This window comes from Nocardia yamanashiensis NBRC 100130 (assembly GCF_001613325.1).
Classification (GTDB): domain Bacteria; phylum Actinomycetota; class Actinomycetes; order Mycobacteriales; family Mycobacteriaceae; genus Nocardia; species Nocardia yamanashiensis.
Window position 1 is genome coordinate 1 of the sequence record NZ_BDCD01000016.1, and the last position, 227,916, is coordinate 227,916.

Here is a 227,916-nt window from a genome sequence, read left to right on the forward strand (position 1 = left end):
TTCGCAAAAGGGGACCCAGATTTGGGTCCCCTTTTCGCGTTTCAGCACCCGGCGCTGCGAAGACGCTCGAAGGCACGTGATTGAATTGAAGGTTGGCGGACCAGTCCGCCGGCCCTCCTCACGCGCCCCCCAGCGCCGCGGCCGGGTACCGCAGGCTACAAGACTAGAGAGGGATCACCGTGGCGGAGCAGAACGACGGCCGCAAACCCTTCCGCCGCAGTGGCGGATCCGGACAGGGCGGTTTCGGCAAGCCGCGCGACAATGCGGCGGACGATCGCCGGGAAGGCCGGACCGGCCGCGACGGTGGTTTCGATCGCGACCGCGGTGACCGCGGCGGCTACCGCGGCAGCCGTGACGACTCCGGACGTGGCGGTTTCAACCGTGAAGGCGGTAACCGCGAAGGCGGCCGCGGCTTCGGCGGCCGTGGCGGCGAGAACCGCGGCGGCGGCTTCAATCGCGAGGGCGGCGACCGAGGCGGCTTCCGTCGCGGCGGCGACGACCGCGGTGGCTACAACCGTGAGGGTCGCGAAGGCGGCTACAACCGCGAAGGCCGCAGCGGCGGCAATCGCGAAGGCGGTTTCAACCGCGAGAATCGTGGCGGCTTCAACCGCGGCGACAGCGACCGTGGCGGCTACCGCGGCAACCGTGACGACTCCGGACGCGGCGGCTTCAACCGTGAGGGCGGCAACCGCGAGGGCGGTTACAACCGCGAAGGCCGTGGTGGCTTCAACCGTGGCGGCGAGGGCCGTGGGGGTGGCTTCAACCGCGCCGGCGGCTCGAACCGCGAAGGCGGTTACAACCGTGAAGGTCGCGGCGGGTTCAACCGTGGCGGCGAAGGCCGTGACGGCGGATTCAACCGCGGCGGCGCGAATCGTGAAGGCCGCGAGGGCGGTTACAACCGCGAAGGCCGCGGCGGCTTCAATCGCGAGGGCCGAGAGGGCGGGTTCAATCGCGAAGGCCGTGAAGGCGGCTACAACCGCGACCGCCGCGAAGGCGGATTCAATCGCGAGGGCCGTGAAGGCGGCTACAACCGCGAGGGTCGCGACGGTGGTTACAACCGTGAAGGCCGCGAGGGCGGCTACAAGCGTGAAGGCCGTGACGGCGGCTTCAACCGTGGCGGGCGTGACAACGAAAACCGTGACGGCGGTAAGGGATTCGGTCGCGATCGCGGTGACCGTCCCGAGCGTTCGGATCGTGCCGAGCGCGGGGATCGCGAGGAGCGGAAGAGCTTCGGGCGCAATGGTTTCGGCGACGATCGCGCGAAGGACGGCGACGATCGCGCCGAGGGCAAGGACTTCGAGCGGTCGGAGCGGTCCGAGGAGCGTGGCGACCGGGATCGTTCGGAACGGTCGTACGACGGCGGCAAGGATCGGCGGCGTGGCGGCGAAGGCGCCCGGGCCGGCGGCGGGCGTCCGGGTGAGCGGCGTTCGGGTCGTCCCGACGAGCCCGCGCTGCCCGACGACGTGCAGGCCTCCGATCTGGAACCGGCCGTCCGCCGCGACCTGCTGAGCCTGGACAAGAGCAATGCCGAGTCGGTGGCCCGCCATCTGGTGATGGTCGCCCAGCTGCTGGACGAGGATCCGGAACTGGCGCTCGCGCACGCCCGCGCGGCCCGCCAGCGCGCCGGCCGCATCGCCGTGGTGCGGGAGACCGCCGGTGTGGCGGCCTATCACGCAGGTGAATGGGCCGAGGCGCTCTCGGAACTGCGCACCGCCCGCCGCATGTCCGGCGGTTCCGGCCTGCTGGCCGTCATGGCCGACTGCGAACGCGGCCTGGGCCGCCCGGAGCGCGCCATCGAACTCGGCCGCAGCGACGAAGCCCGCGCCCTGCAGGGTGACGAGGCGACCGAACTGCGCATCGTCGTCGCCGGCGCCCGCATGGACCTCGGCCAGTACGACCAGGCCGTGGTGACCCTGCAGACCGCCGAACTGGATCCCGCCCGCACCGGCTCCGCCGCGGCCCGCCTCTTCTACGCCTACGCCGAGGCCCTCCTCGCCGCCGGCCGCGCCGAGGAAGCGCTCACCTGGTTCATGAACGCCGCCTCCGCCGACCTCGACGGCGAGACCGACGCCGAGGACCGCGCCGCCGACCTGGCCGAGGGCAACACGGGCGACCGCGCTGCCTGGGACATCGACGACGCCGACGAGGACGACGACTCGGACGAAGACGACTCGGACGACGAGGCCGCCGATGACGCAGGTGCCGACGACTACGACGGCGACCTGGCCGCCGATGACGCCGCCCCCGCTCTCGACGAGGATGCGGCCGCCGCCGACTCGCGCCGCAGCACCGTGGCCGAGGACGCGGAGACCGCGGCCGACGCCGAAGACATCGACGACGCCGCCGACGTGATCGACGACGATGACGACGACGCGGACGCGCCTGCGACACAACCTGCCTCGGCCACTGGCGACCCGGAAACCGACGCGCGTTCCGAGAAGTCCTCGGAGAACTGAGCGACGTAAAACGCTGGTGAAAACGACCGCGTGGCAACCCGACCGGGCCGCCACGCGGTCGTTTTGTATTCGCTGAGCAGGCGTACGTCCGCCGTGCTCCGGTTCCGGCGCAATGGACGTCCGCCGGTGCGCCCCTTGCGGGGACCGGCTCGAGTGCGATGCCACCGTCGCACTGTTCGCGCCGCCGGCGGCATCGGCCCGGCACGAATCCGCTGATCCGGTTGGCGGCGTGGTGTAGGTCGGGTCCACGGGCGGAAGGATGCAGCCGGTACGGCAGGCCGGGGGTCTGCCGTAGTGAAGCCCAGCCTGTCCAGCGGCGCCCTCAGCCGGACTGGCTCGAGTGGGATGCCACCGTCGCGTCGTGCGCCCGCCGGCGGCAGCGGCCGGGTACGGATCGGTGTGACCCGCTGTTCCGGTGGGGTGGTGCGGTAGGCCAGGATTACAAGCGGCGGCAGGATGCGGCCGGTGCGGGCACGCCGGGGTGGACGGCGGGCGCGTGGAACTGTTCGGTGAGAGCGAGAGGGCGTCACATGCGGCTACGGGATCGATTCGGGGCACTGCTGCTGGATCTGGACGGCACGCTGTTCCGTGGACATGATCCGATTCCCGGTGCGCCCGAGGCGCTTTCGGGGGACGGTACGGATCAGCGGCTGGTGTATGTGACCAATAACGCGAGCCGGTCGGCCGCGGGGGTGGCGCACCATCTGCGCGAAATGGGTTATCCCGCAACCGAGGACGAGGTGGCGACGAGCGCTCAGGCCGCCGCGCATCTGCTGGCGAAGCGATTGGGGCCGGGGTCCACGGTGCTCGTGGTGGGCACCGATGATCTCGTGGCGGAAGTGGAGAACGTAGGGCTGCAGGCGATCCGGCGCTTCGACGGCGTGGTGCCGGACGCCGTCGTGCAGGGGCATTCGCCGCTCACCGCGTGGGCCGATCTCGCCGAGGCCGCCTACGCCCTGCGCGGCGGAGCGCTGTGGGTGGCCGCGAACACCGATGCCACGCTGCCCAACGAACGCGGCCTGGCACCGGGCAACGGTTCCATGGTGGCGGCCTTGCGCACCGCGTCCGGCCGCGAACCGATCGTGGCGGGCAAGCCGTTCGCGCCCCTGCTGGAGGAGGCCATCACCCAGGGCGGGACGCGCGATGCCCTGGTGGTCGGCGACCGTCTGGATACCGATATCGACGGCGCGCACACGGTCGGCCTGCCGTCGCTGATGGTCCTCACCGGCGTCAGTACGCTCGCGGATCTGCGCAACCAGCCGCGCACCCAGCTGCCCACCTATGTCGGGGAATCCCTCGACGCCCTCAATCACCCTGTCGCGGCGGCGCTGCCGGACCTGACGAACGGCGCGGATATCGCCGACGGGCTGGCGGAGCTGCTGCGCGCCAACCCGGGCCGGGCCATCGCCGTGGCCGCCCCGCCCGCCGCGCAGGGCTGATCCGGTACGCCTACAACGGCTTCCGCGCCTCGACCAGGGTGCGAGCGGAGTACGCGACGAAGGGTCCTTCGGCGCTGATCCGCTCGTGCAGCATGCGCAGCCGGTACAGGTATTCCTCCACGGTGAACCCGGGCACCATCCAGATCACCTTGCGCAGGAAGTAGATCACCGCGCCGATATCGTGGAACTCCATCCGCAGCCGCTCGGTGCGCAATTGCACGATGTCGAGCCCGGCGGCCCGGGCATCGGCGGCCTCCCGCTCCGGATCGCGCTGCAATCGCGCTTCCGGCTGCGGCCCGAGGAAGTACTCGACGAGCTCGAAAACACTGGCGGGCCCGACATGCTGGGCGAAGTACGCGCCACCGGGTTCCAGCACACGCGCGATCTCCGCCCACCAGATAGTGGCCGGATGCCGGCTGGTGACCAGATCGAAGGCATTGGCGGCGAACGGCAGTGGCGGTTCGTCCGGATCGGCCACCACCACCGCGCCGCGCGGATGCAGCAGCCGCGTCGCCTTCTCCAGATTGGGCGGCCAGGATTCGGTGGCGACCATGGTGGGCGGCAGCAGCGGCGCTTCCGCCAGCACCTCGCCGCCGCCGGTCTGGATATCGAGGGCGGCCCGGGCGACGGCCAGCCGCGACGCCTGCTGCCGCTGATACCCCCAGGACGGCCGCGCCTCGGTCGCGCGCCCGGCGAGCCAGGAGAAGTCCCACCCGTCCACCGATACCGCGGCGGCTTCGGTCACCAGATCATCGAAGTTGCGGTCCATTTGCTCCATGCTGGCACAGCCGCGCAACAGACTTTTCCGGCGCGCGGTGAGGATGCCGGCGCGGGCGGGTCGGCGGCGGGATCGGATGCGGCACGGGTACGTGTGTTCGAATGGGAGTTCGGGTAGCGTTGTCGCCACGATGAACATGCCCACGCCCCGCCCGCCGATGCCCGCGCCGGGACCCCGCCCCGGGGTGCCGCTGCCCGGGCAGCACCTTGCGGGCGCGAATCAGGAATTCGCCGACCCGCAGCGAGTACAGGCGGAGGTGGACGCGCTGCTGGCCGAATTGGCGGCGGGCGCACGGGATTCGGCCGATGCAGGCACGGACCTGATGCGGCGCGCCAAGATTCTGGAGCAGGCGCACGACGTGCTGGTGCAGGCCCTGGCCACGGTGGACAAGATCTGAGGTGGCCAGGCGCGCGCGAGTGGACGCGGAACTGGTTCGTCGCGGATTGGCGCGGTCGCGGGAACACGCGGTCGAACTGATCACGGCGGGTCGCGTCCTGATCAATGGAACGGTCGCCACCAAGGCGGCGACGGGCGTCGAGACGGGGACGCCGCTGCTGGTCCGGGAGGAACCGGACGAAGTGCAGTGGGCTTCGCGCGGCGCGCACAAACTCCTCGGCGCCCTGGCGGCGTTCGAACCGCTGGGCGTCTCGGTCGACGGTAAACGCTGCCTCGATGCCGGCGCCTCGACCGGCGGCTTCACCGATGTGCTGCTGTCCAAGGGCGCGCAGGAAGTGGTGGCCGCCGATGTCGGCTACGGCCAGCTGATCTGGCGCCTGCAGAACGATGATCGCGTCCGGGTGCACGACCGCACCAATGTGCGTTCCCTCACCCCCGAACTCATCGGCGGCACAGTCGATCTCGTCGTCACCGACCTCTCTTTTATCTCCCTGGCCCTGGTGCTGCCCGCGCTGGCGGCCTGCGCCGCCCCGGGCGCGGACCTGCTGCCGATGGTCAAGCCGCAGTTCGAGGTCGGCAAGGACCGCGTGGGTTCCGGTGGCGTGGTGCGGGATCCGGCCCTGCGCGCCGAAACCGTGCGCGAAGTCGCCGCCGCCGCAGCGAAACTGGGTTTGCGCACCATGGGCGCCACCGCCAGCCCGCTGCCCGGTCCCTCCGGCAATGTCGAGTACTTCCTCTGGCTGCGCAAAACCGGCGGCCCGGCGGATTCCGATGCGGTGGCCGGCGCGGCCGAGAACGACGCCGAGACCGCCGGTGACCGCCGTGACGGCGCGTCCGCCGGCTCCTACACATACGATTCTGACGAGGCGGCGCGGGTGGCGGCGCTGATCGATCGGGCGGTGCAGGAGGGTCCACAGTGAACGCGGCGAGCACGACCAGGGAGATTCTGCTGGTCGCGCATCCGGGACGGCCCGAACTCATCGAGACCGCGCATCGCGTCGCGAAGATATTCGACGCCGCGGGCATCGGGTTGCGGGTGCTCGAGGACGAGGCCTACAGCACGCGTTTCGATCTGAACGATCGGGGCGAAGCGGACGGCTACCCGTTCCGGGTGATGGAGCACGGACCGGACGCGGCCGTCGGCTGCGAGATGGTGCTGGCGCTCGGCGGGGACGGCACGTTCCTGCGCGCGGCCGAATTGGCGCGCAGCGCGTCGGTGCCGGTGCTGGGCATCAATCTGGGCCGGATCGGGTTCCTGACCGAGGCCGAGGCCGAACATCTGGACGAGGCGCTCGCGCAGGTCGTGCATCGCGATTACACCGTCGAACAGCGCATGACCATCGATGTCAGTGTGCGCGTGGATGATCAGGTGGTGGAACGCGGCTGGGCGCTGAACGAGGCAAGCATCGAGAACGCCGCCCGCATGGGCGTGCTCGAGGTGGTGCTCGAGGTCGACGCGCGCCCGGTGTCCGCTTTCGGCTGCGACGGCGTCCTGATCGCCACCCCGACCGGTTCCACCGCTTACGCTTTCAGCGCCGGCGGCCCCATCGTGTGGCCGGAACTCGAAGCGCTGCTGGTCATCCCGAGCAATGCCCACGCCCTGTTCGCGCGGCCCCTGGTCACCAGCCCGGAGTCGCTGATCGCGGTGGAAACCGTTGCCACGGGCCACGATGCGATAGTTTTCCTCGACGGCCGACGCACCCTCGCATTGCCGCGGGGCGGCCGGGTCGAGGCGGTCCGCGGGACCGAGCCGGTGCGCTGGGTGCGTTTGGATTCCGCGCCCTTCGCCGACCGGATGGTGCGCAAGTTCCAGTTGCCCGTGACAGGCTGGCGGGGCCGCCCGTCTGCACGAACGGAGAGCACGAGTGCTGACAGAGATCAGGATTGACGGACTCGGCGTAATTTCCACCGCCACCGCGCAATTCCATGAAGGTTTGACCGTTCTGACCGGTGAGACCGGTGCGGGCAAGACCATGGTGGTCACCAGCCTGCACCTGCTCAGCGGGGCGCGCGCCGACGCGGGCCGGGTCCGGCTGGGGGCCTCGCGGGCGGTGGTCGAGGGCCGCTTCACCGTCGAGGAGGTGCACGACAGCGCCCGCGCCGAGGTCGAGGAGGTCCTCGAAGCCTCCGCCGCCGAGAAGGACGACGACGGCAGCATCATCGCGGTGCGCACCGTCGGCAGCGACGGGCGCTCGCGGGCACACCTGGGCGGGCGCAGCATTCCGGCTTCCGTGCTCTCGGATTTCACCACGCCGCTGCTCACCGTGCACGGCCAGAACGATCAGCTGCGCCTGCAGCGCCCGGACCAGCAGTTGCACGCACTGGACCAGTTCGCCGCCGATGCCGTGGCCCCGCTGCTGTCGAAGTATCAGAAGGCGCGGCGCAAATGGCTCGACGCCCGCAACGAACTGCTGGAACGCACCGCGCGCAGCCGCGAACTGGCCCTGGAAGCCGATCGGCTGACCCAGTCGCTGGCCGAAATCGACGCCATCGCACCGCAACCCGGCGAAGATGTGCACCTGGTCGACGAAGTGCGGCGATTGTCGGATCTGGATTCGCTGCGCGAAGCCGCCGCCACCGCCCACGACGCCCTCGCCGGTCCCGCCGACGCGCCCGGGGAGAGCTCCGGCGCGCTGGATCTGCTCGGCACCGCCCGCGCCCGCATCGAAGCCGCCGAGGATCCCGCCCTGGCGGTGCTGGGTCCCCGTCTGGGCGAGGCGATTTCGGTGGTGGTGGATCTGGCCACCGAACTCAGCTCCTACCTGTCGGATCTGCCGTCCGATCCGGGCGCACTGGACACCATGCTGGTGCGGCAGGCCGAACTCAAGACGCTCACCAGGAAATACGCCCCGGATATCGACGGCGTCATCAAATGGGCCGATGAGGCGCGGACCCGCCTGGAATCCCTGGACGTGTCCGAGGAAGCCTTGTCCGCCATGGCGAAAGACGTCGAAGCGGCCGCCGAGAAGGTGCGCGAGACCGCCAAGAAACTGACCGCCGCGCGCACCAAGGCCGCGGGCAAGCTCGCGTCCGCCGTGAGCACCGAACTGGGCGGTCTGGCGATGGGCCGGGCCCGCCTGGAGGTGCTGGTGCAGCCGATGCCCGCGGGCCCACAGGATTCCGCGCCGCTCACCATCGACGGCCAGGAACTGCACGCCGGGTCAACCGGGGTGGACGAGGCCGAGTTCCGGCTCGCCGCGCACTCCGGCGCACAGCCGCTGCCCTTGAGCCGCAGCGCCTCCGGCGGTGAACTCTCGCGCATCATGCTCGCCCTGGAAGTGGTGCTGGCCAGTTCCGAACACGGCACGACCATGGTGTTCGACGAGGTCGACGCCGGCGTCGGCGGTCGCGCCGCGGTCGAAATCGGCCGTCGCCTGGCCCGTTTGGCGCGTACCCACCAGGTCATCGTGGTCACCCACCTGCCGCAGGTGGCGGCCTTCGCCGACACCCACCTGGTGGTGGACAAGGTCGATGACGGCAAGGGTGTCAAGTCCGGTGTCCGCGCGCTCACCCAGGACGAGCGGGTCGTCGAATTGGCGCGCATGCTGGCCGGTTTGGGCGATACCGAGACCGGACGCGCGCACGCGTGGGAACTTCTCACCACCGCCCATGCCGAAAAGGTCGCGGCGGCAGGGTAGCTTCTTCGGCGATGACCGAAAAAGCCTGGAACTTCGCCGATCCGCCGACCGTCGCCGTCTTCGTCGACCAGCGCATTCTGCGCGACGGTGACTGGATCGCCTATGTGACGCACGACGACAGCGACGCCGCCTGGCAGTTCCACACCGCCGGACCGGATCTGGCGCACGCCCTGCTGGTGGAATTGTCGGAAGTGGTGGAACGCGATCCGACCGTCGCGGAGCTGGCGAACCTGCCCTACGGCTGGATCGCGCGCCGCTCGGAGGCGGGCGCGCCGTGGGAATGGGCGCCCAGCACTCCGGAAGCGGGCGTGTCCTGCGTCAATCGGCCGGTGGCGCTGCGGCTTCGGCGAGCGCGGCGCGGACGATGGCGCGGGAAGACCAGGCCATGAGCTCGGCCGCGGCCTCCTGATCGAGGCCGCAGGTATCGCGCGTGCTCACCACCGCCTCTACCCCGAACACCAGCGCCAGCGCCTGGGCGAGGCGTTCCAGTTGCTCGGGTGAGAGCCGGTCCGCCGCCGGTCGCACTGCGGCGCGGGCCATTTCGAGCCGGGTGGTGCCGCGGATCGGCACCCGTTCCGATTCCGGCAATTCGTACTGATCGAACCAGCGGTCCAGGGTGGCGCGCAGCACGGTCCGCCACAGCACCTCGTCGGCCAGCTGCATGTGTGCGGTCTTGCGCACCAGCGCCACGACCCGTTCCTCGACGTCTCCCTCCAGCTCGTCGAGCACCTTGAAGAACTCGTTCCGCAGCGTCAGCTCGCGGGTGGCCAGGTCGGCCCACAGCGATTGCGGATTCGGGAAGTACCGGTAGGCGGTGGCCGGGGAGACCCGCGCGGCGGCCGCGACCTCGGCGATGGTGGGGGAGCGGCCCTCCTTGGCGAGGGTGACGGCGGCGTCGAGCAATGCCTCCCGGGTGCGCATCTTCTGATTTTGTCTGCCACTCGTGAGAAATTTCTCTTGACGTGAGAAACTCATCTCACGAAGATAGCAGAGTCTCACAAACACGGGAGGATGCGTGATGACGACCAAGGATGAAATGGATCGGATCTTCGCCCGGCACTGCGCGGCGGAGGCGGACAAGGACATCGGCGCGATTCTGGACACGCTGACCGACGACGTCGAACACGACGCGGTGGGCGATCCGCGAGGGGTATTGCGCGACAAGACCGCGATCGCCGAACGCTATCGCGATATCTTCGACGCCCTCGACGAGGACAAGATGGAGACCGTGCACCGGTACTACGGCGAGGATTTCTTCGTCGACGAATCGCACTGGTACGGCCGTGTCGTCGGCGATTTCATGGGGGTTCCGGGCGGCGGGCGGCCGGTGGACTTCCGGATCCTGCACGTCTGCGAGATTCGCGACGGGCGGATGAGCCGCGAGAACGTCTGGCTCGATGTCGCCGCCATCATGCAGCAACTGGCGTCGGCCCAGTAGTCTGCGAACAATTCAACTTCGACGGGGAGGATTTTCCATGTCCAGCAATCGAATCCGCCGGATGGCCGCCGCCGCGCTCGCCGGCGTGGCACTGGTCTCGGGCGCCGCGGCCACCGCCGGCGCGGCGCCGCGGCATTCCGGGACGGCTGCCCAGATCGCGCAGCAGGCCGGCGATCTGGGGCCGTTCGCCCAGGAGAGCGAATGCCTGGCCCGCGGTAACCGGGGCATCGAGAACGGCGAGTGGAACGACTACGAATGCGTCGGCGGCGCCGGCAACTGGACCGTGGTGCCGAAGTAGGGAACTACTTGAGGGCCTTGCGGACGCCGCCGATCAGGGCGTTCGTGAGGCCCTTCAGGCCGATCTCGAGGACCTTGCCCGGCACGGGCAGGCTGGGCTCGGACTCCATGGTGTAGACGATCTTGGTGCCGCCGGGGGCGTCGGCGAAGGTGATGGTGCCGACGTGGCGCTTCACCGGCGCGCCGGCGATGACCCGGTAGACCATCTTCTCGCCGGGGACGAGTTCGGTGGTCTCCTCGGTGACGCCGACACCGGCCAGGCCCAGGTGGTACTGCGCGCCGACGCCGGAGGGCACGCCCGCGCCGGGCTTCTTCAGCGAGATCTGGATGGGCAGATACGGGGTGAGGCTGTCGCGCTCGCTGAACAGCTTGAAGACGACGTCGCGGGGGGCCGAGAGGACGGTCTCGACAGTGGTGCTGGTCATGGTCGGCAGCATATCCTTACTCGCCGGTAAGGCGACAGGGCGCAGTCGGACAATCCGGCGCAACAGGGACATTCGGGCGCGGCCGCCCGGCATCACTGTGACGAATGGCGGGACGCGCGCGGCGCGCCTCCACCAAAGGTTGAGACTTTCGAGCAATCATCGAGCGTTATGAAGATGCTGGCCTTGCTGTCGCGCAATACCGAAACGCTGCCTGGTCTGACCGGGATGGCCCGGGTCGACCGCAATACCAGGCGTTTGCTGCAGCGTGTCGGACCCGGCGACGTGGTCGTCCTCGACGAGATGGACCTGGACCGGCTCACCGCCGACCGGCTCGTCGAAGCCGGGGTGGCGGTGGTGGTGAACGCCTCGCCGTCGATCTCCGGGCGCTATCCCAATCTGGGGCCGGAAGTCCTGGTGGCCAATGGGATCGTGCTGCTCGACGCGGTCAGCTCCGATGTCTTCACCAAGATCAAGGACGGCGCCAAGGTGCGCGTCGCCGACGGCGTGGTCTACGCCGACAAGGTCTCCAAGAAGGAACCCGAGGCGCTCGTCGAGGGCATCGAGCTCACCGAGGCCGGGATCGCGGAACGCATGATCGAGGCGCGCAACGGCCTCGCCGATCATCTGGAAGCGTTCGCGGGCAACACCATCGAGTTCATCCGCACCGAAAGTTCCTTGCTGATAGACGGAATCGGGGTGCCGGAGGTCGTACTCGACATGAAGAAGCGGCATGTCGTGATCGTCGCCGACGCACCCGACCATGCCGAGGACCTGAAACGGATCAAGCCGTTCATCAAGGAGTACGCGCCCATCCTGATCGGCGTGGGCCGCGGCGCGGATACCTTGACGCGCAACGGATATCGGCCCGACCTGATCGTCGGCGACCCGGAGGAGATCACCGCCACCACGCTCAAATGCGGCGCGGAAGTCATCCTGCCGGCCGATACCGACGGGCACGCAAAGGGTTTGGAGCGCATCCAGGATCTGGGCATCGGCGCCACCACCTTCCCGTCCTCGGGCGCGCCCGCCGATCTGGCGCTGCTGCTGGCCGGGCATCACGGGGCGTCGCTCATCGTGACCGTCGGCGCGGCGGCGTCCCTGGACGACTTCTTCGATCGCGGCCGGCGCGACTCGAATCCGGCGACCTTCCTGACCCGCCTCAAACTGGGCACGCGGCTGATGGATGCGAAAGCCGTTGCGGCGCTGTACCGTCACCGGGGTTCCGGGTGGGCCGTCGCACTGGTGGTGCTGGCCGCGCTGGTCGCCATCGTGGTCGCTTTGCTGGCCACCCACATGGGCGGTGAGCTGACCACCTCGGTCGCGCACAGCTGGGATCGTTTCTCGCTCTGGGTTCAGGGACTTCTCGACAAGCCGAGGTAGGGGCCGCATGATCTCGTTTCGCCATCACGCCGTATCGCTCGCCGCGGTCTTCCTCGCGCTGGCGCTCGGTGTGGTACTCGGCACGCGCACCCACGGGGACGGGTTGTTTCCGGGCACGGGGGACCGGCAGAAGCTGGACGCGCTGGCCGCCGAGAACGCCCGGCTCGCCGAACAGGTGAAAGCGTCGGACGCGTTCCTGGCTGGGGCGGCGGGCAAACTGCTGGCGGGCAGCCTCGCCAATCGCAGCGTGCTGGTGTTCACCGCGCCCGACGCCGAGAACGCCGACGCCGACGCGGTGACGGCCGCGCTGGCCAATGCCGGGGCCACCGTCACCGGACGGGTCGGGCTCACCGGTGCTTTCGCCGATTCCGCCGAGGGCGATCGGCTGCGGACCGCCCTGGTGAACGTGGTGCCCGCGGGCGCCCAGCTGAAGATCGACGCGGCGGATCAGGGCAGTCTGGCGGGCGACCTGCTCGGCCAGACGCTGCTGACCGATCCGGCCGGACAGCCGCGCGGCACCGCGCAGGAACGCGGGCTGGCCCTCGAGACGCTGCGCGGCGGCGGGTTCCTGAACTTCACCGAACTGCAGCCCGCGCAGCTGGCGGTGCTGGTGGTCGGCGACGGGGCCAAATCCGAGGAGAACAATCGCGGCACCATCCTGGCCCGATTCGCCGGCGGATTGCGCTCGCACAGCGCAGGTGTGGTGCTGGCGGGTCGCTACGGCGCCGCCGAAGGTCCGGGGCCGATCGCGGTGGCGCGTTCGGAGGCCGGGCTGTCCGCGGTCACCACCGTCGACAATCTCGACCACGAGATCGGGCGCATCACCACCGTGCTCGGGCTCACCGAGCAGTTGAGCGGTGGCACCGGCCGATACGGCACCGGGGCGAAGGCGACCTCGCTCACAGTCGCGGCCATGCCGCGCTGAGCGAATCCGCACGCCGCGCCGCCGGATCCACCCTCAGCGGCCGGAAATGTAGCCGGGCGGGGCGGGAATCGAGCCAATCGTGAGCAACCGGTGTGCGTGGCATTCGATCGGCATCCCGAATCCGTGTTACCGTGAAGTCCCGTGGGTCAATCACGGATTCCGGCGCGCGCGGCCACGAAACACATCTTCGTCTCCGGCGGTGTCGCCTCTTCACTCGGTAAGGGACTGACCGCCTCCAGCCTCGGTCAGCTGCTCACGTCACGCGGTCTTCGCGTCACCATGCAGAAGTTGGATCCGTACCTGAACGTCGATCCCGGCACCATGAACCCCTTCCAGCACGGTGAGGTGTTCGTGACCGAGGACGGCGCGGAAACGGATCTCGATGTCGGACACTACGAACGCTTCCTCGATCGAGATCTATCGGGTGACGCCAATGTCACCACCGGTCAGGTCTATTCGAAGGTGATCGCCAAGGAGCGCCGGGGCGAATACCTCGGCGACACCGTGCAGGTGATCCCGCACATCACCGACGAGATCAAGAGCCGCATCCTCGCCATGTCGGGGCCGGACCTGCACGGGCAGGTGCCGGATGTGGTGATCACCGAGATCGGTGGCACCGTCGGCGATATCGAGTCGCAGCCGTTCCTCGAGGCGGCGCGGCAGATCCGCCACGAGGTGGGCCGGGACAATTGCTTCTTCCTGCACGTCACGCTGGTGCCCTACCTGGGTCCCTCGGGCGAGCTGAAGACCAAGCCGACCCAGCATTCGGTGGCGGCGCTGCGCAATATCGGTATCCAGCCCGACGCGCTCATCCTGCGCTGCGACCGCGAGGTGCCGCAGGGGCTCAAGAACAAGATCGCGCTGATGTGCGACGTCGATGTCGACGCCTGCATCTCGACGCCCGACGCGCCGTCGATCTACGACATTCCGAAGGTGCTGCACCGCGAGGGCCTGGACGCGTACGTGGTGCGCCGTCTCGGGCTGCCCTTCCGCGATGTGGACTGGACCGTGTGGGGCGACCTGCTGGACCGGGTGCACAATCCGCGCGAACAGGTCACCGTCGCGCTGGTCGGCAAGTACGTCGATCTGCCGGACGCCTACCTCTCGGTCACCGAGGCGCTGCGGGCCGGTGGTTTCGCCGCGCAGGCCAAGGTGAACATCCGCTGGGTGCAGTCCGACGAATGCGAGACCGAAGCCGGTGCGCGTCAGCATCTTTCCGATGTGGACGGCGTGCTGATCCCGGGCGGGTTCGGCATTCGCGGCATCGAGGGCAAGGTCGGGGCGATCAAGTACGCCCGCGAGCGCGGCATTCCGCTGCTGGGTCTGTGCCTGGGCCTGCAGTGCGTGGTCATCGAGGCGGCGCGTTCGGTCGGCATGACCGATGCCAACTCGACCGAGTTCGAACCGGACGTCAAGTACCCGGTCATCTCGACCATGGCCGATCAGGAGCAGATCGTGGCCGGCGAGGCCGATCTGGGCGGCACCATGCGGCTCGGCGCGTATCCGGCTGTGCTGGAGAAGGGTTCGGTGGTCGCGGCGGCCTACGGCGAGACCGAGGTGTCCGAGCGGCACCGGCATCGCTTCGAGGTCAACAACAAGTTCCGCGACAAGATCGCCAAGAGCGGCCTGAAGTTCTCCGGCACCTCGCCCGACGGCCACCTGGTCGAGTTCGTCGAGCTGCCGCAGGACAAGCACCCGTTCTTCGTCGCCACCCAGGCGCATCCGGAACTCAAGTCGCGTCCGACCCGCCCGCACCCCCTCTTCGCCGCGCTGATCCAGGCCGCCCTGAAATACCAGGCCGCCCTGCAGCTTCCGGTGGAGATCCCCGCTTCGGTTCCGGCCGATGAGGGTGAGAAAGTGTCTAAATGACATCCTCGCAAGGCGATAAGGGCGCGGAATCGGTTGATTCCGCGCCCGGTTCGCACGAGTTCGACACCGTTTCGAGCCGCACCGTCTACTCGGGCGCCATCCTGGCCCTGCGCCTGGACCAGGTCGTCATGCCCGGCGGCAAGATCGCCGAACGCGAAGTGATCGAACACCACGGCGCGGTAGCCGTTGCCGCCGTAGACGACAAGGGCAACCTGGTCCTCATCAACCAGTACCGCCACCCGATCGAACGCCGCCTCCTCGAACTCCCCGCCGGCCTCCTCGACAAACAAGGCGAGGACCCCCTCGAAGCCGCGAAGCGCGAACTGGCCGAGGAAACCGGCCTCGCCGCCCGCGAATGGTCGGTCCTGGTCGACGTGGCCCTGTCCCCGGGTTTCACCGACGAGGCCCTCCGCGTCTACTACGCCACCGACCTCTACGAAACCCACCAGCCCGCCCCCGAAGGCGAAGAAGCCGACCTCCAGGTCCTCCGGGTCCCCCTGGAAGAAGCCGTCCGCCGAGCCCTCGCCGGCGAAATCACCAACGCCACCGCCGTCGCCGGCGTCCTGGCCCTCACCACTGCCCGAGCCACCGGCGCCGAACTCCGCCCGGCCGACGCCCCATGGCCGGGCATGCCCACGGCCTTCCTCGATCGCAAAGCCGCACAGGCGTAATCCGCACTGCCGCGCCTACGCGTCGCGCTGCCCGAACACACCGCGTGGATCGCGATCGGCTCGGCTGTCGGTGGGGGCTGCCATGATGGGCGGCATGCCCGGATGCTCGCCGTGCTGACACGGCAGATCGATGCTTACCTCGACCATTTGGCGGTCGAGCGGGGTGCCGCGCGCAATACGCTGGCGGCTTATCGGCGGGATCTGGAGCGGTACAGAGCTTTTCTGACGGGGCGGGGGGTCGAGACGCTGGCCCGGGTGTCGGAGACCGATATCGGGGAATTCGTGGTGGCGTTGCGGGCGGGGGATGGCGAGCATCCGGCGTTGGCGGCTAGTTCGGCGGCGCGGGCGTTGGTGGCGGTGCGGGGGTTGCATCGGTTCGCGACGGCGGAGGGGATTACCGAGGGGGATGTGGCGCATCCGGTGAAGCCGCCCGCGCCGGCGCGGCGGTTGCCCAAAGCGCTGCCTTATGAGCAGGTTTCGCGGTTGCTGGAGGCTGCCGGGGGAGAATTGGCGGAGGGGCCGCGAGGGCTGCGGGATCGGGCGTTGCTGGAGTTGCTGTATTCGACGGGGGCGCGGATTTCCGAGATCACCGGGCTGGATGTGGATGACATCGATGCGGATGAGCGGGCAGTGGTGTTGCGGGGCAAGGGCGGTAAGCAGCGGATGGTGCCGATCGGGCGGCCTGCGCTGGCTGCCGTCGACGCTTATCTGGTGCGGGGGCGGCCTGCGCTCGCGTTGCGCGGGCGGGGGATTCCGGCGCTGTTCCTGAACCATCGCGGGGGGCGACTATCGCGCCAAACCGCTTGGCAGATCTTGCAATCCGCGGCCGAGCGGGCGGGGATCGCGGCGCAGGTCTCGCCGCACACACTGCGGCATTCGTTCGCCACGCATCTGCTGGACGGGGGAGCGGACGTGCGGGTGGTGCAAGAGTTGCTCGGTCATGCCTCGGTGACGACGACGCAGATCTATACGCTGGTCACGGTCGGTACGTTGCACGAGGTCTGGGCGACCGCGCATCCGAGGGCGCGATAGGCGATGATCATCGCCAGCCTTCGGCGGCACGGCGTTTGATCGTCTCGATGGCCGCCTCGGCCTCGGCCTGGGACACCTCGATGTAGTCGCTGTCGTTGTGGCCGAGCCAGTACCGGTAGAAGAATTCGGTCGGGGCCCAGCCGCCCAGTTTGAATCGATAGGACTCCGAACGGGTAACCCCGTCCACCTCGTACCGGCGCATGACCGCGGCCGGTTCGGGGCGAACATCGCTGAGCTTGAAATAGAATCGCAAATTCTCCATGGTGGAGTCCTACCGGGTTTTCGCGGGCAGCGGGAGGGGACATGGCCGGGTTCGATCGGGCCGATTCGCATGTATCTCGGTTGATCTGCTGGAATCCTGGTCGGTACCCCGTAACCTGCTGTCCCACAACCGAAGAATGCCCTCGACCGGCCACGAGACCGGAAAGGGGCCTTCTGCACCCACCCTGAAGTGCAGGTTTAGGGCGCGTGTCCGAACATAGGTCTTGCGCGAACAGACGGTAGCGTCTAGTAGGGACCGGTCCGCACACGCGGCCGGGCGCGCCGTCCACCGGCACACCAGCTGCGGGCGGGGCAAGGGCAGGAACGTCGAAGGAGCAGCGGACGTGACGACTACCGGTGGTGCGGGCCAGCGGATCGAAACCGCCGCGCAAACCCTGTGGGAGGCCGCGGATGTGGCCCCCAGCGCGGAACTCGGTCCGACCGGGCGTCCCTTGCGTGAGATCCCCGAACCCGGCGCGCCGGACCATTCCGGCGACGCGCTGATCGTGGCCATGTGCAATCAGAAGGGCGGGGTGGGCAAGACCACCTCGACCATCAATCTCGGTGCGGCGCTGGCCGAATGCGGGCGGCGGGTGCTGCTGGTCGATCTCGATCCGCAGGGCGCGCTGTCGGCGGGTCTCGGTGTGGCGCACCACGATCTCGACCTGACCGTCCACAATCTGCTGATCGGCAACGGCAAGGTCCGCGTCGACGACGTGCTGATGAACACCAAGGTCGAGAACATGGACCTGCTGCCGTCCAATATCGACCTGTCCGCCGCGGAGATCCAGCTCGTCAACGAGGTGGGGCGGGAACAGACGCTCGGTCGCGCGCTGGCGCCGCTACGCAGCCGCTACGACTACATCCTCATCGATTGCCAGCCGTCCCTGGGCCTGCTCACCGTGAACGCGCTGGCCTGCTCCGACGGCGTCATCATTCCGATGGAATGCGAGTACTTCTCACTGCGCGGCCTGGCGTTGCTGAACGATACCGTCGAGAAGGTCAGGGACCGGTTGAATCCCGAGCTGACCCTGTACGGCATCGTGGTCACCATGTTCGATGCCCGTTTGCTGCATTCGCGTCAGGTCATGACGCGCGTGGTGGAGGTGTTCGGCGACCTCGTGTACGACACGGTGATCTCGCGGACCGTGCGTTTCCCGGACGCCAGCGTCGCCGGTGAGCCCATCACCACCTGGGCTCCGAAATCCGGTGGCGCCGAGGCCTATCGCGCCATGGCGCGGGAAGTCATACACCGGTCGGGCCGTTGAGCGATTCGCCAGACGCAGCGTCCGCGCCTGTATCGGCGGAGGCGGATTCCGCCGTGCCCGGGCCGGATTCGCCGGTGGACGGCGTGCTCGCCGATATCGCGGCGGCGGGGGAGCCCACGACCGCGGCTACCTCGGCAGCCGATGCCTCGCCCGCCGATACCCCTGCAACAACGGACAATTCGGGCACATCCGGCAAGTTCCATCTGACGCTCAGCAACTTTCAAGGCCCCTTCGACCTGCTGCTGCAGCTGATCAGCTCGCGCCGGCTCGACGTCACCGAGATCGCCCTGCACAAGGTGACCGACGAATTCATCGCCTACACCAAGGCTTTGACCGCCAGCCTGTCCGAGGAACAGGGCCTGCGCGCCGACAAGATCCTGGACCAGACCACCGAATTCCTGGTCATCGCAGCCACCCTGCTGGACCTCAAGGCCGCCCGCCTGCTGCCCTCCGGTGAGGTCACCGACGAGGAGGACCTGGAACTCCTCGAGGCCCGCGACCTGCTCTTCGCCCGGCTGCTGCAGTACCGCGCCTTCAAACAGGTGGCCGAACTGCTCGCCGAACTCGAGGCGGCGGCGCTGCAACGGTATCCGCGCGCGGTCGCCCTGGAAGATCGCTACCTGGAGCTGTTGCCCGACGTTACGCTGGGAGTTGACGCCGCCGGGTTCGCGCAGGTGGCCGCGGCGGCGTTCCGGCCGCGTCCGGCACCGCGGGTGGGTGTGGATCACATTCATCAACACACCATTTCGATCGCCGAGCAGGCCGCGCTGGTACTGGAAATGCTGAAAAGCCGTGGGGCGGGCGGCTGGACGACCTTCCACGAACTGTGCGCCGACTGCGAATCGCCGATCCAGATCGTGGCGCGCTTCCTGGCGCTGCTGGAGCTGTACCGCGGCAAGACGATCGAATTCGAGCAGCCCGACCCGCTGGGCCCGCTCTCGGTCAGCTGGATCGGCGAACTCGACGACCAGCCGCCCGCGCCGGTGACGATTGAGGAGGATTACGGGTGACCGAGGCAGTGCACGACGCCGCCACACCGCAGGACCGCGAGCCCGAGGCGGAGAACGTGACGAACGACGCACCGGTCATGTCCGATGCCGACGCCGCGGCGGCCGTGCTGGCCTTCGAGGACGATCCGGTGGCCGACGGAACCGCGGTCGAGGGGCAGGGCAGGTTCGGGACCGCCGGTGACGACGAGGAATCCGAGCAGCTCGGCGACGACGAATTCCGTTCCGCGCTCGAGGCCATGCTGCTGGTGGTGGACGCGCCCGCCCCGGCGGAACTGCTGGCCTCGGCGCTGAACGACACCACGCGCCGCGTCACCCAGGTGCTGCGCGAGATGTCGGCGGAATTGAACGTCCGCCGCAGTGGCATGGATCTCAGATTCGTCGGCGACGGCTGGCGTTACTACACACGGAATGAATACGCACCGTATGTGGAACGTATGCTGTTGGACGGCGCACGGTCGAAACTGACCCGGGCCGCTTTGGAAACACTGGCGGTGATCGCGTACCGTCAACCGGTTACCCGAGCCCGAGTCAGTGCGGTGCGCGGCGTGAATGTGGATGGTGTGATCCGGACCTTGCTGGCGCGAGGGCTGATCACGGAGGCCGGAACGGACCCGGAGACCAACGGCACTTTGTACAGCACCACCGAACTGTTCCTGGAACGGGTCGGCCTCGCGTCCCTGGCGGATCTGCCGCCGTTGGCGCCCCTGCTCCCGGGCGTCGACCTGATCGACGAGATCAACGAGAGCTTGGAAACCGATCCCCGGTTCACCAGGCTCAAAAAGCCCGCCGAGGCGGATATCGACCTCGGCACCGAAGATTGATTGGACAACGTGAATACTCCCGCTCGCCGAGATGGCACACCGGAACGTAGACAACGGGGATTCGAGCCGCAGGGCGGCTCGCGACCCACCCGCGGCCGGACCGACAGGTCCGCGCAGTCGCGCGGTGGCGGTTCGAACGATTCGCGCGGCGGCGCGGGCTACGGCGGCGGCCGTGGCGGCAGCGACTCGCGCGGTGGATCCGGCTCGTACGGCGGCAGCCGCGGCGGATCCGGATATGGCGATTCTCGCGGCGGATCCGGCTCGCGCGGTGGCGCGGGCTACAGCGATTCGCGCGGCGGTCGCGGTGGTAGTGGTTCGGGCTTCGGCGGTGGCCGTGGCAGTGACTCGCGTGGCGGCGCAGGCTACGGCGGTGGCCGTGGCGGTAGCGATGCGCGCGGTGGTTCCGGTTCGTATGGCGGCAGCCGTGGTGGATCCGGCTATGGCGATTCGCGCGGTGGCTCGGGTTACGGCGGTGCGCGCGGCGGTTCCGGCGCGGCCGGAAGTTCGCGTGGCGGAAGCGGTTACGGCAACTCCGGTGCGCGCGGCGGCTCCGGTTACGGTGACTCCCGCGGTGGTTCCGGCCAGGGCCGTACCGGATTCGGTTCGGACCGTTCGGGTTTCGGCCAGGATCGCAATGCCGCCCGCGGCCGGATCGGCGGCGGGCGGCCGCTGGCTCCGACCACCGCACCGGCGCGCAAGAAGCCGAAGCCGGAGCGTCAGGTGCAGGGCCCGGTGTTGATCAGCAATGCCAAGCCGGCGCGGCATCAGCACGTGGACGCCGAGCAGCAGCAGGGCCCGAAGAAGCTCCCGTGGGGCGAGGGCGAGCGGTTGCAGAAGGTGCTCGCCAAGGCCGGTGTGGCCTCGCGCCGCGCGGCCGAGGAGATGATCGAGGCCGGCCGCATCGAGGTCGACGGCAAGATCGTGCGCGAGCAGGGTCTGCGCATCGATCCGGAGAACGCGGTGGTGCGGGTCGACGGCATTCGCGTCGTGGTCCGCGACGAGCAGGTCTACCTGGCGCTGAACAAGCCCAAGGGCTGGCAGTCCACCATGTCCGACGAGCACGGCCGCCCCTGCGTCGGTGACATTGTCGCCGAGCGCATCGCCGCCGGTCAGCGCCTGTTCCACGTCGGCCGCCTGGACGCCGACACCGAGGGCCTGCTGCTGCTCACCAATGACGGCGATCTGGCGCACCGCCTGATGCACCCGTCGTTCGAGGTGTCCAAGACCTACCTGGCCACGGTCGACGGCGAGGTCAACGCCCGCTACGTCACCAAGCTGCTCAAGGACGGCGTCGAGCTCGAGGACGGTCCCGCCAAGGTGGACAAGTTCGTGGTGCTCGAGGTCGGCCAGGGCAAGTCGCTGGTGAAGGTGGTGCTGCACGAGGGCCGCAAGCACATCGTGCGCCGCCTGCTCGCCGCGGTCGATCACCCGGTGAAGGCGCTGGTCCGTACGCATATCGGCCCGGTCGCGCTCGGCGACCAGCGGCCCGGCACCCTGCGGGTGCTCGGCCGGGACGAAATCGGGAAGCTTTACGAGGCGGTGTCGTTGTGAACGGTGTGGGATTGATCGACACGACCGGTGCGCTGACCGGTTCGGCGCAGCTGGTCGTCGCCATGGACGGCCCGTCGGGCACCGGCAAGTCGAGCGTGTCGCGCTTGCTGGCGACCCGGCTCGGGGCCAGCTATCTCGATACCGGCGCCATGTACCGGGTCGCGACCCTGCGCGTGCTGCGCAGCGGCGTGGACCTCGACGATGCCGCCGCGATCGTGGTGGCCGTCAAGGAGTTGCCGCTGACCATCGGCACCGATCCGAGCCGCGAGGTGATCGAGCTCGACGGCGAGGACGTGTCGAACGAGATCCGCGGCAACGAGGTGACCAAGGCGGTGTCCGCGGTATCGGCGGTGCCGGAGGTGCGCGAGCAGCTGGTGGCCCTGCAGCGCGAGATCGCGTTCGCCGCCGGCCGGATCGTGGTCGAGGGCCGCGATATCGGCACGGTGGTGCTGCAGGACGCGGACGTCAAGATCTATCTGACCGCGTCCGCGGAGGCCCGTGCCTTCCGCCGGAACGCGCAGAACATCGCCGAGGGCCGCGGCGACGATTACGAAGGCGTGCTGGCCGATGTGCAGCGCCGCGACAATCTGGACTCGACCCGCAAGGTGTCGCCGTTGCGTCCCGCCGAGGACGCGATTCTGGTCGACACCAGCGAGCTGACCAAGGACGAGACCATCGACGAGCTGTATCGCGTGGTGGCGCAGCGTATTTCGGCAGGAGGCGGGCAGTGACCCAGGACACCTTCGCGGGTGACGGCATCTGGTCGGACGAATCCGATTGGGATATCGCCGAATTCGAGGGCGAGCAGGACGCCGAGCACATTCCGCTGCCCACGCTGGCCATTGTCGGCCGCCCGAACGTGGGCAAATCGACGCTGGTGAACCGTATTCTCGGGCGTCGCGAGGCCGTGGTGGAGGACATTCCGGGCGTGACCCGGGACCGCATCTCCTACGAGGCCACCTGGGCCGGTCGGCGTTTCATGGTGCAGGACACCGGCGGCTGGGAGCCCGACGCCAAGGGCCTGCAGCAGTCGGTGGCGCGGCAGGCGCAGGTCGCCATGGACACCGCGGACGCCATCGTCGTGGTGGTGGACGCCACGGTCGGCGCGACCTCCACCGACGAGGCGGTCGCGAAGACGTTGCGCCGCTCCAAGACTCCGGTGCTGCTGGTCGCCAACAAGGTCGACAATCAGAAACTGGAAGCCGACGCGGCGGTGCTGTGGTCGCTGGGTCTCGGTGAGCCGCACATGATCTCGGCCGCGCACGGTCGCGGCACCGGCGATCTGCTGGACGAGATCCTGCGCGTCCTGCCGGAAACCCCGCGCGAGGGCACGGGTGTCGCGGGCGGCCCGCGCCGCGTGGCGCTGGTCGGCAAGCCGAACGTCGGCAAGTCCTCGCTGCTGAACAAGCTGACCGGCGAGGAACGCTCGGTCGTGCACAATGTGGCCGGCACCACCGTCGACCCGGTCGACTCGCTGGTCGAATTGGGCGGCAAGCCTTGGCGTTTCGTCGATACCGCCGGCCTGCGCCGCAAGGTCTCGAATGCCAGCGGCCACGAGTTCTACGCCTCGCTGCGCACCAAGGGCGCCATCGAGTCCGCCGAGGTCGCGGTCATGCTCATCGACGCCTCCCAGCCGATCACCGAGCAGGACCTGCGCGTCATCTCCATGGTCGCCGAAACCGGCCGCGCCCTGGTCATCGCCTACAACAAGTGGGATCTGGTCGACGAGGACCGTCGCGAGATGCTCGAGCGCGAGATCGACCGCGAAATGGTCCAGGTTCGCTGGGCCCAGCGCGTCAATATCTCCGCTCAGACCGGCCGCGCCGTCCAGAAGCTCGTCCCCGCAATGGAAACCGCCCTGGAATCCTGGGACAAGCGCATCCCGACGGGCCGCCTGAACAACTGGCTCAAGGAAGTTATCGCCGCCACCCCGCCCCCCATGCGCGGCGGCCGCCTCCCGCGAGTCCTGTTCGCCACCCAGGCGTCCACCCGCCCGCCGACGTTCGTCCTGTTCACCACCGGCTTCCTGGAAGCGGGCTACCGCCGCTTCATCGAACGCCGCCTGCGTGAAGAGTTCGGCTTCGACGGTTCGCCCGTGCGTGTGAACGTCCGCGTGCGCGAGAAGCGGGAACGCAAGAAGTAACCCGAGTCGCTCGGTTCTCCGAACGCCCGGCCGCCTGGTCCACCAGGTGCGCCGGGCGTTCGTGTATCCGGATACCGCTGAGCCGCAGCCGGTTTCAAGGGGCCGCCGCGGTTTCGATATAGCGCTCGTAGCCGTCGAGGAGACGGTCCAGGGCGAAGCGGAAGTCGGCCTCTTCCCAGTGCATGCCGTCGTCTTCGAAGGCGTTGTGCTGGAGGGCGCGGCTGACGGTGGGGTAGCGGGCGGGGTCGAGGACTTGGAGCAGGACGGCGGTGTAGTCGTGTTCTTCCTTGGCGCGCTTGGTCATTTCGCGCAGGAAGCGGGTGCGGCCGATGACGTAGAGGGAGAGGTTGACCATCAGTTGCAGGCGCTGAGGTTCGGGGATGGGGAGGTCGGCGAGGGCGGACAGGCCGGTTTCGAGCCAGTCCATATTGTTGGGGCCGGTGGGCGGGCCGGACATGGGGATGTCGAGCCACCATTCGTGGGCGCGGATGGCGTGGAATTCCGCCCAGGCCCAGGCTTCCAGGGCGGGCCGCCAGCCGTCGCCCGCGGGTAGCTCGGGGGCGGGCCCGATGACGCGGTCCAGGAGCAGTTCGACCAGGGTTTCCTTGCTGTCGACATAGCGGTACAGCGACATGGGGGTGAAGCCGAGTTGTTTCGCGACGCGGCTCATGGACAGGGCCGCATAGCCTTCCGCGTCGGCGACGGCGATGGCGGCGTCCAGGATCTGGTCCAGGCTCAGGCCGCGTTTGGGTCCGCGGCTGCCGGCGCCGTCCAGGTCCCAGAGCAGCTTCACCGACTTCGGTAGGACGCGCACATCCATGCGGTTTTCCATCCGGCCTCCTGTTTTCGTTGCCTACATCTTGCGCCATGCCTGAAACTGTGTAGCCTGTAAACACAGTGTAGTGCATACACAGTTTCTGAATCGGGGATCTCATGACGACAACCGGAACCCGCCCTGCCATCGAAGTGACGGGGCTGACCAAATCGTTCGGCGAGCATCGCGTGCTGCGCGGCATCGATCTGGAAGTGCCTGCCGGAACGGTGTTTTCGCTACTCGGGCCGAACGGGGCGGGCAAGACCACCGTGGTCCGCATCCTCACCACGCTCGGGCGGCCGGACGCGGGGCAGGTGCGGGTCGGCGGGCGCGATCCGGGGCGCGAACCGGATGCGGTGCGCGGGCTCATCGGCGTGACCGGCCAGTTCTCGGCGGTGGACGAGGTGCTCACCGGCGCGGAGAACCTCCGGTTGATGGGCCGGCTGCTGCATCTGGGCGGGCGGGAGACCGCCGTGCGTACCGAGCGGCTGTTGCAGCAGTTCGATCTGATGGAGGCGTCGGGCAAGCGGGCGGGCGCGTATTCGGGCGGGATGCGCCGCCGGCTGGATCTGGCCATGAGCTTGATGGGCGATCCGCGCATCGTATTCCTGGACGAACCCACCACCGGCCTGGATCCGCGCAGCCGCCGAGAACTGTGGGAGGTGATCCGCCGCCTGGTGGGGGAGGGGGTGACCATCTTCCTCACCACGCAGTACCTGGAGGAGGCGGATCAGCTCGCGGACCGTATCGCGGTGCTCGACGAGGGGTGCATCGTGGCCGAGGGCAGCGCCGGTGAGCTGAAGAAGCTGGCGCCCGGCGGGCATATCCGGCTCGGCTTCGCCGACTCACACGGTCTGGCGGCCGCGGCGCGCGCGGTGCCGGCGGCCGAGGTGGACACCGATCAGCTGACGCTGCAGGTGCCCTCCGACGGCAGCATGGCCGAATTGCGCAGGCTGCTGGACCATTTCGACGCACATGCCGTCACCGTCGACCAACTCGCCATCCACACCCCGGATCTCGACGATGTCTTCTTCGCCCTGACCGGATCCGCCACGAAAGGTGAACGGTAATGACCACTCTGCTTCGCGGGGCCGAGGATTCGGCCACCATGGTGGGCCGCAATCTGCGCCACGCCCTGCGCAGTCCGGACACCATGATCATGACGGTCGCGGTCCCGGTGACCATCCTGCTCATGTTCGTGTACGTGTTCGGTGGCGCCATGCGCGTCGACGGCGCGTACATCGACTATGTGGTGCCCGGAATCCTGTTGCTGTGCGCGGGTTTCGGCTCGGGCGGCACGGCGGTGAGCGTCGCGACCGACCTGCACAACGGCATTGTCGACCGCTTCCGCGCCATGCCGATCTCCCGCTCGGCCGTCCTCACCGGTCACGTACTCGAGAGCCTGGTGCGCAATCTGTGCACCACCAGCCTGGTCGTCCTGGTCGCCGTCGCACTGGGTTTCCGGCCCACCACCGATCCGCTGCGCTGGCTCGGGGCGCTGGCCGTGCTCGCCCTGTTCATCCTGGCGCTGTCCTGGGTGGCCGCCGCGCTGGGCGTGCTGGCCTCGAACCCGGAGGCCGCCAACGGTTTCATGTTCATCTTCATGTTCCTGCCCTATGTCAGTAGCGCTTTCGTACCGGCGCAGACCATGCCGAGCTGGCTACGCGGTTTCGCCGAGCATCAGCCGGTGACCTCGGTGACGGAGACGCTGCGCGGGCTGCTCATGGATACGCCGATCGGGAACAGCGCATGGATCGCGACGGCATGGTGGGTGAGCATCGGACTGGCCGGCTACCTGGCGGCGGGCGCGGTCTACAAGCGGCGCGGCCGGGATTGACGAACGGTTCTGGCATTCAATTACGCCGATATGCGCATCTAGGCATGAATGTCGTGAATGTCGGAACCCGCAGTGCAATTCCATGACAGTCCAAAAGAACGACAACGACGATCAGCGGCCCGGCACGGGCCGCTTCCGTCGCAGCAGCAGAATGCCCAGCACGCACCCCAGCGCGATGGCCACCGCCGTCCATCCCGGCACATAGGTGGCGGGCCGGTCGGCCCCGCACGACCACAGCTCCGAATTCCACGGAATGCCGATCCGCCGATCCCGCAGCGCCGCCAGCGCCGACGGCACGAACTGCACGGCCAGCGCCAGCACGGTACCCGCCGCGATGGACGGCAGCGCCGAACCGAAGCAATAACCGGACACCGCGCACAGCGCCAGCCCACCGAGGATCGCGATGACCGAACTGTGCTGTGCCACCGCGGTGGTGAACACCGCGTACACCGCGAGCGCACTGACCGCCAGCCCCGCGTGCACGGGAGCGGGCCGGCGCCGGCCGGCGTACAGCCCGGCGGCGACGGCCGCGAGCCCGAGTGGCAGCGTCCACGGCGGCGGGGGATTGGCGGTGATGGTGGTGGCGGTCGCCGCGGTCGCGACCATGAGCAACACCAGCGTGCCGTCGCGCCTGGGCAGCAGCAGTGCCGCGATCAACGCCGCCCCGACGGTCACCACGACCGCGATCGCGACATCGCCGAGCCCCTCGGCCCGCCGGGCCAGCCATTCGGAGGTCCCGGCCAGTGCGGTGATGAGCAGGGCGGCGGCGAAGATCGGCCCGAAGGGCAGGTCCACGGCGGTGGTGTGGTGCGCGATCGCGCGTTTCCGGGACAGCAGCAGGCTGGCCGCGATCGCGCACGTCGTGGCCGCGATCAACCACACCGGCGGCATATCCACGAAGGCGCGATCCAGCAGTGAGTTCGAATCGCTCTGCCCGACAGCGTTTTCCACCACATTGCCGAGCAGGGTGCTGGCGATGCCGCCGAGCAGATACCCGATGGCGGGCACGGTGAGTTTCGCTCCGGCGGCAGCGGTTTCACCGCGTTTCAAGGCCGCCGCCCCCGCCGCGCCGAGCAGTATGCCCGCGAAGATGGAGTCGATGAAGTTGGCCGAGGCCAGCGATCCGCCGACGGGCGCGTGCACGACGAGATGGTCGATCAGCACCACCAGCGAGGAACCGAAGGCCGTCGCCCATGCCGCGCGCAGCCCGAACATGCCGACGATGACCGCGGTGACGACGGCGACGAGCGCGCCGGCGGCGCTGGCCCGCGGCACATTGAAGATCAGGAGTGTGGTTTGCAGCGACCCGGTATCGCCGATGCACCGAAAATCGAAGGGCACCATGAGCGCCAGGCCCGCGACGGTGGCGGCGAGGAATGCCGCCGCGGCGTGGACGGCGTCCCGGTATCGAGTTTCGACGGCGGTGCGATACCGCGGCATGCGCGGCTCCGAACGGTCGTAGTTACACCTCAGCTAGCGCGAGTACACCGTAACAAAGCGGAAGGCGATCGGGCCGCAAATACCGTCTGTCTGGTTTGTCAACGGCGGCGGAGGTTTCCGCATCCTAGGGCGGGTAATCGGCCGATGCCGGAGCTATATGCGCGAATGTTGGGTTTCGCACACTCTCTACCAAGCAAGCATTAGGGTCGATAACGTTGAAGGTGCAGGAGGGCGATGCAGGGGCATCCAATCGCAAGGTGGCGATCTGCGCACACACGCCGAACGGGACCGCGAGGACGCGGCAGTCGGGTTCTATCAATGGGGATGTGACCGGGGGCAATTCTGTTCTGCTCGACGTCGATTCGGACGTCGGCGGGTGTCGTCGCGGGCCGCCCGCCCTCCGCATCGTGACAGAACAGGACATACACATGAGCGAAACCATGAAGCGCCCGGACCCCAACCACCCGCTGCTGCCATTGGCCCGGGCCTACACCAATTACTTCACGCCCACCGTCAGCGGCCTGGAGAATCTGCCCGCGTCCGGCCCGGCCCTGGTGATCGGCAATCACTCCTCGATCTACTGGGCGCCCGAGGTGTGGATCACCTTCATGTCCATGATGGAGCGCCGCCCGGACGAGCCCAGCTTCGGCGTCGCCCACGAAATCCTTTTGCGCGCACCGCTGTTGGGGGACAGCCTGCGTGACTTCGGCGTCATCGCGGCCTCGCAGGAGGCGGCCTCGGCGGGGCTGAAGGACGGCGGCGCGGTCATGGTCTACCCGGGCGGCGACTGGGAGGCGTGCCGGCCGTGGACCGACCGCGGCAAGATCGATTTCGCGGGGCGCAAGGGCTTCATCCGCCTGGCCATGAAACTGGGCGTGCCGGTCATCCCGGCGGTGGCGAACGGCGGCCACGACTCCATCTTCGTGCTCAGCCGCGGTGAACGCACCGCCAAGCTGCTGCAGCTCGACAAGCTGGTGCGCGCCAAGGTGTTTCCGTACACCGTCGGCCTGCCCTTCGGCGTCGCGCCCATCCTGCCGCAGATTCCGCTGCCCGCGCACGTGAGCGTCAGCTTCCTGCCCGCGCTGGACTGGTCCACCGAGGTCGGCGATCCCGAGGACACCGTGCTGGTCGACGCCGCCTACGAGCAGACGGTCAGCACTATGCAGGCCGAACTGGACCGGCTGCGCGCCGAAACCCCGAATCCGGTGCTGACGGGTCTGAAGAAGCACGCCGAGGGCCTGCCCGGACCGCTGTCGGCGCTGGCCGGCCTGCTCTGAGTGCAGTCACCGCGCTTCGATCCGCACCGGCATGTGCCGGACCCCGGTGTGCTTGTTGCTGCGGGTGTATTCGACCGGGCCGGTGCGGGTTACGGCGGCGACGCGATCCAGCAGCACCCGGAAGAACACCCGCATCTCCATGCGGGCCAGGGCCGCGCCGAGACAGAAATGCCCGCCGCGCCCGAACGCCACGTGCGGGTTCGGGCGGCGGGTGAGGTCGAAGCGGTGCGGGTCGGTGAACACCTCTTCGTCCCGATTGGCCGACGCCCACCACAGCGTCACCTTGTCCCCGGCCCGGATGCGGCGGCCGCCGAGAATGCAGTCGTGGGTGGCGGTGCGCCGATTGTACGGGGTGGGGGAGGCCCAGCGCAGCATTTCCTCGATGGCGGTTTCCAGCTGGGCGGGATTGTGCTGCAGTGACTTCCACAGTTCCGGGCGGTCGATGAGCGCGAGCATGCCGATGGCGATGGCATTGCGGGTGGTCTCGCTGCCCGCCGCGATCAGCAGGCTGAACAGCATGTGCTGCTCCATGTCGGTGAGCGGCGCGCCGTCCACCTCGGCCTGGGCGGCCAGTGACATGAGGTCCTCGCCGGGCTCGATGCGCTTGTCCGCCAGCAGTTTCGTGGCGTACGCGTAGGTGTTCGCGGAGGCGCGCAGGGTGCGTTCGGTGCTCTGGCCGAGTTCGCGGTCGTCGTAGTCCAGGCCGGTGGTGGCCCAGTCGAAGAGCTGGTGGCGGTCTTCCTGCGGGACGCCGAGCAATTGGGCGACGGCTTGCAGCGGGAGTTCGGCGGCCAGATCGACCAGGAAGTCGCAGTCGCCCAGGTCCAGTGCGGCGGAGACGATCCGGTCGGCGCGGCCGCGCAGTTCGGCTTCGATGAGGGTCAGGGTGCGCGGGGCGACGCTGGGCATCAGCAGTTTCCGGATGTGGGCGTGCCGGGGGTCGTCCATCATGTTCAGCAGCGCGCCCGCGCGTTCCGGCGGCAGGTCCTCGATGAGGGTGCCGCCGCCGTTGCGTTTGCCGCCGGTGGTGGAGGAGAAGGTGGTGCCGTCGCCGGCGGCGGCCACGATGTCGGCGTAGCGGCTCAGGACCCAGAACCCTTCCCCGCCAGGGGTATTGACGGTCGGCGGATGCCACCACACCGGTGCTTCCCGGCGCAGCATGTCGAAGACCTCGTGCGGGAAGCCGTGCGCGAAGCGGTCGAGAGCGGTGAGGTCGACATCCATGCAGCAAGGTTGGCACGCCGCCGCGAATCAAGCAGCCGCTTGGTAGTTTTCGGGCTGGCGTGAATGCGCCCGCCGGTCACCGGGTTCGCCGCGCCCGCGCCCACTCCTCGGCGAAGTCCCGGAAGCGGCGCACCGCGTCGGCGGGCGTGGCGGTGGCCGACCAGATCAGCCCGACCTCGCGCACGGCTCCCGCATCGCCCAGCGGCACCAGCACCACCCCCGGCGGCACCGGTTCCTCGGCGGGCAGAATGCTCACTCCCAGTCCCGCCGCGACCAGCCCCGCCACCGTGATCAGATCCGAGGATTCGAAGGCGATCCGCGGCCGCAATTCCGCTGCGGCACAGAGCTCGTCGAAGATCCGCCGCATACCGTAGCCCGGCTGCATGGTGATGAAATCGGCATCGCCCAGCTCGCTCAGCCGCACCTGCCGCCGCCCCGCCACCCGATGATCCGCCGGCACGCCCAGGGCGAGGGGCTGCCGAGCCAGCAGCTTCCATCCCAGTCCCGGATCCGTCGGCCGCGGCGACACGATCGCCAAGTCCGCCGCACCCTCCAGCACCTGCCTGGTTATCGACTCGGCCGCCCCCTGCGACAGCGTGAACGCGATCCGCCCCGACTCCCGCCGGAAGTCCCCGATCAGCCGCGGCACCATCCAGCTCCCGAACGAATGCAGGAACGCCAGCCGCACCACCCCTTTCGCCGGATTCGCCAGATCCGCCACCGCCTGTTCCCCGGCCTGCAATTCCGCCCGCGCCCGCCGCGCATGCTCGTAATACACCCGCCCGAACTCATTGAGCGCCAGCCGCTTCCCCTGCCGATCGAACAGCCGCACTCCCACCCGTTGCTCCAACCGCCCGAGCATCCGCGACAAGGTCGGCTGCGCCATGTGCAACCGCTCCGCCGCGGCCGTCACGTTCTCCAACTCCGCCAGTGTCGTGAACCACTCCAGATCCGCCCCGAGCACCCCGCCTCCTCGCTATATGTCTTCAGATCATAAGCCGGACGATACTGATGCATTTCCGTTCTAAGTCCATGTGGTCGAGCCTGGGCATATGCGATGCGACGAGGACCCGAGATGACGGCGGCGGAACAAGCCGTCGGCGCCTTCGAACGAGGGCGCGAGAAGCGAATCATCACCGCGCTTTTCGCGGCGGGGCTGACGACCTTCGCGAGTATGTACAGCGCACAGGCGTTGTTGCCGAGTTTGTCCGAGGCGTTCGGGGTGACGCCGGCGCATGCGGCGTTGGCGGTGTCGCTGACGACCGGGGTGCTGGCGCTGGCGATCGTGCCGGTGAGCGCGCTCTCCTCGCGGGTGGGGCGGACGCGAGTGATGATCGGGTCGGCGGTGCTGGCTTCAGGGCTGGGATTGCTGCTGCCGCTGTGCGGGTCATTGGATGCGCTATTGGTCGTGCGGGCGGTGCAGGGGGTGGCATTGGCCGGTGTACCCGCGGTCGCGATGGCCTACCTGGCCGAGGAGATAGGCGGCGCGGGGCTGGGCGCGGCCATGGGGGTCTATGTCGCGGGAACGAGCGTCGGCGGGTTGGCCGGCCGGTTGATTCCGTCGTTCACCCTGGCACTGGGATCGTGGCGATGGGCCGAGGCGGCGGTGTCGATCGCGGCAGCCGGGTGTGCGGTGTGGTTCGTGCGGACACTGCCGCCGTCACGAGGGTTCGTGGCGCGGCCGGCGGGATTCCGGACAGTTCTCGGTGATCTGGCGGCGCAACTCCGGGATCGACGGCTGGCGGCGTTGTTCGGCCTGGCGTTCGTACTGATGGGCAGCTTCGTCTCGGTCTACAACTTCCTCGGCTATCGGCTGACCCAGCGGCCCTTCGATCTGCCTGCGGCCGTAGCGGGTTCCATCTTCGTGCTGTACCTGGCGGGCACGGCGGCCTCGGCGACGGCGGGCCGGCTCGCGGACCGGCGCGGGCACCACCGGGTGCTGACCGTCTCGGTCCTGCTCATGGGAGCGGGCCTGGCGTGCACGATCCCGAACCGGCTGGCGGTGGTCATCGCCGGAGTGCTGCTGTTCACCATCGGGTTCTTCGCCGCGCACGCGGTGGCCAGCGCCTGGGTGGGCGCGCTCGCGGTCCAGCGCGGCGCGGCCTCCTCGCTGTATCTGTTCGCCTACTACCTCGGCAGCGCCGTGGTCGGCAGCGCCGCGGGCATCGCCTACGCGGCGGCGGGCTGGGCGGGCGTGGTGTATGCGGTGGCGGCGCTTTTCACGATCGCAGCCCTACTCCTCGGCGTCCTGGCAAGGCGTACTGCGCAACCAGAACCCGCATACGCCGGGCATTGCTGACCGCGACCGAGGCGACCGTCCGGGCAGTCGGCGAATTCCTGGCGTCGATCCGCCGGCGAAATCGGTCGCATTCCGATGGGAATCACCGCGAACTCTGTCGCGCCTATGAGCAGCTGTTCAGCAACTGGACGCTAGCGTGGGTCGCATGAGCGAGGGCGAGTCGCGGTTGGGATCGGCGGGCGAGGGGCGGGCCAGTGAGCTTGTCGAGCGGCGCGAGCAAGCGTTGTGCAACTATCTCGAGGCCAGTGCGGATGTGGCCTCGGGGCGGATTCGCGCGAATCTCACCGGATGGAAGCGGTGGTTGCACTATCTGCCGGGGGCGCCGGTGTCGGCCGCGGCGTCGCGGCGGGACACGCTCCGGCGGCAACTGGCGCAGCACGGGGTGGGGGCGGAGGACCATCGGTGGGGCGTGCTGTCCGGCGGGCGGTTGCGGGCGCGGGGCATCTCGATCTGCTTGGAGAACACGCTCGCGGAGTTGATCACTCGGTACGAGCCCGAGCACCCGCATTGGACCCGGCAATTGAAGGTGATCACCACCGCCTGCGAGGAGGCCCGCCCGCTGGCCGCCGTCGGCGATCGGGCGGTCGTGGAGGAGCTCACCGACCAGGTCCTGGCGGTCACCCGCACGGCCCCGGACGATGCTGCGCGGCAACGCCTTTCGGACCATCTCCCCGGCGTGCTGCGCCCCTTGCCCGCGGATATCGAAACCCTGCGCCGGGACGACGATCTGGTGGAGGTCGACTTCGAGATCTACGCCGACACGGTGAAACTCGACGGCATCACCGTCAATCCGGAACTACGCGGCACCGGCCTGGGCACCGCCACGCTGCAACAACTCTGCCGCGCCGCCGACGCCCAGCACCTGCATATCGTGGGCCAGCTGGTGCCGACCTTCCGCGACGACGATTCCGCCGTCCCCCGCCTGGCGGACTGGTGCCGCCGCCACGGCTTCGCCGTCAACGAACGCCTCGGCGGCCGCATCTCCCGCGCCCCCTCCAGCGTGCGCGGCTGAACCGCCCGGCGATCACCCGGCTCACCACCCCCGCGCCCTGAAACGACGCCGCGCGCGCCACCCGATCCGGTGGCGCGCGCGGCGAAAAGTATTGCGGTTCAGTAGGTGTAGAAGCCGCGACCGGCCTTGCGGCCCAGGTAGCCGGCTTCCACCATGCGGCGCAGCAGGACCGGCGGGGCGTACTGCGGCTCGCCGAATTCCGCGTAGAGCGATTCGGCGACGGCCAGGGTGACGTCCAGGCCGACGGTGTCGGTCAGGCGCAGCGGGCCCATCGGGTGGGCGCAGCCGCTGACCATGCCCTCGTCGATGTCCTCGGCGGAGGCGAAACCGGTCTCGAACATGCGAATCGCGTTGCACAGGTAGGGGATCAGCAGCGCGTTGACGATGAATCCGGCCTGGTCCTTGGATTCGATGGTGCGCTTGCCCAGCACGTCGCGGGCGTAGGCGGTGACCGCGTCGGCGACGGCGCGATCGGTCTTGAGCGTGACCACGATCTCGACCAGCGGCAGCACGGGCACCGGGTTGAAGAAGTGCACGCCCACCACGCGACCGGGGTTCGAGGTGGCGTTGGCGATCCGGATGACCGGGATCGAGGAGGTGTTGGTGGCCAGGATGGCGTCCGGGGAGACGATGGCGTCCAGCTTGGCGAAGAAGTCGGCCTTGAGCGACTCGATCTCCGGCGCGGCCTCGATGACCAGTTCGCGGTCGGCGAAGTCGTCGATGTTCACGGTGAGGGTGATGCGCGCCCGCGCTTCGTCCGCGGCGGCCTGCTCGAGCCGGCCCGACTTGACCGCGCGGGCCAGGGACTTGCCGATCCGGTCGACGGCGGCGTCCGCCGCGGCGGCATCGCGCTCCAGGACCAGGACGTCGCCGCCCGCCCGCGCCGCCACTTCGGCGATTCCCGCACCCATGGTGCCGCCACCGATCACACCGATTCGTTGCACGTCGTCTTCTCCTTGCTCGTGTCCTTTGCCGCAAACCGTATCGCGGCCCGATCTGCCCGGATTCCGGCGGGCGGCGGAGGTGAGCCCGGTCTCACCCGATCCGGTGTCCGCATCGCGCCACGCGACCGCCGGTGACGGCGCACGGCGAGTCGCGCCGGGCGGGAAATCGGTCGCCTGCGGGTAGCCGGTCGAAAGCCGGTAGCGCGCAACGAGTTCGAAGACAACCGAAACCCTCATGGTCAAATGTCCGGCAGCTGGCCCACTTTCGATGGCTTTACCGTTGCTGGGCGCTGGTATTAGAATTCTTCCCGGGTCAGCTGGGCCGCGCGATCGACGACACTACCGGTCGGTCGCGATGCGGCGAGAACGGTCGGGCATGTATGCGGAAGTATTGCTGCCGGTGTCGGCACGAGAGCTTCATCGAAGGGCACGGAACCGATCCGCGGTATAGCTGAGCGACGAATCTCCTTCGGACGCAATGCGATAAATCTTTCCCTGGTGCTGCGGAGAGGCGACGACATGTTCGACCCGGTGAACGGTGAGCTCACAATGCCCGGTGATCTGCGCGGTGTGCGCGAGCGCGTCGATATCGTGCTGGAGGGCTTCCTGGCCGACAAGGCGCGCGGCTCCGATCGCGCCCGACTACCCGCGGACTTCGTCGACGGGTTGCACTCCTTCGTCTTCTCCGGCGGCCGCCGCGTGCGCCCGCTGCTGTGCGTGCTCGGCTGGTACGCGGCCGGCGGCAGCGAACGCCTGCCGATGGCGGTGATCCGGGTGGCCGCCGCCCTGGAGATGCTGCACGCGGCCGTGCTCATCCACACCGATGTGATCGAACGCCGCATCACCCGGCGCGGGCATCCCACCATCCCGTGCGCGCTGGCCGCCCGCTACACCGACAAACCCGATCGCGATCGCTTCGGCCGCCAGGCCGCGCTGCTGCTCGGCGATCTCGCCCTGGCCTGGTCGGACGAACTGGTCGGTACCGCCCACTTGAGCGCCCGCCAGCGCGTGGCCGCCGGTTCGATGATCACCGCCATGCGCGTCGAGGTGATCTACGGCCAATACCTGGACCTGCTGGCCACCGGCGACCCGGCCGACGACCTGGACCGCGCCCTCGAGATCATCCGATACCGCACCGTGGCCTACACCTGCGAGCGCCCATTGCAACTGGGCGCCCGCCTGGCCGGCGCCGACCCGCTGGTCCAGGAGGGCCTGGCCGCCTACGCCGCGGCCCTGGGCGAGGCCGTGCACCTGAACGAGGATCTGCACAATGTGTTCGGCGACCGCGCCACCGACGGCTCCCGGGTGGACGTGCTGCGCGACGGCAAGCACACCGCCCTGGTCGCCGCCGCGCTGGGCCGGGCGCGCGGCGGGGCGGCCGTGGAATTGCGTGCGCTGCTGGGGAATCCGGGCCTGGACAGTCGTGGCGCGACGATCTGCCGGGACATCATGATCGAGGTCGGGGCGCGCGCGGAGATCGAGCGGATGGTGGCGCGCCGCCGCGAACAGGCCCTGGATGCCTTGGAGCGCATCGGGATTCCGGCCCCCGCCAAACAGTTCCTCAGCTCCCTGGCGCAACGGCTGACCGGGACCGACCGGTAGCGGTGCGGGCCTGCGGATCGCAGCCGGCAGCAGGTTTCCGGATAGTTGAGACCTTTACTGAAATTGCATTCGGACGTAGACTTTGAGCAATACGCTTTGTGAACTCGCAGCGCTCTCGTGCCGGAGAGCCCGATCGGTCGCAGAATCCCTCCCGACGTATCTCGTTATCGTGCAGGATATTCCGTTCTGCCTATTCCCGGGGATGTGCCATGCATCCGTTTCGTCTTCCTGATTTCCCCACCCGCTGAAGGGGCGGAATTCGAAGAGGAGCGCCGCAATTCCGTCCGGATGGTGCAGGGCGTCTTCGTGGTGCGCGAAATAGCGCACCGGTCCCCGCCGGCCCGCGAAATGCCGCCGCTACTCCCGTCTCATGCCGTGAAAGAAGCGCCGTCATGACCGTGACAGCTTTCGTCCCGCCCGTCCGCCGCCCCGCCGAACTGCTGGCGGGGGCCCGCGCCGTCCTGGAACCGGTACTACGCGAGGCGGTGCTGTCGCTACCGGAACCCTTGTGCCGCATGGCCGGATACCATTTCGGCTGGTGGGACACGCACGGCCGGACCGTGCGCGCCGACTCCGGCAAAGGGCTGCGCCCGGCGCTGGCGACGGCGGCGGCCTACGCCTGCGACGGGCTCGCGGCCGCGGCGGCCCCGGCGGCGGCCGCGGTCGAATTGATCCACAATTTCACCCTCGTCCACGACGATGTCATGGACGGCGACGAATTCCGGCGCGGGCGGCCCACCGTATGGCGGGTATGGGGACTCGCGGACGCCATACTGCTCGGCGACGCCCTGCACGCGCTGGCCGCCAATGTGCTTGCGACGCATATGCCGCAGCGCACCGCCGTGATCGCGGTGGACCGGCTGGAGCGCACTGTCATCGAATTGTGCCGGGGACAGCACGAGGATTGCGCCATCGAAATCGGCTGCGGCACTTCCGTCGCCGAATACGAGCGGATGGCCGTCGGAAAGACCGGATCGTTGTTCGGGTGTGCCTGCGCGCTGGGCGGGCTGTGCGCGGACGCGGAACCCGATGCGGTCGATCGGCTCAACCGGTTCGGGCGCGAGCTCGGGATCGCGTTCCAGGCCATCGACGATCTGCTGGGCATCTGGGGCGATCCGGCCGCCAGCGGTAAGCCCTCCAGCGATCTGGGGCGGCGGAAACGATCACTGCCGGTGGTGGCCGCCCTGGAATCGGGCACCGACGCGGGCCGGGAACTGGCGGTGCTGTACCGGGGCGAGGAGCCCCTGACCCCCAGCGAGATCGCCTGTGCGGCACGGCTGATCGAGGAATGCGGCGCGCGCCGCTGGACCCAGCGCGAGGCCGAGCGGCGCATTCGCAAAGCCGTTGCGGCGCTGCCGGATCGGCCCGCCTGCGGGGATCTGATCACGCTGGCCCAATTGGTCGCGCATCGCGACAAATGACGAAGGCACGATTGTAAGGAGAGTCAGCCACCATGGACGCACAGCCTGCTACAGCGTTATTGGACAAGCCTGCCGATCCCCGCCCGCGCACGGTGCTGCTGGCCGCGCCCCGCTCGTTCTGCGCGGGCGTGGAGCGCGCCATCGACACCGTGGAACGGCTGCTGGCCGACCCGGACCGCGTCGAACCCGTGTACGTGCGCAAACAGATCGTGCACAACACCCACGTGGTGGCGGAACTGGCGGCGCGCGGGGCGATCTTCGTGGACGAGCTCGACGAGGTGCCGCCCGGTGCGACCGTGGTGTTCTCCGCGCACGGCGTGTCACCAGCGGTGCGCGCGGCCGCGGCCGCGCGCGGGCTCACCGTGGTGGACGCCACCTGCCCGCTGGTGACCAAAGTGCACGCGGAGGCCAGACGTTTCGCCGCGCGCGGCGACACCGTGGTGCTGATCGGGCATGCCGGGCACGAGGAGGTGGAAGGCACGGCGGGCGAAGCGCCCGAAGCCACCGTGCTCATCGACAGCCCGGCGGCGGCGCTGGCGCTCACCGTGCCCGACGAGGACCGGGTCTCCTACCTCACCCAGACCACGCTGTCGGTGGAGGAGACCGCCGAGACCGTGGCCGCGCTGCGCCGGCGATTCCCGCGCTTGCACGGCCCGGCCAGTGCGGACATCTGCTACGCCAGCACGAATCGGCAGCGCGCGGTGGAGGAAGTCGCCGCACGCAGCGAGGTGTTCCTGGTGGTCGGCTCGGCCAACTCCTCCAATTCCCAGCGCATGGTGGAAGTGGCCCGCCGCCAGGGCATTCCGGCGTATCTGATCGACGACTTCACCGAAATACAGCCCGAGTGGATCGTGCCCGCCGCCACCGTCGGACTGTCCGCGGGAGCGTCCGCGCCCGGGCGGCTGGTGGACGAGGTGCTGCGCGCCCTGCGCCGCTTCGGCCCGCTCACCGTGCGCGAGCACGTCAGCTTCACCGAGGACGTGTTCTTCGCGGCCCCCGCCGCGGTGCGGAGACGGTCATGAGAACCACGGCCGTCACGACGCCCCCGGAGATCGGCGCGAACGCCGCGAATCTCCCCGCGCCACTGCGTGATATCGATTCCCCCGAACGGCTGCGCGCCCTGCCCGCCGCGCGACTGCCCGTGCTCGCGGCTCAACTGCGCGCGCTGATCATCGACACCGTGCTGAACGTGGGCGGGCACCTCGGCCCCAACCTGGGCGTCGTGGAGCTCACCATCGCGCTGCACCGCGTGTTCCGATCACCCAGGGACACACTGCTTTTCGACACCGGACACCAGGCCTATGTGCACAAGATCCTGACCGGCCGCCGCGCCGAGTTCGCCGCGACCCTGCGCCGGCCGGGCGGGGTGTCCGGTTATCCCAGCCGCGCCGAATCCGGCCACGACGTGATCGAGAACAGTCATGCCTCCACCGCCCTCGGGTACGCGGACGGGATCGCCAAAGCCCGTGCGCTGCTCGGGGAATCCGACCGCGCGGTGGTGGCGGTGGTGGGCGACGGTTCGCTCACCGGCGGTATGGCGTACGAGGCGCTGAACAATATCGGAGCCGCCCGCCGCCCCGTGGTGGTGGTGCTCAACGACAACGGCCACTCCTACTCGCCCACCGCCGGCGCGATCGCCGCCCACCTGGCCGCCCTCCGCGCCACACCCATCACCCCGAACCCAGTGTCCCGCAACCTCTTCGAGCATCTCGGTTTCGACTACCTGGGTCCCGTCGACGGCCACGACTGCGCCGCCCTGGAATCGGCTCTGCGCCAGGCGAAACGCCTGAACCGTCCCGTCGTCGTACACGCGATGACCATCAAAGGCCTCGGCTACGAACCCGCCTGCACCGACCCGGAACGCATGCACACCACCGGCCCCGTGCCCGTGGCCGAACGCGCCGGTGGGCGGGTCTCGGCTCCGTCGGCAAACGCCGAGCGCGGGAACGATCGGGCGGTCGCCGGGGCGAAGCCGGCCGCGGATCACGGCCCGGTGCGCGGCGGGGCGGCGGTACCGAATGTCGTTGCGGCGGAGCCTCGGCCGCGGCGGCGGGCGTGGACGGAAGTGTTCGCCGAGGAGATCGTGCGGATCGGCGAGGCACGCGCGGACATCGTGGCGATCACCGCCGCCATGCCGGGACCGACCGGGCTGGGTGAGTTCGCGCGCCGCTTCCCGGGTCGGTGTTTCGATGTCGGGATCGCCGAGCAGCACGCGGTGGTCAGCGCGGCCGGATCGGCCCTGGCCGGAATGCATCCGGTGGTCGCGATCTACGCCACGTTCCTGAACCGCGCTTTCGATCAGGTGCTGTTCGATGTCGCCATGCATCGCCTCCCGGTGACGTTCGTACTGGACCGGGCCGGGATCACCGGGCCGGACGGGGCGAGCCATCACGGGATGTGGGATCTGGACATGCTCGCCGGGGTGCCCGGGATGCGGGTCGCCGCGCCGCGTGATGCCGCCCGGCTGCGGGAGCTGCTGGCCGAGGCGGTGGCGGACGAGAGCGGACCGACGGCGCTGCGTTACCCGAAAGCCACTGTGGGCGAGGATATTCCGGCCGTCGAGCGTTGGTCCGGCTTGGATGTGCTGCGCCGCGCCGAACATCCGGATGTACTGCTGGTCGCGGTCGGTCCGCTGGCCGGCGTCTGTCTCGCGGCGGCCGCGATGCTGGCCGCCGCGGGCGTGCAGGCCACGGTGGTGGATCCGCGCTGGGTGCTGCCCGTCGCGGAGCGGCTCACCGAATTGTGCGCCTGGCACGACCTGGTGCTCACCGTGGAGGACGGCACCCGGCGCGGCGGGGTCGGGCCCGCGCTCGCGGAAGCGTTGTCCGACCAGGGGATCGCCGTCCCCGTGCGGCGGCTCGCGCTGCCGCATCGTTTCCTCCCGCACGGCGAACGCGGTCCGCTGCTCGCCGAATCCGGGCTCACCACCACCGAGATCGTGCACACCGTGCTGTGCGCGCTCGGTGCCGATCGGCCGGAGGTTTCCCCATGACCATCGCGCAATTGGAACTGCCGCGCCCGCTGCCGCCACGCCATCGCACCCGGCGGATCCACGTCGGCCGGGTGCCCGTGGGCGGCGGCGCGCCCATCCCGGTGCAGACCATGACCACCACCCGCACCGCCGATCTCGACGCCACCCTGCGCCAGATCGCCGAGGTCACCGCCGCCGGCTGCGATATCGTGCGGGTCGCGGTGCCGACCCCCGACGACGCGGCGGCGCTGCCCGCCCTGGTGCGCCGGTCCCCGCTGCCGATCATCGCCGACATCCACTTCCAGCCCAGGTACGTGTTCGCCGCCATCGACGCCGGCTGCGCGGCGGTGCGGGTGAACCCCGGCAATATCAAGGAATTCGACGATCGCGTCGGCGAGATCGCCCGGGCGGCCGGAGCGGCGGGGATCCCGATCCGGGTGGGCGTGAACGCCGGCTCGCTGGATCGGCGCATGCTGGCCAAGCACGGCGCGGCCACCCCCGAAGCCCTGGTCGAATCGGCGCTGCACGAGGCGGCGCTGTTCGCCGAACACGGCTTCGGGGACCTGAAAATCGCGGTGAAGCACCATGATCCGCGCACCATGATCGCCGCCAACCGGCTGCTGGCCGCCCGCTGCGACTACCCCATCCATCTCGGCGTCACCGAGGCCGGGCCGGTGTTCCAGGGCACGGTGAAATCCGCGGTCGCCTTCGGGGTGCTGCTGGCGGAAGGCATCGGCGACACCATCCGGGTCTCGATCTCCGCGCCGCCGGTGGAACAGGTCAAGGCGGGCAATCACATTCTGCAATCGCTGGGCCTGCGCCCGCGCCAGCTCGAGATCGTGTCCTGCCCCGGCTGCGGCCGAGTACAGGTCGACATCCACCACCTGGCCGCCAAGGTCGAAGCCGCCTTCACGGGCTTCCCGCACCCCTTGCGCGTCGCCGTCATGGGCTGCGTCGTCAACGGTCCCGGCGAAGCCCGCGAAGCCGACCTGGGCGTCTCCTCCGGCAATGGCAAGGGCCAGATCTTCGTCCGCGGCCGTGTGGTGCGCACCGTGCCCGAGCACTCGATCGTGGACGCCCTGCTCGAGGAAGCGGTCGCCCTGACCGACGGCAATGGAGAGGAGTCCGCGTCATGAGCACGCCCACGCTCACCGTCTCGCCCGTGGATCACGACGGCATCCGCGCCCACGTGGAGCGCGCGCTGTACGAATTCCTCACCGCCAAAGCCGAATCCGCCGCGGCCGCCGGGCTGCCCGCCGAGGTGGTGGAGGCGGTGCGCGCGTTCCTGTTCGCGGGCGGCAAACGCATCCGGCCGCTGTTCTGCGTGCTCGGCTGGTACGCCGGCGGCGGCGACGGGCTGCCGCCCGCGGTGGTGCGGGTCGCGGCGGCGGTGGAGTTGTTCCACGCCGCCGTCCTCATCCACGACGACATCATCGACGACAGCGACACCCGGCGCGATCAGCCGACCGTGCACCGCGCCGTGGCCGATCGCGCCCGCTCGGCGCGCGGTGCCGGCGCGGACCGCTTCGGCGCCCACGCCGGCATCCTGATCGGCGATTTCGGCCTGGTGTGGTCGCAGGAACTGCTGCACACGGCGGGCTTGTCGGCGGCGCAATCGGCCGCCGCCACACCGGTTCTCGACGCCATGCGCACCGAGGTCAGCTACGGCCAGTACCTGGACCTGCTCACCACCGGGCGGCCCACCCGCGACCTGGAACGGGCCCTGGAGATCATCCGCTACAAGACCGCCGCCTACACCGTGCACCGGCCGCTGCAATTGGGCGCGGCGCTCGCGGGCGCGGACGCGGAGGTGCAACGGGCGCTGGCGGACTACGGGCGGCCGCTGGGGGAGGCCTTCCAGTTGCAGGACGATCTGCTGGGCGTGTTCGGCGATCCCGCGCGCACCGGCAAATCCGTCGTCTCGGATCTGCGCGACGGCAAGCACACCGCCCTGCTCGCCCTGGCCCTGCGCCATGCCACCGCTCGGCAGCGCGCGCACCTGGACCAGCTCGTCGGCAATCCCGGCCTGGACGAGCGCGGCGCGGCCGTCTGCCGCGAAATCCTGGACGCCACCGCGCGTCCGGAGGTGGAGCGCATGATCGCCGAACGCTGGCAGCAGGTGCGCGCGGTGCTGGCCACCGCGCCGCTGCCGCCCGCCGCCGTGTCGGGACTGCGCGGCGCCGCCGAAGCCGTCATCGCCCGAACGGCCTGAAATCCCGGGAGACGCGTCATGGCCTACGTCATCACCGAACCCTGCTGCAACGATGCCGCATGCGTCCCGGAATGCCCGGTGGACTGCATCCGGCCGGTGCCCGGCACACCGGAATTCGCTGCGGCCGAACAGCTCTACATCGATCCGGCCGGCTGCATCGACTGCGGCAGTTGCGTGCCCGCCTGCCCGGTGAACGCCATCTTCGCCGAGGAGGACCTGCTCGCGCCGCAGCGCCGATACACCGCGATCAATGCCGCGTACTTCGAAACGCATCCCTTGCAGGCGGACCCGGCCGGATTGCTGCCCGCCGCGCCGCGCCTGCCCCGGGGACACCGGCGGCTGCGGGTGGCGATCGTGGGATCGGGACCGGCGGCCTGCTACGCGGCGCGGGCACTGCTGCGACACACCGACGTCGAAGTCGACATGTTCGAGAAACTGCCCATGCCTTGGGGATTGGTGCGGTCCGGTGTCGCGCCCGACCATCCCGACACCAAGCAGATCACCGCATCCTTCGAATCCGCCTTCGGCTCCGAGGCTTTCGCGTTGCATCTGAACGTGACGGTGGGCGCGGACCTCGGCCTCCCGGAACTGCTGGCGCACCATCACGCCGTCATCTGCGCCGTCGGCGCGTCCGGGGACCGGCGCCTCGGCATCCCGGGGGAGTCCCTGCCCGGCAGCCACTCCGCCACCGAGTTCGTCGCCTGGTACAACGGGCATCCGGCCTACGCCGACCACTGGTTCGACCTGTCCGGCGACCGCGCGGTGATCGTCGGCAACGGCAATGTGGCCCTGGACGCGGCCCGCATCCTCGTCACCGACCCGGAGCGACTGGCCGCCACCGATATCGCCGACCACGCCCTGGTGGCCCTGCGGCACAGCAAGATTCGCGAGGTGGTCGTCCTGGGCCGCCGCACCCCCGTGCACGCCGCCTACACCGGCCCGGAGTTCCTGGCGCTGGGCGACCTGACCGGCGTCGATATCGTCGTCGCCGAGCACGACCTCGACCTCGATCCGGTGAGCCGCGCGGAACTGGACGGCGCCGGCCCCGCGGCCCGGCTGAAATGGGATCTCACAGTCGAATACGCACGGGCCGAACGTCTTCCACGACAGCGGCGGATCGACCTGCGCTACCTGGCGTCGCCGATCGCCCTGCACGGTTCCCGCCACGTCACCGGCATCGAGTACGCCCGCAACGAGATGGCTGGAGCCGAATCGCGGGTCCGCCCCACCGCGCACACCGAGCTGCTGGACACCTCGCTGGTCTTGCGGTCCATCGGATATCGCGGAGAACCCTTGGCGGGCTTGCCCTTCGATCCCGCGCGCGGGGTGATCCCCAACCGCGAAGGCCGGGTGCTCGACGTCACCGGGGCACCGCTGCCGGGAAGGTATGTCACCGGTTGGATCAAACGCGGCCCGCACGGCGTGATCGGCGCCAACCGCGTCGATGCCGAGGAAACCGTGCAGCACCTGCTCGCCGACTTCCTGGCCGGACGCCTGCCCACCCCCGCCGGCGGCCGCCCCGAACTGCTCGAACTATTGTCCGCCCGCTGCCCGGACCGCATCGACCGCACCGGCTGGCGGGCCATCGACGCCGCCGAACGCGCCGCGGGCGCCGCGACCGGCCGCCCACGCGTGAAAATCACCGGCCGCCAAGCGTTCCTGTCCGCCGCCCGCGCACAGCCGCGCGCGGCATCGCCACCCGCCTGGGCGACGCCGTAGCGTGTCGGAGGTGATCGGATCCAAGGCGGCGCGCTGGTGGGCCCTCGTCGGCATCGTGGTGCTGGCGACGGCGATCCACGTGCTGTCCCGTCCGGAGCCCGCCCACGAGGTGGCCGCGCCGGTGCGGGTGTGGTCGCGCGTCATCACCCTCACCGCCGCCGACGGGCGCGCCACCGCGGCCATCGACAATGGCGGGCCCGGCGATTCGGTCTGGCTCGATCGCGGTGACGGGGAGCTGCGCGTCCGCGCGGGCCGCGTCGGCACGGCAGCCGTTGCCGAACACGGCACCTCGGCGCGCACCGACTCCCACCGCTACGGCGGCGACCGCCTGCGCGCCTGCGGCAAGGCCGGGGACCGCGCCGAAATCCGCTGCACCCGCTGGACTTCCGCCGACGACCCCGCACCGGATCGGGTCGGGCGCGCTCTCGAACGACTCCTCGACCGCTACGACCATCGAACCGGGCTGTGGGAGAACGACTCCAGCACTTGGCAGAGCGCCAACGCACTCACCACCCTGCTCGACTACGCCACCCGCACCGGCGACCGCCAATACCTGGGCTACCTCGAGGAGACCTACAGCCACGGCGCTGTGAGTGACCTGGGTGTCCCGCGTGACACCGGCTATAACGATGACGAGCTGTGGTGGGCCCTGGCGTGGATCGAGGGTTACGACCTCACTCATGAGGCCCGCTATCTCGAAGCCGCGCGCCGCATCGTCGACCGGATGCACGATCGGCGCGCTTCGTTCTGCGGCGGCGGATTGGCCTGGGCGAGAACCGGAGTCGACCCCGAACTGCGGCCCTGGGAACAGGTCAACTCCATCACCAACGGCCTCTACCTCACCGCCACGGCCGCCCTGGCGGCGCGCGTCGACCCAGCACTCCGCACCACCTACCTCGACCGCGCCACCGCCACCTGGGACTGGTTCGCCACCCGCTCGGGCCACCCGCTGCTCGACTCCACCGGCTTGATCAACGACCACCTGGACCGCTACGACGACACCTGCGTCCTGGTCGATGAGAACCGCCGCTGGACCTACGGCCAAGCCGCCTTGATCAGCGGTCTGGTCGCCCTGCATCGAGCGACGAACAACCCGGAGCCGCTCGCCGCCGCCGACCGGATCGCCACCGCCGCAACCGGTTCCGGCTCACCCTTCCTCGACGACGGCGTCCTGATCGAACCGAGCGCCGTGAACTGCCCCGGCCCCGGCTGCCGCGACGCCGAAACCTATCGGGGTGTCTTCGTCCGCGCCTACCGGGATCTGCTCGACACCGGCGCTTCCCGCGTGGCGAGCCCGGAATTCCTCACCCGCCAAGCGAATTCACTCCGGGGCGCCGCCGACGAATACGGCTTCCGCTGGCAAGGGGCGGCCGCCGCCGACGACCGCCCCAACTTCGCCACCCAGGCCGCCGCCCTGGATGCCTTGCTACCGCTCAGGATTCGATCGTGACATTGGTGTCGATCACGCCGAACACCTCGTCCTGCGGGCCGCGCAGAATCCCCATCCGCCCGAACGGACTGTCGTCGGGACCCATCAGCACCGTCGCCCCGAGCCCGGTCGCCTTGTCCAGGGCCTGATCGGTGCCGTCCACCTGGAACCAGGTCAGCCAGTACGGCGGCTGATCGCCGCCCATCGGCGTGGTGTCCATCATGCCGCCCGCGGGCCGCTCGGTCCCGGCCGGTGCGAAGGTCGAGTACACGAAGTTCTCGCCGTCGCCGATCTCGGTGAACGTCCAGCCGAACACCGCACTGTAGAAAGCTTGCGCCCGGCTGTAGGCGGGGGTGTGCAGTTCGTTCCAGCACAGCGCGCCGGTCTCGTTGAAGATGCCGGCCCCCGTGTGCGCCTTGGCCTGCCAGAGCCCGAATACGCCGCCGGCCGGGTCGGCGGCGATGCACATGCGGCCGACGTCCATGACGTCGAAGGGCGGCATGAAGACCGCGCCGTCCGCGGTGGTGATCACCCCGGCGAGCGCGTCCACATCGTCGGCGGCCAGGTAGGTGGTCCACACCGACGGCATGGCGACATCACCCATCTTGGGGCCGATCCCGGCGGCGGGCCGGCCATCGATCATGGCCATCAGATACCCGCCGGCTTCGGGTGGGCTATCGAGAATTTCCCAGCCCAGCAGCCGGGCGTAGAAGTCGCGGGCGGCGGCCGGATCATCGACGGAACAGTCGACCCAGCACGGTGTTCCCTGCGGCCAAGCGGTGTCGCGAGTGGGCATTGCGATCCTCCATAGAGTGCTCCGACAAGGCCCGTTTCAGAGTACGGCACACTTTTGGCAATCGCGGTGGGTCGATCGAAACGAGACCGGCTCAGCGAATCGGCTTGATGCCGTACAGCTCGATCTTGCGATAGAGCGAGGAGCGCGCGATCCCCAGCTGCTGGGCCGCGCGATGCCGGTTGCCGCCGGTCTGGGTGAGCGCCCGCACGATGGCCGAGCGTTCGGCCGCCTCCAATTGCGACAGGGTGCGGCGGCCGGTGACGAAGCAGGTCTCGGGCAGATCTGCGCGGCGCAATTCACCGGCCGGACGACGGGTGAGCGCGGTGTGCAGGGCATCGCGCAACTCGGCGATATTGCCCGGCCAATCGTGACCGAACAGCACCCGCATGGCGTCGGGCGCGCACGCCACCTCGCGCCGCGGGGCCAGCGCGCGCAGCAGGTGCGGAACCAGCTGGGTCAGATCGTCGAGGCGATGCCGCAGCGCGGGCACCGTCACCGAATGCCCGAAATGCCGCAGCACTTCCTCCGAGCGGGCGCGTTCGGCCTCGGCGTCGGTGGTCACCGTCGCCACCAGCCAATGCTTGCCGTGATCGGTGCCGTGCAGCCGCGCCGCCAGCGCCGGAGCGTGCCGCGGGTCGAGCTCGTCGACATGCGCCAGCACGATGGTGGCCGGTTCGCTGCCCGGCCATTGCCGGTCGAATCGTGGTGCGCCGGAACGGCATTCGATGATCACCAGCGGGCGGGTCGGATACACCCGCCGGTGCGCGGCGGTGATCAGGGTGAGCTTGCCGGTGCCGGATTCGCCGTGCACCACCACCGGCCGGTTGGCGCGCGCGGCCTCGAGCACTTCGGCCCCGGCCGCCCGCCAGATCGGCGAGACGCCCGGAAGTTCGGGAATGCCAACGGTTCTGGCGGGGCGGCGTTCGGCGCGCGGCTGCGGCACGGCCAGATCCACCTGCAACACCACCCCGGCCACCTCCGCGCCCGCGAGCACCGTGCTGGCCTGCACCCGCGCGGTCCGGCCGGTGGGCAGATCCACCAGCACCTCGGTTCCCTCACGCGCCCCGGCCAATTCGACGGCGACCTCGCGCAGGCGGCCCCGATCGTGCGCGCTCAGTTCGGCGTCCGCGCGTGCGTCGGTCATGAACACGTCCCCGCCCAGCGCCACCACCGGCCCGCGCCCGGCGCGCGCCACCCGCAGGAATCGATCCAGCACCGCCTGCTGGCGCAAGGATCCTGTGGCCCGCAATTCGGCTTCGATATGCCGGGCCGCCTCCCGGATGAGCACCGGCATCAGAGGATTCGCGTCCTGCGCCAGGCAGCTCAGATCCAGCACGCCCTGTACCGCGCCGGTCAGCGGATCGCGCACCGGCGCGCCCGCGCACGCGAACACCGTGATGTTCTCCGCGAAATGCTCGGGGCCCTGGATGAACACGGGTTTGCCGGCCGCCAGCGCGGTGCCGACGCCGTTGGTGCCCACCGAATCCTCGCTGTAGACGAACCCGGGCGCGAAGTAGACATCGTCGAACAGCTCGCCCAGGAACCGCTGATTGTCGCGCCGCACCAGCACCCGCGAGCGTTGATCGGTGAGTGCGATGGTGACCGGCAGTTCCGTCAATTCCGTTTGCAGGCGCTCGATCACGGGTACCGCGCAGTTGACGAAACGCGTGGTCAGGTCCAGTTCCCCCTGATATCCGCGATCCAGCACGTTCACCAGATCGCTGACCCCCGCGTCGAGCGAGCGCCGCCAGGAGGCCAGCACCAGACCCGAGACCGCGCCGGGCCGCACTTCACCATCGGTGACGAACGAGTCTCGCGCCCGCTCGACGCGGACGACCTCATCACCCGGGTCCACCGCACTCCTAAAAGCATCGGATCATCCACGAAAGGCCGGCCGCGCCGCCATGCTCGGATTGTCCGCAGCCACCGGGCCCGCCGTCAAGGCGTAACTGTCCCAAAGTAGGACAGCGAATCCATCGTGCACTGTGGAAACTGATTACACCGACGGCAGATCCGGCGTGGCGCGAGCAGACGGTGCGCCACGGCAAGCCGTTCGGCGGATCTGCCCCGGACCGTGGCGACAATGGCGTCGCCCCGCGATTCCCCGCCCAAGGTCGCGGCCCGGTCCGGGGCAGCGTTACGCCACGGGAAATCGCCCCCCGAAGGCGAACCGGCCCCGTTCGCCGCGAGCGGGGCCGGTTGTCGTGTCCGCCCCCGGTGACCGGTGGGCTCAGCGGATGCGCAGCGTGCGGTAGGCCTGCAGGGCCAGATACAGTTCGGCGGATTCGGCCGGCGCGGTGCAGCGGCGGCCGGTGAGGTCGGCGATGCGGTGGAGGCGGAAGCGGACCGTATTGCGATGGCAGAACAGGGTTTCCGCCACGGCCGCCACCTCGCCGTCGGAGGCGAACCAGGCGGTCATGGTGTCCAGCAAGCTGTCGCGGTCGTGCTCGGGGAGCGCCAGCAGCGGGCCGAGCACCCGGTCCGCCAGGGCCGCGGCCAGTTCGGGCGCGTCGGCCAGCAGCACCGGGACCAGGGCCTGTTCGTAGCGGGTGACGCGGGTGGTATCGCATCGTGCGGCGGCGCAAGCCGATTCGGCCTGGCGCAGCGCCGCCGGGGTCGCATCCAGGCCGTCGTAGACGGTGCTCACGCCGGTCGGACCGGTGACGCGTCCGGTCAGCACACTGACCAGGCGCTCGACCGTGAAACCGTCGGTGACCGCGACGATGCCGAGCTGACAGTCCGCCCGCACCTGCCAGGCCGAGCGCACGCCCAGCGCGGACAATGCCTCGCCGATACCCGGAAGCGCTTCCGCCGCAGCCGATTCCGAAGCCGCCGCGATCACCGCGAACCGGCCCTGGCGCGGCAGCCGCAGCAGGTCCGCGTACTCGGCGAGCCGGGACGCGTCACCGTCACCGGCCAGCAGCGCGTCCAGCGCCGCCTCCCGCACCCGCGCGTCCCGCCGCTGCATCTCGCTCTCGACTTCGCGATACCCGAGGGTGAGCGCTTCGGAATAGTCGTCGATCAGCTGCCACACGTCCGAGGCCAGCCGCAGCAGCGCGCGCTCGTCGCCGGGATTCTCGTTCGCGTAGGTCAGCGCCCGCTCCCAGGTGACCCGCGCGCCGATGCGATAGGACCGCAGCGCCACCGCCAGCGGAATGCCCTGCTGCGCCCGCAGCCGCCCGTTCGTCCGCGCCACCTCGATGCCCGCGTCCGGATCCCCGGCCAGATGCGACAGCAGCGCGACCAGATGCTGACGGTTGTTGTGCCGCAGGCCCTCCGGCGTGGCCCGTTCCGGATACGCCGGTTCCGCCGCCTCGATCGCGGCCGCCACCTCGGCCACCAGGCCGTCGATATCGGCGAGCAGTGCGCGTCCGGCCGCCGCGATGAAGGCGTTGCTGGACGCGGACCGGTAGCTCATGCGCCGCGCTGCTGATCGGAGCGCCGGGTGCGGTAGGCGTGCGCGGCCAGGAACAGTTCGGCGGATTCGGCCGGTGCCGAGAAACGCCGGCCGGTGAGATCGGTGATCCGGTTCAGCCGGAACCGCACCGTATTGCGATGGCAGAACAGCGCCGCCGCGACCGCCGCCACCTCGCCCTCGGAGGCGAACCACGCGGACATGGTGTCCAGCAAGGTGGTCCGATCGTGCTCGGGCAACTCCAGCAACGCACCCAGCACCCGTTGGGTGAGCGCGTCGGCGATCTCCGGCGCGCCCGCGAGCAGCACCGGAATCAGCGCCTGGTCGTAGCGCACCACCCGGCCGGTCCCCGAAGGCGCGGTGGCACAGGCCAATTCGGCCTGCCGGAGCGCGGCCGGGGTATCGGCGAGCGTGCCGTACGCGCAGCTGATGCCGACCGGGCCACCGGCCCGCTCACCCAGCAGCCCGGCCAGCCGGTCCAGCGTGAAACTGTCGGTGACCGCCACGATGCCGAGCTGGGTGTCCGCCCGCACCCGCCACGCCGACCGCACGCCCAGCGCGGTCAAGGTCTCGCCCACCCCCGGAAGCGGTTCGGCCGCGGTCGTTTCCGACGCCGCCGCCACCACCGCGAACCCGCCCTGCAGCGGCAGCCGCACGATATCGGCGTACTCGCGCAGGTCCGCCCCGTCCGCCCGCCCGGTCAGCAGGGCGTCCAGCGCCGCGTCCCGCAGCCGGCTGTCGCGCCGCTGGATCTCGCTCAGCACCTCCTGATAACCCAGCGTCATGGCCTGCGAATAATCGTCGACCAGCTGCCACACCTCGGACGCGGTCGCCAGCAGCGCCCGCCCCGCGCCGAGTTCGTCCCCGGTCAGCGCCATGGCCCGATCCCAGGTGACCCGGGCCGCGATCCGATAGGTGCGCAGGATCGAGGGCAGCGGCACGCCTTCCTGCGCGCTCCGCCGCCCGGTCGCCCGTGCGATGGGCAGCCCGGTATCGGTTCCACCCGCCAGATAGGTCAGCACCGCGGTCAGTTGCCGCCGATTGTTCTCGCGTAACCGCTGGTAGTTGAAGCTGGTCAGCCATACCGGCTCCACCGCGCCGACGGCATCGGCCACCGCGTCCGAGAGCGCGTCGATATCGGCCAGCAGCAGCCCGCTGATCCGCGCGACGGCGGGGGACACGGCGGGACGGGCAGGCACGAAACCAGATGCTAGCGGGCCGCGCGCAACGTCGTGATTGTGCATGCGCACAATCCGCGCTGGGCCCCGGTCCATTGTGACCTGGCCCTCATCCCGACACGATAGTCAGCTGACCGACCGGACTATGTCGTCCGGCACTGTTCGCCGAGGATCGTAGAGGAACTGCATGGGAACCACTGTCGCCGCCGCCCGGGAGCTGGCGGTGCCCGCGTCCTACACCATCGCGCAGGACGCGGCGCTGTCGGATCTCGTCACCGGAAACGCTCGTGACTGGCCGGAATTCGTGGTCTTCCAGGTGCCGGCGGCCGACGGCTGGACCGATATCACCGCCGCGCGGTTCGCGGGCGAGGTGGCCGCGGTGGCCAAGGGGCTCATCGCCTCCGGCATCGAGGCGGGGGACCGGGTGGCCATCATGTCCGGCACCCGCTACGAGTGGGCGCTGCTGGACTACGCGGTATGGGCGGCGGGCGCGTGCACGGTCGCGATCTACGACAGCTCGGCCGCCGATCAGGCCGAATGGATTCTCGCCGACTCCGGCACCAAACTGGTCGTGGTCGAGCATCTCGCGCACGCGCGCACCCTGGCCACCGTGCAGGCGCCGGAACTGCGGGAACTGCTGCGCTTCGACGGCGACGCCATCGGTGAACTGACCCGGCGCGGCGCGGACGTCGACGACGCGGCGCTGGAAGCGCGGCGCGCCACCGTCACCGCGGACTCGCCCGCGACGCTCATCTACACCTCCGGCACCACTGGGCGGCCCAAGGGCGTGGTGCTCACCCATCGCAATCTGCTCGCCGAGGCCACCGCCGGACAGCTCGCGCTCACCGACGCCATGGTGGCGGGCGGGCGCACCCTGATGTTCCTGCCGCTGGCGCACGTCTTCGCGCGCGCCATCTCGGTGGCGGCGCTGGCCTCGCGGGTGACGGTCGCGCACTCCAGCGACTGGTCCACGCTGCCACAGCAATTCGCGGCCTATCAGCCCGATTTCATCCTCGCCGTGCCGCGGGTGTTCGAGAAGGTCTACAACGGGGCCAAGCAGCGCGCCCACGACGGCGGCAAGGGCCGGATCTTCGATGCCGCCGCCGACACCGCCATCGCGTGGAGTCAGGCGCAGGAGACCGGCGGCGCGGGGCTGCTGCTGAACCTCAAGCACGCGCTGTTCGATCGGCTCGTGTACGGGAAACTCCGTGCGGCACTGGGCGGTAAGTGCGAGCGCGCGGTCTCCGGCGGCGGGCCGCTCGGGGCGCGGCTCGGGCACTTCTACCGGGGCGCGGGCATTCCGGTCTACGAGGGGTACGGGCTCACCGAGACCAGCGCGGCCATCACCGTCAACACTCCCGCCGAGATCCGGGTGGGCACGGTCGGCAAACCCATTCAGGGACACGCGGTCCGGATCGCCGACGACGGTGAAGTGCTGCTGCGCGGACCGGTGGTGTTCGGCGGGTACTGGCACAATGACGCCGCCACCGCGGAGGCGTTCACCGAGGACTGGTTCCACACCGGCGATCTCGGCGCGCTCGACGCCGACGGCTATCTGACGATCACCGGGCGCAAGAAGGAGATCCTGGTGACCGCGGCCGGCAAGAACGTCTCGCCCGCCCAGCTCGAGGATTCGCTGCGCGCGCATCCGCTGATCAGCCAGTGCATGGCGGTCGGTGACGCGCAGCCGTTCGTGGGCGCGCTCATCACCCTCGATCCCGAGGCGCTGCCCGGCTGGCTGGCCCGCCACGACCTGGACGCCGCCCTGCCGCTGGCGCAGGTCATCGAATTGCCCGCGCTGCGTGCCGAACTCGAGACCGCCATCGCCGATACCAATGCCAAGGTCTCGAAGGCGGAGGGCATCAAGAAGTTCCGGGTGCTGAGCGTCGACTGGACCCAGGAGGGCGGCGAACTGACCCCGAAGATGTCGCTCAAGCGCGCGGTGGTGGCGCAGAAGTACGCCGCCGAGATCGCCGCGCTCTACAGCTGAGCACCGAATTGAACTCTGGGGACGGCTGGTTCGTATAACCCGTAACCCAGATGGTTCGTCCGGGCGTCGCCGCGACCCGGACCCCACGGCCCCACCGGCCCGCGCCGGTGGGGCCGTCGTGCACTCGAAACCCTTTGCGCGGCAAATTATTTCGCGCCGCACTGTGACGTGGCACACGTTGTCTGAGTCAGTTCGGGGTAGTTACATTGTGGGCGATGTATCGCTCACGATCAATCACAGCGCCGACCGCCGAACCCGCCGCGCGGCCGGACCTTCCGACCGTCGCCGACCTGATCGTCACTCGCCTCGCCACCCACACCACCCACGTCTTCGGCGTCGGCGGGGCCAATATCGAAGACCTCTACGACGCCCTGCACCGCACCGCCCACCCCATCACCGGCATCGTCGCCAAACACGAATTCGGCGCCGCCACCATGGCGGACGGCTACTTCCGCGCCACCGGCCGCCTCGGCGTCGTAGCCGCCACCTCCGGCGGCGGCGCCATGAATCTGCTTGCCGGACTGACCGAGTCCTACGACTCCCGCATCCCCGTCCTGGCCCTCATCGGCCAGCCGCCCCTGACCCTGGAAGGCCGCGGCGCGTTCCAGGACACCAGCGGCGGCCCCGGCCTCCTCGATGCCGAACGCATCTTCGCCGCCGTCACCCGGCACTGCGAGAAGGTGACCGACCCGGCGGATATCGCCGCCGCGCTCGATCGCGCCCTGACCGCGGCCCTGCAGGGCGGCCCGGCGGCCCTGCTGCTGCCGAAGGACGTGCAGTCCGCGCCACTCGATGTCCGCGCGCCCGTAGCCGCCGGGAACGGCATCGCCACGCCGACGGCGGGCAGCACTGCCGTCGATGCGATCGGATCACTGCTCGAGGCATCGCGAGGGCGGACGGTCGTCATCGCCGGGCCCGAGGTCGGCCGGGTGGACGCGCGTGCGGAGTTGCTGGCCCTCGCAACAGCCTTGGATGCGACGGTGCTGGTCACGCCGGACGCCAAAGACGCCTTCCCGAACCGGCATTCGCGCTTCGGTGGCATCACCGGGATCATGGGGCACCCGCACGCGCCGGATCTCATCGCTCACGCGCAGGTGTGCCTGCTGGTGGGCGCGACGCTGCCGATGACGGCGCGCGCCGGGCTCGATGACGCTCTGCGCGACTGCATGCACGTGCTCAGCGTCGGCGCCGAAAAACCATACGTGCGGACCGATATTCACGCGCTGGGTCCGCTGCGTGCATCCCTGAGCGCGCTGGCCGGGGACCTGCGTGCGCGGGGGATCGCCGCGGCGAGTGCCACTGCGCCCGGTCATTCCGGCGCGACCGCGGGTGGAATCCTCGACGCCGGTGCGGATCTCCGCCACGGGCACGCCGATCCGGTGCGGGAAACCGCATTGCCGGAGCTGGCGGTTCCGCCCGCCACCGGACCGGGCGTGCGGTATCGCGAGGCGGTGCTCGCCATCCGGGAGCGGCTCGAACCCGGGACGACCGTGGTCGCCGATGCCGGGAATACCGGTGCGGCCGTGGTGCATTACCTGCCGGTGCCCGAGGACGGGCGGTTTCTGATCGCGCTCGGGATGGGTGGGATGGGGTACGCGTTCGGGGCGGGGGTGGGGGCTGCGCTGGGGCGGGGACGGCGCAGCGTCGTGATCGCCGGGGACGGTGCGTATTTCATGCACGGGCACGAGGTGCACACGGCCGTGGAGTATCACGTGCCGGTGACGTTCGTGGTGTTCAACAACAACGCGCACGCCATGTGCGTGACGCGTGAACAGCTCTATTACTCGGGGGAGTACACCTACAACCGGTTCGGGCAGGCGCGGATCGGGGCCGCGATGGCCGCCATGTTCCCGCAGCTGCCCGTTTTCACCGCGAGCACGCTCGAAGAGTTCGAACGCGCGCTCGACGAAACCCGTACCACCTCCGGGCCCGCCTTCATCGAATTGCGTTGCGATCCCGATGAGATTCCGCCCTTCGCCCCCTTCCTGAAGGAGTTGTCCGCATGACCGAAGCCGCCCGCATCGCCCCCGTCGAAGTGCCCGATGTCGGAGTGCCCGGGGTGTACCGCATCGAGACCCTCGCCATGAAGGAGGGGATGCCGATGGTGCTGGACATGACGCGCGCGGTGTACCCGCACGACGAGATCTTCGGCGACTACTGCACCGTTCACGAGTACGTGGCCGCGCCGCCGGACGAGGTGTACGAATACCTGGCCGACACCCGCAGCCTGTGCGAATGGACCTACAGCATGCGGGGATTCGAGCCCACCGGCGAACCGGAGCTGTGGGTTTCCGACGATCGCATCGGCTCGCACACCCGCATCTACACCCGCACCGTCGCCAATCCGCAAGCGCGGACCGTGGATTACCACTGCTCGTGGGATCAGGGCGAGCACCTGTGGATGATCTACCTGATGCGCGTGGTGGACGCGCAACTGGTGCTGAACAAGCCCGGTTCGGTGATCACCTGGACCAACTGCCGCCATCCGTTCTACGAGGACAACGGCTATCCCGAGACGGCCCCCGCCGACCGCCCGGTGTGGGTGGGCGACTTCTGGCACCTCTTCGCCGCCGGGCACCTGCTGGAACTGCGCAATCTCAAGGCCATCTGCGAGCATCGCCACGCCGCCGGCCAGCCCATCAAGCCGGAATGGATGAACTGACCATGAGCACCGTGAGCCTCCTCGACGTCGCCGGGTACCTGCCCGAGAACATCGTCTCCGCCGACTATTTCGCCCAGCACGCCGACCCCGACGACGTGACCGGCAATGTCATGTTCAAGGCCCCCAAGTTCCGCCGCCATATCGCCCCCGGCGAATCGGTCGCCGATATGGCCGAACGCGCCGTCGCCCCGATCCTGGCGCGCCAGGGCCGGGAAGTGCTGCGCGACATCGACATTCTGATCGTGCACACCCAGCTGCCCGAGACCGGCATCGTCGGCAACGGCGGCGAGGTGGCGGCGCGGCTGGGCATCAATCCGGAATGGCTGATCGACCTGCACAACGGCGGCTGCGCGGCCTTCGTGCACGGTATGAAACTGGCCCGCCAGCTGCTGGCGAGCACCGACGCCACATCCGCGCTCATCGTGACCGTGCAGAACTGCGCCGGACAGGTTTTCACCCAGGAACAGGTGCGCGGCAAACCCCAAGCCGCCATTCCGGGCGACGGCGCGGGCGCGGGACTGCTGGTGAAATCCGGGGATTCGCCGATCCTCGATATCGAGACCCGGCACCTGCCGCAGTACGCCGGCCAGATGACGGTGATGGCCGACCCGCCGCGCAAGTACTGGGAGGCCGGCCCCGGCCAGATGCACGTCGGCTTCACCGAATCCAAGATCGTGCGGGTGCTGGCGCGCGGCAATCGCATCGTGCCCGAGGTGGCGCAGGCGGTGTGCACCCGGATCGGCGTTCCCGCAACCGATCTCGACCTGCTGGTCACCAATCAGCCCAATCGCGCCTTCCTGCGCAACTGGCGCGATGCCCTGCAACTCCCCGCCGACAAGCACCCCGACACCTTCGACGATTGCGGAAACCTGTTCGCCGCGGGCATTCCCGTCACCTTCGACCGCGCCGTGGACGAGGGCCGGGTGCCCGCCGGATCGCTGGTCATGTTCGCGGGCTTCGCGCACGCCGGTGACTTCGCCGCCGCGGCCGCGGTGCGCTGGGGCGGACGCTGAACGGATCGGAACCGAGCATGACCCACACCATCGAGCTCGGGCACCGGCTCGGGCTCAACGAGAACCCGTACGGCCCACTGCCGTCCGTGCACGCGGCCCTCGAGCGCGCGCTGGTGGCCGCCAACCGCTACCCGGAATTCCGGCCCGACCGCCTGCCCCGCCTGATCGCCGACCGGATCGGCGTCGCCCCGGAACGCGTGGTGGTGGGCGCGGGCGCGACGGGCGTGTTCATGACCCTGCTGCAGGAATTCGTCCGCCCCGGCGACGAAGTCGTCATGGCCACCCCGACTTTCGAGGGTTTCCCCATGCTCACCGAAATGGTGGGCGGCCGCGCGGTCGCGGTGCCGCTCACCCCCGGCGGCTGCCAGGACCTGCGCGCCATGGCCGCCGCTGTGGGGGCGCGCACCCGCCTGGTGGTGATATGCAACCCGCACAATCCCACCGGCACCCGCCTCGATCCGGGCGCGCTGTCGGATTTTCTGGCGGCTCTCGACCCGGCCGTGACCGCGGTGCTGGACGAGGCGTACCTGGAGTTCGTCCCGAACGGCGACCGCCTGGCCACCCTGGACCTGCTCGACCGGCACCCGAATCTGGTGGTGGTGCGGACCTTCTCGAAGGCGTTCGGGCTGGCCGCGCTGCGCATCGGCTACGCGGTCGGCCTGCCGGTCACCATGGGCCGGATCGCGCACCGGCAGGTGCCGTTCGCCATGCACGCGCTCGCCGAGGTCGGGGTGCGCGCCTGCTACGACGCCGCGGACGAGCTCACCGCGCGGGTGGAGGCCATTCGCGCCGAGAGCGCCCGGCTCGGCGCGGGTCTGCGGGCCCTCGGGCTGCCGGTGCCGATCAGCTCCGCCAACTTCGCGTTTGTCTTCACCCCTGACCAAGCGGTCGGATTCGGCTTGCGGAACGCCTTCGCCGAGGCGGGCATCCAGGTCAAGGATTATGCGGAGGGCATCCGGGTCACCGTCGGCGACGACGCGGCCACCGCCGCCGTCCTCACCGCGGTACGGACCGCGATCCCGTAATGCGTACCCTGTGACAATGGACGCTCGACCACATACCGGGTCCGAAGCCGGTGGGCACCCGGCCTCGGACGCGGACGTGGATCACGAATTGCTATCTCTCAGCACCCAGCTGTGCTTCGCCCTGTACAGCACCTCCCGGGCCATGACCGCCGCGTATCGCCCGCACCTGGACGCCATGGACGTCACCTATCCGCAGTACCTGGCGCTGCTGGCGCTGTGGGAGTTCCCCGGCATCACCATGAAGGAGCTCGGCGAGCACCTGCGCCTGGACTACGGCACGGTCTCGCCGATCATCGCGCGCCTGCAGGCCCGCGGTCTGGTGGACAGCGTGCGCAGCGAAACCGATCGCCGCACCGTGCATCTGCGCGCCACCGCCGCCGGCCGGGAATTGCAGCGCCGCGCCCAGGACATGATCGAGTCGACCATGGACGCGGTCGGCTATCCGATCGAGACGCTGATCGATCTGCGCGACCGGATCAACGAGCTCGGGGACCGCTTGGCGCAGGTTTCGCCCGCGCCCCTGCCTCCCATGTCTTGACACGGGGCACTCCCATTTGAAAGACATTGTCGAGTAACACGTTTGCCTCGGCGAAAGACATAGCGACGGGGAACGGCTCGACCGCGGGCTGAGCGAGCCCGGCACAAAAGGGAGTATTAGGTGCGTTATCGAGTACCGGCGCGAAAGTCCGCCGCCGGGCGAACCGCCGCTGTCGCGGCCGCCATCGCCTTGGCGGTGGGCCTGACCGTGGGCAACACGTCGGCGGAACCGCAGAAGCCCGCGTCCATCACCGCCAATACCAAGGACGGGCGCAACTGGCATCTGAAGGTGTATTCGGCGGCCATGGACAAGGAGATCCTGGTCGATGTGCAGCGGCCGGCCGACGAATCCAAATCCGCGCCGAATCTCTGGATGCTCAACGGCCTGGACGGCGGTGAGGGCACCGCGAACTGGAAGGCCCGCACCAATGCCCTGGAATGGCTGGCCGACAAGCACGTCAATGTCATCCAGCCGATCGGCGGTCTCGGCAGTTACTACACCGACTGGGAGAAGCCGGACCCGAAGCTGGGCCTGAACAAGTGGAAGACGTTCTTCACCGAGGAACTGCCGCCGCTGCTGGACAAGGAACTCAAGTCCACCGGGCTCAATGCCCTCGCCGGGCTCTCGACCTCCGGTACTTCGGTGCTGCAGCTGGCCGAGGCCAAGCCGGGCCTGTGGAAGACCGTCGCCGCCTACAGCGGCTGCGCGCAGATCGCCGATCCGGCCGGTCAGCGCTTCCTCAAGCTGGCCACCGAGACCTGGGCGGGCGGCAATACCGAGAACATGTACGGCCCGGCGGATTCCCCGCTGTGGGCGGCCAATGATCCGGTCGTGAACGCCGAGAAGCTGCGCGGCACCCAGCTCTACATCTCCAGCGGCAGCGGTCTGCCGCTGCTGGAGGACGTGCAGTACTACCTCGACAACGCGCCCGGCGTCACCGGCGCCATCAACCTGAGCCTGGGCGTCATCATCGAGGCCGCGGTCAACGGCTGCACCCATAACCTGCAGTCCAAGCTGGATTCGCTGAACATTCCGGCGACCTACCAGTTCAATCCGGTCGGCACCCACTACTGGCCGTACTGGGAAGAGGCGCTGCACAAGTCGTGGCCGATGCTGGCCAGCGGCATGGGGATCTGACGGTCTTCAGAAAACCTGGAAATCAGCGCTCACCGGAATTCGGTGGGCGCTGATTTCTTTTGCCGCGCGCTCGCGGTCAGTTCAAGGCGTTCGCCCGCGCATTGCGTTCGACGCTGAAGAACGTCTTGTCGGTCGGCAGTTGCCAATCCGCGCCGACGAAATAGCGCTTGGCGGTCTCGTCGCCGAAGGCCAGGTATTTCAGCCAGGCCACGCTGGCGCCCGCGGCCCGGTAGTTCTCGGGGGCGTCGACCGGCGAGAAATGGGTGACGCCGCGCGCATTGGCGATCCAGGACGGGGCATTGAACATGAGGTTGTACTGCCACCAGCGCACCCAGGCGAAATCGGGGACGACGATATCGTTGTAGCCGGTGAGGAACAGGGTGGGGACGCCGATCAGCGCGCCCACCGCCAGCGGTCCGGGTTCGATGGCCAGCACGCCCGCGATGCGCAGCGACGGATCGATGAGCGCGGCGATCGCGGGGTAGAGGGTGCCCGCTTGCAGCGACGCCTGCCCGCCGCCGGAGTGTCCCGCGAAGAAGGTGCGGCTCAGGTCGATCCGGTCGTGCAGCGGTGAGGCGGCGTCGCGATCGGCCAGGATCGCGACGGCCAGGCCCAGGGTCGGCACATCCACCGTGGAGTTGAAGAAGTCGTAGGAGATGACCACGACGAACCCGTGGCTGGCGTACAGCCGGGCCAGCTGATCGTAATTGCCGGGCACGGACAGGATGCCGCCCGTCAGCACCACCAGGGGAGCCTCCGGAAGGTCGGCGATATCGGCCGGGTAGTAGGTGTTGACGCCGATCGGCGATTCCAGCCCGCCCGGAAACGCTTGCGTGCATTGCAATTCCGAGGCGTTGCCGAACACGGTGACGGTGATGTGGGCGATCATGCCGTACACCGACTGCTGGCACGGGTTCGTGGTGACCGGCGTCGCCACCTGATGCGGTCCCGGTGTGGCGTACAGGCTTTGGGCGGTGGCGGCGGGCGCGGGTTCGTCGGCGTACGCCAGCGTGGGCGCCGTGCACGCGGCGAAGGCCAGCAGCCCCACGGCCGCAGCGGTTTTCAGAGTGGTGAACGTCCTCATCGTCGAGGGCCTCCCCTTGTCGTTCGAATTGTTCAGCGCGGCGTATTGCCGAGCCCTTGCGCCGCGGCGAGCACCTGGCCGCCGACATCGAGCAGCAGCTTGAAAACATCCACCGGCACCGGTTTCCCGTTGCACCACAACAGATTGCAGCCGGTCGAGGCGTACGGCCCGACGCCCAGCAGGATCTGCGCGGCATTCACCGGATCGAGCAGCCGGGCGAGTTCGCCGAGATCCTTGGCCAGCGGCTTGCTCGGCGCCGGATACCGGTACGGATCGTCGTAGGGTTCCCCGGGCACATCGGTGACCGCCGCGGACAGGCGGCGGAACAGCTCCTTGTTGTCCGGGTTGGAGGTTCCGGTCAGCAGCGCCTGCAGATTGCCGATCTCGATCTTGGCGGGCACACCGAGCCGCACGATCACCAGATCGCGGCTGGGCACCACCACCACGAACTGCCCGAGCGCGCCGGAGAAGGCGTAGGTGTCGCGCGGGGAACCGGTGAACACCGAGTGCTCGTACAGGGTCGCGGTCGGCACATCCACACCGCGATAGCTGTCACCGGCATTGAGCCACATGAGGAATCCGTACCCGGCATTGGCCGGGCTCGGAGTGGTGGCCTCGCGCAGGTAGTCCGCGTCGATCAACTGCTGCCCGCGCCAGGAACCGTTGTGCAGCATCAGGTTTCCGATGCGGGCCAGATCCGCCGGGCGCATGGCCAGCCCGCCGTTGACCGCGGTATTGCCGCTGCGGTCGCGCAGCCAGATCCAGTTCTCGCGATCGATTCCCAACGGGCCCATGAGTTCTCGCTGCACGAACTCCTGATAGTCGAGCCCGGTGCTGATCTCGATGATCTTCGGCAGCAGCGCCAGCACCGATTGCGCGTACTGGAAGGTGGTGCCCGGCTCGTACTCCGCGGGGGAGGCGAGGCTCTGCAGCACCTCGTCGGTCTGGATGCCCGCGATATCGGCGGGCCAGCTGAAGTGCAGGCCGGTGGACTGCGTGAGCACCTGGCGCACCGTGAGATTCGCGTGCGCGGCATCGGCCTGCGGGAAGAACCTGACCAGGGGATCGTCCACGCCGAAATAGCCGAGCGTGATCGCGCGCCCGACCGCCAGCGACGCCACCCCCTTGCTGGCGCTGGCCAAGGGCAGCGGCAGATTCCCGGTCGGGGTGCGCTCGCCGATCAGGCAGCCGTGCCGGTACACCTGCACCGCGTAGCCGCCCGCGCGCTGCCCGAAATCCAGGGCATCGGTCACCGCCGCCGCGTCCATGCCGGCCGCGCCCGCGTCCCGGCGTTCGAAGGCCTTGCCCGCCTCCGGTTCCGCGCACGCCCCGCTGTCCGCGGGCTCGGCCGGGGCGGGGGCCGCGGTCAGGGACAGGGCCGCGAAGGCGGCGATACCGAGCGCCGCTGCCCGGCTCGTGCGATGCAAACGCATGGACTTCAAACCCCTCGGCGGGCCGGTCGACCGGCCCGGTAGCTAACTGAGACTGCGTGGTGTCACATACCGTAGCCGGTGGTGACCGCCGACACAATGCACTGTCTGAGGCAATCCGCTCGACGGTGCTCGGCGCGGTACCGGAAATATCGGGTGACCGGTCGCGGACCGGTTGGAATCCCTACTGGTTAGGAGCCTTTCGGCTCTTTTCCAGCGACCGGTTCCGTGCGACAGTAAGGTGCGCGTCGGGAGCGGATCCGAGGCGGGCAAGGAAAATCGACGATGATGATCGCGTTATGGGTGCTGCTGCCCTACGGAGCCATCCTCTCGTGCGTGATCGGGCATCTCTGGCGCTATCGGCACGACGGGTTCCGTGATCACCTCTACGGGCCGCACATCGACCGCGCCGAACGCTTCGGCATCCACGCCTTCCGGATCGGCGTGCCCCTCCTGTTCGTCGCCCGCATCACCGAAGTCTTTGCCGCCGGACCGGATTCGCGACCCGAGGGCGGCATCCGGATCCTCGTCATCGTGCTCCAGGTCGTCGCGATCCCCCTCGCCATGACGGGCGCCGCGCTCATCCTGGTGCCCCCGCTGATCGCCGCCGACGCCCGCCGGCGCGTCTCCGCGGTGGACCGGCTCACCCTGCCCGTGCTCGTCGCCACCGTGCTCTCGGCCATGCTGGTCACCTTCGACGCCACCCCCGGCGACGGCCGATACCGCAGTGCCGAAACGCTTTTCACCTGGTCGCGCTCGGTGCTGACGCTGCATCCGCAGCCCGCGGTGATGGCGCACGCCCCCGCGCTCTATCAGGCGCGCGGGCTCATCGTCATGCTGCTGATCGCCATCTGGCCGTACACCCGGCTGGCCGGCATCTTCAGCATTCCGGCCATCCGGATGCTGCGGCAGACCTCGCGGCTCGCCGTGCTCGCGGTCGCGCGCTGATAATTTGGTCCGCATGGCGGACTTCGGGGGAACTGACCAGTTCGCTCGGCTGCGCCCGCTGCTGTTCACCCTCGCCTACGAGATCCTGGGCAGCGCGGCCGATGCCGAAGACGTGCTGCAGGACAGCTATCTGCGCTGGAGCGCCGTCGACCAGGCGGCGGTGGAACATCCGCGTGCGTACCTGACCCGGACGGTCACCCGGCAGGCGCTCAACCATTTGCGCACCACTTCCCGCCGCCGCGAGGACTACGTCGGCAGCTGGCTGCCCGAACCGATCCGCACCGAACCCGATGCCGGACAGGATGTGCTGCTGGCCGAATCGGTGTCGATGGCCATGCTGCTGGTGCTGGAAACCCTCGCGCCCACCGAACGCGCGGTGTTCGTCCTCTCGGAGGTCTTCGGGCATTCGCTGGTCGAAATCGCCGACCTGATCGGCAAATCCGATGCCGCCGTGCGCCAGATCGCGCACCGCGCCCGAGCCCACGTGCAGGCCCGCCGCAAACGCTTCCATCCCGATGCCGCCACCGGCCGGGCGGTCGCGGGGCAATTCCTGCTGGCCGTCCGTACCGGCGACACCCGCGCGCTGCTGGAGCTGCTCGCACCCGATGTCGTGCAGATCTCCGACGGCGGCGGCAAGGTCAGCGCGGCCCGGCATCCCATCCTCGGCGCCGCGAAGGTCGCCCAGTTCGTCCTCGGCCTGCAGCGGAAATACCTGGCCGACACCGATTTCGAGGTCGCCGCCTACAACGCCCAGCCCGCCGTTCTCACCCGCGTCGGCGGCCGCCTGGACAATATCCTGGTCATCGAATTCGACGGCGCGCTGATCACCGGCCTCTACGCGATCCGCAATCCCGACAAGCTCGCCGCCTTCGAGATCGCCCGCCCGCTCGGTCGATGATCACCCTGTGACGCGGCCCACGCGAACCGCCCGTCACGGTCCGCGCCCCGCCGGTGTCTCCGAGATATCCGGACCCTCCGGAAAACCGGAAAAGGAGCGTCACATGAAAACCGCACTCGTCTGCGTCTCGGTCTCGCACGGCAATACCCGCCGCATCGCCGAGCAGATGGCCCCGATCCTGCACGCCCCCATCCTCGAGCCCGAGGAGATCGACCCCGCCGCGCTCGCCGGCTACGACCTCGTCGGTTTCGGCTCCGGCATTTTCAATCTCGCCTTCCATCCTCGCCTGCGCGACTTCGTCCGCGCCCTGCCCGAGGGCCGCCCGCGCCGCGCGTTCGTCTACGTCACCAGCGGATTCCCGCCCCGCACGCATCCGCTCGTGCAGCAACTCGAAAGCAAGGGCTATCAGGTGGTGGACACCTTCGCCTGCCGCGCCCTCGACACCTGGCTGCCCTTCAAAGCCGTCGGCGGCATCCGCAAGGGCCGCCCCGACGCGGCCGATCTGGCCGCCGCCCGCGCCTTCGCCGAAAAGCTCCGCGACCGGCCGTGACACGCCGTCTGGGATCGATTCCATTGCGCACCTGCCGTTTTCGGAGATTCCCACAAGATCGCCGCGTCGCGTGGCCGAACCGCTCCGCTCGTGCCATGGTGGAGGCATGCTGCCCGACGCGGAGTTGAATCCGGCTGCGGTCGAGATCGGCGGGTTCTTCCCGCAGCCACCCGATGCCCTCTGGGAGGCGCTCATCGAACCGCATCTGGTCGAACGCTGGCTACAACTGCGCTCCAGCGGATTCGCGGCGGCGGTGGGCACCCGCTTCGTCTTCGCGGTGCCCGGCACGCCGCCCGGCGAGATCGCCTGCGAGGTGCTCACGGCCAGCCCGGGGGAGCGGCTCACCATCAGCTGGGTGGATCTGCGCGCCGAGCGTCCCGCGCGCTGGGTGGTGGATTGGCTGATCCAGCCCGAGGGACGCGGGACGCGACTGTTGCTGACCCAGACCGGTTTCGATATCGAGGACCGGCGGCAGAAGATGGCGCGCAATGCCATGGAACGCGGCTGGAAGACCACCCTGTCGCGGTTGCGCGAGGTCCTCGAGCGCTGACCCGGATCAGCGCGGCAGCGAGCCGTTCGCCGCGGAGGTGACGGTCCCGCGCCGCGGCAGGACGGAATCGTCCACCAGGCGTAGCGCGGTGAATCCGCGTTCGGCGGCCAGCCGGCGAATCGCCGCCACCTCGTCGTCGGTCCGCTCGGTGACGTCGATGCTGACCTCGGCATCGGCCAGGCTGTGCCCGGCATCGGCCAGCTGCGTGGCCAGCATGGTGAAGGTCAGGAGCGCATGCTCCTCGAAGAGTTGCTCGGGTTCTATATGCGGTATCCCCTTCATGAGCAGGCAGCGTATGCAGTGGGAGGGGAGGAAGGCGGCATCGATGCCTGGCGTGTCGGATTCGCGGCGTTTTCACCCGCCGGCCGCGCGGGATAGCCGAGCGGCCAGGTCACGGACGTGATCGGCGAGTTCGGGCGGGTGCAGGACACGGAATTCGAAGCCGAAGGACACGGTGTAGAAGGCGATGGCCTCCAGCGACGGCCCGCCGGTGTGCAAGATGCAGGATTCGGCGTCCACGGGTTCGAGGACCCCGACCGTGGGGGCGATGCGATCCGCGGCGGTTTCGACGGGCGTGTGCAGCAGGATGCGGGCCTGGTGCCGGTAGGGCGCGCTGGTGATGCCGTGCGAGACCAGCTCGGCCGGGTCGGGCGCCTCGCGCGGAGTGAAGCGCGGGCCGGTGGGGATGCGCGGGGTGAGGCGATCCACCCGGTAGGTGCGCCAGTCCTCGCGATCGACATCCCAGCCGGTCAGATACCAGCGGCGGCCGGTATGCACCAGGCGATGGGGTTCGGTTGTGCGGCGGGAGGATTCGCCGGCATGGGTGCGGTAGTCGAACCGCAGCCGATGCTGATCGCGGATCGCGGCGGCGATGACGGTCAAGGTGTCCGGGTCCACCTGCGGGCCGCCCGCGGGCACCGCGACCGTCGCGGCCTGCAACGCGGTCATGCGATGCCGCAGCCGCGACGGCAGCACCTGTTCGAGCTTGGCCAGCGCCCGCAGCGAACTCTCCTCGATCCCGGCGATGGTGCCGCCCGCGGCCGTGCGCAAGCCCATGGCGACCGCGATCGCCTCCTCGTCGTCCAGCAGCAGCGGCGGCAGTTTCGCGCCCGCGCCCAGCCGGTACCCGGCCGACCCGGCGCTGGCGTGCACGGGATAGCCGAGCGTGCGCAGCTTCTCGATATCGCGGCGCACCGTGCGCACATCCACCTCGAGTTGATCGGCCAGTTCCGCGCCGGTCCAGTCGCGCGGAGTCTGGAGCAGGGACAGCAGGCGCAGCAGGCGCGCGGAGGTTTCCAACACGAATCCGATTCTGCCCGACACCTAGGGCGAAACCTGTCCTAACCGGCTCCTACCGTAGTTCTCATGAGCAACGAGATCCTTCCCTTCCGCATCGAAATCGCCCAGGAACAGCTCGATGATCTGCGCGCCAAACTGGACGCCGCCCGCCTGCCCGCCCCGCTGCCCGGCGACGACTGGGACACCGGCGTCCCCGTGCACTGGCTGCGCGAAATGGTCGACTACTGGCGCACCGGCTACGACTGGCGCGCGGCCGAAGCCGAATTGAACCGCTACCCGCAGTTCGTCACCGAAATCGACGGGCAGCGCATCCATTTCCTGCACGTGCGCTCCGCCGAACCGGAGGCGACGCCGCTGCTGCTCACCCACGGCTGGCCCGGCTCGATTGCCGAATTCCTCGATGTGATCGGACCTTTGACCGATCCGGGCGCGCACGGCGGCGACCCCGCCGACGCCTTCCACCTGGTCATCCCCGCCCTGCCCGGCTTCGGATTCTCCAGTCCCATCAACGATTCCGGCTGGACCCGGGCCCGCATCGGCCGCACCTGGGCGGAGCTGATGAACCGTCTCGGCTACGAGCGCTACGGCGTGCAGGGCGGTGACATCGGCGGCTCGGTCAGCCCCGAAGTCGCCCGCACCGCACCGGATCACGTGATCGGCGTGCACGTCAACGGCGGCACCAACCTGCCCCCGGTGCCCTTCCCGGACAGTGAACGCGAGGGCCTGAGCGAACTGGAACTCGACCGGGTGCGCCGGATCAACGATTTCGTGCGCGAGGAATTCGGCTATATCGCCATCCAATCCACCCGTCCGCAAGCCCTCGCCTACGGCCTGGTCGATTCCCCGGTCGGTCAGCTGGCCTGGATCATGGACAAGTTCCGGGAGTGGACCTTCCCCCGGAACGTGCTGCCCGACAAGATCATCAGCCGCGATCGGCTGCTCACCAATGTCATGCTGTACTGGCTCACCGGCACCGCCGGCTCCGCGGCCTACGTCGGCTACGCGAACGTCGGCTCCTGGGGCGAGCAGCCCGCGAACTCCGGGGTGCCCACCGCCGTGCTGGCCTTCGCCCACGACGTCTGCATCCGCCGCTACTGCGAACCCTCGAACACCATCGTCCGCTGGACCGACGTCGACCACGGCGGTCACTTCGCGGCGCTCGAGGAACCCGCGCTGCTGGTCGCCGACATTCGCGAATTCTTCCGCGACCTGCGCTGACCGTCCGGGGTGGCGGCCGTGACGCACAGCGATGCCGCGCACAGCGCCACCCCGAACCAGACGGCCCCGTTCACCCCGGCGCCGTCGGCCAGCAGGCCGCCGAACAACGCGCCCAAGGCGATCGACAGGTTGTAGCCGAGCGTGTTGATGGACATGGCGGCCTCGAAGGCGTCGGGTGCGGCGGCCAGCGTCGAATTGATCTGGCACAGGTTGGCCGCGCCGAACGAGACGCCCCACAGCACCATGGCCAGTACCAGTCCGGTGCGGGAATCGCCGAAGGCGAGCAGCAACAGCAGCGAAACCACCAGTCCCGCACCGGCGGTGAGGAATGTCGCGCGCAGGTTCCGGGCGACGGCCTGCCCGGCGAGGAAGTTCCCGGCCGCGCCGCCGAGTCCGTAGACCATCAGCAGTCCGGTGACGAACCCGGCCGAGGCGTTCGAATTCTCCTCGGCGAACGGCCGAATGAACGTGTACGCCCCGAAATGCCCGAGCACGTACAGCATTACGGCGATCATCACCGCTCGCAGCCGCGGATTGTCGAGCGGCAGCCGGAACACCTCCCGCACCGACACCGCGTTCTCCGAAGGCAGCGACGGTATGACGGCGGCCACCGCGACACCCACCACCGCCGCGAGGGCGCTCCAGATCAAAAACGTTGTCCGCCAATCGGTGAGACTCTCCAGCAACGTGCCCAGCGGGATTCCCACCACGGTGGCGATCGAGATCCCCGACAATGCCACCGCCGCCGCCCGGTTGGCGTGCTGCTCCGGCACCAGCCGCATGGCCATACTCACCCCGATGGCCCAGAACATCCCGTGCGCGAACCCCATCACCAGCCGCGTGGCCAGCAGGATCGGAAAGTTCGGCGCCACAGCGGTAATCAGATTCCCCGCCGCCAGCACCGCGAGCAATGCCGACAGCAGCAGCCGCCGATCCACCCGCCGCGTCCACGCCACCAGGAACGGCACTCCCAGCCCCGCCGACACCCCGAACAACGTCACCATCAGCCCGGCCACGCCCACCGCGACGTCCAGACTCGACCCCACCGCCGTCAACAGCCCGACCGGCATCAATTCGGTGGTGACGAAGGTGAACAGGCTGGCGGTGATCACCCCCACGCCTACCCAGGGCCGCCACGTGCCCTCGCTAACCCGTTGTGTCACTTCGCTACTCATACCCAGATCCCACCCCGCGCCGATCGATGAGTCCAACACATGTTTGTCACCGCATCGATCGTGATTCAAGATTGATCCGTGGAACTCCAGCAACTGCGCTACGTCCTCGCGGTAGCCGAAACCAACAGCTTCACCCGAGCCGCCGAACGCTGCCTGGTGGTCCAATCCGCCCTCAGTCACCAAATAGCCCGCCTGGAAAGGGAACTCGGCGCCAAACTCTTCGAACGCACCAGCCGCCGGGTCCGCCTCACGCCTGCCGGCGCCGCCTTCCTGCCCGCCGCCCGCCAATGCCTCGCCGCCGCCGAGCGCGCCGCCGCCGAAGTGGCCGCGGCCATCGGCGAAATCCGGGGCACGCTGGCCCTGGGCCTGATTCCCACGGTCACCGCCGTCGACATCCCCGCGGCCCTGCGCGATTTCCGGGAACGTCACCCGCAGGTCCGCATCACCCTGCGGGTGGGCGCCAGCGACGATCTCATCGCCCGGGTCGAACAGGGCGAACTGGACGCGGCCTTCCTCGGCCTGCCCGTCACCACCGAGCCGAAGGGGGTATCCGCCCGGGAACTGGGCCGCGACCGCCTGGTAGCCGTGGTGGCGCCGACCCACCCCCTCGCCTCGGCCCGGGCGGTGGATCTGCGCACCCTCGCCGCCGAAGTCTTCGTGGACCTACCGGCGGGCACCGCCGGCCGAATCCAATCCGACCAGGCATTCGCCGCCGCCGGCCTCACCCGCGACGTGGCCTTCGAGGTCACCACGGCCGACTACATCGCCCGCCTGGTCGCCCCGAATCTGGCCGTGGCCATGCTCCCGGCCGCCTACGCCGCCGAAATCCCCGGCGTGGCCGCCCTCGAAATCACCGACGCCCCCGCTCGCGTCGAATACGCGGTCTGGAGCAGTCGATCCACCACTCCCGCCGCAACCGCGTTCCTCACCTCCCTGGGCATCGCGGTTCAGGCGCGATGAGGGTAGGCGCCGCCGTCCACGACGATGCGCTGGCCGGTCAGGTAGCCGGCGGCGGGGGAGGTGAGGAAGGCGACGACCTCGGCGACTTCCTCGGGGCGGCAGACGTGACCGAACGGGGCCGTAGCGTCGAGATCGGCGGCTCGGCGGGAGGCACCGGCGGTCAGGGCGGTGGTCAACCGGTCGCCCATCTCGGTGGCCACCAGCCCGGGAGCGACGATGTTCACGTGAATGCCATGGGGCGCTTCCTCTTTGGCGAGGGTGTGGGCCAGGGCTTCCAAGGCGGCTTTGGCCATGTTGTACGGAGCCCCGGCGGCGCCCAGCGCGTGGGCGGCGACGCTACTGATCATGATGATGTCGCCGCGCGGGCGGATGCGCATGCCCGGGAGCACCTGACGGGTGAGCTGGTGGGGCCCGATCGCCTGGACGCGGAGCAGCCGCTCTACCTCGTCGGAGGCGGTATCGGCGACGGTTTGCCCGCGACTGGCGATGCCGCCGTTGTGCACCAGGATGTCTATCGGGCCCAGGTCGGCTGTGATCCGCTCGACCATGGCGGTGACGGCGGGTAGATCGTCCACCGGGGCTTGGACGGCCAAGGCCTCGACCCCGAGCTTGTGGAGTTGTTCCACGGTCTCCTCGGCGGAGGCGGCATCCCGGCGGTAGTTGACGGCCACTTTCGCCCCCCGCGCGCCCAGCGCCAGGCTGATGGCGCGGCCGATACCGCGCCCGCCGCCGGTCACCAGGGCCACGCGGCCCGCCAATTCGGTTGCTGCCGTGTTCATTCAAGCTCCTTTGCCGATGAGTAATCCGATCATCGCGCGCGGCGGTGGCCGGTGTCGATGGCGGGCGGCGACACCGGCGGGCGGGATGTCCGAAATGGGTGATCGGTTAGGGCAGACTCGGCTACCGAATGGTCTGTTGCCGAGTGGAGGAGCTGAGACGATGCGGTTCGGTCAGAATCTCGACGAAGGGATTTCGCGGCGGGCCGTCCTCGGGCTCGGGATGGCGGCCGCGGCGGCGTTCGGGCTGAGCGCCTGTGGCGATTCGGGTGATTCGAGTTCGGCGACCACCAGCACGACGCCGCCGTCGAACGACCCCAAGGACATCGCGATCGATGCCTACGTCTTCGGCTATCCGCTGGTGCTGACCGATGTCACGCGCGAGACCGGGGGACCGGCCAACCAATTCGTGCACCAGAATCCGCCGACCCCGCAGGAGAAGCAGGTGGTGCGGCTGAACCTGGACACCTTGTACTCGCAGGCATGGCTGGATCTGCGGGCCGAGCCGATGGTGCTGCAGGTGCCCGCCATCGAATCGGGGCGGTACTGGCTCATGCAGTTGCTGGACGCGTGGACCAACACCGTGCACGATCCGAGCAGTATGGATCAGCAGATCAAACACGGGAAATCCGATCCGCCCTCCACCTATCTGATCACCGGGCCGGGCTGGACGGGCGCCGTGCCGGAGGGCATGACCCAGCTGGCGATGCCCACCGGCACCACCTGGCTGCTGGGCCGCATCGAATACAAGGGGACCGCTGATCTCGCGAATGTCCGTGCGATCCAACAGCAATTGAAGCTGGCCCCGCTGAGCGTGTGGAGCGCCGACCCGAATGCGGTGCAGGGCGGACCGGGTGCGCAGGCCGCCGGCGGTCCGTCGCCCGCGTACACCGTCGCCGCCATGGACGGCCCCACCTTCTTCGATCGCCTGTGCGCGGTCATGGCGTCGAATCCGCCCGCCGCGGCGGACGCCCCGGCCCTGAAGCGTTTCGCCACCATCGGCGTGAAGCCCGGCGCCACCATCGATCCGCTCTCGGCCGACCTGCTCACCACGGCGGCGACCACGGCGCGCAAACAGATTCCGGCCTACCACGATCCGGACGGCCAGGACCAAAACGGCTGGGTCTTCGACCTGAACGTCGGCACCTACGGCACCGACTACCCGCTGCGCGCCGAGGTCGCCATGCTCGGTCTCGGCGCGAACCTGCCCAAGGACGCCGTGTACCCGACGGTGAACGCGAATGCCGACGGCGGCAAGCGTTTCCGGCTCACCTTCCCCAAGGGCGAGCTCCCGCCCGTCGGCGCGTTCTGGTCGCTCACCGCCTACGACGCGCACAGCTACCTGATCGACAATCCGGCCGGCATCTACTCGGTCGGCCACCTCACGCCCGCGGTGGCCGGGTCCGACGGCTCGGTCGAAATCGCCGTCCAGAGTGAGGATCCCGGCTCATCGGTGCCCACCGGCAACTGGCTCCCCATCCCCGCCTCCGGCCCGTTCTCGGTCACCCTGCGCCTCTACGCCCCGAAAGCATCGGTGCTGGAAGGCAAATGGCGGGTGCCCAAGCTGGAAACCGTGGGCTGACACGCCGGCGGCGGAGGTGCACCACCACCTCCGCCGCCGCATGTGAATACCGTTACGGGGTAACGATATTGAAGTTCGGATCCGGCTTGTCCATCACACTCTCGAGCTGCGCCAGCTTGCCCGGATCGCCGCTGACCTTGATGGACCCGTTCTGGATCTCCTTGACGATGTCCTGCGCCCCGGTCATCACCGCGATCAGCTTCAGGCGCGGCAGCGTGAACGTGGCATCCGGTGCGGGACCGGAGAAGTCGGCCGGCTTCACATAGTGGATGAGCACGCCGTTGCGCAGTTCGGTGCGGTAGGTCTGGTTCTGATCGGTGATCACCCAGTCGTTGACCAGCTTCAAATCCCACGCCTTGGGCCCGTTCACCAGGAACGCAGCCGAATCGAAGACCTGATCCACGCTCAGCGCGCTGATCATGCTGACCGAATTGGCCTTGGTCGGCGTCCCGAAGTTCCCGTTGCGCAGCTCGTACGCGCCGGAGAGATAGAAGTTGCGCCACGGCCCGCTCTCGGACCCGTAGCCCAGCTGCTCGAAAGCGCTGGCCTGCAACATCTTCGCCTTCTCGTTGTCCGGCTCGGCGAAGATCAGATAGTTGAGCGCCTGCACCGCCCAGCGGTAATCACCGTCCGAGTACGCCTTGCGCGCGGTCTTGAGCACTCCGCTCGCGCCGCCCATGGCCGCCACGTGCCGCTTGGCGCTGTCCACCGGCGGATGCTCCCACAGGTGCGCCGGATTGCCGTCGAACCAGCCCATGTACCGCTGGTAGATGGCCTTCACGTCATGGCTGACGGTGCCGTAGTAGCCGTGGTTGTACCACTTGGCCTCGATGGCCGGCGGCATCTGGATCATCTCGGCGATCTCGATGCCGGTGTAGCCCTGGTTCAGCATGCGCAGCGTCTGATCGTGCAGGTAGCCGTACGTATCCCGCTGCAGCTGCAGCCATTCGGTGAGCTTGTCGTTGCCCCAGGTGGGCCAGTGGTGCGAGGCGAAGGCGACATCGGACTTGGCCGCGAACATATTGATGGTCTCGGTCAGGTACTGCGACCACACGTGCGCGTCGCGCACCAGCGCCCCGCGCAGCGTCAGAATGTTGTGCAGCGTGTGAGTCGCGTTCTCCGCCATGCACATCGCCCGGAAGCCGGGGAAGTAGAAGTTCATCTCCGACGGCGCCTCGGTGCCCGGGGTGATCTGGAAGACGATCTCCACGCCGTCGATGTTCTCGGTCTGCCCGGTGTGGGTGACGTCCTTGGTGGGCGCGATGAGGCTGACCGTGCCGGTGGAGGTGGTCATGCCCAGGCCCGCGCCGACCTGACCCTTCTCACCACGCGGTAGCGCCGCGCCGTACATGTAGGCCGACCGCCGCGCCATGGCGGTGCCCGCGAAAATGTTCTCCGCGACAGCGTGTTCCATGAAGCCCTGCGGCGCGATGACCGGAACCTTGCCGGAGGCGGCGTCTTCCGCGGTGGTGACGCCCATGGCCCCGCCGAAATGGTCGACGTGCGAATGCGTGTAGATCAGGCCCACCACCGGCTTGTCGCCGCGCTTGGACCGGTACAGGTCCAGTCCGGCCTTGGCGGTCTCGACCGAGATGAGCGGATCGATGACGATGATGCCGGTCCGGCCCTCGATGATGGTCATGTTCGACAGGTCCAGGCCGCGGATCTGGTAGATGCCCGGAACCACTTCGTACAGGCCCTGTTTCACCACCAGCTGGCTCTGCCGCCACAGGCTCGGGTTCACCGAGTTCGGACAGGAGCCCTGTAGGAAGCCGTAGGAGTCGTCGTCCCAGACGGTATTGCCCTTGGTGTCCTTGATGATTCCGGGCTCGAGCTTGGCGATGAAGCCCCGGTCGGTATCGGCGAAGTCGGTGGTGTCGCCGAACGGCATGGACGACTGCACGGACTTCTGCTGATCGATGATCGAGCTGCTGGCGTCGACGGCGTCCTTGGAACTCTTCTCGGCGGCCGAGCCATTGTCGGAGTTGCTGTCGCAGCCGGTGGCGGTGACGCCGATGCCGGCGGCGACCAGAGCCGCGGCGCCGACGCCGAACACCCCGCGCCGGGACATGGTGAACCCGTTCGGCTTCGGATCGTCGCCGGCGGGGGTGCGGTTCTGGTCTGACATCGGTGTCTGCTCCTGTCTCGATTCGACATTGGTGAACACACGGCAGAGCTCAGTAACCAGTTAGTTGCTGTGATTCTGCCAGGGGGCGGTGTGGATCAAGGTCGTTTCCCTCACCCTAGCACTCTATTGCAGTCATACTGCAATAGGATCGGCGAATGACCTACCCACGGGGACGAGTTCCGGCCGATGTGATCGGATTTCCGGTATGACCGACGGCGACCAGGGGCGCACCCGACGGCGGCGCAATCCCGAACAGACCCGCAAGGCGATCATCGGCGGCCTGCTGGCGGCGGTGCACGACGGCGATTTCGACCCCACCACCAAGACCATCGCCGAGCGCGCGGGCGTGTCGGAGCGCAGCATCTTCGTGCACTTCCCGACCCGCAACGACCTGCTGGTCGCGGCCGTGGAGGTGCAATCCGACGACGTCGAGGCGGCGATCGCCCAGGTGGATCCGGCGGCGCCGCTGGCCGAGCGCATCACCGCGGTGGTGCGCCAGAGCGAGCGCATCTTCGCGCTGCAACGCGAGCCGCGGCTGATCGGCCTGCTGGAATCGCCGGGCGTGCCGGGCCTGGACGCCCGGATGCGGCTGGCGGACAAACGCATTCGCGAGGGCCTGGCCAGGACTTTCGCCCCGGAACTGGCGGCCGCCACCGGCCGCGAGGAACTGCTGGACCTGATCGACGCCACCGCCGGCTGGGCCTACCGCCATCACCTGATGGACCGGCGCCGGCTGTCCGAGCGCACGGCGTCCAAGGCGATCGGCCGGACGCTGCGGGCGCTGCTCGAGGGCGGCCGCTGACCAATAACTGATAACTTGCTGACAGCGGGTACGACCTACCGCCCGTACCGACCAGGAGATCAGTTGACCACCGCACGACACCTGTCGCCCGGAACCGCCCGGCCGGGAGTTCCGCCCGCCGACGTCATGCCACAACTGAACTTCCCCGCCCTGCTCCGGCCCGAGCCGGCGCGCGTGCTGGACCAGGCGTCCGGGCGCGTAGTCCTCGTCAACGCCCCCGCCGGCAGCGGCAAGACCGTGCTCCTCGCCGAATGGATCCGCCGCGCCCGCCGGGAACGCCCCGGCACCCGGCCGGCCTGGCTGACCGCCACCGAACTCGACGGCGAAGCCGCACGCCTGTGGGCCGCCCTGCGCATCGCCCTCGACGTGCCCGGCTCGGTCCTGCGTGGAGAGCCGACCACCGAACCCGCCCAGCTCGCCGCCGCCCTGCGCGACCGTCCCGAACCGGTGGTGCTGGTCCTGGACGAAGCGCACCTGATCACCGATCCGGACGCGCTGACCGGCCTCGATCAGTTCCTCGGGCAGCTACCGCCGTCCGCGACCGTGATCATCGCCGCCCGCACCGCCCCGGCCCTGCGCTGGCACGCCCTCGAACTCGAAGGCCGCCTGATCCGGGTCGGCGTGCGAGAACTCGCCTTCACCAAGGCCGAAGTCCGCGACCTGTGCGCGCAGCACGACTGCGTCCTCTCCACCGCCGAACTCGACGCCGTCATGGACCTCACCCGCGGCTGGCCCGCCCTGGTCCGCATGACCGCCATCTACCTGGCCGCGCACCCTCATGACCGCGACACCGCCTTGACGGCCCTGGCCCGCCCCGCCCACGTCGTGTCCGACTATCTGGCCGAGGAACTCCTCACCACCCTGCCGGATTCCGTGCGCCGCTTCCTGGTCCACACCAGCGTCCCGGACCGCTTCACCGACGACCTCGCCGCTCACCTCACCGACCGCACCGCCCGCGAAACCCTCGACGAACTCGAGCGCCTGAATTTCCCGATGACCCGCGAAAGCGACAGCGGCGCACTGTGGTTCGAATACCACCCCATGCTGCGCTCCTACCTCCGCGTCGAAGCCCACCGCCTCGGCGCGGCGGCTCTGGCCGACCTCCGATTGCGTACCGCCCGCTGGTATCTCGCCGCCGCCGATCCCTACGCGGCACTACCGCATCTGCTGGCCGTCGCGAATCCCGCACCGCTTCGCGAGTTCCTCCGCGATCACGCGATGGGCCTGGTCCTGGACGGCCTCGGCCCCGAACTCTTCGCTCAGCTCGAGGCCGCCGATGCCATGGCAGCCGCCGATCCCTTCATCACTCTGCTCCGTGCGACCTCGGCCCTCACCCGCGACGAAACCGCCGCCGCGGCAGCATATCTGGATCTGGCCGCCGACCGGCCTCGCTGCTCTCATGCGGACCGCGCCGGACAGGTGGGCGACACGATCGCGCGTGGCTGTTCGGCGTTCGTGGCCGATGACTGGTTGTGCACGTTGCGGCTGGCGGTGGCCATCGAGACGGCTATGCGGGCCGGGACCACGCTGGGCGATCCCGACTTCCCGTTGCACATCACCCCGACCGGGAACCCGGATATCGACGGGTACGCGGCCGTGCAACTGGCCATGGCGCGGTTGGCGTGCGGGAAGGTGGCCGAGGGGGAGAAGGAGTTGCGGCGGGCGCTGACGCTGGCCGAGCACAATCGGCACGCGCATATGGCTTTGCGGTCGATGTCGCGGCTGGCCATCGCGGCGGGGGTGAACGGGGAGATCGCGGCCATGCGGGAGCGGGGCATGCGGGCGATGGAGATCGCGGTCGCGCACGAGCTGCTGGGGACCGCGGATGTGCTGGAACCGCTTGCCATATGCGCGGTTTCGGCGCATCTGCAAGGGGATGAGCGGGCGGTGCGGCACTATGCGGAGGAGCTGGCGGCGGCCGAGCATCGGGGGGCGTTCGGGCCTGGATCGCATGTGCACGTGGTCGCCGAACTGCTCGCGTTCGATACCGCGTCGGACAAGCACACGGCAGCACAAGCCTTGCGGCACAGCATGTCCCGGCTCATGGTGCGAGCGCATCCGCCGCTCACCCGGGGCCTGCTGCCGCCGGTGATCTGGGCGCTGCTGCGGGTGCCCGACACCCGCCCGACCCGGTTGCTGCTGGCCGAGGCGCGCCAGCAGCTCGGCGACAGCCCGGTGGTGCTGCTGTGCGAGGCGGCGCTGGCCCGGGCCAATGGCAAGGCGCGTTCGGCGCGCGCCATCCTGGACCCGCTGCTCACCGGTGATCGCCCGCTGCGCGCGACCATCGCCGCGACCGCCTGGGCGCTGGCCGCCAGCGTCGACGCCGAACTGGGCAATTCGCTCAAGGCCTACGACGCCATGGTCAACGCGCTGCGCGCGGCGGCTCCGGAACATCTGATCCGGCCCTTCCTGGACGTGTCCTCGGCACTGGACCTCCTCGACACCTACGCCGGCCGCTTCGGCCGCGACGACGCCTTCGCCGAACGGATCCGCCACCATCCGGCCGCGCGCCGCGCACCCGCGCACACCGCGCTGACCGAAACCGAATTGACTGTGCTGAAACAACTTCCGTCGGGCCGCACCACCCGGCAGATCGCCGACGACCTGGGCGTATCGATCAACACCATCAAAACCCATATGCGCGGCATCTATACGAAACTCGGCGCGGATTCGCGCGTGGCCGCCCTCGATCAGGCCCGGCGCATCGGCCTGCTCTGATCCGGATACAGAAATGCCGGTGTGACGAGATGAGGGGGTCGTCACACCGGCATTTCGACGGCGCCCTACCGGCCAGGATGATGGGCGCCGAGTCCCGAGCCGCGATTTACGCGCTGCCCCACGACTGCAGCAGGTAGGTCTACTGCGCCATCAGCGAGGTGATGGTTTCGGTCAGGTCGATGGCCGCGGAGCCGAGATTGATGATGGGGAACTTGGGCATGCCACTTCGCTTTCGGATCGAGACTACATTCGGTGACTTTCAAGCTATCCACCGGCTCACCCGATGTACTCACCCGAAACGGGTGAAAGCGCGTCAGCGTCCCGTAATCAGGCAAATTGCTGGCTAAGCTCGGACTGCGAACGGCCCCGAATAGGGAGGTACCTGGAAATGCACAACGCTTTCGGGCAGATCCTCAGTCACGCCGTCGGCGTGGCGGTCAGCCCGTTCGCCCTGATCGCCATCATCCTGATCCTGGCCGCCCCGCGCGGGCGCACCAATGCCCTGGCCTTCGGGCTGGGCTGGATCGGTGCGATCGCGGCCGCCCTGATCGCCCTGGTCACCCTCGGCGATGCCGCGGGCGCGCACAAGAACGGGGAACCCGCGAGCTGGGTGCCCTGGTTCCACCTGGTCTTCGGCTGCCTGCTGCTGTTGATGGCCTTGCGGCAGTTGCGAATTCATCAAGCCTGGGAAGAAGGCGGCGAACTGCCGCCCCAGCTGCGCCGCTTCGACGAGTTCACCCCCGCCCGCTGCGTGGCCCTGGGAGCGCTGCTGGCCCTGAGCAATCCGAAGAACATCATCCAGATCGCGGTCGGCGGCGTCACGGTCGCCGAAGTCGACTCCAGCGACGTCATCCGCGTCCTCACCGTGGTGATCTTCCTGATCATCGCCTCGCTCGGCGTCCTCATCCCGCTCACCGTGCACTTCTTCGGCGGCGCGAAAGCCCAAGGCACCCTGCACCGCTGGCGCGAATGGACCGTCCGCAACCACGCCGGCATCATGTCGGTGCTGTTCCTGCTGCTGGCGGCCAAGTCGATCGGCGACGGCATCGGCGGCCTGGTGTAACTCCTTCGAGCCGGAACGGCGAAGGGGCTCGGCTGATTTCAGCCGAGCCCCTTCGCACGTTCATCTCGGCGGCGGCGGTGGCGGAGGCGGGGGAGGAGGCGGCGGCCCGGGTTCCACACTGCCCGCACCGGGCGGCGGCGGGGGAGGGGGCGGCGGTGGCGGTGGCGGGGGCCCGTCCGCCCCGGGTGGCGGCGGCGGTTGCGCCGCAACGGGTGCGGCGAGCGCACCCAGCGGAACGAGCAGCAGCACCGCGGCGACCGCCACTCTGGCGCGACGAGATCTGCGGAAATCGGTTGAGGATCTACGTAGATCGGACAAGTCGGTCAAACCTCCTACTCTCCGGAAACCGAATCAGTAGTGCATGCCGAACAACGCGCTCAGCGTAAGCGTCCCGGCGAGATGACCCGATACACGACACACACGAAACGCGGCTCCCGGATGGATCCGGGAGCCGCGCTCGAGGTTTCGGAAGGTTAGGGCGTGACGATCGAGAAGTCCGGATCCGGATTGTCGAACAGCGTGGTCAGCTTGCCGAAGCTCGCCACATCGCCCTCGATCTTGATCTTCCCGCCCTGCACCGCCGCCTGCAGATCCTGCCCGCCCAGCAGCACGCCGATCAGCGTCGGCCGATCCAGCGTGAACGACACATCGGCCGCCGGCAGCCCGTCACCCTCGCGCCGTTCCCAGTGCAGCAGAACGCCATTGCGCAACTGCAACCGCACGGTGCGGTTCTCGTCGGTGAAATGCCAATCGCTGGTGGCCTTCTCGTGCCATGCCTTCGGCCCGTCCAGCCGCAGCGCCATACCGGTGAAGACCTGCTCGACGGACAGTGCCGCCATGACGGTCGGCGAATTCGGTTCGGTGGGCGTGCCGAACTTCCCGTTGCGCAACTCGTACGCGCCGGACAGGTAGAAGTTGCGCCACGGCCCGTTCTCCGCGCCGTAGCCCAGCTGCTCGAAGGCATCGGCCTGAAGTTCCTGCGCCGCTTTGTTCTCCGGCTCGGCGAAGATCACATAGTTGACCGCCTGCACCACCCAGCGGTAGTCGCCCTCGTCGAAGGACTGGCGTGCCTTGCGCAGCACCTCGTCCGCGCCGCCCATGAATTCCACATGGCGCCTGGCGTTCTCGACCGGCGGATGCTCCCACAGGTGCGCCGGGTTGCCGTCGAACCAGCCCATGTACCGCTGGTAGATGGCCTTCACATTGTGGCTGACCGAACCGTAGTACCCGTGCGTGTGCCAGGCGTCGGCCAGGGCCGGCGGCATCTCCATCATCTCGGCGATCTCGGTGCCGACGTAGCCCTGGTTCAGCCGCCGCAGCGTCTGGTCGTGCAGGTAGGCGTACATGTCCCGCTGCAGCTCCAGGTATTCCACCAGCGTCTCGGTACCCCAGGTGGGCCAGTGGTGCGAGGCGAACACGACATCGCTGTCGCGGCCGTACAGGTTGATCGACTCGGTCAGGTACTGCGACCACACGTGCGGGTCGCGCACCAGCGCGCCGCGCAGGGTCAGCAGATTGTGCAGGGTGTGCGTGGAGTTCTCGGCCATGCACAGCGCCCGGAAGCCGGGGAAATAGAAGTTCATCTCCGACGGCGCTTCGGTGCCCGGGGTGATCTGGAAGGCGATCTCCACGCCGTCGATGGTCTCGGTCTGCCCGGTGTGGGTGATATCGAGCGTCGGCGCGATCAGCGTGACGGTGCCGACCGAGGTGGTCTGCCCCAGGCCCGCGCCGACCTGACCCTTGGGCCCGCGCGGCAGGGCGGCGCCGTACATGTAGGCCGCGCGCCGCGCCATGGCGGTTCCGGCGAAGACGTTCTCCGCGACCGCGTGCTCCAGGAACCCGGCCGGCGCGATCACCGGAATCTTCCCCGATTCCGCGTCCTCGGTGGTCATCACGCCCATGGCGCCACCGAAGTGGTCCACATGCGAGTGGGTGTAGATCATGCCCGTGACCGGCTTGTTCCCGCGGTGCGCGAAGTACAGGTCCATACCGGCCTTGGCGGTCTCCGCCGAGATCAGCGGATCGATCACGATGACGCCGGTGTCGCCCTCGATGATCGTCATGTTCGACAGGTCCAGCCCGCGGATCTGATAGATGCCCGGAACCACCTCGTACAGGCCTTGTTTCACCACCAGCCCGCTCTGCCGCCACAGGCTCGGATGCACCGAGCTGGGGCAGGAGCCCTGCAGGAAGCCGTAGGACTCGTCGTCCCAGACCGTATTGCCCTTGTCGTCCTTGATGATTCCGGGTTCCAGCTTGGCGATGAACCCGCGATCCGCGTCCTGCTGGTCCGTGGTGTTCGCGAAGGGCAGTTCCTTCAGTGCCCGTTCGTTCTGTTCGACGATGAACTCGCTCGGTTCGGTCACTGCGCTCATCTGACTGACCTCCTGTACCTGCCGGCGAACCGGCGTCGACGAAAACCCAACTTGCTCTTGCTATGTGGCGATCGGATAAAAGATCGCGAGGATCGTGGCGAGGGTGGTGACGGATACCACCGCCGCGGCGGTCGCGGCGATGACCTGCGTCCCGTGTCCCCAATGCCCGTGCTGCAGCGAACGATTGCGGGTGAAGCTGACGCCCGCGACCAGCATCAGCACCGCCGCCGCGCACAATGGCGCGATGGCCGAGTCCCGCCAGCCGCTGAGTGCGGCGTGATTGACGAACAGCGCCGCGGTACCCATGGCCGCCACGGCGGTGCGCCGCCAGGCCAGGGCGGTGCGCTCGGCCGCGAGGGTGTTCGGCGGCGTGGTGGCGCTCATGTCCACACCGTGGCGACGGCCGCGAACACCGCGACGATGGCGATGCCACCCGCCAGAATCGGCACCAGGATCGTATTGCCCAGCGGCACACCGCGACTCATCCGGTCGGTGACGTCCTTCCAGTGCGTGTACGCCCCGATCGACAGGATCACCGCCAGCACGATGCAGCTCAACGACAGCGCCCGCCGCACCCCGAGATGATGGAACGGCTGCACCAGCGTGTGCACCGCCACGCCCGCGGCCAGCAGCCCCAGCGCGGTGCGAATCCAGGCCAGAAAGGTGCGCTCGTTCGCGAGAGTGAACCGGTAGTCGATTTCGACGCGCTCCGGCTCGGCCGGCTGCTCCTGCCCGTTGCCGTCCGGGCTCATGCCACGGCCACCGGCGCGGCCGCCGAATGCCGAGGCCACATCTCGGCTGCCGCCGAGCGCGGCTGCTCCACGGTTTCCATGATCACCACCTGTCCGGTATCGCTAACGCGTTCGGAGCCAAGCTATCGATCAGCAACTGCGATCCTGCCATGGCTTTTCATGGCGAAACCGGCAGCCCACGCCAATCAGACAATAGGAATGGCCCATGTCCACATTCTCGTGACTCACAAACCGGACAACCTCGCCCGGATAGGGTGAATACAGAGTTATCGATCTTGCGCGGGCGTACTCTCGCTCGCCATGGTCATGGCTGGATCGCGGGTGGACGAGCGCATCGCAGTTGCGGTGCCGGAACCGGACTACGAGTGGGGCGGGGTGTACGTGGATCGGCTGGCTATCGCCCCGCCGGGCACCGGCCCCTGGCCCGACACCGGCAACCCGCCGGGCTTCGTCCACATTCGTTCGCTGGACTGGTCGGTGCTGGTGGTCACCTGCGCGGTGGTCTTCCTGATCGGCATCGTGGCCATGGTCGTGGTCGGTAATGCCGACTTCAAGGACGAACCCGCGCCACCGCCCAGCATCCCCACCGACTGCGAGCCCTTCTGCGCGGCGCGCTGACCCCGATCAGCTCCGGGTCCGGCTGCGGCCTTTCGCGGGTATCAGCACCTCGATAGCGGCGCGCAATTGTTCACGCGCGCGTTCGGCGCTCAGCTCGCCGGACAGCCAGCGCGCGGAGAGCCCCTCGGTCAGTGCGGTGATGGCGGCGGCCACCTGATCGGGCTGCACCGTGTCGAGCACTTCACCGACAGCCTGCGCCACCCGGATGGCTTCCGCGGTCTCGCGCGTCCACTGTTCGGACGTGCGCGCCAGCGGTTCCCGCAACGGATGCTCGTACACCGCGCAGGCCCGCAGCTCGTTCCACGCCAGCGAGTTCTCCAGCACCTCGGGGGTGTCCTGGATTTCGGCGAGGATGTAATCGACCAGCTGCGTGCGCGAGGACCCCGACCCGCTGGCCGCATTGCGATACCCGCGCGCCTGATCGTTGATATAGGTCAGCGCCGCCGCGAGCAGCCCGTCCCGATCCTTGAAGTGGTAGTAGAGGAGACCCGGAGACACCCCCGCCACCTGGGCGATATCGCTCACCCGCAGTCCCCGTACCCCGCGCTCGGCAATGGCCGTGGCGCTGGCCCGCAGGATCGCTTCCCGGCGGCGGCTGGTCACCCTCGGTACTCCCTTCCTGCCGCCGACGATTCGACGGTCATGCTATCCCAGCGCCGGCTGCTGCTGAGTGATGCAGTGGATGCCCCCGCCCCGAGCGAAGATCTCCCGCGCGTCCACACTCACCACCCGGCGCCCCGGGTAGGCCTCGGCCAGTATGGCGGCCGCCGTCGCATCGCCGGGATCGCCGTAACTACAGGCGATTACACCGTCGTTGACCACCAGATGATTGATGTAGCTGTAATCCACCCACCCCTCGTCGTCCCGCAGCACCTCGGGCGCCGGCAGTTCGACGATCTCCCAGGGCTTTCCGTGCACATCGTGCGAAGCCCGCAGCGTAGCCAGCACTTCCGCGCTCACCAGCGCATCCGGATGCGAGCCGTTCCGCTGCGAGTGCACGAGCAGCCGCCCCGGCGAGGGAATCGCCGCCACGATATCGACATGCCCGCGAGTGCCGAATCGTTCACTGTCCCGGGTGAGTCCGCGCGGCAGCCAGATCACGTGCTCGGCCCCGATGGTGCGCGCCAGCTCCGCTTCGACGGCGGCTTTGTCCAGCCCCGGATTGCGCCCCGGATCCAATTGCACGGTCTCGGTGACCAGCACCGTGCCCTGCCCGTCCACCTGTATCCCGCCGCCCTCGTTGACCAGCGGCGAGGAGATGATCTCGGCCCCCGCCAGCCCGCCCACGAACGCGCCGATGTGCCGATCGCGTTCCCAGGAGGCCCACTCCTGCGCACCCCACCCGTTGAACACCCAATCGACCGCCCCGAGCCGCCCGTCCGCGCCCCGCACGAAGGTAGGCCCGATATCCCGCATCCAAGCGTCGTCCAGCGGTGCCTCCACGATCTCGATCGCCGCGGACAGATAGCGCCGAGCCACCTCCCGATCGGCCGGATCCACCACCATGGTCACCGGTTCGAACTCCAGAATCGCGTGCGCCACCGCCGACCAGGCGACCCGGGCATCGTGCGCGGAGTCGGCAGTCTCGAACGCCGTCCCGCCCTGCGGCGGAAAAGCCATCCAGATGCGTTCCTGCCGAACGGTTTCCGACGGCATCAGCCAGGACATCAGACCTCCGAACCGTAGGGGTGGGCCCGATCCACCGGCGCGGTGAGCCGGGCGTAGGTATCGGGCCGGCGAGTGGTGTTGAAGGGGAACAGTTCCAGCCAGTCCCGGCGCTGTTCCAGATCGAGATCCGCGACCAGCACGGCGGCCTCGTCACGCGGGGCCTGGACCAGGATGCGGCCGTAGGGGTCGGAGATGAAGGACGAGCCGTAGAAGTTCACGCTGCCTTCGTCGCCGAAGCGATTCGGAACGACCATGAAAGTTCCCGCGGTGATGCCGTTTCCGACGATCACATGCTGCCAGAGCGGCTGGGTGTCGAAGGCGGGGAAGGACGGCTCGGACCCGATGGCGGTGGGATACGCCAGGATCTCCGCCCCGCCGAGCGAGTACATGCGCGCGACCTCGGGGAACCATTCGTCCCAGCAGGTCGGGAGACCGATTGCCGCGCCGTCGATTTCGGCCGGGCGGTAGATCGGGTAGGCATCGTCCGCCGGGCCCGGACGGAAGTAGGTGTCCTCGTAGTAGCCCGCGGTGACGGGGATGTGCAGCTTGCGGGTGCGGCCGATGAGTTCGCCGGTGGGGGAGACGAGGATGGCGGTGTTCAGGCCCAGGCCGTCTTCGGCTTCGGCGCGTTCGTAGAGGGAGGCGTGGACCAGGACGCCGTTGGCCTTGGCGGCTTGGGCGGCGAAGGTGAAGGTGGGGCCGGAGAGCAGGTCTTCGGCTTGGGTGCCGGGGTTGGCGCCTGCTCGTACGTCGGCGGGGTAGCGGGAGAGGGTGAGTTCGGGGAGGAAGACGGCTTTTGCGCCTTGGTCGGCGGCTATGCGGATGCCCTCGGCGAGGTGTGCTTGGAGTGCGTCGGGGTCCTCCTGCCAGCGGTGTTGCACGAGGGCTACTCGCAGTGGTGGGCGCTTTGGTTCGTGTACTCGGGCGGGGGAGACGGGCGGGGTGAGTGCGGTCTCGATGGTGAAAGCTGGTTCGGTCATGGCGTACCTCCTGGGGTTGATCTCACCAAAATCTGAAAACTGAGTCAAGAAAATCGTGTGGTTCAGGGGTGGGGGTGGAGATCTTGGCTGGTAGGAGGTGTCTAGAACTGATCTGTGGGTCAGGGCTGGGGTGGGAGGAGTGCAAAGACAAGAGATCAAAAGATGGAGGTGTGGTTGCGTCGTGTGCCCTGCCGGGCCTTAGCTCACGCGACTTGGGAGCCTCTACCTGCGGTTTTCGACGGTAGTGGCTGCACGCATCACCTTTTAGAGATTTTCCGGTTCCGGGATTTTCCCGGTTCCGGGAATTTCAGGATCTCGGGATGGAGGGGCGGGGGTGGGAGCGCGCCAAGGCGCGTTCCATCATTTCTCCGGCGTGGTGTCTGTGATTGACCTTCGGTGTTCCGGATGGGTCGATGTGGGCAGGGGCTATCCATCCGGTTCGTCCGGCGTAGCGCGAATCTTTGGGCATTACAACGGTTTTCCAACCGCCGGGTCCGTCATGGACCAAAGCGTGGCAACGATCGCAAGCCAATGTCAGGTTGTCCAGGTCGGTGTTGCCGCCTTTGGACCATTCGGTGATGTGGTGGACTGCGGAGAGTGAGGCGGGGGCGTCGCAGCCGGGGCGGGTGCAGCCTTTTTCGGTGGCGATGAGTGCCATTCGTTGGGCGGGGCTGGCCAGGCGGCGGGAACGGCCGAGGTACAGCGGCATTCCGGCGGGGTCGACGACGGTGAGGAAGCGGGGGGACTTCGCGGCGGCGAGTTTGACGGCTTGGGCGACGGGGATGGTGCCGCCGGTGGCGGTGGTGGCTACGCCGGAGGCTGCTTCGAGTTGGTCGACGGTCATGGTGATGACGGTGGTGACGGGGAGTCCGCGGTGGGTGCCGAGGCCGTCGAGGGACACGCTCGGGGACAGCAGGGCGAGCAGGGCGTCGTGATTGCGCTGGCCGGTGGTGCGGGTGTCGCGGGCGGCGGCAGCGTCGAGGACGGTGCGGTCGACGGTGTTGTCCGCGTCGGCGGCGGTGGGGCTTTCGGGGTCGGCCGGGTTGCACATGCCCGGCCGGGCGTACTTGGCCAGGACCGGTTCGAGCAGCGCTCGGAGTTCGGGAACGATTTCGCCTTTGAGAGTGGACATTCCGTCCACCCGTTGCTTGCCGAGGGTCAGGTCCCGCACTCGCGCGCGGTCGCGTTCGTCGGTGAGGGCGCCGTCGGGATCAAGGCGCGCCAGGATCGCTTCGCCGATCTTCGGCAGGTCATCGGGCGACCCACCCGAGCGCGCGTGAGCGACCAGGATCTGTTCGGCCTCGCTCTTGGCACCGCTGGGCGCGGCAGCGGGAATCCGGTTGAGCACCTTGACGATTCCCCGCACCTGATCGCCCGAGATATCCCCATCGGCCTGCGCAGCAGCCGCCACCGGCAGCAACGGTTCCCGCTCAACCCCGTGCATATCCCGGAACACCCCGACATGCGTGGCCGCATTGACCCGCGCTTTGGCCTCAGCCCGCGACAGCGTCAACGTCTCGGCGAGAAACCCTGCGGTATTGGCACATCCGGCCCGCGCAGGCATGGACCGATCCGAAACCTCGATAGTCAGCCGATGCCCCACCGCTTCGAGCCGCCGCTTGGAAGCCTCGATACTCTTCAACACCGCAGTGATTTCACCGTCACTGAGCGGATTCAACGACGCGGTCAACAGGGAAGCCGCCGCGTCGGCGAAGTCCGCCACCGCGTCGATGAATTCCCCCTGCGTCCCCATGCCTATATTCTACGTCCGCCTTCAACGCAGTGAACGCGAATCACGAAGTGATATAACTCTTTTCATTAGTTTTTGATCTTCAATCTTGAATCTCTTATCTCGAAAAGGTGATGCGTGCAGCCACCACCGTCGAAGACCGCAGGTCGAGGCTCCCAAGTCGCGTGAGCTAAGGCCCGGCAGGGCAGGCGACGCAACCACACCTCCATCCTTTCATCTTTGAATCTCTAAACCGCCGGATACAGCCCAAGCCCGGCAGGCCTTCCATGCAACCGGTGACATCAGATGCCGACACCGATCGAACAACTGAAACAGCGCACCCCCGTGCTCCTCCCAAACCCCAGCATTATGCGCCATAACATCAAGCTCATTCGCCACCGTAATCTCCATGAACGCCCGCAAATCCGCTTCAGCAGGCAAGTATTCGCGCCCACTGAACCGATCCCGGAACATCACCGGCGACCCATCCAACCGCGGATAAACAACCCCCCGATCGCACCCCCCGTACTGATAAACCAGCGCCTCCGCACGCTCCCCGATCAACTCCACCAACGCCCCCCGATTCTCCAACCCCAACAGCGCCCGATCGAACCCATCAGTGCCGTACATGGCGTGACACAGTCCCGCACAACGTATCTCGCGACTCGCTCCCCATGCCGTGAGCATGTCGGCCACCCGGCCCAGATGTTCCAGCAACGTCCCACCAGGATGCGGAATCTCCCCCGCCCCATGCCCCCGCAGAAACCGCTCGATCCGATCCCGCTGCGCGACTTCGGCTATCAGCCGAGCCGTATGCGGCACCGAAATACCGTGCGCCACCGCCCCCCGCAGCACCGCCCCGCCGATCGCATCGAGCTCCGTGGCCCGCCCCGCCTCCGCATCCCGCTGCATCGACGACTTGGCGGCCTCCGGAAACCCGTCGTATCGAACGAGGATCTGCCCGACTTCCGTTGTCGCACCATGTGCCCGGGCAACTTCGGTGGTCTCGGCGACGACCGCCGCGAGCTCGTCCCGGTGATCCGATCGGACAACACCGATAGGGGCACGGTAATGCGTGGTGAGCAGCGCGAACGGCGCCAAGAACGCGAGCTTGTCCCACAATACGGACTTCTCGCCCGGCAGCACTCGGATCGCGAGCCCCGCCCCGCCGAGCAGGCCCGCCGGCCCTGCCAGGCGTTCGGGTGATCCGGCGAGGTCGATTTCGGTGAACGGACTGCCGTGCTCGATGAAACCCGCTGCGGTTCGGGTGGATTCGACACGAATGACCGCGGGAACAACGCGTTCGCCCCCGTACCGCGCTTGCAGCAGATCCAGGTGTTCCACACCGTTCAACAGCGGGACGATCAACGCCGAACCCAGATGCTCGGCGGGCAGCCGATCCAGTGCCGCTTCGAGATTGGTGTGCTTCACGGTCACCAAACACAGATCGACCGCCTCGCGCAGTCTGGTATCGGACTCGACCGCAACCGTGAACTCCCCGAACTGCGGGCTGCTCACCTGAATCCCCTTGTCGCGCAGCGTTTGTACGGTAGATTCCCCAGCCACGCAGATCACGCGATGCCCAGCCCGCGCCAGCAGCGCCGCCAACAGCCCGCCGACCCCGCCGGGTCCGAGCACCGCCACCGTGGCCGGTTCGAGAACAGCTTCATACGAGGAAAATCCAGTGCCGTGCACGGGTATGTCCTTTCGGAACGGATAGGTCGACACCCGCCCCGGTCTCTCCGCCCGGGGCCCGGACTGGAGGAGAAAAGGGGACGGGTTGCCGCCGTTGGGCCCGCCTCAATCATCGGCATCACGCGCGGACCCGGTCAATCCTCGGCTTCCCTTGCCAATCCCCAAGATCGAGCTTGCATCCCCCGCCATCTACCGTGAGAGGGTGCGCATGACTATCGATGACCTGCGGGTATTCATGGCGGTCTGTCAGGCGGGCAGCCTCAGTGCGGTGGCCCGCGACCAGTCCTGCACGCAATCGGCGGTGAGCCAGCACGTGAAACGCCTCGAGAAGGCGACGGGCGTCCGCCTGTTGGAACGCCGCCCGGACGGTGTCACGCCCACTCCCGAGGGCTTGGTGCTGCTGGCAGCGGCGAGTGACGGCATCGCCGGGCTGGATCTGGCGGTCCGGCGGCTGGGGGAGTTCGCGCGGGGTGAGGCCGGTGCGGTGCGCATCACCACGGGTGCGACCACGATCCGGCATTTCATGTCGACCGCCGTCGCGGAGTTCCGCCGCCACTATCCGCAGGCGACCCTCGATTTCCGGACCATCGTCTCCAGCCGGGATTGCTTCGACGCCCTCACCGCGGGGTCGGTGGATCTGGCCTGGGTGACCATTCACGGTCCCGTGCCCGGGATCGAGCAGCGCCCGGTGCTGGAATTGCCGTGGGTGCTGGCCGTCCGCGCAGACGATCCGGTCGCCGACCTACCCACCGTCGCGCCCGCCGATCTGGCCGGACTGCGCCACATCCGGCTACCCGAGAACTCCGCGTCCAGGGTGCATCTCGATGCCGCGCTCACCCGGCTCGGCGTCCGTCTGCCCTCGGAAACCGGTGTGACCGATTGGAATACCGCCGTGCTCCTGACGGAACTGGGCATCGGTCACGCCGTTGTCCCGGATCTGCCGTACGAGGCGGCGGGTGCTTCCAGCTCTCCGCTGCGTTTCATCCCCCTGCCCTATCTGCCGCCGCTCCCGGTCGGCTGGGCGGTGCGCCGCTGGGACGCGCTCACCCCGCTGGCTCGCGCCTTCGCCGAACTGGTCGATCACCGGTCCGGCATCCGGCGCGACTCCACTCGCGGCTAGCGGGATTGCTTCCCGGCCGTCACCAGCCGGCGCACCGAATCGGTGAATCGGTCCAGGTCCGAACCGGTTTCGCCGCGGCTGCTGCGGAGCACCCAGGAGATCAGGTGCTCGACCAGTTCGCGGAGGTCGAAGAGGGCTTGGATGCGCTGGCTCTCCGCGCCGGGACGGTTGCGGCAGTCGGTCCAGAGGGCGTCGAGATCGAGGACGCCGCGGACGGCTTCGTAGGCGCGGGCGACGTCGGCGGTGGTGACGCCGAGGCGTTCCTGGAGGCGGAAGATGGTGCCGGGGCCGATGCGGTTGATGAGTTCGTCGGCCACGGTGGTGGCGATGATCTCGCGGCGCAAGGGGTGGGCGTCGATGAGATCGGCCGCGTGGGCGGTGACCGCGTCCGGGAAGTAGTCCCGCAGCCGGGGTGCGAACGCGGGATCGTCCGGGACCGTCGAATCCAGGAGCTCGCGGCTGACGAGATTCTTCGAATGCGCCAGCAGCACAGCGATTTCGGGGCGGGTGAGGCCCTCGCCCGCCTGGGTGCGGCGATGCAGTTCCGCGTCCGACGGCAGGCCGGCCACGCCGGGATCCATACCGGCTTCGTCGCGCAGGTTCGCGATCAAGCGAATGTGGCGCTCCAGCAGGTACTTCGCGCGATCGGCCGCCAATCCGATGGCCAGCACCTGATTGTCGCTGCGCTCGAGCACCCGCGCCGCGACGTCGTCGGTGACCTCCGCGAGCAGCGCATTGCGTTTGTCGGCGCTCAAAGCCCCTGCCCGCACGCCGGAATCGAGGGCGATCTTGAGGTTGACCTCCAGGTCGGAGGTGGCGACCCCGGCGGCGTTGTCGATGAAGTCGGCGTTGATCCGCCCGCCGCGCAGGGCGTAGCCGATGCGGGCGTGCTGGGTGAAGCCGAGGTTGCCGCCCTCGCCGACCACGGCGCAGCGCAGGCGCGAGGCGGGCACCCGGACGCGGTCGTTCGCGGGATCCTGTGCGTCCACATCGGTTTCGTGATCGGCGCGCACGTACGTTCCGATGCCGCCGTTCCACAGCAGGTCGACCGGCGCGCACAGGATGGCCCGGATGAGCTCGTCCGGGGTGCACGAACTCTGTTCGATGCCGAGCCGAGCGCGCGCCCGCTGGGAGAGCCGGATGGACTTCGCGGTGCGCGGCCACACCCCGCCGCCCTCGGAGATCAGCGCGGAATCGTAATCGGCCCACGAGGATCGGGGGAGCTCGAACAGTCGCCGGCGTTCGGCAAAGGAGCTTTCCGGGTCCGGATCGGGGTCCAGGAACACGTGGCGATGGTCGAACGCCGCCACCAGTTCGATATTGCGGGACAACAGCATTCCGTTGCCGAAGACGTCCCCGGACATGTCGCCGATCCCGGCCACGGTGAACGGCTCGGCGTCGATATCGCGCCCGGCTTCGGCGAAGTGCCGCCGTACCGACACCCACGCGCCCCGGGCGGTGATGCCCATGGCCTTGTGGTCGTAGCCGGCCGAACCACCGGAGGCGAAGGCGTCGCCGAGCCAGAAGTCGTATTCGGCGGCAAGGGAATTGGCGAGGTCGGAGAAACGCGCGGTGCCCTTGTCGGCGGCCACCACCAGGTACGGGTCGGGTCCGTCGTGACAGACGGTGTGCTCGGGGTGGCGCACTTCGCCGTCGACGATGGTGTCGGTGAGGTCGAGCAGACCGCGCACGAACACCCGGTACCCGTCGGAGGGCTCGAGTGCCGCATCGCGAATCACGAACGCGCCCTTGGCTCCCGTGGGCACGATCGGCGCGTTCTTCACGGTCTGGGTTTTCACCAGATCGAGCACTTCGGTGCGGAAGTCCTCGGTGCGATCCGACCAGCGCAGGCCGCCGCGCGCCACCGCTCCGGCGCGCATGTGAATGCCTTCGACCTCCTCGGAGTGCACGAAGATCTCGCGATACGGCACCCACGGCCCGGGCGTCGCCAGCCGCGAGGAATCGATCTTGAAGGCGAGTCGCGGCCGGGGTTGTCCGTCCGTATCGACCTGGAACCAGTTGGTGCGCACCGTAGCCAATACGAATGCGCGCAGCGCCCGGCGGATGCGATCGTCATCGAGCAGGTCGGCGCCCTCCACCAGTGCGTCGACCTCCGCCAGCGCCGCCGGTTCGTCACCGCCGCCCGCCGGATCGAAGCGGGCGCGGAACAGGGCGATGATCGCGCGCACGAACTCCGGGCTGCGGGTCAGCGAATCCACCACATAGGTCTCGGAGTATCCCCAGCGGGTCTGCTTCAGGAATCGGCAGGCCGCGCGCAGCAGAACCGTTTCCCGCCAATCGATTCCGGCCGTGGTGATCAGCCGCGCGTACCGGTCCGCCCGCCACCGTCCGGCCGCCGCGGCCGCGCAGGCCGGGGCGACCGAAGGAGGTAAGGCCTCGGGTCCGGTGTCGAATTCGAAAGCGTGGACCGTTTCCGTCTCGCCCGTGAGCTCGTGATGAGCGGCCACCCGCAGTCCGAAGCTCTCGAACATGGCGCACACGTCGGCGAGTACGCGCGGCGCTCCGGGCCAGGCGATGGTCGCCCGCAGGCCGAGTTCGCCGTGCCCGAAACGCACACGGGGGGAAGGGTTCTCGACGGCTGCGCGCCCGGCAGCGCGCACGGAGACGGTCATGGTCCTGCTTTCTCTGGTCGATCGGTCAGGGCAGTGCGATGTACTTCGTCTCGAGGTATTCCTCGATGCCCTCGGTCCCGGCTTCGCGGCCCAGGCCGGATTCCTTCACACCGCCGAACGGTGCGGCGACGTCGGAGATGATGCCGCGGTTGACGCCCACCATCCCGGATTCGAGGGCCTCGGCCACGCGCAGCGCGCGGTCGAGGTCGCGGGTGTAGATGTATGCGGCCAAACCGAATTCGGTGTCGTTGGCGGCGGCGATGCCCGCCGCCTCGCCGTCGAATCCGGTGATGGCGGCGACGGGGCCGAACACTTCCTCGCGCAGGATGCGGGCGTCGGCGGGGACTTCGGCGAGCACGGTGGGCTCGTAGAAATAGCCCGCGCCCGGAACGTCGGCGCCGCCAGTGGTGATCTTCGCGCCCTTGGCGACCGCGTCGGCCACCAATTCGGCCACGGCGGCACGCTGCTTGGCGGTGATGAGCGGGCCGACCTGGACGCCGTCGAGATGGCCGGGGCCGATCTTCAACGATCGCATGCGCTCGGTCAGCCGGGCCGTGAATTCCTCGCGCACGGCATTGTCGACATGGAAGCGGTTGGCGGCGGTGCAGGCTTCGCCGATATTGCGCATCTTGGCGGCCATGGCGCCGTCGATCGCGGCATCCAGGTCGGCGTCCTCGAACACCACGAACGGGGCGTTGCCGCCGAGTTCCATGGAGGTGCGCAGCACCTTCGAAGCCGATTGCGCGAGCAGGATCTTGCCGACGCCGGTGGATCCGGTGAAGGTGACCTTGCGCAGCCGGTCGTCGTCGAACATGGGATCGGTGAGCTGGGCGGCGCGCGAGGTCGGCAGGATGGACAGCACGCCCGCGGGCAGGCCGGCGTCGGCGAACACCTGACCCAGCAGCAGCATGGTCAGCGGCGTCTCGGCGGCGGGCTTGACCACCATGGTGCAGCCGGCGGCGAACGCGGGCGCGATCTTGCGTGTGCCCATGGCGAGGGGGAAGTTCCACGGCGTGATGGCCAGCGCCGGGCCGACCGGCTGCTTGGTGACCAGGATGCGCCCGTTACCGGAGGGGGAGTGGGTGTAGCGGCCGTTGATCCGCACCGCTTCCTCGCTGAACCAGCGCAGGAATTCGCCGCCGTAGGTGACCTCGCCCTGCGCCTCGGCGAGGGGCTTGCCCATTTCGAGGGTCATGAGCAGGGCGAAGTCGTCCCGCCGCGCCATCACCAATTCCCAAGCGCGCCGCAGGATCTCGGCGCGTTCCCGTGCGGGTGTGGCCGCCCAGCCCGGTTGCGCGGCCACCGCGGCATCGAGGGCCAGCTTGCCGTCCTCGGCGGTGGCATCGGCGACTTCGGTCAGCACCGCACCGGTGGCGGGGTCGTGCACCGCGAAGGTGCCACCGCCACTCGCGGGTCGCTGCTCACCACCGATCCACAGGCCGGTCGGCACGGTGGCGAGCAGGTCGGCCACGTCACGCATCGTTCTATCTCTCCCGGGTTGTCAAAGGGTTCTTCGTCATTCCGGCCTGCGTTCAGCCGGAATCCACACGTCAGGCTGCGAGCGCCCGCACGACATCCGACAGCACATCCACACCGTCGGCCAGCAGCTCGTCACCGATCACCAGCGGCGGCAGCAACCGGATCACATTGCCGTACGTACCGCAGGTCAGCAGCACCACGCCACGCGAAAGCGCTTCCGCCGCAATGGCCTTGGTGAGCACCGGATCCGGCACCGTGGTCCCCGGCCGCACGATCTCCACGGCCAGCATGGCCCCGCGCCCGCGCACGTCGCCGATCACGCCGGTCTCCTCCGCCAGCGCCCGCAACCGCGGCACCACGGCCGCTTCGATGGCCCGCGCCCGCGCCGGCAGGTCCAGGTCTTTCATCACCTCGATGGTCGCCAGCGCCGCCGCGCACGCCACCGGGTTGCCGCCGTAGGTGCCGCCCAGCCCGCCCGCGTGCACCGCGTCCAGCAGGTCGGCGCGACCGGTGATGGCCGCCAAGGGCATTCCGCCCGCGATGCCCTTGGCCATGGTGATGATGTCCGGCACCACGCCCTCGTGCTCACTGGCGAACCACGCTCCGGTGCGGGCGAATCCGCTCTGCACCTCGTCGGCGATGAACACCACGCCCTTGTCCTTGGCCCAAGCGGCCAGTGCGGGCAGGAATCCCGGTGCGGGGACGATGAATCCGCCCTCGCCCTGGATCGGCTCGATGATGATCGCGGCGACGCTGTCGGCCCCGATCTGGGTTTCGATCTGCGAGATCGCCCGCTGCGCCGCCTCGGCCCCGGTCTGCCCGGCCTTGTCGCGGTACGGGTAGGACATGGGCATCCGGTAGATCTCCGGTGCGAACGGCCCGAAATGCGTCTTGTAGGGCATGGATTTCGCGGTCAGCGCCATGGTGAGGTTGGTGCGGCCGTGGTAGGCGTGATCGAAGGCGACCACGGCCTGCCGTCCGGTGGCCAGTCGCGCCACCTTCACCGCGTTCTCCACCGCTTCGGCACCGGAATTGAACAGCACCGAACGCTTGTCGTGATCGCCCGGGGTGAGCGCGGCCAGCTCTTCGGCCACCCGCACATAACCCTCGTACGGGGTGACCATGAAGCAGGTGTGAGTGAAATGCGCGGCCTGTTCGGCCACCGCCGCGGCGACCTGCGGATGCGAGGCGCCGACATTGGTGACCGCGATGCCCGAACCCAGGTCGATGAGCGAGTTCCCGTCCACGTCCACGATGACGCCGCCGTCGGCGTCGGCCGTGTACACCGGCACCGACGAGCCGACCCCGGCGGCGACGGCGGCCTTGCGGCGGGCGGTCAGCGCCGCCGAACGCGGCCCGGGCAGCTCGGTGACGAGCTTGCGCTGCTGCGGTAGCCGGTAGGTGAGGGCGGTCATCGGAGGTTGCTCCCTGTCTTGTCGATGGATGGGGTGGTGTCGAGATCGCTCGCGACGAGCGGAAGGGTGTTGCGGCGGAAGAACTCCGGATTGCGCCAGCGCGCCACCGCCATCAGCGCCACGCCCAGCAGCAGGATGCCGAAGCCGAGATAGAACACCAGGCCGATGCCGCCGATGGCCGCGCCGCTGCCGTTGTCCGGGTCCATGCTCTCGCGCACCGACACCACGAACACGGCCAGCAGCATGAGCCCGCCGAGTACCGGGAACAGGCCCTTGAACACGAAATTGCGGACGCTGGAGAACAATTCGCGGCGGAAGTACCAGGTGCAGGCGAAGGCGGTGATGCCGTAGTACCAGCAGATCATGATGCCCAGCGCCGCCACGGTGTCGAGCAGCACGCGTTCGGACAGCAGCGACGCCACCGTGTAGAACACGCCGGTCACCACGCCGGCCGCGACGGTGGAGAAGGTCGGCACCAGGAAACGCGGGTTGACTTCGGCGAACTTCTTCGGGAAGGCGCCGTACACGCCCATAGCGAGCATGGTGCGGGCGGCGGGCAGGAAGGTGGTCTGCAGGCTGGCGGCCGAGGAGGCCAGGATGGCGAGCAGCAGCAGCGGTCCGGCCCAGCCCAGCACGGGATCGGCGAGCGCGCCGAACACATTGTCGGCGTTCTCCTCGTTGCCCAGGCCCACGCCGCTGTCGCCGACTCCGGCGTACATCATGACCGCCACGGTGACCAGCAGGTAGGTGGCCAGGATGGACAGCACGCACAGCAATCCGGCGCGGCCCGGCACCCGCTTGGGGTCCTTGGATTCCTCGCCCAGCGTCAGGCAGGTGTCCCAGCCCCAGAAGGCGAAGATGGAACCGGTGACGCCGATCATGAAGGCGCTCAAGGTGATTCCGGTGAACGGATCGAACCAGTCCAGGTCGAAATGCAGCTGGGCGGGTGCGTTGCCGCGGCTCACGTGCACCAGCGCGGTGATGGCGAAGGCCACCAGCACAACCATCTGGAAGCCCACCAGCACGTACTGCACGCGTTCGCTGGTGGTGATGCCGCGGCCCGCCACCACCGTGGCTATCGCGACGAAAACCAGTGTGGTGACGATGTTCACGAGCTTGTTGTCGGCCAGCTCGGCGATGCCGGGACTGCCGAATACCCGCCCGAGGAACAGATAGAAGAACTCCACCGCGATGGCCGCCAGATTGGACAGCACGATGATGGTCGCCATCACCATGCCCCAGCCGCACATCCAGCCGACCATGGGCCCGAAAGCTTTGGTGGACCAGGTGAACGACGCCCCGCAGTCGGGCATACGCGAGTTGAGTTCGCGATAGGCGTAGGCGGTCAGGAACATGGGCACGAAGCCGGCGATGATGATGGCCGGCATCTTCAGGCCCACCGCGGCCACGATCAGGCCGATGCTGGCGGTCAGTGTGTAGCCGGGGGCGACCGTCGAAATCCCCAGTACCGCACCGGAAAAGGTGCCGATCTTGCCCGCCGCGAGACCTTTGGCGACGGGTTCGATCTCTACTCGGGGCGGTTCACTGGCGAGGCTCATCGATTTCCTCCTTGGGGACCACGACCATCGGCACCTGGAGGACTCTGAGCATCTTCGCTGCGGTGGATCCGAGGAACAGTTTTCGAGGTTGGGCGAGGCGGCTGGAGCCGACCATGATCAGATCGCCGTCGTGCCAATCCAGGCGATTGACGGCGGCTTCGACGGAGGGACCGTCGACGGTCATCGACGTGACCGGGAATCCTTCGGGGAGCGCGGCTTTCGCCTCCACCAGGGTGAGTTCGGCGTGCGCGACGGCGCGGTCGCGCACGGATTCGGGGGTGTCGTCGCTGCGGCGGGGCGCGTGCGCGTCCAGGGCGACCAGCGAGACCAGGCGCAGGGGCGTGCCGGCGGCGGCGCTGGCGCGCACCGCCAGGTCGAACAGCAGATCCGCGCCCACCCGGTCGCCGATCGCGCAGGTCACCTCGCGCACGGTGGCGACGGGGGAGTTACGGGTGCCGCGCGGCGCGAGGGCCAGCGGCACCGGCGCGGAGTGCAGCAGTTCGCTAGCCACCGAGCCGATGGCGTGCCGGCCCAGCAGCCCGTCCCCGGCCGCCCCGACCACGATGGCCAGGGCGTCCAGGCGAGCGACTTCGTCGATCAGGCCCGCGGCGAATGATTCGTGAAAGCTGATGTGCCCCTCGGCTTTCACGTCGTCGGGCACCGAGGCCACCGCGTCGGCCAGCCATTGGCGGGCCTGCACGGTGAGCATGTCGTCGTAACCGTCATTGGGCACCAGTCCCGGGACCAGGCGGTCCGGGGTGAGCACCATGCAAATGTCCAGTTGGGCGTCCAGGGTCCGGGCCAGCCGGACCCCGAGGGCCAGACCGTCCTCCCCGCTCGGTGTGGCCAGATACCCGACTATCAGTCTCCGCATACTCGTCCGCCTACTCGTGTGCGCTCATGACGTGCTTGACGCGGGTGTATTCCTCCACGCTGTACACCGACAGGTCCTTGCCGTAGCCGGAGTACTTGAACCCGCCGTGCGGCATCTCGGCCACCAGCGGGATGTGACAGTTCACCCACACCGCACCGAAATCCAGTGCGCGGCTGAAGCGTTCGACGGTGCCGTGATCCTTGGTCCAGACACTGGCGGCCAGGCCGTAGCGCACGCCGTTGGCCAGGGCGATGGCCTCGTCGGCATCGGCGAAGGACTGCACGGTCAGCACCGGGCCGAAGGTCTCCTCCTGCACGATGGGATCGTCCTGGCGCACGCCGGTGATGATGGTCGGCTCCACGTAGAAACCCGTTTCGCCCCAGCGGTTTCCGCCGGTGACCACCTTGGCGTGCGCGGGCAGCGCGGCCAGTTTGCCCATGACGGCGGCGAAGTGGTTGACATTGTTGAGCGGGCCGTAGAAGGCGTCCGCGTCGTCGGGGCGGCCCGGGCGCAGGGTGTCGGCGGCGGCGGTCAGCGCGGCCACGAAATCGTCGTGGATGGATTCGTGCACCAGCACGCGGGTGGCGGCGGTGCAGTCCTGGCCGGCATTGAAGAACCCGGCCTGCGCGATGCCCAGCGCCGCCTTCTCGATGTCCACGTCGGCGAACACGACGACCGGCGCCTTGCCGCCCAATTCGAGGTGGGTGCGCTTGAGCTGATGCGACGCCGATTCGGCCACCGCCATGCCCGCGCGCACCGAACCGGTGATGGATACCAGGCCGGGGGTGGGGTGCGCGACCAGTTCCGCGCCGGTGCCGGCGTCACCGAGCACCACGTTGAACACCCCGTCGGGCAGGATGTCCTTGCTCAGCCGCGCCAGCACCAGGGTCGATTCCGGGGTGGTGTCGCTGGGCTTGAGCACGATGGTGTTGCCCGCGGCCAGCGCCGGGCCGATCTTCCAGATCGCCATCATGAACGGGTAGTTCCACGGAGTCACCTGTGCGACAACGCCGATCGGCTCGCGGCGCACGTAGGAGGTGAAGCCCTCCATGTACTCACCGGCCGCCCGGCCTTCCAGCAGCCGGGCCGCGCCCGCGAAGAACCGGATCTGGTCCGCGCCGACCGCGACCTCTTCGGCGGCGACCATGGCGTGCAGCTGCCCGGTATTGCGGGACTGCGCGGCCACCAGTTCGTCACTGTGCGCCTCGATGGCGTCGGCCAGCTTCAGCAGTGCGGCGGCCCGCACGCTCGGGGTGGTCTTGCCCCAGGTTTCGAAGGCGCGTTCGGCGGCCGCCATGGCGGCGTCGACATCGGCGCGGTTGGAGATCGGGGCGTGTCCGACGACCTTCTCGTCGACCGGGCTCACCAGGTCCAGGGTGCGCGTGGCGGAGGATGCCACGAATTCGCCATTGATGTAGTTCTCGAGCACAGGACTCGTCTTCGACGTCACCTGAGTTCACCGTCCATCCGTGTGTGCGGGGTGCGGCACCAGTGTGCGCTGCGACACAGCCCGAACGCTCGTGCCGAGTTGGTGAACTACTCGACCCGATTTCGACAATCTGTACACTGCGGTTCGATGCCTGTTTCCATTGGCTGGGTACTAGCCCAGCCCGAGCTCGCGGTTCGCCTGCGCGGCGGCGCGGCCGGGGTGGACCGCGAGATCGATCTCGTCGTCACCACTGAACTGGAGCGCCCGTTCCCGTGGCTCTCCGGCGGCGAACTGGTCCTGACCACCGGCATGCGTTTGCCGCCCGATGCCCAGGGGCGGACCGCGTACGTGCGCGGCCTCGCCGAATGCGGGGTGTCCGCGCTCGGCTTCGGCGTGGGGCTCACCCACGCCGAAGTCCCGCCCGATCTGATCGCCGCCGCGGACGAGATCGGCATTCCCCTCATAGAAGTGCCGCTCTCGACCGCCTTCGCGGCCATCGTCAAACGGGTCAGCGCGCGCAGCGCCGAACTCCAGTACGACGCCGTGCTGCGCGCCTCGCACGCCCAGCCCCGTATGACCCGCGCGCTCATCAAATCCGGCGCGCACGCCATCGTGCGGGAACTGGCCGCGTCGCTGTCGGCCACCGTGGTGGTCCTCGACCCCGCGGGCCTGGTAACCGACTGTGTCCCAGCGGAACTGGATCCCACGCTGCTGTCCCGGGTGCGCGGCGCGGTGGCCGGCGGCACCGCCAGCGGCGTGCGCACCGAAACTTCGGGCGCCTCGATCACCCATCAGCGTATTGCCGTGGGCCGCAGTCATTTCGGCGATCTGGTGGTGGTCACCGCCGCCCCGCTCGGCCACGTCGACCAGATCCTGCTCGGTCACGCGAACTCGCTCCTGGCGCTCGACTTCGAGAAGCCCGCCCGCCTGCGCGCCGCCCAGCACCGCCTCAACGCCCACGCCCTGGGCTTGCTGCTGGGCGCGGACACCGACCCCGAGCCCGCCTGGGACCAGCTGGCCGAGGCCGCCGACCCCCGAGGCCGGATCCGCGTCCTGCTCGCCGCCTGCGACACCGACGCCGCCGCGGCGACCGTCCGGACCGCCTTCGAGGACGCGATCCTCGCATCCGGTGATCCACTCTTCCTGCACGCCGCCGGCCGCCGGGTGCTGGCGGTGCTTCCCGCTGACACCGAGATCCCGCGTGAGTTCTCCGCCGGCGTACGGCACGTGCGGCTCGGGCTCAGTGCCCCGCACGCCGTGCGGGAGCTGGCGGATGCCGTGGCCGGTGCGCGGCTCGCCGCGTCGGCGGCCGAACGGGGCGGCGCGGCAATGGAATTCAGCGCGTTCTCCGGCAGTTCGCTGCTGGCCTTCGAGTCCACTCGCGAGGTGCTCGGGGCCATGGCTCGGACCGCGCTGACGCCCTTGATCGAGCACGACCTGCGGCACGGCACCGATCTGCTCGGGTCACTGCGCGCGTTCCTGGAGGCCAACGGGCAGTGGGAATCGGCCGCGGTGGTCACCGGGGTGCACCGGCATACGCTGCGCAAGCGGATCGCCACGGCGGGGGAGTTGCTGGGGTGCGACCTCGACAACGCCCGGGTGCGCGCGGAACTGCTGCTAGCCATCCTCGCTCGCGGCTGAGGCGACACCCCGGGCGGTCATGTGTTGCTATCAGTAGCCGCTTGCGCGCCCTGCCCGGCGTGCGACGTGCGGAAATTCTGGTGTACCTGGCGTTGCGTAAGCAGGCCTATCGCTGGGATGCACGCTAGATGCTACGAAATCCGAAGCTAGTAACCCAGATTTAATGGGCTTTCGGTTGTAAAGTGAACTATCAACAACTGAATCGGTTGCAACCGGTCGGTAGCTGTGGGATAAACGGAATGTCGGCAAACCCGCGAACCAACGCCGGAGCCACCCGATCCCCCCCGTCGAGGAGTCAGTTCACATGACCGCCACCATCGAGCCCAATACCGCCGCGTCGAAGGCCTCCCGCGTCGTTCGCGACAACCTGTGGATGCACTTCACCCAGCAGGACGCGCAGTCCGGCGCGGACACCCCGGTGATCGTGCGCGGTGAGGGCGCCTACGTCTACGACGACACGGGCAAGCGCTACCTGGACGGTCTCGCGGGGCTGTTCGCCGTGCAGGTCGGTCACGGCCGTGAGGAACTGGCCGAGGCCGCCGCCCGTCAGACTCGCGAGCTGGCCTACTTCCCGCTGTGGGGTTACGCGCACCCCACCGCCATCGATCTGGCTGAGCGGCTGGCGAATCAGGCCCCTGGCGATATCAACAAGGTGTTCTTCACCGTCTCCGGCGGCGAATCGGTCGAAACCGCGTGGAAGCTCATCCGCCAGTACTTCAAGCTGATCGGCCAGCCCACCAAGCACAAGGTGATCAGCCGGTCCATGGCCTACCACGGTACCTCGATGGGCGCGCTGTCCATCACCGGAATCCCCGGCGCCAAAGCTGATTTCGAGCCGCTGGTGCCCAGCGCCATGCGGGTGCCGAACACCAACTTCTACCGCGCGCCCGAGCACGCGCCCACCGACTACGAGGCGTACGGCCTGTGGGCCGCCGACCGCATCGAAGAAATGATCATGTTCGAGGGTCCGGAGACGGTCGCGGCCGTGTTCCTGGAACCGGTGCAGAACACCGGCGGTTGTTTCGTGCCGCCGCCCGGCTACTTCCAGCGCGTGCGCGAGATCTGCGATCGCCACGGCGTGCTGCTGGTCTCCGATGAGGTGATCTGCGCGTTCGGCCGGCTCGGCTTCGACTTCGGCGCCAAGAAGTTCGGCTACCAGCCCGACATCATCACTACCGCAAAGGGTTTGACCTCCGGCTACGCCCCGCTGGGCGCGGTGCTGGTGAGCGACCGCATCGCCGAGCCGTTCCGCAACGGCGCGACCTTCATGCACGGCTCCACCTACGGCGGGCATCCGGTGGCGTGCGCGGTGGCCATGGCGAACCTGGATCTCATGGAGCGCGAGGACCTCTACGGTCACGTGCTGCGCAACGAGGGCGCGTTCCGCTCCACCCTCGAGAAGCTCTACGACCTGCCGATCGTCGGCGAGGTGCGCGGCGACGGGTTCTTCTGGGCGGTGGAGCTGGTCAAGGACCGCGCCACCAAGGAGAAGTTCACCGACGCCGACGCCACCCGCATCCTCAAGGGGCACGTCTCCAAGGCGCTGTTCGAGGCCGGCCTGCACTGCCGCGCCGACGATCGCGCCGAACCGGTCATTCAGCTGGCCCCGCCGCTGATCTGCGAACAGCAGCAGTTCGACGAGATGGAACAGGCGCTGCGCCATGCTCTGACCGGGGCGTGGCAGCTCATCTGAGTTCGCTGTCGGAGCCCCCGGCTACTGTTGGTCATCATGCGAGCAGCATCGAAACCACGGGAGCTGGGGGATCTTCCGTTCGCGCGGCATCTGGAACCGGCGGGGTCCATCGACATCTCGGGCGAGTACGACTGCGCCCATTTCGACGGTCTGACCCTCGATCAAACCGATGCCGTGGGAACGCATTTCACCGAATGCGCGCTGTCGGGCCTGACGGTCACCGGCGGCTCCTTCCGGCACGCGCGGTTCAATGACGCCTGGGTGCAAGGCAGCCAGTGGACCGGTGTGGACCTGTCCGACACCTCCTGGCTGGACACCGAATTCGTGCTCGACGCGCTGTCGGGGGTCGAGGCGTTCGGCGCGAATCTGCGCCGCGTTCGCTTCCACAACTGCAAGTTCGATTCGGTCAACCTGCGCGGCGCGGTGCTGAACGAGGTGTCGTTCGTGGATTGCGTACTGCGGCACGTGGATATCAGCGAGGCCAAACTGACCTCGGTCACCTTCCCCGGCACCCAGATCGACGCGCTCTCGCTCCGCAAGGCGCAGTTGAAGAAGGTCGACTTCCGGGAGGCGCGCGTGCTCGGGGTGTACGCCGGCATCGAATCGCTGGCCGGGGCGACCATCACCCAGACGCAGCTGCTGGAGCTGGCACCGGTCTTCGCCCACACCTTCGGCATCGAGGTCCGCTAGACCCCGCCGTTCAGATGTCGATGCCGTGCTGGAGCGCGGCGACGGTGCCGTCGAGTGTTTGGTAGAGCGCGGTGAGCGAATGGTCCTCGCCACGCACCCAGGCGTCCAGGCCGACGCCGAAGGCCGCGAAACAGGTTGCGGCGGTGAGGATCGGGCGCAGGTCGTCTTCGGGAAGTCCAGCTCGGCGCGCGAAGGCGCGGGCCAGGCTGTCGCGGCGGCCGACCGCGCCGGTGAAGTTCTCGCGGCGGATCTCCGGGTGGGAGAGCAGGAGTGCGCGGGCGCGGCGGGCGGTATCGGCCTGGGCGGTCCGTTCCGGGGTCGCGGCCGGATCGAGAATGAAATCGCGCAGGGCCGCGCGTACCGCGGGGAACACCGATTCCGCGGCCGGGCGGCGCTCCACGGCGGCGAGCAGGGCCGCCATCACGTCTTCCTCGTGGGCGAACACGACCGCCGCCTTGGACGGGAAATGCCGGTGGAAGGTGCGGCGGGAGACCTGGGCGGCGTCGGCGATCTCCTGCACGGTGGTCTGCTCGAAGCCGCGGCTCTCGAACAGGCGCAGCGCGGCATCGATCAATTCTCTTCGGACCCTGACCTTTTCGCGTTCCCGCAGGCCGCTCGGCTCGGTCATCGCGTCCCTTCGTCGCTCAGCTCACACCCCTTGCTGTCACAAAGTGACACTTCACAGGATAGTCTGTCCGAAGTGTCTCAATGTGACACCAGCCAATGGGAGCTCGAGAGAAAGGCGTCTCGATGACGCGACGTACCGTGATCACCCTGTGCTCGGCGGCCGCGCTGCTGGCTGCCCCGCTGGCGGCCGGGCCGCTGACGGCGACCGCGACGGCCGCGCCCGCGAGCGCGCCCGGCACCGTGACCGGCGATGAACCGCTATCGGAAGACCTATGGATCGAAGGCACGGGGTCGGCCCGCCGCCTCACCTATTGGACCCGAGACTCCGCCGATCAGCCCGCATTGTCGACCGGCGTGGTGTTCACCCCGGCCGGGACGCCGCCGCCCGGCGGCTGGCCGGTGGTCTCCTGGGAGCACGGCACGGTCGGCATCGGCGACGATTGCGCGCCGTCCACGGCGGGACGCTCGCAGCGCGATATGAACTACCTGGCGACCTGGATGAAACAGGGCTACGCGGTGGTGGCCACCGATTACATCGGGCTCGGCACGCCCGGCGTGCACGCCTATCTCGACGGCCGCGCCGAGGCGCACGCCGCCATCGACATGGTGCGCGCGGCCCGCTCGGTCGATGATTCGCTCGCCACCAAGTGGGTGGCCATCGGGCAGTCGCAGGGCGGCGGCGCGGCGGTCTTCACCGCCTCCCTGGCCACCGGCTACGCGCCGGAACTCGATTACCGCGGCGCGGTGGCCACCGGCCCGGCCTCCAATATCGTCGACGCGGCCATGTTCGTCGGCCCGAACACCGTGCCCGTCAAGTCTTCTCACCTCACCGCCTACGCGACCTATGTGCTGAACGGACTGAAAGCCGCGCGCCCCGACTTCGACATGGACAGCTACCTCACCCCGCAGGGCAAGCAGCTCGCCACCGACGCGGAGACGCTGTGCTTCACGCCGCTGGCCGAGCGCGCCGAGGGTATTGCGCTGAATCAGCTGTTCGCCCGGCCGCTTTCGGACGGTGACTTCGCCGCGATCGCGCACCCGGTCATGGATGTGCCGATGACCGGCGACGACCGGCCGCTGTTCATCGGCCAGGGCACCAACGACACCGATGTGCCCGCGCCGCTGACCGCCAAACTGGTGGTGGATCTGAACGCGCACGGGGTGCATCCGGAGGTGCACGTCTATCCCGGTAAGGACCACAGCGCGACCGTGTCGGCGTCGCTGCCGGACAGCGTGCCGTTCGTCGCCCGCCTGTTCGCCTGACCTTCGGCCGCGCTCGCCGGATCGCTATCCGGCGAGCAGTACGGCCGCCAGCGTGATCGCGCCCGGCAGGGCCTGGACCAGCAGGATGCGGCGGCTGGCGGTGGCCGCGCCGTACAGGCCGGCGACCACGACGCAGGCGGCGAAGAAGATCTTCGCGGCGTACCCGGTCGGATCGGCGGCGATCAGGCCCCAGATCAGGCCGGCGGCCAGAAAGCCGTTGTAGAGGCCCTGATTCGCGGCCAATGCCTTGGTCTGCTCGGCGAATTCGGGGGTGGTCCCGAAGGCGGCGCGACCGCGCGGCGTGGTCCACAGGAACATTTCCAGGACCAGGATGTAGACGTGCAGGGCGGCCAGCAGGCCGACCAGGATTTCCGACACCACGCGCATGAAGAAACCGCCTCTCAGAGTTCCCGTGCAGCGTATTCGCCTGCCAGGATTCCCGATCGGCGGCGCGGAGTCCGGCAGGCGCGCCCGGAAGACGCGCCCGCCGGCTGGTTCAGCTCGCGGCGGGGACGCGGCGGTTGCGGGTGCCGTAGAGGGCGCGGCCCTCGGCGGGGGTGCGGGTCTCGAAGACCCTGGGCGGTTCGGCCTTCAGGTGCTGCTGCAGGATCTGCCCGGCCATCGGCGCGATGATCGGCGCGGCCAGGATCAGGCCCTTCTTGTCGAACAGGGTGAACAGCCAAACCAGAATGCGCCCAATGGGTTTCACCAGCAGATCCACGATCCCCGGCCGATCGAAATGCCCCAGTTTGCGCATCCACTTGGGCAGGGTCGCGATGGACGCGAAGGACAGCAGCCGCGCGCCGATGGCGTAGGTCCAGCCCGCGCCGTTGCCCGGCGAGGTGAACAGCATCTGATGGATGCCGTCCTGCGCGCGCTCCGAAGTGCACAGGCGCGCACGCACATTCGCGTAATACTCCCGCACGCCCTCGCGGGTGACCGGCACGTCCTCCGGCTTGCAGGTCTGCAACTCGGCCGCGATCCGGCACTCCTGCCAGAACCGCGCCTCTTCCTCGGCGGTCAGGCCCGGCCCGAACATCTCGTAGGCCTTGAGCACCGAATGCCAGCCGGTGATGTGAATCCACAGCTGCGTCTCGGGGCTGTTGGCGCTGTAGCGCTGCCCGCTGATCGGCTCGATGCCGGTCGCCTTGGCGTGAATGGTCATCAGATGCTCGGCCGCTTCGGTGGCGGTCTTGGTATCGCCGATCGCCACGATCAGGAAGTAGGCGAAGGTCAGATCCAGGCGGCTGCGCGGATCGGAGTAGATCTTGGCGGTATCGGCGACCGCGGCGGTCAGGAAGGGATCGAAGTGCTCGAGCGCCACCGCACGCTGGAACCCGATCACGGCGGTCGGCGCGGTCCACACCTTCCAGCTCGGCGAATCCGGCCCGAAGAACCCCAGGTCCTCGCGGCGGAGAGTGGTCGGATCGAAGGTCACTGAGAGCTCCTTCACGGTTCGATCCCATCGAATACAACGCAACCGTAGCAATTGTTCCCGGTCAATACAACGGTCCCGTAGGATTTGGTCCGACGGCTGCACGATCCCGGCTTCGCCAATGACACAATGACCCCGATGAAGGTGAAACGGAAGTGACAAAAACCGGCGCGACCGACCGCCCCCGCAGGCGCTACGCCCCCCGCCTCCCTCCGGAGGAGCGCCGGGCCCAGCTGCTCGACGCCGCGTACGCCGTCCTCGAGAAGGCCGAACTGCACGAGCTCAGCATGGAAGCCGTCGCCCAGGAAGCCGGCGTCGGCAAGCCGGTCCTCTACACGGTCTTCAAGACCCGCGCCGAGCTAGTCGCCGCCCTGCTGGAACGCGAACGCGAACGGGCCCTCGAAGAGGTCGCCGAAACCCTCCCGACCGATCTGCTCGGCGCGGACCCCGTCGTCGCCGCGTCCGCCACCGTCGAAGCCTTCGTCAACGTAGCCCTCGAGAACCCCACCCGCTGGCGCCTGCTCCTCGCCGGTCCCGGCAATGCCCCCGACGAATACCGCGAAGCCATCCGCAGCTCCCGCGCCGGCATCTTCGACCAGGCCGAAGCACTCGTCCGCATGGGCCTGGCCATCGATTCCCGTTGGGCCGAAGTGGATTCCGGCCTGCTGACGAACTCCCTGCTCACCATCGCCGAGATGCTGGGCCGCCTGGCCATCAGTGAACCGGACGCCTACCCGCGCGAACGCATCGAGGGTTTCGTGCAGGCCATCGTCCGGCTGCTGGTGGGCACGCCGAGCCGGGACTAGTTGCGCTCGAACAGTTTTCGCGCCACCCGCGCGCCCATGAGCGTGGAGATCCCGGCCGGGGTCTGCGGGTCGTAGCCGGTCAGTTCGGCGATGCGGGTCAGGCGGTAGGTGACGGTGTTGCGGTGGACGCACAGTTCGCGGGCGGCGGCGTTCTGATTGCAGTCCTGGGCGATGAAGACGTCCAGGGTTTCGGCGAGGACGGGTTGCTCGCGCAGCGGGTCGAGGGCCGCGCGCAGGGTGTGGGCGGCGCCGGAGGTGGCGATGGCGTATTCGAAGACCATGGCCTGGCGGCGGCAGATGGCGTCGGGGCGGCGCAGTGAACGGCCCGTTTCGGCAAGGACTTTCGCTTCTTCGAAGGCGGCGGGGACCTGGGCGCGGGTGGGTGCGGGCGCGATGCCGACCCAGAGCGAGTCGGGGGTTTTGCGGGTGCGGCCGAGCAGGATGGTGGTGAGTTCGCGCAGCGCGGTCGCCTCGTCGGCGTCGCTGTGCAGGGGGAGCAGGGCGGTCCAGCCGCCGCTGTCGCGATGCAGGAAAGCGCCGGACATCTCACCGATGCGGCGGCGCAGGGTGGTGAGGATGCCGGGTTGCGGGTTGTCCAGGCGGATGGCGGCCACCAGGTAGGAATCGGCGAGGGAGAGGGCGGCGTCCTCAGCCCATTCGTAGGGGTCGCGGCCGGTGAGCAGGGCTTCGGCGATCTCGCGGGCGCGTTCGACGCGGTCGTAGCGGATCTGGCGGGCGTCCTCCAGGCACGCCTCGGCGAAACGGCTCGTCATGAGCGTCACGTATTCGATCAGGCGCAGGGCCACGGTGGATTTCAGTTCGGCCTGCTCGGGCGTGGCGGTGACCGCGACATGGGTCCACAGGAAGGTGGTGCCCGCGCGATAGTTGGCCAGGGCCTCGGCGAGGGGCATGCCGTCGCGGGTCAGCGACAGCACGCGGTGCACCAGGGGCAGGGATTGATCCTCGGCGGGTTCGACGCCGGTGTCGAGGAAATCGAAGAACAGCTCGATGTTCAGTTGCGCGGCGGGCAGGAAGTCCGCGTCCAGCATGGACTTCGGCAGTCGATCGTACGGAGGCTCGCCCGCCGCGAAATCGGCGATCAGGGCATTCGCCCGAGCCTGCCACTCGTGTAGTACCGCGGTCTCCACGTCGAGACCTCCCCTGCTGTCGAGGCAATGTGTTGCCCCACCCTATGTCACGTGTCCCGGACAATTTCACCGAGTGGGTAGCGTTAGTGAACTGACTGCCCTACGCTGAGCGCATGACGGAGTGGAAGCCCACGGCCTGCATCCTGTGCGAGTGCAACTGCGGAATTCAGGTGCTGGTGGGGCCGGACGGCCGGTCCTTCGAGAAGATTCGCGGCGACAAACTGCATCCGGCGTCGGCGGGCTACACCTGCAACAAGGCGCTGCGGCTGGATCACTACCAGAACGGGCGGGTCGGGCGGCTGAGTTCACCGCTGCGCCGGCGCCCGGACGGCGAGTTCGAGGAAATCGACTGGGACACCGCCATCGCGGAGATCACCGCGCGCCTGCTGGAGATCAAACTGCGGCACGGCGGGGAGTCGATCTTCTATTACGGCGGCGGCGGCCAGGGCAATCACCTGGGCGGCGCGTACGCCCCGGCGACCATGGCCGCCTTCGGCATGAAATACCGCTCCAGCGCGCTGGCGCAGGAGAAGACCGGTGACTTCTGGGTCGGGGCGCGCATGTTCGGGCATCCGGTGCGCGCCGATGTGGAGCACGCCGAGGTGGCGTTCTTCGTCGGCAAGAATCCCTATCAGTCGCACGGGTTCCCGCGAGCGCGCACGGTGCTCAAGGAGATCGCCAAGGATCCGGAGCGATCGATGATCGTGCTGGATCCGGTGCGCACCGAGACCGCCGAGCTGGCCGACTTCCACCTGCAACTGCGGCCCGGCACCGACGTTTACCTGCTCACCGCCATGGCCGCGATCCTGGTGCGCGACAAACTGATCGACGCCGACTGGCTGGCCGAGCACACCACCGGCGCGGACGAGGTGCTGGCCGTACTGCGCGCGGTTCCGATCGAAAAGTACTGCGCCATCGCCGATGTCGAACTCGACCTGGTCACCGCCGCCACCCGCCGCCTGGCCCGGGCCCGCTCGGTGGCGGCGCTGGAAGACCTCGGCGTGCAGATGAACCGCTACTCCACCGTGGTCTCCTACATCGAGAAACTGGTGTGGATGCTGACCGGCAATCTCGGAAAGCCCGGCGCGCAATACGCTTTCACCGGCCTCGCCGCCCTCGGCCACGATCGCGGGCATCCGATGGGGGAGGGGCCCGCGAGCCCGGTGGTGGGCGCACCCATCATCAGCGGGCTGGTGCCGTGCAATGTGATCACCGAGGAGATCCTCACCGATCACCCCGCCCGCTACCGCGCCATGTTCATCGAATCGGCCAATCCCGTGCATTCCCTGGCGGATTCGGCCCGCATGCGCGAGGCCCTCGACGCCCTGGAACTGGTGGTGGTCGTGGATGTCGCCATGACCGAGACCGCCCGCCTGGCCGACTACGTGCTGCCCGCGCCCACCCAGTTCGAGAAGTACGAGGCCACGTTCTTCAACTTCGACTTCCCGCGCAATATCTTCCATCTGCGCCACCCGGTGCTGCCCGCCCCCGACGGCGTGCTGGCCGAACCGGAGATCCACGCCCGCCTGGTGGAAGCCGCCGGCGTGCTCGGCGAGGACGATTACGCACCCCTGCGCGCCGCGCTGGCCCAGGGCCGGGAAGCCTTCGCCATGGCGTTCCTCGGCATTCTCGCCGACCCCGCCAAGTCGAAACTGGTTCCGGTGCTGCTGTATCGCACGCTCGGCGAGACGCTGCCCGACGGCGCGGCGGCCGCGTCCATGCTGTGGGCCGCGGCCTACAACTGCGTCCGCAAATTCCCGCAGAGCGTCGAACGCGCCGGTTACGGCACGGGATTGGCAGCGGGCGAGCGTCTGTTCGAGGCTATCCTCACCGGCGCGCACGGCATCGTCATCACCGAGGACGATTACGAGGTGACCTGGAACCGCCTGCGCGGCAACAAGGTCCGCCTGGATCTGGCCGACCTGCTGGAGGTCGTGGCCACCCTGCCCGACCTGGAATCCGATTCCGGCGACTGGCCTTTCGTGCTGTCGGCCGGTGAACGGCGCTCGTTCACCGCCAATACCATTGTCCGCGACCCGGAATGGCGTAAGCGCGACGGCGGCGGCACCCTGCGCATGAGCGAATCCGATGCCGAGCGACTCGGCGTGAGCGCGGGGGATCGGGTGCTGCTCACCACCCGCCGGGGCAGCACCGAGGTCCCGGTCGAACCCACCGACCGCATGCGTCCCGGCCACCTGTCGCTGCCCAACGGTTTCGGGCTCGCGGTCGCCGACGACAACGGCAAGCCCGTGCAGACCGGCGTCGCCCCCAACGAGCTGACCGAATTCGACTCCCGCGACGAATGGGTCGGCACCCCCTGGCACAAGTACGTCCCCGCCCGCCTGGATACCGTGACCGCATGAAGCGCACCACCTTCGCCACCTGGCCCTGCACGGTCGCCCGCACCGTGGACCTGATCGGCGACTGGTGGACGCCCCTGATCCTGCGCGAAGCCTTCTACGGCGCGAAGCGGTTCGACGAGTTCGAGCGCATCCTCGGGCTCAGCCGCAACGTCCTCACCCAGCGGCTGACCCGGCTCGTCGAGGAGGGCATGCTCGACCGGGTGCAATACCAGGAGCGCCCGGCCCGGCACGAGTATCTGCTCACCGACAAGGGCCGTGAGTTCTTCCCGGTCATCGCCGCCATGATGCGCTGGGGCGACCGCTGGCTGGCCCCCGAATCCGGCGCGCCGGTGGTCCTGCATCACGAGACCTGCGATCACGACACGCACGCCGAAGTGGTGTGCGCGCATTGCCGGGAACCGCTCCGGCACGCCGAGGTCTCCGCGCACCTGGGTCCCGGTTTCCCGGATCGATTGCGGGAAAAGGCCCTGGCCACCGGACGTTTCGGCGCAAGAACCCGGTAACCGTCCCATTTGTGTGGGTTCTCACAAACCGGCCCGCTGCCGGTTTGCTGATAAGGAACACGGGTATTCCTCACCGTCCGCATCTGTGTGAGGGGTATGGGATATGGGCGCGAGCCTGATGATCGTGGAAGACGACGACCGGGTCCGCGGAGAGTTACGAGTCGCGATGGAGGCCGAGGGTTACGACGTGGCCGAAGCCGCCGAGGCCGAGGCCGCGCTGGATCACCTGCGGGTGCACGGCGCCCCGGACGTGATGATCGTGGACCTGATGGTCGGCGAGATGGACGTCTTCAGCTGTATTCGCGAAGTGCGCCGGGAGCACGAGGTGCCGATCATCGTGGTGGCCGAACACGGCGACACCCACGATGTGGTGGCGGTGCTCGAAGCGGGCGCGGACGATTTCGTCACCAAGCCGTTCGAGTTCAAGGAGATGAGCGCGCGCATGCGCGCGCTGCGCCGCCGGCCCCGGCTCGGCGCGCTCCCGGAGGATCCGGTCGTGGAACCGCCGGTGGAGGTGATCCTGGACGCCGATCACGCCGCGCCGCTGGTGCTTTCCCCCGAAGGCGGGGTGGTGCGCCGCGGCGGGGAGGAACTGCACCTGACCATCACCGAGTTCCGGTTGCTGTGTGAACTGGCGGCCAATCCCGGGCGGGTGCTCAGCCGCGCCGTGTTGCTGGAGAAGGCGTGGGACGAGGGCTTCTTCGGTGACGAGCGGATCGTGGACGTCCACGTCCGGCGGCTGCGCACCAAGATCGAAACCGATCCGTCGGACCCGCGCATCGTGGTGACGGTGCGTGGCCTGGGCTATCGGCTGGACATGCGGCGCTGAGTCACGCGATCGTCAACAGATCGCAATGAGTTCGTACGGTAGACCTCAAAGATCAGTTGACAGTCTGAACTGGTCATGCAGACCACAATCAGCAATATTGACGCAATGGCACCGCAACTTCCGGCCGAAGCGCCCATCCTGCTCCGCGAACCCGTCATCGCCGACGGCGGACGGATCTGGGCCATAGCCAAGGACTCCAAGGTCCTCGACGCCAACTCCAGTTATGCCTACCTGCTCTGGTGCCGCGATTTCGCCGGCACCTCGGTGGTCGCCGAGATCGACGGCGAGCTGGCCGGTTTCATCACCGGCTACCGCAGACCACAAGCGCCGCAAACGCTTTTCGTCTGGCAGGTCGCCGTCGACCACCCGTTCCGCGGGCGGGGCGTCGCCGTGGCCATGCTGGACGCGTTGCTGGAAAGGCAAGCCCGGCAGGGCATTTCCGCCATGGAGACCACGGTGTCACCGGACAACACGGCGTCCATCGCCATGTTCGGCTCGGTGGCCCGCCGCCGTGGCGCCCGGATGACGCGCTCGGAATTGTTCGCGCCCGAAGTATTCCCCGACGGGCACGAACCGGAAGACCTGTACCGCATCGCACCCATCACCCCTCAGGAGGAATGGCGATGAACAGCCCCGATATGACGATATTCGCGACCATGGAATCGAATGTGCGCGGTTACTGCCGCTCCTGGCCGACGGTGTTCGACACCGCGTCGGGCGCCTGGCTGCGCGACGAGACCGGCCGCGACTACCTGGACTTCTTCGCGGGCGCGGGTGCCTTGAACTACGGGCACAACAATCCGGTGCTCAAGCGCGCGCTCATCGATTACCTGTCCGGGGACGGCATCACGCACGGCCTGGACATGTCGACCATCGCCAAGCGGGAACTGCTGGAAACGCTGCGCGCCACTGTGTTCCAGCCGCGCGGGCTCGACTACAAGGTGCAGTTCCCGGGACCGACCGGGGCCAATGCGGTGGAGGCCGCGCTGAAGCTGGCGCGCAAGGTCACCGGCCGCACCGAGATCCTCAATTTCACCAATGCCTTTCACGGCATGACGCTGGGCGCGCTGTCGGTGACCGGCAATGCCGCCAAGCGCAAGGGCGCGGGCGTGCCGTTGCAGCACGCCACCTCGATGCCCTACGACGGCTATCTCGACGGCGCGGAGGACGAATCGTTCGTGTGGATGGAGCGCGCGCTCGACGACGCCTCCTCCGGCCTGGACCTGCCCGCCGCCGTCATCGTGGAGACCGTGCAGGGCGAGGGCGGGGTGAACCTGGCCGGGGCGCGCTGGCTGCGCAAGCTGGCCGGATTGTGCTCCGCGCGTGAGATTCTGCTCATCGTCGACGATGTGCAGATGGGTTGCGGGCGCACCGGGCCGTTCTTCTCCTTCGAGTACGCCGGCATCACCCCGGACATCGTCACGCTCTCGAAGTCCATCGGCGGCTACGGCCTGCCCATGGCGCTGGTGCTGTTCCGTCCCGAACTGGATCAGTGGGCGCCGGGCGAGCACAACGGCACCTTCCGGGGCAACAACCCGGCCTTCGTCACAGCGACCACCGCGCTACGGCACTACTGGTCCGACGACGCCCTCGAGGTCGCCACGCTGGCCAAGGGCGATCGGGTGGAGCGCGCGCTGACCGGGCTGGTCTCGGGCTTCGACGGGGTTTCGGCGCGCGGTCGCGGCATGGTGCACGGCATCGTGTTCGACGACGCCTCCCAGGCCAGCAAGGTGTGCGAGGCGGCCTTCGATCGCGGCCTGCTGGTGGAGACCTCCGGTCCCGAGGACGAGGTGGTGAAACTGCTGCCGCCGTTGACCATCACCGAATCGGAGCTGGATCACGGGCTGGAGTTGCTGTCCGCGTCCATGGACGCGGTGTGCGGCGGGCGGGGGATCTGACCATGATCGTGCGCACCACCGAGGAGATCACCAGCACCGAACGTGACGTGGCGGGCCCGGGCTGGCGCAGCAAGCGCATCGTGCTGGCAGGGGACGGGGTCGGGTTCTCCTTCCACGAGACCACCATCGAGGAATCCACCGTCCACGAATTCCACTATCAGCATCACATCGAGGCGGTCTGGCTGACCGAGGGCGAGGGCACGCTGGTCGATCTCGAACGCGGCGTCACCTACGAACTCGGCCCCGGCTCGATGTACCTGCTGGACGGCAACGAACGGCATCGCCTGTTCGCCCGCACCCGCATGCGCATGCTGTGCGTGTTCAATCCGCCGGTCTCGGGACAGGAGGTCCATGACGAGAACGGCGTCTACCCCCTCGCCGTCGCCGCCGACTGAGCGTGTCAGGAGCTCGAATGACGTTGTTCGACAATATCCGTATCGATCGCTACCGCACCCGCACCATGGTCGGCACACCGCATCTCGACCGCGACGATCCGACGGTGTGGGGGACCATCGGCACCCCGGCGCTGGCGAACTTCGACAATGACGGGTACGCCGTCCTCGACGGGCTGCTCGATCCCCTCGAGGTCGCCGATATCGCGGCCGAGATCGACCGGCTGACCAGCGATCCCGAACTGCGGCTGGACGATCGCGTGATCATCGAGAAGGCGTCCAACCAGGTGCGTTCGGTGTTCGAGGTACACCGGATCAGCGCCATGGTCGCGGATCTGGTGCGGGAGAGCCGGATCGCGGGATTGGCGCGGCAGGTGCTCGGCTCGGAGGTGTACCTGCACCAGACCCGCGTCAACTACATGCCCGGCTTTCGCGGCGCCGGCTTCTACTGGCATTCCGATTTCGAAACCTGGCACGCCGAGGACGGGATGCCGGCCCCGCGCGCGGTCAGCCTGTCCATCGCGCTGACCGACAACTACCCGTACAACGGCAGTCTGATGGTCATGCCCGGCTCGCACCGCACCTTCGTCCCCTGTCAGGGCGAAACCCCGGACGATCATTTCCGGGATTCGTTGCGCGAGCAGGAAATCGGGGTGCCCACCGAGGCCGATATCGCGGAACTGGCGGGCAAGTACGGCATCGCCCAGTTCACCGGTCGCGCCGGATCGGCCCTGCTGTTCGATTCGAACATCATGCACGGCTCCGCCGGCAATATCACCCCGTTCCCGCGCTCGAACATCTTCCTGGTGTTCAACAGCGTCGAGAACACCCTGCTCGACCCGTATTCCGCGCCCTATCCGCGACCGGAATACATCGCGAGCCGCGACTTCACGCCGCTGCTGTAGTTCTCACGCCCACTGGATATCCAGGCGCGGGGCCTTCGAGCAGGTGAACTGCATGACGTCGATATGGCCGATGCGGAAATGGTCGGCGCAACCGATGAGATAGCGCATGTAGGTGTCATAGGTTGCGGCGCCGGCGATTTCGATCGCCTCGGCGCGATGCGCGCGCAGGTTCTCGGCCCAGCAGTCGAGGGTCTTGGCGTAGTGCAGCTGGAGCGGGTGGATCCGGGTGACGGTGAAGCTCGCTTCGCGCGCGTACTCGCGCACGCCCAGCGGGGCCGCGCTCATCGGCAGCGGCAACTGGCCGCCCGGGAAGATCTCCTCGCGAATGAACCGCATGAACGCGATGTCTTCCCGGGTCAGCGGAATCTCGTTGGCGCGCAGGTAATCCAGGCCGTACATGACGATGGTGTGCAGCAGCATCATGCCGTCGGAGGGCAGCGCGGTGTACGCGAAATCGAAGAAGTCCGCGTAGCGCTCCTGCCGGAAGTGCTCGAACGCGCCGATGCTCACGATGCGATCGACGTGCCCGTCGAATTCTTCCCAGCCCTGCAACCGGACCTCGGCGTGCCGGGCGTGGTTCTCGCGCCGCGCGAGCTGTGCGCTGACGTAGTCGTATTGATTGCGGCTGAGCGTGAGACCGATGACGTTCACGTCGTAGGCGTCCAGGGCCCGCAGCATCGTCGCACCCCAGCCGCAGCCGACGTCCAGCAGCGTCATTCCGGGCTCGAGTTCGCATTTGCCCAGTGCCAGATCGATTTTCGCGCGCTGAGCGTCCTCCAGGGTGTATTCGGGATGCTTCCAGTACGCGCAGCTGTAGGTGCGGCTCGGATCCAGGAAGAGTGCGAAGAAATCGTCGGACAGGTCGTAATGCGTTTGCACGTCCGAATAGAACGGGGTGTGGCGGCTCATGAATGCGACCTCCGGGGCGTCGGTGCCGGATCGGCTGTTCTCCGTTGGTCGTCACGGGTTCGTTCCCGGACTGCCCGTCATTGTGTGACATGGGTCACTCTCGCTGAATGCGGTGCTGAACCAGTCGATCCGGCAAACCGTCACGACTAGTTGGTATCCCGATTCGTACACGCGAAGGAGACCCACCGGTGAATGTCGGCACGGCAGTGGAACCCAGCACGACGGACGCGATCGCGGATGCCGGCCTCGGCGCCCTACGCGAACTCGTCGGCGTCACCTTCCGCCTGCGCGACCACTACGAGGTGGGCCGCGAGAAGGTTCGCGAATTCGCCCGCGCCACCCGCAACGAGCACCCCGTGCACCTGGACGAATCGGCCGCCGCCGCACACGGATACCCCGGCCTGCTGGCCCCGCCCACCTTCGTGGCCCTGCTCGGCGGCGCCGCCCAGGCGGCCCTGGCCGTCCGGCTCGGCGACTGCGATCTCACCAGCGCGGTGCAAACCGGCCAGGTACTCGACTACCACCGCCCCGTCGTCGTCGGCGACCGCCTGACCAGCAACATCTCCGTGCACTCGGTCCGCGCGGCGTTCGGCGGCCTGCTGCTGGACGTCAGCAACAAGGTCACCGACCGGCACGGCGAACCCCTGATCACCGCCCACACCAGCTTCATCGCCCGCCCCGGCGCCGGACCCGACCTGACCGCACTGGAATCCACCGTCCTGCGGCACGGCGTCCTGACCGACCCGGCCCCGCTCGCCGACCGCATGCCTCCCGCGCGCACGAATCCCGCCGCACCCGAACACCATCGGCCCCGCGGCCGCAAGCGCACCGAAGTGCGCGCCGGCGATCCGCTGCCGTCCCGCGAATACCACCTCACCCTCGGCGACCTGGTCCATTACGCGGGCCTGTCCGGCGACCCCAACCCCATCCACTGGCACGAACCCGCGACCGCGCTGGTGGGCCTGGGCCCCGGCGTGATCGCCCACGGCATGCTCGTCATGAGCCTCGGCGCGGGCTACCTCTCCGGCTGGCTGGGCGATCCGGCCGCCATTCGCCAGTACAGCGTCCGGCTGTCGAGCCCGGTCGAAATCCAGCCGGGCACAGCCGCTTCGGTGGAATTCAACGGCCGCATCGTCGCCGCCCACCACGACAGCGGCACCGCCACCATCTCCCTCACCGCAACCCAGCACGGCCGCCGCATCTTCGGCCGCGCCACCGCCCTGGTCCGCCTCGCCTGACCTCCTGCCGCGGCCGGGCCGCATGCCGCTTCGCGGAGCCGCGTGGCCGCCACCCGGCGGCCACGAAGGTCAGGCCACCACCACCGCCGCGATCGGGGCGGTGGTGGGCTGTGCGGAGCCGCCGTCGGGTTCTACGGACAGGGCGAGGGTGCGCGCCGCGTCGAGGCGGATCAGGAGTGGGGAACGGTCGGTGGGAAGGGTCGGGAGCACGCCCGCCGAACGTGGCTGCCCGCCTTCGGGTATCAGCCACAGCTGGTAGGTCTGCCCGGCCGGTGCGGTCGGGACCGCGTCGAAAGTTACTACGGCGGAGTCCAATTCGAGGGAGAAGACCACCGAGGCGGTGCCGCCGCCTGTTACCGGTGTTGCCGCGGAGCGGACATCGCCGTGGGTGAGGACCTGCTGGGCGGTGACGGCGGTCGAATCCGGTTGCCGCACAGCGTTGATCACGGCCACTCCGGCCAATGCCAGTATCGCGACGAGGGCGGCGGCGGCCAAGCCGAGCATTCGGGGAGGGATCCGGCACAGGGGAGTGACGGGAGCCGGGGCGGTGATGCCCAGTTGTCGGTCCAGGGCGTGCTGGATGCGGCTCTCCAAGTCCGGTGGCGCGTCGCGGGCGTCGAGCACGGTCAGGTCGGCCAGGGTGTCGCGGATGGCGCGGACGGTGCGGCGGAACGAATCGGCCTCGGCGGATTCGGCTCGGTCCAGGAGGGATTCGAGCTGGGCGCGGTCGGAGGCGGTGAGGGCGTCGAGGGCGTAGGGGTACGCGTGCTCGAGGAGGTCGGAGTCGGCGGGCAGTTCAGACATCGGTCACCGATCCTGTCAAGCAGTTCTGTAAGCGTTTGAGGCCGTCGCGAATTCTTGTTTTGACGGTGTTGAGGGGAATGCCCAGGTGTGCGGCGACTTCGGCGTAGGTGCGGCCGCCGTAGTAGGCCAGGGCCAGGGTTTCGCGCTGGGTGGCGGTGAGGACTTCGAGGCAGTCGACGACGGCGCGTTCGTCGGAGCGCTGGCCGACGGTTTCGGCGACGATATCGTGATCGCGGCCCAGATGCCGATGCCCGTAGGCGAGATCGCGGCTGGTCGCCGACGCTTCGACGCGCACCCGGTCCACCGAGCGGCGATGGGTGAGCATCATGAGCCAGCCCATCGGCCCGGCCAGTGCCGCGTCGTAGCTGCCGGCCGCGTTCCACACGTGGATGTAGACCTCTTGGGTGATCTCCTCCGCTGACGCCGGGCGGCGCAGCACCCGCAGCGCCAGCCCGAACACCCGATGGTGGGTGGCGCGATAGAACTCGGTGAAGGCATCGCGGTCACCCTCGGCGATCGCGGCCAGCAGCCGGATCAGCCGCCGGGCGTCCTCCGGATCCACCCGGGGCCGGGTCGCCGGACAGGACGGGCCGGTCGTCTCGTCCGCCGATGCGTCGAGGCCGACCGGAAACCCGCGTTGTTCGTCCGCCATGGTGGTGTGTCTCCGTGGGTAGGGGTTGCTCGGCGATGGCCCGGAGAGCGCGGCTGCTCCGGAGGCTAGCGGCGGATGCGGGTTCATGGGCGCCGATTCCCCGGTCCGGCCCCCCGGCGTGCTGAGCGCATACCTCGATTTCGATACGCCACCCGCCAGGGTTTGGCCTGAGCGCCGGATTCTTTTCCGGCCGTCCGCCCGCCCCGGAAACTTCCGGATTCGGCCAAACCCCCGCCCGGGGCAGCGCGAAACCCATTCAGCGCTCATCGGATACGTACCCGAGCGCACGGGCAGATTTCCTGCTGCCCGCCGCGCACCGGCGGTCGTTCATCCCCGACCCGACGGCCACCGGTGCGCGGCCCCTTCCCCGATGCCCGAAACGCCCGTTCGCGTGACCGGGCACGCCCTCGTCAAGGAGACATACGACATGAATTCGACGCAGCGCACCGTCCGGACCTCGGCGCCCCGCGCGCTCGCGGCCGCACTCGCGGTGACCGCGGCCGTGCTCGGCCTGACCGCCTGCTCGGACGACAAATCCAGTACCGATGTCACCACCACGGTGAGCACCGGCGCCACCACCAAGGCCGAGGCCGCCGCGAACCTGGTCGGCCCCGGCTGCAAGAGCTACGCCGAGCAGGTGCCCACCGGCGCGGGCTCGGTGGCCGGCATGGCGCAGGATCCGGTCGCGGTGGCGGCCTCCAACAATCCGCTGCTGAAGACCCTGGTGTCGGCGGTCTCCGGGCAATTGAACCCGCAGGTGAATCTGGTCGACACCCTGAACGGCGGGCAGTTCACCGTGTTCGCCCCGGTCGATTCGGCCTTCGCGAAGATCCCGGCCGCCACCATCGACGGCCTGAAGACCGATTCCGCGACGCTCACCAAGATCCTCACCTATCACGTGGTGCCCGGCCGCATCGCACCCGACAAGATCGCCGGCACCCACAAGACCGTCGAAGGCGCGGACGTGAAGGTGACTCGCACCGGCGACGACATCAAGGTCGCCGACGCCGCGGTGATCTGCGGCGGCGTCCAGACCGCCAATGCCACCGTCTATCTCATCGACACCGTGCTGATGCCGCCCGCCTGACCGGCATCCGCCGCCGCCCGGACCTCATGGATTCCCATACCCCGCAACAATTCAGGAGCCGCGAGATGGTCGTCGATGCCCTGCCCCGCGTGGTCGCCGAATCATCTTGTCCCACCGGGAATCCCGACGGTCCGGAGCTGACCGCCCGGCTCACCGCCCTGGTGGCGGCGGTGGGCGCGGGCGACCGCGACGCCTTCACCGAGCTGTATCGCCTGACCAGCAACCGGGTCTACGGCCTGGCCCTGCGCATGCTGCGCAATCGCGGCACCGCCGAGGAGATCACCCAGGAGGTGTACCTCCAGGCTTGGACGCTGGCCGCCCGCTATGACGCGCACCTGTCCGGTCCGGTGGGCTGGCTGCTCATGCTGACCCATCGCCGCGCCGTCGACCGCATCCGCTCCGAACGCGCCGCCGCCAACCGCGAATTCACCTATGGCCGCACCTATTCCGTCCGCGACCACGACACGGTCCTGGAGTCGGTGCAACAACGACTGGACGAAGACGCCGTCCGGCACTGCCTGGACCGCCTCACCCGCCTGCAACGCGACGCCGTCGTGCTCGCCTACTACGGCGGCCACACCTACGCCGAGATCGCCGATCAGCTGGGCACCCCGGTCTCGACCGTCAAAACCCGTATCCGAGACGGCCTCCGGCGCTTGGCCGTCTGCCTCAACGGAAGCGAACTACGATGACCGCCGCCGCCGGACATCCCGAACCGGACCTGGTAGAACTCGCGTTTCCGTACGCCCTCGATGCCCTCACCCCGGCCGAACGCGCCGCCGTCCGGCAGCGCCGCAACCACGCCGACCGCTGCGCGGCAGCCGAGTTCGACGCCACCGTCGCCGCGCTGCTCGACACGCTCGCCGAAATCGCCGTGGCGGACCGTGTTTCGCCGCCGCCCGGGCTGGAGGATCGGATCCAGCACGCCATCGACCGAATGCTCGGCGCGGCGCTGGACCGGGGTGCGAGCGGCGCCCGGGAGCCGACCCGATGGCGCGTGCGCCGCTGCATCGCCTGGCGCCGCAGGCCGCACTGAACCTCGAAATGGCTGGAGTGACTGTGCCGCAGAAGAATTCGACGAACACACCGCCCGTGCGCTGGGCAGCGGCACTGGCCGGTGTCCTGGCAGCGGCCACGGTGCTCGGTGTCGGCCATCTGGCCGCCGCTTTGGTGGACCCCGCCGCCTCACCCTTCTACGCCCTCGGCGCAACGGTGGTCGATCACACCCCACACGCTCTCAAAGACGCCGCGATCCGCCGATTCGGCAGCCACGACAAAGACGCACTGTTCGTATCCATGGCCGTCGTCATGCTCGCGGGCGCACTGCTGATCGGTCTGCTCGAACGCCGACGTCCACTGGGCAGCGCACTACTGGCAGCGCTGGGCGCGTTGACTGCGGCGGCCGCACTACAACGCCCCACCGCCACCCCGCTCTTCGCCCTTCCCGCACTGGCAGGCACGATCGCAGGCATCGCGGTGCTGCGAATCCTCGTAACCAGAGCGCCCCGGAGCCACGAATCCGTGGTCCCCACAGCAGAACTGGCCGAACACTCGCGGCGGCGCTTCTTGCTACTGGCGGCTGGAGCCGGCGCGGTGGTGGCTGCGGCGACCACGACCGGGCGGTTGCTGGCCACTCGCCTGCACGACGTGGCCGCCAATCGATCTCGGTTCCTCCTGCCTCGCGTCGCGGCGGCCCCCACCGTCGCGGGCGTGGAACTGCCGGTGGACGGCATCACCCCGTTCCAGACCGCGTCGCGGGACTTCTACCGGGTCGACACGGCGCTGAGCCTGCCCGCCGTGCTCAGCTCGGAGTGGACCCTGCGCATCCACGGAATGACCGACCGGACAGTGGAATTCGACTTCGATCGGCTGCGCGACCGCACTCCGGTCGAACGGATGATCACGCTGACGTGCGTGTCGAACGAGGTCGGCGGGCAACTCGCCGGAACGGCCCGCTGGCTCGGCTACCCGCTCGCCGAACTGCTGTCGGAAGCGGGCATCCATCCCGACGCCGATATGTTGCTGTCCCGCAGTTCGGACGGATTCACCGCGGGGACACCACTTTCGGCGATCTTCGACGGCCGTGACGCGCTGCTGGCCATCGGCATGAACGGCGAACCGCTACCGGTCGAACACGGCTATCCCGCCCGGCTGGTGATCCCCGGCCTCTACGGCTACGTATCGGCCACCAAGTGGGTGGTCGACCTGGAAATCACCCGCTTCGATCAGGCCCGCGCCTACTGGACCGAACGCCGATGGGCCGACCGTGCGCCGATCAAGACCGCCGCCCGCATCGACGTCCCCGCCGCGTTCGCCACCGTGGACGCCGGCCCGGTCACCGTCGCCGGGGTGGCCTGGGCGCAACGCCGCGGCATCGAACGCGTCGAGGTGCAGGTGGACGAACAACCCTGGCAGCAGGCCACTCTCGCCGCCGAATACAGCATCGACACCTGGCGGCAGTGGGTATGGCAGTGGCAGGCCACACCCGGCACCCACACCCTGCGGGTGCGCGCCACCGATCACACCGGCGCGACGCAGACCGACGTCCGCGCCGCCCCGTTCCCCAACGGTTCCAGCGGCTGGCACAACCGCGTCGTCACCGTCCGCTGAACGACCCGGTCAGGTCCACTTCCAGTCCGCCACCACCGGAATGTCCTCACCGTGCTCGCGAGTCCAGGCGCGAGCCTGCCAGCGGGCGTCGACCATCTCCTGCCGCAGCCCCGCTGCTTTCTCGCGCAGGCTCGGCACCCGGTCGATCACATCCATGACCAGGTGATAGCGGTCCAGATCGTTCAGCATCACCATGTCGAAAGGCGTTGTGGTGGTGCCTTTCTCCTTGTACCCGCGCACATGCAGCTCGTCATGGTTGGTACGCCGGTAGGTGAGCCGGTGCACCAGCCACGGATACCCGTGGAAGGCGAAGATGACCGGGCGGTCACGGGTGAACAGATTGTCGAATTCGCTGTCGGGCAGACCGTGCGGATGTTCCTCGCCCGGCAGCAGCCGCATGAGATCGACGACATTGACGACGCGGACCCGGAGTTCGGGCAGCCGCTCGCGCAGAATCTTGGCCGCCGCCAGGGTTTCCAGGGTCGGCACGTCGCCGGCGCACGCCAGCACCACATCGGGGGGTGGTGCCTTCCTCGTCGTTGTTGCCCGCCCACGGCCAGATGCCGATGCCGCGCGCACAGTGCACGGCGGCGTCCTCCGCCGAAAGCCATGATTCCTGCGGCTGTTTGCCCGCCACCACCACGTTCACGTAGTGCCGCGACCGCAGGCAGTGATCGTAGGTGGACAGCAGCGTATTGGCGTCCGGCGGCAGATACACGCGCACGATCTCGGGCTTCTTGTTGAGCACCACGTCCAGGAAGCCGGGATCCTGATGGGTGAACCCATTGTGGTCCTGCCGCCAGACATGCGACGAGAGCAGGTAATTCAGGCTCGCGATGGGCCGCCGCCACGCCACCGCCGAACTGGCGTCCAGCCATTTGGCGTGCTGGTTGAACATGGCGTCGACAATGTGGATGAAGGCTTCGTAGCAGGTGAAGACGCCGTGGCGGCCGGTCAGCAGATAGCCCTCCAGCAGCCCCTGGCACATGTGCTCCGACAGCACCTCGATGACCCGGCCGGTGCGGTCGAGCTTCACGTCGTATTCGCCGATCTCGGCCTGCCAGTCGCGGCCGGTGACTTCGAGAATGTCCTGTAATCGGTTGCTGGCCAGCTCATCCGGCGCGAAGGTGAGGAAGTTGTCGGGGTTGATCCGGGTGACCTCGCGCAGCCAACTGCCCAGCACCCGGGTGGCCTCGTGCTTCACCGAGCCCGGGACCAGCACCTCGACCGCGGAATCGCGCCAGTCGGGCAGGCGCAGATCACGCAGCAGCAGACCGCCATTGGCGACGGGGTTGGCGCTCATACGGCGATCGGCGGCGGGCGGGAAGTCGCGCAGCTCCGCGACCGGGCGGCCGTCGGACTCGAAAAGTTCTTGCGGCCGATACGATTTCAGCCACTGCTCCAGCACCGCGCGATGCTCGGCATTGCCGCGCGCCGACGGCAGCGGCACCTGATGCGCGCGGAAAGTGCCCTCCACCTGTTCCCCGTCCACCACCGGCGGGCAGGTCCAGCCCTTGGGGGTGCGCATGACGATCATCGGCCAGCCGGCTCGCTCCTGCGACCCGTCCGCCCGAGCCGCGCGCTGAATCTCGGCGATCCGATCGAGGCAGTCGTCCATGGCGCGTGCCATATCCTGGTGCACGACACTCGGATCCGATCCGGCCACGATGATCGGCTCGTACCCGTACCCGCGCAGCAGCGAGATCAGCTCGGCTTCCGGAATCCGCGCCAGCACAGTCGGATTGGCGATTTTGTACTCGTTGAGCGCGAGGATCGGGAGCACCGCCCCGTCCCGGCCCGGGTTCAGGAACTTGTTGGCGTGCCAGCTGCCCGCCAGCGGCCCGGTCTCGGCCTCGCCGTCGCCGATCACGCAGAAGACGGTCAGGCTCGGATTGTCCAGGGCCGCACCGAAAGCGTGCAGCAGCGAGTACCCCAGCTCGCCGCCCTCGTGGAAGGACCCCGGCGTCTCGGGCGCGCAATGGCTGGGCACGCCGCCGGGGTAGGAGAACTGCGCGAACAATTCCCGCATGCCCTCGCCGTCGCGGGGAATGTGGCTGTACAGCTCCGAATAGGTGCCCTCCAGCCATCCGCAGGCATTGGGCCCCGGTCCGCCGTGCCCCGGCCCGGCCACGAACACCGCGTTCAGATCCCGGGCCCGGATGACGCGATTGGCATGCGCCCACACCAGATTCAGCCCTGGCACGGTGCCGAAATGTCCGAGCAGCCGTGGTTTGATGTGCTCGGCTGCCAGAGGTTCGCGCAGCAGCGGATTGGCCAGCAGATAGATCTGCCCCACCGCCAGATAGTTGGCCGCCCGCCACCAGGCGTCGAGGGTGGCGAGTTCGCCCGGCGTGAGCGGCCCGGCGGCCGATTCCAGCCGGTACCCGCGCGGTGCGATGGTGTCCCCGCCGGCGCCGCCGATATTGTCCGCCGACGTATCGTCCTGCGACCCGTTGGTCGCGGCCTCGCTCGTAGTGCTCACGGCTCACCCTTTCGCGCGTCCGACTCGTGCGTGGAATGTCTGCGATGTCGTGCTTTTCCGGGCTGCGGCCCACGATACGGGAACTCGCCGATCGGTCTCCGCACCGCTTCCCCGGGTCGCCCCTTCCGGCCGTTCCCACGATCGGTTCCGGGAAACGCCGGGGCGGGTCGCGCGAAAGGGACAGAAGGTATTCCGGCCGGGCCGGGCGCGGGTCTAGTATCGCCCAATGACGGTCGGCACTGACCTGCCCAAACCCAACACTCTCTTCGATCTCGACGTCTGGCTGCATCGCTGGCCCGCGAGCGTCTACGCCACCGAACTGCACTTCGGCGTACTCGTTTTCACCGGTCGCGACCTGTTCGACGCCCGAGATGTCGAAATCGCCCAGCGCACCTACCCCGGGCGGCGAATCCTGCTCAACGACACCGGGAAACTCGAGGTGCATCCGGCGGGGGAGGGACCGCCCCGTTCCATCTTCGATCCCTCCCATCCGTTGCGCGTCGCGCTGCACTAGCGCGCTACGGGCGCCACCGCGATCGGCGGGATCGCCCGGACGCATTCGGTCGCGCCCGGCTCACCGGTGCGGATGAAGTTGCCGATCACGCCGATCACGCAACCGCTGGGCTCCAGATCCGGCACGTGGCCGGTGTTCGGGACCGAGATGAACGTGGCGTGCGGGAAGCGCGCGGCGGCCAGCTTGCCGTTGGAGTCCGGGGTGATCGCGTCCAGGTCGCCGGACAGCACCAGCACGGGCACGTTCGGCATGGCTTCGGTCATGTCGTGCGGTCGCGTGGCAGTGGTGGCGGGCCAGTCCAGGCAGGCGTCACCGCCGTCACGCTGTCCCGCGGCGAAACCGGCCGCGCTGAACGCCCCGAGCTCACCGGCTGCGGCAATAGCGGCGTCGTACTGCTCACGGCGCTGCGCCGCGTCCGCGTTCGGGGACCAGATGGTCGGATAGTCATTGCAGGTGATGGTGAGATACGCGCCGATGTTCTCGTACGCGGCCTGCCCGGCGATCAGCTCGGCCCACTGCCGTAGCCCGGTGTCGTCACCGGTCGCCGCACCGCGCAGCGCCGCCGGCAGCAGACCCAGCGGGGTCATGGCCGTGGGATCCGCGCCCACGTTCGAGGTCGCCGCCTCGAACACCCAGGTGGCCAGCTTGGCCTCGGTCAACGCGAAGGGCCGCGGGCTGGTGAACTCGAGCGGCGTGGTGCGCAGGCGCGCCGCCACGGTGCGCAGGTCGGCGACCGCCTGATTGCCGTCGCACACCCCGCTGCGCTCGCAGATGCGTTGCAGCGCAAGCGATACCGCCTCGGCGTTCGGGCGCGCCAGCCGATCCGCGTCGGCGGGGTACGCGCCGGTCAGCACCATCGACTGCACGGTGTCGGGGTGACGCTGCGCGTACACGGGCGTCAGATAGGTCCCGTAGGAGATGCCGTACAGCACCAGCTTCGGAATCTCGAGGTGCGCGCGCACCGCGTCGAAATCGTCGGCGGTGGCGGCCGAGGTGTATCCGGCGGCCTTGGGCCCGAGCGCGGTCGCGCAATCGGCGGCCATCTTGCGCTGCTGCTCACGGTTCCCGAACTGGTGATCGGCCTCGCTGCCACCGCATTCGAGGGGACCCGACAGCCCGGTCCCACGCGGGTCGATGAGCAGCAGATCGTGATCGGACAGCAGATCCCCGATCAGCTGCACCGCTTCCGGCGCATGCGAGATGAGCGGCACGCCCGGCCCACCCGGATTCGGGGTGATGGTCCCCGCCGTCGCCTTGCTCGCATCGCTGTGCCGGATCCGGGCATAGGCGACATCCACCTGCCCCAGCTCCGGCTGCCCCGCCACGATCGACCGCTGCACGGTCCCGCAGTCCACCTGATGCCCCGCCACGGTCGGGCACCACTCCGGCGTCGCCGCCTCGGTCCTCGCCCCACCGCACGCGGTGATCAATCCTGCGGTCACCGCGAGCGCCAGCAACAGTCCGGTCCGCCTCGCCGTCTTCTTCTTCATTCCGAAACGCCCTCTCTCGCAGGATCTTCGACCGGTCTCGCCGGACAACCAGAAGATTGCCGGGTCGACATCAAGACGACGGCAGGGCAATGACAAAGCAATGTAAGAATCCGCACGGACCCTTGCGCATGCCCGATCGCGCCGCGATTCGGGGCAGCGAGGTGACGCCCGTCACGAATCGCGCCGTCCGCCATCGAGATGGAGGCAATCTGCGGGCAACATTGACGCGTGAGCACCCCGACCGCAGCCGATGCCCCGACCGTCCTGGTCGTCGAAGACGATCCGAACGTCCGCAGCACCCTCGACATGCTGCTGCGCTTCGAGGGCTACCGCGTGGAGCTGGCCGCCGACGGCGTGGCAGCCCTGGACGCACTCGCCCGGCAGCGCCCCGACCTGGCCATCGTCGATGTCGTGATGCCGCGCCTGGACGGCCTGTCCCTGTGCCGGCAAGTGCGCCGCCGCGGCGACCACCTCCCGATCTTGGTGCTCACTGCTCGTCAGCAGAGCGGTGACCGCGTCGCCGGACTCGACGCCGGTGCGGACGACTACCTCGCCAAACCATTCGACACCGAAGAACTCCTGGCCCGCCTGCGCGCCCTGCTCCGCCGCAGCCGCTACGAAGCCGCACCGGCCCTGCTCACCGCAGGCGACCTCAGCCTGAACCCCGCCACCCGCCAGGTCTTTCGCGGCGCGCGCGAGCTCGACCTCACCAAAACCGAATTCGACGTCCTGGAACTCCTGCTCCGCAATGCGCGAATCGTGCTGTCCCGCAGCCAGATCTACGAACACATCTGGGGCTTCGACTTCGACACCGAATCCCGTTCCCTCGACGTCTACATCGGCTATCTGCGCCGCAAGACCGAGGAAGGCGGCGCGCCCCGCATCATCCACACCATCCGCAACGTCGGCTACACGGTGCGTGAATCATGATGCTGCGCACCAGGATCGCCGCGGTGGCGGTCGCGGTCACCATGCTGGCCATCGCCATCATTCTGGCCACCTCCTACCGTCACGCCCGGGAACTGGTGATCGAGCAGCTCGAACGCAGCCTCAGCGATCGCGCCGACGCCGTCGTGGCCGGGCTCAACAGCGGCGCGGTGCTGCCGCCGCGGCCCGACACCGTCGAACAGCTCGTGCGGCCGGACGGCAGCGTCAAGATGCTCACCCCCGGCGGTCGCCTGCTGCCGGTCACCGAGGCGGACCGCGATATCGCCCGCACCGGCGACGGCAGCGCGCGCGTGGCCGATCTCGAACTGTACGGCGACCCGTACGACATCGTCACCAGACCGGTCTCCGGCGGGGCGGTGATGGTCGGCCAGCACTACCGCGAATCCGCGCGCGTCGATCAGCAATTCCTGTGGCGCACAGCCGGAGTCACCATCGGCGCGGTCGCCCTGTCGGCACTGCTGGCCTGGCTGGCCATCGGCCGGATCCTGCGGCCGGTGCGCCGCCTGCTCACCGCCACCGAGCACATCGCCACCACCCGGGACCTCACCGCCGAACTGCCCGCCGCCGGGCGCGACGAAATCGGCAGGCTCACCACGAGTTTCGACACCATGCTGCGCGCGCTGCGGCAATCCCGCGCCCAGCAGCAGCGGCTGGTCCAGGACGCCGGTCACGAACTGCGCACCCCGCTCACCTCCATTCGGGGCAGCGCCGAACTGCTGCAGCGCGCCCGCGGGCGGCTCCCGGCCGAGGACGAGACCAAGGTGCTCACCACCCTGGTCGGGGAGATCCGCGCCCTGGACGAATTGGTCGGGGAGCTGGTCGAACTGGCGACCGACCAATACGCCGACGAGGAAGCGGTGCGCGTGGACCTGAGCGAGCTGGCCGGGGAATGCGCCCGCCGCTGCCGGCACCGCACCGAACGCGCCATCACCGTCGTCTCCGAGGCGCAGCTCCCCGTCCGCGCCCGCCCGAAAGCCCTCGCCCGCTGCGTGGACAACCTGCTGGGCAATGCGGTGAAGTTCAGCCCCGCCGGCACCCCCATCGAGATCCGCATCCACCGGACCCGGCTGTCGGTGCACGATCGCGGCCCCGGCATCGAACCCGGTTCGGTCACCGCCATTTTCGACCGCTTCCATCGCGCCCGCGAAGCCCAGGGCACCGCCGGCTCCGGCCTCGGCCTGGCCATCGTCGCCGATATCGTGGCCGCCCACCACGGCACCGTGTTCGCCGAACCCGGTCCGGGTGGCACCATCGGATTCGAACTCCCGCCCGATTCGCAGGCTTGACCTTGCCGCTACGGCAACCCCTACCGTTCGTGAAAGTGCCGGATACGACAACACGGAGACGATGCGCAATGGCCTGGTCCATCACCCAGGTGGCCCGCATGGCGGGCATCACCTCCCGCACCCTCCGGCACTACGACGAGATCGGACTACTGAAACCGGCCTGGATCGGTTCCAACGGCTACCGCCATTACGAGATCGAGCAACTGCTGCGACTCCAGCAGATCCTCGTGCTGCGCCGCCTGGACCTGAGCCTGGACGAGATCGCCGAAGTGCTGGCCGCCCAGCGCGACCCTTTGGACGCGCTGCGCGACCACCACAAACGGCTGCGCGTCCAAGCCGAATCCCTGGCCGCGGTGACCCGGACCGTCGAGCGCACCATCGCCGAACTGGAGGGAAACAGCGATATGACCAAGATCAGCCGACCGGAGAACCTGTTCGAAGGCTTCGACCACACGCAATACGACGACGAAGCCCGCGAACGCTGGCCCGAGGAATTCGAGCAATCCCAGGCGTACTGGGCCACCCTGACGCCCGCGGACATCGAACGCATGCAACGCGAGGTGACCGCCGCAATGGTTCGCATGGCCGAACTCATGGTCGCCAATGTGGACGTCGGCGATCCGGCGGTACAGGCCGAAATCGACCAGCACTACAAGGCGATCGCCACCGGCTGGAAGCCCACCCGTGAGGCGTACACCTGCATGGGTCAGATGTACGTCGACGACGAACGCTTCAAGGCCAACTACGACCGCATCGCCGAGGGCCTCGCCGAGTACTACCGCGACGCCATGGCGATCTACGCCGACGCCCACCTGAGCTGATCAGCTCTGGACGGAGTTCAGTGCACGGCTACCGGTTCGGTGGCTGCTCGATAGGCAGCCACCGCATCGGCGGTTTCCTTGCTGACCAGGTCGGCGTTGATATGCGCCCCGGCCATCGCACCCGCCGCCGCGGCATTGCCCACCTGTGCGCTCAGGTCGGTGACATTGCCCGCGGCCCACACTCCGGGCACCTCGGTCTTGCCGGTGAGGGCTTCCGCCGGGATGTATTCGCCTGCGCCGCTCGGGTGTTCGACGGGGTGCAGGCCGAGGCCCGCCAGCAGTCCGGCGCGCGCGACCATCCGTGTCGGCACCGCGAGTGCCGTGCGCGCGAACCGGGTTCCATCGGCCAGTCGTACGCCGGTCAGGCGGTCGTCCTCGGTCTCCACCGCGCTCACCGCCCCGGCGATCACCGGAATGCCCCGCGCCGCAAGCTGTTCCGCCTGCTCCTCGGTCGGCGGCGACATGGTGTGCTGGAAGAACACCACGTCCTCGCTCCACTGCCGGAACAGCAGCGCCAGGTGAATCGCCATGGGCCCGTTGCCGATCACGCCGATCGCGCGGTCGCGGACCTCCCACCCGTGGCAGTAGGGGCAGTGAATCGCGTCGCGGCCCCACCGTGCTTTCAGCCCGTCGATCTCGGGCAACTCGTCCACCAGGCCCGTGGTGACCAGCAGCCGTCGTGCGCGCACGGTCCGGCCGTCGGCCAGCGCCACGGTGAAACCGGCGCTCGCGTCGGCTGATTCGTGATCGGCGGTCGCGACGTGCCGTGGGGACTCGGCGGGTGCGAGTGGCCCGGCGGTCCGGTCGCCGCGGTGGGCCGCTACGACTTCGCCGTCGATGATGTGCCCGCCATATCCCCGCACTTCCTCCCGGCCGCGCGCCAGCAGCTCGCTGGGCGGCACGCCTTCCCGCGCGAACAAGCCGTGCACCCCGTCCGCGGGTGCGTTGCGCGGCTGCCCCGCATCGATCACCAGCACCGAGCGGCGCGCGCGAGCGAGCATCAGCGCTCCGTTCAGCCCTGCTGCTCCGCCACCGATAACCACCACGTCGTAACTGTCGTTCAGCTGTTCGGTCATCATGACCACCTCCTGTCGACCAAGGTGCTGCCCGATGGGCCGATTCGGCAATCTTTGTTGCCGATATGGCAAACTCTGCCTATGGACGACGAAACCGATCGGGCCCTCGACGGAGTCGGCCCGCGCCTGCGTGAGCTGCGGCGATCGCGGGAAACCACCCTGGCGGAGCTGTCCGCCGCGACCGGAATCTCGGTCAGCACGCTATCGCGGCTGGAATCCGGAGCGCGCCGCCCGACCCTCGAACAATTGCTGCCCCTGGCGCGGGCGCACGGGGTCACCCTCGATGAACTCGTGGACGCCCCGGCCACGGGCGACCCGCGCGTTCACCTGAAACCGGTCAAACGCGGCGGCATGACCATGCTGCCGCTGACGCGCCGAGCCGGCGGCATCCAGGCCTACAAGATCATCATTCCGGCGAGTTCCGGTCGCACCGAACCGAATCCGCAGGTGCACGAGGGCTACGAATGGCTCTACGTGCTGAACGGCCGCCTGCGGATGATCCTCGGCGCACACGATCTCGTGCTGGGCCCGGGCGAGGCCGCCGAATTCGATACCCGCGAACCGCACTGGTTCGGCGCGGCCGATTCCGAACCCGTCGAATTCCTCAGCCTCTTCGGCAAGCAGGGCGAACGCGCCCACGTGCGGGCGCGACCGCGCGGTGAGCGCTGACGCCGCCGGGGAATCGCGCGACGGTCCCGCAAGCCCCCGGTAATGCCCGAAATGCCGGTTGATACGTTGGCCTGGTGACCCGAGCGAGTGAAGAGGCGCCGACCGCCGCCGAGATGAGCAATGCCCCGGCTACCCAGGCCTACTACCTTCCCCTCGGCACGGTGGACGGGTACGAGCGTTTCCTCGCGACCGGATCGACCGTGAGCGTGTGGGCTCCGACCATGCAGCACGGCGCGCCGCCGTCGGCGCTGCTGGCCCGCGCGGTCGAGCGCTGCGAACCGCGGCCCGGAACCCGAGTCGCCCGCCTCACCATGGAGATCCTCGGCCCGATCCCGGTGTCGGAGATCGATGTCCGGGCCTGGATCGAACGGCCCGGCAAGCGCGTCGAGCTGGTCGCCGCCGAGATCGCCGCCACCCAGCCCGACGGCACCCGCCGCGTGGTGGCCACCGCCCGCGCCTGGCGCATCGCCACCGGCGAAACCGGCGAAGTGGCATTGACTTTCGATCCGCCGCTGCCGCCCGTGCCCGCGCGCGAGGTGATCGACTGGTCGGCCTTCCCGCCCGGCTGGGACGTCGGCTACGTGCGCTCGGTCGACATTCGCGATGCCGGTACCGGCGGGCGCGCCAGCTGGGTCCGTCCGCTCGTCGAGGTGGTCGAGGGCGAGGAGACCAGTCCGCTGGTGCGGGTGTTCTCGGTCGCGGATATCGCCAACGGCGTTGGCGCACAGCTGGATCCGATGCACTGGACCTTCCTCAACACCGACCTGACCGCCGACCTGTTCCGGCTCCCGGTCGGCGAGTGGATCGGCGTGGACGTGCAGACCTCCATCGGCCCGGACGGCGTCGGCATGTGCTCGACCGTGCTGCACGACGAGCAGGGCCCGATCGGCCGCCAGCTCCAGATTCTCGAAATCCGCGCGCGCGGCTGACTTTTCGCGCCCGCCGCGCGGAATTCGTCAGCGGGCTTGATGCGGGCGGCGGCGCACGGTCATGCCGTCCGCCACCGCGAGCACCAGGGTGGTGGTGTCGCTCGTATGCGCCCACCATCGATGCCGCACGCCGGCGGTGCAGTAGTAGGTGTCCCCGGCGTTCAGCACCAGCTCCTCATCGCCCGCCGCCACGGTGATCGACCCGTGCACCACGTAGATGATCTCGTCGTTGTCGTGCGTGAACTCCCGATCACCCCGGCTGACGCCGCCGGTGAATTCCAAAGCGCGCAGGTCTCTTTCGCCGTGCACCAGCGACCGCACCGACCCTTCGGCGGGCTCGGTCTGCGGTAGCCGCGTGTCCTCGTCCGCCCGCACGACGGGGGAGTGGTCGGCGTCGTCGCTGCCCGCCAGGAGTTCGGTCGCGGTGGTGCCCAGCGCATCGGCGATCCGTTGCAGGGACCGCAGGCTGGTATTGCTGCGCCCGTTCTCGAACTGACTCAGGAACGACTGCGACAGTTCCGCCTGCCCCGCCAATTGCGCGAGGGTCAGGCCGGCCGACAACCGCCGGGCGTGCACCACCTGACCCAGTCGTTGCCAGCGTCCGTGTTCCGCCGTGATGCTCACTCGTCCCCTTCCGCTGTGCGCCATTCTCGACGGCTCGCGCCCGGATCCCAGGGTTTGCCTCAGCCGGATTCGAACGCTTCCACTCGCGCCGATTCTACTGAATATTCACTATCGCTGAATATTTGGAGGTGCAGTGGAGCAGAACACGCTCAAGCGGCGGGGTATCGGTCTGATCGGCAGCGATCCCGAGCTCGCGTTCCCCGGTTACACCCTGTACGCGCCGCTGGCCGGGCGCGGCCGCGTGGACCTGGTCGATCTGAACGGTGACCTGGCGCATCGCTGGGAGCTGCCGTACCGGCCGGGCCGGCACGCGCGCCTGCTGCCGGACGGCACGCTCGCCTACAACGGGGCCACCCTCGAGATCGCGCCGCTGTTCGCCATGTGGCGCAAATACAGCGGCGGTTCGATGGGCGTCTACGCCCCGGACGGCACGCTGCTGCGCGAGCATCGCGACGACTACCAGCATCATGACGCCCACCACTACGACGACGGCCGCATCCTCTACACCGCCGTCGAACCGCTCTCCGGCGCGGAGGCGGAACGGATTCGCGGCGGCGTGCCCGGCACCGAAGCCGACGGCACCGTCTGGGCCGATGTCATTCGCGAGGTCGCCCCGGACGGCACCCAGCTGTGGGAATGGCGGGCCGCCTTGCACCTCGATCCCGCGGATCACGTGCTGCAGCCGCACTATTGGCGCGAACACTGGCCGCTGATCAACAGCGTGCACCCCCTGGACGAGCACACCGTGGTCGCCAGCCTGCGCAGCGTCTCCGCGGTCATCCTCATCGACCGCCGCACCGGCAAACCCACCACGCTCGCCGATCGCGCCACCGTGGCGCAACAGCATCACGCCACCCCGGTCGGCGACGGCAAGCTGCTGGTCTTCGACAACGGCACCTTCCGCACCGGCGAATCGGTGACCTACAGCCGGGTCATCGAAATCGACGCGGCCACCGGCGAACTCGGCTGGACCTACCAGGATTCGCCGCGCGAGGCGTTCTTCACGCCGTACATGGGCGGCGCGCAACGGCTCGCCAACGGCAATACCCTCATCACCGAGGCGGCCTTCGGGCGCATCTTCGAGGTGACGCCGGACCGCCGCATCTGCTGGGAGTACGTGGTGCCGTCCTTCACCGAATACCCGGACCCCGATACGGCACAGGTCTTTCCGGGCGTCTCGAACGCCATCTTCCGCGCCTACCGCTACGCCGCGTCCGAGATCCCGTGGCTGGGGGAGCGGTGACCACGGTTCACCCCGTCGACGAGATACCCTCCGCCGGTAGGGCTTTCGTCGCCGCCCTGCAACACCTCGCGGTCATGATCGCCATGCCGATCACCTCGGTGCTGCTGGTCACCCGCAGCCTGCACCTGGACGATTCGACCGCCCGCGCCCTGCTCAGCGCCACCCTGCTGTGCTCGGGCATCGGCACCATCCTGCAATCGATCGGCCGTTTCGGGCTCGGCGCCGGGCTGCCGTTCATCATGCTGCCCGGCGGCGCGGCGGTCGTGCTGTTCCTGCAGATCGCCCAGGAATCCGATCCGGCCACGGCCTCGGGCGCGGTCATTCTCACCGCGGTGCTCGGAATCCTGTTGGTGCCCATCGCCCGTCGCCTCGTCACGCGGATTCCCGCCGTGGTGATCGCGAGCATGGTGGTGGTCATCGGCGTGAACCTGGTGAAGGTCGCGGGCGGGCTCATCGCCACACCAGGGGATCAGCCGCCGGTGTCGGCGGTCGGGCTGGCCGCGGCGACCATTCTGGTGACCGTTCTCGCGCACCGTTTCCTGCCGGCCGGCTGGCGGCGGGTCTCGGTGCTGATCGGCATGATCGCCGGCACCGCACTGGCCGCCGCCATCGGCCAGTTCCATCTGCGTCCCGGCTCGGCGCTGGTGCAAGCGCCGACGCTGTTCCCTTTCGGCACACCGCATTTCGATATCCTCGCCGCCCTGCCGCTGATCATTTTCAGCATCGGTTCGATGGCCGAGGCGACCGGTCAGACGGTGCTCAACGCCAAGGTGGTCGGCAAGATCATCGACCCGGGACCGACGGTGGCCCGCACCATCCGCGGTGATGCGGTCACCTCCCTGCTGTCCGGTCCGCTGGGCGGCGCGACCATGGTCACCAGCGGTGAGAACATCGGCCTGATCCAGCTCACCGGCATCCGCAGCCGCTATGTCACCGCGCTGGCGGGCGGATTACTCGCCGTCGCCGCCTTTTTCGCCCCCATCGGCCGGCTGGTGAACTCGCTGCCCGGCCCGGTGGTCGGCGGCACCGCGGCCATCGCCTTCGCCATGATCATCGTTGCCGGCATCGGCATGTTCGACCGCCTGGACCTCACCGCCGACGGCGTCTTGATCACCGCCACCGCCGCCCTCACCGCGGGCCTGCTCCCGATCCTCACCCCCACCCTCTACAAATCCTTCCCCGCCGATCTGCGCCTGCTGCTCGGCAGCGGCGTCACCATGGCGGCCGTGGTCGGCGTGCTGGTTCACCTGCTGTTTGCCGCTCGCGTGTCGAAATCGGCGTGTCAGAATCCGGAATCCAGCAAAGAACCGGCGAACATGGGGACACCAGGCGAATAGAAACGCCCCCGTTCAGCACAGGAGACATGATGCTCGGACTCGGAATCATCGGATGGATCATTATCGGCGGTCTGGCCGGCTGGATCGGCAGCAAGATCATGGGCACCGATGCTCAGCAGGGCATATTCATGAATATCGTCGTCGGCGTGGTCGGCGGCCTGCTCGGCGGGTTCCTGCTGAAGCTGATCGGCGTCGACGTCAACGGCGGCGGCTTGATCTTCAGCTTCTTCACCTGCCTGGCCGGCGCGGTGCTCTTGCTGTTCATCGTCGGCAAGGTCACCGGCAAGCGTTAGCCGGATTCGACGGGGTTTCACCGGGCGCGCTCCGGGTACGCGAATGCAGGGACGCACCCGCATTCGCGAGGAGGATCATCGTGCCGCCCTATCACGGTTCATCCGAAGCCACCCTCGAAAAAAGCCCCCGAGAACCCATCATTCTCGACGATCTCGATGCCCCCGGCCTGCTCCTGCTCCTGGTCGGGGTCATCACCCTGGCCTGGACGCTCACCGCCAACGATCCCGATCTCAGCGCCGCCACCATCACCGGCGCCACCGTCACCGCCTGCGCCCTCGTCTCCGGAGCCATTTGGGTTACCCTCGAGCACACCCGCTCCCGAACCCACGAGGACCCATGTCAGGCACCGAAAGAACGCACCCGCACCTCGCCGTGATCATGGGTGTCTCCGGCTCCGGCAAATCGACCGTCGCCGAAGCGCTTGCCGCACAACTCGGCTGGGAGCTACTGGAAGGCGACGACCTGCATCCCGCCGCCAATATCGCCAAAATGGCCGCCGGTCACCCGCTCACCGATGCCGATCGGGAACCGTGGCTGGAGGCCATCGCGGCCTGGATCGCACAGCGCGTGGACGCGGGGGAGTCCGGGCTCGTCACCTGCTCGGCGCTCAAGCGCTCGTATCGAGACATCCTGCGCGCACCCATGATTCGGCATCCCGAAGCCGAACTGACCTTCGTGCTGCTGACCGGTTCGCGCGAGTTGCTGTTGCAGCGCATGACCGAACGCCCCGGGCACTTCATGCCCGCCTCGCTGCTGGATTCCCAGCTCGCGACCCTGGAGCCGCCCGGCCCGGACGAGAATTCGGTCACCGTCGAAATCGGCCCTCCACCTGCTGAAGTCGCCGCAGCGGCTCGGAAAGCGCTGGGTCTCGAAACATAATCACTTGCGCGCCCGCGTCTTTCGCGGTCGCAGCATCCGCAGTCGCGCCTCGGCGGCATCGAGGAACAGCTCGAGCGCGTAATCGTAAGAGTGACCGCGCATTTCCCGCCGCAGCAGGGGAGCGAGCGCGGTCAGATTCGGATACGTCTCCGGCGGCAGTGCCGGATACGTCGAATCCCACACCGCACACTCGGCCTGCTGCGCCGCCGCCGGCAGCGCCGCCCAGCACGCCTGCAACGCCGCGCTGGCCAGCCCCTGGTCCACGAGCGTGTGATACAGCCGCACCGCCTCCTCGTCCGGGAATCCCGCCCGCCGCAGCACGCCGAGAATCGCATTGACCGAGGTGGCTTCGTTGCGCCGCCCGGTGGTGCGATACATGGTGAGCATGGCGACCTGCGGGCAATCGAGATAGCTGTCCCGGATCCGATGCCCGATCGAGCGCAGATCCTGCCGCCAGTCCCCGCTCGGCTCCCAGCCGGACATGGATCGCCCGATCAGCTCGTCCGCCACCGCCAGCAGCAAATCGTCTGTGCCGCTGAAGTATCGGTACAGCGCGGTCGGGTCCGCGCCGATCGCCGCACCCAGCCGGCGCACCGACAATCCGCCCTCCCCGTGCACGGTCATCAACCGCAGCGCGGTCTCCACGATCAGCTGCTCGGACAGCACCGCTCCCTGTTTGCTGGGACGGCGTCGAACGCGCGGTGTTCCGGGACTTCGGGTTTGCGTCATGCGCGGCACCTTATGTCAACAGTATTGACCTAAAGATACGTCGACATTTCTCATGTGCTAACCCAAACAGCTCTTTTCGGAAGTTGAAGCACATGACCACACACATGCGTAGGTCACTCGGCGTTCTGGACAATGTCGTCATCGCTGCCTCCACCACCGCGGCCACCACCAGCATCGGCATCGGATTCGGTCTCACCGCGGGCATTGTCGGCCTGCATCTGCCCATCGTGATGGCGCTGGCATTGGTGCCGGTCGCGTGTATCGCGGGCGCGTACATCCGCCTCAATCGCGTCGAACCCAATGCGGGCAACACCTACGTCTGGGTCGGCCGCTCGCTGAACCCGTGGCTCGGGTTCCTGTGCGGCTGGGTGATGACGGTGAGCATGGTGTTGTTCCTCGCGTACACCACCACCGTCACCGGATCCGCCCTGCTCGCCCTGGGCGGCCAGCTCGGCCTGCACTCCCTCGGCGGGCTGGAGCTCGAGCCCGGATCGACCCTGCAATCCACCCTCGTCGGCCTGGTACTCCTGGTCGCCGCCATGCTCACCGCGGCCGTCGGCGTCGACGTCGCGGCTCGCTTCCAGCGGGTACTGCTCATCTTCGAATACCTTGTGCTGCTGGGCTTCTGCGGGTACGGGCTGTTCGTCGGCGATCAGCCGTTCAGCCTCGACTGGCTGAATCCGTTCGACATCCCCAGCGCGGCGGCCTTCGCCCAGGGGATGGTCACCGCCGTCTTCTGTTACTGGGGTTTCGACGCCGCGTTCAGCATGGCCGAGGAGGTGCGCGACAGTCACAGCGCGGCGCGGTCGGGCATCATCACGCTCGCCGCGGTGCTCGGGCTGTTCCTGTTGGCCGCCTTCGCATTTCAGCGCGTGCTGCCCTTGGACGAGATGGCCGACCACGGGGCCGAGGGACTGGTCTACTTCGGTGACGCGCTGGCGACCTCACCGTTGACCTTGCTGCCCATGATCGCGCTCACGTTCTCGGCGGTGGCCTCGCTGCAAGCCGGCGTGCTGCCCACGGTGCGCGGCATGTTCGCCATGAGCCGCGATCGCACCCTGGGGCCGGTGTGGTCCCGCGTGCATCCCCGCTACGGCACGCCCGCCGCGGGCACCATCCTGCTGGGGGCGCTCGCCATCGCGGTATGCCTTGTCGCCCTGGCAATTCCGACCGTTCCCGATCTCATCAACGCGACCGTCAACGCCATCGGGATCGTGGTGGCGCTGTACTACGGCGCGACCGCGCTGGCCGCCGCCTCCCGCTTCCGCGCCCAGCTGCGCACCGGGCTCCGCGACGCCCTGGTCGCGGTGGTGCTCCCCGTCGTGGGCGCGCTCATTCTGTTCACGCTCGCCGGGTACCTGTGCTGGACCTACTGGTCCGGCGTCGACCACTACGAGGTGGACGCCCACAACGGCTGGTTCATCCTGTCCGTCCCTGCCTTCATGGTGGTGTCCGGCCTGGTCGTGGCCGCCTATGCCAAATGGGTGCGCCGCGCCCCCTACTTCCATCGCAACCCTTCACCCGCCCCGGCTACTACCGTGGCCACCATGACAGGAGCAACCGAATGACGCCCGCCGACCTGGTCTTCACCGGTGGCACGGTCCTCACCATGGACTCCGCCCGCAGCCGCGCCACCGCCCTGGCCGTCACCGGCGACCGCATCACCGCCGTCGGTCACGCGGAGGTCCGGGACCACATCGGCCCCCGTACCGAAGTGGTCGATCTGACCGGTCGTGCCCTGCTCCCCGGCTTCCAGGACGCCCACATCCATGCTGCGGCGGCCGGCATCGAACTCGGGCAATGCGATCTGACCGGCACCACCTCGCTGCCCGAGTACTTCCGCCGCATCACCGCCTACGCCGCCGCCAATCCGACTCGTGCCTGGCTCACCGGCAGCGGCTGGTCGCTCGAATCATTCCCCGGCGGTACTCCCACCCGCGCCCAGCTCGACGCTCTCGTCCCGGACCGGCCCGTCTATCTCACCAATCGGGACCACCACGGCGCGTGGGCCAACACCCGAGCGCTCGAACTGGCCGCCATCACCCGCGACACCCCCGACCCCGCCGACGGCCGCATCGAACGCGAACCCGACGGCACCCCAACGGGAATGCTGCAGGAAGGCGCGATGCACCTCATCGAACGCCTGCTGCCGCCCGTCACCGCCGAGGAACGCCTCGCCGGCCTGCTGCGCGCGCAATCCCTGCTCCACTCGCTCGGCATCACCGCTTGGCAGGAAGCCATCGTCAAAGCCGACGGCAGCGACATGGATTCCGCCGCAACCTATTACGAGGCCGCCGAACGTGGTCTCCTCACCGCTCGCGTGGTGGGCGCCCAATGGTGGGATCGCGAGCAAGGCGCCGAGCAGATCCCCGCAATGCTGCTGCGCCGCAAGCAATTCGCCGCCGATCGCTTCCGGCTCGACACCGTCAAGATCATGCAGGACGGCATCACCGAGAATCAGACCGCCGCCATGACCTCCCCCTACCTCGACACGCACGGCTGCTGCACCACCAACGCCGGTCTCAGCTTCGTCGACCCGACGGCTCTGCGCTCCTACGTCACCGACCTGGACGCCCACGACTTCCAGATCCACTTCCACGCCCTCGGCGACCGTGCCGTGCGCGAAGCCCTCGACGCCATCGAAGCGGCCCTCACCGCCAACGGCCCCCGCGGCAACCGCCACCACCTCGCCCACCTCCAGGTGGTCCACCCCGAGGACATCCCCCGCTTCCACCGCCTCAACGCCATCGCCAACCTGCAGCCCCTCTGGGCCGCCCACGAACCCCAGCTCGACGACCTGACCCTCCCCTTCCTCCCCGAACCCCTGCGCGCCAGCCACTACCCCTTCGCCGACCTCCTCCACGCCGGCGCCACCCTCGCCTGCGGCAGCGATTGGCCCGTCAGCGACCCCAACCCCCTCGCCGGCATCCACGTAGCCGTCAACCGCATCCACCCCGGCACCACCAACCCGCCCTTCCTCCCCACCCAACGCCTCGACCTCATGACCGCCCTGGCCGCCTACACCGCCGGCTCCGCCCACGTGAACCGCCACCCCCACACCGGCACCCTCACCCCCGGCCACTACGCCGATCTCGTTGTCCTGAACCAAGACCCGTTCACCACCACCCCCACCACCCTGTCCGAACTCAAAGTCGACCAAACCTACATATCCGGCACCCAAGTCTTCGGCTAACTCTCTCCCCGACCACATTTCACCCCCACCCACCCTGGATCAAGATCATCACCACCCCCGCCAGCCACCGCCCACACGCCCGTTAACGTGCGGATTTGGAGATCCAGGGGGGTCCTGGGGTAATCTCATCGAGCACGAAGCGAGAGCCCAGTGCAACGGGCTGTGGCGCAGCTTGGTAGCGCACTTGACTGGGGGTCAAGTGGTCGCAGGTTCAAATCCTGTCAGCCCGACAAGGCCAGAGGCGGTTTCCGCCTCTGGCCATTGTCATTTCCAGGACCTTCCGGTCAAGACAGGTACAGGTCCCAGTCGTAGTTCCAATCCATCTTGCAGGTCCAGTTGTGGTACTTCGCATTGGGCAGATCCACGATCGCCTGGCCGAAGCTGGTGCACTGCGCCTTGGTGTTGTAGGTGCCGTAATAGACGGCGGCGTTGGCGACCGCCGAGCTTCCGGCGACGATTCCCGCCGCCAGCAGACCGGCCCCCACGATGGTCTTGATACGCATGTGTTTCTCCTCGAGTCGGGGTCGGCCCTCCCTTGCCTTCCCCATTGATTACGAAATCGACTGTAGGAGAGAACGAACCGCGAAACAGTCCACCCAGGGGTGCGGACGGCACCACCAAGAGGGAGAGAACATCCGTACGAGGTGTGCTCACTTCGGAGTGCTCGTAATCGTCAGCTCTCGATGACGACTTGTACCCGATCGGTGTAGAAGGCGACATGGTCGGCGATAGGCGCGACGGCTTCGTAGGGCTCGTGGTAGACCCATACCGCGTCGGTCAGGGGCCCTTCGGGCAGGTCGACGGTGTAGTAGGACGCGTCGCCCTTGTAGGGGCAGTACGTTTGCGTGGCGCTGGGCATGAGCAGTCTCCGGTCGACATCCTCGAGCGGGATGTATTGAACCGGCGGATAATTCGCCTCTTGGAGGGTCAGCGCCCGGGTGGTCTCGGCGACCACCTGCCCGCCCGCGCGTGCGACGACACGCTGCCCTGTCTTCTCGATGGTGATGGGGTGGTCGGGTCCGGGGATTCTGCGTTCGCGACTGGCCATAAGCGGTCCAACGCTCGCTCGCTGTCGCCTATGCCCACATAGTGTTCGCTCGGAGTTCGGCACGGCGGCCGTTGTCGTAATGCTGATGGGGCAGGGAAGATGACCGTGCGGATCTCGAAGCCGAAGTCCGACCTGCCATTCCAGCCGCCTTCAGCGGGGATCAGCGACAAAACGGGGGCCACATGACTTACGTACCAGCGCCGTTCTTTCGACGTCTCGCCGCGAGAATCCTCGACCTGACGTTCTGCCTCCTGCTGACCTTTGTCGTCGCCATCCCGGTCTCCATCGTCTTCGTCCCCATCCAGCTGTCCCTCGACGAATCACGCCGGGACATCGCCGTGACGATAGGAGCCTGGCTGTGCTACTTCATCGCCTACGTCGGACTCGAGGTGTTTCTGCTCGTCCGCCGCGACGGTCAGACTCTCGGCAAGGGTCTCCTGGGCCTGCGAGTGGTGCACTCGGATCCGCGGCGGCCGCGGATCACGTTGCTTCCCGCTGTCGGCCGCATGCTGATCATCTTCCTGCCGTTCGTGTTCACGTCTTTCGCCGGCCGGTACCCCGAGGCGGGTCTCTTGAACGCGATTTCGATCATCGGCCTGCTGTCGATCGTCATCAGCTTGATCCTCGCCGCCGTCCCGGCCAGGGGTCGACGAGCTCTTCACGACCTTGCCGCGGGTAGTCGAGTAGTGCGGGCGGAGGTGCGGAAGATCCGGTTGCGGCAGGATCTTCCGATGGTGCTGCCCGGCAAGGTGGATATGACGAAGCGGTACTGACGCGGCGCGTTATGCCAGTTCGGCGACCGGCCGTAGGAGGAGTTCGGTGACGTAGCGGTCGTCGGAATTGGCCCATGCGCCGAAGTCCTTGTCGCGGTAGGCGGTGGCGAGGGTGAGCCATCCGAGGAAGAAACCGCTTCCGCCGCAGGTGGCGCTGCCGCCGTCGCCGCCGCAGACGATCGTCGGGTTGGTGGTGAACTCGTGTCGGTACGGGTCCTGGCCGATGTGCAGGCCCCATAGGTTCGGGGTTCGGTGTGGGCCTGCCGGATGGTCGTATGGGTAGCCGTCGGGGAGGGTGTCGTCGCCCCATCGGAAGAGAGTGGAAGCTGCTGCGCCACAGGCGTATTCCCACTCGTCGGGGCTGCTCGCTCGCAGGCCCAAGGCGGCTGTCTTATGCAAGGCTTGTTCGTAGGAGACTTGTTCGACTACTCGGGCGCGGCGTGCTTGGCCCTGTTCGTCGAATTCGACCTTCAAGCCTCCGTCGTGGCCGACGCGCACGATCTCGCCGCCGATGCGCGGACCGGACTCGGCAACCAGGTCCCGGACCCGCGGGTCGTCGATCGGCACACTCTGGACACACGGTTCCAATGCCTGGACGCCGACCAGCATCGCGGGCAGCTCGACCGTGCGATCCGGCGAGGTCATCGCATCGACGAACTCGGTGATCGCGGGCAAGTCGTACTCCTCGGCGCTGTCGGCGTAGCTGGCTGCCTGGTGTGGTGATGGAACGAACCGATCGCCCTCGTATCCGAGTCGCACCCGGGCCGCCGGGAGCAGCGACAACCGCACGCCGGCCCGCTCGAACAGGGCAATGCGCTGTTGCCGGCCCGCGTACTCGTGCTGGAAGACACCGACCAAATCCACATCGTTCTCGCGAGCTATCGCACGAGCGATCCGCACTGCCGATTCATCGGAAAGTTCCCGCCACCGCGCAGAGGTCAGATCAGCATGTGCCACCCCGGCATTCTGGCGAGCCGGTCGAACCCTGACAAGTCGGATCCGCGCTACCGGAGAAACAGTGCACGAAGGTCATCGATTGCGTGGCGGTCCGGTGGGTAGAGCGTGGAAGTAATGTCTCGATCACTGTCAGGAGGACAGCCATGCCGGCCAAGCCGATTCAGAGCCCACTCACTGACGACCAGCTGCGGGTAACCGGTGACGCGCTGCAGCAGACGGTCGTCGATTTGATCGACCTGTCGCTGATCGCCAAACAGGCGCATTGGAACGTCGTCGGATCGCATTTCCGATCGGTGCACCTGGGACTCGACGAAGTCGTCGCCGCGGCACGGGAATTCACCGATGCCGCCGCGGAGCGGGCGACCGCGATCGGGGTCAGCCCGGACGGGCGCGCCGCGACCGTGGTCAAGGAGTCCAGCGCCGCCGGGGTCGAGGACGGATGGCAGCCCGACACCCAGGTGATCGCCTCGATGGTGGACAACCTGTGGGCGGTCATCACCCGGTTGCGCGGGCATATCGAGGCCACCGAGACCGCCGATCCGGTCACCCAGGACCTGCTCATCGCCATCGCCGCACGGCTCGAGCAACTGCATTGGATGTGGCAGGCACAGCAGGCGTAGCGGACGAGGCTGCTGGCGAATAGCTACCTCGGCACCGGGTATCCGCCGGTCATGGAGATTCTCATCATCATCGGCCTCGTCGTGCTGGTAGCGCTCGTGGTCGCGGGCCGCCGCCTCCGTGGTCGTGGCCAGGACACCGACCTGTCCACCGGCAATCCGCCGTCGAGCAAGAACATCGACGACATCTGACAGCTCATCGGCCCGGATGCCGCGGACGACCAGGCGGCCCGCTCACGAACCGTCGTTCACCACGGTGACGACGGTATCCGGCGCTATCGGCCGGGTGATCGACCAGTACGGCCGGAAATGGCATTTGGCCATCTTCCACGAGCCGTCCTCGATGACGTACTCGTCGTCGTACTCACCGGTCGAAACGGTCTCGGTGCCGTTGACCAGGTTGACCTGCCGGAACCGCAGCGTCCACGCGCCCACCGCCGTCGTCGCCGAGGTGACGGTGATATCGGGCAGCACGCCATGGTGCATATCGAGAATCACCGGTTTCCCGTCGACCCGTTGCAGCGCAATGGTTTCGAACACTTTCGCGATCCCGTCCGCGTCATCGAACCGGCCCAGCGCACCGAAGTCGATCGAGGCGCCCGCGGCGATGAAGCAGTCGCGAAATCCACGCGGATCCTTGGCGTCACAGGCCCGCCAATAGCGATGCTTGAGCGCCTTGATGGCCTCGACGGTCTCCATTCGCGCCACGCGCTCCCGCAACTCGTCGAGCTCGGTTCGATCTTGATTCACGCCCGTGACGGTATCGGCTCGACCTGTGCGGTGCCGGGTAATGCCGGACACCGCATGCTCACCACCCGTAATCGTGGCCGCTCGGAATGGGCCGCCCGGGCTGCGGCCGTCGCGGCGGAGCAGGCCGGTGCGGTGGTGGCTCGGGGGAGTCGAGATCGTAGGCGGTTTCGGCGTGCTCGGCCTCGTCGATGCCGGTGGCCTCGGCTTCCGGGTCGATGCGGAATCCGACGAGTTTGTCGATGAGCCAGGCCAACAGGAGCGTCACCAGGAACGAGTAGGCCAGCACCGCGGAGGCGGCGATCACCTGGCGCTGCAACTGGGTCCAGCCGCCGCCGGACAGCAGCCCGTCGCCGCCCGCCGGATTCACTCGCGCGTCGGCGAAGACCCCGGTGAGCAGGGTGCCCACCAGTCCGCCGCCGAGGTGGACGCCGACCACATCGAGTGAATCGTCGTAGCCGAAGCTGAATTTCAGGCCCACGGCCAGCGCGCAGACCGCACCGGCGGTGAAGCCGATGACCAGCGCGCCGAGCGTGCCGACGAAACCGCACGCCGGGGTGATGGCCACCAATCCGGCGACCGCACCGGAGGCGGCGCCCAGCGCGGTCGGCTTCCCGTCGCGGAACTGCTCGACGATGATCCAGCCCAGCAATGCCACGCCCGCCGCGATCGTGGTGTTGGTGAAGGCCAGCGCCGCGAGATCGCCTGCGGTCAAAGCGGATCCGGCATTGAACCCGTACCAGCCGAACCACAGCAGCGCCGCCCCCAGCAGGGTGAACGGAACATTGTGCGGCCGGGCGATATTGCGCGGCCACCCGTGCCGCCTGCCGACCACCAGCACCAGGGCCAGCGCCGCCGCGCCGGCATTGATGTGCACCGCCGTCCCGCCCGCGAAATCGAATGCCTTGAGCTGGTTGGTGATCCAGCCGCCCTCGTCGAACGAATTACCGGAGGCGTCGGTGGCGGTATACCCGGTCACGCTGAAAACCCAGTGCGCCACCGGGAAATACACCAGGCTCGTCCAGCCCACCACGAACAGCACCCACGCCCAGAACTTGGCTCGTCCCGCGATGGCCCCCGATATCAGTGCGGTCGTGATGACGGCGAACATCAACTGGAACATGACGAATGCCATGGTCGGAACCTGATGTTCGGCGGGACCCGATACCGTGCCCTGCGTTTCGCGCAGCAGCACATGCTTCGTCGAACCGATCAATCCCTGCCAGGAGTCGGCGCCGAATGCCTCGCTGTACCCGTATATCGCCCAGAGCATCGTCACCACGCCCAGGCACACGAAGTTCATCATCAGCATGTTCAGCACGCTCTTGCCGCCGACCATGCCGCCGTAGAAGAAAGCCAATCCCGGCGTCATCAACATGACCAGGGCCGCGCTCGCCAGCAGCCACGCCGTATCTCCCGAATTCACACCAGCTACCTCAAATCCGACGGGAATTGCGCACAGCATCGGGAACTTCTGTTGCGTCCGATCTGCCGATTGTGTTTCCGGCCAGTGAATTCGGATCCGAGATAGCTGGTGGCGGCAGCGGCTATGCGGGGCGTTCGACCGGATCGACCGCGCCGCGGCGGTCGATGGCGCGCAGCACCGGTTCGACCACGCGCGCCGCGACCGGACCGAGCACGGCCATGATCAGGACGTATGTTGTTGCGAGAGCGGAGAATTCGGCGGGGACCGCGCCCGCGGTCACGGCCAGGCCGGCAATGACGATGGAGAATTCGCCGCGCGCGACCAACGCGGCACCGGCGCGCGCCCGGCCGTAGCGGGAGGCCCCGGCGCGGCGGGCAGCCCACCAACCGGTCGCGATCTTGGCGATGGTGGTGACCACGGCGAGTGCGATGGCCCAGCCGAGTAGCGGCGGGATGCTGCGGGGGTCGGTGCTGAGGCCGAACAGTACGAAGAACAGCGCCGCGAACAGATCGCGCAGTGGTTCCAGGAGTTTGGTGGCGTTGTGTGCGGTGGAGCCGGAGATGGCGATGCCGAGCAGGAACGCCCCGACCGCGGCCGAGACCTGTAGCGAGGAGGCGATTCCGGCGACGAGCAGCGCCGCGCCGAGGAGTTTGAGCAGGAAGATCTCGCGGACGTCGCTGTCGACGACCATCGAGACGTATTTGCCGAAGCGTAGCGCGATGACGAGCACGACGGTGACGGCCGCCAGCGCGATGCCGACGGTCTGTATCCCCGCCAGGAAGCCGGCGCCCGCCAGTACAGCGGTGAGGACCGGCAGGTAGGCCGCCATGACGAGATCCTCGAACACCAGGATGGACAGCACGGTCGGGGTTTCGCGATTGCCGAGGCGGCCCAGATCGCCGAGCACCTTGGCGACGATTCCGGAGGAGGAGATGTAGGTGACGCCGGCCATTGCGACCGCGCCGGTGACGCCCCAGCCCAGCCACAGCGCCACCAGCACACCGGGAGTCGCGTTCAGGACCAGGTCGAGTACGCCCGCGGCCCGGGATGCGCGCAGGCCGTGCACCAGTTCGCTCGCGGTGTACTCCAGGCCGAGGAGCAACAGCAGAAGCACCACGCCTATTTCGCTGGCCAGGTGAATGAAGTCGTCGACATTCTCACCGAGGGCGACGAGTCCGCCCTTTCCGAAGACCAGGCCGCCGATGAGATACAAAGGGATGGGCGACATCCCGATGCGCGCGGCCGCTCTGCCCAGCATTCCCAAACCGAAGAACACCGCGCCCAGCTGGATCAGCGCGAGTGCGGTTTCGTGTGCCACCATTTACTTTTCAGCCATCCGTCACGATTTCGCGGGGGCGTTCGGGCCCACCGCTGTACCGGCCATCGACACGTGGATCGGCGAGGCTCTCTCGGAGAGTCGCCGCTGCGGGGTGCCGGAGGGTTCGGGTGCATCCGATGCCGAGGTGCTGGCGCGGCGCCGGCGGGCGCGCGGTGCGGACGGGGGCCGTCGGCGCGGCAGTAGCGGCAGGCGGGGCGTGAGCAACGAGGTCGTGATGACGGAAGTCGCTGTGCGCAGCCGTAATTGGCGATTCCACGGTCGAATGTCGTTCGACGCGAACTCGTTCGGTGTGGTCCGGCCCGGCTGGAAGGGGTCGATCAGGAGTGCGAGGATCGCGGAAAGAGGTATGGCATTGTCGAGTACGCAAGATGCGTGAACGCCACGGGCAGCCCCTCTCTGTTCGGTTGGCCTCGGATCAGGCGCATGCAGTTGGAGCGCCGGTCAAGTAGCGGAAGCGCCCGCTTGGTAATGATTCCGTAAAGTCGCGATCCACGCAAATCGGATGACCTGCGGTTCTGCCCGGCTGGGTGGCGAAAAGTGTTGTCGCACAGATTGATACGCAAAGAGAATAGATGTTTCGCATACCAGGTGAAATAGGCCACCCGGTCTCATTTGCTGAACAATTGCTTCCCTGCTCTTCCGGGCGTGATGCCACGCCGGTAGACAGGTCGGGGCGAGCCGCCCGTTCAGGTTTGCCGGGGAGGTGTCCGATATGCGAGGTCTATTCGTGCCGTGCGTCGTGTTCGGCGCCGCGCTGGCGGCCGGACTGGCGCTGGTGAGCCCGATCGCGCTGGTGTGGGCGGACGGCACCTCGGTGCTGCAGGCCGAACTGCTAGTGCAGAACATGCCGGAGGCGTCCGCGGCGGGCGCGATGACGGCGGTGATGGTGGCCGTGGTGATCGGGGCGCTGGGGATTCCGGTGCTGAGCTGGTTGGCCGTGGTGTGCGGGCTGGCGGGAGTGATGGTCGATCACTTGGCCGCCGGGGCGCTGACGCCCGCCCCCGCATTGACGACGCTGGACTACGCCGACGGGCTCTGGGGCGGTGTGATCCTCGGCGGGCTCGCGGCGGTGCCGGCGCGGCCCGGAGTGCGCATCGCGTTCGTGCTGGGCGCGGTGGCGAGCATCGTGGGCGGCACCCTGACCGAGACTCCGCTCAGCTATCGCGCGCCCCGCCCGACCGCATCGCAATCGTGGCCGTTCCTGGATTCGCCGCCACTGTGGCTGGTCGGCCCGCTCCTGATGCTGGCCGTGTGGTGCGCCTGGCGCAATCGCCGCACTCCGCTGCCTCCGGTGCGCCGGGTGATGTTCGGCGCGCCCACCGAAGTGCCACTGCGCCCGGTGATTTCGGCGCTGCTCGTGGTCGTCGCCACCCTGTGGAGTTCGTCCTGGCTGGCCGACGGCCGCGTCGATGTGGCGGCGGTGGTGCTGGCTGTGGCGGTCGTCGTGCTCGCCGCGGTGGTGGCCGGCTGGCTGCTGCCCGGGCCGGACGGCGAATTGGTCACCGGCGCCGTGGCATTGACGACGGTGGCGAGCGCGGTGATCTTCGTGCCGATGCCGTGGTGGTCGATCTGGGGTCTGATCCTCGCCGTCGTCGCCGGGTTCGTAGTCGGAAAACGCCGCACGGCAACACTTCTTGCACCGGTCTGCGTAGCCGTGATCGCGGCGGCGGTCGCCGGCGTCGAAGCGCTGGGGCACGGCGGCGATGGTGTTCGGATCGCGGCCGCTCTGGCCCTCGCATTCACCGCCGGCTGCCTTTTCGCCGTCGCCGGATCCCTCGACGGCCGGAATCTGGTGGTGGCCACCGCTCTTCTGTTCGTGCCCAGCGTCGTGATCGCGATGCGCGGCCGCGACTTCGGGCGTGCGGTGTACTCACCCAAGTGGCTACAACTTTCGGGCGACGTCCACGCTTGCGCACCCTGCCTGGCCGCGGCCGCCATCGCGGCGGGTTGCGCAGCGGGCGTTTATCTCCAGCGAAAATGCCGTCCGGACCACCGAACCGGCTCGATCGAGACGCCGGTCGCAACAGCGCGTTCCGGCTTGGACGCAACCTCACCGTCGGCCTCACCCAGGTCAGCGCCGCCTAGCCCCGGCGAGCAACGAGCCGAGGATGGGAGAGCAACGCCCGCCAAGCCCCCTCCCACGGGAACCGCTCCCGATACCCGCTCCCGCTCCTCGGCTCGTGCGGCGGATCCTCCATCAGCACAGTCACACCCCATTCCGAAAGGTGCTGCGCCGCCTTGCTGATAGGCGGAAAGCTGAATAGCGCCCGATTGACCGACGGTACCGCCACCACAGGCAAGCCCCCGCCAACGGCCTCGACGAGCAACCCGAGCGGCAGCGTATCGGAAATCCCCACCGCCCACTTCGCCAGCGAGTTCGACGTGATCGGAGCGACGATCATCCCGTCCGCGGGCGGCAACACATCCGGCGAACCGTGCTCCTTATACGAGCTGCGAACGGGATATCCCGTCATCGCTTCCAACTCCCCGACATCGATGAACCGAATGCCGTTCGGCGAAGCCACCACACAGACATCCCACCCGCCGGCCTGTGCCAACTCCACGAGAATCCCGACATCCCCGGCCGGAGGCGCCCCCATCACGATGGCATACAGAACCGGTTGCCCTCGATCGTTCATACCGTCGATCGTGTCAGGTTCGCGTCCGCAATGGTGTGTTCGACTGCGCTACGCGGGACTGACTCCGCACCGCTTCGCGAAACGGCCGAGATCGCCAGCGGTCAGGTCCCGGCGGGCCTTGCGCATCATGTGGCCGACGAGTTCACGCACGACTGTCATGGTGCGAACCTGCTGCGGTGCAAGGTGTTCGGCCCGCAGGAGCGCGTGCAATGACCGCGTGTAGTCCCGATCGAGGGCATGCGCACGCCCGATCTCCACGAAGTACTGGGCTCGTCGACCGTGCACGGTAATCGATTCGGGATCGAGGCCGGCAGCCAATCCCAAGACCTTCCCGGACTCGCGACGTTCCATCGCCACCGACATCTCCCACAGCCCGACATTCTCGGGCCCGAAAGTGACATTGCGGACCAGTGATCCGCCGGTTGGGGTACTCGCGAGCCGTCGCGCCTGTTCGGTGGCTTCGGCAAGGTGCGCGGCAGGATCGCCGCCCAAGGCCGCGGATACCAGAGCCGACTGAAGATGGAGCATGCCGTACATCTCGACCTCGCCGACGGTTCGCACCTGCGGTTCGAGTCGGGATGCCGCCTGCTGCGCGTATTCGAGTGCGGCGGGGAGGGAGTCGGGACGGGACAGCAGAATCTGGCTGCGGGTGAAGCCGGCGGCAGCGAGTGCCGCGGTGCCGTCGCTCTGGTCGGCCGCCCGCTCGACCTCCTGCATCGCGGTCCAGGCGAGCGCGGTGTAGCCACGCGCCTTCAAGGCCGCCGCTGTCGTGTAGGCCGCGGCAGCGAGAACGTCCCAGGCATTCTCCCGATCGCCTTCGGTCCCGTCGCGAATATGGCGATAGCAGTCGTTGAGCATCGGCGCGAGGATCGGCCCCAGCGATGCGTAGTCGCAGGCATGGCGAAGTGCCGCCGCCTTGACGGTCATCGCCGCGAGTTCTCTCAGCGTCCTCGGATCCGCTGTGGCGGTGGTGTTTCCGCGTGTCCACAGTGCAATCTCGACAGCTGGTGTCGACGCGTGAAATCCCTGTGCGGACGGGTCGAGACGGTCCTGCTCCTGTCCGGTCAGATCACCGACGGTAACCCCCAGCGCCTGCGCGAGCGCATAGAGCACCTTGCGCGAATCCACCGGTCGTTCGCCGTTCTCGTATTTCGCGATCGCGCCCCGGCTCACGCCGATCCGGTCGGCCAGGACCTGCTGTGATATTCCGCGCCGGGCCCGGATGACACGCACCTGCCGACCGACGAACCGGCCTTCGTCGAAGCCACGGCCTTCACCCATGCGTACTCCTCGTCGACGGTCTTCGACTCGCGCCACATGTGTCCCGCCACGGGACAGTGCCCGCTGATTTCACTGACAGGCTAGCCCTGACCGTGTCGCGACGTCGCTACTTCCCAGGAGGACGAAGGATGAGACACCGACCTACCGCACTCGGATGGATCAACTACGAAATCACCACCTCGCCCAACTGGGATCGCGCTCGAGTACGGCAATTGGCCCACCGACTCGGCTACACGCTGCTTTGGGCGCCGACCGACAGCGTGCTCGACATATCGGACATCATCCGTGCGGCTGACGTGGACGCGATCATCACTCCGACCCGGGTCCATCTGGGCGCGACTGCCCTCGACCGTGCGACTCACCTCTGTGACGTCGAAATAGTCAGCCCAAGAACATCTTTCATCCGTTCGGCAGTGGTGGAGGTAGGTATTTGAGGACGGCGGAGTTCCTTGTTCTGAATGTTCTGAGTTCAATTGGTCACTAGAGTTCAACCGGTCCTATCCGGACACACCGCTATGGTCGTGGGATGACTCTCGAACCGCTGGCGCTGCCGACATCCGACTGGGCGAATTGGCTCGATGGGTACGTGCGTGAGCAGCTGCGGATCGTGGGGGAGACGATGCGGGTGTTGCGGGATGGTGCTGGGCTGGATGTCGGGCGGGTGCTGGGGGTTTGGAACGACGGGGATATCGCGTTGCGGGCTGCCGATTCGGCTGCGGGGTTGTTCGCGGAGGTGCATCCGGATGGTGAGGTGCGGGGGCTTGCCGAGAAGCTGGTTCAGGATATTGATCGGGTGAAGACCGATCGTGATCTCGACCGGGTGCTTTTCGAGACGGTGGTGGGGACGAACCCGGCGGGGCTGGATGCGACCGGTGTACGGATGCGCGAGCATGTGTTGCGGGATTTCCGTCGGGCCGGGGTGGACGGTGACGATGCGACGCGGGCGCGGTTGCGGGCGATCTCGGAACGGCTTGCTGTGCTGGAGCAGGACTTTCGCCGGACCATTACCGAGGATGTGCGGACGCTGCGGTTCGCGCCCGAGGTGTTCGACGGTCTGCCGGACGATTTCGTCGCGGCGCATGCGCCGGGCGCGGATGGGCTGGTGGAGGTCAGTACCGACTATCCGGACTATCTGCCGTTTCGTACCTTCGCGCGCGACGCCGATGCCCGCCGGGCGCTCACGGTCGAGTTCGAGAGCCGAGGCTGGCCATCGAATAACGATGTGCTGCACGAGATCCTGGACCTGCGCGACGAGAAGGCCCGGCTGCTGGGGTATTCCGGCTGGCCCGACTACGACGCCGAAGTGAAGATGATCGGCTCCGGCGCGGCCATCGCCGAATTCCTGGAACGGATCTCGGCCGCCGCGACCGAGGCGGGCCGCCGCGAACTCGGCGAACTGCTGGCCCGCCGCCAGGTGGACGACCCCGCCGCCACCGGCGTCGACCGCTCCGAATCCGGCTACTACCTCGAACTGATCCGCCGGGAACGCTTCGACGTGGATGCCCGGGAAGTGCGCCGCTACTTCGATTTTCAGCGCGTCCGCGCCGGTCTGCTGGACGTCACGGGCGGACTCTTCGGCGTCGAATACCGGCCGGTGGAGGTGCCGGTCTGGCACGAGGAAGTCACCGCCTACGACGTCTACACCGACGGCGAACGCCGCGGCCGGATCTATCTCGACCTGCATCCGCGCGAGGGCAAGTACAAGCACGCCGCCCAGTTCGACCTCGTCGCCGGCGTCACCGACCGGCAACTGCCCGAGGGCGTGCTGGTCTGCAACTTCTCCCGCGGCCTGATGGAACACGACCACGTGGTCACCCTCTTCCACGAATTCGGCCACCTGCTGCACCACATCCTCGGCGGCCGCCAACGCTGGGCCCGATTCTCCGGCGTGGCCACCGAATGGGATTTCGTCGAAGCGCCGTCGCAGATGCTGGAGGAATGGGCTTGGGACCCAACGGTGCTGGCCACCTTCGCCGTCGACGAAACCGGCGCGCCCATCCCGGCGGACCTGGTCGCGCGCATGCGTGAGGCCCACGAGTTCGGCAAGGCGCTCGGAATCCTCACCCAGGTCGGCTACGCCGCGATCTCGTACGAACTGCACCACGACCGCCCCGCCGATCACACCGCCGCGGTCGCCGACGCGATGGGCCGGCACAGCCTCATCGCCCGCGTGCCCGACACTCACTTCCAGACGTCCTTCGGCCACCTGTCCGGCTACACCTCGGGCTACTACACCTACCTGTGGAGCCTGGTCATCGCCAAGGACCTCTTCTCCGCCTTCGACCCCGCCGACCTGCTCGATCCCGTCGCCGCGCACCGGTATCGCGACCGCGTCCTGGTTCCCGGCGGTTCCCGCGACGCCGCCGATCTGACCGCCGACCTGCTCGGCCGCCCCTTCACCTTCGACGCCTTCCGATCCTGGCTGAACCGCACCCCCTGAATCGCCGGGGACGTCAGCGTTGACTTCACGGTGAGCCGATCCCTTCCCGCCGCGGCCGTCCGCCGTCACCGTCGGTGCATACATTCGCATGTCCTCACCCCGGCTCGGCGAAGGAGCGATCATGTCTGTCACCGACGAATACCTGTCCAACAATGCCGACTACGCCGCCCAGTTCAGCGGCCCGCTGCCCCTCCCGCCCAGCAGGCACGTCGCGATCGTGGCCTGCATGGACGCCCGGCTCGACGTGTACCGCATCCTCGGCCTGAAAGACGGTGAGGCGCATGTCATCCGGAATGCGGGCGGGGTGATCACCGACGACGAGATCCGGTCGCTGGCCATCAGTCAGCGGCTGCTCGGCACGACGGAGATCATCCTCATTCACCACACCGACTGCGGGATGCTGACTTTCACCGACGATCAGTTCAAACGTTCGATTCAGGATGAGGTCGGCGTCAAACCGGCCTGGTCCGCGGAATCCTTCCCGGACCTGGATGAGGATGTGCGCCAATCGATCCGGCGCATCGAGAACAGTCCGTTCATCACCAAGACCACGTCGCTGCGCGGCTTCGTCTTCGATGTCGCGACCGGCAAACTGATCGAGTCCGTCTGACGGGGGCGATACGAATGGGGCGCCCGAGGTAACGGGCGCCCCATTGCGCGGACGGGCTTCAGAAGCGCTGCCCGTTCGCACCGCCGAGCGTCAGCGGGTGTGCCCGCTCGTCGGGTGTCGCCAGATGCGCCCCGGCCCGATGCGCCGGACCGCCCGCCGCCACCAGCCGCGAGTCCGGCGCGGACGGCATCACCCGCCGCGAGTCCGGCGCGGACGGTGTCACCGCGGACGCCGGGGTCACCGCGTCCGTTCGCGAATTCCGGTCGCGGCGACTGTTTCTCGTCACCATCGCGGCGATCATGCCCGCGACGGCGGCGATAGCCAGCCCCAAGGGCAGGGCCCACCATTTGCTCGCCGAGTCGGTCCCGTCCCCGCTGCCCGCGGCCGCCGATCCAGGCGGTTTGCTCGCCGCGGAGACATCGATATCACCGATCCGGCCCGCGAGATCGGGTGGGACGGTGACGAATCCGCCGTCCCGGCTCCAGCTGATCTGCACGGGATCACCGTTCTGCCCACGGAAGGTCTGGCTGTAGACCCCGTCGGCGACCGCGGTATCACTCATCGGCGCACCCATCGGCCCGTCGGTCGCGTCCAGCTTCGACCACGCCGCCCGGATCGGACCGCGAACCAGCCAGGCGCCGTTCTGCGGACTCCACTCGATGGTCGCGCCATCGGGCGCGGAGAACTCGCTGAACCGGGCCGTACCCGCGACCGCGGCATCCGACTCGTCGTTCGTCGGATAACCGAGCCCGGCGTCCGGGCCGCCGAGCGCGAGATACTTGTCCAGGATCGCGCCGTACATCACGTGCGCGCCGGTCTCGGGCGAGTAAACGATCTCTCCGCCTTGATAATTGCGCGCCGCACCGTCCGGCCCGAACGCGTAGACCTCCCCGGCCGGTTGGCCGAGCGGGGATGAAGCACCGCCCTTGTCCTGGTAGTGGGCGTCGATGGCCGCCTGCGCGTCCGCCGGCTGAGCGGTCGCGACGGGGCCGGACAGCAGACCCGTACTCCACGACCCGCACACGCCGAGGACGACGGCGGCACTGAACAGAGCTTTCCTCCAATGTGTCATCACGAGGCTCCTCAGAAGAAGCGTCCGCCGGGGCGGACGACGTCAGCGGATATCGCCCGTTCGCGGTCTGGTCACCAATCCCAGTGCGGCCGAACAGATCGCGCCCACCACGCCGCCCGCGGCGACCTGGGCGAGGATCTGGCCGAAATCCAATCCGCTACCGGTGGCGGCCTCGATGATCGCGCCGGTGATAGCACCGGCTACCGCACCGACGAGCGCGTGCACGAGCACACCGAACGGGCTGCGCGCGCCACCGATCCCGCCGCCCACCAATCCCCCGAGCAGACCCAGCAGCCATTCCATGATTCCTCCTGGTCGTCGATCGGACGAGTGGCGAAAAGCTAGGCATCCCTGTCGTTTTCGGAGCGATCGAGATCGACGCCCTCGGCCTCCACGCGCTCCTTGCGCACGGTGCCGGTGACGGACTGCTGATCCTCGACCTCGTCGACGGCCAGCCGGACCCGTTCCACCGGAACGGTTTCGGTGTCCACCCGCACCCGGTCGGCGTGCAGGGTGACCTCGCGATGCTCCTCACCGATCTCGGGGTGCTCGCCGCTGCCGGTGATCGGCTCCCGCTCCAGCCGGACCTCTTCGTGGGAGGTGGGCACGGTGATGGTCTGCTCCTCCTCGACCACGTACTTGTGCAGCCGGGCCGACCCGACCTCCTCGCGTTCGGTGCCGACCACCATGCGTTCCTCCGAGCGCAGCATCGATGCGGCGTCGGCGCGGCCGTAGGTCATCGGCTCATCGGGGCCGGGCTGCACCCGCTGCCGGCCGGTGGCGGTCATGCCGCGGCGCTGACCACCGCCGTAGTGGGCGAGCAGTTCCCGTTCGGCCTCGGGGTCCAGCCGGCCGCCGTGATCGAGATGCGGGGCGCTGCGCACCAGCTCGCGGTCCACGCTGACGCGCAGCGAATTGTCCTCGGGCCGGTATTCGGCGCCCGCCAGCGGCGTCAGGGTGTGCCCGCCGGGGCCGTCGTCGGCTACGGCCGCCCAGGTGGGCGCGCCCGTCTCGTCGTCGACATAGAAGCTTTCGACCCGGCCGATCTCGGCGCCGGCCGAATCGCGCAGTGTGCAACCGATCAGTGAATCCAGCGTTGTTCTCGCCATGATCTCTCCTCTTCGTCGGTGGTGTTCCCGCAGGGCAGGGCCCTGCGCGAATACCGCGTTGGGAAACGATCCGGGTGGTGAGGTGCTGCGTTTCGGCACATACCCGTGGCGCTCGCTGTCAAACAGTCAGCAAACTCGGAAATCGGGCGGACCGCGCGGCGCGTGAGAGCATGGGCGGCGTGACCGAAGACCTGCAAGCCATCGCCTCCGACAACGAGCAGATCATCGCGGCCGGGGGTTATCTGACGGCCGCCGGACGGTACGTCTCACTGGCTTCCGGGGTGCGGGCCGCCGTCGAGGGCACCCGGATGTTCGGCCCCGAACCGGTTCCGGTCACCCTCCGCGATACGGCCGCCACCACCATCGAGGTGACCGGGGAAAGCAGTCTCGCCGCGGCCCGCCGACTGGTCGACGCCGATCCGGAGCCGGTGGCGGTTCTGAATTTCGCGTCCGCCCGCAATCCCGGCGGTCATTACATCGCCGGAGCCCGCACCCAGGAAGAAGCCCTGTGCCGGGCATCGGCGCTGTACACCACCCTGCTGAACGTGCCGCAGTATTACGAGTACCACCGCGGCACGCCGGACCCGTTCTACAGCGACCGCGTGATCCTCTCGCCCGCGGTCCCCGTCTTCCGCGACGACACCGGCACCCTGCTCGACACCCCGTACACGGTCGGCTTCATTTCCAGCCCCGCGCCCCGGACCAATGTGATCGAACGCGACCAGCCCGCCGAGGCGTACCGGGTCCCCGCGGTACTGGCCGCCCGCGCCGAACGAATTCTCGAAACAGCAAGTGCCTACCGCCGTTTGGTGCTGGGCGCCTGGGGTTGCGGCGCCTACGGCAACGACCCCACCACGGTGGCCGGAGTCTTCCGCACCCTCCTGATCGGCAGCGGCCGATTCGCCCGCCACTTCGACGAGATCACCTTCGCGATCCTCGACCGAACCCCCGGCGAGACCACCCGCACCGCCTTCCGAACCGCCTTCGCCGCAGCGTAAAACCGTTCCGAGCCCCGTAGCGCCGATTCAGTCGTGTCGAGCGGACCGCGCCTGCTCGACGGCCTCTCGGTCACGCTGATCCAGTTTGCGCATATCGCGGGGCTCGGCGAAGGGGGAGACCTCTTCCGGCAGCCCTTCCGCGATGGCCTTGCCGTGGTCCAGCTCGGCATTGATCTCCGCGCCCAGCAGCAGGGCGATATTGCTCAGCCACAACCAGACCAGGAAGATGACCACGCCCGCGAGCGAACCGTAGGTTTTGTCGTAGGAGGAGAAGTTGGCGACGTAGATCGCGAACAGTCCGGACACGATCAGCCAGAGCAGTACTGCGACAACGCCTCCCGGGCTGACCCATTTGACGCCGCCCTGCCTGGCATTCGGGCTGGCCCAGAACAGAATCGCCAGCAGCACCGTCACCAGGACGAACAGCACCGGCCACTTGGCGATGTTCCATACCAGCACCGTCGTATCGCCGAGGCCGAGCAGATCGCCGAGCTGCCGGGCCACCGGTCCGCTCACCACCACGATGATCGCGCTGAGCACCAGCAGGATCACCGCGACGATGGTGACGCCCAGCCGGATCGGCGCGGTCTTCCAGATCGGCCGGCCCTCACCGATCCCGTACACCACATTGGACGCGCGCATGAACGCCGCCACGTACCCGGACGCGGACCACAGCGCTATCGCCAAGCCCAGGATCGCCCCGAGTCCCGCCCCCTGTTTACTGGACTGGGCCTGGGTGACCAGGTTGTGCACGAACTCCGCGCTGGAACCCGGCGCGATCTGCTGCACCTGGTTCACCACGTCGTCGGCGGTGTCGGGCCCGAGCAATCCCAGCAGCGACACCAGCACGATCAAGCCGGGCACGATCGACAGCACGCCGTAGTAGGTGAGGGCGGCGGCCAGATCAGTCAGGTTGTCGCGCTTGAATTCCCGCGCCGCGCGCCGCACCACCGCGATCAGCGACGGTTTCGACAATTCGGTGGGACTCTCGGGCCGGTCCGCGTCCAGGTCGGGACGGGCTCCGGCCGGCGTCGGGATCGAGCGATCTGCGGCCATCGCGGTTCACCTCACTCGGATAATTCGTTCAGCAATGCACCCGCCGCGATGCGCGGCTGGTCTCGTGGTGCCCCGGTCCGCCACGGGTAAACGGCCGACCGGCCGAGGCATGCTGTCCTTCGATGAGGTCCCGCTGTAGGTCAATCGGTGCGCGGCAGATCGAGCGGCGGCAGTGGGCGCCGGCAGATCTCGTGCGCTTCCGCGGCGGAGAGGCCGAACATGCGCAGCAGATCCTCGGCCACCTGGTCGGTGGCCTCGGCGTCGTCGCGTTCGGGATGGTCGTGCAGCAGGCGTCCGAGGCACAGGGCCGCACCGGCGACGACGGTCATCGATAATTCCGGATCGCGAATGTCGAAGCGCCCGGCCGCGGCCGCCGCCTCGAGGTCGCGGCGGGCGCGAGGTGCGAGCCCGCGGTCCGAGTTCGCCAGGCGGAGACCGTCATTGAGCAGGACCTTGCTGAGGGTGGGGTGCCGGCGGTGCAGGCGGCCGGTGAGGCGGAAGCTCTGCGCGAAGACCTGGGCGGGATCGTCGATGTCCTCGCAGAGCAGATCGAGCAGGGCGCCGTGGCGGTCGAGCGCCTCCTCGACGGCGGCCTGGAACAGCTCCTCACGGCTCTGGAAGTGGTTGTAGAACGAGCCCATGCCGACGTCGGCGGCCTGCGTGATCTCCAGAATCGGCACATTGAGCTTGCCGTCGGCCAGCAGTGATTGCGCCGCGCCGACCAGTGCGGCGCGGGTGCGGGCTTTGCGGCGTTCCAGGCGATTGGGTCCCGACCCGTTGCTCGCGGTCATCGATACACCTCTCCTGCTGTCCGGACTCACCATCGTAGCCGCTCGTCTCAATATTGACGGAATCGTCAGATAGCCCTTGACTGACTCACCACTCGTAAGTGACGATATCGTCAGTACCTGGAAGGGAGTGGTCGATGAGCGGCCATCACGATGTACACAGCGGTCTGCACAGCGAACACGGGGCGCACGCGGGTGAGCATCCGGGCCGGGCGAACAATCCCGTTATCAAGGTGCTGGACCTGGCGTGGCTGGAGTTCGAGAAACCCGACCTGGACGGCGCGGAGACTTTCGCGCACGCCTTCGGATTCGCGACCGCGTCGCGTACGCCCTACGAGTTGCAATTGCGCGGGACCGATCCGGGCTCACCCTGTGTGCTCATCCGGCGTGGCGCTCGCTCGCGCTTCGTCGGTCCGGCCTTTCGCGCCGCCGATTCCGCCGATCTGCTGCGACTGGCCGGGGCGACCGGTACGCGAGCCGAGCCGTTGCCGGAGTCGCTGGGTGGGCTGACCGTCGACCTGGTGGATCCGAGCCGCCTGCGGGTGCGGGTGGTCGCCGAGACCCGCGAGCTGGAAGCCTTGCCGGGACAGCGGCCGCACCTGTTCAACTTCGGGGACGAGGTGACGCGGGTGAATGCCACGCAGCGACCGCTGCGCGCACCGGCCCGCGTGCGCCGGCTCGGGCACGTGGTGATCCAGTCGACCCGATACCGCGAAACCCTCGACTGGTATCTGCGGAATCTGGGGCTGATCGTCAGCGACTTCCTCTATTACCCCGGGCAGCGCGAGCGCGGTCCGGTCATGAGTTTCATTCGCTGCGACCGGGGTTCGGTGCCGGCCGACCATCACACGCTCGCGCTGACGCTGGGGCCGTCGAACCGGTACGTGCACTCGGCGTATCAGGTCGCCGACCTGGACGCGCTCGCCGCGGGCGGGGAATACCTGCGCGAGCAGGGCTATCACCGATCGTGGGGGATAGGCCGGCACATCCAGGGCAGCCAGATCTTCGACTACTGGCGCGATCCCGACGGGTTCATGGTCGAGCACTTCAGTGACGGCGACATGTTCGATTGCACCCTCGAACCGGGCTGGGCGCCGATGAGCGCTTCCGGTCTGGCGCAATGGGGTCCGCCCGTGACCAAGGACTTCCTCGGCATCAAGCCCGGCGCCGAATCGCTGCGCGAGTTGCGCTCGATCGTCGACGCGCTGCGCGAGGACAACGAATTCGATATCCGCCGCCTGCGCGGCCTGATGAAAGTGGCCAATTCATGAGCACATCCATTCTTCGCACCGCCGACGCCTGGTGGGTGCGGACCCCCGCCGGCGCCGCCCGCATCGATACCGCCGCGACGACCACGCGGGAACTGCTCGCCGATCGTGCGGCGATCGACGCGGCCGCCTCCGGTGCGGAAACCGTGGCGGTGGAGAGCCTTTCGCTGATCTCGCCGGTGACCGCGCCGTGCCGGGTGGTGGCGCAGATGACGAATTTCGCTTCCCACGTGAAGGATTCGGGGATGGATCCGGAGACGGTGCCGCTCACGTTCTTCCGCAAGACATCCGGATCGATCAGCGGACCCCATGACGACGTCATCCGGCCCGCGCATGTGCAGCTGCTCGACTACGAGGTGGAGATCGGACTCGTGTTCGGTCGCGAAATGCCGGTCGGCTCCGATGTCTCGGCCGAGAACCTCGCGGACTATGTCGCGGGCCTGGTCGTCACCAACGACATCTCGGCGCGCGATGTGCAGCTGCCGAAAACCCAGTTCTACGAAGCGAAGTCGTATCCGACCTTCACCCCCGTCGGCCCGGCGCTGGTGCTGCTCGACGCCGATGAGCTGAAGCGGTTCGGGGATCTGCGGCTGCGGCTGTGGGTCAATGGCCAGCTGCGCCAGGATATGACCGTCGCGGACATGATCTACCGGCCGGTCGAGACGCTGCGCGCGCTGACCCGCTTCCAGCGCATGGACGCCGGGGACCTACTGCTCACCGGCACCCCGATCGGCACCGCGCTCAGCGCCCCGCCCAAACCGGTGGAGATAATCGCCTCGCTGCTGCCGCCGAAGGTCAAGTGGAAGATGTTCTTCCAAGGCCAGGCCAAGAATCCGAAGTACCTGAAGGACGGGGACGTGGTCGAGGCCACGATCGGCACCGACGACGGCGCCCTGGACCTGGGCCGGCAGCGCACGGTCGTGAGGTACGCCCGATGACCAGCAACCCCACCCTCGAGACCGCGGCCGAGGACCTGCTCTGGCCCCGGTACACCGCTCCCGAGGACCTGGCCGCCATCGAAGCGATACCGCTCGCGGCGCGCGGCCTGCCCGAATCGACCTACGCACTGCTCGTCCGCGCGGCGACGCGGTGGCCCGATCGCCCCGCGATAACGGTCCTACCGGATGCCGCACGGTGGCGAGAGCCATTACAGCGCACCTACTCCGAGCTGCTCGCCGACGTCCACAGGTACGCGAACCTCCTGTACGACCTCGGCGTGCGCCGTACCGACGCAGTCGCCCTGATCGCACCCAACTGCGCGGACCTGATCCCCGCCACCCTTGCCGCACAACTGGCAGGTATAGCCGCGCCGATCAATGGCGGCCTATCGCCCGAGCACATCGCCGAACTGCTACGCCGCTCGGGCGCGCGTGTCCTGATCACCGCCGGTCCAGAACTCGCACCCGAAACCTGGACCACCGCAAGCGAACTCGCCACGCGCGGCCTGCTGGATGCGCTACTGGTATTGCGCCCGACAGCCGCCGCGGCGAACGTGACGCCGGACTCGGTACCGAATGCCTTGGAGTCGCTGCCCCTGCCGGGCATCGACGGTGTCGTGATCGGCTACCTCGATAGTCTTGCCGCCGAGGCGGATTCGAGCCAGTTTCAGGGAGAGCTGCCGACCGCATCGGATTTGGCGGCGCTGTTTCACACCGGCGGTACGACGGGTGTGCCGAAGTTGGCGGCGCATCGGCATTCCGGGGAGGTGTCGAATGCGTGGATGATCGCTGCCAACTCGCTGCTCGACGAGGGGTCGGTGGTTTTCGCCGCGCTGCCGCTGTTTCATGTCAACGCGTTGGTTGTCACGCTGCTCGCGCCGCTGTTCCGTGGTCAGCAGGTGGTGTGGGCCGGTCCGCTGGGGTATCGGGACTTCACGCTCTTCGCGGAGTTCTGGAATATCGTGGCGCACTATCGGATTGCCACGATGAGTGCGGTGCCGACGGTGTACGCGGTGCTGGCGCAATGTCCGATCGGCGCCGACATCTCGAGCCTGCGTTACGCGATGGTCGGTGCGTCCCCGCTGCCGGTAGCGGTGCGTGAGAACTTCGAGCTGCATACCGGGGTCACGCTGGTGGAGGGATACGGTCTCACCGAGGCGACGTGCGCCTCCGCTCGCAGCTTCCCGGATGTTCCCCGGCCCGGCGCGGTCGGGCAGCGCATGCCCTACCAGCAGGTTGCGGTGGTTCGCACGACCGAAGACGGGGTGTGGGAGACCCTGCCCGCCGGGGAGACGGGGGTCCTGGTCATCAGCGGCCCAACGATTTTCGCCGGATACGTGACCGGGCGCGACGAACACGGCCACCGCCTCGACGGACTGGGCGCCGTGGTCGACGGCTGGCTGAGTACCGGCGACCTGGCCCATATCGACGCCGACGGATTCATCCATTTGCATGGTCGCGCAAAGGATCTCATCATTCGCGGCGGCCACAATATCGATCCCGCGAGCATCGAGGACGCACTGCTGAGCCACCCGCAGGTCAGCGCCGCCGGGGCGGTCGGCCGCCCGGACGTGCACGCCGGTGAGGTTCCGGTCGCCTATGTCGCCCTGACCGCCGGTGCCGACGTCACCGAGGACGAGCTCGTGGCGTGGGCGGCCGAGCGAGTACCCGAGCGCGCCGCCGCGCCCAAAACCGTGACCGTTCTGGAGGCGCTGCCGGTCACCGATGTCGGCAAGCCGTACAAGCTGGGCCTGCGCGCCGATGCCACGCGCCGCGAACTTCTCGACGCACTCGCCGAGGCCACCGGGGTGGCCGATATCGCAGCAGCGGTGGCGGACGGTGCGATCGTCGCCACGGTCGTACTGGACTCTGCCGCCGACCGGTCCGCGGTCGAGGCGATCCTGGGCCGCTATGCGATCGACGCGAGAATCGAGGTGCGGCAATGAAAACCGTGACGAAGGTACTCGGTGGCGTGCTGGCGGCCGAATTCCTGGCCCTCGGCACGGCCAAGGTCGCGGGCGTGGCGTCGATGCGTGAGCGTGCGGCGCATCTCGGCTACTCCACCACCGCTTATCGCGGCATCGGCGCGGTAGAACTGGTCGCGGCAGGTGGGTTGCTGCTGGGACCGGTCCGCCCCGCGATCGGCCGGGCGGCCGGGACCGGGCTGGTGCTTTTGATGACCGGTGCGGTCGCGAGCCATCTCCGAAACGGTGACAGCGCAACCGAAATCGCGCCCGCCGTCGGCACGGCGCTGGCCGCCGCGGCCTACGTGGCCACGTCGACCGGCGGATCCCGATGACTTCGCCGACGATTCCTGTAGTGATCGTCGGGGCGGGACCGTCCGGGCTCACCGCGGCCACGCTGCTCGCCCAGTACGGCATCGAATCGCTGGTCCTGGAGCGATGGGACGGCGTCTACCCGCAGCCGCGCGCCGTCCACCTCGACGGTGAGATCCGGCGGATCGTGGAACGTCTCGGCATCGGCGCGGGATTCGACGCGATCACCCGGCCCGCCCTGGGGCTGCGACTGGTGGATCCACGGCACCGGGTGCTGGCGCAATTCGACCGCGATCCGGCCGGGGGCCGCAACGGATTCCCCGAAGCCAACCTGTTCGACCAGCCGGAGCTGGAGGCGCTGTTGCGGGCCAATCTGGCGTCGTATCCGGCTGTCTCGCTGCGCGGCGGTGTGGAAGCCACCGGTCTGACGGTCGAGAAAGACTGTGTCCGAGTGGATTTCGAAGACCGCACGACCGGCATTGCAGAGTCGGTGCGTGCCCGCTACGTGCTGGGTTGCGACGGCGCGAACAGCCCGGTGCGCACCGCGATCGGCGCGCGCATGCGGGACTTGCGATTCGAGCAGCGCTGGCTGGTCGTCGACCTCGCGACCACGATCGATCCGGGACATTGGGGCGGCGTGCATCAGGTGTGCGATCCAAATCGAGCCGCGACGTACATGCGCATCGGCACAACCCGCCATCGATGGGAATTCCGTTTGCGGCCAAGCGAATCCGCCGACGACTACCGTGATCTCGCCCACCTGTGGCCGCTGCTGACCCCCTGGCTGTCCGACGCCGACCGCGAGGGTCTGGAACTGGTCAGGGTGGCGGAGTACACCTTCCGCGCACAACTCGCCGACCACTGGCGCGCCGGGCGGGTGTTCCTGCTCGGCGACGCCGCTCACCTCACCCCGCCGTTCATCGGCCAGGGCATGGGCGCGGGCCTGCGCGATGCCGCCAACCTCAGCTGGAAGCTCGCCGGGGTGCTCCGCGGCGAACTGCCGGAATCAGTGCTCGGCACCTACGAAACCGAGCGGAAACCACACGCGCACACGATGATCCGCCTGGCCAAACTCACCGGCCTGACCATGACTGAGGGCGGAGAACTGGGCAATCGGCTCCGCAGCCTGCTCGCTCCACGCCTGCACCGCCTGCCCGGACTGACCCGGACGATCATCAGCGGAGAGTCCCCGCCACTACACCGCTCCGCACTGGTGGCCGCACCACCGCTGCGCCGAGGCCTGGCCGGACGCCTGGTTCCGAACGAACGCCTGGCCGGCGGCCGCCTGGACGACGTCATCGCCGGTCGCTACGCCGTCATCACGACTTCCGTCCCATCACCGGCCGAGACCGCACCCATCGAACAACGCGGCGGTGTGGTGTTGCACGCCACGCCCGGCACCGCACTGCACCGCTGGCTCCGCGCCGGGCGCACCGACGCCGTACTCGTCCGCCCCGACGGCACCGTGCAGACCTGCGGCAGAACCCTGTCGGATCTGCAGCCGTCTCTGCCGAGTTTCGCGCCGAGCACCCGCCCGGCGCAGACCGGCACGCCAACCCCGAAAGCCACGGATTGATGCGAATGACACTCGTGACGATGCCGTCAGAGCCAGTGTTAAGGTAGCGAAATTATGCGTGATCGCTACCGCTAGACCCCTTGTCGATGTCTGGGTAGGAGGAAGCGCATGTCTCGCTATCTGTTCGCTCTGGGCCGGTTCGTGGCCCGTCGCCGCTGGTGGATGCTGGCGGTCTGGGTCGTCCTGCTGGTCGGCGCGATCACGTTCGCCGCGAGCACGGGCGGCAAGACCAACGACAATTTCACTGTCCCCGGCACCGAATCGCAGGACGCGGTGTCGCTGCTGCAGGAGCGGCTGCCCGCCTTCAGCGGCGCGCAGATGCAGGTCGTTTTCGCCACGCCGGGCATGGTCAAGGTGAGCGATCAGCGGGTGAGCGCCGAGATCGAACAGGTGATGGCCGGCTTGAAAGGGCTGCCGCAGGTCGCGGCGGTGGTCGACCCGTTCCAGTCGCGGGCGGTGTCACCGGATCAGCGGGTGGCGCTGGGCAGTGTGCAGTTCGCGGTGCCGGCCGGCGAGGTCGAGCAGAGCACCCTCGACGCGGTGAACCGGGTCGCGGATCAGGCACGCGACGCGGGGCTGCGGGTGGAGTTCGCCGGTGCCGTCTATCCGGGGTTCTCCGCTGAAATCCCGCACACCCCTGAGATTCTCGGCATCGTCGCGGCCTTCGTCATTCTGCTGATCACCTTCGGCGCGGTCGTCGCCGCCGGCCTGCCGATCGTCACCGCATTGGTCGGCGTGGGCATCGGGCTCACCGGCATTCTCGGTATCGCCGCCTTCGTCGACGTCCCCTCGGCCGCGACCTCGCTGGCGCTCATGCTGGGCCTGTCGTGCGGCATCGACTACGCGCTGTTCATCCTGTCCCGGCACCGTCACCACATCGTGCTGGGAATGACTGCGGCGGAATCGATTCCGCTGGCCGTCGGCACCGCGGGCAGTTCGGTGGTCTTCGCCGCGGTCACCGTCATCATCGCGCTGTGCGGACTGGCGGTCGCGGGCATCCCGTTCCTCACCGTCATGGGCCTGACCGCGGCGGGCGCGGTGCTGGTGGCCCTGCTCGTCGCCCTGACGCTGCTGCCCGCCCTGCTGTCGTTCGCGGGCGGTCTGGTCGCCAAATTCATCACCCCGCCGCTGCAGCCGGGCAAGCCCGAACAGGTGGCACGCCTGGCCGCCTACGAGCCCGAACGCACCTGCGGGCACGCCTGGGGGCGGTTCGTCACCCGATTCCGCGTCCCGCTGCTGGTGGCCGGCGTCGCGGTGCTGGCGGTGCTGGCCATTCCGGCCACCCGCATGGATCTCGGATTGCCCAGTGGCGCGACCGAAGCCGAATCGAGCACCGCGCGTAAGGCTTACGACCTGGTGAGCGAGTCGTTCGGGGCAGGGTTCAATGGCCCGCTGCTGGTGGTGGCCGATCTCTCGCACGCCGCCCCCGATGCGGCGCAGACATTGATCGGGCGCTTGCAGCAGGAGCCGGGCGTCGCGGTCGTGCAGCCCGCGGCCGCGGACAACGGGATGGCGCTGATCCAGGTCGTGCCCAAGACCGGTCCCGCCGATTCCGCGACCGACGACCTGGTGAACCGGCTGCGCGACGACCGGGCCGCCATCGAGAACGGCACTGGGGCAACGTATCTGGTCGGCGGCACCACCGCCGCCAATATCGACACCTCCAAGCGGCTGGGTGAAGCGCTGCCGGTGTTCCTGGTGGTGGTCGTCGGCTTGGCGCTGGTGCTGCTGACCATCGCCTTCCGCACCATCCTGGTGCCGCTCACCTCCATCGCCGGATTCGTCCTGTCGGTCTTCGCCTCCCTCGGCGTGCAGGTGGCGGTCTTCCAATGGGGCTGGGGCGCAAGCATTTTCAATCTTCCCAAGGGACAGACGCTGAGCTTCCTGCCGATCATCACCTTGGCCATCATCTTCGGCCTGTCCAGCGACTACCAGATCTTCGTCGTCTCCCGCATCAAGGAGGAGTTCACCCGCACCGGCGACGCGATCACCTCGGTCCAGAACGGCGTCGCCCACTCCGCCCGCGTGGTGACGGCAGCCGCGCTGATCATGTTCGCCGTCTTCGTCGCCTTCACCACCGTCGACAGCCCGATCGTGCGCCCCCTGGCGTTCACCCTCGCCATCGGCGTCCTGCTGGACGCCTTCATCGTCCGCCTCACCCTCATCCCCGCGATCACCGCGCTCATCGGCGCCCGCATGTGGCACCACCCGCGCTGGTTCGCCCGCTACGTCCCCGACCTCGACATAGAGGGAGTAGAACTCGAGAACCGATTCGCCTCCAAGGCCGAATCCATGGCGCATTGATCCATCCGGTACGCCGCCCATGCTCTCGGATTTGCTGGGTATGTCGGGTACATGACGAACACACCGGAACCACCGCGCACCCCGCCCACCGGAGCGACCCGGCCCCCCACGGAACCGTTCACGCCGCCCGGCAGACCCACGACGCCGACGGAACCGCCGGTGACGGCGCCACCGCCCGCCGCACCACGGGCAACCACCACCCGCCCCCGGACCCCGATCAAACACACCAGAACCGGCCGAGTCTGGCTGGCCCTCGCCTCGGGCGCCCTGATGCTGATCGTCCTATTGATCTTCATCCTGCAGAACACCCAGCGCGTCGTGATCTCGTTCCTCGGCTGGGATTTCGAATGGCCGCTCGGCGTCGCCCTGCTCTTCGCCGCGATCGCGGGCATCCTCCTCATGGCACTAGCCGGCGGGGCCCGCATCTGGCAGCTCCGGCGGGCCGCCGCCGCGCGGCAGTGAGGACGTGACCGAAGCCTATTTCCGGCTGCGGTATTCGGCGATCTCCCGGGCACGGAAGTCCATATTGTTCCCGTCATGGAAGAAGGCGAAGACACCTGCCGTCGCAATCCCGGCGAGGATGACCGTTGCCATGGTGTACCACCCTTCGTGATTAGGCGTAGCGGATCTGACTGAAGGGTAAGTTCCTGGCCCGCGGCCGGGCAATGCGTTGGGATGGACCGCACAGCCGGGCGTGACTTGTTCACTTCAGGCGCTGAATGTGATCTGCGCCTACTTGCTCGAGCGGACGATCAGCGGGCCGAGATCATCATGGGTTCGGCTACGCGACCGAGGCGGGGCGCGCGGTTGTCGAGGCGGCTGAACGTACCGGCCGGCGGCGGTTGTGGGCGACGGTGCGGGAATGGAACACTGCCTCGTTGCGGGTGCTGGAGAAGCTCGGCTTTGATCACAGCGGACGCGTAGACCCCGATCCCGAACGTGGCGCCTCGATCTGGATGACACGTGCGCTCGACCCGAGAGATCAACGGGCAGAGATCGTTTCGAGGTAAGCGGACCCGGCGGTCCGCACACTCGCGGCATGTCCGCTCTCAAAGTGCCGGTGTCCCTTCGGGGACCGGCGCAAACTTATTGCGTCCCTGCATGAATCGGCACTGGAGTACGCCATGCTCGTTCTTACGGATCGCACCAAATCCGGCAGCACCGAGACCTTCCCGCAGAAGGACTTCAGGGAGGGGGCGAAGATCTTGGCGGACAGAGTCGATCCGCCCACCAAATCGGCCGGGGCGCTACACAAGTTGCTGACCCTCGTGACTCAGGTCGCCGTCGAAGACGCCGAGAAGACCTTTACCGAACAAGACGTTGCCTATGCCTATAACAAGCTGGTCCGGCTGGCCAAGGCGCGGGTGCAGCGATGGGAAGTCGATGCCGCCGCGTGTGACGTGGCGTTGGCGAACAACGAGAATCGGCGGCTGGCGAACAACTTGAAACAGGCGCAGCAGAAGCAGGAAGCCCAACTCGCCAACCTCGAGAAGGGTGAGTACGTAATCATCACCCGCGGCACCGACCCGACACAGGCGATCAATATCCTGGTCTACCAGACCTTCGGCGGCGTCATGCCGGGACCGGAGCGCACGGATACGCCGACCGAGGCGGAGGCGGGCGTGCAGACCGGTTACGGCATCAAGGTGACGAGTCAGGGGCGGCTGGAGGAATGGTCACTGGGCACCCTGACCGGATTCTCGACCGGCGGGTACATGCTCATCGCGGCCGCGAAACCGAGTGCGGTGCGGTTGCCTCCGGTGAACGTGCGCAAGTCCGGTGAAAGCGGGGTCACCGGATTCGCCGATCAACGCCTGATCGACGTCGCGATCCTCAGCGCCGGGCCCAAAGCCACCGGCGATCCGCTGGAACGTGCGATCGAGGGCCTGTTGAAACAGGGGCAGACCAACGCGGCCACCGCCTTGCAGGACGCCCTCCTGAAACACTGAAGGCCCTCGGATCTCCTGTAGCAGCGTCGGCGGCCCACGCACCTCACGTGGTGCGGCGAAAAAGGGCCGCCGACGCGGCGAGAGCCAGCAGCGCTCCGCTGAGAATCGGAATGATCGGCTTGTCGTAGTCCGGTGTCACCACGGCCGTCACGTTCAGCGTGGCGTGAAACAGGATCGCGGCCAGCACCCCATGCCCGGTTCGGTTGTGCAGCCGGATGATCAGAATTCGCGCGGCGACGGTGCCGCCGAACCACCCGGCGATCCACCAGATCCCGTGCCCGACCTGGAGCAGTGGCACCAGATGCCAGACCGCCCAATAGATTCCGAGACCAATGCCGGTCGCTGCCGATCCCCACCGCCGTTGCAGCGGATCGGTCGCGTAACCCGTCCATCCCAGTTCCTCGCACGTCGCCGCGAACCAGGTCGCGATCACCACGAAAGGCAGTGCCGCCAAGGCAATCGGAATACTCCCACCGGCCGCGTCGAGCATGTGGGCAACCCCATACGCCGCGCCACCAGCGGCCAGTGGCAAGCCCACCGCCGCCAGATACCACGCCGGATGCGGTGCGGCCGAATAGTCGAACGCACGCCGCAACAGCACCCACACCGCAGTCCCGCCCTCGTCCCGAAATACGAGGAACACCGCCGCGAGTACCGGCACCAGGAACATCAACGCGCTGGCGGGCAAACCCAGCGCGCCTACCCGCACGCTGTCGACGAATGCGCCCAAGACGAAGAACGGCAACGACATCGCGGTGACGAGCACCAGGAACAACAGCGGACGCCGCCTGGAATCGGCCTCGGAACTCATCGCCCCAGCTTGCCGCACCAGCCGATCGGGGCCGAACCATCAGCCAACTCGATTCCGCCACTCGTTGGCGGGTCTGCCGCGTTTCGCGGCCTCAATCCGCAATGGGTGCGGTCGCAGCGGCGAAGATGGCCGGGAATGCGTTATCACCCGTCCGGGCGGAGGAAGGGGAACGTTGGCGAGTATCGAGGACCGGAATGGTCAGCGGGCGCTGTTTCTGCTCATTGTGGGAATGTCGCTGGCGTTCGCGGTTTTCGGGTTTGTCGTCGATGCTCCTGATGATGTGCTGCATGGGATCGGCGATATCGTGTTCGCCCGGGATCAGGTGATCACCGATTTCGTGGGGGTCGGTGGGCTCGGGGGAGCGTTCGTGCAGGCCGGGCTGGTGGCGTTGGTGGCCTGCGCGATTTATCGGGTTACCGGGGCGGCTGTGGACGGTGCGGCGGTGGCGTGCCTATTGCTGGTGCTCGGGACTGCGCTGTACGGCAAGACGCTGTTCAATATCTGGCCCGTGTTGCTGGGAGTTGCCCTGTACGCGTGGGTGCGTGGGGATCGGCTGGCCGATCACGTGTCGACGGCGTTCTTCGCCACGGCACTGTCGCCGATCTTCTCGGTGCTGGCTTTCACCACCAGGTTGCCGATGTGGGCGGGACTGGTGCTCGGGGTGGGCACTTCGGTGCTCATCGGGTTCGTGGTGCCGGCGGTGGCGCAGCGGCTTTTCCATACACATGCCGGATTCAGTCTCTACAACATGGGATTCGTCGCCGGCGTGGTCGGGGCGGTGGTGGTCTCGGTGTACCGGGCCTTCGGGCTGCGCCCGCAACCGGAAATGGTGTGGACCTCCGGCAATGACGGTCCGCTGGCGATCCTGCTGATGGTGATCCTCGGCGCCACACTGATTTCCGCGTTCCTGTGCGATCGCTCGCCCTGGCGCAACTACCGGCGATTGCTGCGCCGCGACGGTCGCGCACCCTCGGACTTCCTCACCGGCGATGGCCCGGCCGCCGTACTGCTCAACATGGCGGTGATCGGCGCGCTGGCAACCGGGTACGTATTCGTCATCGGCGCACACCTGAACGGCCCTGTGGTGGCGGGGATCCTGAGCGTCATGGGGTTCGGCGCCTGCGGCAAGCACGCGCTCAATATCGTGCCGATCGTCGCGGGCGTCGTGCTCGCGGGCTTGCTGAAGCCTTTCGAACTGACCGACCCGGGTCTGATCTGGGCCGCGCTGTACGGCACCTGTCTGGCGCCGATCGCCGGCCGATTCGGCCCGCACTGGGGTGTGGTGGCCGGTTTCTTCCACGCCTCCACCGCCCAGGTGACCGGCGCCCTGGTGGCCGGACTCAACCTGTACGGCAACGGGTTTGCCGCAGGCTTCGTCGCGGCGGTGGTGGCGCCGATCGCGGCCTTCCTCGCACACCCGCGCCGCACCGCCGGCCGCCCCGAGGAACCGGTTCCGGCGGCCTGACCCCCGCAGCCCGTGGACCAGCTCTCACGATCCGTACCGCTGAGTGTGTTGGCAGGCAATAGCATTGCCGGGTGAGTGAATTCGGGCAGCGATGTGGGAGCGTTGTGCGGCGTGGCGAGCCGGGGGATTTCGTGGGGGTTGCACGGTTGCTGGGGGCGGCGTTCGAAGGCGATGGGCTGGCGCAGTGGACGCATCCGGCGGAGCGGGTGCGGGAGTGGCAGTTGCGGAGGGTGTTCGGGGCTTCGGCGCGAGGGATACGGGCCGCGGGCGATGGGGTCGATGTGGTGTCCGAGGCGACCGGCCGGGTGGTCGCGGGTGCGCTGTGGGCCAACCCGCATCGACTACCGCCGCGGGCCGGCTGGTTGGACCGGGTGAATACCAGGTTGGCCTATGGGTTTCGAGTACGCCGGGCCATGAAGGCCACGACACTGATCTGGCAAGCGAATGTGGAGGAGCCGCACTGGCATTTGCTGGCGGTCGGCACCGCCGAGCACGCGCGCGGCCGCGGATACGGGGCCGCGCTCGTCGAATACGGGCTGGAGCGCTGCCGGAACGAAGGCGTGGCCGCGCATCTGGAAACGGCCAATGCGGGCGACGTCCCGTACTTCGAGCGGTTCGGATTCGCGGTGAGCGGGGTACTGGATTTACCGGGCAAAGGCCCCAGGGTGTGGTTGATGCGGTCCGCGGCCGGCACGTCGTGAGCCGGCCGACTGTACTGTGAGGGGCCGAGGAGGTGGTCTCGTGGTGAACAGGCCGAGGGCCCGAGCTAATCGGGAGCGTCAGCGGGTGATCCTGGCCGCAGCGGCCGGACTGTTTGCTGCCTGCGGTTATCGCGCCGCCAGCATGGACGAGATCGCCTGCCGCGCGGGGATCAGCAAACCGGTTTTGTACAAGTCGTTCTCGAGCAAGCTGGAGCTGTATCTGGCGGTGCTGCACGAGGCCGTGCAGGTGCTGGAGGAGACGCTCGCCGCCGCGCTGGTGTCCGCCGAGGGCATGCAGGCGGTCACCGAGGCGATGGTGGCCGCCATCTTCGATTTCGCCGATGCCCATCCGCGCAGCGCCGCCCTGCTGGCCGATGCCGCGGTGGCCGAGGAACCTTCGGCCCAGCGCATGGCCCGCCAGGCCACCGCGATCTGCACCGGGGCGCTGTTGCAAGCCTCGGCGGCGCAGCCGTTGGCGCGCGCCGAGCACGGCTGGCTGATCGCGGCGGAGGTGGTGGCCATCGCGCAGTCCTGTGCTCGGCATTGGGCGATCACCGGCAAGCCCCTGCCCAAGCCCGATGCCGTCGCCACGACCGCCGGATTGTGCTGGACGGGGCTCGCCGGCGTGCGATTGGCGCGCGCGGGCGGCTCGGCCTAGCGGCGATCAGGGCAGGCGCTGCCGGAAATCCGGAATGGCGGAGGCGATTTCACGCAGCGCCGCCGTCGTGGACGGTGGAAACGGCGCGCCCTCCAGCACCGCCGCGGCCGTCGATCGACGGTCGCCTATCAACTCCTGCACCGTGGAAAGCGCTGTCGCCGAAATGATTTCGCGACAGTCCGCGGAATCGTGCTCATCCAGGCGCGGGTTCCCGGCCAGACCGCGCAGCCGTTCCTGCTGCACCGGCTCGGCCTGCCGCAGTGCCAGCGCCAGCAGCACGGTGTGCTTCCCATCTCGCAGATCGCCCGAACCGGTATCCGGGTGCCCGAAAACACCGTCGAGTTCGGCGCGCAACCCGAACGCTTCGCCGACCGGACGGGCATAGTCCGACAGTGCCGTCAGCACCTCGCGATCGGCCCCGGCCAGCCGCGCGCCCAGGTGCAGGGGATGCTCGACCCCGCACGCGACCTGCCGGAAATGGATGATCTCCCAAGCCTGTTCGAGGTCCGCGGACGGCCGGCCGGTGGTCAGCAATTCGAGATAGCGCGCATAGCCGAAGTCGGTGCGCATGGCATCGAACACCGCCGCCGCACCGCCGTCCTCGGCCCCGGCGCTGTGCAACAACTCCTGCGCCCACGCGAGACCGCAATCGCCGATGATGACCGCGGCGCGCGCACCCAACCGCTCCGGCGGCGTCCAGCCGCGGGCGCCCCGGCAACGGTCGGCCACGGTGTGGTGCACGGTCGGCCGTCCATTGCGGATGCCGACGCCCTGCAGCATGTCGTCCTGGATGCGGGTCGCGGCCTGCAGCAGTTCGACCGCCGCGGCACCGCGCACCACCCGTTCGGGGAGTCCGGCGCCGCCGCCCGCCTGCCAGCCGAGTACGCAGAACAGGGCGTGCCGGCGCGCCCCGGCGCCGAACAGGAACGACCGCACGGTGTCGACCAGGTCTCTGGGCAGGCGGCGGGCGGCGGCGGATTCGGCTTTGCGGTCCAGGTATTCGTGCAGCGCCGCGTCCACTCGTTCGCGGACGACCGCCGGGGTCGTGGGGGAGTCGATCGCCGTGGTCACGCTCATCACCGTCTCCATTCCTGCGCGTCGAACTGCTTCCAAGGGGTTGCGCACCAGAGCATTCCGCTGCCGAGTCGAACCGGCCGGAGGGGGAGCTTAAAGAGAGTGTAATGGCGGATTCGATGGGTGGTAAAGCTCGAACATGGGCCAACAGTGGTGGCCGGACCCGTTTCACCGGTTCGGAGCGCTTGTGCCGCAGCGTGTTTGAAACGGCGGCGGTTTGAATGCCGGCTCCCGGTTGGTGTGAAAAGTAGGTGCGACATACCCGACATTGCATCGATTGTGAATCGATATGTGTTTATGGTGGTGTATGACCGCATCCATCGCACTGTTCACCCGAGACCTGCGCGTGCACGACAACCCGGTGCTGACGGCCGCCTGCGCGGATGGTGACGCGGTGGTGCCGCTGTTCGTGCTCGATACCGAACTGCTCGACAAGGTCCGCCACGCACCGAACCGGATGCGGTTCCTCGTCGCCGCCCTGTCCGAGCTCGATGCCGAACTGCGGTCGCGCGGCGGACGGCTGATCGTGCGGCGCGGCCGGATCGCCGAGGTGGTCGCCCAGGTCGCGCGCGAGGTGCGAGCGCACCGGGTGCACCTGGCGGCCGATGTCACCAGCTACAGCGTGGAACGCTCGGCGGCGCTGCGGGACCGGCTCGCCGAGATCCGCTGTGACCTGCGCCTGCACCCGGCATCGATCACCGCGGTCGATGCGACCGCGCTCCGTCCGGACACCGGCCGCACCCACTACGCGATCTTCACCCCGTACTTTCGCCGCTGGCTCGATACGCCCATGCGCCGCCCGCTCGCCGCCCCGAAAGCGCTGACCGTGCCGGCCGTCGAGAGCGCGGAGCTCCCCGCTCCGGGCGAACTGTGCGCCGATCCCGGTTCCCCGTCGCTGGCCGTCGGCGGCGAGACCACCGGCCGGAAACTGCTCGCGCAGTGGCTGTCCGGTCCCGTCCGGCAGTACGAGGCGACCAAGGACCTGCCCGCGCATGACGGCACCTCCGGTCTCTCGCCCTACCTGCACTTCGGCTGCCTGTCCGCCGCGGAGGTCGTCCACCGCACCGACGCCACCGATCCGGGCGGTCTCGCCTTCGTCCGGCAGATCGCCTGGCGCGACTTCTATCACCAGGTCCTGGCCGATCGCCCCGAAGTCGCCGTCGAGGACTACCGGCCCGCGTTCGAACCGTGGCAGCGCGATTCGCACGCGGTCGCCGCCTGGAAAGCCGGCCGCACCGGCCTGCCCATGGTCGACGCGGGCATGCGGCAACTCACGGAGCAGGGCTGGATGCCGGGACGGGCGCGCTTGATCGCGGCCAGCTTCCTGGTCAAGACCCTGCGCATCGATTGGCGCATCGGCGCCCGGCATTTCGAGCGCTGGCTGGTGGACGGCGATATCGCCAACAATCGGATGAACTGGCAGTGGATGGCCGGCACCGGCACCGACACCCGCTCCAGCCGGGTGCTCAATCCGCTGCGGCAGGCCGAACGCTTCGATCCGGACGGCGATTACGTGCGGCGCTGGCTGCCCGAGCTCGCCGGGCTGCCGGGCGCGGAGATCCACCGGCCGTGGCGGGCGGGCATGCTCAGCGGTGACTATCCGCCGCCGATCGTCGAATTCAACGGTATGTGAGAAGCGTTCGGCCGCACCGGAATTCGAACGGGATTCAGCCCACCGGCACCCCGGCCGCGGCAGCGCACCAGTGCCACAGCCGCTCGCGGTCGGCCGGCGTTTCGCGGGTCCAGGGCAGGTAGTGCTCGGGCCGGGCCCGGCGATCGTGCCAGAAGCGGCCCGAGGGCACGTCGGTGGCGGCCAGCCAGAGCGCGGTGTCGGCGCCTTCGGCCGGGGTGCGCAGCAGTGGACCCGTCAGTGCCCGGAACCTCGGCAGCGAGGCCGCGACGCCCGGGGTGTCGACCCAGCCCGGATGCATGCAGTGCACCGAGATCCCCTGTCCGGCATAGCGTTCGGCCTGCACCGGGGTCAATGCCACCTGCATGCGCTTGGTGCGCGCGTACGCGGTCGCGCCGCGATACTCGCCGCTGCGGTATTCGAAGTCGTCGACCGGCAGCCGCTGGGTGTACATACCGCCCGACGACACCGTGATGACGCGACCGGCCTCGGCGCAGGCCAGCGCCGGAGCGAGCAGCTCGGTGAGCAGTACGGGGCCGAGAACGTGGGTGGCCAAACAGCTTTCGTGCCCCTGCGGACTCTCCGTGCGCGCGGCGGGCAGCACCCCGGCATTGTGGATCAGCAGGTCGAGCCGGTCGCCCGCATCGAGCTGATCGACCGCGAACCGCCAGACGTCCGAGAGATCGGACACGTCGCACAGTTCGACGGTCAGCCGGGCGTCCGGTACCGCGGCGACGATGTCCGCGGCCGCGAGCGCGCCGCGCGCCGGATCCCGGACCGCCATGGTCACCGCCGCGCCCAGGCCCGCCAATCCCATCGCGATCGCCTTGCCGATCCCGGAATTCGCGCCGGTGACCAGCGCGGTCCGGCCGCGCAGGGCGTCCGGCGGCAGCGGCTCCCACCAGCGCTTCCGGATCTGGAATCCGAGGCGTCCGTAGCCGAGCGCCACGGTGCGGTCCAGAACGGTGTCGACGACGGTGGGCAAATCGGCCATGGCGCGCTTCTCCTGCGATGGGACGGGGCGATGCGGCGATCGGTGAGTTCGTTTCACCAAAACGTTGCATCGTTTGTGCATCGATTGCATGATAGCGTCGTAGTCGCGACCCGGACAGCCCACCGGATCGCCGAACCGGCGGAGGACACCATGACCACCCCCTCATCCCTTGCCCGCATCGGGACGGCCGTCATCGCGGCCGCCGCGCTCTCCTTCGCGGCCGGCGGCACCGCCGCCGCCGCGCCGCCGGCCCCGGTGCCGAACCTGGACACCCAGCGCTATCTGGGCACCTGGCTGCAACTGGCCGCGATCCCGCAACCGTTCAACCTGCTGTGCGCCCGCGACACCCGTGCCGTCTACGAGCCCGCGCCCACGGGATTGACCGTGCGTAACTCGTGCACCACCTGGCTGGGCGCCCGCGACGAACTCACCGGCACCGCCCGGGTCAACGATCCCGAAACCAATGCCCAACTGGGCGTGTCCTTCCGAGGCGAAACCGCGCCCGCCACCAACTACATCGTCACCGCCCTCGACCCGGGCTACGGGTGGGCGGTCGTCGTGAACCCCGAGCGCACGGCCGGATTCGTGCTCTCGCGCACCCCGGATCCCGATACCGCGCAATGGGCCGCCATCCGGTCCGGGCTGGACGCGGCCGGCGTCGACTCCTGTCTGCTGCTCACCTCCCCGGTCACCGGCGGCTTCGAGGGGATCGAGCCGCTGTGCGCGCGTTGACCGGAGAACGCCGCCGGGTCGCGGTGATCGGCAGCGGAGTGGCCGGGCTGACCGCCGCCTGGGTGTTGGCCCGCGATTGCGAAGTGGTGCTCTACGAAGCGGATTCGCGGCTCGGCGGGCATGCGCACACGCACTGCGTGCCCGCGCACGCCGACGGCACGGGGGAGCTGCTGGGGCTGGACTCCGGGTTCATCGTGCACAACGACCGCACCTATCCGACGCTGCTGCGCCTGTTCGGTGAATTGGGTGTCCGCACCCAGGAATCCGATATGTCGATGTCGATCCGGTGTGATGGCTGCGGCCTCGAATACGCCGGGGCGAAAGGCGCGCGGGGATTGTTCCCGGAGCCGCGCACGCTCACCCGCGGCCCGTATCTGCGCATGCTCGGCGAGATCATCCGTTTCCATCGCCTGGCCCGCGCCGAACTCGCCGCACCCGGCGACGAGCACCGCACCCTGGGTGAATTCCTCAGTGCCGGGGCGTTTTCCGCCTACTTCACCGCCCACTTCATGGTGCCGGTGGTGGCCGCGGTGTGGTCGTGCCCGCCCGAACTCGCACTGCGCTACCCGGCCCGCTACCTGTTCACCTTCCTCGAGCATCACGGCATGCTCACCGTGTTCGGGTCGCCGTCCTGGCGCACGGTGTCCGGCGGCTCCGGGACCTATGTGCGGACCGTCGCGGCGGGGGTGCGTGAGGTGCGGTCCGGGGTGCCGGTGCGGACGGTGCATCGCGCCGCCCGCACGGTGGCCGTCCGCGACGACGCCGATCACGTGGACTTCTTCGACGCCGCCGTAATCGCCACCCACCCCGCCCAGGCGCTGCGCATGCTGGATGCCCCGACCGCCGCCGAATCCGAACTGCTTGCCGCACTGCCGTATTCGACGAACCGAACCGTCCTGCACACGGACGACTCGGTACTGCCCCGGCGTACCGGTGCGCGGGCGTCGTGGAACTACCGGCTCCCGCATTGCACCGCCGCCCCGGATCGGGTGCTGGTCAGCTACGACCTGACCCGGCTGCAAAGGCTGCCCGCCGTCGGCCGCCGGTTCCTGGTCACCGTCGGCGACGGCGATCAGGTCGCACCGGACGCGGTGCTGGCCACCATGACCTACGAGCACCCGCAGTACACGCCCGAATCGATGGCGGCCCGGCGGCGGCTCCCCGAAATCGGCGACCACATCGTCGCTTTCGCCGGTGCGTATCACGGCTGGGGCTTCCACGAGGACGGGGCGCTGTCGGGATTGCGCGCCGCCGAACGCATCGGCGGCCAGTGGAGCACCCGGCCGACCATCTCGCTGCCGTCCGCCCAGGAAGTGCCGTGACCCGGGCTCGCCTGGTGCGCACCGTGATTCGTCACGGTCGCCGCGAACCGCTGCGGCACGCCTTCGCCTACCGCAGTTACAGCTGGCTGGTGGATATCGACGAACTGCCTGCTCTCCCATGGCCGCTGCGCTTGTTCGCCGGATTCCAGGTCCGGGATCATCTCGGCGACCCCGATGCGACCCTGCGTGAGAACATCACCACCTACCTCGCGGGCGAGGGCATCGAACTGGATGGCGGCCGCATCCTGATGCTCACCAATGCCCGGGTGCTGGGCTATGTGTTCAACCCGCTCACCGTGTACTGGTGTCACGACGGCACCGGCGCGCTGCGCTGCGTGGTCGCGGAGGTGCACAACACCTACGGCGGCAGGCATCGCTACCTGGTACCGGACGCGAATGCCGTGGTCGGCAAAGAGTTCTACGTATCGCCGTTCAATCCGGTCGCCGGTCGTTACCGGTTGCGCCTGCCCGTGCCCGATACCCGGCTGCGGCTGGCGATCGTACTCGAGGAACCGGACGGCGTCACCCGATTCGCCGCCACCGTCCACGGGCAGGTGCACCCCGCGCAAGCGCGCACCCTGCTCCGCGTCCTGTGCGCGCACCCGCTCGAGACCTGGCGGATCGCCGCCCTCATCCGCTGGCAGGGCGTCCGTTTGCGCGCTCGCGGCCTGCCGATCTTCCCCCGCACCCGGTCCCTGTCCCAGGAGGCTCTGTCATGACCACCATTTCGTGCGCGGCCGATACCGCGCCCCGCGCCACGGCCGATCCCGCGCCGCCCACCCCGCCCGACCGGCAGTCAGCGCAATGGCCCGTACCGCGTGGTGTGCGCGCCGCTGTCGGCCGCCCCGTGGTCATGGCGCTGTTCGAGCGTGCGGTGCAACGGCTTCCGCTCCGCGTCGAGTTGCCCGGCGGCAGCTGGATCGGTGGCGGCGTCCATGATCCGGCGGCTCCGCACATGGTGTTGCACGACCCGGACGCGTTCGCGGCCCGGATCGCCGTCAGCGGCCTCATCGGCTTCGGCGAGTCCTACATGCTCGGCGAATGGTCCGCCCCGGACCCGGCCGCCGCGCTCACCGTGCTGGCCACCGATCTCGGCCGGTTGATTCCCGTTCCGCTGCAAGTCTTCCGGTCGCTACTGCTACCTGGCCAGCCGCGCCGGACCCGCGCCACTCCGGATGGTGCGCGCGGCAACGCGGCCTATCACTACGACCTGTCCAACGACTTCTTCGCGCTGTTCCTGGACGAAACCATGACCTACTCCGCCGCCCTGTTCGACCGGCTCGAACCGGCGCCGGTCTGGGACGATCTGGCGCGAGCCCAGCGCAACAAGGTCGATCGCCTGCTCGACGGCGCGGCGGTCGGCCAGGGCAGCACCGTGCTCGAAATCGGCACCGGCTGGGGCGAACTCGCCATCCGGGCGGCCCAGCGCGGAGCGACCGTCCGCTCCATCACGCTCTCCGCGCAGCAGCAGCGGCTGGCCCGCGAGCGCGTGGCCGCGGCGGGCGTCGCCGATCGGGTGACCATCGATCTGCTCGACTATCGCGATGTCGAGGGGCGATACGACGCGGTCGTCTCGGTGGAGATGATCGAAGCCGTCGGCTACAGCTACCTGCCGAGCTACCTCACCACCCTCGAACGAGTGCTCGCACCGGGCGGGCGGATCGCGCTACAGGCCATCACCATGCCGCACGACCGGATGCGTGCCAGCCGCAACACCCACACCTGGGTGCAGAAGTACATCTTCCCGGGCGGCTTCCTGCCATCGGAAACGCTGCTGCGGCAACTGCTTTCCCGGCACACCGGGCTCGAGATCGCCGACCGGCTGTCGCTCGGCCACCATTACGCGCACACGCTGCGCCTGTGGGAAGAGCGCTTCGCTTCCGCCGAACGGGAAGTCGGCGCCCTCGGTTTCGACGAGATCTTCCGGCGCATGTGGCGGCTGTATCTCACCTATTCCGAGGCCGGATTCCGGGCGGGATATCTCGATGCGCTGCAACTGGTCCTGCATCACCGGGACAGCCGCCCCGAGCGCACCGGGACGGCGGTGACGCGATGAATCCCTCCGTTCCGTTGCGCGCACTGGGCGTCGCGACCGCCGCGTACGGTGCGGCGGTCGCCGTCCGGCCCGAAATCCTGCTACGCCCGGCGGGATTGGGCATCGGCGCCGAGCCGGAGCTCCGGGCGCTCGCCCGCATGGTCGCGCTCCGCGATCTCGCCTCCGGCCTGGCGCTGGCCGTGGCCCGCAACCGCAGGGCGCGTACTGCCGCGGTCGCCGTGCGCATCGCCTCCGATGCCGCCGACACCGCGGTGTTCGCCCACGCCCTCGCGGGCCGCGCCGAACGCCCGAAAGCCCTTGCTGTCACCACGATCTGGGGCCTGCTGTCCGCGGCGGCCGCGGTGTACGAGTATCAGGGCGGATCCTATGGGGGAGGCCGTGCGGCGGCGGGTGTTCGGCGACCATGACGGCCGCGGAACGGGGACCGGACACCGTCACGGAATTCACCGTCGGCACCGCCGCGCGGCGGCTGGGCATCCCGGTCGCCACCCTGCGCAGCTGGAATCAGCGCTACGGTCTCGGGCCCCAGCAACACCTCCCGGGCCGCCACCGCTACTACACGCTCGCCGATCTGGCCGTCCTGGCCCGGATGGTCGACCTGGTCCGCGCCGGCGCCACCCCCGCCAGCGCGGCGCAGGCGGCTCGCGTACTGCTCACTCCCGCACCGGAACCCGGCGCGCTCGGACCCGTGCTCGCGGCCACCGAACGCATGGACGTGACCAGGCTGCTCGACCTGCTCTCCGCCCACCTCACCCACCACGGCGTCACCGCTACCTGGAACACCCTGTGCCGTCCGGCCTTCGCACACATAGTCACTCGCCAGGACGCCGGCGAGGGCTATATCGACGTCGAACACCTCCTGTCCTGGGCATTGACCACCAGCCTGCACCGCTGCGTCCCCCGCCTGGCCGAACCCGCGGGCGCCCGCGGGCTCGTACTCGCCTGCGCTCCCGGCGAACGTCACGTCCTGCCCCTGGAGGTCCTGCGTGCCGCGCTCGCCGAACAAGGCCGCGCCGCACTGCTACTCGGCGCAGATGTCCCCGCCACCGCTCTCGCGCAATCGCTTTCGCGCCGCGGTGCCCACGCCGGGGTGGTGCTGTGGTCACAAACCCCCGCCACGGCGCACCCGGAGGCCGCCACCGCCGCCGGCCCCGGCCCCGTCTGGCTCGCCGGCCCCGGCTGGAACCACTCACACGTCGCCTCCGGGCGGCAGTTGCTCAGCTCCCTGGAGGAGGCGGTAACCGCGCTGACGGGCCCTGCATGACTGCTCGCCCGAACCCGTTGCTGCGCACGAGCAGTCGCCGCACCCGGAGCTTGCCGGGCCCGCATTCTTGTTGTGTCCGGACGGTCGCCGCTACCCCGCGTCGGCTCCGGACGGCCGCCGCTACTCCGCGTCGGCTCCGGCGAGCTGTTCGATCGCGTCGGTGAGCGAGGCAATCGGCACCACCGCCGCGGGCAGAATCAGACTGTCCCAGCCCGGACCGCCCACGAACACCCGGGCACCGGCATCCAGGCACGCGCGGATCGCCGAGGTCAGCGCGGTCGATTCCTGCTGTGACCACAGCATGACGGTCGCCGGAGCCGGGATACGGGCCAGAGTGTCGGCGAGGGCGTCGCCGGGCACATTCGGCCCGAGCATGCGCGCTCCCACCCCGCGCTCGGCCAGCGCCGCCCGCAACACCTCCAGCGGCAGCGAATGGGTTTCCCCGCTGGTGCAGGCCAGCACCAGGGCGCCGCTGCTCGCCACCGGCGGCACCCCGCGATGCAGCACCGCGGTGATGCACCACGACAACAGATGCTCGACATCGACGCACCCCTCGCCGTCGAGCTGCCGCGCCACCACCTCGGCGAAAGCCGGGCGGCACAGCCGATCCCACGTCTCCACCACCCCGTAGGTGTGCAGATGCTTCTCCAGCAGCTCGCACACCACCGCGGTATCGAGCGTGAACGCCGCCGCCAGCAACGCATCCCGATCCCCGAACGACAAGGCCGGCCCCCGAGCCGCCACCGCCGCCCCCGCCGGCGTCGATCCCGCCCGAATCAGCTCGGTCATCCGCTCCAGCACCATCACATCGGCCTCGCTGTAGAGCCGATGCCGCCCCGGCCGATCCTGCCGGGGCCCGATCCCGTACCGCCGATTCCAGCTGCGCAGCGTCGCCGTCGGAATGCCGAGCCGCTCGGCCACGGTGCGGACCGAGTAGCCGGCCTGATCCGGAGCGGGCGTCGAACGGGAGGACATGACCTGATTGTGCCTGTTTCGCTTTCGAAGTCCGGCGTCACCCGCACGGGGCGCGTCGCGGGCGTCAATGCGTGAGGACGATCTTGACGAGGACGACCGAGGTGGCGGCGGCGGTCAGCAGCAGGGCCGCGATGAGGGTGGAGCGGCCGGGACGGGTGCCCTCGAGGCGTTCGATGACGAGGACGATGCCGCCGATGCGGACCAGCATGACGGCTTCGGCGGCGATCTGGGCGGTGCGCGGGGTGAGCCAGCCGAATGCGGCGGAGGCGAGGATGGCGCAGGGGAGGAGGGCGGAGGTGAGGATGGGGACGGCGTCGCGGAGGGTGGTGAGGCGGTCCCGGCGATCGGGGGTTCGGTTGTCGCGCACGGAGTGTCCGACGGCTTCGGCGAAGGTGTGGGCGATGAAGGTCGAGACCGCGGCGCCCAGGACGATGAGGATGCCGACGTGTTCCGCGGTGGTGGTCACCGGAATCAGGGCGGCGAGGATGAGGATGTTGCCGTAGACGTAGGCGCTGATGCGACTGGCCGCGTTCGCTCGATCCAGTGGGGTGCGACGGGGGAAGAGCGGGCCGTGCAGGATGCGGGTGGGTGAGGTCAACGATCCGCCGATGAGTTGTCTGAATAGTTGCCAATTCCTGTGAATGCTCTCCTTTTCGGTAAGTCGAGCCATCATCCATTTCGGATGAAGTGAGTCTTCGGTCGCTTCGATTACTGATGAACCGCCTTGTGGATGGGCGATTTGCGCGGTTTCCGACTGTGTCGGCAATGAGAGTGCTTCACTGATAGCTGGTGTTGCCCAATGATCGCCAGGGAGGGCGTCGAGGCTGCGGGGGACGCGGAGGTGCACGATGCGCGGTCGTGTCCTGAGTGTCATCGGTGTGATCGGCGCACTGGTGGCGGTACTGACAATCGCCGGTACCGGCCAGGTCCGGGCGCGCGGCGGCGTCGTCCTCGGCGGCGGCTCCGGCATCGCGATCGGCGAGGACGATCCGGCCGGCCTGTGGCTGTGCACCCTGACCGCCGTCGGCTACGACCGCGCGGGCCGCCCGGTCGGCATCACCGCCGGGCACTGCGGCGACCCCGGCGACCGCATCCGCGCCGAGACCGCCTTGGGCGCGGGCGAGGTCGGCCGCATCGCCGACACCGACTACTACTGGGACTGGGCGGTCATCGAATTCGACCCGGCCAAGGTGAATCTCGTCCGCGCCGTCGGCCCCGCCGTCATCGCCGGTGTCGGCGCCCGCCCGGGCGTCCTGCAAACGGTCTGCAAGAACGGCCGCACCACCGGTTTCTCCTGCGGCCCGGTCTGGGAGAACCTGAGCGGCGGCTTCTCCAGCCACGTCTGCGCCGACTACGGCGACTCCGGCTCCCCGGTCCTGGTGGGCGACCGCCTGGTCGGCATGATCGTCTCCGGCGACCCGTACATCCTCGGCAGCGTCACCGCCGGCCTGCCCTCCTGCACCAACCCCGTCAACCCGGTCCACGAACCCGATATGGCCACCGATATCAACGTGGTGCTCGGAGAAATCAACGCGCGCAACGGCATCGGCGCGGGCTTCCGGCCCGCCTAGATCCCGCGCCGCGGATAGGGCTCGATATCGCGCAGCCGCTCGCGGTGGATGCGCTGGAGTTCGCCCGCGCGATTGAGAAAGGTCGCGATGAGTTCGAGCTCGGCGGGGTCGTACCAGTTGAGCATCATCTTGTAGCCCTCGTCGACCAGGGCCGAGATGAGTTCGTGAACGCGGCGGGCGGCCAGGTCGGTGGCGACGACGATGACGCGGCGGCGGTCGGTGGGATGCAGGGCGCGGGTGATGTAGCCCTGTTTCTCCAGCCGGTTGAGCAGGATGGTGGCGCCCGCGGGCGTGAGGTTCAGCCGTTCGGCGAGCGTGCCGGGCGTGGTGGACTGGTCGTCGCCGAGCAGCACGATTTCCAGTGCGCGCCTGTCGGTTTCGTTCACTCCCAGTAACCGGATGATTTCGCGGGCGAGATCTTCGAGGGTGCCGTGGTAGAACTCCAAGGCTCGTTTGAGTTCGACGGCGATCCGATCGGGTTCGGTTGACATCGGACGCATGGGCTCCCAACCTCGAACGCTTGAAACATGAAACCTCGCAATGGATCTCGCCTGCGATGCGTGGGCGATAGGATAGTCTGCACCCACGATCCCGGACTGGGCCGGCGGCAACGGCCCAGTCCGGGATCGTTTTGTGCGCCGGTGCTAGACGACGTTGGTGGTGGTCAGGGTCGGGGACGGATTCGGGTAGCAGGCGGTCGCCACATTGCCCACGAACGCCACCTTGGTCGTCATGGTCATGCCCGGGCTGGCGTAGCTGGTGCCCGCGTACTTGGTGGTGATGGGCGTGCCCGCCGCACCGGCCGTGACATTGATGGTGACCGCGGGCGGCGTGAAGCTGCTGCCGCCGGCGATCGGACCCGGCACGGTGAGCGTGATGTTCCCGCCCGCCGTGCTCACGGTCCCGGCCACGGTGCCGCCGGAAACGCTGGCGGACACCACCGTCGAATTGGTCGGCGCGGGCCAGGTCATCTTCAGATTGCTGATGTTCTGTACCGTGAACCCGGAAGCCGAACTGGGCACCGAGGACGCGCCCGGCGTGAGGGTGATGGCCACCGCGGAGCCGGCGGCCGCCGAACTGGGCGCGGTCCCGTCCACCGAGGTGCTCATGCTCGAGGTCTGGCCGATGCCGAAGATGGTGCCCTGGCAACTCCAGTTCATGCTGACGCCCGCGGCATTCGCGGGAGCGGCCAGCGCGAATACGGTGGCAAGGGCCATCGGGGCGACGACACCGACACGTACCAGCCCGGAAGCGATCGATCGCATAACTATCTCCAATATGTGAAGCAACGGTGCGACCCGTAATGCCGTGCCGCACCGCGAGGGGTCTAAAATGTAACCTGTTCACATCTGGCCGTGGGCTGAAATCGAAAAGAAAGACGCAGGTCATCATGCCTGCTACCGGGCAGTTCGGTATGTATTTATCCGCAATTAAATATTCAGCCTGGAAAGTTAATTACGCAAAGACCTTCCGTTGAATGGATGGAATCGCGCGTACTCGATTCCGTCATTGAAAATGCAAATTCACCGCGATCTCACGGGCGACGCGATGACCCGATTCGGCCGCGCCGTCCATGTAACCGGCCCAGCGGGTGGCGGTCTCGGTGCCCGCCCAGTGCAGCGGGCCGATCGGGGCGCGCAGGGCGGGCCCGAAGCGGGTGAGGGTGCCGGGAGCGGTGAAGGCGCCGTAGCAGCCGCGGCTGTATTCCTCTTCGGCCCAATCGCGTTCGATGAAGGCGACGGGGTTGCGGGCCTGGGGGCCGAAGTAACCGGTGAGGTCTTCGATCACCTGGGCGCGGCGGTCGGCGGAGCTCAGGCGTGCGCCCAGGTCGGCGTGGCGGCCTTCGAAGAAGCCGACCAGGACGCCGGGGGAGTGGTCGGGGAGGGTGTTGTCGAAGACGGTGCCGAGGGCGCGTTTGTCGCTGTTGGCCTGGCCGCTGAAACCGGTTCGGCGCCAGAAGGGTTCGTCGTAGACGACATTGAATTTGATGACCCGGCCCATGGGCATGCGCTGGACGAGCTGGTCGCGGTCGCCGGGCAGGCCGGGCGTGTAGTGGATGCGTGCCGCCAGGGGCGGTGGGACGGCGATGACGGCACGGCGGGCGCGAACGGTGGTGGATCCGGCGGTGACGCGCACACCCGCTGGGTCCCAGTCGATTTCGGTGACGGGCGCGTTCGGGACGACGCGATCCCCCAGGTCTTCGGCCAGGCGTAGCGCGATGGTCTGGGAACCGCCGGCGATGCGATCCTGCTGCGCGCCGCCGGTGGTGTTGATGAGCGCGTCGATCCCGCCCGCGGCATTGATGTAGAAGGCGGCCCACAGCAGGGAAAGGTCTTCCGGCTCGGCGGAGAAGACGGCTTCGGTGATCACTCGCAGGAATCCGCGCCCGCCGGTGGTGCGCCCGGCGCGTTGCAGCCAGGTGGCGACGGTCTGTGAATCCCATTCCGTTGCTCGCGCTGCCTGCCACGGCGCGTCCACCGGAACCTGACGGGCCAGGCGATCCAATCGCCATTGCAACTGCGCGATATCGGCCAGCGCCAAGGGGTTCAGTTTCGGAATACGCCCGACGTATTCCGAACGCCCGCCGCCGATTTCGGCGATATGGCGGCCCTCGTCATAAGTGGGAAACGTCTTCAGCCCGAGCTCATCGATCAGATCGAGAATCCGATCCTGTCCCGGCCCGACCCACTGCCCGCCCACCTCGATGGCCGCGCCGCCGGGCAACTCCTCATTCAACAGCCGCCCGCCCACCCGGTCCCGCGCTTCGAGAACGAGCACCTCGGCTCCGTTCCGCACCAGATCACGCGCGGCGACGAGCCCCGCGATCCCCGCACCGACGACCACGACGTCCACCGTTCGTTCCATGGAACCCAACCTTCATACAGCGTGTATCTGACATACAGACTGTATGTGATATTCATTCTGTATGGAATCCTTTCGCGGAAAGTACGCGGAGAACACCAGGCAGGCGCTGCTGGAGACGGCAGCCCGCCTGTTCGCCGAACGCGATTACGCGGACCTGTCCGCCGAAGAACTGGTCCGGGCCGCCGGCCTGACCCGGGGCGCGCTCTACCACCACTTCGAGGGCAAGCGCGGACTGTTCGACGCGGTCGTGGACGACCTGGAGAACCGTGCGGCGCAACGCATCCGCGCCGCCATCGACTCGGTCTCCGCACCTTTCGAACGCGTCGACCGCGGCGTGGCCGAGTTCCTGGACGTCTGCGCCGAACCCGACTACCGCCATATCGTCCTGCTGCAGGGCCCGATCGGCCTGGGCTGGCAGCGCTGGCGTGAACTCGACCAGCGTCACCTCGGCGGCCTGATCGTCGAAGCGGTACGAAACCTGTTGCAGGCGCGCCTGATTCGACCCCACCCCGCCGAACTCGTCGCGGGCGCGTTCTACGGCGCACTCACCGAACTCGCCCTGCTCATCACCGAGAACGACGATCCGGAACAGACCCGCGCCCGAGCCGAAAGTCTCGTGCACGACCTCCTCGGCGGATTGGCCGTCGAGCAAAAGTGAGTCGATCTCTCGTACTGCTCGCCGCGTACTCGCCTGCCGACGGTCCGCGCGCCGATATTCCCAGGTAAACGGGCCGCACCCGGGCGCAGGCGGGGAATGGCCGGAAGCGAGTAGAAGGTGAGTGAACGACCAACTTAGAGTTCGTACTCCACCGATTGGTGCGATGAATCGGAAGGAGTCGACGATGACGACCGACGGAGCACTGCGAGTCGGCCTGACCGTCTCCGGCAGGCCGATGTCCACGCCGCTGCAGGATGTGCGGGGATTGTCCCGGCAGCTGGTGGGGCATTTCGTCGACAAGGTCATCCCGTGCGGGACCCTGCCCGGCGATGTGATCTCCGGGGACGTCACGGCGGTCACCCGGGTCTGCCTGGAACTGGCCGTGGGCATGCTGGACGGGCGGGACCTGCCGGAGAAGACGGGGCGGCTGGCCGAGGCGGCGGCGGGCTGGGCGCGTGAGGGCGTGCCCATCGACACCGTGCTGCATTCGATTCACGAGGGGTTCAAGATCGGCCTGGACCGGGTGGTGTCGGATGCGACCATGCGGGACTACGACAGTCTCATCGGCGGCGCGAAACTCGTGGTGACGCTGCTGGACACGATCAATGCCACCGTCGCGCGCGCCTATGTGCGCGAGTTCAAGGCGGTGGTGGGGGAGCATCACACCGCCGTGCACACGCTTACTTCGGCGCTGCTGGGCGGACATTCGACCTCCACCATGGCGCGCGAGTGCGGAATCGATATCGCCGCCGAATACGCCGTGCTGGCGATGGCTATCCCGGAGCATCCGGACGAACGGCATCCACGGCTGGACGGGAAGGTGGTGGCGCGCCGGAAGCTACGGCGGGTGCAGGCCGAATTGGCCACCCGCTGCGGCGAATCCGCGCTGGCGCTGCTGAGCGTGGACGGCGGCACCATGCTGGTGCCGACCGCCGTGGTGGCCGATGGCGAACTGGACGCGCTGCTGGCGCGGCTGTCGGAGGCGGCTCGGGTGCCGATCACGGCCGCGGTGGTGATCGCGCCGCCGGACGCCGTGCCGGATGCGGCCGATCGCGCCCACGAACTCCTGGATATGGTGCAGCGGCTGGAATGCGTTGCCGGACTGTACCGATTCGCGGATATGGCCCTGGAATACCAGCTCACCCGGCCGGGTCCGGGGCGGGAAACGCTGGGCGCGCTACTGGAACCGCTCGACGGGCATCCGGAGCTGTTGCAGACCCTGCAAACCCATATCGGCAATAACCTGAACCGGCAGCGGACCGCACGGCTCATGCATATCCACACCAATACCGTGGACTACCGGCTGAAGAAGATCGGCCAGCTCACCGGATTCGATCCGACGGTAATTACCGGATTGTGGCAGCTGCGTTCGGCGCTCATCGCCCGCACCTTCAGCGAACGCCGCGATCCGGCCTGAAATACGGGAATACTCACCTTGATTCGGCCGGCTGCGGAAGCGGTGCGAAAGCGACTTCGGCGCTGGCATAGCCGAACAATTTGCGGCCCTGCGACCGGGCGTCGACGGCGACGGTCGCGGTCCGCGCGGCCCGATCGCAGGCGAGAATGCGCCCCCGGAACTCGATTTCGGCCGCCGTGCTGTGCGGCACCGCCAGATAGTGCACCTGGTGGGCGAATTCGGCCCGGTACTTGGTGACCGCGGCCGGATCCTGGGTCCAGGAGGTGACGTAACCGGCGGCCAGCGCCAGGATCAGCATGCCCGGCGCGATCAGGGTGGGCCGATCGCCGGGATGATCCCGGCCGGGCCGGCCCTCGGACAGCGAATCACCCACGACGCGGGCGTAATCGGTGAGGTCCCGGGTGCTCACGGTGGCCCGTGCCAGGGGTAGTTCGGCCCCTTCGACCAGCGGGTTCACCTCCGGCCGCGGATACGGTCGCCGAAGGCGGCGCACCACTCCGGCCGGCAGCCCGGGCCCGGCGGGACCGACCGGTGCGTTCACCGGCGGCGCCCCGGTACTGGCCAGCAGCGCCGTGGACACCGTCTGCACCGGCGTCCCGTGCCGATCACTGAGCACCCCGGTCACGGTGATGACATCGAAAGTCCGGAACTGCCGGAACGATTCGAAGGAGATATCGCAGGTCAGCTCGTCACCGGCGAGCAGCGGCCGCCCGATATCGAGGGTCTGGTCCACATGCACCACCCGATCCACCCGGTACCCGGTGATCAGCCGGTCCAGAATCTCGCGCCGCGCCCGCTGCCACACCAGCGCCGCGAAGGTCGGCGGCGCGATCACCGCGTCGTACCCCAGCCGGGCCGCGGCCGCCTCCTCCCAATGCGCCGGATGGAATGCCTGCACCGCGCGGGCGAATTCACGAATGCCCGCGCGCTCCACCCGGAACGGCCGCGCGCATCGATAGCGGTGACCGATCAGCGCCTGCGCCTGATCCGCGCCCAGGATTCCATTGACCATGGTGATTCCTCTCGAAAGCTACGGCGCCGCTGGGACGACGGGGGCGGTCCAGCAGCGGCGCCTGAAATCGATAATTCAACAGCCGGCGGCGAGTGCGGCGAAATGGGCGCGATCTCTGGATATTTCACCGTGATCCGGGGCCGGGATTTGTGAATCGTGTTCCTGGACTTCGAGTTGTCACGTTTCACCGAGCGCGCCGCGGCCGTTGGTGAGGTCCTCCAGAGATCGATATCGGCGCCGATTCCGCCGTCGCGCCCGGCCTAGCGTGAGCGCGGATTCGCACCAGCGAAAGGAATCACGCAATGAGAAGAAGTACCCGCCGCGCGGCGGTACGGGCCGCCGTCCTGGCCGGGGCGTCCCTGCTGGCGTTCGGCTGCGTCGGCGTCGGCGCGGACGCGGCGCCCGGATCCGCTCCTACCGAACAGCAATTGGCCGAATACATCGCCGCCGGCACCGGTTCGGCCTGCACCTCCGGCAGCGGCGCCGGATCCGGCAATGGTTCGGGCGACTGCTACGGCGGTTCCGGTTCCAGCTCCGGTTCCTCGGGCGGCCGCGCCACCGACACCAAGGGTTACGGACCGGTCATGACCTCGTGGGTGGCGGCCTTCGGCTACGGCCTGGCGAACCCGGATGCCACACCGCCCGGCGCGAACGACTGGAACTGCAAGCCGACCGCCGAACATCCGCGCCCGGTGGTGCTGGTGCACGGCACCTGGATGAACGCCTACAACGGTTTCGCCTATATGGGCCAGCCCATCAAGGACGCCGGGTTCTGCACCTTCACCCTCAACTACGGGCGCTCGGACCTGATCCAGGGCGGCGGCCTGGGATCGATCCTGCCCGGCACCATGGGCACCGGGTACATCCAGGATTCGGCGAAACAGTTGTCCGCCTTCGTGGATCGCGTGCTCGCCGCCACCGGCTCCACCCAGGTCGATATCGTGGCGCACTCGCAGGGCGGGCCCATGTCGGGCTGGTACACCAAGTTCGAGGGCGGGGCGGCCAAGGTGCACAACATGATCACCTTCGGGGCCACCAATCACGGCACCTCGCTCGACGGGATCGGCGCGCTCGGGCGGGCCATCAACAATCTCGGCATCGACGTGCTCGGGCTGGTCGAGATCTTCGTGGGGCACGCGGGCATTCAGCAGACCATCGGCTCGGATTTCGTCAACGAGCTCAATGCCAAGGGCGACACCGTCCCCGGCATCGACTACACGATTGTCGGCACCCGCTACGACGAGGTCACCAATCCGGTCGACCTGACCTTCCTGAAAGCGGGCCCGGGCGCGCACGTGACCAACATCCTGCTGCAGGACGGGTGCGAACAGGACGTCTCCGACCACCTCACCATGATGTATTCGCCGCGGGCGCTGTCCATCGCGCTGCGGGCCCTCGATCCGGTGAAATACTCGCAGCTGCAATGCAATTTCAATCCCTGGCTGGTGGGCGGCGGCGGTTCGCTCTAGTTCGCCGCGCGGGCCTCGGCCTCGATCCAGGCGCTGATCATCTGGGCGGTCGTCTCGATGGCTTCCTGCCGTTCCTGGCTGCCGACCTCGAGCGCCGAGGCCCGCAGCACGCTCGCGAACCCGGTATTGACCAGCACGAAGGTCATCACGTCGTAGCGGTGATCGTTGCCGGGGCCCAGCATCTGGATGAGCAGCACCTTCACCAGCAGCCGCAGCCGCGGTTCGAACTCGGGCAGGCCGCTGCTGTAGAACTGCACGCCCGCCACCAGCGCCCGCACCAGTTTCGCGTTGGCGACGAGTTCGGTGGTGAACACCTCCAGCAGTTCGATGATGATCTGCCGGGTCGGGGGCATCGACGCGGTCCCGGAGTACCGGGACAGGCCCGAAACCCAATGCGTGAAGTCACGTTCCATGTTCGCGAGCATGCGGCCCAGCAGTTCGTCGACGATGACGCCGCGATCGGAGAAGTACCGGTACAGGGTGCCGATGCTGACCTCGGCTTCGGCGGCGATCCGATTGGTGGAGGTGCCGGCAATGCCGCGCTCCCCGAACAGGCGGGCGGCGGTGTCGAGGATGTGTTCCCGGGTCGCTTTCGACCGATCCTGAATGGGGCGGCGACGCGGGCGGACGGATTTCGACGGCACCACAGCCTCCTTGCCGTGAGAAATGAGCGATGCTCATTTTAGCCGTGACGGGCGTCACGTGTGCGGTATCTTGTTGCGCGACAAGATCGCAGGAGGTGCCCATGGCGGGGCGAGTTCCCGAGGGCCGCGTGGTGCGCGGCGCGCGATTGGGCCGCTTGGCCGCCGGGCAGGCGGTGCGCGGGGCCGGGGCCCGCCTGGCCATGATCGGGCGCACCGAGGAGGCGCGGCGCCGGCTCGCCCAGCGGTCGGCCATGCAGGCGGCGCAACAGCTGGTGGCGGTGCTGGGGAGCATGAAGGGCGCGGCCATGAAGCTCGGGCAGATGCTGTCCGTGCTGGATCTGGATCTGGTGCCCGAGGAGCATCGCGCCATGTTCCGCGAGAAGCTCGCTGAGCTCCGCGATCGGGCGCCGGCGGTGGAGTTCGCGGATATGCGGCGGGTGATCGAAGCCGATCTGGGGCCGCTGGCACGGGTTTTCGCCGATTTCGACGAGATGCCGGTGGCGGCGGCCTCCATCGGCCAGGTGTATCGGGCGCGATTGCGGGACGGCCGGATGGTCGCGGTCAAGGTGAAGTATCCGGGCGTGGACGCGGCCGTGCACGCCGATATGCGGAATCTGGAGATGCTGAGCGGACTGCTGCGCGCGTTCCTGCCCAGTGCCGGTGACCATTCCGTGCTGGCGGAGATCTCCCGCAATATCGGCGGCGAGCTCGACTATCTCGGGGAGGCCGCCACCCAGCACCGGATAGCGGCGCGCTATCGCGGCCACCCGTTCCTCACCGTGCCCGGCAGCGTGCTCGAACACTGCGCACCGCACGTACTGGTCACCGACTACGTCGACGGCCGCCCCTTCGACGACATCCGCTCCCTGCCCGCCGCCGACCGCGACCGTATCGGCGAGATCATCTACCGCTTCTACATCACCCCGCTGTTCACCCATTACGAATTCTGCGGCGACCCGCACCCCGGCAATATCCTGCTCGCCGCCGACGGCCGAGTGGCTTTCGTCGACTTCGGCCTCTACAACCACATGGCCCCCGCCGACGTCGAATTCGAACGCACCGGACTGCGCACCGCCTGCGAACTCCGCGCCGACGACCTGCACCGGCACTGGGCTGCCCGCGGCATCCTCGACCCCGTCGCCGACGTCACCCCCCAGGACTGCCTCGACTACGTCTGGGCCGCAACGGGCTGGCATTTCCTCGACGAACCCCTCACCATCACACCCGAACTGGCCACCGCCGCCGTCATCATGGCCGTAGACCCCCGCACCACCGAATTCCGCGGCCTCCGCAGCCAACTCCTCCCACCCGAACACGTCTTCTCCCGCCGCGCCGACCTCCTCACCTTCGCCACCCTCGGCCAACTCCACACCACCGCCAACTGGCATCACCTGGCCCGCGAATGGCTCTACCACGAACCACCGGTGACCGAAATCGGCTGTGCGACAGCGGAATGGGAGGCCGGCACTCAGGCGCGCGGCAAAGTGGCGCCCAAGGCGGCGACGACCAGCTGAGATCGGGTGGCTTGGACGGTGACTTCGTAGACCGGTTTTCCGGCTAGCTGGGTATTGACGAAGTCGAGGAGCTCCGGATCGGCGTCGGCTGCGCGCACATCCAGTGCACCTTCGAGTTCACGGGGATTGTCGTCCAGTCCGGCCGCGCGCGGGAGTAGTCGCAGGCCGTCGGTGGTGTAGAGCTCGATGGCGTAGGCGCGGCCGGATGGTGCGGTGAGGGTGGCGGGGTGTTTGGTTTGGGCCCAGTCGAAGTCGTCGAATCGGAGGTTCCAGCCGGCCGGTAGCGCGCCTTGGAAGGTCATGCCGGTCGGGGCCACCAGCGTCTGCGTGGATCGGTCGTTCGCCGAGTTCGCGATGGGGGCGCCGGTGAGCGGTTGGTCGTCGGCGGTGAATTCCCAGTTCGTGGCGCGAAGATCCTTGTGCCAGTATCCCGTTCGGCCGTCCCGGCGGCCTTCGACCCGCAGTTCCCGATTCTCCGCGGTATCGCCGGAGACATGAATCGAGATGCGCGAGGTGATTTCGCCGGGGATCTTGGGCTGCCGCTGCCAGTCCTCGGCGGGCAGCGAGATGGCGGCGTAGGCCGGATTCACCCGTTCGGTCAGCTGATCCGGAGCCGACGGCAACGGCCCCTGGTCCTGCCAGGTGTAGCGGCCCGGAATGTGGTTGGACCCCGCCATATCCAAGTCGTATTTGCGCGTGAACATGTCCCCGTAGCGATTCATCACGAACGTCACCGAACCCGATACCGACAATGCCTCGGACACGAACCGCCCACCCATCGGCCCGCCGATCTCATAGCTCAAATCGGCCGGCAGCCACGGATCCTGATAGGTGATCCGAGACCCGTCCTGCGACAACGCCACCAATTCGACCAGCCCGGCCGTAGTCGGATGCGTATACCCCTTCGCATCCTCGAAACTCTTCGACATCCGATGACTGATCGCCCACCGGCTCGAAGCGATCGGCCCATCCCCGATCCCCGGCACCTGCTCACCCGGCCACAACCAGATCGGCCCACCATAGGAATAGGTCCAATTCCACAGCAGCGGCCCCGACAGCAAATTGTCCATCGAATACACCCAGCCATTGCGATCCGCCGCGACCAGCATGTTCCCGTCCACCGACACCGCGGCGATCTGCCCGTTCAAGCATTCGGGCGTAGGCACCTGCCGCCACACCCCACCGGATGACCGTGGCCGCGCGTACAACACCCCATCGCGCAGCACCACCTCGGCGAAATCGTTGAACCCCTGCGTGTTGTCGCGCAATTCGATACTCGCCGGGAAACTCACCTGCGCGGGCGCGGCCGGCAGCTCATTGAACTCCGAAACGCCCTTGATACTCGGCAGTGGCAGCAGCAGCCCCGGCAGGGGTGGCAGTACCTGCAACGTGCTGATGGCGGGCACACAGCCCAGCGGCCGCGTCCCCGCGCCCGGATCCGCGTTCGCCACCACACCGCCACCCTGGATCGCCATCACCGCGCCGATCACGGCGGCCGACCGCCACACCGAGTACCAAGTCACCGAAAACGTCTCTCCCTCTGGCAAACGCAGCAAATTCGATCGCAACGTGGGCATTTCGAACAGCACCGTAACCCAGGAAGCGTCCCGAAAGACGCACCCCGGGCAGCGATTTACCGGTGGTGCCGCGCGAGAATTCATCTGCGTGTGATTCGCCGGTCAGCCGGGTCTGCCAGAGTTGACGTTCATGGTGAGTGGTGGACGGATGCTCGGGGCGGGTGCGGCGCTGGTGTCTGCGCTGTTGGTCGCCGGGTGCGGGAGCAGTGCTACATCGGGCGCGCCGCGGGCCTCCGAGGTGCATTTGTTCGGGCTGAACGATCTGCACGGGCATTTGCAGCCGCCCGAGGGGTCCAACGGCAAGGTCGGCACCGAGACTGCCGGTGGCGCGGGCTATCTCGCCGCGCATCTGGCGAAGTTGAAGGCGGAGCATCCGGACAGTGCGGTGCTGGCGGCGGGGGACATGGTGGGGGCCAGTCCGCTGGTGTCGGCGTTGTTTCATGACGAGCCGACGATCCGGTTCCTGAATTCGGTGGGGGTGGCGGCGTCTTCGGTGGGGAATCACGAATTCGACCATGGGGTGGCGGAATTGCGGCGGTTGCAGCAGGGTGGGTGTGCTTCGGACGGGTGCACGCCGGGTGAATCGTTCACGGGGGCGGCCTTTCCCTATTTGGCCGCCAATGTCACCGATAGCAACGGGCAGCTGCCGCTGGGGTTGAAGGCGTGGACGATGCTGACCGTGGGCGGGCACAAGATCGCCGCGATCGGGACGGTCACACCGGATACCGGGAATATCGTGCTGCCCGAGGGGATTCGGGGCTACACGTTCGGGGCCGAGGCGGATGCCGTCAACAAGTATGTGCCCGAGGCGAAGTCGGCTGGGGCGGAGGCCGTGGTCGTCATGGTCCATGACGGTGGCGCGCAGCGCACCCAGGGCGGGCCGGTCGACTACAACGGGTGTGCCGATATCACACCGAATGTGACCGCACTGGCCGAGCAGGTCGACGACGCGGTCAAGGTGATCCTGACCGCGCACAGCCATCAGGCCTACAACTGCACGATCGACGGCAAGGTGGTCACCCAGGCGGCCTCGTTCGGGCGGATCATCACCGATGTGACGCTGCGCTTCCACGACGGCAGCGTGGACGCCTCGGCCGTGAACCGCCTCGTCACCCGTGATATCGCGGCGGATACAGCCGCGACGCAACTGGTGGATTTCTATGCGGCACAGGCGAAGCCGCTCGCGGAACGGGTGGTCGGCAACGCTGCCGCGGCGCTGCCCGGCGAGGCCACTCCCGCCGGAGACTCCCCGATGGGTGATGTCATCGCCGATTCCATGCTCGCGGTGAACTCCTTCGGGCCGGTGGTGGCGGCGTTCATGAACCCGGGCGGGGTGCGCGCGGGTGTGGGCGCGGGCGCGATCACCTATCAGCAGCTCTACACCGCCCAGCCGTTCGGCAATACGATCGTCGCGCTCACCCTCACCGGCGACCAGATCCTGAAACTGCTGGAACAGCAATGGGATAACGTCAGCAAGACCGCGGTGCTCGCGCCCGCGGGCATCACCTACGCCTATTCCGCCGCCGCCCCGAAGGGGCAGAAGGTGATCGCCGGCAGCGTCCGGATCGGCGGGGCCGCACTGGATCCCGCCGCCGAATACCGGATCGCGACCAATAACTTCCTGTCCACCGGCGGTGACGGATTCAGCGTCTTCACCCAGGGCAAGAACGTCACCCCCGGCCCGCTCGACCTGGACGCCCTACAGTCCTACCTGGCCGCCCGCGGCACCGTCGACGCACCGGCGGGCCGGGTCGAACGCCGCTGACACACAGCGCCGTTCACTCCGGCAGCGGGCGGCGCAGGGCCGTGACCGCGATGCGGGCGACTTCGGCGATGGCGGCGTCCACCGCCGGGAGGATCGGGTCGGCACGCGCCGCCCGGGTGAAAACCGCTACGGCGACCGGGAATTCGCCGGGAAACTCCACCACCGCGACCTCGTTGCGAATGATGCCGATGGTGCCGGTCTTGCCCGCCACCGACACGTTGCTGTGCGGGAAACCGGCGGCGATGCGATGCTGCCAAACCTGCTGCCGCATCACCGATTTCGCGAACTCGGTGCGCTCGGGAGACAGTGCCGAACCGGTCCACAGCGCGTGCAGCAGCCTGGTCATCTCCTCCGGTGTGGTCGCGCTGGTGTAGGCCGGATCGTAGGCGGAAATAGTCCAGGCTTCGTCATTGTCGGCGAGCGCGGCGAAGGCTTCCGCGGTCGCGTGGGTGTCGGTGTCGCGGACCAGCGTGCGGTGCATGTCGGCGGTGCCGCCGATCACCCGGGTTTCGGTGAGGCCGAGGCCGGTGAGCAGGGAATCGATGGCGGGCAGCCCGATCTCGCCGAGCAGGATATCGGCGGCCGCGCTGTCGGAGACCGTCATCATGGAGGCGGCCAGATCACGCAGGCTCAAGGTGACGGGATCGCGCAGCGCGGCCAGCCCGGTCGGCCCGGGGGTGCAAGTGGTGGGGTCCACGGTGAGCCGGGTGGTGGGGTCCAGCCGCCCGCTGTCGATATCACGGCAGAACGCCAGGAACAGCGCGAGTTTGTAGACCGAGGCGGTGACCACGCGGGCGTGCCCGTCGACGCTGATCTCGGCGGGGGAGTCGTCGCAGCGGCGGGCGTGCAGCCATCCGGTGCAGCCGGCGTCGGCGAAGACGGCGCTGATATGTTGCGCCGCAGCGGAAATGGCGTCGCTTGAACCGGGATCGATGCGATCCGAGGCGGTGCGGCGGCGGGCATCGGTGTTCATCGGAGCCGCTCCCGGTACAGCCGGGCTTCGAGCGCCTCGGCGTGCGCTTCGGCACCCGGACGGCGAACGACCCGGACGCGCAGCGCGATCGCCTGCGGAGCCAGCCGGAGCCAGGTGACGCCCGGAGTCGTCGCGGGCGGCGTGGTGGTGAGCCCGAACGCCGCGCCCGAGGCCACGGCGGCGAACATCGATCGATCATCGGCGATCGGTGTGACGCGCGGATCCACACCGCGTTCCCGGAACAGATCGACGAGCGTGTCGAAGGCGGGCGGATTGGCCGCACGCGGGGAATGCGCGAACGCCAGTCCGGTCAGCAGGGGAAACGTGGGCCGTTCGGCGGCAGCGCTCGGATGATCCGCGGGCACGACCAGCCAGCGCGGCAGCTTGGTCACCGGACCCGCCTCCACCCCGTCGACCAGCGCGGGATGTTCGATCACCGCCAGATCGCACAGTCCCGCCCGCACCTCGCCGACCAGATCCACGGTCGAACCCATGGTGGTGGACACCGTCGCGCCCGGCCCGATCGCGGTCCGCAGCGCGCTCACACCCGCGGTGACCAGGGCATCGGACAACCCGCTCACCGCACCCCAGTGCACGGCGCCGCGCGCCTGCGCCAGCCGCTGGGCTTCGGCCAGCAGCTGCTGCGCGTCATCGACCAGCAGTCGGGCACGGGGGAGCAGGCGCACCCCGGCGGCGGTGAGCACCGCGCCCTGCCGGGTGCGATGCAGCAGCTCGACCCCCAAATGCTTTTCCAGCCTTTGGATTCCCTGCGACAGCGGCGGCTGGGTCATGTGCAGGGCGCCGGCGGCCCGGCCGAAATGTCCCTCGTCCGCCACGGAGACGAAATAGCGGAGATGGCGGATCAGGTCCATGAGGTCATTGAACCAGCATCGCCGCAGTAGCCTGCCCGCTCGGGTGCGCGAGGCCGGTATGAACGGGTCGGCACCGGGTGTGAACTGCGACGATATCCAGATCGACTCGCCCCCGCGACGGTCCGATATTGGCGATCTCCGCGTTGCCGATGGTGTGCTGCGGCGGTGACGTTCTCAACCGGCCCCCACCCGACCCGCCGCCATCGGTTCCTCGCCGCCGCTTTGACGGCCTGCGCCCTCACGGTCACCGCAGCATGCGGCACCGACTCCGGCAGCACCACCCCGACCACTTCGGCGAACCCCACCGCGACCACGGCTTTCGCCGACCTGGAGTCGAAACACGCTGCCCGGCTGGGTGTTTTCGCCATCGACACCGGGAACGGCCGCACCGTCGGCTACCGCGAGGGCGAACGCTTCCCGATGGCCTCCACCTTCAAGGGCCTGGCCTGCGGGGCGCTGCTGGACAAGCATCCCCTGTCCTCGGGCTACTTCGACCAGGTGATCCATTATCCCGCAACAGATCTGGTGGACTACTCGCCCGAAACCGAGAAGCACGTCGACACCGGCATGACCGTCGCCGAACTGTGCAAGGCCGCGATCACCCTGTCCGACAACACCGCTGGGAATCAGCTGCTGAAACTCCTGGACGGCCCCGCCGGTCTCACCGCCTACCTGCGCACCCTCGGCGATGCGACGTCGCGGCTGGACCGCTGGGAAACCGAGCTCAATACCGCCATCCCCGGCGACGAACGCGACACCACCGCACCCGGCGTGCTCGCCGCCGACTACCGCGCGCTCACCGTCGGCACCGAACTCCCCGAAGCCGAACGCGCACAACTGAAATCGTGGCTGGTCGCCAGCACCACCGGCGGTAATCGCATCCGTGCCGGGCTGCCCGCCGGCTGGACCGTCGGCAACAAGACCGGCAGCCCTGCCTACGGTTCGGCGCTCGATGTCGCCGTCGCCTGGCCGCCTAACCGTGCGCCGATCGTCATCGCGGTGCTCACCACCAAGTCCGAGCAGCAGGCCGAACCGGACAATGCCCTGGTCGCCGCCGCCGCGCGAACCGCGGTCGAATCGCTCGGCGTCACCGCGGCCGGATAGCCGGCGACGGCCGCGCACCAAACGGCGAAAGGCCGCGAGCCCGGGGGACTCGCGGCCTTTCCAGGCGCTCAGTGCGCGTCGGCCTTCTCGGCGTCCGCCTTCGGTAGCTCCTCCTCCAGCACCGCCTCACCACGCGCGACCATGCCCGCCTCATCCGACAGCTTCAGCTGGGGAATGAACAGCGCCAGCAGGAACGCCACCGCCACACCGGGAATCAGATACCAGAACCCCGGCACCAGCGCATCGACGTACGCGCCGACGATCGCATCGTGCAATTGCGTGGGCAGATGCTTCACCACCGACGGCACCAGCGCGGTCGGATCGACCCCCGAAGCCGCAGCCTCCTGCCAGTTGGCGCGGAAGGCATCGGTGAGGCCCTCGGTGAGCCGGTTGGTGAAGATGGAACCGAACACCGCGACGCCGATCGCGCCGCCCATCTCCCGGAAGTAGTTGTTGGCGCTGGTGGCGGTGCCGATCTGATCGGGCGTCACCGAGTTCTGCACGACCAGCACGATGATCTGCATGATCAGGCCCAGGCCCGCGCCCATCACGAACAGCATGGCCGACACCACGAACATCGAAGTGGCCGCGCTCAACTGGGTCAGCCACAGCATCCCCGCCCCCATCACCAGCGCGCCCAGCGGCGGATAGATCCGGTAGCGGCCGGTCTTGGTGATGGCCGCCATCGAGGTGATCAGGGTCGCCATCATGCCGACCACCATCGGGATCAGCAGCAGGCCGGAGACGGAAGCCGAAGCGCCGGTGGCCATCTGGAGATAGGTCGGGATGAATGCGAGCGCCGCGAACATGACCAGCCCGACCACCAGGCCGATGGCGGAGGTGAGCACGAAGGTGCGATTGCGGAACAGCCACAGCGGCAGCATCGGCTCCTCGGCCCGCGATTCGACCACGATGAACGCCGCCACCACGACCACCAGCGCCGCGATCATGGACAGGATCACCGACGAATCCCACGCGTAACGCTTACCGCCCCAATCGGTCACCAGGATCAGCAGTGTGGTCGCGGACGTCATCAGCAGCACGCCCAGGTAGTCCGGCTTCGTCTTGGGCCGGTGCGAGGGAATGCTCAGGTACTTGAACGCGATCACCAGCGCCGCGATACCGATCGGCACATTGATCCAGAAGCACCAGCGCCAGCCGGTGTGATCGGCGAAGAAGCCGCCCAGCAGCGGACCGGCCACCGAGGTGAGGCCGAAGATGGCGCCCATCGGGGCCATGTACTTGCCGCGATCCTTGGCCGGCACCACATCGGCGATGATGGCCTGCGCCAGGATCATCAGACCGCCGCCGCCCACGCCCTGCAGGCCGCGGAAGGCGATGAACTCCCAGAATCCGGTGGAGAGCGCCGCGCCCACCGAGGCGGTGGTGAAGACGCCGATGGCGAACAGGAACAGCCAGCGCCGCCCGAACAGGTCGCCGAACTTGCCGTAGATGGGCATCACGATGGTGGTGGCGAGCAGATACGAGGTGGCGGTCCAGGCCATATTGGAGACGCCGCCGAGCTCGCCCACGATGGTCGGCATGGCGGTGCCGACGATGGTCTGATCGAGGCTGGCCAGGAACATGCCCGCGATCAGCGCGGAGAAGATGAGCCAGATCCGCTTCTGGGTCAGGACGATCGGGGCCGGCGGCGCGGTAGCCGTCGTGGTCATCGGCGCTTCTCCTTCATCTCTTGTCAGGTCGGTGGAACAGTTCGAGCGCCAGCTCGCATTGCGCGCGCAGCGCATCGGCGACGGAGCGTTCGGGATGAGCGGCCAGCGACATGGCGCCCCGGGTGGACAGCGTCGACATGAGCGCGGCGGTGAGCGCGGCGAATTCGGCCGAAACCTCCGCACCGGCCCGCGCGCTCAGCAACTCCGCCACCGCCGCCTCGTGCCGCGTCCCCGCCGCGATGAACCCGGCGAGCACCCGCGGCTCGGTCTGAATAATCTCCGCGACCAGCGAAATACTCTCTCGCACTTCGTCATCCGGCTCGTACCCCGAGGCGTACAGCCAGACCACATCGTCCAGGAGCACCCCGCTCGGCCCGCCCGCCACGAACTCGCTGCGCGCGGCCGGCGTCCCGATCTCGGTGACCGGCCCCACCACCGCGTCCAGCTTGGTGTCGTAGTAGTTGAAGAACGTCCGCGGCGACACCCCCACCGCTTTCGCGATGTCGTCGGTGGTCGTCGCATCCAGTCCGCGCTCCACGGTGAGCCGCCGGGCCGCCATGCACAGGTCGATTCGGGTCTGCCGTTTCTTGCGTTCCCGCAGTCCGAGCTCCGGCTCGCCCCGCTCCGCCTCCGTCATGCCAAAAAAGTAGCAGAAACTGCAAAAATTCAGAAACTGCATTTTTCTTCGAGTGAGTATCGGCAGCTCAGGGCTGGAATCGCCTCGGCCGGGTTCGTGCACCCAGCCACCGCAGCGCCCACGCGAAGCTCGCCCGATTCACCCGCTCGGGCAGCATCCGAAACCCGATCCGAACCACCGCCGTGGTGAACCGATCCCGTCGCGCATCACCGCGGCTCCACGCCAACCCGAACCGCTGGCGCACCTCCACCGGCAGCCCGCCGACCACGGCGCCCCGCGACCACGGCCGCAACAACCGGCGCGTCCCCCGCACTACCACCGCGGGCAACAGCGGCACCGCACTCGGCTCGCTGATATCGGCGATATCCAGCGACCGCCGCGCGGCGACCGTCAATTCCAGCTTCTCCACGCAGAACCGGGTGAACACCACCCGGAACTCCGCATATGTCCCCGGCACCGGCCGCATGCTCACCCCGTACTCCCGGTACCACTCCACCGTCTCGGCATACAACCGCTCACGCCCGTCATCATCCAATTCAGCAGGCGGGTAATACAATTCGACGGACCGGAAGATCAACCACGTGAACGTCGCATGCGCCCACCAGAAGGTCTCCGGATCCAGCGCGTGATACCGCTCCCCGTCATCGAGCTCGCCCTTGATCCCCCGGTGCAGATCCCGGATCCGCAACCCCCGCATCGCGTGATCCTCGGCGAAGATGGTCGCCCAGATCTGCGGAATCGACCGATAGATCCGCCCGAACGGATCATCGAAGAACTCCGACTGCTCCGCCACCGCCGTCCCCAACGGCGGGTACATCAACTGCAGCACCCCCGCCGCGGTCCCCTCGAGTATCGACCGCCAATCACCGGCGTAATGCCGCAGCAGCCCTTGAGATTCCGTAGCGGGCGCAGGTGTGGAAGCTGGATGTGCCATCTGGGTCCCCTCCCATGATGTTGACTGTCCGAGAACAGTGTCGGTGACGAAGGAGTTCCCGTGGAAGCGATCGTGTCCGTGACCGGAGGCAAGATCCGGGGCCGTTTCGAGAACGGCGTGACGGCCTTTCTCGGTATTCCCTATGCGGCCGCGCCCGTCGGGCCTGCGCGATTCGAGCTGCCGCGACCGCCGGCGGCGTGGTCGGGATTGCGGGATGCCACCGTGTTCGGCCCCACCTGTGTGCAGACGCCGTATGCGCCGGGGCTGGACGCGATGCTGGGGTATGACCACATTCCCGGTGACGACTATCTGAATGTGAATGTGTGGACGCCGGATCCGGGTGGGTCCGGGCTGCCGGTGCTGGTGTGGATTCACGGGGGCGCGTTCACACGCGGGGCGAACTCGAAGCCGATCTACGATGGGGCGGCGTTCGCGCGTGACGGCGTGGTGTTGGTGTCGATCAACTACCGGCTGGGTATTTCCGGGTTCGCCGCGGTGCCGGGTGCGCCGTTGAATCGTGGTATGCACGACCAGCTTTGCGCGTTGCGGTGGGTGCAGGAGAACATCGCCGCGTTCGGCGGGGATCCGGGCCGGGTCACGGTGTTCGGGGAATCCGCCGGTGGGATGAGCGTGCTGAACCTGATGGCCACGCCCTTGGCGGAGGGCCTGTTCCGGCAGGCGATCGTGCAGAGCGCCAATGGGCTTGCTGTGGCGGCGGCGGAGGACGCCGAGCGGGTCGCCGTCGAGATCGCCGGAATTCTCGGAATCGAGCCCACCGCAGCGGCTTTCGGCGAACTCGATCCCGAGCGGATTCGGACGGCACAGGACGCGGTCGGCCTGGCATTGCTCAGCGATCCGGATCCGGCGCGATGGGGCGCGACGGTGATCGAACGGGGCGGCGGGATCATGAGCCTGTTCCCCGCGATCGACGGCGAAACCATCACCGGTGTGCCGAGCGAGATCCTGTCCGCGCGGCCCGATCGCATGGTGCCGCTGCTGGTGGGGGCGAACGCCGAGGAGTTCCGCTTCTACACCATCCCCTCCGGCCTGGCAGCGGCGATCACCGAACAAACGCTGCCGATCATGCTGGGCCGCTTCGGAATCGATCCCGACGTCGCCGGGGTGTACCGAGCCAATCGCCCCGATGCCGCGCCCGCCGACATCTTCGCCGCCATCCTCACCGACGGCATCTTCCGCGACGACGTCCTGAACCTGGCCGAAGCCGCCGCGACCGCCGGCAACCCGTCCTACGTCTACGAATTCGCCTGGCGCTCCGGCATTCCCGACCTCGGCTCCTGCCACGTCCTGGAACTGCCGTTCGTCTTCGACAACCTCGCCACCGCCCACCGCCTGACCGGCCCGAACCCACCCGCGCACCTGGCCACCGAAATGCACGCCGCCTGGGTGCGTTTCGCCACCCACGGCGACCCGGGCTGGTCCCGCTACGAACCGGGCACCCGCCAGGTGCACGTGTTCGACGCACCGCAGTCCCACGATGCCGCCGATCCGCGCGGTGACGAACTGCGCGCGGTGCGGGCGGCTACTGCCCGCGATCGATCGCGGTAGCCGAGCAGCAGCGGAATCCGGTCGGCCGGGGCGGATTGACCGTCCCGGCCCCGGCATCCGCGAGTACGGACCTCAGGCCGCCGCGTGTGCCGACCGGCGTTCGGGCTCGCTGCGATACCGGGACGCGGGCCCGGAGATGCCGAGTGCGCTCCACACTCGGCGCGACAGTGGGGTCATCATGCCCAGTTCCTCGTTGAGCCGGCGCATATCGCCGAAGTAGCTCGCGAGGATCCGTTTCGATTCGGGGGAGCGCCAGAACGCTTGGCGGAAAACGTCTTCGGGGATGCCGAACTCGGTGGCGAAGGAGCGCGGCGGGGTCATGATCTCGCCGGCCAGCCAGCGCATGACGATCGGGAACACGATGCCCGACAGCGTTTTCTGCCGCGCGCTCATCCTGCCCGCACGCACTTTCAAGAACTCGTTCGCGAACGAGATGTGCCGCGCCTCCTCGGCCACATGAATCTCCATGCAGCGCACCACCGCCGGCGGCAGGTTCGCGCCTTCGCGCAGGATCGACTTCTGGTAGTGGTCGATGGGCTCCTCGCCGCCGAGGATGCCGATGAACAGGCCCACCGGCAGGTAGCCGCCCGCGACGCCGACGAAGGGCGAGAGCCGCCGGAACCACGGCCGCATCCCCGGCACGTCCACGCCGATCCGATTGATCAGCTCCTGGAACATCTGGATGTGGTTGCACTCCTCGGTCATCTCGTGCAGGCAGTAGCGGAACTCGGGGGAACCGTTGGGCAGCTTCATGATGTATTGCATGAGCCCGCGAATGAGCATGCTCTCGAACGCCGCGCCGACCTTGATGCTGTTCGCGATCCGCCACCGCCCGATCTCGATCTGCCGCTCCAGCGGCAGCTCCCGGTACCACGCGGTGGCCCCGAGCGGATCGAAATCCGGCAGCACTCAGCGCGGATCCGCGGGATCGATCGCGAACTCCGGCGCATCCCAGTCGATATCGAGGTAGGGGTCGAAATTCCGGTGCACCGACCCGTCCGACAGGGTCGCCAGCAGGTCCCGGTAGTCGCGTCCGAAGTGGTCCGCGCGTTCCGACATGGGCAGGGCCATTTCGTGCCTCCTCGTTGAGTGCAGCGGCCCGTCACCGCGGTGACCGGCCCGACCAAGCGCAAGTATACGTAACAAGATGTAACACTCAACCCCTCGGAAGTGGCGCGATCGGGTGGGAACGCCGCGCTGCTAGGGTCGGAATCGCAGATAGCTGAAGGTTCACCAGAGCTCGAGACGCGATCAGTGCGGAGGCAGCAATGAGCGACCACGCCCACCAGGCCGAATCGGATGCGCGGGATTCGCATCTGCTCGCGTCCGCGCCCATCGTGGTGGGCGTGGACGGCGCGCCCGAATCCCGGGCGGCGGTGGTCTGGGCCGCCACCACCGCGGCGGCGCGCGAACGCGAACTGGTCATCGTGCACGGCACCAATCTGGAGATGACGCGGGCGCTGCTGGGCACCTACTCGTTCGTCGAACGCGATGTGGTGGACCCGATTTCGCGCTACGGCGAAGAACTGGTGGCCGAGGGCCGCGAGCTCGCCGCGGCGGCAGCGCCGGGCCTGCGGATCCGCACCGAGGTGTCGCCCGCGCATCCGTCGCGGCTGTTGATCGAACAGTCCGCGCACGCGTACCTGGTGGTCATCGGTGGTCCGCCGCACAAGCGCGGCCTGGGTCGCATCGGTTCTATCCTGCTGTCGGTGTCCAGTCACAGCCGCGGCGCGGTGGTGGTGGTGCGCGGCGATGCCGAAAACCCGGCCCGCGCAACGGGTCCCGTGGTGGTCGGCGTGGACGGCAGCCCGATCAGCGATGCCGCGGTCGCCGCCGCCTTCCGGGAGGCGTCACTGCGCGGCGCCCCGCTGCAGGCGGTGCACGTCTGGAGTGATCTCTATCTCGCGCAGTTCTCCGGCATCATCGACACCGAGATCGAGGCCGCGGAGACCGCCGAAGGCGAACGACTGCGGCTGGCCGAGCAGCTCGCCGGCTGGCGCGAGCGCTATCCCGATGTCGAGGTGAGCGTCGAGGTGCGCCTCGCCGACCCCCGCGATCACCTGCTGACCTGGTCGAAGTCGGCGCGCCTGCTGGTGGTCGGCAGTCGCGGCCGCGGCGGCTTCACCGGAATGTTGCTCGGCTCCACCAGCAATGCCCTGGTGCAGGATGCCGAGTGCCCAGTGATGGTCGTCCATCCCGCATCCTGACCCCCCGAACTCGGCAATGTCCGATTTGTGTGCATGATGGATTGCATGCCCCATTCGAATCCGATCAGTGCCTGGAAATCGCTTCGCGAGGGAAACGAGCGCTTCGTCAAGGGCGAGACACTACATCCGAGCCAAGGCGCGGCCGACCGCGCGAAACTCGCGGGCGGTCAGCAGCCCTCGGCCATCCTGTTCGGGTGCGGTGATTCCCGGGTCGCCGCGGAGATCATCTTCGATCGCGGCCTCGGCGACATGTTCGTGGTCCGCACCGCCGGTCACGTGGTGGACAGCTCGGTGCTCGGCTCCATCGAATACGGCGTGCAGGTGCTGAACGTGCCGCTCATCGTGGTGCTCGGTCACGACAGCTGCGGTGCGGTGCGCGCCACCATCGACGCCCTCGACACCGGCGCGGTGCCCGGCGGATTCATTCGCAGCGTGGTGGAGCGGGTGACCCCGTCCATCCTGCTCGGCCGCCGCGAGGGCCTCGAGACGGTCGACGAACTCGAGGGCCGCCATGTCGAGGAGACCGCGCGGCAGCTGCTGCAGCGCTCGACTACCATCTCCCAGCGCGTCATGGCCGGCGAATGCGCCATCGCCTGCGTCACCTACAACCTGGCCGACGGTCAGGCCAAGCTCAACAGCGTGTTCGGCAATATCGGCGAACACGTCTGATTCGCTCGCGGCCGGTCACCGTCCCGGGACGGTGACCGGGTTGAAGCAGCTCGACGGCAGATCCTGGATGGAACACAGCGCCGGGGACCGGGTGGGCAGATAGCCCGCGGGCACGCCGCCCGCCCCGGTGATGTCACGGTAGGCCCCGACCGCGGCGGTGGGCCGCCGCCCGAGCGACGGGTCGGTGGTGACGTCCACGGTGTAGAGCCCGAATCGCGGTGAGTAGCTGCCCCATTCGTAGTTGTCGGTAATGCTCCAGTAGTTGAACCCCATGACGTTCATGCCGTCGGCTTTGGCCCGCTGCACCCAATACACGGTGTCGCGCAGGTTGTCGACCCTGGTCATGCCGTCGGTGGTGGGGGAGCCGTTGTCGGTGGGCATGCCGGTCTCGACGATGTAGAGCGGGCGGCCCGGGAACTTCTGCGAGTAGCGGCGCAGCGCGTAGTAGATGCCGTCGGGTTCGAGTATCAGGCTCGAGGACTGATTGGTCAGCAGCGCGACCAGATTCGGCGGCTTGCTCAGCGATCCGCCGTAGTAGTAGTCGATGCCGATGTAGTCGAGCTTGTCGGCGATCCGGTCCACGAACGACGCCTCGGCCTGCGCGGTGCCGATGGCCGAATAGGCGATATTGCTGGTGACCATGGCGCCGCCCTGCCGGGCGTGAATGTGGTCGTAGATGGCGCGATGCGCGGCCACCATCCGGTCCAGCATGCCCGGCACGTCGAGGGTGCCGACCCCGCCGATCTGCTGTTCCTTGCCCACGTAGGCGAGCGGTTCGTTGAAGGTCACCCACAGCGGGTCGTAGCTCGCGTACCGGTCCACCACGGCGCGGGCGTTGGTCAGCCAGTCGTCCACCATGCCCGCGCTGCGCCATCCGCCGCGATCGACCGCCCAGCCCGGGAACACCCAGTGGTCCAGGGTGATCATCGGCTGCATACCGGCCGCGCGAATCCGCCCGATCATGGCGTCGTAGAAGGAAAAGTCCCATTCGCCCGGATTCGGTTGCACCCGAGCCCATTCCACGCTGACCCGGAACACGCCGACGCCCAGGTCGGCGGCGTTGCGGATGTCCTCGTCGTAGCGATGCAGGAAGTCGACGGAGTTGCGATAGTCCTCGGCCTGCCCCGAGCGGGCGTAGCGGCTCCAGTTGCTGTCGGGCGCGAATCCCTCGCTCTGGAAGCCGGAACTGGAAACGCCCCAGCGGAAATCGCCGCCCACCGCCGGTACCTCGGCGGTTGCGGAGCCGGGTGAAGTGAGCATGCAGCTAGTCAGAACGATACATGCCAGTGTGAACAGTGCACGTTGTCCCATCGCATCGAGACTACCTGTCGGAGAGCCCGTTTCGAGGCGCACTGATCAGATCCCCGCCGTCGCGCGTGCGATCGCCGGTCTTGTGGCCAGGCACAAAACCTGGCGCGGATGATTGTGCGGCTTGTGACTCGCCACAAAGTCGTTGCCGAAAAATGCGTTGTCGCATCGAATCTCCACAGCTCCCGTTGGTATCGCGCACGGGAGCGGCGCACCACATGGAGGTCTCACATCTTGGAGAGCATCGATACCGCGACTCTGCGGGCGGAGTGGCGAGAGCGACTCGTACGGGTCAATACCGAGCTGTCCGCCCTGCTGGTGCTGAATCACGGCCGCCCGGAAGCCGTGCTGCTGTCCGAGGCCACCTGGCTGCGCGGCTGCCTGACGGTTCCGGTCGCCGACGCCGATCGGCATTGGCGGGCCGCCTCCGATGTGCGCAGCGGGCTGAGCGCGGTGCGCACCGCCGCCTATCTGGCCGGGCAGCACACGCTGATCCGGAAGCTGTACGGCACGTTGTACAAGGACGATTCGGGCGCTCGATCACAAGGGGTGATCGCGCCGTGCGACTGGGTCCGGCGGGCGCTGCCGGAGCTGGCATGGAAGGATTCCGGTGCGGCTGGTGACAGGCCGGCGGTTCGGGATTCTGGGTTGAGGTGGGTTGATGGCGGGCGAGCGGCCGGAGATCCGGCGCGTCGATCTACGGTCCACCGGCGATAGTCCCGCGACCCAGGTTTTCGATCGGTGGGAAGCCGAGCTGAGCGAAGCCTATGTGCCGCTGGCGATTTCGCCGTCCGGCGCCGGTGACTTCCGGGCCTGGATCGAGCACGGCCGCTATGACGGGGTCGAGTTGTCGACGCTCGGTTCGACCCGGCAGCTGGTGCATCGGACCGACCGGTTGATCGCGCGGACCGCGGGGGAGTTCCTGCACACCAGCATTCAGATCGCTGGGCGCGGGCGCCTGCACCAGGACGGTCGCGTCGCGGATGTCGGGCCGGGCGCCATGGTCTTCTACGACAGCACGCGCCCCTACCATTGGGAATTCGACTCGGACTGGGAGATGGCCGCCGTTCAGGTGCCCGCCGCCACCCTACACGAGCGCCTCGGCCTGACCCTGCGCGAGATTCCCACCGCTCTCACCATCGCCCCCGGCACCCCCGCCGGCCTGGTCGCCGACTACTTCCGGGAACTGACCGACCTGCAATCGCGGGCGCCCGAACAGGCCCGGGCGCTGGCGGATTCGGCGGTCGACCTGCTGACCAGCGCGATCTCGCTGACCCGCCGCCAGGCGCTGCCCAGCGACGCCGTGCGCAGCCTCGCCGCCCGCCGGGTCATGGAGTACATGCGCGCCCACTGCACCGATCCGGACCTCACCGTCGATCGAATCGCCGAGGGCTGCGCCATCTCCCGCCGTACCGTCTACCGCGTCTTCGACGGTTTCGATGGCGGTCCGGCCGCCATCCTGCGCGGTCTGCGTGTCGAACACGCCTGCACCCTCATCCGGAACCGCCCCGGGTTGCCCCTCGCGGCGGTGGCGCGGGCCTCCGGGTTCCAGGTCGAGCGGCAGTTCTACCGCGCCTTTCGCGTCGAGAAGGGCATGACGCCGAGCGAATTCCGGTTGCTGCGCTGAGGCGGCGCGCGGTCAGGACGCCGGATAGAGGTCTCGGAGCTGGCGTTTGTAGACCTTTCCGGAATCGTCGCGGGGGAGTTCGCCGACGATGCGAATGACGGTGGGCAGCTTGTAGGCGGCGAGTTTGCCGCCGAGAGCGGTGCGGACGTCATCCTCGGTGAGTGTGGTTCCGGGGCGGGGAATGATATGTGCCGCAATGCGTTCGCCCAGGTCGCCGCGGTCGGGGATACCGAACACCGCGACATCCTCCACCTCGGCCAGTTCGCTGATCGCCGTTTCGATCTCGGCCGGGTAGATATTGACGCCGCCGGAGATGACGACCTCGCTGTCACGGCCGGTCAGGTACAGGTAGCCCTCTTCATCGAGGTAGCCGAGATCGCCGACGGTGATCATCGGGGTGGCCGGGGGAGTGTCGTTCCGGTTGAGATATCCGAAATCCGGCCAGTAGTCGGCGCGTTTGATGAACACGCGGCCCGTCTCTCCCGTGGGCACGGTGTTTCCGTGCTCGTCGAGGATGGCGACGCCCGCTCCGTCGAGAGGCCGTCCGACCGATCCCGGATGCTTCTGCCAGTCGGCGGCATCGATCCAGCTGATCGCGCCGGCCTCGCTGCAGCCGTAGAACTCCCACAGTGCGTCGCCGAACCAGTCGATGGCTGCGCGCTTGACGGCGGGCGGGCACGGCGCTGCCGAGTGGATCAGATGCGTCAGGCTCGAAATGTCGTACCGTGCACGGGTTTCCGGCGGCAGGGACAGCAGCCGCGACAGCATCGTGGGCACCACCTTCGCGTGCTGGATTCGATGCTCTTGCACCAGCTGAAGGAATTGCTCCGCATCCCATCGCGGCATGATCGTGATGTTGGTTCCCATCCGCAATGCCAGCACCGCAACAGCATTGGGGCTGGTGTGATAGAGCGGCCCCGCCACCAGCATCTGCCCGCCCGGCACCAGGCCCATACGCTGCGCTGTGGCCCCTGCGATGGACAGCAGTTGCTGTGGCGTCATCCGTTCCCGCAGTATGCCTTTCGGCCGTCCGGTGGTTCCCGACGTATAGATCAAACCCATCGAATCGGCGATCGCGCCTTCGACGTGCCCGAGCCCCTGTGGCTGCCGGTCGATCCAATCGTCGAACAACTCGTGCCGCCCGGTGGTCTGCTCGAGCTCGGGGTGCAGACGTGCTTCCCGGATGAGTTCCGCCGACATCGGAATCTCCAGAATCGCCGCGTCCGAACCGATCGACGCCAGCGCCGCTTCCACCGTCCCGACGAACTCGGTGTGCGCGATGACCAGCCGAACCCCCGCATCCGACAGCAGATGCGCGACCTCGGGAGCCCGCCACCGCGTATTGACCGGCACCGGATTGGCTCCACAGGTCGCCGCCGCCAGCGACGTCTCCAGGAACTCGATGTCGTTGCGCGCCATCACCGCAACCCGGTCGCCGCCCCGAATCCCGCCCGCCACGAACGCCGCGGCCAGCCGCCCCGCGCGCTCATGAGATTCACCCTGTACCCGCCACCGACTCCCGCACGTAATAGTCGGCGCCCCGCCCGCAGATTCGCTCATAGCCGCAGTCTGGCACGAAGCCTCCCGCGCTGCACCCGGCCCCCGCTGCCCGGCCGGTTACGCGACGCGGCGGCCGGCGCCCGCGGCGGCGGATTGCGCGATGGCGGCGAGCAGCCTGTGGTGGCGCAGAGCGGTCTCGAAGCTGGGATGTGGTTGCCGCCCTTCGGCTATCGCGCAAGCGACTTCCTGCGGCTGATCACCCCCCGTCAGTGCCAAGCGTGGCGAGTCTCGTACCACTGATCACCCGCCGGCTCACCCTCCAGATTCCAACTCCAGGACTGAACAGGAGTGATTCGCAGGTAATAGCCGGGCCCGACGATTCCCATGCGTTCGACGGCCGGTTCAGCATGCCCGTAGACCCGCAGTCCACGTGCAATGAACGGATCGAGCGAAACCAGATCATCGACGACGAGCGCCACCTCGGCATTGCCCGCCGCGACATTGCGCGCTTTGCGCGTGCGTGGAACCGTCGCGCCACCGCCCACCCAGAAGTGCGTGCCATCGAACTCGAAAGCAACGGGCACGACATCAGGCTGTCCACCGCCGTCAGTGGTAGCGAGCCGAGCCAGCGGCTGCGACCGGAGATACTCGAGTTCGGCATCCGTGAAGGTCATATCACCGAAGTATTCCGCATACTTCCTGACGCCTGGTGTCGAGACCGGCAAACCAGTTCGCCGCCCAGCGGCACTCTCGGTTGGCCGGAAAGCGGTGCATGATCAGGCCTTCATGGCCCATCCGGCAGGGCAACTCCAGCCGTCAGTTTTCGGGCCCGAACCACTGCGGAATCACCTCCTGCACATAGGAACTGATGCACTCGATGGTCGGGCCGGACAAGATTTCACCGACGAAATGTATGCCGTCGCGTCCCTGCATGGCATCTACCCGGTCCAGCCAGCCCTCGCGGATTGCCGCGGCGCTCGGGTACGCGGGCCATTCGGCGATGGTCTCGGTGATCAGTTCGGGGTTCTCGAACAGGAAGAGGCTTTCCTTGGCCAGTTCCCAGGCGCGCGCGTCGGACACCGATCTGTCCGAATTGCTGAAGCACACCCAGTACGGTCCTGGGTGTTGCTTGTTTGCTGCGGTTATTCGATGCAGGGCTTGATCTGGGTCGGTGTCGGTGTAGCTGCCGTACGGGTCTATCACCCAGAAACCCAGCGGTTCGGGGGTATCGACTGCACGTGGGAACGCGATGAGCTCGTTGCGAACTCGGATGAGGTAGCTGCGGGTCCAGGTGCGCGGGCAGTTCTGTTCGTCGAAGAGTTCCCGTATCTCTCCGTTCGGGAACATCTGCCGAATCTGTGTGGGTCGCGTCGTGACGACTACCTTGGAATACATCGCGGTGCAATCCACTCCTGCGCGTCGATAACTGACGCGAACACCTTCCGCGCCAGGCGATTCGATCCGCGTCACCGGAGTATCGACCATCACCTCGATTCGATTGTCCGCGACGATGCGCCGAAGCAAATCGATGAACCCCCGCCGGAAACTGAGCGTTACCGGCCGAGTCGAATTCATCTGCGCGACAAGTGATTCAGGCAGACGATTCAGCAGTTCCTGCCGCTGCCCCGGATACGCCGACAGTATCATCTTCGCCAGCTGCGACACATGCCCCGAGATATGCGCATTGATATTGATAACGCTCTCGGCCGGCTGCCGCGGCCGCCGCATATTCGCATACAGCGTCAGCCCCTGCAGCACTTCCCCCACCAGCGGCGCGTGCCGAGCCCGATACGTCTCCCACGTCTCCCCGGCCCGCCGATCGAACGCCAGCCCGTTCATCCCCGGCCCGCGCCGATCCCGCACCGCTCCTTCGATAATCGTCCACGCCTCGCTGATCTGATCCGCCACCTGTTCAGGTGTCAGAGCCGCGAACAACGGCACGAAATGCGGTGGCACCCCTATCCGAGGCTTCCCCGACCGCGATCGCCCCACGAAATACAAAGCCTCGGTCTGCATCTCGACCGGATACCGCTCCAGCAACCCATGAATCGCCGTCCCCGCGAACCCCTCCCCGAAATCCTGCTGAATCACCAGATGCGCCTGAAAGTCATACACCTCGCCCGCCACCGTCGTGGTCTCGCAATAACCCCCGATCCCCGCCCGCGCCTCGAACACATCGACCCGCTCGAACCCCAACTCCCGCAACTTCGCCGCCACGAGAATCCCACTCTGCCCAGCGCCCACCACGCACACGGGTGCCCGAAGATCCATAACCCCTCCTCCAAGCTCCCACCCAGTATCCGCGCCCCCTCACCCGCCCGGGCCCGAAAGGCATTTCTCCACTTGGACACGCGATTTCGGCGTGTCCTCGACGAACCACCGAGGCGTCCGCCGGGTGTCGGTGGGCGACGTTAGCCTGCGCTCATGATCGATGAGGACAAGTGGGTTGTTCCGAAACGTTGGCTGGCGAAGGCCGAGCCGTTCCGCGGGGTGACCGCTCACCGCCCGATCGAGCCGGCGCCCACCGCGCCGTTGACGCGGGTAGTCGAGCGGTTACGAGAGCGGATCGTCGGAACCCTCGCCAACGCGCGCAACGAGGGGAACGCCGAGATCGCCGATGCCGGCCTGTTGTGGCTGGAATATCTCGATTCGCACGGTCGGACAACGCCTTCCGCACTCGGCGCGGCAGCGGTGGCCACGATCCTCACCGACGACCAGAACAGCTGTTGCCCCTCGTGGGTCCAGCACAGTCAGCACGTCCGCGAGCAACTTGCGGCTCCCATGGTCGACAGCTGGGTTGCCGCGGGCGGGGTCGCCTTCGCCGTCGATGTACTCGCCCACACCGGACGATTGGTGATGGTCCGGCGCCATCAGGACCCCGCCGGTTGGATGCCATGGCGTCGGGTGAGTTATTACCAGTGGTTCGACGCTCTGTCCTTGCGACCGCAGGACGAGCCTTGGTGGGGCCTGCACAGCGAAGCAGCCCGGGCGATACGTGCTCATCTGTCCGTGTTGTCGGAGAAGGAGTACTCCGAAGCTGTGCAGCGGGTCGAGGCTCTGCGGAACACGGGTTCGCTGCTGGCCCGCCTGCTGTCGTCGTATCTGCTGCCCGAACGGCAGGACTGGCTGGAGGCGGACCTGGCCGATCATCCAGCAGACGCCCAGTATTCGCTGCCGCTGGACCTGTTGGTCACCTCGGTGACAACCGCCGCCCAGCTGGATCGCATCGGGCACTTGAAAGGTCGTGCGCCGATGGACACGCTTACGCTGCATGCCGATAGGGCCCCGATCTTCAACGTGGTCTGCCAGCTCGGTCCGGCCGCAGTGCCCGCACTGGCCCTGCTGCTCGATACCTGCCGCACCTCGAAGGACAGAACCTTCGTTGCAGGCATTCTCGCTCAGCTACCGTCCGACGACGCCTTCCGCGCCCTGCTACAGCGGTCGCGCCTCGCGCCCGTGGATTCCGCATTGAAGAAGGCCGCCGCTCGGTATCCGGGTCGTGCGCAGCGTTTGACTTCCCCCTCATCAGTCCGGCAGCCAATGCAGTTCGCGCGCTAGGGCTTTGGCGACGGAGCGGAGGCGGCGGTGTAGTGGTGATTGCACGTGGGGGAGGACCAGGTGGATCGTCAGGGTGGGGGAGCCCTGCAATGGCCGCCATGTGAGACCGGCTGGTTGTGTCGTGATCGCGATTTCTCCGGCTGGGGCGAGTGTGAGCCCGTCGAGTAGGTCGCGTTGGGACAAATCGAAAGATACTGCGGGCGTGTGGAATCGGGGCGACGGGTGGGTGTCGCGGAACAGGGACGATAGTTGATCGTGGATCACGGGGTTGGCGCTGCGGATGGGGAGACGTAGCGGATAGGAGGCCGCGGCTGCGATCTCGATCTCTGGGTGCATGGCCAGCGGATGATGTTGTGCCAGTTGGACTCCGACGCGCTCACGCCGCAGCAGGAACCGGCGTACGCCGCGACCAGGCTGTTCACCGCGGGTGATTCCGGCGTCGACGCGGCCGTCGGCGACGGCGGGGGAGATCTCCGGTGTCGTCATCGGTACCGCGCTGACCTCGAGACCAGGGCTGCTGCGAAGCAGCCTGTCCACCAGCGCCGGTGCGGTCTCAGCCCCCGTGGACAGGCTGTATCCGATCCGCAGGGTGCCCACTTCGCCCGCCCCTGCGTTCCGCGCGGTCTCCCAGGCCCGGTCCAGTGCGGCCAGCGCGGGTGGCGCGGACTCCGCCAAAGCCGCACCGGCCGTGGTCAATACGACGCTGCGCGTGCTCCGAACCAGGAGGCTCGTCCCGAGTTCGGTCTCGAGCCGGCGTATCCGGGCGCTGAGCGCGGGTTGCGCGATACCGACCCGTGCGGCCGCCCGGGTGAAGTTCAACTCCTGCGCCAGCACCAGAAAGTACCGCAGGCTCACCGTATCCGGCGCCACCAGCCCTCCCCGTCGATTGATAACGATCCGTTCTGAGCCTATCCCGTTCCGGTCTTTCCCTCGACCCCGTATCGAGCCCTAACCTGCGGATATGACGATTCATACGACCGAAACCGCACATACCCGCACGGGAGAGCGAGACGGAGCCCACCATGCATAAGACCCTGGTCCTGTATCCCAAGCCCACCGACCCGAACCACTTCCGCGATTACTACGTGACCAAACACCTTCCACTGGTCCAGGATTGGCCCGGCGTCCTGGCCTGGCGCTACAGCTTCGACATAGTGTCGATCAACGGCGAAGCACCGTATTTCGCCGTCTTCGAAGCCGATTTCGCCGACGCCGACGCCCTGGCCGCTGCCCGCGCATCCGAACAGGGCCGGCGGCTGGCCGCCGATGTCGCCAACTACGCCACCGGTGGAGTGATCGTCATCGACTATCCGGTCACGTAGACACCATCACGCTTCGGCCGCGTGCGCCGCGCCCGCCTCGAGCGCGGCATCCAGCACCCCGGGGAAGCGCGCGTTCACCTCGTCGCGGCGCAACTGGACCAGCCGGTTGCGCCCGTCCTGGCGAGTGGAGATGAGACCCGCCTCGCGCAACACCCGAAAGTGGTGGGACGCAGTCGATTTGTGCACCTCGATGCCGTCCGTGGCGGCCTGGCACGAGTGCTCGGCGTCATCGGCCAGCTCGGCCAGCATGCGCAACCGCACCGGGTCGGACAGCGCGTGCATGAGCGTGACGAACCGGATCTCCTCGACGGCCGGTTGGGGCAGGTACCGCATGACGACCACTCTACCGAAACAGTTTGATTGTTTGACATCTATCAAACCGTCTTCATAGTATGACGTTCGTCAAACTAATGCGGGTTCCCGCACTCTCCCTCCCTCTAGGAGCTTCGGGTGAATTCACGATTGGTCACCTTGGCGCTGGGCACCTTCGCCATCGGCATCGACGCGTTCGTGACAGCCGGCCTGCTCGGTCCGGTCGCCGCGGATCTACACGTCTCGACCGCGGCGGCCGGGCAGCTGGTGACGGTGTTCGCGCTGGCATACGCCCTGTTCTCGCCGATTCTCGCGGCCGCCACCGCGCACATTTCCCGCCGCACCATCCTGATGACCGGCTTGGCCCTGTTCGTCGTGGGCAATGTCATCACCGCCGTGGCCGGATGGTTCTGGCTGGTCCTGGCCTCCCGGATACTCGCGGCAGCGGGCGCGGCCATGTACACCCCGAATGCCGCGGCGGTGGCCGGAGCCATCGCGCCGCCGGAACGACGCGGACGGGCCATCGCGGTGGTGACCGGCGGGCTGACCGTGGCCAGCGCCATCGGCGTGCCCTTGGGTTCGTGGATCGGCGGCGCGCTGAGCTGGCGCGCCACCATGGTGATGGTCGCCGTCCTCGGCCTCCTGGCGCTGGCGAGCGTGGCCAAGCTGGTGCCGGACCTGCGCCTGCCCGCCCCCGCCGGCCTGCGCGAACGCCTGAACCTGTTGCGCGACACCACGATCGCCGCCACCTTGTTGCAAGCACTCGCACTGTTCGGCGGCATGTTCACCGTCTACACCTACCTGGCGTCCGCCCTGCACGACGCCACCGGCGGCAGCAGCGGCCGCTTCTCGATCCTGCTCTGGATCTACGGCGTGGTGGCCGTGATCGGCAGCACCGCCGGCGGACACCTGGTCGACCGGATCGGTTCGCGCCGCATCCAACCCGTCGCACTGATCGGCGTCATCGCGGTCCTCGCGACGGTCGGCGTGGCGAGCCATTCCTTCGCCACCGCCGTGATCTGGTCCGCCGCCTTCGCCATCCCCGGCTGGATCTGGGCTGTGGCGCAACAACATCGCCTCATGGAGCTGTCGTCCCAGCACACCCCGCTCCTGATCGGACTCAACGCCTCGGCCCAATACTTCGGCATCGCCCTCGGCGGCGCGGTCGGCGGAATCACCCTGCAGCACTGGGGATCCGGATCCCTCGGCTGGGTCGGCGCCGGCCTCGCCGCCATAGCCCTGGCCCTGCTCGCCCTGAGCCTGCGCACCGCAACCTCCACCCCCGCGCCGCAGCCGCTGTCAAAAGCTCTCACCAGGTGAGTGATTCCGGGCCTTCCGCTCGATGGCAAGACCCCTGAACGCCCCCGGCCCCACTCACCTGCGAAAACAGAACATTCCGACCGTTTCCCGCCAAAATTTAGCGGCACCCGCAAGCCCCTTTTGCCGACAATGATTTCCATACCGATCCCAGAAAGGAGAGTCCGATGGGCGATACGCCCTCCCCGCCGATCTCGTTGTCGTCCATCCACGTCCGATGGTCACCGACCAGCGCCGCCTACATAGCATGGTCCGACCAAGACCCATCCCTCACCTACAGCGACCCCTTCTCCTCCCTGGCCGCAGTAGACGGCCTGATCGCCGCCGCAACAGCCCCCACCAGCAATACCCTGGTCAATACCCACCGGACCAACCACGGAGATGCGCGATGACCGAGAATGACCAGGCGCCGGCCACCACGGCGCCGAAATCTGCGGACACGTCGATCAACAACGACGCGGTATTCGACAACATCTTCACCAACAGCCCGGGCGGCAAAAACCTCAACAGGCCGAAGGTTGACCAGCCCTTGGACGCCGACGCCGCAACCGACGGAACGTAGGCGGTCCGTGGCACACCTGCCAGGTGGGCGCAGGGGGAGGTGCGGTTCGCCGAGTTGCGGCGGTGAATGCCCGGCGTATCCCAGAAGATGCTGTCGGTGACCCTGCAAATCTGGTCCGCGACGGTCTGGTCGTGCGTCGGGTGGAATCGACGGTGCCGCCGCGCGTGCACTATCGGCTCACCAAACTGGGCTTGTCCCTGGAGATCCCATTGGCCGACTTGCGCACCTGGGCCGAGGATCATATGGCCGAAATGCTGGGGGTGTGGCGGCGCTCGAGCTCGGTATAGGCCTGGCGGACTTCGGTCAATCGATAACAGCTACCCCGGCAACGTAAGTCCGCCCGCATCACCGCCCGCCGGTCACCACGGCACCGCTCCGGCGTCATCGAAGAATTCGCCGGTCGGCCCGTACGCGGGCAGGGTCGCGAGGCGAATCGCGATGGCCGCGCCCTGTTCCGGAGTGCGGTTGCCCCGAAAGCCGCTGAGGTCGGTGGCGGTGAGTCCGGGGCAGCCGGAGTTGATCAGGATATTGGTGTCGCGCAGTTCCTTCGCGTATTGGATGGTGAGGGTATTGAGGAAGGTCTTCGAAGCCAGGTAGGCGGTGGGGACCGGGCCCATGTCGATGCCGGGTGTGGTTTGCAGGCTGAGCGAGCCGACGCTGCTGGACATATTGACGATCCGCGGCGCGGCGGAGGCGCGCAGCATCGGCAGCATCGCGTTGGTGACCCGGATGACCCCGATCACGTTGGTTTCCATGACGGTTCGCACGGTCTCGGGTGTGACCGTGGACGGCGTCTGCGGCATACCGCCGGTGATAGCGGCGTTGTTGACCAGTACATCCAGCCCACCGGCCTGCTCGGCGATCAATTCTGCTGCCGCGGAAACACTTTCGTCATCGGTGACGTCCAGCGGCACCCCGAAAGCATCGACCCCGGCCGCGCGCAGCTTCTCCACCGCGGTCTCCCGCCGCAGCCGATCCCGCGCCCCTACGCCGATCCGCCAGCCGAGCGCCCCCAGGCCCGCGGCGATCTCGTATCCAATTCCCTTGTTAGCGCCGGTCACCAGCGCGATCGTCTGTTCACTCACAACGCCGATCCTGCTGCGGGCACACCTGCCCCGTCCAAGACCGATCGGGTAGCCGCCGATACCGCACGGGTATCGGCCGAGGTCATCACCGGATACCATGTCGCGGTGGAGACGCGGGAGATGCGATCTTTCGTCGCCGTCGCCGAGGAGTTGCACTTCGGGCGAGCGGCACAACGACTCGCGATGGCGCAACCACCGTTGTCGCGGGCAATCCAGCAACTGGAACGGCGGCTCGGAGTCATGCTGCTGCACCGTGGTACTCGCGCGATCACCTTGACCGATGCGGGTTCGGTACTGCTGCGTGAGTCCCGCCTCGCCCTGGAAGCGATCGAAGCCGCCGAACGCCGCACCCGCCGCGCCGCCGCCGACCAGCCCGGAATAGTGCTGGCCACCAAGTCCGGCGCCGCCAGTGAACTGCTGTCGAAGCTGCTGCACGCCTACGCCGCCGAACCGGGCGCCGTGGCGGTCGAGGTGATGCTCGCCGGGCCGGGTCAGCCGGAAGCCCTGTTGCGCAATGGGATTGCCGATGTCGCTCTGCTGCATCGGCCTTACGACACGACAGCCGGATTCGACACCGAGGACCTGCACACCGAATCCCAGGTCGTGGTCCTGCCCGCGGGGCATCCCCTCGCGACCCGGTCGCAGGTGTCGCTGGCCGAAGTCGGCACGCTGGCGAACCTGCCCCTGCCGCGCTGGCCTGGACGGGACGGCACCTATCGCGACGGTCCCGGTCCGCAGGTGCGCGACCACACCCAGCTTTTCCAGCTGATCGCGCTCGGGCTCGCGTGCGCGATCGTGCCGGAATCCCTGCGGGCCCAGCTCCGCGACGATCACGCCGTCGTTCCGGTATCCGACGCACCACCCGTCACGACGGTCATCGCGTGGCCTCCGCACAGTAGATCCAAAGCCGTTGCCGACCTTGTCAATACCGCAACACGGCTCTGACTGCCCGCCGGATTATCGTCCACCTGCCTACGACGGTGGCAGGTCGGCGGGGTCATCGGTCGCCGTGGCCGCCCGGCGGAATTCGGCCGTGATCTCCCCGCCGTCGTAGAGTTCACCACCGGCATCCCAGCCCGGTGCTGTCATCAGTTCGACGAGTTCGGCCCACCGCTCGGGATCGATCTTGCCCGCGAGGCGGATATGCCCATAGCTGGACAGCGATTCCAGCTTCCCCCACGCTATGCTGAGGTCGAGCTCACCGAAATCACCGCGCCGGACTTCCCACCCGGCCTGGTCGAAGACGGCGGCGACCTCACCCAGATGCGGGCCGATCTCATCCTCGTACTGCTCACCCGGCTCGGCACGAATTCCCATGTAGACGTTGGGAACTCGCGCCAGGATCGCGGTCAGCCAATCGGGAGTATGCGCGGCGTCACGCGGAAACCACTCCAGCTCCCGGGCATAGTGCTCAGGAATCGCCCCCAGCCTGGGCTCGCCGTCGTAGTCGAAATCGGTACGGAACGAACCGCTTTCGTCGATCTCGCACCGCACGGTGAACCAGGTCCCGATCGCGGGCCGTTTCATGCCGGTCTTCAACCGCCAGCACAGCTTTGCCAGTCCCTCGGGATGGCTGCGCGCCACGGGCTTGCCATTACCGTCGACAACCGAGAATCCGGCCTCAGAGCCCCCATCGCCCACCGACGACCAGGTGAACACCCCTCGCCCGCCCGCAGGCAGCCCAGAGCGCAGAACTCGCTCGATCTCGCCGAGCAGTTCTTCCTGTTGCTCGCTGGTCAGCGCCATCACATCCCCCGCATCCGCCGTAAGTCTCAGTGCGGGACCGACTCTAGCGTGAAACGAGTTCGCGAGGTCACGCGCCGCCGTCGGGCCCAGGCCAACTGCGCGGGCCGGGGCCCGCCCGACACACAATCCCCACATTTCCCACGTCGTTCCTACGCGCCACTGCCGTAGGTTGCGCCTGTGTCCGTCAACACCTTTCGTGCCCCGGCGTCGGCCCTGCTTCTGGCACTGATCGCCTACGGTGTCGTGCTGCATCGCGGTTGGATAGTCACCAAGTTGTGGCTGCTGGCCCTGCCATTGCTCCTGGCCATCGCCCTCGTGCTCATCACCCTCTTCGTCGTTGCGGTCTGGCGGGCCGGCCGTCACCCGAGCCCCTGGCCATTGGCGATAACGTCCATGCTCACCGTCCTCGGGATAGCCGGCCCCGCGTTCCTCGCCACCCACCTCGAAGCCTCCGCCTGGACCCGCTTCTGGCTGGAACGCCCTGCCTTCGCCGCCATCGCCCACATGGAAGTGCCCCCCTACGGCCAAGGCGACTACTACGGCACCGACCTACCCGCCCAACTATGTTTCGTCTCGGCAATGTGCAAAGTAGCCGTCATCGGCACCAGCGCAGGCCACCCGGTCCGCTTCGTCCCCGACTACGTCGGTATCCCCGACGACGCCTTCGGCTACGGCCATTTCATCGGCAAACCCGACCCGGGCCCCTACGACGGCTTCGGCGCACAGATCTGCCCCACCATGGAGCTGGCGGGGGGATGGTGGTGGCTCGATTACTGCGGCTGAGTTCGAGTTGGCCGCGAGGGGGAGTGTCGTCGTCTACGGCAATTCGCGGCCGTTCAGTTCCAGCTGCTCCGGTGGATGCCATCGAAACCACATGTCGGTGCCGTCGACTCGATACCGATCGCCCTTGTCGAATCGCATCTCCGCCACGAGCTTTCGAGAATTCGCCGGAACCTGACGATGTGGTGCCAGTGCGGCAGTCAATTCGTCATAGCGAGCATCGATACCGCCCTGGCCCGGATGACTGTCGCTGGTAACTTCGCCGGCGATGAAACGCTGATCCCAGCGAGCGTAGATCGCCCACCGCTCGAGCTCCCAGGTCACTGCTTCCGCATTCGCGGGCCACACATTGAACAGATAGCCGACGTCCACGCGATCGAAGGCCCAGCCCTCGAAATAGTGTGGCCGCCCGCCGATATCGGCGAGGCCTGAACGCGGCCAGTCGTACCGCTCCGATTCGACGTACACCCGCTCGAAGCCGTCGGTGACCAGGACAGTCTCGTCCCATTCATTACCTGACACGGCCGAATGCTAGCCCGTGGCTAGGGCAGTCGCAGGGGCAGTGGCAAACGAAGAGCCCGATGGTTTGCCGAACATGCCAACAAGATCGACTGAGGGCAGGCCATGGGCGGAATTTCAGGAGAAAGTAGTGCAGGTCCCACGGGGAAGAGATTTCGATCGTGAAAGGTTGACCGGTCCATGACGATCACCGCAATCTCCACCCTGCAGGCTCGCCCAGGCAAGGAAGACCTGGTGCAAGCGCAGGCGCTGTCCCTGATCGAGCCGTCGCTCGCCGAGCCCGGGTGCCTCAGTTACCAGCCCTATCAGCACCCGACCCAGCCGGGGAGCTGGGTGGTCATCGAATCCTGGGACAGTCGGGCGGCTTTCGAAGCGCACCTGAACAGCCCGCACCTGCAGGAGGCGTTCGCGGCGGGAGCTGAGCTGCTGGCCGGGCCGCCTCAGGAGCAGCTGTTCGAGGTGCCCTCCTCGAACTGATCCCCAATGTCCGAGAGCTTGCGGCGCGCGAGGATTATCTCGCCGAGCGGGCTTTCGGCCGAGGTCAAGGTGCGCTCTGCCTCGACGATGCCACCTGCATCGTGGAGGCAGGCGTCTTCACCTCGTCGATGATTCCGAGGGCGTGGGGCATGCTGGTCGGCCCGAAACACAGCTGTTGTTAGGGAATTCGGTGACCCAGTGGAATCCGCTCTGCCGCAGTGTGAAACGGTCTGCATGGTAGAGGGTTAGTTCCATCGTGACCGGATGACCGTCCAGATCGCCGCTGAGCCGCAACTGGTTCGGTGTGGGGCGCTCGACCGTGAAGTTTGCCCAGGGTGCGGCGGATTCGGAATCGGTCCAGGAACGCAGTATGAGCTGCTTTGCTTCGGCGTTGAGTTCCGCCTCTGCAGGTCGGAACTGATCATCCATCGTTTGGATAGCCGTGTACTCGCGTTGGTCGAACACGACTCGCCGCCAACGGGTTTCATCTCCGAGTGTGGCCAGTACCGGTTGGTCGTCTCGGATGAACGTGCTCACTTCCCAGATCCCGTACAGCTCCGATTTGGACTCTCGCTGTTGCCAGGACGCGATGCCATTGACTGTGCCCGCGACGATCAGCCAAACCAGCAGCGCCACTTGCATGCGCGCGATGACGCGCCGTTCGTTGGAGGTCCGGAAGGGTTGCGGGGCGGTCGATGGTGCAGCGGCATTGCCCAGCAGTACTGCCGTGATCCGGCGCGCTTCGGGTGCCACCAATACCAGCGCCATGACCAGTACGTGGAACGACAGAATCTTCACCGGCACGTCGTAGGTCATGTTCAGAACCCACACCTGCGCCGCGCAGACCACGGTCAGGAGTGCGCCTGCCACGGCCGTGCGAGGCACCAGAAGTAGTACGCCGCACAGTATTTCCGCGATCCCGAGCAGGATCTCGTATACCGGCGACACTCCGACCTGGCTCCATAGCACGCTCATCGGCGTCAAGTCACCGAGCGGCTCCAACAGCCGGGTCAGCGACGGCGACGGCATCTGGAGGGGGAAGGCTTTGGCGAAGCCGTAACTCAGCATCGTCCCCGCCGCGCACACTCGCAGCAGCACCAGCAACCAGCCTGCCGCCGTGCGATATTCGGTACGTCGGCGGTCCAGGACGCTCCACACCGCCGTCACGGTCACCGCGATCACGAGAATGCAGAACAGCAGCACCCAGTCATACGCCGTATCACCGCTGCCCGAATCCCGGCGCACGACCTCGACACCGAAAATCGTGCGCCCCACCCACGCCACCACCGGCTGCGGCCACTTCACAGCGACCGGCCGCCACCACACCGCCAGCCCCGGAAACTCCAGGATCACCTGGGTCAGCAACGCGAACAACCCGAAGTACACCAGACTGAACCGAACCAGCACGCGGGTGATCGGCCGCCACCGCTTCGCTTCCTGTCGCTCCGGCTCGATATCGGAGCCAGGCTCGGCGGTTCGAACGCTCATCCTCAGTCCCCACCTTCACAAGGGCGCCACCCGCGCCACGTTCAGCAGGCTGAACATGACAGCGACGACACTAGGAAGCGGGACCTGTCCATCACTTGAAGGATTCTTAAAACGGCTGGCCGGGCGCGTATCTGCTGTGTCTTGACCTTTCGCTATTTCCCGTCCCAATTGCGGATGGCGGCGACGAATTCCTCGGGTGCATCGGATTCCACGTAGGTGCCGGCGCCTTCGATGATGACGGTCTTGTGGTTGGTGAATGTCGCTTCCAGGCGTTCGCGCTCCTGGGGGCGGAAGGCGATGTCGGCGTCGCCCCAGATGATCAGGGTCGGCAGGTCGGCGATATCCGGAAGTGCGGCTTCGACCTCCGCGAAGAAGGCTCGGCTGGCGAGGACGCGGTTGGGGAGCATGGCGGAGGCCTGCCGGCGTTCGGGGGTGCCCAGCGCGTGGCGGTAGTGGGTCATCTCGGCCTGGGTCGGTTTCCGCCTGCGATGGCCGGTGGGGATGAAGCCGTTGACGACGAGGTTGAATCGTCGAACCAGGAAGCGGCTCAAGGGGTTTCCGATGGCGTGTGAGAAGGCTTCGAAGTGCAGGATGCCGTTCAACGGCCAAGCCCAGGTGTTGGCGAGGATCAATCGATCGAAGACGCCTGGTCGCCGCTGCGCTACCGCCATGCCGATCAGGCCGCCCCAGTCCTGGCCTACCAAGCCGATCTTCTCCAGTTTCAGCGCGTCTACGAAACCGGTGACCACGTCGGCGTGTTCTTCGGGGAGGAAGCGGTAGCCCGGTTTCGGGGCCGACAGGCCGAAGCCTGGGTAATCCATTGCGATGCAACGGAAGTCGCTGCGCAATGTGGTGATCACGTCCCGGAAGAGGAACGACCAGGTCGGATTGCCGTGTAGCAGCAGCAATGTGGGACCCGACCCCTCGTCGACGTAGTGCACGGTGTGACCGTCGATATCGATGAAGCGGCTCTCGAACGGGAACAAATCGTCATCGACCCAGCTGGGTCGCACACTGCTGGTGGTATC

The 227,916-nt window shown here is 68.3% G+C and carries 212 protein-coding genes, 1 tRNA gene and 5 pseudogenes (1 of these 218 only partly in view); 130 read left to right on the forward strand and 88 right to left on the reverse strand.

Annotated features, from left to right (window positions below; genetic code table 11):
- Positions 1–1,031: 1,031 nt before the first annotated feature.
- A pseudogene (locus tag NY1_RS16710) lies at positions 1,032–2,108 on the forward strand (hypothetical protein); the annotation flags it as partial.
- 878 nt (positions 2,109–2,986) lie between these two features.
- Positions 2,987–3,895, forward strand: coding sequence for an HAD-IIA family hydrolase (locus NY1_RS16715; protein WP_067713689.1), 909 nt, complete (start codon positions 2,987–2,989; stop codon positions 3,893–3,895).
- A gap of 10 nt (positions 3,896–3,905) precedes the next feature.
- Here NY1_RS16715 and NY1_RS16720 read toward each other — a convergent pair whose 3' ends face one another.
- Entirely contained in the window at positions 3,906–4,664 is a 759-nt protein-coding gene (locus tag NY1_RS16720) for a class I SAM-dependent methyltransferase (protein ID WP_067714403.1), read from the reverse strand.
- 139 nt (positions 4,665–4,803) lie between these two features.
- On the opposite strand from NY1_RS16720, the gene NY1_RS16725 reads away from it, so the two are divergent.
- Genes NY1_RS16725 through NY1_RS16745 form a run of 5 tightly spaced genes read left to right on the forward strand, consistent with a single transcriptional unit; the run spans position 4,804 to position 9,096 of the window.
- Positions 4,804–5,070 carry a hypothetical protein gene (locus NY1_RS16725; RefSeq protein WP_157762285.1) on the forward strand — a complete coding sequence of 89 codons (267 nt, stop codon included), beginning with the start codon at positions 4,804–4,806 and terminating at the stop codon, positions 5,068–5,070.
- A 1-nt stretch (position 5,071) separates the two neighbouring features.
- Positions 5,072–5,989, forward strand: coding sequence for a TlyA family RNA methyltransferase (locus NY1_RS16730; protein WP_067713692.1), 918 nt, complete (start codon positions 5,072–5,074; stop codon positions 5,987–5,989).
- On the forward strand, positions 5,986–6,957 hold the full coding sequence (locus NY1_RS16735; protein ID WP_067714410.1) for an NAD kinase: 972 nt from the start codon (positions 5,986–5,988) through the stop codon (positions 6,955–6,957). Before NY1_RS16730 ends, NY1_RS16735 begins: the two co-directional genes overlap by 4 nt.
- Complete coding sequence (recN, locus tag NY1_RS16740) at positions 6,935–8,707, forward strand: DNA repair protein RecN (protein WP_067713695.1); 1,773 nt, start codon at positions 6,935–6,937, stop codon at positions 8,705–8,707. Before NY1_RS16735 ends, recN begins: the two co-directional genes overlap by 23 nt.
- An 11-nt stretch (positions 8,708–8,718) precedes the next feature.
- Positions 8,719–9,096 (forward strand): hypothetical protein, encoded by a 378-nt coding sequence (locus NY1_RS16745; RefSeq protein ID WP_067713697.1) that lies wholly within the window; start codon positions 8,719–8,721, stop codon positions 9,094–9,096.
- On the opposite strand, the gene NY1_RS16750 is transcribed toward NY1_RS16745, so the two are convergent.
- Positions 9,026–9,628 (reverse strand): TetR/AcrR family transcriptional regulator, encoded by a 603-nt coding sequence (locus NY1_RS16750; RefSeq protein ID WP_169815360.1) that lies wholly within the window; start codon positions 9,626–9,628, stop codon positions 9,026–9,028. The genes NY1_RS16745 and NY1_RS16750 overlap by 71 nt on opposite strands.
- Before the next feature lie 97 nt (positions 9,629–9,725).
- Here NY1_RS16750 and NY1_RS16755 point away from each other — a divergent pair, with 97 nt between their 5' ends.
- The gene (locus NY1_RS16755; RefSeq protein WP_067713704.1) at positions 9,726–10,145 is read left to right on the forward strand and encodes an ester cyclase; all 420 of its coding nucleotides are present in this window, start codon (positions 9,726–9,728) and stop codon (positions 10,143–10,145) included.
- Between the two features lie 37 nt (positions 10,146–10,182).
- A complete protein-coding gene (locus NY1_RS16760) occupies positions 10,183–10,443 on the forward strand; it encodes a hypothetical protein (RefSeq protein ID WP_157762286.1) in 261 nt (86 codons plus the stop codon).
- A 4-nt stretch (positions 10,444–10,447) separates the two neighbouring features.
- Here the strand turns inward: NY1_RS16760 and NY1_RS16765 are convergent, their stop codons facing one another.
- On the reverse strand, positions 10,448–10,867 hold the full coding sequence (locus NY1_RS16765) for an SRPBCC family protein (protein ID WP_067714413.1): 420 nt from the start codon (positions 10,865–10,867) through the stop codon (positions 10,448–10,450).
- 168 nt (positions 10,868–11,035) lie between these two features.
- Here NY1_RS16765 and steA point away from each other — a divergent pair, with 168 nt between their 5' ends.
- From steA to xerD, 5 genes are all read left to right on the forward strand, one after another.
- A complete protein-coding gene (gene steA / locus NY1_RS16770) occupies positions 11,036–12,247 on the forward strand; it encodes a putative cytokinetic ring protein SteA (protein WP_067713710.1) in 1,212 nt (403 codons plus the stop codon).
- Between the two features lie 7 nt (positions 12,248–12,254).
- A complete protein-coding gene (locus NY1_RS16775; RefSeq protein ID WP_067713712.1) occupies positions 12,255–13,172 on the forward strand; it encodes a copper transporter in 918 nt (305 codons plus the stop codon).
- A 141-nt stretch (positions 13,173–13,313) separates the two neighbouring features.
- Positions 13,314–15,041, forward strand: a complete 1,728-nt coding sequence (gene pyrG, locus NY1_RS16780; protein ID WP_067713715.1) for a CTP synthase — start codon at positions 13,314–13,316, stop codon at positions 15,039–15,041.
- Positions 15,038–15,712, forward strand: a complete 675-nt coding sequence (locus NY1_RS16785) for an NUDIX domain-containing protein (RefSeq protein WP_067713717.1) — start codon at positions 15,038–15,040, stop codon at positions 15,710–15,712. Before pyrG ends, NY1_RS16785 begins: the two co-directional genes overlap by 4 nt.
- 102 nt (positions 15,713–15,814) lie before the next feature.
- Complete coding sequence (gene xerD, locus NY1_RS16790; protein ID WP_067713720.1) at positions 15,815–16,744, forward strand: site-specific tyrosine recombinase XerD; 930 nt, start codon at positions 15,815–15,817, stop codon at positions 16,742–16,744.
- 7 nt (positions 16,745–16,751) lie between these two features.
- Here xerD and NY1_RS16795 read toward each other — a convergent pair whose 3' ends face one another.
- A complete protein-coding gene (locus NY1_RS16795; protein WP_067713722.1) occupies positions 16,752–17,006 on the reverse strand; it encodes a hypothetical protein in 255 nt (84 codons plus the stop codon).
- Positions 17,007–17,379: 373 nt separating this feature from the next.
- On the opposite strand from NY1_RS16795, the gene NY1_RS16800 reads away from it, so the two are divergent.
- The 6 genes from NY1_RS16800 to der all read left to right on the forward strand — a co-directional run bounded on the left by NY1_RS16800 (position 17,380) and on the right by der (position 23,798).
- Positions 17,380–18,273: a ParA family protein gene (locus NY1_RS16800; RefSeq protein WP_067714416.1), complete on the forward strand. Its 894-nt coding sequence runs from the start codon at positions 17,380–17,382 to the stop codon at positions 18,271–18,273.
- A gap of 83 nt (positions 18,274–18,356) precedes the next feature.
- Positions 18,357–19,283, forward strand: a complete 927-nt coding sequence (locus tag NY1_RS16805; protein WP_174567201.1) for a segregation and condensation protein A — start codon at positions 18,357–18,359, stop codon at positions 19,281–19,283.
- Positions 19,284–19,339: 56 nt separating this feature from the next.
- Entirely contained in the window at positions 19,340–20,104 is a 765-nt protein-coding gene (scpB, locus tag NY1_RS16810; RefSeq protein WP_439956023.1) for an SMC-Scp complex subunit ScpB, read from the forward strand.
- Positions 20,105–20,113: 9 nt separating this feature from the next.
- Positions 20,114–21,655, forward strand: coding sequence for a pseudouridine synthase (locus NY1_RS45550; protein WP_169815361.1), 1,542 nt, complete (start codon positions 20,114–20,116; stop codon positions 21,653–21,655).
- A 62-nt stretch (positions 21,656–21,717) separates the two neighbouring features.
- A complete protein-coding gene (gene cmk / locus NY1_RS16820) occupies positions 21,718–22,386 on the forward strand; it encodes a (d)CMP kinase (protein ID WP_157762314.1) in 669 nt (222 codons plus the stop codon).
- Positions 22,383–23,798: a ribosome biogenesis GTPase Der gene (gene der, locus NY1_RS16825; RefSeq protein WP_067713725.1), complete on the forward strand. Its 1,416-nt coding sequence runs from the start codon at positions 22,383–22,385 to the stop codon at positions 23,796–23,798. The genes cmk and der overlap by 4 nt, the downstream gene beginning before the upstream one ends.
- A 94-nt stretch (positions 23,799–23,892) precedes the next feature.
- Here the strand turns inward: der and NY1_RS16830 are convergent, their stop codons facing one another.
- Positions 23,893–24,630, reverse strand: coding sequence for a TetR/AcrR family transcriptional regulator (locus NY1_RS16830; protein ID WP_067713728.1), 738 nt, complete (start codon positions 24,628–24,630; stop codon positions 23,893–23,895).
- Positions 24,631–24,731: 101 nt separating this feature from the next.
- Between NY1_RS16830 and NY1_RS16835 the strand changes: the two genes are divergently transcribed.
- Both NY1_RS16835 and NY1_RS16840 read left to right on the forward strand, forming a co-directional pair.
- Positions 24,732–25,682 carry an ATP-binding cassette domain-containing protein gene (locus NY1_RS16835; RefSeq protein ID WP_067713731.1) on the forward strand — a complete coding sequence of 317 codons (951 nt, stop codon included), beginning with the start codon at positions 24,732–24,734 and terminating at the stop codon, positions 25,680–25,682.
- Positions 25,682–26,449 carry an ABC transporter permease gene (locus NY1_RS16840; RefSeq protein ID WP_067713733.1) on the forward strand — a complete coding sequence of 256 codons (768 nt, stop codon included), beginning with the start codon at positions 25,682–25,684 and terminating at the stop codon, positions 26,447–26,449. Before NY1_RS16835 ends, NY1_RS16840 begins: the two co-directional genes overlap by 1 nt.
- Before the next feature lie 111 nt (positions 26,450–26,560).
- On the opposite strand, the gene NY1_RS16845 is transcribed toward NY1_RS16840, so the two are convergent.
- Entirely contained in the window at positions 26,561–27,889 is a 1,329-nt protein-coding gene (locus tag NY1_RS16845) for a hypothetical protein (protein WP_067713736.1), read from the reverse strand.
- A gap of 428 nt (positions 27,890–28,317) precedes the next feature.
- Between NY1_RS16845 and NY1_RS16850 the strand changes: the two genes are divergently transcribed.
- Complete coding sequence (locus NY1_RS16850) at positions 28,318–29,166, forward strand: 1-acyl-sn-glycerol-3-phosphate acyltransferase (RefSeq protein ID WP_067713738.1); 849 nt, start codon at positions 28,318–28,320, stop codon at positions 29,164–29,166.
- 6 nt (positions 29,167–29,172) lie between these two features.
- Here NY1_RS16850 and NY1_RS16855 read toward each other — a convergent pair whose 3' ends face one another.
- Positions 29,173–30,390, reverse strand: a complete 1,218-nt coding sequence (locus NY1_RS16855) for a cytochrome P450 (protein ID WP_067713741.1) — start codon at positions 30,388–30,390, stop codon at positions 29,173–29,175.
- Positions 30,391–30,466: 76 nt separating this feature from the next.
- The gene (locus tag NY1_RS16860) at positions 30,467–31,354 is read right to left on the reverse strand and encodes a LysR family transcriptional regulator (RefSeq protein ID WP_067713744.1); all 888 of its coding nucleotides are present in this window, start codon (positions 31,352–31,354) and stop codon (positions 30,467–30,469) included.
- Between the two features lie 111 nt (positions 31,355–31,465).
- On the opposite strand from NY1_RS16860, the gene NY1_RS16865 reads away from it, so the two are divergent.
- Both NY1_RS16865 and NY1_RS16870 read left to right on the forward strand, forming a co-directional pair.
- Positions 31,466–32,689: an MFS transporter gene (locus NY1_RS16865; protein WP_067713747.1), complete on the forward strand. Its 1,224-nt coding sequence runs from the start codon at positions 31,466–31,468 to the stop codon at positions 32,687–32,689.
- Between the two features lie 145 nt (positions 32,690–32,834).
- Complete coding sequence (locus NY1_RS16870) at positions 32,835–33,701, forward strand: GNAT family N-acetyltransferase (RefSeq protein ID WP_067713749.1); 867 nt, start codon at positions 32,835–32,837, stop codon at positions 33,699–33,701.
- Between the two features lie 98 nt (positions 33,702–33,799).
- Here NY1_RS16870 and NY1_RS16875 read toward each other — a convergent pair whose 3' ends face one another.
- Entirely contained in the window at positions 33,800–34,645 is an 846-nt protein-coding gene (locus tag NY1_RS16875) for a 3-hydroxybutyryl-CoA dehydrogenase (protein WP_067714430.1), read from the reverse strand.
- Positions 34,646–35,164: 519 nt separating this feature from the next.
- Here NY1_RS16875 and NY1_RS16880 point away from each other — a divergent pair.
- The 8 genes from NY1_RS16880 to NY1_RS16915 all read left to right on the forward strand — a co-directional run bounded on the left by NY1_RS16880 (position 35,165) and on the right by NY1_RS16915 (position 46,020).
- The gene (locus NY1_RS16880; protein ID WP_233040951.1) at positions 35,165–36,247 is read left to right on the forward strand and encodes a polyprenyl synthetase family protein; all 1,083 of its coding nucleotides are present in this window, start codon (positions 35,165–35,167) and stop codon (positions 36,245–36,247) included.
- Positions 36,248–36,639: 392 nt separating this feature from the next.
- Entirely contained in the window at positions 36,640–37,668 is a 1,029-nt protein-coding gene (locus NY1_RS16885) for a polyprenyl synthetase family protein (protein ID WP_067713752.1), read from the forward strand.
- Between the two features lie 32 nt (positions 37,669–37,700).
- The gene (gene ispH, locus NY1_RS16890; RefSeq protein WP_067713754.1) at positions 37,701–38,690 is read left to right on the forward strand and encodes a 4-hydroxy-3-methylbut-2-enyl diphosphate reductase; all 990 of its coding nucleotides are present in this window, start codon (positions 37,701–37,703) and stop codon (positions 38,688–38,690) included.
- Complete coding sequence (locus tag NY1_RS16895; RefSeq protein ID WP_084535043.1) at positions 38,687–40,660, forward strand: 1-deoxy-D-xylulose-5-phosphate synthase; 1,974 nt, start codon at positions 38,687–38,689, stop codon at positions 40,658–40,660. The genes ispH and NY1_RS16895 overlap by 4 nt, the downstream gene beginning before the upstream one ends.
- Positions 40,657–41,775 carry a flavodoxin-dependent (E)-4-hydroxy-3-methylbut-2-enyl-diphosphate synthase gene (ispG, locus tag NY1_RS16900; protein ID WP_067713757.1) on the forward strand — a complete coding sequence of 373 codons (1,119 nt, stop codon included), beginning with the start codon at positions 40,657–40,659 and terminating at the stop codon, positions 41,773–41,775. Before NY1_RS16895 ends, ispG begins: the two co-directional genes overlap by 4 nt.
- Positions 41,772–42,851 carry a polyprenyl synthetase family protein gene (locus tag NY1_RS16905; protein WP_067713760.1) on the forward strand — a complete coding sequence of 360 codons (1,080 nt, stop codon included), beginning with the start codon at positions 41,772–41,774 and terminating at the stop codon, positions 42,849–42,851. Before ispG ends, NY1_RS16905 begins: the two co-directional genes overlap by 4 nt.
- An 18-nt stretch (positions 42,852–42,869) precedes the next feature.
- Positions 42,870–44,570: an FAD-dependent oxidoreductase gene (locus NY1_RS16910; protein WP_067713763.1), complete on the forward strand. Its 1,701-nt coding sequence runs from the start codon at positions 42,870–42,872 to the stop codon at positions 44,568–44,570.
- A 10-nt stretch (positions 44,571–44,580) separates the two neighbouring features.
- Positions 44,581–46,020, forward strand: a complete 1,440-nt coding sequence (locus NY1_RS16915; protein WP_157762288.1) for a glycoside hydrolase family 76 protein — start codon at positions 44,581–44,583, stop codon at positions 46,018–46,020.
- Here NY1_RS16915 and NY1_RS16920 read toward each other — a convergent pair.
- The 4 genes from NY1_RS16920 to NY1_RS16935 form a co-directional block, all read right to left on the reverse strand.
- Complete coding sequence (locus NY1_RS16920) at positions 46,004–46,795, reverse strand: VOC family protein (RefSeq protein WP_067713769.1); 792 nt, start codon at positions 46,793–46,795, stop codon at positions 46,004–46,006. The genes NY1_RS16915 and NY1_RS16920 overlap by 17 nt on opposite strands.
- Before the next feature lie 91 nt (positions 46,796–46,886).
- Complete coding sequence (locus tag NY1_RS16925; RefSeq protein WP_084535044.1) at positions 46,887–48,650, reverse strand: sigma-54-dependent Fis family transcriptional regulator; 1,764 nt, start codon at positions 48,648–48,650, stop codon at positions 46,887–46,889.
- Between the two features lie 375 nt (positions 48,651–49,025).
- Positions 49,026–50,213 carry a PucR family transcriptional regulator gene (locus tag NY1_RS16930; RefSeq protein ID WP_067713771.1) on the reverse strand — a complete coding sequence of 396 codons (1,188 nt, stop codon included), beginning with the start codon at positions 50,211–50,213 and terminating at the stop codon, positions 49,026–49,028.
- Positions 50,210–51,409 (reverse strand): PucR family transcriptional regulator, encoded by a 1,200-nt coding sequence (locus tag NY1_RS16935; RefSeq protein ID WP_157762289.1) that lies wholly within the window; start codon positions 51,407–51,409, stop codon positions 50,210–50,212. The genes NY1_RS16930 and NY1_RS16935 overlap by 4 nt, the downstream gene beginning before the upstream one ends.
- Positions 51,410–51,575: 166 nt before the next feature.
- Between NY1_RS16935 and NY1_RS16940 the strand changes: the two genes are divergently transcribed.
- From NY1_RS16940 to NY1_RS16970, 7 genes are all read left to right on the forward strand, one after another.
- Positions 51,576–53,378, forward strand: coding sequence for an AMP-dependent synthetase/ligase (locus tag NY1_RS16940; RefSeq protein WP_067713776.1), 1,803 nt, complete (start codon positions 51,576–51,578; stop codon positions 53,376–53,378).
- A 215-nt stretch (positions 53,379–53,593) separates the two neighbouring features.
- A complete protein-coding gene (locus NY1_RS16945) occupies positions 53,594–55,384 on the forward strand; it encodes a thiamine pyrophosphate-binding protein (protein WP_084535045.1) in 1,791 nt (596 codons plus the stop codon).
- Positions 55,381–56,040, forward strand: coding sequence for an SRPBCC family protein (locus NY1_RS16950; RefSeq protein WP_157762290.1), 660 nt, complete (start codon positions 55,381–55,383; stop codon positions 56,038–56,040). The genes NY1_RS16945 and NY1_RS16950 overlap by 4 nt, the downstream gene beginning before the upstream one ends.
- Before the next feature lie 2 nt (positions 56,041–56,042).
- Positions 56,043–57,053: a 3-oxoacyl-ACP synthase III family protein gene (locus tag NY1_RS16955; RefSeq protein WP_067713779.1), complete on the forward strand. Its 1,011-nt coding sequence runs from the start codon at positions 56,043–56,045 to the stop codon at positions 57,051–57,053.
- A 17-nt stretch (positions 57,054–57,070) separates the two neighbouring features.
- The gene (locus NY1_RS16960) at positions 57,071–58,078 is read left to right on the forward strand and encodes a pyridoxal phosphate-dependent aminotransferase (RefSeq protein WP_067713782.1); all 1,008 of its coding nucleotides are present in this window, start codon (positions 57,071–57,073) and stop codon (positions 58,076–58,078) included.
- 142 nt (positions 58,079–58,220) lie between these two features.
- A complete protein-coding gene (locus NY1_RS16965; protein ID WP_067714447.1) occupies positions 58,221–58,616 on the forward strand; it encodes a MarR family winged helix-turn-helix transcriptional regulator in 396 nt (131 codons plus the stop codon).
- 120 nt (positions 58,617–58,736) lie between these two features.
- Complete coding sequence (locus tag NY1_RS16970) at positions 58,737–59,753, forward strand: alpha/beta hydrolase (RefSeq protein WP_067713785.1); 1,017 nt, start codon at positions 58,737–58,739, stop codon at positions 59,751–59,753.
- A 76-nt stretch (positions 59,754–59,829) separates the two neighbouring features.
- Here NY1_RS16970 and NY1_RS16975 read toward each other — a convergent pair whose 3' ends face one another.
- Entirely contained in the window at positions 59,830–60,837 is a 1,008-nt protein-coding gene (locus NY1_RS16975) for a poly(ethylene terephthalate) hydrolase family protein (protein ID WP_067713788.1), read from the reverse strand.
- Positions 60,838–60,869: 32 nt separating this feature from the next.
- A complete protein-coding gene (locus NY1_RS16980; RefSeq protein ID WP_067713791.1) occupies positions 60,870–62,270 on the reverse strand; it encodes a serine hydrolase domain-containing protein in 1,401 nt (466 codons plus the stop codon).
- A gap of 282 nt (positions 62,271–62,552) precedes the next feature.
- Between NY1_RS16980 and NY1_RS16985 the strand changes: the two genes are divergently transcribed.
- From NY1_RS16985 to NY1_RS17000, 4 genes are all read left to right on the forward strand, one after another.
- Positions 62,553–63,215 (forward strand): respiratory nitrate reductase subunit gamma, encoded by a 663-nt coding sequence (locus NY1_RS16985; protein WP_067713793.1) that lies wholly within the window; start codon positions 62,553–62,555, stop codon positions 63,213–63,215.
- Between the two features lie 13 nt (positions 63,216–63,228).
- The gene (locus tag NY1_RS16990) at positions 63,229–64,113 is read left to right on the forward strand and encodes an RNA polymerase sigma-70 factor (protein WP_067713796.1); all 885 of its coding nucleotides are present in this window, start codon (positions 63,229–63,231) and stop codon (positions 64,111–64,113) included.
- Positions 64,114–64,216: 103 nt separating this feature from the next.
- Complete coding sequence (locus NY1_RS16995) at positions 64,217–64,663, forward strand: flavodoxin domain-containing protein (protein ID WP_067713799.1); 447 nt, start codon at positions 64,217–64,219, stop codon at positions 64,661–64,663.
- Positions 64,664–64,769: 106 nt separating this feature from the next.
- Positions 64,770–65,213, forward strand: a complete 444-nt coding sequence (locus NY1_RS17000) for an SRPBCC family protein (RefSeq protein WP_067713811.1) — start codon at positions 64,770–64,772, stop codon at positions 65,211–65,213.
- A gap of 6 nt (positions 65,214–65,219) precedes the next feature.
- On the opposite strand, the gene NY1_RS17005 is transcribed toward NY1_RS17000, so the two are convergent.
- Positions 65,220–65,495 carry a hypothetical protein gene (locus tag NY1_RS17005; protein WP_067713814.1) on the reverse strand — a complete coding sequence of 92 codons (276 nt, stop codon included), beginning with the start codon at positions 65,493–65,495 and terminating at the stop codon, positions 65,220–65,222.
- Positions 65,496–65,567: 72 nt separating this feature from the next.
- Entirely contained in the window at positions 65,568–66,515 is a 948-nt protein-coding gene (locus NY1_RS17010) for a helix-turn-helix transcriptional regulator (protein WP_067714449.1), read from the reverse strand.
- Between the two features lie 63 nt (positions 66,516–66,578).
- Between NY1_RS17010 and NY1_RS17015 the strand changes: the two genes are divergently transcribed.
- Positions 66,579–67,730, forward strand: a complete 1,152-nt coding sequence (locus NY1_RS17015; protein WP_067713816.1) for an epoxide hydrolase family protein — start codon at positions 66,579–66,581, stop codon at positions 67,728–67,730.
- On the opposite strand, the gene NY1_RS17020 is transcribed toward NY1_RS17015, so the two are convergent.
- Positions 67,658–68,893 carry an MFS transporter gene (locus NY1_RS17020; protein WP_218028377.1) on the reverse strand — a complete coding sequence of 412 codons (1,236 nt, stop codon included), beginning with the start codon at positions 68,891–68,893 and terminating at the stop codon, positions 67,658–67,660. The two genes, NY1_RS17015 and NY1_RS17020, sit on opposite strands and share 73 nt — an antisense overlap.
- Positions 68,894–68,983: 90 nt before the next feature.
- Here NY1_RS17020 and NY1_RS17025 point away from each other — a divergent pair, with 90 nt between their 5' ends.
- A complete protein-coding gene (locus NY1_RS17025; protein WP_067713819.1) occupies positions 68,984–69,865 on the forward strand; it encodes a LysR family transcriptional regulator in 882 nt (293 codons plus the stop codon).
- On the opposite strand, the gene NY1_RS17030 is transcribed toward NY1_RS17025, so the two are convergent.
- Positions 69,853–70,644, reverse strand: a complete 792-nt coding sequence (locus NY1_RS17030; RefSeq protein WP_067713822.1) for an SDR family NAD(P)-dependent oxidoreductase — start codon at positions 70,642–70,644, stop codon at positions 69,853–69,855. The genes NY1_RS17025 and NY1_RS17030 overlap by 13 nt on opposite strands.
- A gap of 160 nt (positions 70,645–70,804) precedes the next feature.
- On the opposite strand from NY1_RS17030, the gene NY1_RS17035 reads away from it, so the two are divergent.
- Positions 70,805–72,223 (forward strand): DUF1254 domain-containing protein, encoded by a 1,419-nt coding sequence (locus tag NY1_RS17035; protein WP_067713825.1) that lies wholly within the window; start codon positions 70,805–70,807, stop codon positions 72,221–72,223.
- A gap of 52 nt (positions 72,224–72,275) precedes the next feature.
- On the opposite strand, the gene NY1_RS17040 is transcribed toward NY1_RS17035, so the two are convergent.
- Positions 72,276–74,114: an alkyl/aryl-sulfatase gene (locus NY1_RS17040; RefSeq protein WP_233434378.1), complete on the reverse strand. Its 1,839-nt coding sequence runs from the start codon at positions 74,112–74,114 to the stop codon at positions 72,276–72,278.
- A 442-nt stretch (positions 74,115–74,556) separates the two neighbouring features.
- On the opposite strand from NY1_RS17040, the gene NY1_RS17045 reads away from it, so the two are divergent.
- From NY1_RS17045 to NY1_RS17055, 3 genes are all read left to right on the forward strand, one after another.
- Positions 74,557–75,153 (forward strand): TetR/AcrR family transcriptional regulator, encoded by a 597-nt coding sequence (locus tag NY1_RS17045; protein WP_067713827.1) that lies wholly within the window; start codon positions 74,557–74,559, stop codon positions 75,151–75,153.
- A gap of 63 nt (positions 75,154–75,216) precedes the next feature.
- On the forward strand, positions 75,217–77,871 hold the full coding sequence (locus NY1_RS17050) for a winged helix-turn-helix domain-containing protein (RefSeq protein WP_157762291.1): 2,655 nt from the start codon (positions 75,217–75,219) through the stop codon (positions 77,869–77,871).
- Positions 77,872–78,259: 388 nt separating this feature from the next.
- Positions 78,260–78,934: a GAP family protein gene (locus NY1_RS17055; RefSeq protein ID WP_067713833.1), complete on the forward strand. Its 675-nt coding sequence runs from the start codon at positions 78,260–78,262 to the stop codon at positions 78,932–78,934.
- A gap of 473 nt (positions 78,935–79,407) precedes the next feature.
- Here the strand turns inward: NY1_RS17055 and NY1_RS17060 are convergent, their stop codons facing one another.
- The 3 genes from NY1_RS17060 to NY1_RS17070 are packed head-to-tail and all read right to left on the reverse strand — an operon-like array spanning position 79,408 to position 82,061.
- The gene (locus NY1_RS17060; RefSeq protein WP_067713835.1) at positions 79,408–81,309 is read right to left on the reverse strand and encodes an alkyl/aryl-sulfatase; all 1,902 of its coding nucleotides are present in this window, start codon (positions 81,307–81,309) and stop codon (positions 79,408–79,410) included.
- A 60-nt stretch (positions 81,310–81,369) separates the two neighbouring features.
- Positions 81,370–81,693 (reverse strand): DUF202 domain-containing protein, encoded by a 324-nt coding sequence (locus NY1_RS17065; protein WP_067713838.1) that lies wholly within the window; start codon positions 81,691–81,693, stop codon positions 81,370–81,372.
- On the reverse strand, positions 81,690–82,061 hold the full coding sequence (locus NY1_RS17070; RefSeq protein ID WP_067713841.1) for a YidH family protein: 372 nt from the start codon (positions 82,059–82,061) through the stop codon (positions 81,690–81,692). Before NY1_RS17070 ends, NY1_RS17065 begins: the two co-directional genes overlap by 4 nt.
- A gap of 300 nt (positions 82,062–82,361) precedes the next feature.
- Between NY1_RS17070 and NY1_RS17075 the strand changes: the two genes are divergently transcribed.
- Positions 82,362–82,679: a hypothetical protein gene (locus NY1_RS17075; protein ID WP_067713844.1), complete on the forward strand. Its 318-nt coding sequence runs from the start codon at positions 82,362–82,364 to the stop codon at positions 82,677–82,679.
- A gap of 6 nt (positions 82,680–82,685) precedes the next feature.
- Here NY1_RS17075 and NY1_RS17080 read toward each other — a convergent pair whose 3' ends face one another.
- The 5 genes from NY1_RS17080 to NY1_RS44225 form a co-directional block, all read right to left on the reverse strand.
- Positions 82,686–83,282: a TetR/AcrR family transcriptional regulator gene (locus NY1_RS17080; RefSeq protein WP_067713847.1), complete on the reverse strand. Its 597-nt coding sequence runs from the start codon at positions 83,280–83,282 to the stop codon at positions 82,686–82,688.
- 42 nt (positions 83,283–83,324) lie between these two features.
- A complete protein-coding gene (locus NY1_RS17085) occupies positions 83,325–84,347 on the reverse strand; it encodes an agmatine deiminase family protein (protein ID WP_067713849.1) in 1,023 nt (340 codons plus the stop codon).
- Positions 84,347–85,327: a nitrilase-related carbon-nitrogen hydrolase gene (locus tag NY1_RS17090; RefSeq protein ID WP_067713852.1), complete on the reverse strand. Its 981-nt coding sequence runs from the start codon at positions 85,325–85,327 to the stop codon at positions 84,347–84,349. The genes NY1_RS17085 and NY1_RS17090 overlap by 1 nt, the downstream gene beginning before the upstream one ends.
- Before the next feature lie 307 nt (positions 85,328–85,634).
- A complete protein-coding gene (locus NY1_RS17095) occupies positions 85,635–87,080 on the reverse strand; it encodes an HNH endonuclease signature motif containing protein (RefSeq protein ID WP_067713855.1) in 1,446 nt (481 codons plus the stop codon).
- A gap of 210 nt (positions 87,081–87,290) precedes the next feature.
- Entirely contained in the window at positions 87,291–88,784 is a 1,494-nt protein-coding gene (locus NY1_RS44225) for a ketopantoate reductase family protein (protein ID WP_233434363.1), read from the reverse strand.
- 175 nt (positions 88,785–88,959) lie between these two features.
- Here NY1_RS44225 and NY1_RS17105 point away from each other — a divergent pair, with 175 nt between their 5' ends.
- Positions 88,960–89,871 (forward strand): LysR family transcriptional regulator, encoded by a 912-nt coding sequence (locus NY1_RS17105; RefSeq protein ID WP_067714457.1) that lies wholly within the window; start codon positions 88,960–88,962, stop codon positions 89,869–89,871.
- Here NY1_RS17105 and NY1_RS17110 read toward each other — a convergent pair.
- The 6 genes from NY1_RS17110 to NY1_RS17135 all read right to left on the reverse strand — a co-directional run bounded on the left by NY1_RS17110 (position 89,868) and on the right by NY1_RS17135 (position 99,281).
- Positions 89,868–92,504, reverse strand: a complete 2,637-nt coding sequence (locus NY1_RS17110; protein ID WP_067713860.1) for an NAD-glutamate dehydrogenase domain-containing protein — start codon at positions 92,502–92,504, stop codon at positions 89,868–89,870. The genes NY1_RS17105 and NY1_RS17110 overlap by 4 nt on opposite strands.
- Positions 92,505–92,529: 25 nt before the next feature.
- The gene (locus tag NY1_RS17115) at positions 92,530–93,984 is read right to left on the reverse strand and encodes an NAD-dependent succinate-semialdehyde dehydrogenase (RefSeq protein ID WP_067713862.1); all 1,455 of its coding nucleotides are present in this window, start codon (positions 93,982–93,984) and stop codon (positions 92,530–92,532) included.
- Positions 93,985–94,054: 70 nt separating this feature from the next.
- Positions 94,055–95,398, reverse strand: a complete 1,344-nt coding sequence (gabT, locus tag NY1_RS17120) for a 4-aminobutyrate--2-oxoglutarate transaminase (RefSeq protein WP_067713864.1) — start codon at positions 95,396–95,398, stop codon at positions 94,055–94,057.
- Positions 95,395–96,957 carry an APC family permease gene (locus NY1_RS17125; protein ID WP_067713868.1) on the reverse strand — a complete coding sequence of 521 codons (1,563 nt, stop codon included), beginning with the start codon at positions 96,955–96,957 and terminating at the stop codon, positions 95,395–95,397. The genes gabT and NY1_RS17125 overlap by 4 nt, the downstream gene beginning before the upstream one ends.
- The gene (locus tag NY1_RS17130) at positions 96,941–97,831 is read right to left on the reverse strand and encodes a universal stress protein (protein ID WP_067713871.1); all 891 of its coding nucleotides are present in this window, start codon (positions 97,829–97,831) and stop codon (positions 96,941–96,943) included. Before NY1_RS17130 ends, NY1_RS17125 begins: the two co-directional genes overlap by 17 nt.
- A gap of 10 nt (positions 97,832–97,841) precedes the next feature.
- Positions 97,842–99,281: an aminobutyraldehyde dehydrogenase gene (locus NY1_RS17135; protein ID WP_067713874.1), complete on the reverse strand. Its 1,440-nt coding sequence runs from the start codon at positions 99,279–99,281 to the stop codon at positions 97,842–97,844.
- 126 nt (positions 99,282–99,407) lie between these two features.
- On the opposite strand from NY1_RS17135, the gene NY1_RS17140 reads away from it, so the two are divergent.
- From NY1_RS17140 to NY1_RS17150, 3 genes are all read left to right on the forward strand, one after another.
- Complete coding sequence (locus NY1_RS17140; protein ID WP_067713876.1) at positions 99,408–100,901, forward strand: PucR family transcriptional regulator; 1,494 nt, start codon at positions 99,408–99,410, stop codon at positions 100,899–100,901.
- Between the two features lie 304 nt (positions 100,902–101,205).
- Positions 101,206–102,594, forward strand: coding sequence for an aspartate aminotransferase family protein (locus tag NY1_RS17145; RefSeq protein WP_067713878.1), 1,389 nt, complete (start codon positions 101,206–101,208; stop codon positions 102,592–102,594).
- A gap of 36 nt (positions 102,595–102,630) precedes the next feature.
- Entirely contained in the window at positions 102,631–103,284 is a 654-nt protein-coding gene (locus NY1_RS17150) for a pentapeptide repeat-containing protein (RefSeq protein WP_067714460.1), read from the forward strand.
- 10 nt (positions 103,285–103,294) lie between these two features.
- Here the strand turns inward: NY1_RS17150 and NY1_RS17155 are convergent, their stop codons facing one another.
- The gene (locus NY1_RS17155) at positions 103,295–103,912 is read right to left on the reverse strand and encodes a TetR family transcriptional regulator (RefSeq protein ID WP_067713880.1); all 618 of its coding nucleotides are present in this window, start codon (positions 103,910–103,912) and stop codon (positions 103,295–103,297) included.
- A 122-nt stretch (positions 103,913–104,034) separates the two neighbouring features.
- On the opposite strand from NY1_RS17155, the gene NY1_RS17160 reads away from it, so the two are divergent.
- Positions 104,035–105,174, forward strand: coding sequence for a lipase family protein (locus NY1_RS17160; protein WP_067713882.1), 1,140 nt, complete (start codon positions 104,035–104,037; stop codon positions 105,172–105,174).
- A 24-nt stretch (positions 105,175–105,198) separates the two neighbouring features.
- On the opposite strand, the gene NY1_RS17165 is transcribed toward NY1_RS17160, so the two are convergent.
- Positions 105,199–105,561, reverse strand: coding sequence for a DUF1304 domain-containing protein (locus NY1_RS17165; RefSeq protein WP_067713884.1), 363 nt, complete (start codon positions 105,559–105,561; stop codon positions 105,199–105,201).
- Positions 105,562–105,670: 109 nt separating this feature from the next.
- Entirely contained in the window at positions 105,671–106,612 is a 942-nt protein-coding gene (locus NY1_RS17170; protein WP_067713887.1) for an oxygenase MpaB family protein, read from the reverse strand.
- A gap of 152 nt (positions 106,613–106,764) precedes the next feature.
- Between NY1_RS17170 and NY1_RS17175 the strand changes: the two genes are divergently transcribed.
- Complete coding sequence (locus NY1_RS17175; RefSeq protein WP_067713889.1) at positions 106,765–107,415, forward strand: TetR/AcrR family transcriptional regulator; 651 nt, start codon at positions 106,765–106,767, stop codon at positions 107,413–107,415.
- On the opposite strand, the gene NY1_RS17180 is transcribed toward NY1_RS17175, so the two are convergent.
- Positions 107,412–108,563 (reverse strand): PucR family transcriptional regulator, encoded by a 1,152-nt coding sequence (locus NY1_RS17180; RefSeq protein ID WP_067713892.1) that lies wholly within the window; start codon positions 108,561–108,563, stop codon positions 107,412–107,414. The two genes, NY1_RS17175 and NY1_RS17180, sit on opposite strands and share 4 nt — an antisense overlap.
- 113 nt (positions 108,564–108,676) lie before the next feature.
- Here NY1_RS17180 and NY1_RS17185 point away from each other — a divergent pair, with 113 nt between their 5' ends.
- From NY1_RS17185 to thpD, 7 genes are all read left to right on the forward strand, one after another.
- Positions 108,677–110,926: a molybdopterin-dependent oxidoreductase gene (locus NY1_RS17185; protein WP_067713894.1), complete on the forward strand. Its 2,250-nt coding sequence runs from the start codon at positions 108,677–108,679 to the stop codon at positions 110,924–110,926.
- Entirely contained in the window at positions 110,923–111,429 is a 507-nt protein-coding gene (locus NY1_RS17190) for a winged helix-turn-helix transcriptional regulator (RefSeq protein WP_067713897.1), read from the forward strand. Before NY1_RS17185 ends, NY1_RS17190 begins: the two co-directional genes overlap by 4 nt.
- Before the next feature lie 103 nt (positions 111,430–111,532).
- Entirely contained in the window at positions 111,533–112,258 is a 726-nt protein-coding gene (locus NY1_RS17195) for a response regulator transcription factor (protein WP_067713900.1), read from the forward strand.
- A gap of 105 nt (positions 112,259–112,363) precedes the next feature.
- A complete protein-coding gene (gene ectA, locus NY1_RS17200) occupies positions 112,364–112,885 on the forward strand; it encodes a diaminobutyrate acetyltransferase (RefSeq protein ID WP_067714461.1) in 522 nt (173 codons plus the stop codon).
- Positions 112,882–114,156 carry a diaminobutyrate--2-oxoglutarate transaminase gene (gene ectB, locus NY1_RS17205; protein ID WP_067713903.1) on the forward strand — a complete coding sequence of 425 codons (1,275 nt, stop codon included), beginning with the start codon at positions 112,882–112,884 and terminating at the stop codon, positions 114,154–114,156. The genes ectA and ectB overlap by 4 nt, the downstream gene beginning before the upstream one ends.
- A 2-nt stretch (positions 114,157–114,158) precedes the next feature.
- Positions 114,159–114,551, forward strand: a complete 393-nt coding sequence (locus tag NY1_RS17210) for an ectoine synthase (RefSeq protein ID WP_067714464.1) — start codon at positions 114,159–114,161, stop codon at positions 114,549–114,551.
- Between the two features lie 17 nt (positions 114,552–114,568).
- Positions 114,569–115,453: an ectoine hydroxylase gene (thpD, locus tag NY1_RS17215; protein ID WP_067713905.1), complete on the forward strand. Its 885-nt coding sequence runs from the start codon at positions 114,569–114,571 to the stop codon at positions 115,451–115,453.
- Between the two features lie 3 nt (positions 115,454–115,456).
- On the opposite strand, the gene NY1_RS17220 is transcribed toward thpD, so the two are convergent.
- On the reverse strand, positions 115,457–116,362 hold the full coding sequence (locus NY1_RS17220) for a cyclopropane mycolic acid synthase family methyltransferase (protein ID WP_067713908.1): 906 nt from the start codon (positions 116,360–116,362) through the stop codon (positions 115,457–115,459).
- Positions 116,363–116,550: 188 nt separating this feature from the next.
- Here NY1_RS17220 and NY1_RS17225 point away from each other — a divergent pair, with 188 nt between their 5' ends.
- Positions 116,551–117,600, forward strand: a complete 1,050-nt coding sequence (locus NY1_RS17225) for a fused (3R)-hydroxyacyl-ACP dehydratase subunits HadA/HadB (RefSeq protein ID WP_084535049.1) — start codon at positions 116,551–116,553, stop codon at positions 117,598–117,600.
- Between the two features lie 69 nt (positions 117,601–117,669).
- On the opposite strand, the gene NY1_RS17230 is transcribed toward NY1_RS17225, so the two are convergent.
- Complete coding sequence (locus tag NY1_RS17230) at positions 117,670–118,404, reverse strand: anti-sigma factor (RefSeq protein WP_067713911.1); 735 nt, start codon at positions 118,402–118,404, stop codon at positions 117,670–117,672.
- Positions 118,397–119,056 carry an ECF RNA polymerase sigma factor SigK gene (sigK, locus tag NY1_RS17235; RefSeq protein WP_067713914.1) on the reverse strand — a complete coding sequence of 220 codons (660 nt, stop codon included), beginning with the start codon at positions 119,054–119,056 and terminating at the stop codon, positions 118,397–118,399. The genes NY1_RS17230 and sigK (NY1_RS17235) overlap by 8 nt, the downstream gene beginning before the upstream one ends.
- Positions 119,057–119,483: 427 nt before the next feature.
- Between sigK (NY1_RS17235) and NY1_RS17240 the strand changes: the two genes are divergently transcribed.
- The 4 genes from NY1_RS17240 (at position 119,484) to NY1_RS17255 (ending at position 122,753) form a co-directional block, all read left to right on the forward strand.
- Positions 119,484–120,143 carry a fasciclin domain-containing protein gene (locus NY1_RS17240; RefSeq protein ID WP_067714470.1) on the forward strand — a complete coding sequence of 220 codons (660 nt, stop codon included), beginning with the start codon at positions 119,484–119,486 and terminating at the stop codon, positions 120,141–120,143.
- A 65-nt stretch (positions 120,144–120,208) separates the two neighbouring features.
- On the forward strand, positions 120,209–120,835 hold the full coding sequence (gene sigK, locus NY1_RS17245) for an ECF RNA polymerase sigma factor SigK (RefSeq protein WP_067714473.1): 627 nt from the start codon (positions 120,209–120,211) through the stop codon (positions 120,833–120,835).
- Positions 120,832–121,179: an RskA family anti-sigma factor gene (locus tag NY1_RS17250; protein WP_067713916.1), complete on the forward strand. Its 348-nt coding sequence runs from the start codon at positions 120,832–120,834 to the stop codon at positions 121,177–121,179. The genes sigK (NY1_RS17245) and NY1_RS17250 overlap by 4 nt, the downstream gene beginning before the upstream one ends.
- Before the next feature lie 8 nt (positions 121,180–121,187).
- The gene (locus tag NY1_RS17255; protein WP_084535084.1) at positions 121,188–122,753 is read left to right on the forward strand and encodes a molybdopterin-dependent oxidoreductase; all 1,566 of its coding nucleotides are present in this window, start codon (positions 121,188–121,190) and stop codon (positions 122,751–122,753) included.
- A gap of 9 nt (positions 122,754–122,762) precedes the next feature.
- Here NY1_RS17255 and NY1_RS17260 read toward each other — a convergent pair.
- Positions 122,763–125,175 (reverse strand): annotated as a pseudogene (locus NY1_RS17260) (phosphoketolase family protein).
- A 286-nt stretch (positions 125,176–125,461) separates the two neighbouring features.
- On the opposite strand from NY1_RS17260, the gene NY1_RS17265 reads away from it, so the two are divergent.
- Positions 125,462–125,749 (forward strand): hypothetical protein, encoded by a 288-nt coding sequence (locus NY1_RS17265; RefSeq protein ID WP_067713919.1) that lies wholly within the window; start codon positions 125,462–125,464, stop codon positions 125,747–125,749.
- Here NY1_RS17265 and NY1_RS17270 read toward each other — a convergent pair.
- On the reverse strand, positions 125,746–127,239 hold the full coding sequence (locus tag NY1_RS17270) for an alpha/beta fold hydrolase (protein ID WP_067713921.1): 1,494 nt from the start codon (positions 127,237–127,239) through the stop codon (positions 125,746–125,748). The two genes, NY1_RS17265 and NY1_RS17270, sit on opposite strands and share 4 nt — an antisense overlap.
- 228 nt (positions 127,240–127,467) lie before the next feature.
- On the opposite strand from NY1_RS17270, the gene NY1_RS17275 reads away from it, so the two are divergent.
- From NY1_RS17275 to NY1_RS17285, 3 genes are all read left to right on the forward strand, one after another.
- Complete coding sequence (locus NY1_RS17275) at positions 127,468–128,169, forward strand: response regulator transcription factor (RefSeq protein WP_267888420.1); 702 nt, start codon at positions 127,468–127,470, stop codon at positions 128,167–128,169.
- Complete coding sequence (locus tag NY1_RS17280; protein ID WP_067713925.1) at positions 128,169–129,473, forward strand: HAMP domain-containing sensor histidine kinase; 1,305 nt, start codon at positions 128,169–128,171, stop codon at positions 129,471–129,473. The genes NY1_RS17275 and NY1_RS17280 overlap by 1 nt, the downstream gene beginning before the upstream one ends.
- A gap of 68 nt (positions 129,474–129,541) precedes the next feature.
- Positions 129,542–130,294: a MerR family transcriptional regulator gene (locus NY1_RS17285; protein ID WP_067713927.1), complete on the forward strand. Its 753-nt coding sequence runs from the start codon at positions 129,542–129,544 to the stop codon at positions 130,292–130,294.
- Between the two features lie 17 nt (positions 130,295–130,311).
- Here the strand turns inward: NY1_RS17285 and NY1_RS17290 are convergent, their stop codons facing one another.
- Positions 130,312–131,370 (reverse strand): NAD(P)/FAD-dependent oxidoreductase, encoded by a 1,059-nt coding sequence (locus NY1_RS17290; protein ID WP_067714482.1) that lies wholly within the window; start codon positions 131,368–131,370, stop codon positions 130,312–130,314.
- Between the two features lie 81 nt (positions 131,371–131,451).
- Between NY1_RS17290 and NY1_RS17295 the strand changes: the two genes are divergently transcribed.
- Both NY1_RS17295 and NY1_RS17300 read left to right on the forward strand, forming a co-directional pair.
- Positions 131,452–132,039 carry a helix-turn-helix domain-containing protein gene (locus NY1_RS17295; RefSeq protein ID WP_067713929.1) on the forward strand — a complete coding sequence of 196 codons (588 nt, stop codon included), beginning with the start codon at positions 131,452–131,454 and terminating at the stop codon, positions 132,037–132,039.
- 113 nt (positions 132,040–132,152) lie between these two features.
- A complete protein-coding gene (locus NY1_RS17300; RefSeq protein WP_067714485.1) occupies positions 132,153–132,968 on the forward strand; it encodes a thioesterase family protein in 816 nt (271 codons plus the stop codon).
- A gap of 27 nt (positions 132,969–132,995) precedes the next feature.
- Here the strand turns inward: NY1_RS17300 and NY1_RS17305 are convergent, their stop codons facing one another.
- Positions 132,996–133,592, reverse strand: coding sequence for a helix-turn-helix domain-containing protein (locus NY1_RS17305; protein WP_218028378.1), 597 nt, complete (start codon positions 133,590–133,592; stop codon positions 132,996–132,998).
- A 133-nt stretch (positions 133,593–133,725) separates the two neighbouring features.
- Here NY1_RS17305 and NY1_RS17310 point away from each other — a divergent pair, with 133 nt between their 5' ends.
- From NY1_RS17310 to NY1_RS17330, 5 genes are all read left to right on the forward strand, one after another.
- A complete protein-coding gene (locus NY1_RS17310; RefSeq protein ID WP_084535051.1) occupies positions 133,726–134,835 on the forward strand; it encodes an aryl-sulfate sulfotransferase in 1,110 nt (369 codons plus the stop codon).
- Complete coding sequence (locus NY1_RS17315; protein WP_067713936.1) at positions 134,832–136,172, forward strand: uracil-xanthine permease family protein; 1,341 nt, start codon at positions 134,832–134,834, stop codon at positions 136,170–136,172. Before NY1_RS17310 ends, NY1_RS17315 begins: the two co-directional genes overlap by 4 nt.
- Before the next feature lie 29 nt (positions 136,173–136,201).
- A complete protein-coding gene (locus tag NY1_RS17320) occupies positions 136,202–136,465 on the forward strand; it encodes a GlsB/YeaQ/YmgE family stress response membrane protein (protein WP_067714488.1) in 264 nt (87 codons plus the stop codon).
- A gap of 80 nt (positions 136,466–136,545) precedes the next feature.
- Positions 136,546–136,842 (forward strand): hypothetical protein, encoded by a 297-nt coding sequence (locus NY1_RS17325; RefSeq protein WP_067713939.1) that lies wholly within the window; start codon positions 136,546–136,548, stop codon positions 136,840–136,842.
- A complete protein-coding gene (locus NY1_RS17330; RefSeq protein ID WP_067713941.1) occupies positions 136,803–137,345 on the forward strand; it encodes a gluconokinase in 543 nt (180 codons plus the stop codon). The genes NY1_RS17325 and NY1_RS17330 overlap by 40 nt, the downstream gene beginning before the upstream one ends.
- Here NY1_RS17330 and NY1_RS17335 read toward each other — a convergent pair whose 3' ends face one another.
- A complete protein-coding gene (locus NY1_RS17335) occupies positions 137,346–138,074 on the reverse strand; it encodes a TetR/AcrR family transcriptional regulator (RefSeq protein ID WP_067713943.1) in 729 nt (242 codons plus the stop codon).
- Between the two features lie 92 nt (positions 138,075–138,166).
- Here NY1_RS17335 and NY1_RS17340 point away from each other — a divergent pair, with 92 nt between their 5' ends.
- The 3 genes from NY1_RS17340 to NY1_RS17350 all read left to right on the forward strand — a co-directional run bounded on the left by NY1_RS17340 (position 138,167) and on the right by NY1_RS17350 (position 141,497).
- Positions 138,167–139,642 carry an APC family permease gene (locus NY1_RS17340; protein WP_067713946.1) on the forward strand — a complete coding sequence of 492 codons (1,476 nt, stop codon included), beginning with the start codon at positions 138,167–138,169 and terminating at the stop codon, positions 139,640–139,642.
- Positions 139,639–141,267: an amidohydrolase gene (locus NY1_RS17345; protein WP_067713948.1), complete on the forward strand. Its 1,629-nt coding sequence runs from the start codon at positions 139,639–139,641 to the stop codon at positions 141,265–141,267. The genes NY1_RS17340 and NY1_RS17345 overlap by 4 nt, the downstream gene beginning before the upstream one ends.
- Before the next feature lie 156 nt (positions 141,268–141,423).
- A tRNA-Pro gene (locus NY1_RS17350) sits at positions 141,424–141,497 on the forward strand.
- A 54-nt stretch (positions 141,498–141,551) separates the two neighbouring features.
- Here the strand turns inward: NY1_RS17350 and NY1_RS17355 are convergent.
- Both NY1_RS17355 and NY1_RS17360 read right to left on the reverse strand, forming a co-directional pair.
- On the reverse strand, positions 141,552–141,770 hold the full coding sequence (locus NY1_RS17355; RefSeq protein ID WP_067713950.1) for a hypothetical protein: 219 nt from the start codon (positions 141,768–141,770) through the stop codon (positions 141,552–141,554).
- 170 nt (positions 141,771–141,940) lie between these two features.
- Complete coding sequence (locus NY1_RS17360; RefSeq protein ID WP_067713952.1) at positions 141,941–142,315, reverse strand: DUF427 domain-containing protein; 375 nt, start codon at positions 142,313–142,315, stop codon at positions 141,941–141,943.
- A gap of 182 nt (positions 142,316–142,497) precedes the next feature.
- On the opposite strand from NY1_RS17360, the gene NY1_RS17365 reads away from it, so the two are divergent.
- Entirely contained in the window at positions 142,498–143,088 is a 591-nt protein-coding gene (locus tag NY1_RS17365) for an RDD family protein (RefSeq protein WP_067713954.1), read from the forward strand.
- 9 nt (positions 143,089–143,097) lie between these two features.
- Here the strand turns inward: NY1_RS17365 and NY1_RS17370 are convergent, their stop codons facing one another.
- Positions 143,098–143,988, reverse strand: a complete 891-nt coding sequence (locus NY1_RS17370; RefSeq protein WP_218028379.1) for a hypothetical protein — start codon at positions 143,986–143,988, stop codon at positions 143,098–143,100.
- A gap of 200 nt (positions 143,989–144,188) precedes the next feature.
- On the opposite strand from NY1_RS17370, the gene NY1_RS17375 reads away from it, so the two are divergent.
- Together NY1_RS17375 and NY1_RS42990 are read left to right on the forward strand one after the other, a co-directional pair.
- Positions 144,189–144,665 (forward strand): Dps family protein, encoded by a 477-nt coding sequence (locus tag NY1_RS17375; protein ID WP_067713956.1) that lies wholly within the window; start codon positions 144,189–144,191, stop codon positions 144,663–144,665.
- A 51-nt stretch (positions 144,666–144,716) separates the two neighbouring features.
- Positions 144,717–144,854 (forward strand): hypothetical protein, encoded by a 138-nt coding sequence (locus NY1_RS42990; protein ID WP_157762292.1) that lies wholly within the window; start codon positions 144,717–144,719, stop codon positions 144,852–144,854.
- A gap of 42 nt (positions 144,855–144,896) precedes the next feature.
- Here the strand turns inward: NY1_RS42990 and NY1_RS17380 are convergent, their stop codons facing one another.
- The 3 genes from NY1_RS17380 to NY1_RS17390 all read right to left on the reverse strand — a co-directional run bounded on the left by NY1_RS17380 (position 144,897) and on the right by NY1_RS17390 (position 148,156).
- Entirely contained in the window at positions 144,897–145,361 is a 465-nt protein-coding gene (locus NY1_RS17380; protein WP_067714491.1) for a nuclear transport factor 2 family protein, read from the reverse strand.
- A 109-nt stretch (positions 145,362–145,470) separates the two neighbouring features.
- Positions 145,471–146,874 carry an ammonium transporter gene (locus NY1_RS17385; protein ID WP_084535052.1) on the reverse strand — a complete coding sequence of 468 codons (1,404 nt, stop codon included), beginning with the start codon at positions 146,872–146,874 and terminating at the stop codon, positions 145,471–145,473.
- A gap of 82 nt (positions 146,875–146,956) precedes the next feature.
- Positions 146,957–148,156, reverse strand: coding sequence for a cation:proton antiporter (locus NY1_RS17390; RefSeq protein WP_067713959.1), 1,200 nt, complete (start codon positions 148,154–148,156; stop codon positions 146,957–146,959).
- A 730-nt stretch (positions 148,157–148,886) separates the two neighbouring features.
- On the opposite strand from NY1_RS17390, the gene NY1_RS44580 reads away from it, so the two are divergent.
- Complete coding sequence (locus tag NY1_RS44580) at positions 148,887–150,419, forward strand: hypothetical protein (RefSeq protein WP_233434365.1); 1,533 nt, start codon at positions 148,887–148,889, stop codon at positions 150,417–150,419.
- A 1-nt stretch (position 150,420) separates the two neighbouring features.
- Here NY1_RS44580 and NY1_RS44585 read toward each other — a convergent pair.
- Positions 150,421–150,813: pseudogene (locus tag NY1_RS44585) on the reverse strand (flavoprotein); the annotation flags it as partial.
- A 48-nt stretch (positions 150,814–150,861) separates the two neighbouring features.
- Positions 150,862–152,130, reverse strand: coding sequence for a helix-turn-helix domain-containing protein (locus NY1_RS17400; RefSeq protein WP_157762293.1), 1,269 nt, complete (start codon positions 152,128–152,130; stop codon positions 150,862–150,864).
- Between the two features lie 490 nt (positions 152,131–152,620).
- On the opposite strand from NY1_RS17400, the gene NY1_RS17405 reads away from it, so the two are divergent.
- On the forward strand, positions 152,621–154,534 hold the full coding sequence (locus NY1_RS17405; protein WP_067713965.1) for a M3 family metallopeptidase: 1,914 nt from the start codon (positions 152,621–152,623) through the stop codon (positions 154,532–154,534).
- 121 nt (positions 154,535–154,655) lie between these two features.
- Complete coding sequence (locus NY1_RS17410) at positions 154,656–155,144, forward strand: beta-class carbonic anhydrase (RefSeq protein WP_067713968.1); 489 nt, start codon at positions 154,656–154,658, stop codon at positions 155,142–155,144.
- Between the two features lie 58 nt (positions 155,145–155,202).
- Here NY1_RS17410 and NY1_RS17415 read toward each other — a convergent pair whose 3' ends face one another.
- The 3 genes from NY1_RS17415 to NY1_RS17425 are packed head-to-tail and all read right to left on the reverse strand — an operon-like array spanning position 155,203 to position 157,325.
- Positions 155,203–156,216, reverse strand: a complete 1,014-nt coding sequence (locus NY1_RS17415) for an LGFP repeat-containing protein (protein ID WP_084535054.1) — start codon at positions 156,214–156,216, stop codon at positions 155,203–155,205.
- A gap of 42 nt (positions 156,217–156,258) precedes the next feature.
- Complete coding sequence (locus NY1_RS17420) at positions 156,259–156,519, reverse strand: hypothetical protein (protein ID WP_067713973.1); 261 nt, start codon at positions 156,517–156,519, stop codon at positions 156,259–156,261.
- A 38-nt stretch (positions 156,520–156,557) separates the two neighbouring features.
- Positions 156,558–157,325 (reverse strand): PRC and DUF2382 domain-containing protein, encoded by a 768-nt coding sequence (locus tag NY1_RS17425; RefSeq protein ID WP_067713975.1) that lies wholly within the window; start codon positions 157,323–157,325, stop codon positions 156,558–156,560.
- A gap of 179 nt (positions 157,326–157,504) precedes the next feature.
- Here NY1_RS17425 and NY1_RS17430 point away from each other — a divergent pair, with 179 nt between their 5' ends.
- Positions 157,505–158,323 (forward strand): TIGR02452 family protein, encoded by an 819-nt coding sequence (locus tag NY1_RS17430; protein WP_067714494.1) that lies wholly within the window; start codon positions 157,505–157,507, stop codon positions 158,321–158,323.
- Between the two features lie 27 nt (positions 158,324–158,350).
- Here NY1_RS17430 and NY1_RS17435 read toward each other — a convergent pair whose 3' ends face one another.
- Together NY1_RS17435 and NY1_RS17440 are read right to left on the reverse strand one after the other, a co-directional pair.
- Positions 158,351–159,379, reverse strand: coding sequence for a YihY/virulence factor BrkB family protein (locus NY1_RS17435; protein ID WP_067713977.1), 1,029 nt, complete (start codon positions 159,377–159,379; stop codon positions 158,351–158,353).
- A gap of 140 nt (positions 159,380–159,519) precedes the next feature.
- Positions 159,520–160,170, reverse strand: coding sequence for a TetR/AcrR family transcriptional regulator (locus NY1_RS17440; RefSeq protein ID WP_067713980.1), 651 nt, complete (start codon positions 160,168–160,170; stop codon positions 159,520–159,522).
- Between the two features lie 134 nt (positions 160,171–160,304).
- Here NY1_RS17440 and NY1_RS17445 point away from each other — a divergent pair, with 134 nt between their 5' ends.
- The 9 genes and pseudogenes from NY1_RS17445 (at position 160,305) to NY1_RS17480 (ending at position 170,478) form a co-directional block, all read left to right on the forward strand.
- Positions 160,305–161,438, forward strand: a complete 1,134-nt coding sequence (locus NY1_RS17445) for a VOC family protein (protein WP_067713981.1) — start codon at positions 160,305–160,307, stop codon at positions 161,436–161,438.
- Positions 161,435–162,373 carry a fumarylacetoacetate hydrolase family protein gene (locus NY1_RS17450; protein ID WP_067713984.1) on the forward strand — a complete coding sequence of 313 codons (939 nt, stop codon included), beginning with the start codon at positions 161,435–161,437 and terminating at the stop codon, positions 162,371–162,373. The genes NY1_RS17445 and NY1_RS17450 overlap by 4 nt, the downstream gene beginning before the upstream one ends.
- Entirely contained in the window at positions 162,370–164,319 is a 1,950-nt protein-coding gene (locus tag NY1_RS17455) for an acyl-CoA synthetase (RefSeq protein WP_067713986.1), read from the forward strand. Before NY1_RS17450 ends, NY1_RS17455 begins: the two co-directional genes overlap by 4 nt.
- On the forward strand, positions 164,316–164,672 hold the full coding sequence (locus tag NY1_RS17460) for a DoxX family protein (RefSeq protein ID WP_067713989.1): 357 nt from the start codon (positions 164,316–164,318) through the stop codon (positions 164,670–164,672). The genes NY1_RS17455 and NY1_RS17460 overlap by 4 nt, the downstream gene beginning before the upstream one ends.
- Positions 164,669–166,225, forward strand: a complete 1,557-nt coding sequence (gene mhpA / locus NY1_RS17465; RefSeq protein WP_067713991.1) for a bifunctional 3-(3-hydroxy-phenyl)propionate/3-hydroxycinnamic acid hydroxylase MhpA — start codon at positions 164,669–164,671, stop codon at positions 166,223–166,225. Before NY1_RS17460 ends, mhpA begins: the two co-directional genes overlap by 4 nt.
- 108 nt (positions 166,226–166,333) lie before the next feature.
- Complete coding sequence (locus NY1_RS17470; protein WP_067713994.1) at positions 166,334–168,529, forward strand: MMPL family transporter; 2,196 nt, start codon at positions 166,334–166,336, stop codon at positions 168,527–168,529.
- 159 nt (positions 168,530–168,688) lie between these two features.
- Positions 168,689–168,991 (forward strand): LapA family protein, encoded by a 303-nt coding sequence (locus NY1_RS42085; RefSeq protein WP_233434366.1) that lies wholly within the window; start codon positions 168,689–168,691, stop codon positions 168,989–168,991.
- A 302-nt stretch (positions 168,992–169,293) separates the two neighbouring features.
- A pseudogene (locus NY1_RS42090) lies at positions 169,294–169,539 on the forward strand (GNAT family N-acetyltransferase); the annotation flags it as partial.
- Positions 169,540–169,653: 114 nt separating this feature from the next.
- Complete coding sequence (locus NY1_RS17480) at positions 169,654–170,478, forward strand: hypothetical protein (RefSeq protein ID WP_067713997.1); 825 nt, start codon at positions 169,654–169,656, stop codon at positions 170,476–170,478.
- Positions 170,479–170,521: 43 nt separating this feature from the next.
- Here the strand turns inward: NY1_RS17480 and NY1_RS17485 are convergent, their stop codons facing one another.
- Positions 170,522–171,289 carry a CPBP family glutamic-type intramembrane protease gene (locus NY1_RS17485; RefSeq protein WP_067714000.1) on the reverse strand — a complete coding sequence of 256 codons (768 nt, stop codon included), beginning with the start codon at positions 171,287–171,289 and terminating at the stop codon, positions 170,522–170,524.
- A gap of 172 nt (positions 171,290–171,461) precedes the next feature.
- On the opposite strand from NY1_RS17485, the gene NY1_RS17490 reads away from it, so the two are divergent.
- The 3 genes from NY1_RS17490 (at position 171,462) to NY1_RS17500 (ending at position 174,113) form a co-directional block, all read left to right on the forward strand.
- Positions 171,462–172,754 carry a DUF1576 domain-containing protein gene (locus tag NY1_RS17490; protein ID WP_157762295.1) on the forward strand — a complete coding sequence of 431 codons (1,293 nt, stop codon included), beginning with the start codon at positions 171,462–171,464 and terminating at the stop codon, positions 172,752–172,754.
- A gap of 71 nt (positions 172,755–172,825) precedes the next feature.
- Entirely contained in the window at positions 172,826–173,455 is a 630-nt protein-coding gene (locus NY1_RS17495) for a GNAT family N-acetyltransferase (RefSeq protein ID WP_157762296.1), read from the forward strand.
- A gap of 85 nt (positions 173,456–173,540) precedes the next feature.
- A complete protein-coding gene (locus NY1_RS17500) occupies positions 173,541–174,113 on the forward strand; it encodes a TetR/AcrR family transcriptional regulator (RefSeq protein ID WP_169815362.1) in 573 nt (190 codons plus the stop codon).
- Between the two features lie 6 nt (positions 174,114–174,119).
- On the opposite strand, the gene NY1_RS17505 is transcribed toward NY1_RS17500, so the two are convergent.
- Positions 174,120–175,190 (reverse strand): polyprenyl synthetase family protein, encoded by a 1,071-nt coding sequence (locus NY1_RS17505; RefSeq protein WP_067714500.1) that lies wholly within the window; start codon positions 175,188–175,190, stop codon positions 174,120–174,122.
- A gap of 304 nt (positions 175,191–175,494) precedes the next feature.
- On the opposite strand from NY1_RS17505, the gene NY1_RS17510 reads away from it, so the two are divergent.
- On the forward strand, positions 175,495–176,820 hold the full coding sequence (locus NY1_RS17510; protein WP_067714009.1) for a cryptochrome/photolyase family protein: 1,326 nt from the start codon (positions 175,495–175,497) through the stop codon (positions 176,818–176,820).
- Positions 176,821–176,854: 34 nt separating this feature from the next.
- Here the strand turns inward: NY1_RS17510 and NY1_RS17515 are convergent, their stop codons facing one another.
- Positions 176,855–177,811, reverse strand: coding sequence for an SDR family NAD(P)-dependent oxidoreductase (locus tag NY1_RS17515; protein WP_067714012.1), 957 nt, complete (start codon positions 177,809–177,811; stop codon positions 176,855–176,857).
- A gap of 150 nt (positions 177,812–177,961) precedes the next feature.
- Here NY1_RS17515 and NY1_RS17520 point away from each other — a divergent pair, with 150 nt between their 5' ends.
- From NY1_RS17520 to NY1_RS17545, 6 genes are read left to right on the forward strand one after another with little or no spacing between them, the layout of a single operon-like run.
- Positions 177,962–178,543 (forward strand): lipocalin family protein, encoded by a 582-nt coding sequence (locus tag NY1_RS17520; RefSeq protein WP_067714015.1) that lies wholly within the window; start codon positions 177,962–177,964, stop codon positions 178,541–178,543.
- Complete coding sequence (locus NY1_RS17525; RefSeq protein WP_439956018.1) at positions 178,531–179,865, forward strand: NAD(P)/FAD-dependent oxidoreductase; 1,335 nt, start codon at positions 178,531–178,533, stop codon at positions 179,863–179,865. The genes NY1_RS17520 and NY1_RS17525 overlap by 13 nt, the downstream gene beginning before the upstream one ends.
- The gene (locus NY1_RS17530) at positions 179,862–180,584 is read left to right on the forward strand and encodes a DUF1365 domain-containing protein (protein ID WP_067714017.1); all 723 of its coding nucleotides are present in this window, start codon (positions 179,862–179,864) and stop codon (positions 180,582–180,584) included. The genes NY1_RS17525 and NY1_RS17530 overlap by 4 nt, the downstream gene beginning before the upstream one ends.
- Positions 180,581–181,921, forward strand: a complete 1,341-nt coding sequence (locus tag NY1_RS17535; protein WP_067714020.1) for an SAM-dependent methyltransferase — start codon at positions 180,581–180,583, stop codon at positions 181,919–181,921. The genes NY1_RS17530 and NY1_RS17535 overlap by 4 nt, the downstream gene beginning before the upstream one ends.
- The gene (locus NY1_RS17540) at positions 181,918–182,328 is read left to right on the forward strand and encodes a hypothetical protein (RefSeq protein WP_067714022.1); all 411 of its coding nucleotides are present in this window, start codon (positions 181,918–181,920) and stop codon (positions 182,326–182,328) included. Before NY1_RS17535 ends, NY1_RS17540 begins: the two co-directional genes overlap by 4 nt.
- Positions 182,325–183,185: a MerR family transcriptional regulator gene (locus NY1_RS17545; RefSeq protein WP_067714025.1), complete on the forward strand. Its 861-nt coding sequence runs from the start codon at positions 182,325–182,327 to the stop codon at positions 183,183–183,185. The genes NY1_RS17540 and NY1_RS17545 overlap by 4 nt, the downstream gene beginning before the upstream one ends.
- A gap of 120 nt (positions 183,186–183,305) precedes the next feature.
- Here the strand turns inward: NY1_RS17545 and NY1_RS17550 are convergent, their stop codons facing one another.
- Both NY1_RS17550 and NY1_RS17555 read right to left on the reverse strand, forming a co-directional pair.
- Entirely contained in the window at positions 183,306–184,160 is an 855-nt protein-coding gene (locus NY1_RS17550) for a MerR family transcriptional regulator (RefSeq protein ID WP_067714028.1), read from the reverse strand.
- A 64-nt stretch (positions 184,161–184,224) separates the two neighbouring features.
- Positions 184,225–184,758, reverse strand: coding sequence for a hypothetical protein (locus NY1_RS17555; protein WP_067714031.1), 534 nt, complete (start codon positions 184,756–184,758; stop codon positions 184,225–184,227).
- Between the two features lie 250 nt (positions 184,759–185,008).
- Here NY1_RS17555 and NY1_RS17560 point away from each other — a divergent pair, with 250 nt between their 5' ends.
- The gene (locus NY1_RS17560) at positions 185,009–185,731 is read left to right on the forward strand and encodes a S1 family peptidase (protein ID WP_067714035.1); all 723 of its coding nucleotides are present in this window, start codon (positions 185,009–185,011) and stop codon (positions 185,729–185,731) included.
- Here NY1_RS17560 and NY1_RS17565 read toward each other — a convergent pair.
- The 3 genes from NY1_RS17565 to NY1_RS17575 all read right to left on the reverse strand — a co-directional run bounded on the left by NY1_RS17565 (position 185,728) and on the right by NY1_RS17575 (position 188,596).
- Positions 185,728–186,231 (reverse strand): MarR family winged helix-turn-helix transcriptional regulator, encoded by a 504-nt coding sequence (locus NY1_RS17565; RefSeq protein ID WP_067714038.1) that lies wholly within the window; start codon positions 186,229–186,231, stop codon positions 185,728–185,730. The genes NY1_RS17560 and NY1_RS17565 overlap by 4 nt on opposite strands.
- A 144-nt stretch (positions 186,232–186,375) precedes the next feature.
- A complete protein-coding gene (locus NY1_RS44590) occupies positions 186,376–186,996 on the reverse strand; it encodes a hypothetical protein (RefSeq protein ID WP_233040826.1) in 621 nt (206 codons plus the stop codon).
- 241 nt (positions 186,997–187,237) lie between these two features.
- On the reverse strand, positions 187,238–188,596 hold the full coding sequence (locus NY1_RS17575) for a flavin monoamine oxidase family protein (protein WP_067714041.1): 1,359 nt from the start codon (positions 188,594–188,596) through the stop codon (positions 187,238–187,240).
- Positions 188,597–188,657: 61 nt separating this feature from the next.
- Here NY1_RS17575 and NY1_RS17580 point away from each other — a divergent pair, with 61 nt between their 5' ends.
- On the forward strand, positions 188,658–189,254 hold the full coding sequence (locus tag NY1_RS17580; protein WP_067714042.1) for a TetR/AcrR family transcriptional regulator: 597 nt from the start codon (positions 188,658–188,660) through the stop codon (positions 189,252–189,254).
- A gap of 184 nt (positions 189,255–189,438) precedes the next feature.
- Positions 189,439–190,671, forward strand: a complete 1,233-nt coding sequence (locus NY1_RS17585; protein WP_067714508.1) for a PucR family transcriptional regulator — start codon at positions 189,439–189,441, stop codon at positions 190,669–190,671.
- A gap of 13 nt (positions 190,672–190,684) precedes the next feature.
- On the opposite strand, the gene NY1_RS17590 is transcribed toward NY1_RS17585, so the two are convergent.
- Complete coding sequence (locus NY1_RS17590; RefSeq protein ID WP_067714043.1) at positions 190,685–191,683, reverse strand: FAS1-like dehydratase domain-containing protein; 999 nt, start codon at positions 191,681–191,683, stop codon at positions 190,685–190,687.
- Positions 191,684–191,985: 302 nt separating this feature from the next.
- Between NY1_RS17590 and NY1_RS17595 the strand changes: the two genes are divergently transcribed.
- Positions 191,986–193,152 (forward strand): esterase/lipase family protein, encoded by a 1,167-nt coding sequence (locus NY1_RS17595; RefSeq protein WP_067714046.1) that lies wholly within the window; start codon positions 191,986–191,988, stop codon positions 193,150–193,152.
- On the opposite strand, the gene NY1_RS17600 is transcribed toward NY1_RS17595, so the two are convergent.
- Positions 193,149–193,796: a TetR/AcrR family transcriptional regulator gene (locus NY1_RS17600; RefSeq protein ID WP_067714511.1), complete on the reverse strand. Its 648-nt coding sequence runs from the start codon at positions 193,794–193,796 to the stop codon at positions 193,149–193,151. The genes NY1_RS17595 and NY1_RS17600 overlap by 4 nt on opposite strands.
- Before the next feature lie 101 nt (positions 193,797–193,897).
- Between NY1_RS17600 and NY1_RS17605 the strand changes: the two genes are divergently transcribed.
- Positions 193,898–195,310 carry an ABC1 kinase family protein gene (locus NY1_RS17605; RefSeq protein WP_067714050.1) on the forward strand — a complete coding sequence of 471 codons (1,413 nt, stop codon included), beginning with the start codon at positions 193,898–193,900 and terminating at the stop codon, positions 195,308–195,310.
- On the opposite strand, the gene NY1_RS17610 is transcribed toward NY1_RS17605, so the two are convergent.
- Positions 195,265–196,833, reverse strand: a complete 1,569-nt coding sequence (locus NY1_RS17610; protein WP_233434367.1) for a hypothetical protein — start codon at positions 196,831–196,833, stop codon at positions 195,265–195,267. The genes NY1_RS17605 and NY1_RS17610 overlap by 46 nt on opposite strands.
- A gap of 184 nt (positions 196,834–197,017) precedes the next feature.
- Here NY1_RS17610 and NY1_RS17615 point away from each other — a divergent pair, with 184 nt between their 5' ends.
- Positions 197,018–198,652: a bifunctional metallophosphatase/5'-nucleotidase gene (locus NY1_RS17615; RefSeq protein ID WP_067714516.1), complete on the forward strand. Its 1,635-nt coding sequence runs from the start codon at positions 197,018–197,020 to the stop codon at positions 198,650–198,652.
- Positions 198,653–198,665: 13 nt separating this feature from the next.
- Here NY1_RS17615 and NY1_RS17620 read toward each other — a convergent pair whose 3' ends face one another.
- Both NY1_RS17620 and NY1_RS17625 read right to left on the reverse strand, forming a co-directional pair.
- On the reverse strand, positions 198,666–199,625 hold the full coding sequence (locus tag NY1_RS17620; protein ID WP_084535059.1) for a serine hydrolase: 960 nt from the start codon (positions 199,623–199,625) through the stop codon (positions 198,666–198,668).
- Entirely contained in the window at positions 199,622–200,497 is an 876-nt protein-coding gene (locus NY1_RS17625) for a LysR family transcriptional regulator (protein ID WP_067714053.1), read from the reverse strand. The genes NY1_RS17620 and NY1_RS17625 overlap by 4 nt, the downstream gene beginning before the upstream one ends.
- A 165-nt stretch (positions 200,498–200,662) precedes the next feature.
- Here NY1_RS17625 and bla point away from each other — a divergent pair, with 165 nt between their 5' ends.
- Positions 200,663–201,601, forward strand: a complete 939-nt coding sequence (bla, locus tag NY1_RS17630) for a class A beta-lactamase (RefSeq protein ID WP_067714055.1) — start codon at positions 200,663–200,665, stop codon at positions 201,599–201,601.
- A gap of 68 nt (positions 201,602–201,669) precedes the next feature.
- On the opposite strand, the gene NY1_RS17635 is transcribed toward bla, so the two are convergent.
- From NY1_RS17635 to NY1_RS17645, 3 genes are all read right to left on the reverse strand, one after another.
- Positions 201,670–203,274, reverse strand: coding sequence for an MDR family MFS transporter (locus NY1_RS17635; protein ID WP_067714058.1), 1,605 nt, complete (start codon positions 203,272–203,274; stop codon positions 201,670–201,672).
- A gap of 13 nt (positions 203,275–203,287) precedes the next feature.
- A complete protein-coding gene (locus NY1_RS17640) occupies positions 203,288–203,911 on the reverse strand; it encodes a TetR/AcrR family transcriptional regulator (RefSeq protein WP_067714060.1) in 624 nt (207 codons plus the stop codon).
- A 67-nt stretch (positions 203,912–203,978) separates the two neighbouring features.
- On the reverse strand, positions 203,979–204,845 hold the full coding sequence (locus NY1_RS17645; protein ID WP_067714062.1) for an oxygenase MpaB family protein: 867 nt from the start codon (positions 204,843–204,845) through the stop codon (positions 203,979–203,981).
- Positions 204,846–204,905: 60 nt separating this feature from the next.
- Between NY1_RS17645 and NY1_RS17650 the strand changes: the two genes are divergently transcribed.
- Positions 204,906–206,411, forward strand: coding sequence for a carboxylesterase/lipase family protein (locus tag NY1_RS17650; RefSeq protein WP_067714063.1), 1,506 nt, complete (start codon positions 204,906–204,908; stop codon positions 206,409–206,411).
- Between the two features lie 72 nt (positions 206,412–206,483).
- On the opposite strand, the pseudogene NY1_RS17655 reads toward NY1_RS17650, so the two are convergent.
- Positions 206,484–207,482 (reverse strand): annotated as a pseudogene (locus NY1_RS17655) (AurF N-oxygenase family protein).
- A 197-nt stretch (positions 207,483–207,679) separates the two neighbouring features.
- Here NY1_RS17655 and NY1_RS17660 point away from each other — a divergent pair.
- Both NY1_RS17660 and NY1_RS17665 read left to right on the forward strand, forming a co-directional pair.
- Complete coding sequence (locus NY1_RS17660) at positions 207,680–208,618, forward strand: universal stress protein (RefSeq protein WP_067714064.1); 939 nt, start codon at positions 207,680–207,682, stop codon at positions 208,616–208,618.
- A gap of 45 nt (positions 208,619–208,663) precedes the next feature.
- Positions 208,664–209,287, forward strand: a complete 624-nt coding sequence (locus tag NY1_RS17665; protein ID WP_067714522.1) for a carbonic anhydrase — start codon at positions 208,664–208,666, stop codon at positions 209,285–209,287.
- A gap of 15 nt (positions 209,288–209,302) precedes the next feature.
- Here the strand turns inward: NY1_RS17665 and NY1_RS17670 are convergent, their stop codons facing one another.
- Entirely contained in the window at positions 209,303–210,547 is a 1,245-nt protein-coding gene (locus NY1_RS17670; RefSeq protein WP_233434368.1) for a family 1 glycosylhydrolase, read from the reverse strand.
- A 282-nt stretch (positions 210,548–210,829) separates the two neighbouring features.
- Between NY1_RS17670 and NY1_RS17675 the strand changes: the two genes are divergently transcribed.
- Together NY1_RS17675 and NY1_RS17680 are read left to right on the forward strand one after the other, a co-directional pair.
- The gene (locus NY1_RS17675) at positions 210,830–211,312 is read left to right on the forward strand and encodes a hypothetical protein (RefSeq protein ID WP_067714068.1); all 483 of its coding nucleotides are present in this window, start codon (positions 210,830–210,832) and stop codon (positions 211,310–211,312) included.
- Positions 211,257–212,222, forward strand: coding sequence for an AraC-like ligand-binding domain-containing protein (locus tag NY1_RS17680; protein WP_067714070.1), 966 nt, complete (start codon positions 211,257–211,259; stop codon positions 212,220–212,222). The genes NY1_RS17675 and NY1_RS17680 overlap by 56 nt, the downstream gene beginning before the upstream one ends.
- Before the next feature lie 12 nt (positions 212,223–212,234).
- Here NY1_RS17680 and NY1_RS17685 read toward each other — a convergent pair whose 3' ends face one another.
- From NY1_RS17685 to NY1_RS17695, 4 genes are all read right to left on the reverse strand, one after another.
- Positions 212,235–213,782: an AMP-binding protein gene (locus NY1_RS17685; protein WP_067714071.1), complete on the reverse strand. Its 1,548-nt coding sequence runs from the start codon at positions 213,780–213,782 to the stop codon at positions 212,235–212,237.
- 57 nt (positions 213,783–213,839) lie between these two features.
- Positions 213,840–213,998, reverse strand: a complete 159-nt coding sequence (locus tag NY1_RS42995) for a hypothetical protein (protein ID WP_157762297.1) — start codon at positions 213,996–213,998, stop codon at positions 213,840–213,842.
- Entirely contained in the window at positions 213,989–214,396 is a 408-nt protein-coding gene (locus NY1_RS17690) for a PPOX class F420-dependent oxidoreductase (RefSeq protein WP_067714072.1), read from the reverse strand. The genes NY1_RS42995 and NY1_RS17690 overlap by 10 nt, the downstream gene beginning before the upstream one ends.
- Before the next feature lie 142 nt (positions 214,397–214,538).
- Entirely contained in the window at positions 214,539–215,993 is a 1,455-nt protein-coding gene (locus tag NY1_RS17695) for a flavin monoamine oxidase family protein (RefSeq protein WP_084535061.1), read from the reverse strand.
- A gap of 153 nt (positions 215,994–216,146) precedes the next feature.
- Here NY1_RS17695 and NY1_RS17700 point away from each other — a divergent pair, with 153 nt between their 5' ends.
- Positions 216,147–217,280: a hypothetical protein gene (locus tag NY1_RS17700; protein WP_067714082.1), complete on the forward strand. Its 1,134-nt coding sequence runs from the start codon at positions 216,147–216,149 to the stop codon at positions 217,278–217,280.
- On the opposite strand, the gene NY1_RS17705 is transcribed toward NY1_RS17700, so the two are convergent.
- Positions 217,248–218,150, reverse strand: a complete 903-nt coding sequence (locus NY1_RS17705) for a LysR family transcriptional regulator (protein WP_067714084.1) — start codon at positions 218,148–218,150, stop codon at positions 217,248–217,250. The two genes, NY1_RS17700 and NY1_RS17705, sit on opposite strands and share 33 nt — an antisense overlap.
- 152 nt (positions 218,151–218,302) lie before the next feature.
- Here NY1_RS17705 and NY1_RS17710 point away from each other — a divergent pair, with 152 nt between their 5' ends.
- The gene (locus tag NY1_RS17710; RefSeq protein WP_067714087.1) at positions 218,303–218,602 is read left to right on the forward strand and encodes an EthD family reductase; all 300 of its coding nucleotides are present in this window, start codon (positions 218,303–218,305) and stop codon (positions 218,600–218,602) included.
- Positions 218,603–218,608: 6 nt separating this feature from the next.
- Here the strand turns inward: NY1_RS17710 and NY1_RS17715 are convergent, their stop codons facing one another.
- A complete protein-coding gene (locus NY1_RS17715; RefSeq protein WP_067714525.1) occupies positions 218,609–218,935 on the reverse strand; it encodes an ArsR/SmtB family transcription factor in 327 nt (108 codons plus the stop codon).
- Between the two features lie 117 nt (positions 218,936–219,052).
- Here NY1_RS17715 and NY1_RS17720 point away from each other — a divergent pair, with 117 nt between their 5' ends.
- The 4 genes from NY1_RS17720 (at position 219,053) to NY1_RS17725 (ending at position 221,080) form a co-directional block, all read left to right on the forward strand.
- Positions 219,053–220,234 (forward strand): MFS transporter, encoded by a 1,182-nt coding sequence (locus tag NY1_RS17720; RefSeq protein ID WP_067714090.1) that lies wholly within the window; start codon positions 219,053–219,055, stop codon positions 220,232–220,234.
- Between the two features lie 164 nt (positions 220,235–220,398).
- A complete protein-coding gene (locus tag NY1_RS43000; protein WP_157762298.1) occupies positions 220,399–220,623 on the forward strand; it encodes a hypothetical protein in 225 nt (74 codons plus the stop codon).
- On the forward strand, positions 220,620–220,793 hold the full coding sequence (locus NY1_RS43005) for a hypothetical protein (RefSeq protein ID WP_157762299.1): 174 nt from the start codon (positions 220,620–220,622) through the stop codon (positions 220,791–220,793). The genes NY1_RS43000 and NY1_RS43005 overlap by 4 nt, the downstream gene beginning before the upstream one ends.
- A 131-nt stretch (positions 220,794–220,924) precedes the next feature.
- Entirely contained in the window at positions 220,925–221,080 is a 156-nt protein-coding gene (locus NY1_RS17725; RefSeq protein ID WP_233434369.1) for a winged helix-turn-helix transcriptional regulator, read from the forward strand.
- A 72-nt stretch (positions 221,081–221,152) separates the two neighbouring features.
- Here the strand turns inward: NY1_RS17725 and NY1_RS17730 are convergent, their stop codons facing one another.
- Positions 221,153–221,878, reverse strand: a complete 726-nt coding sequence (locus tag NY1_RS17730) for an SDR family oxidoreductase (protein WP_067714092.1) — start codon at positions 221,876–221,878, stop codon at positions 221,153–221,155.
- A 105-nt stretch (positions 221,879–221,983) separates the two neighbouring features.
- On the opposite strand from NY1_RS17730, the gene NY1_RS17735 reads away from it, so the two are divergent.
- A complete protein-coding gene (locus tag NY1_RS17735; RefSeq protein ID WP_067714094.1) occupies positions 221,984–222,823 on the forward strand; it encodes a LysR family transcriptional regulator in 840 nt (279 codons plus the stop codon).
- 27 nt (positions 222,824–222,850) lie between these two features.
- On the opposite strand, the gene NY1_RS17740 is transcribed toward NY1_RS17735, so the two are convergent.
- Positions 222,851–223,624, reverse strand: coding sequence for a hypothetical protein (locus NY1_RS17740; RefSeq protein WP_067714097.1), 774 nt, complete (start codon positions 223,622–223,624; stop codon positions 222,851–222,853).
- A gap of 177 nt (positions 223,625–223,801) precedes the next feature.
- Between NY1_RS17740 and NY1_RS17745 the strand changes: the two genes are divergently transcribed.
- Positions 223,802–224,407, forward strand: coding sequence for a hypothetical protein (locus tag NY1_RS17745; RefSeq protein WP_067714099.1), 606 nt, complete (start codon positions 223,802–223,804; stop codon positions 224,405–224,407).
- Between the two features lie 33 nt (positions 224,408–224,440).
- On the opposite strand, the gene NY1_RS17750 is transcribed toward NY1_RS17745, so the two are convergent.
- Complete coding sequence (locus NY1_RS17750) at positions 224,441–224,926, reverse strand: hypothetical protein (protein WP_067714101.1); 486 nt, start codon at positions 224,924–224,926, stop codon at positions 224,441–224,443.
- A 177-nt stretch (positions 224,927–225,103) separates the two neighbouring features.
- On the opposite strand from NY1_RS17750, the gene NY1_RS17755 reads away from it, so the two are divergent.
- Positions 225,104–225,400, forward strand: coding sequence for a putative quinol monooxygenase (locus tag NY1_RS17755; RefSeq protein WP_067714104.1), 297 nt, complete (start codon positions 225,104–225,106; stop codon positions 225,398–225,400).
- Positions 225,401–225,517: 117 nt separating this feature from the next.
- Here NY1_RS17755 and NY1_RS17760 read toward each other — a convergent pair whose 3' ends face one another.
- Both NY1_RS17760 and NY1_RS17765 read right to left on the reverse strand, forming a co-directional pair.
- A complete protein-coding gene (locus NY1_RS17760) occupies positions 225,518–226,807 on the reverse strand; it encodes a DoxX family protein (protein ID WP_157762300.1) in 1,290 nt (429 codons plus the stop codon).
- Between the two features lie 233 nt (positions 226,808–227,040).
- Positions 227,041–227,916 carry the 3' portion of an alpha/beta fold hydrolase gene (locus NY1_RS17765; protein ID WP_067714107.1) on the reverse strand. 6 nt of this gene lie beyond the right edge of the window, so only the last 876 of its 882 coding nucleotides appear in the window; the start codon falls outside the window, past its right edge; the stop codon is at positions 227,041–227,043.

Excerpts from the sequence above, each read along its gene's own strand:
- NY1_RS17665 (WP_067714522.1), top strand. The coding sequence starts at position 208,664 with ATGCCCCATTCGAATCCGATCAGTGCCTGGAAATCGCTTCGCGAGGGA.
- NY1_RS17450 (WP_067713984.1), top strand. The coding sequence starts at position 161,435 with ATGAGCACATCCATTCTTCGCACCGCCGACGCCTGGTGGGTGCGGACC.
- NY1_RS16950 (WP_157762290.1), top strand. The coding sequence starts at position 55,381 with ATGACCGAAGCCGCCCGCATCGCCCCCGTCGAAGTGCCCGATGTCGGA.
- NY1_RS17580 (WP_067714042.1), top strand. The coding sequence starts at position 188,658 with ATGGAATCCTTTCGCGGAAAGTACGCGGAGAACACCAGGCAGGCGCTG.
- NY1_RS17220 (WP_067713908.1), bottom strand. The coding sequence starts at position 116,362 with ATGAGCCGCCACACCCCGTTCTATTCGGACGTGCAAACGCATTACGAC.
- NY1_RS17355 (WP_067713950.1), bottom strand. The coding sequence starts at position 141,770 with ATGCGTATCAAGACCATCGTGGGGGCCGGTCTGCTGGCGGCGGGAATC.
- steA (WP_067713710.1), top strand. The coding sequence starts at position 11,036 with ATGAAGATGCTGGCCTTGCTGTCGCGCAATACCGAAACGCTGCCTGGT.
- NY1_RS17545 (WP_067714025.1), top strand. The coding sequence starts at position 182,325 with ATGACGGCCGCGGAACGGGGACCGGACACCGTCACGGAATTCACCGTC.
- NY1_RS17365 (WP_067713954.1), top strand. The coding sequence starts at position 142,498 with ATGACTTACGTACCAGCGCCGTTCTTTCGACGTCTCGCCGCGAGAATC.
- NY1_RS16960 (WP_067713782.1), top strand. The coding sequence starts at position 57,071 with ATGACCCACACCATCGAGCTCGGGCACCGGCTCGGGCTCAACGAGAAC.
- NY1_RS16865 (WP_067713747.1), top strand. The coding sequence starts at position 31,466 with ATGACGGCGGCGGAACAAGCCGTCGGCGCCTTCGAACGAGGGCGCGAG.
- NY1_RS16775 (WP_067713712.1), top strand. The coding sequence starts at position 12,255 with ATGATCTCGTTTCGCCATCACGCCGTATCGCTCGCCGCGGTCTTCCTC.
- NY1_RS17425 (WP_067713975.1), bottom strand. The coding sequence starts at position 157,325 with ATGGCGAGAACAACGCTGGATTCACTGATCGGTTGCACACTGCGCGAT.
- NY1_RS16715 (WP_067713689.1), top strand. The coding sequence starts at position 2,987 with ATGCGGCTACGGGATCGATTCGGGGCACTGCTGCTGGATCTGGACGGC.
- NY1_RS17045 (WP_067713827.1), top strand. The coding sequence starts at position 74,557 with ATGACCGACGGCGACCAGGGGCGCACCCGACGGCGGCGCAATCCCGAA.
- NY1_RS17190 (WP_067713897.1), top strand. The coding sequence starts at position 110,923 with ATGAAGCGCACCACCTTCGCCACCTGGCCCTGCACGGTCGCCCGCACC.
- NY1_RS17330 (WP_067713941.1), top strand. The coding sequence starts at position 136,803 with ATGTCAGGCACCGAAAGAACGCACCCGCACCTCGCCGTGATCATGGGT.
- NY1_RS17640 (WP_067714060.1), bottom strand. The coding sequence starts at position 203,911 with ATGACGGAGGCGGAGCGGGGCGAGCCGGAGCTCGGACTGCGGGAACGC.
- ectA (WP_067714461.1), top strand. The coding sequence starts at position 112,364 with ATGGCACCGCAACTTCCGGCCGAAGCGCCCATCCTGCTCCGCGAACCC.
- NY1_RS17105 (WP_067714457.1), top strand. The coding sequence starts at position 88,960 with ATGACTATCGATGACCTGCGGGTATTCATGGCGGTCTGTCAGGCGGGC.
- NY1_RS17460 (WP_067713989.1), top strand. The coding sequence starts at position 164,316 with ATGAAAACCGTGACGAAGGTACTCGGTGGCGTGCTGGCGGCCGAATTC.
- NY1_RS16920 (WP_067713769.1), bottom strand. The coding sequence starts at position 46,795 with ATGCCCACTCGCGACACCGCTTGGCCGCAGGGAACACCGTGCTGGGTC.
- NY1_RS17700 (WP_067714082.1), top strand. The coding sequence starts at position 216,147 with ATGATCGATGAGGACAAGTGGGTTGTTCCGAAACGTTGGCTGGCGAAG.
- NY1_RS16995 (WP_067713799.1), top strand. The coding sequence starts at position 64,217 with ATGAAAACCGCACTCGTCTGCGTCTCGGTCTCGCACGGCAATACCCGC.
- NY1_RS17090 (WP_067713852.1), bottom strand. The coding sequence starts at position 85,327 with ATGACCGAACCAGCTTTCACCATCGAGACCGCACTCACCCCGCCCGTC.
- NY1_RS17485 (WP_067714000.1), bottom strand. The coding sequence starts at position 171,289 with ATGAGTTCCGAGGCCGATTCCAGGCGGCGTCCGCTGTTGTTCCTGGTG.
- NY1_RS17255 (WP_084535084.1), top strand. The coding sequence starts at position 121,188 with ATGGCTGGAGTGACTGTGCCGCAGAAGAATTCGACGAACACACCGCCC.
- NY1_RS16835 (WP_067713731.1), top strand. The coding sequence starts at position 24,732 with ATGACGACAACCGGAACCCGCCCTGCCATCGAAGTGACGGGGCTGACC.
- NY1_RS17550 (WP_067714028.1), bottom strand. The coding sequence starts at position 184,160 with ATGTCCTCCCGTTCGACGCCCGCTCCGGATCAGGCCGGCTACTCGGTC.
- NY1_RS17625 (WP_067714053.1), bottom strand. The coding sequence starts at position 200,497 with ATGGACCTGATCCGCCATCTCCGCTATTTCGTCTCCGTGGCGGACGAG.
- NY1_RS17345 (WP_067713948.1), top strand. The coding sequence starts at position 139,639 with ATGACGCCCGCCGACCTGGTCTTCACCGGTGGCACGGTCCTCACCATG.
- NY1_RS17160 (WP_067713882.1), top strand. The coding sequence starts at position 104,035 with ATGACGCGACGTACCGTGATCACCCTGTGCTCGGCGGCCGCGCTGCTG.
- NY1_RS17110 (WP_067713860.1), bottom strand. The coding sequence starts at position 92,504 with ATGACCGTCTCCGTGCGCGCTGCCGGGCGCGCAGCCGTCGAGAACCCT.
- sigK (WP_067713914.1), bottom strand. The coding sequence starts at position 119,056 with ATGGCGGACGAACAACGCGGGTTTCCGGTCGGCCTCGACGCATCGGCG.
- NY1_RS17595 (WP_067714046.1), top strand. The coding sequence starts at position 191,986 with ATGAGAAGAAGTACCCGCCGCGCGGCGGTACGGGCCGCCGTCCTGGCC.
- NY1_RS17005 (WP_067713814.1), bottom strand. The coding sequence starts at position 65,495 with ATGAAGGGGATACCGCATATAGAACCCGAGCAACTCTTCGAGGAGCAT.
- NY1_RS17140 (WP_067713876.1), top strand. The coding sequence starts at position 99,408 with ATGCCTGTTTCCATTGGCTGGGTACTAGCCCAGCCCGAGCTCGCGGTT.
- NY1_RS16895 (WP_084535043.1), top strand. The coding sequence starts at position 38,687 with ATGAGAACCACGGCCGTCACGACGCCCCCGGAGATCGGCGCGAACGCC.
- NY1_RS42990 (WP_157762292.1), top strand. The coding sequence starts at position 144,717 with ATGGAGATTCTCATCATCATCGGCCTCGTCGTGCTGGTAGCGCTCGTG.
- NY1_RS17590 (WP_067714043.1), bottom strand. The coding sequence starts at position 191,683 with ATGGTCAATGGAATCCTGGGCGCGGATCAGGCGCAGGCGCTGATCGGT.
- NY1_RS17505 (WP_067714500.1), bottom strand. The coding sequence starts at position 175,190 with ATGAGCGTGACCACGGCGATCGACTCCCCCACGACCCCGGCGGTCGTC.
- xerD (WP_067713720.1), top strand. The coding sequence starts at position 15,815 with ATGCTCGCCGTGCTGACACGGCAGATCGATGCTTACCTCGACCATTTG.
- gabT (WP_067713864.1), bottom strand. The coding sequence starts at position 95,398 with ATGACCGCCCTCACCTACCGGCTACCGCAGCAGCGCAAGCTCGTCACC.
- NY1_RS17620 (WP_084535059.1), bottom strand. The coding sequence starts at position 199,625 with ATGAACACCGATGCCCGCCGCCGCACCGCCTCGGATCGCATCGATCCC.
- NY1_RS17115 (WP_067713862.1), bottom strand. The coding sequence starts at position 93,984 with ATGCGTGACGTGGCCGACCTGCTCGCCACCGTGCCGACCGGCCTGTGG.
- NY1_RS17145 (WP_067713878.1), top strand. The coding sequence starts at position 101,206 with ATGACCGCCACCATCGAGCCCAATACCGCCGCGTCGAAGGCCTCCCGC.
- NY1_RS17480 (WP_067713997.1), top strand. The coding sequence starts at position 169,654 with ATGCTCGTTCTTACGGATCGCACCAAATCCGGCAGCACCGAGACCTTC.
- NY1_RS17230 (WP_067713911.1), bottom strand. The coding sequence starts at position 118,404 with ATGTCTGAACTGCCCGCCGACTCCGACCTCCTCGAGCACGCGTACCCC.
- NY1_RS16990 (WP_067713796.1), top strand. The coding sequence starts at position 63,229 with ATGGCGGACTTCGGGGGAACTGACCAGTTCGCTCGGCTGCGCCCGCTG.
- NY1_RS17440 (WP_067713980.1), bottom strand. The coding sequence starts at position 160,170 with ATGACCGCGAGCAACGGGTCGGGACCCAATCGCCTGGAACGCCGCAAA.
- NY1_RS17185 (WP_067713894.1), top strand. The coding sequence starts at position 108,677 with ATGACGGAGTGGAAGCCCACGGCCTGCATCCTGTGCGAGTGCAACTGC.
- NY1_RS17695 (WP_084535061.1), bottom strand. The coding sequence starts at position 215,993 with ATGGATCTTCGGGCACCCGTGTGCGTGGTGGGCGCTGGGCAGAGTGGG.
- NY1_RS17155 (WP_067713880.1), bottom strand. The coding sequence starts at position 103,912 with ATGACCGAGCCGAGCGGCCTGCGGGAACGCGAAAAGGTCAGGGTCCGA.
- NY1_RS16940 (WP_067713776.1), top strand. The coding sequence starts at position 51,576 with ATGGGAACCACTGTCGCCGCCGCCCGGGAGCTGGCGGTGCCCGCGTCC.
- NY1_RS17710 (WP_067714087.1), top strand. The coding sequence starts at position 218,303 with ATGCATAAGACCCTGGTCCTGTATCCCAAGCCCACCGACCCGAACCAC.
- NY1_RS17575 (WP_067714041.1), bottom strand. The coding sequence starts at position 188,596 with ATGGAACGAACGGTGGACGTCGTGGTCGTCGGTGCGGGGATCGCGGGG.
- NY1_RS16850 (WP_067713738.1), top strand. The coding sequence starts at position 28,318 with ATGAGCGAAACCATGAAGCGCCCGGACCCCAACCACCCGCTGCTGCCA.
- NY1_RS17405 (WP_067713965.1), top strand. The coding sequence starts at position 152,621 with ATGACTCTCGAACCGCTGGCGCTGCCGACATCCGACTGGGCGAATTGG.
- NY1_RS16930 (WP_067713771.1), bottom strand. The coding sequence starts at position 50,213 with ATGAGCTACCGGTCCGCGTCCAGCAACGCCTTCATCGCGGCGGCCGGA.
- NY1_RS17415 (WP_084535054.1), bottom strand. The coding sequence starts at position 156,216 with ATGACACATTGGAGGAAAGCTCTGTTCAGTGCCGCCGTCGTCCTCGGC.
- NY1_RS17510 (WP_067714009.1), top strand. The coding sequence starts at position 175,495 with ATGACCGCATCCATCGCACTGTTCACCCGAGACCTGCGCGTGCACGAC.
- NY1_RS17560 (WP_067714035.1), top strand. The coding sequence starts at position 185,009 with ATGCGCGGTCGTGTCCTGAGTGTCATCGGTGTGATCGGCGCACTGGTG.
- NY1_RS16955 (WP_067713779.1), top strand. The coding sequence starts at position 56,043 with ATGAGCACCGTGAGCCTCCTCGACGTCGCCGGGTACCTGCCCGAGAAC.
- NY1_RS17210 (WP_067714464.1), top strand. The coding sequence starts at position 114,159 with ATGATCGTGCGCACCACCGAGGAGATCACCAGCACCGAACGTGACGTG.
- NY1_RS17455 (WP_067713986.1), top strand. The coding sequence starts at position 162,370 with ATGACCAGCAACCCCACCCTCGAGACCGCGGCCGAGGACCTGCTCTGG.
- NY1_RS17380 (WP_067714491.1), bottom strand. The coding sequence starts at position 145,361 with ATGGAGACCGTCGAGGCCATCAAGGCGCTCAAGCATCGCTATTGGCGG.
- NY1_RS17055 (WP_067713833.1), top strand. The coding sequence starts at position 78,260 with ATGCACAACGCTTTCGGGCAGATCCTCAGTCACGCCGTCGGCGTGGCG.
- NY1_RS17150 (WP_067714460.1), top strand. The coding sequence starts at position 102,631 with ATGCGAGCAGCATCGAAACCACGGGAGCTGGGGGATCTTCCGTTCGCG.
- NY1_RS16760 (WP_157762286.1), top strand. The coding sequence starts at position 10,183 with ATGTCCAGCAATCGAATCCGCCGGATGGCCGCCGCCGCGCTCGCCGGC.
- thpD (WP_067713905.1), top strand. The coding sequence starts at position 114,569 with ATGACGTTGTTCGACAATATCCGTATCGATCGCTACCGCACCCGCACC.
- NY1_RS17535 (WP_067714020.1), top strand. The coding sequence starts at position 180,581 with ATGACCACCATTTCGTGCGCGGCCGATACCGCGCCCCGCGCCACGGCC.
- NY1_RS17240 (WP_067714470.1), top strand. The coding sequence starts at position 119,484 with ATGAATTCGACGCAGCGCACCGTCCGGACCTCGGCGCCCCGCGCGCTC.
- NY1_RS17015 (WP_067713816.1), top strand. The coding sequence starts at position 66,579 with ATGAGCAACGAGATCCTTCCCTTCCGCATCGAAATCGCCCAGGAACAG.
- NY1_RS16785 (WP_067713717.1), top strand. The coding sequence starts at position 15,038 with ATGACATCCTCGCAAGGCGATAAGGGCGCGGAATCGGTTGATTCCGCG.
- NY1_RS17125 (WP_067713868.1), bottom strand. The coding sequence starts at position 96,957 with ATGAGCCTCGCCAGTGAACCGCCCCGAGTAGAGATCGAACCCGTCGCC.
- NY1_RS17470 (WP_067713994.1), top strand. The coding sequence starts at position 166,334 with ATGTCTCGCTATCTGTTCGCTCTGGGCCGGTTCGTGGCCCGTCGCCGC.
- NY1_RS17165 (WP_067713884.1), bottom strand. The coding sequence starts at position 105,561 with ATGCGCGTGGTGTCGGAAATCCTGGTCGGCCTGCTGGCCGCCCTGCAC.
- NY1_RS17040 (WP_233434378.1), bottom strand. The coding sequence starts at position 74,114 with ATGCCGTTCGGCGACACCACCGACTTCGCCGATACCGACCGGGGCTTC.
- NY1_RS17420 (WP_067713973.1), bottom strand. The coding sequence starts at position 156,519 with ATGGAATGGCTGCTGGGTCTGCTCGGGGGATTGGTGGGCGGCGGGATC.
- NY1_RS17660 (WP_067714064.1), top strand. The coding sequence starts at position 207,680 with ATGAGCGACCACGCCCACCAGGCCGAATCGGATGCGCGGGATTCGCAT.
- NY1_RS17265 (WP_067713919.1), top strand. The coding sequence starts at position 125,462 with ATGACGGTCGGCACTGACCTGCCCAAACCCAACACTCTCTTCGATCTC.
- NY1_RS17715 (WP_067714525.1), bottom strand. The coding sequence starts at position 218,935 with ATGCGGTACCTGCCCCAACCGGCCGTCGAGGAGATCCGGTTCGTCACG.
- NY1_RS17250 (WP_067713916.1), top strand. The coding sequence starts at position 120,832 with ATGACCGCCGCCGCCGGACATCCCGAACCGGACCTGGTAGAACTCGCG.
- NY1_RS16745 (WP_067713697.1), top strand. The coding sequence starts at position 8,719 with ATGACCGAAAAAGCCTGGAACTTCGCCGATCCGCCGACCGTCGCCGTC.
- sigK (WP_067714473.1), top strand. The coding sequence starts at position 120,209 with ATGGTCGTCGATGCCCTGCCCCGCGTGGTCGCCGAATCATCTTGTCCC.
- NY1_RS16840 (WP_067713733.1), top strand. The coding sequence starts at position 25,682 with ATGACCACTCTGCTTCGCGGGGCCGAGGATTCGGCCACCATGGTGGGC.
- NY1_RS16765 (WP_067714413.1), bottom strand. The coding sequence starts at position 10,867 with ATGACCAGCACCACTGTCGAGACCGTCCTCTCGGCCCCCCGCGACGTC.
- NY1_RS17520 (WP_067714015.1), top strand. The coding sequence starts at position 177,962 with ATGACCACCCCCTCATCCCTTGCCCGCATCGGGACGGCCGTCATCGCG.
- NY1_RS16905 (WP_067713760.1), top strand. The coding sequence starts at position 41,772 with ATGAGCACGCCCACGCTCACCGTCTCGCCCGTGGATCACGACGGCATC.
- ectB (WP_067713903.1), top strand. The coding sequence starts at position 112,882 with ATGAACAGCCCCGATATGACGATATTCGCGACCATGGAATCGAATGTG.
- NY1_RS16975 (WP_067713788.1), bottom strand. The coding sequence starts at position 60,837 with ATGAGGACGTTCACCACTCTGAAAACCGCTGCGGCCGTGGGGCTGCTG.
- NY1_RS17690 (WP_067714072.1), bottom strand. The coding sequence starts at position 214,396 with ATGACCTTCACGGATGCCGAACTCGAGTATCTCCGGTCGCAGCCGCTG.
- NY1_RS16725 (WP_157762285.1), top strand. The coding sequence starts at position 4,804 with ATGAACATGCCCACGCCCCGCCCGCCGATGCCCGCGCCGGGACCCCGC.
- NY1_RS17385 (WP_084535052.1), bottom strand. The coding sequence starts at position 146,874 with ATGCTGTGCGCAATTCCCGTCGGATTTGAGGTAGCTGGTGTGAATTCG.
- NY1_RS16750 (WP_169815360.1), bottom strand. The coding sequence starts at position 9,628 with ATGCGCACCCGGGAGGCATTGCTCGACGCCGCCGTCACCCTCGCCAAG.
- NY1_RS17030 (WP_067713822.1), bottom strand. The coding sequence starts at position 70,644 with ATGAACACGGCAGCAACCGAATTGGCGGGCCGCGTGGCCCTGGTGACC.
- NY1_RS17685 (WP_067714071.1), bottom strand. The coding sequence starts at position 213,782 with ATGAGCGAATCTGCGGGCGGGGCGCCGACTATTACGTGCGGGAGTCGG.
- NY1_RS43000 (WP_157762298.1), top strand. The coding sequence starts at position 220,399 with ATGGGCGATACGCCCTCCCCGCCGATCTCGTTGTCGTCCATCCACGTC.
- NY1_RS17070 (WP_067713841.1), bottom strand. The coding sequence starts at position 82,061 with ATGAGCCCGGACGGCAACGGGCAGGAGCAGCCGGCCGAGCCGGAGCGC.
- NY1_RS16885 (WP_067713752.1), top strand. The coding sequence starts at position 36,640 with ATGACCGTGACAGCTTTCGTCCCGCCCGTCCGCCGCCCCGCCGAACTG.
- NY1_RS17645 (WP_067714062.1), bottom strand. The coding sequence starts at position 204,845 with ATGGCACATCCAGCTTCCACACCTGCGCCCGCTACGGAATCTCAAGGG.
- NY1_RS17035 (WP_067713825.1), top strand. The coding sequence starts at position 70,805 with ATGCGGTTCGGTCAGAATCTCGACGAAGGGATTTCGCGGCGGGCCGTC.
- ispG (WP_067713757.1), top strand. The coding sequence starts at position 40,657 with ATGACCATCGCGCAATTGGAACTGCCGCGCCCGCTGCCGCCACGCCAT.
- NY1_RS16755 (WP_067713704.1), top strand. The coding sequence starts at position 9,726 with ATGACGACCAAGGATGAAATGGATCGGATCTTCGCCCGGCACTGCGCG.
- NY1_RS17635 (WP_067714058.1), bottom strand. The coding sequence starts at position 203,274 with ATGACCACGACGGCTACCGCGCCGCCGGCCCCGATCGTCCTGACCCAG.
- NY1_RS17605 (WP_067714050.1), top strand. The coding sequence starts at position 193,898 with ATGGCGGGGCGAGTTCCCGAGGGCCGCGTGGTGCGCGGCGCGCGATTG.
- NY1_RS17515 (WP_067714012.1), bottom strand. The coding sequence starts at position 177,811 with ATGGCCGATTTGCCCACCGTCGTCGACACCGTTCTGGACCGCACCGTG.
- NY1_RS16870 (WP_067713749.1), top strand. The coding sequence starts at position 32,835 with ATGAGCGAGGGCGAGTCGCGGTTGGGATCGGCGGGCGAGGGGCGGGCC.
- NY1_RS44580 (WP_233434365.1), top strand. The coding sequence starts at position 148,887 with ATGCGAGGTCTATTCGTGCCGTGCGTCGTGTTCGGCGCCGCGCTGGCG.
- NY1_RS17740 (WP_067714097.1), bottom strand. The coding sequence starts at position 223,624 with ATGGCGCTGACCAGCGAGCAACAGGAAGAACTGCTCGGCGAGATCGAG.
- NY1_RS17130 (WP_067713871.1), bottom strand. The coding sequence starts at position 97,831 with ATGCGGAGACTGATAGTCGGGTATCTGGCCACACCGAGCGGGGAGGAC.
- NY1_RS17285 (WP_067713927.1), top strand. The coding sequence starts at position 129,542 with ATGGCCTGGTCCATCACCCAGGTGGCCCGCATGGCGGGCATCACCTCC.
- NY1_RS16965 (WP_067714447.1), top strand. The coding sequence starts at position 58,221 with ATGACCGCCGCGTATCGCCCGCACCTGGACGCCATGGACGTCACCTAT.
- NY1_RS17095 (WP_067713855.1), bottom strand. The coding sequence starts at position 87,080 with ATGGGGACGCAGGGGGAATTCATCGACGCGGTGGCGGACTTCGCCGAC.
- NY1_RS43005 (WP_157762299.1), top strand. The coding sequence starts at position 220,620 with ATGACCGAGAATGACCAGGCGCCGGCCACCACGGCGCCGAAATCTGCG.
- NY1_RS16720 (WP_067714403.1), bottom strand. The coding sequence starts at position 4,664 with ATGGACCGCAACTTCGATGATCTGGTGACCGAAGCCGCCGCGGTATCG.
- ispH (WP_067713754.1), top strand. The coding sequence starts at position 37,701 with ATGGACGCACAGCCTGCTACAGCGTTATTGGACAAGCCTGCCGATCCC.
- NY1_RS17340 (WP_067713946.1), top strand. The coding sequence starts at position 138,167 with ATGACCACACACATGCGTAGGTCACTCGGCGTTCTGGACAATGTCGTC.
- NY1_RS16980 (WP_067713791.1), bottom strand. The coding sequence starts at position 62,270 with ATGCGTTTGCATCGCACGAGCCGGGCAGCGGCGCTCGGTATCGCCGCC.
- NY1_RS17335 (WP_067713943.1), bottom strand. The coding sequence starts at position 138,074 with ATGACGCAAACCCGAAGTCCCGGAACACCGCGCGTTCGACGCCGTCCC.
- NY1_RS17410 (WP_067713968.1), top strand. The coding sequence starts at position 154,656 with ATGTCTGTCACCGACGAATACCTGTCCAACAATGCCGACTACGCCGCC.
- NY1_RS17270 (WP_067713921.1), bottom strand. The coding sequence starts at position 127,239 with ATGAAGAAGAAGACGGCGAGGCGGACCGGACTGTTGCTGGCGCTCGCG.
- NY1_RS16830 (WP_067713728.1), bottom strand. The coding sequence starts at position 24,630 with ATGGAAAACCGCATGGATGTGCGCGTCCTACCGAAGTCGGTGAAGCTG.
- NY1_RS17300 (WP_067714485.1), top strand. The coding sequence starts at position 132,153 with ATGAGCAATGCCCCGGCTACCCAGGCCTACTACCTTCCCCTCGGCACG.
- NY1_RS17290 (WP_067714482.1), bottom strand. The coding sequence starts at position 131,370 with ATGACCGAACAGCTGAACGACAGTTACGACGTGGTGGTTATCGGTGGC.
- NY1_RS17375 (WP_067713956.1), top strand. The coding sequence starts at position 144,189 with ATGCCGGCCAAGCCGATTCAGAGCCCACTCACTGACGACCAGCTGCGG.
- NY1_RS16945 (WP_084535045.1), top strand. The coding sequence starts at position 53,594 with ATGTATCGCTCACGATCAATCACAGCGCCGACCGCCGAACCCGCCGCG.
- NY1_RS16880 (WP_233040951.1), top strand. The coding sequence starts at position 35,165 with ATGTTCGACCCGGTGAACGGTGAGCTCACAATGCCCGGTGATCTGCGC.
- NY1_RS17540 (WP_067714022.1), top strand. The coding sequence starts at position 181,918 with ATGAATCCCTCCGTTCCGTTGCGCGCACTGGGCGTCGCGACCGCCGCG.
- NY1_RS17435 (WP_067713977.1), bottom strand. The coding sequence starts at position 159,379 with ATGGCCGCAGATCGCTCGATCCCGACGCCGGCCGGAGCCCGTCCCGAC.
- NY1_RS17060 (WP_067713835.1), bottom strand. The coding sequence starts at position 81,309 with ATGAGCGCAGTGACCGAACCGAGCGAGTTCATCGTCGAACAGAACGAA.
- NY1_RS16855 (WP_067713741.1), bottom strand. The coding sequence starts at position 30,390 with ATGGATGTCGACCTCACCGCTCTCGACCGCTTCGCGCACGGCTTCCCG.
- NY1_RS17360 (WP_067713952.1), bottom strand. The coding sequence starts at position 142,315 with ATGGCCAGTCGCGAACGCAGAATCCCCGGACCCGACCACCCCATCACC.
- NY1_RS17065 (WP_067713838.1), bottom strand. The coding sequence starts at position 81,693 with ATGAGCGCCACCACGCCGCCGAACACCCTCGCGGCCGAGCGCACCGCC.
- NY1_RS17280 (WP_067713925.1), top strand. The coding sequence starts at position 128,169 with ATGCTGCGCACCAGGATCGCCGCGGTGGCGGTCGCGGTCACCATGCTG.
- NY1_RS17295 (WP_067713929.1), top strand. The coding sequence starts at position 131,452 with ATGGACGACGAAACCGATCGGGCCCTCGACGGAGTCGGCCCGCGCCTG.
- NY1_RS17680 (WP_067714070.1), top strand. The coding sequence starts at position 211,257 with ATGGCGGGCGAGCGGCCGGAGATCCGGCGCGTCGATCTACGGTCCACC.
- NY1_RS17445 (WP_067713981.1), top strand. The coding sequence starts at position 160,305 with ATGAGCGGCCATCACGATGTACACAGCGGTCTGCACAGCGAACACGGG.
- NY1_RS16985 (WP_067713793.1), top strand. The coding sequence starts at position 62,553 with ATGATGATCGCGTTATGGGTGCTGCTGCCCTACGGAGCCATCCTCTCG.
- NY1_RS17085 (WP_067713849.1), bottom strand. The coding sequence starts at position 84,347 with ATGTCCTGGCTGATGCCGTCGGAAACCGTTCGGCAGGAACGCATCTGG.
- mhpA (WP_067713991.1), top strand. The coding sequence starts at position 164,669 with ATGACTTCGCCGACGATTCCTGTAGTGATCGTCGGGGCGGGACCGTCC.
- NY1_RS17320 (WP_067714488.1), top strand. The coding sequence starts at position 136,202 with ATGCTCGGACTCGGAATCATCGGATGGATCATTATCGGCGGTCTGGCC.
- NY1_RS17075 (WP_067713844.1), top strand. The coding sequence starts at position 82,362 with ATGGTCATGGCTGGATCGCGGGTGGACGAGCGCATCGCAGTTGCGGTG.
- cmk (WP_157762314.1), top strand. The coding sequence starts at position 21,718 with ATGGACGGCCCGTCGGGCACCGGCAAGTCGAGCGTGTCGCGCTTGCTG.
- NY1_RS17195 (WP_067713900.1), top strand. The coding sequence starts at position 111,533 with ATGGGCGCGAGCCTGATGATCGTGGAAGACGACGACCGGGTCCGCGGA.
- NY1_RS17615 (WP_067714516.1), top strand. The coding sequence starts at position 197,018 with ATGGTGAGTGGTGGACGGATGCTCGGGGCGGGTGCGGCGCTGGTGTCT.
- NY1_RS17670 (WP_233434368.1), bottom strand. The coding sequence starts at position 210,547 with ATGCTCACTTCACCCGGCTCCGCAACCGCCGAGGTACCGGCGGTGGGC.
- NY1_RS17390 (WP_067713959.1), bottom strand. The coding sequence starts at position 148,156 with ATGGTGGCACACGAAACCGCACTCGCGCTGATCCAGCTGGGCGCGGTG.
- NY1_RS16910 (WP_067713763.1), top strand. The coding sequence starts at position 42,870 with ATGGCCTACGTCATCACCGAACCCTGCTGCAACGATGCCGCATGCGTC.
- NY1_RS16795 (WP_067713722.1), bottom strand. The coding sequence starts at position 17,006 with ATGGAGAATTTGCGATTCTATTTCAAGCTCAGCGATGTTCGCCCCGAA.
- NY1_RS17585 (WP_067714508.1), top strand. The coding sequence starts at position 189,439 with ATGACGACCGACGGAGCACTGCGAGTCGGCCTGACCGTCTCCGGCAGG.
- NY1_RS16845 (WP_067713736.1), bottom strand. The coding sequence starts at position 27,889 with ATGCCGCGGTATCGCACCGCCGTCGAAACTCGATACCGGGACGCCGTC.
- NY1_RS17755 (WP_067714104.1), top strand. The coding sequence starts at position 225,104 with ATGACGATCACCGCAATCTCCACCCTGCAGGCTCGCCCAGGCAAGGAA.
- NY1_RS17000 (WP_067713811.1), top strand. The coding sequence starts at position 64,770 with ATGCTGCCCGACGCGGAGTTGAATCCGGCTGCGGTCGAGATCGGCGGG.
- NY1_RS44590 (WP_233040826.1), bottom strand. The coding sequence starts at position 186,996 with ATGCGATCGATCGCTTCCGGGCTGGTACGTGTCGGTGTCGTCGCCCCG.
- NY1_RS17565 (WP_067714038.1), bottom strand. The coding sequence starts at position 186,231 with ATGCGTCCGATGTCAACCGAACCCGATCGGATCGCCGTCGAACTCAAA.